The organism is Pseudomonas sp. FP603, assembly GCF_030687415.1.
Taxonomy (GTDB): Bacteria; Pseudomonadota; Gammaproteobacteria; order Pseudomonadales; family Pseudomonadaceae; genus Aquipseudomonas; species Aquipseudomonas wuhanensis.
On the sequence record NZ_CP117431.1, the window covers coordinates 572061 to 799402 of the forward strand.

The window sequence follows — 227342 nt, forward strand, 5'->3', positions numbered from 1 at the left end:
TGGGCTTGAGCAGGTGGGTGAACGGTGACTGCTGTTGGGCACTTTTCGCCGAGGTGTACCGGGTACCTTCCAGATAATTGACCACTGTCACCGGCTGGCGCTTGTACAACTCGCAGGCTTGTTTGGTGATCTCCAGGTCCTTGCCGGCCAGCTCCGGGTTCTTTGCCAGAAACGCTTTGGTGTAGCGCTTCATGAACGGATAGTCCAACGCCCACCAGGCCAGGCCCAGGAACGGCACCCAGATCAGTTCTTTCTTGAGGAAGAACTTGAAGAACGGCGTGCGCCGGTTAAGCGTCTGGATCAGTGCCGGAATATCGACCCAGGACTGATGGTTGCCGATCACCAGATACGAGGTGTCGCGGCGCAAATCATCGCCGCCGCGGATGTCCCATTGGGTGGGAATGCACAGCCGGAAGATCAGCTTGTCGATTTCGGCCCAGGTTTCGGCAATCCACATCACCGCCCACGAGGCGTAATCGCGAAAGCGCCCGGGCAGGAGCAGTTTCAGCAGGGCGAACACCATCAAAGGCCCGAACAGCACCAGGGTGTTTAGCAACAGCAGCAGGGTAACGAAACAGCCGGTGAGCAGGCGGCGCATAAGTAACTCTTGAAAGCGTTTGGGCGCGCCATGATAAGCAGCTTCGCATGGCAGGCCAAATCGGCGGTGACGAATGTTTCACCTTTTGACCGTTAACCTCGTTGTACCGATCGTTCCCACGCGGAGCATGGGAACGATCATCCACACAACGGTCTAAAATCCCGCTGCCCACTCTTCAAGGAAGCCCCCTACGTGAAATCTCTCCTTGCACTGCTTACCCTCGTGGCCCTGCCGGTCCTGGCCGCCGAGCCGACCCTGTACGGGCGTTACGAGTACATCGCGCTGCCGGAAATCGGCGGCGAAGTCCTCAAGGCGAAAATGGACACCGGCGCCCTGACCGCGTCGCTGTCGGCCAAGGACATCGAAACCTTCACCCGCGACGGCGACGAGTGGGTGCGTTTCCGCCTCGCCACCAAAGGCGCCAGCAACAAGGTCTACGAACACAAGGTCGCGCGGATCAGCAAGATCAAAACCCGCTCCGAAGAAGACGACGATGACAAGGAAGCGATCGAGCCCACCAAGCGGCCGGTGGTCGACCTGGAATTGTGCCTGGGCAACGTCAAGCGCACCGTGGAGGTCAACCTCACCGACCGCAGCAGCTTCAATTACCCGCTGCTGATCGGCGCCAAAGCCCTGCGTGAATTCGGCGCGGCGGTGAACCCGGCGCGTCGCTTTACAGCCGACAAACCCGACTGCTGATTGACGGCGAATCAGCCTTGGGGCACCGTTCGCCCACCTAACTAGCGGGCTCGGACGGCATGCCTCATATCCTGATTGTCGAAGACGAAGCGGCGATTGCCGACACCCTGATTTTCGCCTTGCAGGGCGAGGGCTTCACCACCGCCTGGTTGAGCCTTGGCGCGGCGGCGCTTGAACATCAGCGCGCCACGCCCGCCGATCTGATCATCCTCGATATCGGCCTGCCAGACATCAGCGGCTTCGAGACCTGCAAGCAGTTGCGGCGTTTCAGCGAAGTGCCGGTGATTTTCCTCAGCGCCCGTGATGCAGAGATCGACCGCGTGGTGGGCCTGGAAATCGGCGCCGACGACTACGTGGTCAAACCGTTCAGCCCCCGGGAAGTGGCGGCGCGGGTCCGGGCGATTCTCAAGCGCATGGCGCCACGATCGGTGGCGGCGGAGGCGGCGTCAGCGCTGTTTCGCATCGACAGCGAACGGGTGCAGATCAGCTATCGCAACCAGCCGCTGAGCCTGACTCGCCATGAGTTTCGTTTGCTGCAATGCCTGCTGGAACAACCCGAGCGAGTCTTCAGCCGCGAACAATTGCTCGATGCGCTGGGTGTGGCGGCCGACGCTGGTTACGAGCGCAGCATCGACAGCCACATCAAGAGCGTGCGCGCCAAATTGCGCCTGGTGAAAGCCGACGCCGAGCCGATCCAGACCCACCGCGGCCTCGGTTACAGCTACAGTCCGGGGCACAGCTGATGCCCCTGGGGATCCGGATTTTCCTGGTCTACGTGCTGTTCATCGGCCTGACCGGTTACTTTGTGCTCAACACCGTGATGGAAGAAATCCGCCCCGGCGTGCGCCAGTCCACCGAAGAAACCCTGGTAGACACCGCCAACCTGATGGCCGAGATCCTGCGCGACGACTTCAAGGCCGGCACTCTCAGCCAGAACCGCTGGCCCGAATTGCTCAAGGCTTACGGCGAACGGCAACCGAAGGCGAATATCTGGGGAATGCCGAAGAATCAGGTCAACCACCGGATTTACGTCACTGATGCCAAGGGCATCGTGGTGCTGGATTCCAGTGGCATCGCGGTGGGCCAGGACTACTCGCGCTGGAACGATGTCTACCTGACCCTGCGTGGCGAGTACGGCGCGCGTTCGACGCGCAGCAACCCGGATGACTCGAACTCGTCGGTGATGCACGTCGGGGCACCTATTCGTGACAACGGCCAGATCATCGGCGTGGTGACGGTGGCCAAGCCTAACAGTTCGCTGCAGCCTTACGTCGATCGCACCGAGCGGCGATTGCTGATTTATGGCGCCGGGCTGATTGGCCTCGGTTTGCTGTTCGGTGCGCTGTTGTCGTGGTGGCTGAGCGCGGCGCTGCGGCGGTTGACGGCGTATGCCCAGGCGGTCAGCGAAGGTCGGCGGGTCGAGGTGCCGCATTATCGTGGCGGCGAGCTGGAGCAACTGGCCACGGCGGTGGAGCAGATGCGCACCCAGCTGGAAGGCAAAGCCTACGTCGAGCGTTATGTGCACACCCTGACCCATGAATTGAAAAGCCCGCTGGCGGCGATTCGTGGTGCGGCGGAGTTACTGCAAGGTGAGATGCCGCTGGCTCAGCAGCAGCGTTTCGTCAGCAACATCGACAGCGAAAGTGCACGCATGCAGCAGTTGATCGAACGATTGTTGAACCTGGCGCAGGTGGAACAGCGCCAAGGGCTGGAAGAGCGGGTGGCGGTGCCGTTGGCGGGTTTGGTGGAGGAGCTGTTGAGTGCGCAGGCTGCGCGAATCGAAGGCAAGCAGTTGCGTGTGGAACTGCAAATTGCAGCGGATTTGAACCTGCTTGGCGAGCCGTTTCTATTGCGCCAGGCACTGGGCAATCTGCTGGAGAATGCCTTGGACTTCACCCCGACTCATGGCGTGCTGCGATTTTGTGCTGAACGAGTCGGTGAGCAGATTGAGTTCAGGCTGTTCAACCAGGCCGAGGCGATTCCCGACTATGCATTGCCGCGCTTGAGCGAGCGTTTCTACTCACTGCCGCGTCCGGACAGTGGGCGTAAAAGTACGGGGTTGGGGCTTAACTTCGTTGAAGAGGTGGTCAAGTTGCATGGCGGGACGATGAACATTGGTAATGTCGACGGTGGGGTAGAGGTCACGTTGCACCTGCCTTAGGACCGAGTCGAGGCATTCGCGAGCAAGCCCGCTCCCACACTGGATCTTCTGTGAACACAAAAAAGGTGCCCATCGCCGATTAACTGTCGGAGCGGGCTTGCTCGCGAAAGGGCCGGCCCAGTCTCCACAAAGTCTCCACATTCCCCCCATAAAACTCCCACACACCGACTCCAGACTTTCCCCATCCAAACAGGGAGAGTCCCATGAACCGTAGCCTGACCCTAAAACTCGGGGCGATTGCCCTTTTGATTCTGTTGCTGCTGATCCCGTTGCTGATGATCAACGGCGTGATCCAGGAGCGGCAACAACTGCGAGATGGTGTGCTCGAAGACATCGCTCGCAGTTCCAGTTACAGCCAGCAATTGAGCGGCCCGCTGATGGTGGTGCCCTATCGAAAAACGGTGCGCACCTGGAAAACCAACAACAAAACCAACGAGCGTTATCAGGACGTCGGCGAGGAACGCGGGCGTTTGTATTTCCTGCCTGAGCGCTTCGAACTCGACGGCCAGGTCCAGACCGAACTGCGTGCCCGAGGTATCTACGAGGCGCGGCTGTTTCATGCCGATAATCGCATCAGCGGGCATTTTTCGGTTCCAGCACAACTGGGCATCAAGGAGGACTTCGCCGATTACCGCTTCGACCAACCGTTCCTGGCCGTCGGCATCAGCGACATACGCGGCATCGAGAATGCGCTGAAACTCGAACTCAATGACCAGAAGCTGGATTTTGTACCGGGTAGCCAGGTGGGTTGGTTGGGCGAGGGGGTGCACGTGACGCTGCCAGCATTGGACGCCAAACAGGTCACGGAACTGGCATTCGCTTTCGACTTGCGTCTGCAAGGCACCGGCCAGTTGCAGATTCTCCCGGTGGGCAAGACCAGCAAGGTTTCACTGGCCGCCAACTGGCCTCATCCCAGCTTCATCGGTAACTACCTGCCGGCCCAGCGTGAAATCACCGATCAGGGTTTCACTGCCAATTGGCAGACCTCGTTCTTCTCCACCAACCTGCAAGAGGCCTTGAGCAGTTGCGTGTCTGGCGGCCAGTGCGAGGCGTTCAGCGGTCGCAGCTTCGGCGTGAGTTTCATCGACCCGGTGGACCAGTACCTGAAAAGCGACCGGGCAATCAAATACGCGTTGCTGTTCATCGTCCTGACCTTCGCCGGTTTCTTCCTCTTCGAAGTGCTGAAAAGCCTGGCGGTACACCCGGTGCAATACGCGCTGGTGGGCGTGGCGCTGGCGTTTTTCTACCTGTTGCTGTTGTCGCTGTCCGAGCACATCGGCTTCGCCCTGGCGTATCTGCTGTCGGCGAGTGGTTGCGTGTTGTTGATCGGCTTCTATGTCTGCCATGTGCTGCGCAGCGTGCATCACGGTTTGAGTTTTTCGGCAGGATTGGCGGCGTTGTATGGCTTGCTCTATGGCTTGCTGAGTGCCGAGGATTACGCGCTGTTGATGGGCTCGCTGCTGTTGTTCGGGCTGCTGGGCGTGTTCATGGTGCTGACCCGCAAGCTGGACTGGTACGGGATCGGACAGAAAACCGCGAAGCCTTTGGCCTTTGATATTGGAGCCGTGGAATGAGCCGGTCGTTGGGGTTGCGCGAGGATCAGCGGGTGGGAGAGGTGTTGGCGACGCGGATTGCCGGGTTGTTTCCGTTGGATCCGGTGTGGTGCATTCGCGAGCAGGCTCGCTCCCACAAAAGATCTCCAGTGAACACAACGGTTATGCACACCAAAAATCAAATGTGGGAGCGAGCCTGCTCGCGATGAGGCCGGCACAGTTAGCGAGAATCTAGACCTTCGGCATCGTCGCAATCATCGAAGGCCGCTGACTCACCTCAAAGTACCACTCTGCCAACTTCGGATTCTCTTTGCGCCATTCCAGATCCGGATGGCGCAGATCCAGGTAACCCAAGGCACAGGCAACACTGATTGCCGCCACATCGAAATGGCTGGTCAGCTCGGCAATGGCGTCGGCTTCCAGTAGTGCCAGGGCGCGACGAATCTTGTCGCGCTGACTGTCGAGCCATGCATCCCAATGTTTTTCCGGCGAGCGCAGGGCCACTTCATAGCGAACCATCACTGCGGCATCCATGATCCCGTCTGCCAGAGAGGCCAGGGTCAAGCGCCGCCAGCGCGCGGAACCGTCGCGAGGGATCAGCGGATTGCCGACGTGCTGATGATCGAGATAGTCGAGGATCACCCGGCTGTCGTACAGCACATTGCCGTCGGCCAGGCGTAGTGCTGGAATCTTACCCAGCGGGTTGTCTTCGTTGAGGGCCGGGTCCGGGCTGACTGGCGTGAGCTGGCTGGCTTGCAGCGCTACGCGGTCCGTTTGACCGGTTTCGTGCAGCAGCACCATGACTTTGCGAACGAAGGGCGACGCGGGATTGTGGAACAAGGTCATGCTGGGGGCGGACATGTCGGCATCTCGATCATGGACAGTGTCGGGAGCATAGCGCTTTAGTGTTTAAGTGTGGGAGCGAGCCGTTCAGTGACGTTGCAGCAACCCGCGCAAGGCGAGGACGGCGGGGATCCCCAGCCCGAGCCAACTCAATGCATCCCACACGCCATCGCCCAGCAACGCGGCAAACAACCCTGCGGCGCTGAGCAGGGCGATGACGGTTGGCGTGGCGAAGACCTTCCAGAAATTCGACTGTCTGGGCCTCATGTCGGGCACTCCGCGTTTTCGAGCACAGGTTTCGCGATCTTGCGCCGCACCACCCACAAATAAACCCCGCTGCCGAGCACGATGATGGTCAGCACATCGAGGATCGCCCAGAGGATTTTCATCGGCATGCCGCCGTAGTCACCGAAGTGCAGCGGCTGCGACATGCCCATGGCGTCCATGTACCACGGCCGTTCGGCCACCGCCGTAACTTGCAGAGTGCTGGCGTCGATCAGTACCGGCGTCAGCAGGTGCGAAGTCAGTTGGGTGCTGCCTTTCATGAACACGGCGTAATGGTGTTCGCTGGAAAACCGTGTGCCGGGGAAAGCGATGAAGTCGGGCTGCATGCCCGGCGCGACGTCTTTGGCGATGTCGAGCAGGCGGGTCGCAGACGCCAATTGAGTCAGCGGCGGCGCCTCGCGATAAGGCGCGATCATCGCGCTCAGGCTGTCGTTGCGCCACGCGGCGATCAACAGGTCGGCGCAGGCACTGATCACGCCGGTCACGCCGACCACCAGGGCCCAGGTCAGCGTTACCACGCCGATCAGGTTATGCAGGTCAAGCCAGCGCAGACGGGTGGATTTGTCGTGGCGCACGGTGGCGAACTTCAAACGCCGCATGAACGGCAGGTACAGCACCGTTCCGGAGACAATCGCCAACACAAACAGAATCCCCATGAACGCCAGCAGCAACTTGCCCGGCAGGCCGGCGAACATGTCCACGTGCAGGCGCAGCATGACCATCATCAGCCCGCCATTGGCCGATGGCATCTCCAATGCTTCGCCGGTGCGAGCGTCAAGCATGAAGGTGTGGGACGAGTTCGGCTCGGTGCCCGCGGTGGGCGCCATGATTGCGATCACGCCATTGGGGTCTTCATCGTCGTAGCCGAAATACTGCATGACCTCGCCGGGACGATGCTTTTCAGCCGCTTGCACCAACTGCTGCAAATCCAGCTGCGGGGTATCGGCCGGCATCGATTTCAACTCGGCGGCATCGCCCAGCAGATGGTCGATCTCGTGGTGGAAGATCAACGGCAGGCCGGTGAGGGCCAGCATCAGCAGGAATACCGTGCAGATCAGGCTGGTCCAGGTGTGAACAAAGGACCAGCGGCGGATGGTTTTGCTTTTCATTTCATGGCCTTCAGAAAGACCAAAGCCGTCCTCGAAGGACGGCCTGGTCGTGGCGCGTGTCAGTTCAGGCGATTACCACTTGTACGTAGCACTGGCGACGACGCTGCGTTGGTCGCCGTAGTAGCAGTAGAAGCTGTCGCACGTGGAGATATAGTCCTTGTCGAACAGGTTGGTGGCGTTCAGTGCCAGTGATGCACCTTTCAGACTGTTATCCAGACGGCCCAAGTCGTAATGGACCGCCGCGTCGAACACCGTGTAGGCATCAGCTTTGCCCAACCAGGTATTGCCCTGGTCGCCATAAGTGTTGCCGGTGTAGCGTGCGCCGGCACCGATGCCGAAACCATCCAGCACACCGTTGTGCCAGGTGTAGTCGGCCCACACCGACGCTTGTTGATTAGGCATCAGCTGCAGGCGATTGCCCTTGAAGTCACCCTTTTGCACTTCGGATTTGGCCAGGGTGTAGGCGGCGATGACTTTCAGGTTGTCGGTGACATCGGAAACGGCTTCCAGCTCCAGGCCTTTGACCTTCACTTCGCCGGTCTGGCTGGTAATCGAGACGTTGTCCGAGTTGGTCGTGGTGACGGAGACGTTTTTCTGGGTCAGGTCATAGACCGCAGCCGTCAGCAGGGTGTTGCTGCCCGGTGGTTGGTATTTGATGCCCAGTTCCCACTGCTTGCCTTCAGTCGGCTTGAACGACTCGGTCGGCGATGCCGTGGCTTTGCTGGTCGGCTGGAACGATTCGGCGTAGGACAGGTAGGGCACGAAGCCCGAGTCGAACACATAGCTGATCGCTGCGTTACCGCTGAATTTCTTGTCCCGTTCGGTGTTGGTGGCATCACCCTTGTTGAAGAATTTGGTGCCCGTATGGACCCAGTCCTCACGACCACCGAGGGTCAGACGCCATTGGTCGAGGGCCATTTGGTCCTGGACGTACAAGCCGGTCTGGTAGGTCTTCTGGTCATAGTCATAAAACGCCGTCGAGCGTGACGGGCGAACGATTGGCTGGCCATAGATCGGGTTGTTGACGTTGGTGGTCAGGCCGTCACCGAAGATCGAGGTGTAGTTGCTGTTGGTGCGCTGGTGATCGAGGCCGATCAACAGGGTGTGGCGGATGTCGCCGGTTGCAAAGTCGCCCTGGAAGTTGTTGTCCACGGCGAACTGGCTGATGTCCTCGTCGACACTGGTGCTCGATCGGCCAACGTTGCCCTGGGCATCGACCTGGGTGAACGGGTAGGCGCCGGGGGTAAGCGCCTGGAAGGACAGGTCCGATTTGGTGTACCGCAGGTTCTGCTTGAACTGCCAGACATCGTTCAAGCGATGTTCAAAGGCGTAGCCCAGCGCGTAGTAGGTGCGGTCGTAGTATTCCCAGTCCGGGTCACCGAGGTTTTTGTGATGGGAGACCTTGCCGAGTGGCGAATGGATCTTCGTGCCTTGCACCGGCAGGAACTGGCTGGTGATGCCTGTATCGTCGCGGGTAAATTGCGTCAGCAGCGTGAACTTGGTGTCAGGGTCAATGTTCCAGGTCAGGCTCGGTGCAATGTTGTAGCGTTTGTTGTCGATGTGATCGACCTGAGTACCGCTGTCGCGCACTACACCGCTCAGGCCATAGAGAAACCGGCCTTCGTCATCGATTTTGCCGGTGCTGGCGAAGCTGATTTGACGATGGTTGTCGCTGCCATATTGCACCTGGATTTCATGGCTCGACTCGGCGCTGGGGCGACGGCTGACCATGTCCAGCAAGCCGCCTGGCGGGGTCTGGCCGTAAACCGATGAGGCCGGGCCGCGCAGCAGGGCGAGGCGATCGAGGTTCCAGGTTTCCTGTTTCGGGTTGGCGTACACGCCTTTTGGCAGTGGCAGGCCATCGAGGAATTGCGTCGGTTCGAAACCACGCACGAGCAACCAGTCGGCGCGGGTGTCGCTGCCGTAGCTGCTGGCGACGATGCCTGGCATGTAGCGCACGGCGTCATCGAGGTTTTGCACACCGCGATCTTCCATTTGCTGGCGAGTGGCGACGGAAATCGAACGCGGCGCTTCGACCAGCGCGGTGTCGGTCTTGGTGCCAGCAGCGGTGCGCGTGGCAACGTAACCTTCGACCGGGCCCCAGGCTGTTTCCGCATTTTCCAGGCCAATGACGGCGGTTTCCGGCAATGCCATCACGCCTTCGGGCACGGCCACCAGGCTGTAGGTGCCGGTGCTGCTTTGTTCCAGTTGCAGGCCGGTGCCGCGCAAGGCTTCACGCAGAGCGCCAGTGGCGTCGAACTGGCCCTTCACCGGGGCCGAGGTCTTGCCCGCCGCCAGCGACGGATTCAACGACAACGCCAAACCGGCCTGGCTGGCGATCTGGTTCAGGGTGCTGGCCAATGGCGCAGCCGGCAGGTTGTAGGCGCGGACGCTGGACGCCTGTTCGGCGGCAATCAGTGGGCTGCTGGCCAAAGGGGCGCAAAGGGCAATGGCGACCGCCAGCAAACGGGGGCGCAACACGGTGTCTAGCGAACGGGACATACAGCGGCTCCTGAATGGAAATATTTCTCAATTGCCTAGGTGCCGGACGAGAATTCAAAAGTGATAGGGCGAGATGAAAATAATTTCGATTCATCAATTGCGGTGAGGCAGATGGTCCCATCGCGGGCAAGCCACGCTCCACAGGTTTTGTGTCGAGCGGGAATTCTGTGAACGACACAAAACCTGTGGGAGCGGGCTTGCCCGCGATGGCGGCGGATCAGGCGCAGCACCTTTTAGCGCTTGGCGTCAGCCTTCGCGACCGTTACCCACCATGGCGTGTGTTGTTCGATCTGCACCGGCAGGGTCGGTAAAAGTGCACTCAGTGCCTTGTCGGTATCGTTCAGGGGGAAGCTGCCGGTGATGCGCAGGTTGGCGACCTCTGGTGTCACGCCAAGATGCCCGCGACGATAGCGGCCGAGCTCCTGGACCAGATCTTCCAGCCGCGCGTTGTCCACCACCAGCATGCCGCGGGTCCAGGCGTCGGCGCCGAGGTTGAGGGCGATGATCGGGCCCAGGCCATTGCTGCGCATCAGCACTTGCTGGCCTTCGCGCAGGATCTGTTCCTCGGGGCTCGATTCGGGATGGGCGGCTACCGCTGACTTCAATACGCTCAGGCGCGTGCCTTCGTCTTCACGCTTGACCAGGAACCGTGTCCCGAGTGCGCGCATGCTGCCTTCGCGGGTCTCGACGATAAACGGCCGGGCATCGCCATGGCCGGTTTCAACGAGGATCTCCCCTTCCTGAAGGACGATCAGTCGCTGCTTCTCATCGAAGCGCACATCCACTGCGCTGTGGGTGTTGAGGTTGATCAGCGTGCCGTCGGTCAGGCGTAGAGTGCGCTGCTCGCCGGTGGCAGTGCGCTGGTCGGCCAGCCAATAGTCGATGGGCAGATAACGATCACCGGCGAACAGCGCCAGGCCGATCACCGCCACGATGCTGGCCAGACCGCTGCCGAGCTTGCGCACCCGTCGCCGAATGCTTTCGCGCGATTGCAGCAAGGCGGTGCGGGCCGGACCGTTGGCGACGCTGAAACGTTGGTCGAGCATGCCCAACTGACGCCAGGCCCGAGCATGTTCTTCGTGGGCGGCGTGCCATTTGGCGAACGCTTCGCGCTCGACCGCGTTGCCGGAATCCAGCGACAGTTGCCAGGCAATCGCGGCATCCAGCACCTGCACCGACACGGGTTTGGAGTTGACCGGGCTCATACTGGCTCACCGTACAACGCGATGTAGCACTGACGAATACCCTGCGCCAGGTATTGGCGAACCCGCGGCACTGATACGCCCAGACGCTGAGCGATTTCGGCGTGACCGAGGCCATCGAGACGATTATAGAGAAACGCCGCCCGGGCCTTGCTCGAGAGCTTGCCCAGCAGGCGATCGATGGCTTTGAGGTCTTCGAGGATCAGTTGCTGTTCTTCCACCGACGGTTGTTCGCCTTCGGGGATCAGCATCAACTCGGAGAGGTAGGCCTGTTCCAGCGCGGCGCGGCGGAAGTAGTCGAACAGCAGGCCCTTGGCGATCGCCACCAAAAATGCCCGGGGTTCACGAGGCGCCTTCAGTTCATTACGGCCCAGCAAGCGCACGAAGGTGTCCTGGCTCAGGTCTTCGGCCCGTTGCGGGCAGGCCACGTTGCGCCGCAGCCAGGCCAATAGCCAACCGCGATGGTCGCGATACAACGCACCAACGAGCTCACTGTGAGGGCTTTGGACTGACGACACGCAACATCACCGAATGGGAAGTGTTAAGTAACGAGAATTGTTCGCGATTGTGGCAGAGGCGGGGGAGGTAAGCAATTGGCGCTGGTCGGGTGGTTTTTGCGGGGGGAATATCCAGTCGGACCGAGTGATCGTTCATCGCGGGCAAGCCACGCTCCCACAGGTTTTGCGTCGTTTGCGAAATCGGCAGACGAAACAAAACCTGTGGGAGCGTGGCTTGCCCGCGATGGGCCCGAACAGTCACCGAAGATCTAGAACGAAGGCGCTTGCCGCCGCCGCTTCCACTGACTCAACCGCTGCTGCAAATTCAACGGGCTATGAATCTGCTGCTGCCGCGCCCGGCTGAACAAAATCAGCACCAGCTCCGCCGTCGCCAAGGCATCGGCACTGGCGTTGTGCCGTTCGAAGACCTCCAGCTTGAACCAGTCGATCCACTCGTCCAGCCCGGCCTCGCGAAAATGCGCCTGCGGGCACAGCAGTGGCGCGATGTCCGCCACATCCAGAAACGGATGCTGCAACTTGTAGCCCAGATGTTCTTTCAGTGCGCGCCCCAACATGTGCTGATCGAACGGCGCATGAAACGCCAACACTGGACTGTCGCCGACGAATTCCATGAATTCGAGCAGGGCCTGCGCGGGGTCGCTGCCGGCGGCAATGGCGCTCGGGCCCAGGCCGTGAATCAACACGCTGGGGCCGAGTTTGAGTTCGGTGCATTGCAGCGTGCGTTCGAATTGCTGGCTGAAATCGATCGCCCCGTCCTCGATCACCACCGCGCCGATGGACAATAGTCGGTCCTTATTCAGGTTCAGCCCGGTGGTTTCCAGGTCGAGCACCACCCAGCGCTGCTCGCGCAGGCTGCAATCGCCGAGCTCGGCCACGGCAGGCAAGCGCTCCAGACGTTGTTGCAGTTCGCCGGGCAAAATGGGGTTTACCGGCCGCAGCCATGAAAACAGGCTCATAACTGATACCGCAGGGTCAGGCTGCTTTGCAGGCGTTGGGCCTGGCGCAGGGATTCACGCAGGATGCGTCGGTCCAGATGATTGAGGCTGTCAGGATCGACGCGGTTGGAGTAGGGCAAATTCTCGCGAGTCTGTAGCTGATGTTGCTGCATGCGGGTTTGCTGGATGAAGTGATACGCCTCTTCGTACGCCGCGCCGTCTAGCCGTTCGATGACCTCTTTGGCCACCAATTGACGAAAGCGCTCCAGGGTATTGTTGGTGTCGATGCCGTGGGCCAGGGCTAGCACTCGAGCGCCATCGACGAAAGGGGTCAAGCCCTGGAGCTTCAGGTCGAGGGTGGCTTTCTCGCCATTCTTGCGCGCCAGCACGAATTCGCGGAAACGGCCCACGGGCGGGCGGTTGCGAAGGGCGTTTTCGGCCATCATCCGCTGGAACAACCGGTTGTCGCCGACCTGATCGAGAATGCCCTGGCGCAGCTGCTCGCAGCCTCGCTCGTCGCCCCAGACCACGCGCAGATCGAAATAGATGCTCGACCCCAACAGGTTTTCCGGTGTCGCCTCACGGATAAACGCCGCAAAGCGTCGCGCCCATTCGGCCCGGGACAAACACAGCTCGGGGTTGCCGGCCATGATGTTGCCCTTGCACAAGGTGAAGCCGCATAGCGCCAGGTTCTGATTGATCTGCTGGGCGATGGGCAGCAACTTGCCGCGAATCTCGGCGGCGTGGGCCGCGTCGCGGGCTTCGAACAGAATGCCGTTGTCCTGATCGGTGTGCAGCGTCTGCTCGCGGCGGCCTTCGCTGCCGAAACACAGCCAACTGAACGGCACGCCAGGGTCACCCTTCTCAGCGAGCACCAGTTCGATCACCCGGCACACGGTGTGGTCGTTGAGCAGGGTGATGATGTGGGTGATCTGGGTCGAGGACGCGCCGTGGGCCAGCATCCGCTCCACCAATTGACCGATTTCGCCGCGCATCGCCATCAGATTTTCCAGCTTCTGGGCGCTGCGAATAGTCCGCGCCAGATGCACCAGATCGACCCTTTGCAGGGAAAACAGGTCGCGTTCCGAGACCACGCCGCACAGGCGCTGGTCCTTGACCAGACAGACATGGGCGATGTGCCGCTCGGTCATGGCAATCGCGGCGTCGAAGGCGCTGTGGTCCGGCGTCAGGTAAAACGGTGCCCGGGTCATGTGCCGTTCGATGGCCTCATTGAAGTCGCTGGTGCCGTTGGCCACCACATGTCGCAAGTCGCGCAGGGTGAAAATGCCCAGCGGCGCCTTTTGCTCATCGACCACCACAATGCTGCCGACTTGCTGATCGTGCATCAGCGTCACGGCTTCACGCAGAGGGGTGATAGGGCTGCAGGTCACCGGGTGACGCATGGCCAGTTCGCCCAGCCGGGTATTGAGCGAGTACTGGGTGCCAAGGGTTTCCACGGCTTTTTGCTGGACTTGCTGGTTGACCTGATCCAGCAAACTGCTGACGCCGCGTAGGGCAAAGTCGCGAAACGGGCTGGAAAGTGCGAACAGTTTGATGAACGCCAGCTTATTCAGCTGTAGGCAAAAGGTATCTTCGGCCGCCAGATGTTCGGTGCGAGTCGCCCGTTCCCCCAGTAGCGCGGCGAGGGGGAAACACTCGCCGGTGGTGATTTCGAAGGTGGTTTCGGTCCCGCCCTTGGCCGTGTGCGGACGTTCGCCCACGACACGGCCCTGTTTGACGATGTAGAAATGCTCAACCGGGCCATCGGCAGGTTTGATGATGCTCTCGCCGGGGGCATAAAAACGCAGCTGACATTGCTCGACCAGATAGGCCAGGTGGGCATTTTCCATCTGATTGAACGGCGGGAAGCGCTGGAGGAATTGCAAAGTGCCCTGGATGTTCTGCAACACCGCGGTTTTCCCTGCCTGGGTGAAGGCGTCCGCTTTACTCATAACCATTACCGCAGTCTTTTTCTGATTGTTGTGTCGGATCGTTGTGTCAGATCGTTACAGGCATGGTCGGCCCCTGCGGGCAGGGTGCCCATTGGACGTAAGTCTAGGTAGGCAGTGCGGCTGCCGTAATATGGGAAATGTCTGACACAATTGCGGGAAAAACCTCCTACATTGTCTATTGGAAATGTTTCCGACGAAGTGCACATTGAAGCTCTGCTAGGCGATGTCTGACCACTGTGCCGGGGATCGAATCGAAAACGTTGAGAAAGCCATGTCCGACCACGATATTTTGAGTGATGCCGAGCGCGAAGCGCTCAGTGCCGTCATGCTGGAACCAGACTTGCCGCCACAGCGGGTTCTGGTCGTCGATGACGATAAGGACTCCAGGGAATTGCTGTCGGAAATTCTGGGGCTGGATGGCATTCACTGCATGACGGCGGCCAGCGGCGAAACCGCACTCAAAATGCTTGAGACCAAACCATCGATCGGCCTTGTGATTACCGATCTGCGGATGGGGCACGTCGATGGCCTGGAACTGATCCGTCTGGTGCGGGAATCGCCACGCGCGGCGTTGCCGATCATCATCGTTTCCGGCGATGCTGACGTTAAGGATGCGATCGAAGCCATGCATTTGCACGTCGTGGACTTTTTGCTCAAGCCCATCAATAGCGAAAAATTGCTTGAGTTGGTCAAGCATGAGCTGGGGATGGATGTGTAGCGCGGACTTCCAGGTTGGCAGCTTTTGTGGCGAGGGAGCTTGCTCCCGCTGGGTTGCGAAGCAGCCCCAATCCCAATGTTGATACACCGGATTTACGACTGCTGCGCAGTCGAGCGGGAGCAAGCTCCCTCGCCACAGGGGACCGCAGCGTGTCTCTTCCTGAAACAGGTGTGAACCTATTTCAGGAAGAGACAGCGTAAATGAAAAAGCCCTGATCTTTTCGATCAGGGCTTTTTCACGTCCAGCGTCAGCGTTTACTCAAAGGCCATTGGCAGCCTTGAACTCGCGACGACGACGGTGCAGCACCGGCTCGGTGTAGCCGTTCGGCTGTTTGGTGCCTTCGACCACTAGTTCGACCGCCGCCTGGAAGGCGATGTTGCTGTCGAAGTTCGGTGCCAGCGGGCGGTACAGCGGATCGTTGGCGTTCTGACGGTCAACCACTGGCGCCATGCGCTTGAGGCTTTCCATCACCTGATCTTTAGTGACGATGCCGTGGCGCAGCCAGTTGGCGATGTGCTGGCTGGAAATACGCAGCGTCGCACGATCTTCCATCAGGCCGACATCATTGATATCCGGCACTTTCGAACAACCCACGCCCTGGTCGATCCAGCGCACCACGTAGCCAAGAATGCCCTGGGCGTTGTTGTCCAGTTCGTTCTTGATCTGCTCCGTGGTCCAGTCTGGATTGACGGCCAACGGGATGGTCAGGATGTCGTCCACCGAAGCGCGAGCACGTTTGGCCAGTTCGGCCTGACGGGCGAATACATCGACCTTGTGATAGTGCAACGCGTGCAACGCGGCGGCGGTCGGCGATGGAACCCAAGCGGTGTTGGCACCAGCCATCGGGTGAGCGATTTTCTGTTCGAGCATCGCTGCCATCAGGTCCGGCATGGCCCACATGCCTTTACCGATCTGGGCACGACCTTGCAGGCCAGTGCTCAGGCCAATGTCGACGTTCCAGTTCTCGTAGGCGCTGATCCATTTTTCAGCCTTCATGTCGGCCTTGCGCACCATCGGGCCGGCTTCCATGGAGGTGTGGATTTCGTCGCCCGTGCGGTCGAGGAAGCCAGTGTTGATGAACACCACGCGTTCGGCGGCAGCCTTGATGCAGGCCTTGAGGTTGACCGTGGTACGGCGCTCCTCGTCCATGATCCCGACCTTGAGCGTGTTGCGCGGCAAGTCGAGGACGTCTTCGAGGCGACCGAACAGCTCGTTGGTGAACGCAGCTTCTTCCGGGCCGTGCATCTTCGGCTTCACGATATAGACCGAGCCAGTGCGGCTGTTCTTGCGCGAGCTATTGCCGTTGAGGCTGTGGATCGCCGCGAGGCACGTCACCAGGCCATCGAGGATACCTTCCGGCACTTCGTTGCCGTCTTTATCGAGGATCGCATCGATGGTCATCAGGTGACCGACGTTGCGCACGAACAACAGTGAGCGACCGTGCAGGCTCAGTTCGCTGCCATCGAGAGCGGTGTAAGTGCGGTCGGCGTTCATGGTGCGGGTAAAGGTCTGACCGCCCTTGGAGACTTCTTCCGACAGGTCGCCCTTCATCAGGCCGAGCCAGTTGCGGTAGATCACCACTTTGTCATCGGCATCGACTGCGGCGACCGAGTCTTCGCAGTCCATGATGGTGGTCAGCGCAGCTTCCATCAGGATGTCTTTGACACCGGCCGCATCGGTCTGGCCGACCGGGGTGCTGGCGTCGATCTGGATTTCGAAGTGCAGGCCGTTGTTCTTCAGCAGGATCGCGGTGGGGGCGGCTGCATCGCCGTGGAAACCGATCAGTTGGGCATCGTTGTGCAAGCCGGTGTTGCTGCCGCCTTTGAGGCCGACGATCAGTTTGCCGTCAACGATCTTGTAGCCGGTGGAGTCGACGTGGGAGCCGGCAGCCAATGGCGCGGCTTCGTCGAGGAAGGCGCGGGCGAAGGCGATGACCTTGTCGCCGCGAACCTTGTTGTAGCCTTTGCCCTTTTCCGCGCCGTCCGCTTCGCTGATGGCGTCGGTGCCGTAGAGCGCGTCATACAGCGAACCCCAGCGGGCGTTCGAGGCGTTGAGCGCGAAGCGCGCGTTCATCACCGGTACCACCAGTTGTGGACCGGCCATGCGGGCGATTTCGTCATCGACGTTTTGTGTCGTTGCCTGGAAATCAGCCGCTTCTGGCAGCAGATAACCGATGTCTTGCAGGAAGGCTTTGTAGGCCACCGCATCGTGCGCAACACCTGCACGAGCCTGGTGCCAGGCATCGATACGTGCCTGGAAATCATCGCGTTTGGCGAGTAGGGCTTTGTTCTTCGGCGCCAGGTCATGGATGACCTTGTCGGCACCGGCCCAGAACGTGTCGGCGGTGAGGCCGGTACCGGGAATGGCTTCGTTGTTCACGAAGTCGAACAGGACTTTGGCGACCTGCAGGCCACCGACTTGAACGTGTTCAGTCATTGCTTGCCTCACTCTGCTCAGCTATTTCGCTTTTCAGCTCTTCAATTTAACAATGAAGCCTCTGGCCATTTAAACCACAAACCCTTCTACCAGTACATGCCATTGCTGGCGGCTGGGTTCGATCCGATCAACGGCTTTGCGGCCTTGCTGACAGGGCTTTCAGGGGTTGCGACGGCACCTGCGGCAGACATCGATCCAGCGTTATGTAGTGCGCGCTGCGGCATACTACATGATGAATTGCGGTTGTGAAAATTAGACTAATTACGTCGTTCTGCGACCCCATGACGCATTGCGGTCATGCCGGGGAACGGGATGTTCTCAAAAAACTATTGGATTGTTCCAGTTAAATATAAAAACTTGTACACGATTTATGGTTTTGCGGAATTCTGGTGGTGCCCCATTCGCGGGCAGGTTGAGGTAATCCACAATCATTGGAACGACGGGAACCAAGGAGCGAGGCTTGCCCGCGAAGGGGCCGGTCGATTCAACACACAATCGAATCTACTCCAGGCACCCATCAACCCTTGCCTATACTTGTTTTTCTATAACAAAAGTCATGACCAGAGGGCTGCGCCATGGACCATCTCGTACTCACTGTAATTGCGCCAGACAAGCCCGGGCAGGTCGAGCGCATTGCTCAATGCATTGCCGAGCACGGCGGTAACTGGCTGGAGAGCCGCATGTCGCGCATGGCCGGGCAGTTCGCCGGGATTCTTCGGGTGGGTGTGCCGGCCGAGGCCTACGACGAACTGGTAGACGCCCTGCAAGGATTGTCGGTTCAAGGGATCCGCGTGCTGATCGCCGAAAGCGGCATCGAACAGTCCTGCACCTGGAAGCCGATTGCCATGGAACTGGTGGGCAATGATCGTCCGGGCATTGTGCGAGATATTACGCGTCTGCTGAGTGAGCAGGGCGTGAACCTGGAGCAGTTGGTGACCGAAGTTCGACCGGCGCCGATGAGCAGCGAGCCGCTATTCCATGCCGAGGCGATTCTTGCGGTGCCACTGACCTTGTCGCTGGAGGTGCTGCAATCGCGCCTGGAAACCCTGGCGGACGACCTGATGGTCGAATTGGTACTGCGCAGCGAACCCTGAAAGGTTATCCAAGTTATACGTGCACCTGCCTGTGGATAACCTGTAGAGACCCCTCGCCAGACCACGTCGGCCGTGGCTCTGCAGGACCTGATCAAAAAACCAGCAGTTTCAGTGACTTGCGCACAAACGCCGGGGATCACGCTGTGGATAACCTTGGGAAGGATGGATGCAGGCCACGGGAGGCGTGGCCTGTAGAGATTTGTACGTTTTCTGATCAGCTGCGGCGGCGCAGACTTATCCACGCGTCGACGCTATAAACCGCCAGACCGGCCCAGATAAAGATGAACGCCACCAGCGTGCTGGACGACAAGTGCTCGCCAAACAGCAGAACGGCTTGCAACAACACCAGCGTCGGCGCCAGGTACTGGAGAAACCCGAGGGTGGTGTAGGGCAAATGCCGAGCGGCGGCGTTGAAACACACCAGCGGCACCAGCGTCACGGGACCTGCAGCCACCAGCCACCAGGCTTCAGAGGTGGTCCAGAATTCGGCTTGCGCGCTGGTCGCCGTCGGATTGAACAGCAACCAGGCGACAGCAATCGGCACCAGCATCCAGGTTTCCACCACCAGCCCCGGTAGCGCCTTGACCGGTGCCTGCTTGCGGATCAATCCGTAGAAGCCGAAGGTCAATGCCAGTACCAGCGACACCCACGGCAGACTGCCGACTTGCCACACTTGCTGCGCAACACCGACCGCTGCCAGGCCAACCGCGATCCATTGCATGCGCCGCAGCCGTTCGCCGAGGATCAGCATTCCCAGCAGCACGTTTACTAGCGGGTTGATGTAATAACCGAGGCTGGCTTCGAGCATGCGTCCGTTATTCACCGACCAGACGTAGGTCAGCCAGTTGGCGGCGATCAACGTCCCGCTCAGGGCCAGGATTGCCAGCCGTCGCGGGTTATCACGCAACTCACGCCACCAGCGGGGATGTTTCCAGACGAGCAGCAGCAAAGCGCCGAACAGCGCGGACCACAGCACTCGGTGGATGATGATCTCCACGGCGGGCACGCTGGCAATAGCTTTGAAGTAAAGCGGGAACAGTCCCCAGATGATGTAGGCACTCAGGCCCAGGATGTACCCGCGACGCGGGTTGGCGGCTTGCATGAGAATCCTTGCTTAGGCAGCTAACAAAGAGGGGATTGTATAGATGTGTGGTGACTTTTGTAGGAGCGAGGCTTGCCCGCGAAGAACGATGACGCGGTTTGTCTGACGAACCGCATCATCGTTCTTCGCGGGCAAGCCTCGCTCCTTGTACAGGTCGGTGGCGTTTAGAAGAGTTTCAGTGGCTCTTCATTCAGCGCCGCCAATTGCTCACGCAGCGCCAGCACTTGATCGCCCCAATAGCGCTCGGTGCCGAACCACGGAAAGCTGCGAGGGAAGGCCGGGTCGTCCCAGCGACGGGCGAGCCAGGCGCTGTAGTGCATCAGGCGCAAGGCGCGCAGCGGTTCGATCAGCGCCAGTTCCCGCGGGTCGAAGTCATGGAATTCGTTGTAGCCGTCCATCAATTCCGACAACTGACCGAGACATTCCTGACGATCACCCGCCAACATCATCCAGATGTCCTGCACGGCCGGGCCCATGCGGCAGTCGTCGAGGTCGACGATGTGGAACATCTCGTCGCGGCACATCATGTTGCCGGGGTGGCAATCGCCGTGCATGCGGATGTTCTGGTGTGGCGTGGCCTTGTAGACCTCCTCGACGCGCTTGAGCAGGTCGCGGGCAACGGACTCGTAGGCCGGCAGCAAACTTTTGGGTACGAAATTGCCTTCGAGCAATGTCGTCAGCGAATCCTGGCCAAAGTTCTTTACCCCCAGCGCTTCACGGTGTTCGAACGGTTTTGTAGCACCGACCGCGTGCAGGCGACCCAGCAGTTGGCCCAGGCGATACAGTTGATCGAGATTGCCCGGCTCCGGCGCACGGCCGCCACGGCGGGGAAACAGGGTGAAGCGGAAACCGTTGTGTTCGTGAAGGCTGGCACCGTTGTGGATCATCGGCGCGACCACCGGCACGTCGCACTCGGCGAGTTCGAAGGTGAATTGGTGCTCTTCGAGAATCGCTTCGTTGGTCCAGCGCTGCGGACGGTAGAACTTGGCGATCAGCGGCTCGGAGTCTTCGATGCCGACCTGATAGACACGGTTCTCGTAGCTGTTGAGCGCCAGAATGCGGGCGTCGCTGAGAAAGCCGATGCTTTCGACGGCATCGAGCACGAGGTCTGGGGTGAGCGTTGCAAACGGGTGGGCCATGCTGACTCCTGCGCGCAGCAGGCTGCCGCGTCGGGCCAAACATGGTAGCGCAGACGGGGCTTCTTTAGGGGGTGGGTTGAGGTAAGTGTTGTTCACACCGACGCCATCGCGGGCAAGCCCGCTCCCACAGGTCATGCGCTAATTTTGAAATCGCGCCTATCCTGTGGGAGCGGGCTTGCCCGCGATAGCGTCAGATCAGGCGCCGACGATCCCGCCGTCCTCGCGGGAAATCGCCATCACCGAAGACCGTGGCTTGCCGTTGGGCAGGTGCTCAGGGAACGTCGACCCACCGTTTTCCCCCGGATGCTGAATCCCGACAAACAAGGTTTTCTGATCTGGCGAGAAGCTGATCCCCGTCACCTCGCAGCCCACTGGCCCGACCATGAAACGACGGATCTCACCGGTCACCGGGTCGGCACAGAGCATCTGGTTATTGCCCATGCCCGCGAAGTCGCCTGCGTTGCTCGAATCGCCATCCGTGAGAATCCACAGGCGCCCGGCCTTGTCGAAGCCCAGACCGTCCGGGCTATTGAACATGTTCTGCGGGGTGATGTTCGACGAACCGCCCTTCGGCGTACCGGCGTGGACGCCCGGGTTGCCAGCGACCACAAACAGATCCCAGGCAAAGCTTTTCGAGCCGTGATCGTCGCGGTCGGTGCGCCAGCGCAGGATTTGCCCGTAAACGTTCTTCTCGCGCGGGTTCGGCCCGCCCACCGGTTGGCCTTCTTCGCCGCGTTTGGCGTTGTTGGTCAGGGTGCAATAAACCTGGCCATCCTTGGGGCTGACGACGATCCATTCCGGACGGTCCATGCGCGTGGCGTTCACGACGCTGGCTGCGAGGCGTGCATGAATCAGCACTTCGGCCTGATCGGCAAAACCGCTGCTGGCGTCGATGCCGTTCTTGCCGTGAGTCAGTTCGATCCACTGGCCCTGGCCTTTCGGATGATCGGCATTGCCATCGCCCGCGTCGAAACGCGCCACGTACAAGGTGCCGTGATCCAACAGGTCGCGGTTGGCTTTGGGATTTCGGTGGTTGATCTTGTCGCGGCTGACGAATTTATAGATGAACTCGCCACGTTCGTCGTCGCCCATGTACACCACCGCGCGACCGTCGTTGGTTTCGGCCAGGGCGGCGTTTTCATGTTTGAAGCGGCCCAGCGCGGTGCGTTTGACCGGCGTCGACTGCGGATCGAACGGGTCGATTTCCACCACCCAGCCATGACGATTGAGTTCGTTGGGATTCTTCGCCAGGTCGAAACGCGGATCGTGTTGATGCCAGTTGATGTCTTTACTGGCCACCACCGCGCCGTAGCGTTTCTGCGCGGCGTCGAACTTCTGCTCGGCATTGCTGCTGCCGAAGCAGTCGGTGAAGTTCTCTTCGCAGGTCAGATAGGTGCCCCATGGCGTCTTGCCGTTGGCGCAGTTCTGGAAGGTGCCGAGGACTTTCTTGCCGTGTTTGTCGGCGCTGGTTTTCATCAGCTCGTGACCCGCTGCCGGGCCGCTCAGTTTGATGGGCGCGTTACCGTGAATGCGCCGGTTGTAGCGCGAGCCCTGGACGAACTGCCACTGGCCGTTCCTGCGCTGCACTTCGATCACCGACACGCCTTCGCAGGCCAGGGCCTTGCGCACGTCCTCCGCCGATTGCGGCATGCCACCGTGGGGGTAGAGGTAGCGGTAGTTGGTGTATTCGTTGTTGATCGCCATCAGCGCCCGGTCTTTGTCACCGGGGAATTCGAACAGGCTCATGCCGTCGTTGTTGTCACCGAACTGGACTTCCTGCGCCTGGGCCGTGCCGTTGCCGCTCGGGTCGAACGCCGGGCCATTTTTCTGCAGTGGCTGGCCCCAGCTGATCAGCACCGAGGATTTGTAGCCCGGCGGCAGGGTAATGGTGTCGGTCGTGGCGGCAGCGATGCTGTCGAAACCCAACAGTTTGCTGGAGCCGGCGCTGACGCTGGCGGCCAGCACGCTGCGACTCAGCAGGTTGCCACCGAGAAACATCGCTGCACCGCAGAGGGCGCCAGCGCTGATGAAGCCACGACGGCTGAGGCCGACCATCTTTTCGAGGTCGGTGGGTTGGTTGTCTTCTAATAGGCTCACATCAGGCTCCCTGCGGGTTTTTGCAGTCACCTTAATGGTGGTCGATGAAGGTTTTGTTGCAGCGCTGATCAGAGCGGTGTGCCCAACAGAATATTGGACGGTGCGAATTGCACAAAAACGGGCTTGCCAGCGGTGAGTTCGAGGGTTTTAACGTGCAGTTGCTCGGCCAGGGCGCAAAGTGTCTGGCCATTGGGCAGGCCAATGCGCACTTCGCTGGGACCGTCTTCGGCGTCGAGGATTTCTTCAACCGTGCCCTTCAGGCAATTGTTACCGGGCGCCGCAACTTGATCGATTCCCAGCAGCTCCAGCCAACCGGCCTTGATCAGTGCCACCACTTCGGTGCCGGTTTGCAGTTCCAGGCGCAGAGTGCTGTCGTGAGTGATCTGCGCATCGATACGCAAGCCTTCGGCCAGTTCAAGACGAATGCGGTCGTTGCGTCCTTGTGCATCGATCGCCACGACCTTGCCGTGCAGTTGGTTGCGTGCGCTGGTTCTGAGCATCAGGCGTCCGAGCAGGTCCAGGTCGCTGGCCTCCTCGGCGGCTTCCAGCACCTGAGTCTGCAAAGCCTGAAGCTTTTGATACAGGCGCAACACGCGCTCGCCTTCGCTGGACAGTTTGGCGCCGCCACCGCCCTTGCCGCCGACGCTGCGCTCCACCAGCGGTTTCTGCGCGAGGTTGTTCAGCTCGTCGATGGCATCCCACGCCGCCTTGTAACTCAAACCCGCGCTTTTCGCGGCGCGGGTGATTGAGCCTTGTTCGGCGATGTGTTGCAGCAATGCGATGCGCTGCGGGCGACGGACAATGTGCTGGGACAACAACGTAGGCAAGGACATGGCGAGACGCTTTGGGCTGTGGCGATGGGGAGGACGTTGGCGGCTTGGCGCACCAGAGTCAAGTCAGGCCCCATCGCCAGGTTTTGGGGTGCGGGCCAGGCAGTAGACGTCGACCTGCGCGGCGCCAGCCTCCATCAACAAGCGAGCCAAGGCCTGGGCGGTGGCGCCGGTGGTCAGCACGTCGTCGACCAATGCGAGGTGGCGACCCTTGATCGAAGCTGCGGGTGCCAGGGCAAAGGCGTGGCGCAGGTTCTTTTTACGGGCGTCGGCATTCAACTCTTGCTGCGCGCTGGTGTCCTGAACCCTCAGCAACAGCGTTTCATCACAAGGAATGTCGAGGCTGACGCTGAGCCAGCGGGCGAGCATCGCCGCTTGGTTGAAACCCCGCTGGCGCAGACGTTTGGAAGCCAGCGGTACCGGGATCAGCGCATCGGGCCGGTCCAGATCCTCATCGAAGCGATGTTGCAGGAACTGAGCGAGAAGTTCGGCGAGCAGGCGGCCAAATGGCCACTTTGCGCTGTGCTTGAAGCGGGTGATCAAACTGTCGACGGGAAAGCAGTAAGTCCAGGGCGCCGCGACTCGCTCGAAGGCCGGCGGATGTTTCAGGCATTGGCCGCACGTCAGGCCCGTGGCGGGCAAGGGCAGGGCGCAGGTTTGGCAGTGCTCGCCCAGCCAGGGCAGGTCGGTTTCGCAGGCCATACAGATTGGCCGGGTATCTTCGGTCGCTTCACTGCAGAGTAAGCAGTGTTGGTTATTGTTTAACCAGATGTAAACCGGTCCTACGTAACGTGGTTGACAGCGCATCGCTCTTCCTTAAATATGCCGAACATCCGTGTCGCGTCTGTGGGTATTCCATTCCCCAGCCGCTTGCCAAGCATAAACAAGGAAACGCCCATGAGCGCCAGCACCACTGCAACCCTGCGTCATGACTGGTCTTTGGCCGAAGTCAAAGCACTCTTCGTTCAGCCATTCAACGACCTGTTGTTCCAGGCGCAGACGGTGCACCGCGCGCATTTCGACGCCAACCGCGTGCAGGTCTCGACGCTGCTGTCGATCAAAACCGGTGCTTGCCCGGAAGATTGCAAATATTGTCCGCAGTCCGGCCACTACAACACGGGCCTGGAAAAAGAAAAACTGATGGAAGTGCAGAAGGTCCTCGAAGAGGCCGCTCGCGCCAAGGCCATCGGTTCGACCCGTTTCTGCATGGGCGCGGCGTGGAAACACCCGTCGGCCAAAGACATGCCGTACGTGCTGGAGATGGTCAAAGGCGTGAAAGCCATGGGCCTGGAAACCTGTATGACCCTGGGTCGTCTCGATCAGGACCAGACCGTCGCGCTGGCCGAAGCCGGCCTGGATTACTACAACCACAACCTCGACACCTCGCCCGAGTTCTACGGCAGCATCATTACCACCCGTACTTACAGCGAGCGCCTGCAAACCCTGGCCTACGTGCGTGATTCGGGGATGAAGATCTGCTCCGGCGGTATTCTCGGCATGGGCGAGTCCCTCGACGACCGCGCCAACCTGCTGATCCAGTTGGCCAACCTGCCGGAGCATCCAGAGTCGGTGCCGATCAACATGCTGGTGAAAGTCGCCGGTACGCCGCTGGAAAATGCCGACGACATCGACCCGTTCGACTTCATCCGCATGCTCGCTGTCGCCCGCATCCTGATGCCGAAATCCCACGTGCGCCTGTCCGCCGGCCGCGAAGCGATGAACGAGCAGATGCAGGCCCTGGCGTTCTTCGCCGGCGCCAACTCGATTTTCTACGGCGAAAAACTGCTGACCACCGCCAACCCGCAGGCGGACAAGGACATGCAACTGTTCTCACGTCTGGGCATCCTGCCGGAAGCGCGCGAAGAGCACGCCGATGAAGTGCATCAGGCTGCAATTGAGCAGGCACTGGTGGAGCAGAAGAGCAGCGAGCAGTTCTATAACGCTGCTGTCTGAGTTTTCTATCGTTTCGCCTATTGGAATGCGGTAAAAATGTGGGAGCTGGCTTGTCGGGTCGCCGCATCGCTGCGATAGCGGTCTGTCAGCCACATTGATGTTGAATGTGCTGCCGTCATCGCAGGCAAGCCAGCTCCCACATTAGATCGCATCCAGTCTCACGTTTTTTGATCTGCCGAGGTCTGCATGTCTTTCGATCTCAGCGCGCGCCTTGCTGCCCGTCGTGCCGAAAACCTTTATCGCCAGCGCCCGCTGCTCGAAAGCCCTCAGGGCCCTGAAGTGGTGGTCGATGGTCAGCCGTTGCTGGCGTTCTGTAACAACGATTACCTGGGCCTGGCCAATCACCCGCAAGTGATCGAAGCCTGGCGCGCCGGCGCGTCGCGCTGGGGCGTGGGCGGTGGCGCTTCGCATCTGGTGATCGGCCACAGCGGCCCGCATCACTCACTGGAAGAAGCCCTCGCCGAGTTCACCGGCCGCCCGCGAGCATTACTATTCACCACCGGTTACATGGCCAACCTCGGCGCGGTCACCGCACTGGTCGGGCAAGGCGATACGGTGCTGGAAGACCGACTCAATCACGCATCATTGCTGGATGCAGGGCTGTTGTCCGGTGCGCGTTTCAATCGCTATCTGCATAACGACGCGGCCAGTCTGGCCAAGCGCCTGGAGAAGGCCACCGGCAATACGCTGGTGGTCACCGATGGCGTGTTCAGCATGGACGGTGATATCGCCGACCTGCCGGCGCTGGCGCGGGAAGCCAAGGCCAAAGGCGCCTGGCTGATGGTCGATGACGCTCACGGTTTTGGTCCGCTGGGTGCCAATGGCGGCGGGATCGTCGAGCACTTCGGTCTGAGTCAGGAGGACGTGCCGGTGCTGGTCGGCACCCTCGGCAAGGCTTTCGGTACGGCCGGTGCTTTTGTGGCTGGCAGTGAAGAGCTGATCGAAAGCCTGATCCAGTTCGCTCGCCCTTACATCTACACCACCAGCCAACCGCCGGCACTGGCCTGCGCGACGCTGAAAAGCCTGGAGCTGTTGCGCAGCGAACACTGGCGACGTGAGCATCTGCAGACGCTGATTCGCCAGTTCCGCCAAGGCGCCGAACAGATTGGCCTGGAGTTGATGGACAGCTTCACGCCGATCCAGCCGATCATGATCGGCGATGCCGGGCGTGCGGTTCGACTGTCGCAGATGCTGCGCGAACGCGGGCTGATGGTGACTGCGATTCGTCCGCCGACCGTGCCCGCGGGCAGCGCACGTTTGCGCGTAACCCTGACCGCCGCTCACAGCGAGGCGCAGGTACAGCTATTGTTAAATGGACTGGCCGATTGTTTTCAACAACTGGGACCGGAGCCAAGCCATGCGTGATCGTCTGATTCTGCTACCGGGTTGGGGCCTCGGGATTTCGCCGCTGGAACCCTTGGCGGCGGCCTTGCAGGGTTTGGATGAGCACCTGCGAGTCGAGATCGAGCCGTTGCCGGAACTGGAGTCGAGCGATCTTGAAGAATGGCTCGATGAGTTGGACTCGACGTTGCCACAGGATGCCTGGCTCGGTGGCTGGTCATTGGGCGGCATGCTGGCGTCCGAATTGGCGGCGCGACGCGGTGACCGCTGCTGCGGCTTGGTGACCCTGGCGAGTAACCCTTCCTTTGTCGCCCATGAACAATGGTCGAGCGCGATGCCCGGCGAAACCTTCGATGCGTTTCTGGCCGGCTGCAAGGCTGACTCGCGCATGACGTTGAAACGTTTTTCGCTGCTGTGCGCCCAAGGTGCCGAAGACCCGCGCGGGATATCGCGACTGTTGCTCGCTGGCGCACCGCATACGTCTTCACCGGTGCTAATGAGCGGCCTGGAGTTGCTTGCCCAACTGGATACCCGGCAAGCGTTGCAAGCGTTTCGCGGCCCGCAATTGCACTTGTTCGCCGGCCTCGACGGGCTGGTCCCGGCCGAAGCAGCGGGGGACCTGCTGGCACTGCTGCCGGATGTCGAAATCGGTCTGATTGAACAGGCCAGTCACGCGTTTCTTCTGGAAGACCCCCACGGTGTGGCGGGGGCGATTCAGGCCTTTTTGCATGAGTTCGGTGATGACTGATTTATCCCTTCCCAACCTGCCCGGCGGCTTGCCCGACAAACGCCAGGTGGCGGCATCCTTTTCCCGTGCGGCGGCGAGCTACGACAGCGTGGCCGAACTGCAGCGCGACGTGGGCAGCGAGTTGTTGCGTCGGTTACCGGAAGATTTTGTCCCAGCTCGTTGGCTGGATATGGGCTGCGGCACCGGGTATTTCAGCCGAGCCTTGGCGGAGAAGTTTCCTGCGAGTGCTGGCGTGGCGTTGGACATCGCAGAAGGCATGCTCAATCACGCCCGGCCCTTGGGCGGCGCGACTCATTTCATCGCGGGCGATGCCGAGCGCTTGCCGTTGCAGGATTCGACCTGCGACCTGGTCTTCTCCAGCCTGGCAGTGCAATGGTGCGCGGATTTCGCCTCGGTGCTCAATGAAGCGTATCGGGTGCTGAAACCGGGCGGAATTTTCGCGTTTGCTAGTCTGTGTGTAGGCACGCTGTACGAATTGCGCGACAGCTGGCGTCAGGTGGATGGCATGGTGCACGTCAACCGCTTCCGCGAGTTCGGTGTTTACCAACAGCTTTGCGCGGGCAGCGGCTTGAAGGTCGCCAGCCTCGAAACACATCCGCATGTGTTGCATTACCCTGATGTCCGCAGCCTGACCCATGAGCTGAAGGCGCTTGGGGCGCATAACCTGAACCCCGGTCGGCCGGGTGGTTTGACCGGCAGGGCGCGGATCCTCGGCCTGATCGAGGCTTACGAGCAATTTCGTCAGGCACAGGGACTGCCGGCGACTTATCAAGTGGTTTACGCCGTGTTGGAGAAACCCTTATGAGCGCAGCCTATTTCATCGCCGGCACTGACACCGATGTCGGCAAGACCACCGTTGCCGCGGGTCTGCTGCATGCCGCGCGATTGTCGGGTTTGAGCACGGCGGCGGGCAAGCCGGTGGCCTCCGGCTGCGACCTGACGCCCAAGGGATTGCGCAACGCCGATGCGCTGGCACTGCTGGCCGAGTGTTCGATACCGTTGACCTACGATCAGGTCAATCCGGTCGCGTTCGAGCCTGCGATCGCACCGCATCTGGCGGCGCGGGAGGCCGGCGTGGCGTTGACCGTGCAATCACTGTTGACACCGATGCGGCAGATTCTCGATATGCACGCGGACTTCACCTTGATCGAAGGCGCTGGCGGCTGGCGAGTGCCGTTGGCGGATCAGGACAATCTGTCGGACCTGGCCATGGCGCTGGGTCTGCCGGTGATCCTGGTGGTCGGCGTACGGCTGGGTTGCATCAATCATGCACTGCTGACAGCCGAGGCGATCGCACGGGATGGTTTGCAGTTGGCAGGGTGGGTGGCCAACATCATTGATCCGAAGACCTCGCGCCTGGAAGAGAACCTCGCGACGCTGGCCGAACGCATTCCCGCGCCGTGTCTGGGGCGGGTGCCGAAACTCAAATCGGTGACAGTTGAAGCAGTGGCTGAACATCTGCAGCTGGATCTATTGGACTGAGATTGTTGGCTTGGGGTTTTACCTATGACAAGGCACTGTGCCATTAGTGTTTTTGTCGGGCCTTTTGTCGGCGTGTCTGGTTCAATGGCCGCTGTTGATCCTTTGTCAGACGAGTTCCCCCATGGAAATCTCAGGAAACACCGCTTTTTATGCCGGTCTGAGCACTATTCAGACAGGGCAGAACCGTGTCGATCAGGCTTCGGGGCAGATCGCCAACAACACCATCGAGCGTTCGGTCACCAGTCAGTCCTCCGAGATTCAGGTCGATCGTCTGCGTGCGGTAGACCGCAGCCAGCAATCGGATCTGGCCAGCAATATGGTCGAGATGTCTCAAGGAAAACTCCAAGTGGAACTGGGCGTTAAAGTCGCCAAGGCATCCGATGAAATGCTTGGTACGTTGATCGATACCTTCGCCTGATTCTGTTTACCCGGCCAAACAAACAGCCGGGCAAACATCCTTCATCGAAAACGCGCAGATTTGAATCGGGGGTCATTCGGCCAACAGCCCGATTACTCTGGGCTCTCCTGTCGAAGATCCCCCGCTGCTACCCGATACGACGATCCGCTTACTTGATTGGATTGCCACATCCCAGTAATCGCCGGGGCTGTTAAACCAAGCGAAATCCTCCGGTTGTCCCTCTGGAGAAAATCGCTGTTTGGCCATGAAGAGTTCATTGCCCGGAGTCTCCCAGCGTACGTAGCCCACGACGACAATTTTTCCGTCCGCTTGCACCGCTGCCGCACGCCAGCGCACATCGGCATCTTTGCGAGAGGTGAGAGCCGGCGAGCCGGCGTTAAACTGCTGGTCGTTGCTGCCATCGGCATTGAGTCTGGTCAGTAGACCCCAATCCCTGCCGTCTGCCCCCCTTGTCCAGGTTGCGAAAATGACCTTGTCGTCCGACTGTAGGCAGCTGAGTGAATCGCTAAATAGAAAGTCGCTGGCGATGGTGCTTTTGGGCGATTCTGCCAACTTCAGGGAAATATCGCTGAAACCATCCGTTCCGAAAGTTGTATCAAGGTTTCCTTCTACGCTGTATCGCGCGCCCGCCCCGCATCTTTCTTTTTGCGCATCAAAGTAGAGGCCTGTGACGATAATCTTACCGTCACGCTGAACGTGAACCATACGGGCAAAGCTGTCCCTTTGTTTGAACTTGATATCGATGAAACCTTGGCCATTGCCGAACCCGGTATCCGGTTCTCCGTTGCTTTGCAGGCGGTACAGGCGACTCACGGGCGTTCCAAGGGAGTAGTTGACGTAATAGTTGGCGACGATGAGTATCTTTTGATCGTCTTGCAGGCAGCCATCAACGAACTTATGGGGAACCACTGGCGCGAATGAATTATCCGGCCCCGTTCTGATCCGGTTACCAAAAATAAGGTCGGGACTGCCATTGGGGTGAAAACGTCGCACGCCAGGTCGGCGAACATTGTCTTTTTTCGATTCGCCAATCAGGACGATTTTTCCGTCTTTTTGCAGTAACAACCGCATCGGAATGGATTGGTCGCCTGTTTCGAATTGACTTGTGGTGGGTACGAAACCCTCGTCAACGTCACCATCCATCAGCAGGCGAGCGAGAAGAAATTCTTTCCCGATTCTTGATGCATGGGTCAAGCGTCCAGACTCGTCAGAGACGATGGCATGCGTCACACCAGATTCTTTGCTGGGTATGACTATGCCGTTGTCGCCAAAATTCGGGTCAGGCGAACCGGGCTCTGGCACGTCAGCGTTTGGTTGATTGTCCATCTCAAATCCCCTCCATAGGCGATCCTCAGGAAGGTCAATCATTGACCCCGCGAGAGCCTATAGTCAGTAGACGCCTTTTCGTTATTTCGTGAACCTGTAAGAACTGATAGGGCGGCAGGCTTTATTGGCCATTTGCAGTGTCGATCAGGCCAGTTTTCTGTGACCATTTTCATCGCAGGTATTAGCGATGACGAACGGCAAAAGATCGGCGCTTGACAAGAATTGGGCGTAAACGTATGTTTCAAACAACTGTTTGACCGTCACAGCAAATCAACGCGGTCCTTCATTCCCGGTTACATCAGCAGAGGTTTATCGCTATGCCTGACTACAAGGCCCCCTTGCGTGATATTCGCTTCGTTCGTGACGAACTGCTCGGCTACGAAGCGCACTATCAGAGCCTTCCGGCTTGTGCAGACGCAACTCCGGACATGGTTGACGCCATTCTCGAAGAAGGCGCCAAGTTTTGTGAGCAGGTGCTGGCTCCGCTGAACCGCGTGGGTGACACCGAAGGCTGCACCTGGAGCGAGTCCGGCGTTAAAACCCCGACTGGTTTCAAAGAAGCCTACAAGCAATTCGTTGAAGGCGGCTGGCCAAGCCTGGCTCACGACGTAGAGCACGGCGGCCAAGGCCTGCCAGAGTCTCTGGGTCTGGCCGTCAGCGAAATGGTTGGCGAAGCCAACTGGTCGTGGGGCATGTACCCAGGCCTGTCCCATGGCGCGATGAACACCATTTCCGAGCACGGCACGCCTGAGCAGCAAGAGGCTTACCTGACCAAACTGGTTTCCGGCGAATGGACCGGCACCATGTGCCTGACCGAACCACACTGCGGCACTGACCTGGGCATGCTGCGCACCAAGGCCGAGCCTCAGGCCGACGGTTCCTACAAAGTTTCCGGAACCAAGATCTTCATCTCGGCCGGCGAACACGACATGGCCGACAACATCGTCCACATCGTTCTGGCACGTCTGCCGGATGCACCGGCCGGCACCAAAGGCATTTCGCTGTTCATCGTTCCGAAATTCCTGCCGAACGCAGACGGTTCGATCGGCGCACGCAACGCTGTGAGCTGCGGTTCCCTGGAACACAAGATGGGTATCCACGGTAACGCCACCTGCGTGATGAACTTCGACGCGGCCACCGGTTACCTGATCGGCCCGGCGAACAAAGGCCTGAACTGCATGTTCACTTTCATGAACACCGCACGTCTGGGGACCGCGCTGCAAGGTCTGGCGCACGCCGAGATCGGCTTCCAGGGCGGCCTGAAATACGCTCGCGATCGCCTGCAAATGCGCTCCCTGACTGGCCCGAAAGCGCCGGACAAAGCCGCTGACCCGATCATCGTTCACCCTGACGTACGTCGCATGCTGTTGACCATGAAGGCGTTCGCCGAAGGCAACCGTGCGATGGTTTACTTCACCGCCAAGCAAGTCGACATCGTCAAGTACGGCGTAGATGAAGAAGAGAAGAAGAAAGCTGACGCGCTGCTGGCGTTCATGACGCCGATCGCCAAAGCCTTCATGACTGAAGTCGGTTTCGAATCCGCTAACCACGGCGTACAAATCTACGGCGGCCACGGCTTCATCGCCGAGTGGGGCATGGAGCAGAACGTTCGCGACAGCCGCATTTCGATGCTGTATGAAGGCACCACCGGTATCCAGGCACTCGACCTGCTGGGCCGTAAAGTGTTGATGACTCAAGGCGAAGCGCTCAAAGGCTTCACCAAGATCGTCCACAAGTTCTGCCAGACCAACGAAGGTAACGACGCGGTCAAAGAGTTCGTCGGGCCATTGGCTGCGCTGAACAAAGAGTGGGGCGAACTGACCATGAAGGTCGGTATGGCCGCCATGAAAGACCGCGAAGAAGTCGGCGCCGCGTCGGTGGACTACCTGATGTACTCCGGTTACGCCTGCCTTGCCTACTTCTGGGCTGACATGGCGCGTCTGGCTACCGAGAAACTGGCTGCCGGCACCACCGAAGAGGCGTTCTACACCGCCAAGCTGCAGACTGCGCGCTTCTACTTCCAGCGTATCCTGCCGCGTACCCGCACTCACGTTGTAACCATGCTGTCGGGTGCCAACAACCTGATGGACATGAAAGAAGAAGACTTCGCACTGGGTTACTAAGTCCTACGCAGTCCTTCATAAAGCCGCTGCTTCCTCGGGAGCAGCGGCTTTTTTGTGCCCGACGCGCCTGCAAATATTCCTGACTAAAACGCTAAGAAGAACGACTTTGCTGCCGTTAAAGAGGATGGCGATGTGACACACGTCACATCGTATGTGCTTAATTGCCCCAAGTGCAGGCACAATGCCATCTTGTTTGCCGGGTCGGAGCTTTACCCTTGCCGCGTTCTTCCGCTGTACGTTTCAGTCACTTTTTGCCATCGCTGCTGTTGTTGCTTGCGGGGCTTGCGGCTGCCTACGTCAAGGATCTCAACGTCTTCTTCACCTCGCTGTTCAACGTGTTGCCTACTCTGGTGCTGTTGCTCGGCGGGGCGTATTGCGCGGTTTACCGACGTCAGCGTGAACTGTTTCTGATGGTCACGGTGTACATCGCCTACTTCCTGCTCGACACCCAGACCGATTACTACCGCGACAACGGCAAGGTTCGTGAAGACGCCGCGGTGGTGTTCCATCTGTGCTGTCTGTTGTTGCCGTTGCTGTTTGGCTTGTTCGCCGCCTGGCAAGAGCGTACTCACCTGTTCCAGGACATGGTGGCGCGCTTCGCTGTGTTGCTGGCGTTCGGTAGCGTTGCGCTGGGGCTGGAGCAAAGTTACCCACAGGCGCTGCTGATGTGGTTGTCAGAGATCCGCTGGCCAGCCCTGCATGGTGCCTGGATGAGCCTGATCCAGTTGTCCTACCCGGTATTCATCGCCTCGTTCCTGTTACTGGCCTGGCAATACTGGCGCAACCCAAGACCCTTGCATGCTGCGCAATTGGTGGGGCTGTTGGGATTGTTCTGGATGTTGCCGAAAACCTTCATCCTGCCATTCACCCTGAACATCATGTGCAGCCAGGTGATGTTGATGATTGCCGCGGCGGTTGCCCATGAGGCCTATCAGATGGCGTTCCGCGATGAGCTCACCGGTCTGCCCGGCCGTCGCGCGCTGAACGAGCGCATGCAGCGGCTGGCTGGGGCGCAATTATGTACTGGCCATGGGCGACGTCGATCACTTCAAGAAATTCAACGACACACATGGTCACGATGTCGGCGACCAAGTGCTGCGACTGGTCGCCAGCAAGCTGTCGAAAATCAGCGGGGGCGGCAGGGCATATCGCTACGGCGGTGAGGAATTTGCCCTGGTGTTCGCAGGCAAGACTCTTGAAGAGTGCATGCCGCACCTGGAAGTCATTCGCGAATCCATCGCCACCTACAACATCCAGCTGCGCAATCAGGACAACCGTCCCCAGGATGACCAGCAGGGACGCCAGCGCCGCGCCGGTTCAGGCGCCTCGAGTGTATCGGTCACCGTCAGCATCGGTGTCGCCGAGCGGTTGGAGCAGCGCACGCCGGAAGAAGTGCTCAAATCCGCTGACCAGGCGCTCTACAGCGCCAAAGGCGCGGGGCGAAACTGTGTGATGGCTTTCGGTCAGAACCGTCGTGGCGCGGTGCGCATGGACGCCGCTGCGGGTTGAGTGATGATGGCGCATTCAGCGTCTGGACTGTGATTGTGAGGCGTAGTGCGCGGCAGTAGGTTTGAGCAATCTGCTGCCGGAGAAATGACCATGCCCGAGTACAAAGCTCCCCTGCGCGATATGCGCTTTCTGATCGACCACGTCTTCGATTTCCACAGCAACTATGCCGCGCTGGGCGCCACCGATGCCAGCCCGGACATGATCAATGCGATCCTTGAAGAAGGCGCGAAATTCTGTGAGAACGTTCTCGCACCGCTGAATCGCAGCGGCGACGAAGAAGGCTGTCATTTCGACAACGGCGTGGTCACAACGCCTACAGGTTTCAAGCAGGCTTTCGCACAATACGTTGAAGGCGGCTGGCATGGTCTGGCGGCGGATCCGGTTTACGGTGGCCAAGGTTTGCCAAGTTCTTTGGGGCTGGTCATCAGCGAAATGGTCGGTTCCAGCAATACCTCTTGGGGCATGTATCCCGGCCTGACTCACGGTGCGATGTCGGCAATTCACGCCCATGGCACCGAAGAGCAGAAACAAACCTACCTGAGCAAGCTCACCGCTGGTCAATGGACCGGCACCATGTGCCTGACCGAAGCCCATTGCGGCACCGATCTGGGCATCATCAAGACCCGCGCCGTGCCTCAGGCCGATAGCAGTTACGCGATCTCCGGCAGCAAGATCTTTATCTCCGCTGGCGAGCACGACATGAGTGACAACATCATTCACCTGGTGTTGGCCAAACTGCCGGACGCTCCTGCCGGTACCAAGGGTATTTCGCTGTTTATCGTTCCTAAATTCCTACCCGATGCCGAGGGCGAGGCGGGCGAGCGCAACGGCGTTTCCTGCGGCTCGATCGAACACAAAATGGGCATCAAGGCCTCGGCCACCTGCGTGCTCAATTTCGATGAAGCCAAGGGTTTCTTGATCGGTGAGCCGAACAAGGGCCTGAACTGCATGTTCACCATGATGAACCACGCGCGGCTCGGCACCGGCATGCAAGGTCTGTGTCTGGGTGAGGCAAGTTTCCAGGGCGCGATCAAATATGCCAACGACCGCCTGCAGATGCGTTCGCTGACCGGCCCGAAAGCACCGGAAAAAGTCGCGGACCCGATCATTGTTCATCCCGATGTGCGCAGGATGTTGCTGACCATGAAGGCTTTCAACGAAGGCAACCGGGCACTGACCTACTTCACCGCGCAGTTGCTGGACGTCGCTCACCTGAGCCCGGATGAAACGGCGCGCCAGGATGCCGAAGACCTGTTGGCGTTCCTGACGCCGATCTGCAAAGCCTTTATGACCGACACCGGGCTGGAGGTGACCAACCTCGGCATGCAGGTGTTTGGCGGCCACGGTTTCATTCGTGAGTGGGGCATGGAACAACTGGTTCGCGACTGCCGGATCGCGCCGATCTACGAAGGCACCAACGGCATTCAGGCGCTGGACTTGCTTGGGCGCAAAGTCCTTGGCAGTCAGGGAAAACTGCTGCGCGGTTTCACCAAAATCGTCCACAAGTTCTGTGCGGCAAACGCTGAACATCCGCAACTCGGCAGCTATGTGGCGCAACTCAATGGTCTGAATCAGCAGTGGGGCGAGTTGACCACCAAGGTCGGCATGGCGGCGATGAAAAATCCGGATGAAGTCGGCGCCGCCTCGGTGGATTACCTGATGTACAGCGGCTACATCATCCTCGGCTACCTGTGGTTACGCATGGCGTTGGTGGCTCAGGCGCAGTTGGAGGCGGGTGGTGGTGATGCCGATTACTGCCAGGGCAAACTGGCGACCAGTGAGTTTTACTTCAAGCGTTTGCTGCCGCGCACTGCGTCTCATCGGGCGGCCATCGAGGCGGGCAGCGATTGTCTAATGAAGCTGCCGGCGGAGTTGTTTGCACTCTAATCATTCAAATCAGCCATAAAGAAGCCCGCCTTGCTGCGGGCTTCTTTATGGAGAACAAGTCAGTGACTAAAAATAACAAAACAGTCATGAGTCGACCCTATGTGTCGTAAAAGTTGTTGAGGTACACTCGGACGCAACGAAATCACTATTCTACGAACCACCTGTTTAGATCTTGCGAGGTTTGCCATGGCTGACTACAAAGCGCCCCTGCGCGATATGCGCTTCGTCCTCAATGAAGTTTTCGAGGTCGCCAAACTCTGGGCCGAACTGCCTGCGCTGGCCGAGACCGTCGATGCGGAAACGGTTGAAGCCATTCTCGAAGAAGCCGGCAAGGTCACCAGCAAAAGCATCGCGCCACTGAGCCGTGCAGCTGACGAAGAAGGTTGCCGCTGGGCCGACGGTGCCGTCACCACCCCGGCCGGTTTCCCACAGGCGTATCAGACTTACGCTGAAGGCGGTTGGGTCGGTGTCGGTGGCGATCCGACCTATGGCGGCATGGGCATGCCCAAGGCTGTTTCGGCTCAGGTCGAAGAAATGGTCAACTCTGCAAGCCTGTCGTTCGGTCTGTACCCGATGCTGACCGCCGGTGCCTGCTTGTCGATTAACGCCCACGCCAGCGAAGAGCTGAAAGCTGCATACCTGCCAAACATGTACGCCGGTGTCTGGGCCGGCTCAATGTGCCTGACCGAGCCGCATGCCGGTACTGACCTGGGGATCATCCGCACTAAGGCCGAGCCTCAGGCCGACGGTTCCTACAAAGTCAGTGGCACCAAAATCTTCATCACCGGCGGTGAGCATGACCTGACCGAGAACATCATCCATCTGGTACTGGCCAAACTGCCGGACGCACCGGCGGGGCCGAAAGGTATTTCGCTGTTCCTGGTGCCGAAGTTTATGGTCAATGCCGATGGCAGCCTGGGCGCGCGTAACCCGGCGAACTGCGGTTCGATCGAACACAAGATGGGCATCCAGGCGTCCGCGACCTGTGTGATGAACTTCGACGAAGCCGTGGGTTACCTGGTCGGCGAGCCGAACAAAGGCCTGGCGGCGATGTTCACCATGATGAACTACGAGCGTCTGGGCGTTGGCATCCAGGGCTTGGCCACTGGCGAGCGCTCGTACCAGAACGCTATTGAATACGCTCGCGACCGTCTGCAAAGCCGCTCCCCGACCGGCGCGCAGAACAAGGACAAGGTGGCTGACCCGATCATCGTCCACCCGGACGTGCGTCGCATGCTGCTGACCATGAAAGCCTCGAACGAAGGCGGCCGTGCCTTCTCCACTTACGTGGCGATGCAGCTGGACACCGCCAAATTCAGCGAAGACGCCGCCACCCGCAAGCGCGCAGAAGATCTGGTTGCACTGCTGACGCCGGTGGCCAAGGCCTTCCTGACCGACCTGGGTCTGGAAACCACGGTTCACGGCCAACAGATTTTTGGCGGTCACGGCTACATCCGTGAGTGGGGCCAGGAGCAACTGGTTCGTGATGTACGGATCACTCAGATCTACGAAGGCACCAACGGTATTCAGGCGCTGGACCTTGTCGGGCGCAAGATTGTCGGCAGCGGCGGGGCGTTCTACAAACTGTTCGCCGACGAGATTCGTCATTTTACCGCGACGGCCAACGCTGACCTGGCGGAGTTCACTCAGCCGCTGAACGATGCGGTGGACACCCTCGACGAACTGACCGCGTGGTTGCTGGATCGGGCGAAAAACAACCCGAACGAAATCGGCGCTGCTTCGGTCGAGTATCTGCAAGCATTCGGTTACATGGCCTACGCCTACATGTGGGCACTGATGGCCAAGGCAGCCGTAGGTAAAGAAGCGCAGGACGATTTCTATGCGAGCAAACTCGGTACGGCGCGGTTTTATTTCGCACGTCTGCTGCCGCGTATTCACTCGTTGAGCGCGTCGGTAAAGGCGGGCAGCGAATCGCTGTTTCTGCTGGACGCAGGACAATTCTGATCCTTTGACGTTATGTAAGCTTTCTCTTACATAACGTGCTGCTGTTTTCCCATAGGCGAAGATTGGATCCAGAGCTAATCTACTTCACATGGACGTCGCGCAGGAAGCGCAAAGCAACAACACGGACACGTAGGATTCTGCCAGGATGGCGGAGTGAAATGGATGTCAGGGAAACAGTCTGCAAAGCCCCGCTTCGGCGGGGTTTTCTTTTGCCTGGAAAAAAGTACTCAGTGCAACCCGTCCAGTGTCGCCGGGCCATTCAAGTGGTCATCCGGCCCATTCATCACTTCTTCCAGCAATGTCCGCAACAACGTCAGCGAAGCCTGTTGCCGCTGCACATCCCGACACATCTCGAATACTGGCCTTGAAGAGCCGCAATGAACCCTGAAGAACGCCGCAGGTCGATTAGCTGTATGGTTTCACAAGAGCCAACTTCAATCAGGAGCTACCCCATGGACTTTATTCGAATCATCATCGCCATTCTGTTGCCGCCACTGGGTGTGTTTCTGCAAGTCGGTTTCGCTGGGGCATTCTGGCTGAATATTCTGCTGACATTGTGCGGTTACATTCCGGGGATCGTGCATGCGGTGTACATCATCGCCAAGCGCTGAGTTTTGCCGCGCCGGTTAGATCGCATTCGCGAGCAATACCTGCACTGAGCGCAGACTTCAGCCCGCGAGCGCCATCACCCTTTGATAAAACAACCACTCCTGCTCCAGCGCATGGGCCTGATTGCCGGCCTTGCGAAAGCCATGGCGTTCGTCGGCGTAGTAATGTGCTTCGACCAGAATGCCGTTGTCCTGTAGCGCAGTGACCATGTCGCGGGTCTGTTGTGGCACCACCACAGCGTCTAGTTCACCCTGAAAGAAAATCACCGGAACGCTGATATTGCTCGCGTGCAGCAATGGCGTGCGCGCGGCGTAGCGTTCGGCGTCCTGCACCGGGTCGCCGATCAACCAATCCAGATAATCGCCTTCGAACTTGTGCGTTGCGCGGCCTAGCGCAACGGGGTCGCTGACGCCATACAGGCTGGCGCCCGCACGAAAGACCTTGTGAAAGGCCAGTGCGCACAACGTGGTGTAGCCACCGGCCCTTCCTCCACGGATAAACGCTTTGTCGCCGTCGATCAGTCCACGTTTGGCAAGGTAGTCCACCACCGCACAGGCATCTTCCACATCCACATCGCCCCAGCTCATATGCAGCGCCTGGCGATAAGGGCGGCCATAGCCGCTGCTGCCTCGGTAGTTGAGATCGGCCACGGCAAAGCCGCGTTGTGCCCAATACTGGATCCGCGGGTCGAACATCGGGTAGCAGGCGGAAGTCGGGCCGCCGTGAATGAACACCACCAACGGCGATTTCGTGTCACCGGTCATCGCTGGGTAGAAGAAACCGTGGGCCTCGCCCGAACCACTCGGATAGCGCAGGGGTTGCGGGCGGCTGATCTGTTCGGCGAGCAGCGGTGCAACACCGCCGGCGAGTGTCTTCACCTGCCGGTTCTGGCGGTCAATGGCAATCACCGTCGACGAACTGACCGGCGAAGCGGCGATGCAGTAGATGAACTGCTCATCCTGTGCGAGATGGCGGAAGCGGCTGTAGTCGCCAGTGAAATCATCACAGGAACCATCGCCATGACAAAGCCCCAGTCGACCAAAACCGCCTTCGGTCCAACTCGCCAGATAACTGTCTTCGCCCAACGGCAACCAGGTGCAACCACCCAGTTGCCAAGGCGCCGGTCCATGGTCGGCATCGACACTTGGCAGTGGGCTCAGACCGTTGCCCGACTCCACCCACGGCTGCCAGAAACCGCCGCGATCGGTCAGACAAAACAAACGGCCGCGGTCATCGAATCGTGGTTGTTGCAGTGACTCCTGAGCACCGTCGCCGGCCACACATCGCGGTGGCGCAAAGGTGTGATCACTCTGGCGTTCGGCAACCATCAGGCGAGTCGCGGTCCAGGGCTGATCCGGGCGACTCCACTCGATCCAGGCCAGACGCTGACCGTCAGGGCTCACGGTCGGTGCAGCGTAGAAATCGGCGCCTTCGACCAACAGATGACGTTGGCCGTCAGCCAGATCGATAGCCACCAGGCGATGTCGATCGCGGTTCTCTTCCACCGCCAGCACCTGCCCGCTGGCGAAGTGCAAATCGCCGTAGCGGCATTCACTTGAAGTCAGCACCTCAGGCGCCTCACCCGTCAGCGATTGCCGGTACAGCTGCTGGTCTGCCTCGTTGACGAAAACAAGCCCGTCATCGGTCAGACAAAACGCGCCGCCGCCATATTCGTACACCCGGCTGCGCACACTGAAGGGGGGCGGCGTCAGGCAATGAGCCTGGCCGTCGCGCCACCGCCAGATCCGGCAGGCGGCGTCCTTGGGCCGGTATTCGTTCCAGAACAGGCCATGCATGCCGACTTGCAACTCGGCGAAGTCGATGCCGGCCGCGACAGCCCTGGCGGCGCTTAAGGGTTCAGCTTTTGGCGATGAGGCGTGAGTTTCGTTCATTGCGAAAGGCCAGTTGTTCAATGGTCTGGGTCGCGTGTTCGGCTTCTTCGCGGGCCTTGAGAATCACGCCGTGATGTTCCGACTTGCTGCACACCGGGTCGGCGTTGCTCGCGTCACCCGTGAGCATGAACGCCTGACAGCGGCAGCCGCCGAAGTCTTTTTCTTTCTCGTCGCAGGAGCGGCACGGCTCGGGCATCCAGTCGTAACCGCGAAAGCGGTTGAAACCGAACGAGTCATACCAGATGTGCTGCATGCTGTGGTCGCGCACGTTGGGAAACTGCACCGGCATCTGTCGGGCGCCGTGACAGGGCAGGGCGGTTCCGTCCGGCGTGACGGTCAGAAAGATACTGCCCCAACCGTTCATGCAGGCTTTCGGACGTTCTTCGTAATAGTCCGGCGTAACGAAAATCAGCTTGCACGGATGCCCTTCGGCTTCCAGTTTGGCGCGGTATTCGTTGGTGATGCGTTCGGCGCGAACCAATTGTTCTTTGGTCGGCAACAGGCCAACCCGATTGAGCTGCGCCCAGCCGTAAAACTGGCACGTCGCGAGTTCGACGAAGTCCGCTTCAAGGGCGATGCACAGTTCGATGATTCGGTCGATCTTGTCGATGTTGTGCCGATGGGTGACGAAGTTCAGCACCATCGGGTAACCGTGAGCCTTCACTGCGCGAGCCATTTCGAGCTTTTGCGCGAAGGCCTTTTTTGAGCCGGCCAAGAGGTTATTCACCTGCTCGTCACTGGCCTGGAAACTGATCTGGATGTGGTCCAGACCGGCCTTTTTGAAGTCGCTGATTTTCTGCTCGGTCAGGCCGATGCCGGAGGTGATCAGGTTGGTGTAGAAACCCAGCTTGCGCGCTTCAAAGATCAACTCGGCGAGGTCTTGACGCACCAGCGGCTCACCGCCAGAAAAACCCAGCTGCGCCGCGCCCATCTCCCGAGCTTCGCGAAAGACCTTGATCCACTGCTCGGTGGTCAGCTCTTTGCCCTGCTCGGCGAAATCCAGCGGATTGGAGCAGTACGGGCATTGCAACGGGCAGCGATAGGTCAGCTCGGCCAGCAACCACAGTGGCAGGCCGATTTCAGGCTTGGGCGGTAACTTGTCTGACACGGAATCAGGCAAGTTCGATCCAGTGCTGAGCACGGGCGACCTCCATGAATTGCTCGATGTCGTCACCGAGCTCAGGCACGTCGGGGAACTGCGCGCCCAGTTCGGCAATGATCGCCGCGACATCCCGCTGACCATCAATCAAACCGCCAATCAGCGCAGCGCTGTCGTTGAGTTTGATCATGCCTTCCGGGTAGAGCAGCACATGGCCTTTTTGCGCTGGTTCGTACTGGAAGCGGTAGCCGGTGCGCCATGTCGGGGTTTTGCTGCGATCGAAACTCATAAGGTGATTCCTTTATGCCAGACCCGCTGTTCGGTCACGCTGTGGTACGGCGGGCGGTTCAGTTCGTAGGCCATGCTCATGGCATCGAGCATGCTCCAAAGAATGTCCAGTTTGAACTGGAGAATTTCCAGCATGCGCTCCTGGCCTTCCCGCGTCGTGTAATGCTGCAAAGTGATCGCCAGACCATGCTCCACATCCCGACGCGCCTGGCCCAGACGCGTGCGGAAATATTCGTAACCGGCCGGGTCGATCCAAGGGTAATGCTGCGGCCAACTGTCGAGGCGCGATTGGTGGATCTGCGGCGCGAACAGCTCGGTCAGCGAACTGCTGGCGGCTTCCTGCCAACGAGCCCGACGGGCGAAGTTGACGTAGGCATCTACGGCGAAGCGCACGCCTGGCAGTACCAATTCCTGAGAGCGCAGTTGATCCGGGTCGAGGCCGACCGCTTGGCCGAGGCGTAGCCAGGCTTCGATGCCGCCCTCTTCGCCGGGGGCGCCGTCGTGGTCCAACAGGCGCTGAATCCATTCGCGACGAATCTCGCGGTCCGGGCAATTGGCCAGAATCGCGGCGTCCTTGAGTGGAATGTTCACCTGGTAATAGAAACGGTTGGCGACCCAGCCCTGGATCTGCTCGCGGGTCGCCCGGCCTTCATACATCGCCACGTGATAGGGGTGATAGATATGGTAGTAGGCGCCCTTGGCGCGCAGGGCCGCTTCGAATTCGGCGGGGGACATTGCGGTGTCAGTCATTGCGGTTCTCCGGGAACAACCGGTGGATTCTTTGGTGTCTGGTCGGGCGCCTTCGCGGGCAAGCCCGCTCCCACAGGATTACGCGGTCTATTGTGGGAGCGTGGCTTGCCCGCGATGGGGCCATCCGCTACAGCACAATACTCATGCCGTCATAAGCCACTTCAACTTCACGACGGGCCAGCTCCGCACGCTCCGGCGAATCCTCATCGAGAATCGGGTTGGTGTTGTTGATGTGGATAAGCACTTTGCGCTGCTTGGGCAGTTGTTCCAGCACTTCGAGCATGCCGCCGGGGCCGTTCTGCGCCAGGTGGCCCATTTCCCGACCCGTGCGGGTGCCAACGCCACGGCGCTGCATCTCATCGTCGTCCCACATCGTACCGTCCACCAACAGGCAATCGCTGCTGGCCATGATTTTCAACAGCGGTGCATCGACCTTGCCCAGGCCCGGTGCGTAGAACAGTTTGCCGCCGGTGCTCAGGTCTTCGACGATCAGGCCGATGTTGTCGCCCGGATGCGGGTCGAACCGATGCGGCGAGTACGGTGGTGCAGCGCTACGCAGGGGCAGCGGGGTGAAGCGCAGGTTCGGGCAGGCCGGGACGGTGAAGCTCTGATCGAGTTCGATACGGTTCCAGTTCAACCCGCCATTCCAGTGAGTCAGCATGGTGAACAGCGGGAAACCGGTGCTCAGGTCTTCGTGGACCATGTCGGTGCACCAGACCTGATGCGGGCAACCTTCGCGCAGGCTGAGCAGGCCGGTGGTGTGGTCGATCTGGCTGTCCATCAGGATGATTGCGCTGATGCCGGTATCACGCAGCGCGCGGCCTGGCTGCATTGGCGCGAAACTCTGGAGCTGGGCGCGGATGTCCGGCGAAGCATTGCACAGCACCCAGTTCACGCCGTCATCGGAAATCGCGATGGACGACTGGGTGCGCGCCTCGGCCCGCAGGCTGCCGTCGCGAAAACCTGCGCAGTTCACGCAGTTGCAGTTCCACTGGGGGAAACCGCCGCCGGCGGCGGAACCTAGAATCTGGACAAACATGGCCGCTCCATCATTGAAAACTGAAAATAAAAACGCCCCGGCAAGCCGAGGCGTAGCACTGCATTCTCTACCAAACGGTAGAGCTTAGCGGCTGGCGAAGTACATGGTGACTTCGAAGCCGATACGCAGGTCGGTGTAAGCAGGTTTGGACCAGGACATAGGAGCGCTCCTTCGGGTGGATGGGACAGTTGAGACCTATACATATAGTCCACCTCCAGTCGGAGATGTTCAGATAGTTAGGTGGCTATGTTACTCAAAATTACAGAGCGATTGGCTGAGAATCTTTGAGAAAGCTAATTGCAGCGCCGGTAATGATCAGTTTGCCACTTGCCAAGGCGCCCCGGAACAAGGCCCGCTGGCCAGACAGCGCCATCCGCCGTCGGCCCGATTCAGTCGTTGTGCCGCCGCCAGCAAGGCTTCGCGGTCGATCATCAGAATCGCCTGAGGCAGACGCTTCAGGTAATCAGACGAATGGCCGGCCAGTTTGCCTTGCCAGAGCAGCTCGGCGGCCTGGGCGTTGGGCAGGGCGGTGTCGTCGAATTGATCGGCCAGCGCTTGGCGTTGAGCGATGAAGGTCGCTTCATCGATGCGGTCGATTACCCCTTCCAATTCGCTGAGGAACTGTTCGATGTGTTCCAGTAAATCCATGGGCGCGACGCTCGGCGATTGCACACCGAACAGCAGCCCGGTCTGACCGTGTATCTGGCGTAGTCCGCTGAAAACGGCATACCCAAGTTGCAGCTCCACTCGCAAGCGCTGGTAAAACGGCGTCTGGCACACGTGTGCGAGCAAACGCCAGGCGGCTTCATCGGCGATGTCATGGGTTGCTGTCGGACAAAAAAGTAACAGCACGTGTTCGCTGGATTCGGTGGCGACGGTACTCCAGAGATGCTGTGAGCGAATCGACGGAGACGGCGTCAGTTGACTGTCCGCAGTGCCGGGAATACGACTCAAGGCAAGCCCCATTGCTGCTTGTGTCTGGGCAGACAGGCCTATTGCCAGGCCATCCCAGCGTGCGCTCGACCAGAGTTGCTGCAGGTCATCCGAGGCTACGGTGTGCTCAAGGCATAGATCGGGCAGTGCCTTGAGCAATTGTCGAATCGGCATCAACGCAATGGACGCCGGCTCTTCGTGTGAGAGATCGGCATCAGGTTTTGTCAGTTCTTTCAGCGCATGTTCGAGGATTGTCGGCATCGGTTCCTGCAGGCCCGTCATCTTCAGCAGCCATTCACTGCCCGATGCGCTGAAGGAAAAGTCGACACCGGCCTGACGCGCTTCTTCGCGCAGCATCCGCAGGTTGTTTTCCAGATTCGACTGAAGGTGGCTGTGGGGTGCGGATTCCAGGCGCCAGCGCAGATAAACCGCACCTTCATCCGTGTTATCCGGCAACGCCTGAGTGAACTGCATCGGCGATCGTTCGCGGCGGCTGCGTAAGCGATCCTGGGCAAAGGTCCGCAGGCCACGGTGGGCGCTGGTCTGGCCGCGAATCAATCCGGCATTCGGGGCTGGAGTTTCGGCGCGCAAAAACGGGTTGGGGGGCGGCAGTTGCCACTGGCCGGTGAAGTTATCCACAGCGCCAATTTGTTTGAGGATTGCCTTAAGGGCGACAACGCCCTGTTCGGACAGCCCGGCTTCAAGTTGTTCGCTGTCTTGCTGGGCAAGTTGCAGGGCGCTGCTGACTTGCTGTTGGCGCTGCAGCAGGGCTGCATACTCCTCGCGCAGTTCGGCCCAATCCCGATGGGAGGCAAAGAAGCCCAGCCAATCCAGAAGCCGTTCGCGGATCACGTTGTCCGGCTGCATGATGTGGACGGGCCGTGTGAATTCGATGTGTAGCAAGGCTTGGCCAGCATAGTGATAGAGCGGCGCGGCTTTCAGGTTGTCCGCCAACCCGGATTCTCGCAGCTGCGCCAACAGGCCCCCGGGTTTTTCGGCGTTCAGCCAGTGGCACAGGAACGCCAGCGCTTCGGGCGATGAGTCGGGCAGCACTTCGAAGGCGAACAGCAGATCCAGCCGACGTTCTCCAGCCTGTTGATAACTATTGTCTGAAGAATCCATTAACAGGGTGGGTTTTGTCTGCGGGACTTTTTCGCCGGGGGTAATAGCAACGGCAAACGCCTGCGCCATCGCCTTCAATTCATCGAGACTCTGTGGCCCGGCCAGGCTCAACGTCATCTGGCCGGTCTGATAAAACCGCTGATAGAAGCTCTTCAACGCTTGCTGAAATTCGGGCTGCGGCACCGGCAGGCTGTAACGGTTTCCCGCATGAAACGCCCGTAACGGATGAGCCGCCGAGAGTCCATCGAACAGCGCGAACTGCTGTTGGGCCGTCGCATCCCGCGACCAGGCGACAAATTCGGCGTGCAGCACTTCCCGTTCCCGCCGCTGATCGTCCGGATTCATACGCGGACGAGCGAGCATGTCTGACAGGCGCTCCAGCCCAGCGCTGAACGCCTGAGGCGGCAGTTCGAAAAAGAAGTCCGTCGTCCGTTCGCTGGTGCGCGCATTCACCTGCCCGCCATGACCTTGCACGTAGGCCATCAGCCCTTGCCCGGCGGGAAAGCGTTCTGTACCCAGGAACAGTAAATGCTCAAGAAAGTGCGCCAGCCCCGGCCAGGCCAGTGGCACGTCGTGACTGCCAGCAGCGACCCGCAACGCGGCGGCGCAGCGCTTCAAATCGGGAGCATGACGCAGCGTCACCCGCAGACCGTTGGCGAGGGTTTCAGTGTGGCGGCGAGGGTGATTCAGCGCAGGCATGAGCACTTCCAGAACAGAGAAGCGCTAATGCTAGCGGATTAGGGCTTGTTCAGCTCGCCGTATAGCTCGGGACGGCGGTCGAGGAAGTAACGATTGGCGGCGCGGGAATTGATCATCAGCTGGCGATCCAGCTCACCGACGATCAGCGCTTCATCAAGACCGGCCTGGGCGATACGGCTGCCGTCCGGCGCGGCGATGCTGCTCTGGCCGCAATACTGGATCTCGCCCTCGCTCCCGCAGTAGTTGGCGTAAGCCACATAACACTGGTTTTCGAAGGCACGGGCGCGGACGGTGACGTCGGCAATGAAATCGTAGGGAATCATGTTCGCCGTCGGCACCAGAATCAACTCGGCACCGGCCAGCGCCAGACGCCGGGCGTTCTCCGGGAATTCCAGGTCGTAGCAGATCAAAAAGCCAAGCTTCCAGCCGTTGAGTTCAACCAACGGAAACTCATCCGGCCCGGGGCTGAACATCGAGTGATCGAGATCGCCGAACAGATGAGTCTTGCGGTAGTTGCACAACCGCTCGCCATTGGCGTCGATCAACTGCACGGCGTTGTAGATCTGCCCGTCCTCGGTGCGCTCCGGGTAGCCATACAGAATGGCAATCCCCGTCGCCTTGGCAATGCGCGCGATGTGCTGCGCCGATTCACCGTTATGCACCTCCGCCAGCACGCTGACCGCATCGGTGCCGATGTTGTAGCCGGTCAGGAACATCTCAGGCAGCACCAGCAAATCTGCGCCCTTGGCCTCCAGCGCCAGTTGATGCAGGCGTTGCAGGTTGCCCGGGACATCCAGGGGCAGCGGTGGACATTGGTAAAGGGCTACGCGCATTTCGGATTCCTCTTACTCGGGGAGGGCGATCGGACCGATCTCGTTGAACACATCGCCTGGACCCGGGTTTTCGGCGTGAGTTTCACCGCCGAAGTGTTTCATGATCCCCCACACCGCGTTGAGCGATGTCTGCACCGCGCCTTCGACCCAGGCCGGCGTCCACGAAACGTCATCGCCAGCGATGAAAATCCCGCGCTGCTCGGCCGGCATGTCGTCCTGCATGAAGTGCGCGTACATGCGCTGGTTGTAACGGTAATGGCCGGGCAGAGCACCTTTGAAGGCTCCGAGGAAATGCGGGTCGGCTTCCCACGACACGGTGATCGGATCGCCGATGATCCGCGCGGCGATGTCGACTTTCGGGTAGATCTTCTTCAACGCATCCAGCGCCAGCTTCACGCGTTTTTCCACTGGCTGTGGAAGCATTTTCAGGGCGTCGCTCATCCACGAGTACGAAAGACAAATCACCCCTGGCTTGTCGTCGCCGTTATCGAACAAGTACGTGCCACGGGTCAGGCGATCAGTGAGTGTCATGCTCATCAGGTCGCGGCCTGTTTCCGGGTCTTTGTCCTTCCAGAACGGGCGGTCGACCATTACGAAGGTTTTCGATGACTGCATGTAACGGGTGCGGTCCAGGGCCATCCACATCTTTTGCGAGAACAGGGTTTCGTCGCATTCGATCTGGGTGGTCAGCAGCCAGCTCTGGCAAGTGGTCAGCACCGCTGCGTATTCGCGGGTGTCGCCCCAGTTGTCGGTGACCGCAAAACGGCCGCCTGCCGCGTGGGCAATTTTCTTCACGCCGGTACGTGGCGCGCCGTTGTGCAGCGAGCTGAGGCTGGTGCCTTCAGGCCAGTGCACGCAACGCTCCGGCACATGGCGCCAGATGCCCTGCGGCACTTGTTCCACGCCGCCGACCACCAGGTGTTGGTGATCGTCGCAGTTAGTCATCACCACGCGGAAGATTTCCAGCATCGAGTTGGGGAAGTCCGAATCCCAGCCACCGGTGCCGAAACCGACTTGGCCGAATACTTCGCGGTGATGGAATGAGAGCTTGGCGAAGGCTTCGGAGGTGGCGACGAAATCGTAGAACGTGCGGTCGTCCCACAGCGGCACCAGGGTGTTCCACAATTCCTTGAGGCGCGGCACATCGCGGTCGCGGATAGCTTGCTGGATGTCGGAAAACTGCGAGCCGGCTTCCAGAGCATCGGCCCAGGCGTCAGCGACTTCCTGGAACAGTGCAGGAAGATCCGCCAGTTTCTGTGCGTAATGAGTTTTGCCTTCCAGATCGATCACCGTGCTGCCCGACGCAGGCGTCAACGGGTTCGGGAAAGGCTTGGTCTGGAGGCCGAGCTTGTCGACGTAGTGATAAAACGCGGTCGACGACACCGGGAAACGCATCCCGCCGAGCTCGGCGATGATGCCTTCAGCGCCATTGAAGGCCTGGGAGCGCAGACGACCACCCATTTTCGAGGCTTCGTAGACGACGGGTTTAAGGCCCAGCTTCATCAATTCGTAGGCAGCCACCAGGCCGGCAATACCTGCCCCGACAATCGCCACTTCGGCGCCGTGATTGTGCGCCGGAATGCTGCCCAGACCGGCCGGGTGTTCGATCCAGTCGTCGAAAGCGAAAGGAAAGTCCGGGCCGAAAACGGTGACCGGTTTTTTACCGTCTGCAGGATGGCGATTGTTCTTGTTCATGGCTGACCCTTGCTGGCGACCTGACGCAGAGTGCGCGTCTGAGTATAGGAAAAGATGGCAGCCATTCTAGAGAGCGTAGAACACGTTAATAAGACGCAATGTGTCGTCGTTTTGCTAATTGTCTGTGCAGTATGACGATCTGTTGCTACACACTGTTCAATGTGGGAGCGGGCTTGCCCGCGATGAGGCCCGACCAGACACCGAAGACTTACCGGCAGAAACTCAAACCGGCTGCCCCCGATCAATCTTGCTGCTCAAGATGATCGAAGTCGTTGTTTTCTCCACCCCATCCACACTGCCAATCTGATCCAGCAACTGATCAAGCTGTTCCGGTGAGTCGGTGCGCAACCACGCCACGTAGTCAAATTCCCCACTCACCGCACACAACTGCTGCACCTGAGCCATGGCGCTAAGACGACGCAGCACTTCCTTGCCAGACCGCGGTTGCACCGTAATCCCGACGTAAGCCTGCAATCCGCCATCCACTACGCGCTGACCCAGGCGCACACCGTAACCAGTGATCACCTTGGCCTTTTCCAGCCGAGCCAGGCGCGACGTCACCGTGGTACGGGCGATGCCCAACTGCCGGGCAAGCATGGCCACACTTTCACGGGCATTGATCTGCAGGGCGGCGATCAATTGGCGGTCGATTTCGTCGAGAACAGGCGGGCGGGTGTCAGGCAAAGGGGTATCTCCAGCGGTACAGAGCAATGGGCAGGCATATTACAGGCAGTCCATCCCTCAACGAGTTAATTGGATAGACACAAATTGTCACTCGTAGTCGAATGCGCAACCAGGGGCTGTGAAGCGAGGGGATCGAAATGAAGAGCATGCCTGCGGCTCTGCGAGACTATGCACTGCAGATTGCCAATCACGAAATAGGGCATTACGTCGTAGCCCGAGCCCTGGGATTTGAAACGGGTGATGTGACCCTGAAAGTGACCATGGGCCTGACGCACCATGGCGGGGCTTCCATTACCTTGACGCGGTCAATTTCGTCGCTCGAAGCCATGAAGGAACATTTGGAAGCCCGGATAATGGTCCTCTTCGCCGGAGCCATGGGGCAGACATTGCCTGCAAAGCATTCGCCCGAGAAACGCGTCGATAAGTCGAAAGCGGCCGCCATCCTGAACGGTGAGTTTGGAGCGGAACAGGATCACGCAAAAATAAGAGAGTTGCGGTACTTGCTTCGAAATATCACCTACCCCGATACGGATCCAGCGTCGTCCGACAGCATCATTGCTGAGTTGACAGACATTAATGATCGCTTGTGGTTGCGCACTCAAAAAATCGTAGAGGAATTGGCCGATACGATTACTGGATTGGCAGGGCTTCTGGTAGAGCGCATGGTCATTGTGGAGCAGTGGGGGAGGCCGGCGGATACGTATGAGGTTGTGTTGACGGGTGAAGTGCTTGAGCGGCTGGGGCCGGTGCAGGCCATTCCGGCGTTAAGTGTTTCGGCTTAAGCATCCGAACTCCCGATCATCTGGAAGCCCCGAAAAATCGGGGCGTGTTTCAAGGAATGAGCAGGCGCTACTCTTCGGACTCCGTCGCCGTGCGGGCAGGTCGCGGTGTCAGCACTTTCACCACATCATCAATCACCGCTTTGCTCATCGCCGTCAGATAGTGTGCGGCCCAGGCGTGCCGGTCGGTGTCTTTTGCATAGGCGGAGTCCTCGGCAAATGATTTGGCGAGGGATAGCAAATCGGAAGTTTGAGTCAATGCGTCGAGGATGGGGGGCGCCAGCGCTCACGTGGAACAGTGGTTGATCCGAGCAATAGATGAAGGGCGTGAGGCCGATGGTTTTCAGTTCGGAAGCTGCGGGCGAATCTGTTTTATTCATGTTGTAACTCCTAATTTGAGGAGCTGTCACGTTCTTTTCCAAGCGAGTGGGTGGCAGCTGTGCGCAGGTTGGAAAACCGGGAAATTAGGAAACCGGCACGCCCGAAGACGTCCCGCGCACAGCCGCCATAACTCAAAAGTGCAAGCTAAAAAACGTTTGCAATCGTGAAGGGGGCGCTGTTGCGACTAATTTCGACGGGTTTCCAAGCCCGGTCGCTGATTGGCAGCGACCGGGCTTGGAAACCCGTCGAAGAAAAGCCCAACAAGGCGGCAAAGTGCCTAAATGCGCCCATTACGCAATTCTCGGAGTTTGCCTACAACCTTGGCGGACGTCATCCGATAGTTCGAAACCTTCAGTAAAGCAAACCTACATGTCAGACACGAAAAAGCCGCGCATTTGCGCGGCTTTCGTGTTTGGTGGGCCCAGTAGGACTCGAACCTACGACCAAGGGATTATGAGTTGCTGGGCGAGCTGATATGCCTAGAGAAAGCGTTCGTAGGTGAACGTAGGTTGGCATAGCTGGAGGCCCCGTAATACGTGGTGTTAAACGTAATTTTGAGAAGGTTGCTCAAGCTGAGTACTCTACCGTGGTTGTACTGATTTTGCAGCCTTTGAGTTTCGCAATTCGCCCCGCAGTGAATTCTTCGCCCACGATCTTCTGTAGTGCCCCCGGGCTAATTCTCTCGCAGCTCCAAACCACGTTCCATTCACAGATCGAGAAGCAAAACGCGGCTTGGCCTAAGGCATGCGTATAGTCTGACTTTAAAGGTTGGCGATTGCGGTGACCTTTCATGTGCGCTAGATCCGTGCTGTCTAGGATCAGAATTAGGCCGCGCCCGCAGAGTTGGCGAGGCTGGTCAATGTGGCATTACACATTTCCGACTGCACCTGGCCTGCGTTACAGCCGCTACCCATCATTTAGCAGTGATTTTGGCGGCATCTAACCTACGTTAGGAGTTACCAGTATGTTCAAAGTAACCCCCAATCCGCCGGCAAGGTCCAACGCTAAGATCATCGATCAACGCGCTGTTGATCGACTGTTGTCCCATATGATTTTGGGTCAGAGACGGCACCGAGAAATCGTGCCAGGGCTTCAGTCCCCCTCCGTGAACCGCCGCCGCGTCAGGAAAAGCACCACGCCCAGCGGCACGGCCAGCAGTGCTAGCAGCTCCAGGTCAAAGCCCAGCACTTGCTGCTCACCAACCTTGAAGATGCTGACCAAGCCCGTTGCCAGCAGCGCCAAACCCAGCCACTTGCGCAGCGGGTATGGTTTCAGAAACTGAACGAGGATCGCGCCCAGCACCAGAAGGACGATAGTTTGCATGATGTAGGGCATGTGCAGTTCCTCAGACCTTGATGACCAGCGTCACGACAGAGCGCTGTGGGCCAATCCCGCCATGGACCTCTCCCTCGATGCTGATCAGCACGTCACCTGCATGCAGGTTCGGCAGGGCCCCTTTGAGGTACCAGTTGACACCTGTCGTCACGACTGCACCTGAAGCCCAGCCAATGAGCGGCCCGCCCAACGCACCTACCCTCCCGGCAACGCCACCTGAGGCCGCAGCAATTCCCTTGGCGACGTTGCCGCGCATAGTGCTGATAGCATCGGCCTGCTGCCGGGTCAGGGGATTGGAAATGCAGACTGTCAGCAGGCATGGCAGGTTTCGAGCCTGCATTCGGTCGTACATATCGACGACCATGCTGTTGACTTGGTAATGGGCGCGTTTCGCTTCGCCAAAGTGCAGCTCGCGCAGGCGACCTCGGTCGCTTTCCATGAGGGTGATTTGAGACAGATTGAAGACGATCCCTTCCTCGGACCTGTACTGCGTGGTCTTCTCGAACTTCATGCGCGTATCCATTCGTGCAAAAAGACGATGATTTTCTACAGGCGGTGACTAAGATGCAAACGGTCTTTGATGTGAGGCCCCTGGGAATTTGACGTCTGCACGGGTCTCATCGCCAGCTACCGCACCCCCGCAAGGTCAGTTTTCGGTCAGTGGCAACGGCGACGGCTCATTCGGCGTCCGAAAGTGTACTGTGGGACCTGAAGCAAGAGAACAATAGCTTCGACCTAGATTCGGCTTACGATCAGTATGATCGTGCTCGGGAGATGTCAGCTGCGTTGGAGCTGGGCACTATGCTGGGACGGTACTCCTTCGCGGTGCCGGATGAGGTTGCACGCGGTGAGTTGCGGCTGTTGCGCAATCCAGAGGATGACCTGTAGGCCAAGGCACCTCCTTGAAGCGCCTTGGCGGCTGGCGAACCAGAATTGTACCCTTGGACCATAGGACGGTATCTGTGGTGGACCAGCCAGAAACGCGAAAGCCGCGCAATGCGCGGCTTTGGAGTTGGTGGGCCCACACGGACTTGAACCGTGGACCAAAGGATTATGAGTCCTCTGCTCTAACCAACTGAGCTATAGGCCCTCAGTAGGCCGCGGATTATAGCGATGGTTTCTCGGCTGTGCTATCCGAAAAATCCAATATGGCTGTACGAAGAAACGTCGTGGCGAATTCGTCGGGGGGAAGCGGCAGGCTGACGATGTAGCCCTGGATCTGCTCACAGCCCTCCGCAGCCAGGAATTGCTGCTGGGCCTGGGTTTCGACGCCCTCGGCGATGACGGTGAATTGCATGCTGCGGCCCAGGGCAATGATCGCGCGAACAATCGCTGCGTCATGCGGGTCGTCCGGCAGGCCGCGGACGAAGGATTGGTCGATCTTGAGGATGTCCAGCGGCAGGCGTTTGAGGTAGCTCAGCGACGAGTAGCCGGTGCCGAAATCATCGATCGCCAGTTGCACACCCAGGCGTTTGAGTTGGTGCAGCACCGCCAGCGCTTCTTCGGCCTGGCTCATGATGAAGTTTTCAGTGATTTCCAGTTGCAGGAAGCCGGGTTTGAGGTGGTTGTCCTTGAGCAATTGCTCGATCCGGCCGAGCAGGTTCGGCTGGCGCAGTTGAGCGCCCGCGAGGTTGACTGAGAGTGGGCCCAGGCACTCATAGACCTGATTCCACTCGTACATCTGTCGGCAGGCGGTCTCAAGTACCCAATCGCCGATTTGCAGGATCATGCCGTTTTCTTCGGCCAGGGGAATGAAGTGCTCGGGAGGTACATCGCCGAAGGTGGGGTGATGCCAGCGAATCAGTGCTTCGGCGCCCACTACTCGATGATCGTCCAGACTGATTTTGGGCTGGTAGTACAAAAACAGCTCATTGCGCTCCATGGCGCGGCGCAGTTCATGCTCCAGCGCCACGCGTTCGCTGGCCTGGGCGGTGAGGTCGCGGGTGTAGCTTTCAACCCGGTTACGGCCCTTGGCCTTGGAGCGATACATCGCGGCATCGGCATTCTTGACCAGTGTGGCGACGTCGCAGCCGTCCCGGGGATACAGACTGGTGCCGATGCTGGCGCTGATGAAAAACTCGTGCTCGCCGGCCTGGAAAGGAGCGGAGAAACAATTGAGCAGCTTGGTGGCAATGTTGTCAGCATCGCTGGACTGTTGCAGGCCGGGGAGCAGGATGATGAATTCGTCACCACCCAGACGCGCCACGGTATCGATATCGCGCAGTTGCTCCTTGAGGCGCACGGCAATGCCTTTGAGCAGCAGGTCGCCGACCGGGTGGCCGAGGCTGTCGTTGATGTGTTTGAAGCGGTCCAGGTCGAGGAACAGCACCGCGCCCTGGCCACCGTTTTCCTGCTGGTTGTTCAGCGCGGTCAGCAGTCGGCTTTCGAACAGCGTGCGGTTTGGCAGACCGGTCAGCGGGTCGTGGTGTGCCTGGTAGTCGAGTTTGGCCTGCGCGTGCTTGAGGCTGGAAATGTCCGCGAACACCGCAACAAAGTGGGTGATGAATTTATCCCGGTTGCGCACAGCGCTGATGGTCAGCCAGCTCGGATAGAGCTCGCCGTTCTTGCGCCGGTTAGAAATCTCGCCTTGCCAATGACCGTCGGCGGTCAATTGATGCCACATCGCCGCATAAAATGCGCTGTCATGCAGGCCCGAGGCGAGCAGGCGAGGGGTGTGGCCCAGAGCTTCGCTCTCGCTGTAGCCGGTGATTTCGGTGAACGCACGGTTGACCGCGCTGATGTGCTGTTGGGTGTCGGTGATCAAGACACCCTCGGCAGTGCTCTCGAACACCGTGGCGGCCTGCTGCAGTTTCTCCTGCATCAGATGCCGCTCGGTAATGTCCCGGGCGATGGTCAGCATGCAATCCTCATCGCCGATGGGCAATGGACGGCTTGAAACCTCACAGAGCCGAATCTGCCCGTCTTTGCGGCGGATGTGGCAACTGAAGTCGCGAACAAAACCATCTCGGTGCAACAACTCGAGCATCTGTTTGCGTTCGTTGAGATTGACCCAGATCCCCAGGTCCAGAGCCGATCGATCCACGGACATCGCGCTGTTGAAGCCGGTAATACGGCTGAAGCCTTCGTTGACTTCCAACAGCAAGCCGTCGCTCTGCCGGGACAGCAGCAGGCCATCGGGGGAGGCATGAAAGGCCTTGGCGAATTTCTCTTCGGAGGTTTGCAGTTGTTGCTGGGTTTCCTTGAGCTGACTGATGTCCCGCACGACGACTACCAAGGCTGGGGTCGTATCGAGGTCGAAAGGCTCGGCGGAAATCAGGCCGGTAAACACCTGGCCATTGCTGCGGCGAAAGGGCATCTCCAGGTTGCGGATGCTGCCGGCCTGTAACCGCTGCAATAAACCCGGCCCCACGCCGGGTACGCCCCAGATGTTCAGGTCGGTGGCGGTCTGGCCTATGACGTCTTCGGCCTTGAGGCCTATCTGTTCCTCGAACGCTTCGTTGACCTCCAGCAGACAACCGTCGGAAAGGCGAGCGATTACCAGAATATCCGGGCATTGCTGGAACACTGACGCGAACTTCTGTTCCGACAGGCGCAGCGCCTCTTCAGTGCGCTTGGCTTCGCTGATGTCGATCATCAGCCCGCGCAGTACCGGTTCATGGGCGTGCTCGATCAGGCTGACGATATCGCGGACCCAAAGGCAGCGGCCGTCGGCGGTGATGACCCGGTAATCGACGCTGTGATCGCGCCCGGCCGCCACTTCACGGTCGCAGAAGGTCTGGGCCCGGGTAAGGTCCGCGGGGTGGATGATGTTGCGCCAGAAGCCCGGAATCAGCCAATGGGGCAGGGGATAACCAAGGAGGTCCTGAGCGTGAGGTGACACGTAACTGTAGGTGTAATCGCTGATCCGGGCTTCCCAGGCGATGGCTGAAAGACTCTCCACCAGCCCGCGGTAATGGTATTCGCTGCTGCGCAGTTCCTGTTCCAGAGCGACTCGACGGGCAATTTCCGAACTGAGTCGGCGGTTGATCCGGATAACCACTGCCAGCACGATCATGAGAAACAGCAATCCTGGCAGGCCGTAAATCAGCACGTCGAGCCAGAAGGTTCGATGGTCCAGGACGTTACCAACCCAGTGTTCCTGGATGGCACTGATTTCACTCGGGGTCATGTCTGCCAGGACTTTGTCCAGGATGCTGACCAGCAGCTTGTTGTTCGGGGGCACGGCCATCGCCAATTGGTAGCGATAGGGTGTTTCACCGCTGACGTAGAGCCCGTCGAGCTTGAGTTGGCGCAGGCTCCAGACACTGGAGGCGAGATCGCCCACGACGGCGTCTACGGCGTCGGTGGCCAGCGCCTGCAGCGCCGAGCTGACGTTGGGCATCGCCACCAGATTCAGGTCGGGATGGTGGGTGCGCAATAGTTCATGGGGGGCATAGTTTTCCACCACGGCGATCTTCAGCCCGTACAGGTCTTCGAGTTTGCGCGGTTGGGGGCCTCCGACGTGAGCCAGAATGACAATTGGAAAGTCGAGATAGGGGCGGGTGAACGACAGATACGTCTGGCGCTCGGGAGTCGACATGATGCCCGGCAAGATGTCTAGCTTGCCTTTTTTTGCCTGCTGCAAGACTTCGGTCCAGCTGACCGGTTCGATGGGCGTGAGTTTGATGGCCAACCGTTGACGGATGACGTTGATGTAGTCCGCTGCCAGGCCCTGATAACGCCCGTGTTCGTCGCGAAATTCAAACGGTGGCCAGGACGCGTCCACGCCCAGGCGCAATTCCGGGTGGGCCGTCAGCCAGCTACGTTCTTCGTCGGTAAGAGTCAGCGCGCCAGCCGTTGCGGTCCAGGTCATCAGCGACAGCAAAAAAAGCACGGTCGGCCATCTGGGCATAACGGTCTCGTTATGGCTTGGGGGAATGTTTCGAGTGTAGACGGGCTATGCGGCGGGGGGGATGTACGGGGCATTTAATCTGCATAAAGCAAAACCCCCGGCCTGGGCCGGGGGTTTTGTGATCACTCGTCGAGGAAGGAGCGCAAATGCTCGCTTCTCGTCGGGTGGCGCAGCTTGCGCAGCGCCTTGGCTTCGATCTGACGAATCCGTTCACGGGTCACGTCGAACTGCTTACCAACCTCCTCGAGGGTGTGGTCGGTATTCATGTCGATACCGAAGCGCATGCGCAGAACCTTGGCTTCACGGGCAGTGAGGCCGGACAGGACTTCGCGAGTCGCTTCTTTAAGGCTCTCAACAGTGGCGACATCGATTGGCGACTGCATGGTCGAGTCTTCGATGAAGTCACCCAGATGAGAATCTTCGTCATCACCGATCGGGGTTTCCATGGAGATCGGCTCTTTAGCGATCTTCAACACCTTGCGGATCTTGTCCTCAGGCATTTCCATGCGTTCGCCCAGCTCTTCCGGGGTCGGTTCGCGACCCATTTCCTGCAGCATCTGCCGGGAAATACGGTTGAGCTTGTTGATCGTCTCGATCATGTGCACCGGAATACGGATGGTGCGGGCCTGGTCGGCGATCGAGCGAGTGATCGCCTGACGGATCCACCAGGTGGCATAAGTCGAGAATTTGTAGCCGCGGCGGTATTCGAACTTGTCTACCGCTTTCATCAGACCGATGTTGCCTTCCTGGATCAGATCGAGGAACTGCAGACCGCGGTTGGTGTACTTCTTGGCGATGGAGATCACCAGACGCAAGTTCGCTTCGACCATCTCTTTCTTCGCGCGGCGGGCCTTGGCCTCACCGATCGACATGCGACGGTTGATGTCCTTGATCTCTGCGATCGTCAAACCGGTTTCGGTTTCCAGCGCGGTCAGCTTTTGCTGGCAACGAATGATGTCCGGTTGCAGGCGACCAATGGCTTCAGCGTATTTGCTTTTGCCTTTGGCCAGTGCATCGGTCCAGCTTTCGTCGACTTCATTGCCCGGGAACTGGCGCAGGAAGTCGGCACGCGGCATACGGGCATCACGAACGCACAGTTGCATGATCGCGCGCTCTTGCTGACGCAGGCGATCCAGGGCACTGCGAACACGCTCGACCAGGCCTTCGAATTGCTTCGGCACCAGTTTGATCGGCATGAACAGCTCAGCCAGGGCGATCAGCTCGGCGATTGCCAGCTTGTTGCCACGACCATGCTTTTTCAGGGCCTTGCGGGTGATTTCCATCTGATCGGCGACGGCGCCAAAGCGCTGTGCGGCGATAACCGGATCCGGACCGCTTTCGGCTTCTTCTTCGTCATCGCTCGCTTCGGCGTCATCGTCGTCGGTGTCGTCGTCCGCTTTCACGGCTTTCGGGTCGACAGGCGGTGGCACTTCGGCTGCAGGCGGCGCAATGCCGTCGTCCGGGTCGATATAACCGCTCAGGACGTCGGAAAGGCGGCCACCTTCGGTGGTGACGCGAGTGTACTCGGAGAGAATATGGTCAACCGTGCCAGGGAAGTGCGCGATTGCGCCCATCACTTCGCGGATGCCCTCTTCAATACGTTTGGCGATTTCGATTTCGCCTTCACGTGTGAGGAGCTCTACCGTACCCATTTCACGCATGTACATGCGCACAGGGTCGGTGGTGCGACCAATGTCGGTCTCGACCGCTGCCAACGCTGCTGCTGCCTCTTCGGCCGCGGCTTCGTCGGTATCGGCGTCGGCCAGCATAAGGGAATCCTTATCTGGCGCAACCTCGAATACGTTGATCCCCATGTCATTAATCATGCGGATGATGTCTTCCACCTGTTCCGGATCTGAAATATCCTCCGGCAGGTGGTCGTTGACCTCCGCGTAAGTCAGGTAGCCCTGCTCACGACCAAGTGTGATCAACTCTTTGATACGAGACTGCTGTTGCGCTTTTCCGGACATAACACCCTATCCACTGAAGGTCTTGGCGGGCAAAAAACAAGCCGAGGATTATACCTGAGCTATGACCTCACGCGCCAGTTGAGGTCGGGCTTGATGCGGAAACATTGCGACTTAAAAGGTCGCGCAGTTGATTTTTCTCTTCGGTGCTCAATTCACTTTGACGGGCTTTTCGAAGAAGTTGTTCCAGGTTTCGCTCGCGTTGGCGGGCTGACAAGCTAGTAATGGTGTCGAAAAACTGTTGTTCAAGGTTATCTCCATCAATCAGCCATTCCTTTTCTGCCAGCGCTTTGAGCAGTCGGCCTTGTTCGGTGCCGTGCCAACGCGCAATCAGTTGAAATGAGTTTAGCTTGGGATTTTTCTGTACGGCTTCGAGCAGGGCGACCAACAGTTGCGTGTTGGTATGGTCCTCGGCAGCGAAGTGCCCGGCATCCTCGACTTTCTCAGCCAGTTGCGGGTGATGCAGCAACGTGCGCAAGGCGGCCAGGGTGGGTGGCTCTACAGCGGCCGGCACTCGTGGGGCGCGCGGTTGATCGCGATCACCGCCACGTTTGCCGTTCTTGTCCCACGGCTTCTTGTCCCATTTCTTGCCGCCTGCGCCAGGCTTTTTCGGCGTCCATTCCTGCTGCGGCGCGTACATCTCTTGCGCCTGCGGCTGATGGTAGTCGCTGTAATCCGGCATGGCGTCGTAATCAATGCCCGGATCGTAAGCGGGTGGCGCTTCCTGGGGCTGAGGCGTGCTTTGCACGAGTTGGCTCACGGCTTCACCGCTAAGCCCGGTAATTTCGCTCAGGCGCTGGCGCATCAAGATGCGCAGGTTGGCGCCCGGGACCTTGTCGATCAGCGGTGCGGCGAGGGTGGCCATGTGGGCCTTGCCTTCGAGGGAGCGCGGGTCCGATTCTTCGGTCAACTGTTGAAAAAAGTAATCGGCCAATGGCTGGGCGTGCTGATTGATTCGCGCGCGGAAGGCGTCAGTGCCCTCGGAGCGGACCAGCGTATCCGGGTCCTCGCCCTCAGGCAGGAACAGAAAGCGCGCCCGTCGCCCGTCCTGCAGGCATGGAAGGGTTGCTTCCAGTGCCCGCCAGGCGGCATTTCGGCCGGCCTGGTCGCCATCGAAGCAAAACAGCACGTTGGGCACGACGCGAAACAGGCGCTTCATGTGCTCTTCGCTGGTAGCGGTGCCCAAGGTCGCGACGGCATTGCGCAGGCCTTGCTGGGCGAGGGCGATGACGTCCATATAGCCTTCGACGACGATGATTTCGTCGAGGTTGCGGTTGTTCTTGCGTGCTTCATAAAGGCCGTAGAGTTCCTGGCCCTTATGGAAAACCGGGGTTTCCGGTGAGTTCAGGTATTTCGGCTTGTCGTCGCCCAGCACTCGGCCGCCGAAGGCGATGATGCGCCCGCGACTGTCGCGGATCGGGAACATCACGCGATCGCGGAAGCGGTCATAGCGCTTGCCGGTTTCGGCGTTCTCGATCAGCAGGCCGGCATCGATCATGGCCTTTTGCTGCAAGGTATCGCTGCTCAAGTGCTTGTACAGATTGTCCCAGCCGGGCGGGGCAAAACCGAGGCCGAAGTCCCGGGCGATTTCTCCCGTTAGTCCACGACCCTTCAAGTAATCCACGGCGGCTTTGCGCGACGGATGGCTTTTCAGCGCTTGACGATAAAAGTCGGCGGCGGCGGTGAGCAGCGGATACAGCGGCGAATCGGTGGGCTGCCGCGGTTTGTGCGGCCGACCGCTTTCTTCGCGGGGAATTTCCATGCCGGCGGCTTTGGCCAGTTCTTCGACAGCCTGGACGAAATCCAGGTTGTCGTGGTCCATCATGAAGCCGAGGGCGTTACCGCCAGCGCCGCAGCCGAAGCAGTAATAGAACTGTTTGTCGGGGCTGACGCTGAAGGAGGGGGTTTTCTCTTTGTGAAACGGGCAGCAGGCAGTGTAGTTCTTGCCGGCTTTTTTCATTTGCAGGCGCGAGCTGACCACGTCGACGATGTCGGTGCGGTTCAGAAGGTCGTCAATGAAGCTCTGGGGAATTAGCCCGGCCATGGCGTTCTCGTCATCTGCGCTGAAATGGACCCAAAACGAAGGGCGGCCGAACACGGAGTCGTTGTTTGAGGCGCGCATGGTATGCGGCTCGACCGGTGTCGTCTGCGTATCGCTGTCGGGAAGTGTATCTGCCGAAAATCCACTGACGTTAGTACCAATCAGTATTCGACTATTTGAAAGTATTTCGCTGAATCCGGCGACGGCCAGTCATTGGCCTCGGATAGCTCATAAGCGGGCACGCAAGAAGGTGCCTTGGGCTGATCGTCGTGAGAGGAATCAGTGGGTGTGCTCGTCAGTAGCCTTGGAAGGCTCGTCAGAAAAGACGTGCACCGCTGGCAAAAGAGCCAGGTCTGACGCTGTGAAGCAGGTTTGTCTCGGTCGCGTCTGCGGCTTTGACGGTGAAGCATCAAGCGTTGTCCGCAAATGCCATTAGCCCGGCTGAGGGCCGGGCTTGGCAGAAGCTTGCTACGATCGTCTGTGTATTAGTACAGACGAACGGCGCGGCGCTGTTCGCGCTGAACTTTCTTGGCGTGACGCTTAACAGCGGCTGCTGCTTTGCGTTTACGCTCAGAAGTTGGCTTCTCGTAAAATTCGCGGCTACGAACTTCAGCCAGTACACCGGCTTTTTCGCAGGAGCGCTTGAAACGACGCAGAGCTACGTCGAAGGGTTCGTTCTCTTTTACTTTGACGGCTGGCATCCAGAGCTACCTTCATTCATTACCGGGGTCAACATCCTCGCGGCAAAAGAGCACTTGAAGACGTCGGTTTTTAAGGGTTGCGGATGTTAACCCCTCATCGCTCGGAATGCAAAGCCTCTGATCGAAAACCGCTGGTCGGGGCATCACGCGACGACTATTATGCGCGCCTTCGAATTCAGCCTCTACAAGGCGCAAACCCATGCTAGTACTGGGATTAGAAACCTCTTGCGACGAAACCGGTGTCGCACTTTACGACAGTGAGCGCGGGTTGTTGGCCGACGCGCTGTTCAGCCAGATCGATCTGCATCGTGCCTATGGTGGCGTGGTGCCGGAGCTGGCTTCGCGTGATCACGTCAAGCGCATGCTGCCCTTGATTCGTCAGGTTCTGGCCGAGGCCGGCTGTGTGCCGACCGAGATCGACGCCATCGCTTATACCGCGGGCCCTGGCCTGGTCGGAGCCTTGCTGGTGGGGGCTTCCTGTGCCCAGGCGCTGGCCTTTGCCTGGGGCATTCCGGCCTTGGGCGTGCATCACATGGAAGGTCATTTGCTGGCGCCGATGCTGGAGCCGCAGCCACCGCAGTTCCCGTTCGTCGCTTTGTTAGTGTCCGGTGGTCATACACAGCTGGTTCAGGTCGACGGGATTGGCCATTACACGCTCTTGGGCGAGACCCTCGACGATGCTGCCGGCGAAGCATTCGACAAGACCGCGAAGATGATGGGCCTGAATTATCCGGGCGGTCCGGAGATCGCACGTCTGGCGGAGCAGGGCGTTGCAGGACGTTTCACTTTCCCGCGTCCGATGTGTGATCGTCCAGGCTTGGCGTTCAGCTTCAGCGGCCTGAAAACCTTTGCTCTGAACACCTGGCAGCAGAGCGTCAACGCCGGGGACGACAGCGAGCAAGCCCGTTGCGACATCTCGCTGGCGTTCCAGCAGGCCGTGGTGGAGACTTTGACCATCAAGTGCAAGCGAGCCCTGAAACAGGCGGGTCTCAAGCGTCTGGTCATCGCGGGGGGCGTCAGCGCCAACAAAGCGCTGCGTACTTCACTGGAGAAAATGCTCGGCGACATGAAGGGCGATGTGTTTTATGCCCGTCCGGAGTTCTGCACCGATAATGGCGCGATGATTGCGTTTGCCGGCTGCCAGCGCTTGCAGGCCGGCCAGCATGAAAGCCTGGCGATCAGCGTGCAGGCGCGTTGGCCGATGGAGCAACTGTCGGCGCTGTGATGAGCGGCGCTCACGTGCGGTATTTAAAAATGCCGTTCGCGCCCGGCAAACAGGTCGCGTAGATTGCCGCGATGACGCCAGACGATCAGGCCCGTGAGCGCGCTCATGGGCAGCAGTGCCGTCGGTTCTTGCCAGGCCAGCAACGGCAGGGTCAGTGGTGTGGCAATCAGGGCGGCGAGGGAGCTGGTGCGGGTCAGGTAGAACGTCAGCAGCCAGGCGCAGACCGCCAGCAGCGCGGCGGGCGGGTAGAGTCCCAGGAGCATGCCGGCCGCAGTGGCGACACCCTTGCCACCGCGAAAGCGGAAGTACAGAGGAAACAGGTGACCGATAACGGCGCAGACGCCGATCCAGGCCTGTTCTTGCAGTGAAAGGCCCATTGCACCTGCGATCAATACGGGCAGCAGGCCTTTGTTCAGGTCGCCGAGCAAGGTCAGGATGGCGAGCTTCTTGCCGGCCAAGCGCAACATGTTGGTGGCACCGGCATTGCCCGAGCCACTCATTCGCGGATCGGGGTTACCGGTCAGGCGGCTGAGCAAAATGGCGAAGGACAGAGAGCCGAGCAGGTAGGCGAGGATCGCCAGTAACCAAAACATGCTAACTATTCCGGGCGAGGACGCCCTGATTCTAACGGCGCATTGCGCCCTTGTCGTGCAGTGGAGAGAAGTGCTTGGACAGAGTGTTTATCGAGGGCCTGGAAGTCGACACCGTGATCGGTGCCTACGACTGGGAACGAGGCATCCGACAGTGTCTGCGACTTGATCTGAGCTTCGCCTGGGACAATCGCCCGGCCGCCGCCGGTGATGACCTGACCCTGGCGCTCGACTACGCGAGCGTTTCGTCGCGCATCCAGGCGTTCGCCGAGCAGGCGCAGTTCCAGCTGGTGGAGACCTTTGCCGAGCGTCTGGCGGAAGTGCTGATGAGCGAATTCAAGATCACCTGGATGCACCTCAAACTGACCAAGCCAGGTGCCGTCCCGGCGGCCACAGGTGTGGGTGTGGAGATCGAGCGCGGATGTCGCTGACTCAGGTGTATCTCGGGCTCGGTAGCAATATCGAGCGCGAATCCCATTTGCAGGCAGGCCTGGACGCCTTGGCGGGTTTCCTGGTGGATATGCGCTGCTCGGCGGTATTCGAAAGCCAGCCGGTGGGGATCAAGAGCGGGCCGTTTTTCAACTTTGTGGTCTCGGCTTTCACCGATCTGCCGCTGATGGAGCTGGATCGACGGTTGAAATTCATCGAAGCGGATAACGGCCGTTATGCGCCGGACCGCAAGGGCTTGCCGCTGGATATCGACGTACTGCTGTTCGGCGACCTGGTGGGCAACTTCGACGGTTTGATCTTGCCGCGTGCAGAGATTCTGAAAAATGCCTTCGTGCTGTGGCCGTTGTCGCTGATTGCGCCGGATAGAGTGCATCCGGGCGTAGGCAAGAGTTTCGCGACTCTGTGGAGTGAGGCGCAAATCGATCAGGTGTTGGCGCCGGTGGCGTTTGAGTGGCGGGGCCAACAGTTGACCCCTTCCGATTTGCTTTGACGCTGCTGACGCTTTCGCGGGCAAGCCCGCTCCCACGGGTTCTATGCAAAATCCTGTGGGGGCGGGCTTGCCCTTGATGCTTTCAAACTGACGCCGCCGCTTTGTAAACCTTCAACGCCTTGAGCCGCTCGCGCTTGATCGCCTCGCCCAACTCCGGCCCCTTGAAGCCCTTCTCCAGCAACGGCTGAACCGCAACACTTCGCGCCGCAGTTGCCGCGCCCCGCAAATAATCAGCCTGTGGATAACTTCTTTGCTCCAGGCCTTTACGCCCCCGAGCGTCCATCTCGCACGCCGCGATAAATTCCTCAAAGCGCTGAGGTCGACGATAAACGTCGAAACTCTGCAGTAACTCCAGCAAGGTCGACGGCTTCAACTCCAGCGCCCGATGGCCATGGGTGTGATACTCGCCCACCAGCAGCGCCAGTTCCTGACAATCTTTCGGTGCCTTGAAGCGCTCGTTAACCGCTTTGATCAGCTTCAGGCCTCTGTGTTCGTGGGCGATGTGGCGGGGCCATTCTTCCTCGGGCGTCAGTCCTTTGCCCAGGTCATGCAGCAGGCAGGCCCAGCGCACGGTCAGCGGTTGTTTGTGCAGCGCCGCTTGCTCCAGCACGCTCAGGGTATGCACGCCCGTGTCGATTTCCGGGTGATGGGCTGCGGGTTGCGGTACACCGAACAGCGCGTCGACTTCCGGCATCAGTACCTTGAGCGCGCCGCACTCGCGCAGCACCTCGATGAATACTTGGGGTTGGTCTTCCATCAGTGCGCGGGCGATTTCTTTCCAGCTGCGCTCGGGAGTCAATGCCTCCAACTCACCCGATTCGCTGAGTTGGCGCATCAGCTCCAATGTCTCGGGGGCGACGGTGAAACCCAGTTCCGCATAACGCGCGGCGAAGCGGGCAACGCGCAGAACACGGAGCGGATCTTCGGCGAAAGCGGGGGAAACGTGACGAAGCAGGCGCGCCTGTAGATCCCGCTGGCCATGGTAGGGGTCGGTCAGGTTCTGCTGGGCGTCTTCGGCCATGGCGTTGATCGTCAGGTCGCGACGAATCAGATCTTCTTCGAGCGTGACGTCGGGGCTGGCGTGAAAGATGAAGCCGCCGTAGCCGCGCCCGTTTTTGCGTTCGGTGCGAGCGAGGGCGTATTCCTCACCGCTTTTGGGGTGAAGAAATACCGGGAAGTCCGCGCCCACTGGACGAAAGCCCTTGGCGAGCATTTCTTCGGTGGTGGCGCCCACAACGACCCAGTCGATATCGGTGACAGGCTTGCCCAGCAGGCGATCGCGTACAGCACCGCCGACTTTATAAATCTGCATAAAAACCTCCGTTAGCCCGACAGAATAACCTTTGCGTCGAACTTCCGGAGGCAGAAAACAGGATCAAAGATGAATGACTGCCAGGTCCAGCCGGCCGTAATCCCCCTCGCCATGTTCGCCTCTGGGCGGAACATGGTGGGTTTTCATCACCTGATCCCCTTGCAGGGTTTCCAGGTGAATGTCGAAGCCCCACAGGCGGTGCAGGTGTTTGAGCACTTCGTCAGTGGAATCGCCCAGCGGTTTACGGTCGTGTTGCTGGTGGCGCAAGGTCAGGGAGCGGTCGCCACGCCGGTCGATGCTGTAGATCTGTATGTTGGGTTCGCGATTGCCCAGGTTGTATTGCGCCGCCAGGGTTTCACGAATGGTTCGATAGCCCTCTTCGTCGTGTATCGCCGGAACCAGCAGATCGTCCTTCTGATCGTCATCGAGGATGCTGAACAGCTTGAGGTCGCGGATCACCTTGGGTGACAGATATTGAAGGATGAAACTCTCGTCCTTGAAGCTGCTCATGGCGAATTTGATGCTGGACAGCCAGTCGGTGCCGGCTATTTCCGGAAACCAGCGATAGTCCTCTTCGGTGGGCGCTTCGCATATCCGGCGGATATCGCGATACATGGCAAAACCCAGGGTGTAGGGGTTGATGCCGTTGTAGTAGGGGCTGTCAAAGCCCGGCTGAAACACCACGCTGGTATGGGACGTCAGGAACTCGATCATGAAGCCATCAGTGACCAGGCCTTCGTCGTACAAGTCGTTCATCAAGGTGTAGTGCCAGAACGTGGCCCAGCCTTCGTTCATCACCTGTGTCTGGCGCTGTGGATAAAAATACTGGGCGATCTTGCGCACAATCCGCACGATTTCCCGCTGCCAGGGCTCCAGCAACGGGGCGTGTTTTTCGATGAAATACAGAATGTTTTCCTGAGGTTCGGCGGGGAAACGCGCGTTGTCCTTGTCGCTGTATTTGTCCGCGCCTTTTGGAATGGTCCGCCACAAATCGTTGATCTGCTTCTGCAGATGCTCTTCCCGATCCTTCTGCCGACGGCGTTCTTCTTCGGCGGAAATCGGATAAGGGCGTTTGTAACGGTCGACGCCGTAATTCATCAACGCATGGCAGGAATCGAGCAAGTCCTCTACCGCGTCGATGCCGTGGCGTTCTTCGCACTGCATGATGTACTGCTTGGCGAACACCAGGTAATCGATGATCGAGCTGGCGTCGGTCCAGGTGCGGAACAGGTAATTGCCTTTGAAAAAGCTGTTATGGCCATAGCAGGCGTGAGCCACCACCAGAGCCTGCATGCAGATGGTGTTTTCTTCCATCAGATAGGCGATGCAAGGGTCCGAGTTGATCACAATCTCGTAGGCCAGACCCATCTGGCCGCGGCTGTAGGATTTTTCGGTGCTGAGGAAGTGTTTGCCATAGGACCAATGGTGATAGCCCAGGGGCATGCCGACAGAGGCATAGGCGTCCATCATCTGCTCGGCGGTGATCACCTCGATCTGGTTGGGGTACGTATCCAGCGCGTAGCGGGCCGCGAGACGACTGATTTCGCGGTCGTAGGCCTGGATCAGCTCGAATGTCCATTCGGAGCCGGTGGAAATGGGTTGGCGCTTCTGCTCTTTGGCGGTCATGTCACTAACCTGCGCTGGAAGAGTTCACGAAAGACCGGATAGATATCCCCGGCCGAGACCAGTTGCTGCTGGGCAAAAGTGTCAGAGAAGGCTTCGGCGATGCGTTCGTACTCGAACCACAGGGCCTGGTGTTCGCGCGGGGTAATCTCAACATAAGTGTAGTACTGCACGAACGGCATGATCTGATTGATCAGGATGTCGCGGCAGATCGGCGAATCGTCGTTCCAGTTGTCGCCGTCGGACGCCTGGGCGGCGTAGATGTTCCATTCATTGCTCGGATAACGTTCGGCCATGATCTCTTGCATCAGTTTCAGGGCGCTGGAAACGATAGTGCCGCCGGTTTCCCGGGAGTAGAAAAACTCCTCCTCATCCACTTCGCGGGCGCTAGTGTGGTGGCGGATGAACACGACGTCGATTTTGTCGTAGTTCCGCTTGAGGAACAGGTACAACAGGATGAAGAAGCGTTTGGCGATGTCCTTGGTCGCCTGGGTCATGGAGCCGGACACGTCCATCAGGCAAAACATCACTGCCTTGGAGCTGGGGTTTGGCTGCTTGATCAGCAGGTTGTACTTGAGGTCGAAAGTGTCGAGAAAGGGCACTCGGTGAATGCGCGCACTGAGTTTCTCGATTTCTGCTTCCAGTTCCTGGATATCGCCAAAGTTGTCCGGTTCCTCCCGTTTAAGCCGCAGCAATTCCTCTTTGACTTCACGCAACTTCGCCCGGCTGCTGCCGGACAAGGCAATGCGCCGGGCATGGGCCGAGCGGAGTGTGCGGATAATGTTGATCCGTGACGGGTTGCCCTCGTTGCTGATGCCGGCGCGTACGGTCTTGAAGGTGTCGGTGCCGGTCAGGTGGCGTTTGACCAGGTTGGGCAGCTCAAGGTCCTCGAACATGAATTCGAGGAATTCCTCCTGGGTAATCTGGAAGACGAATTCGTCCATCCCTTCACCCGTGTTGCCGGCCTTGCCGGGGCCTCTGCCGCCGCCACCTCCGGGCGGACGGGCAATGTGCTCGCCGCTGGTGAACTCCTTGTTGCCCGGGTGCACGATGGTCTGCTTGCCGCCCCGACCATGGTGAAGCACCGGTTCGTCGATGTCGCGACCGGGAATGCTGATCTGCTCGCCGTGTTCCATATCGGTAATGGAGCGCCGGCTGACCGCCTCTTCGACAGCCTTTTTGATGTGATCACGGTAACGCCGCAGAAACCGCTGGCGGTTTACCGTGCTCTTGTTCTTGCCATTGAGACGTCGGTCGATCACATAGCTCATGACTGCTCCTTAGAAGCTGTCCTGAAAGGGGCGAGCGCTAACGCAGCATAAGGCCAGTGCCGGGGATGTGTACACGCTCCCCCCAAGCGCTTTGATGCTGCCTGAACCTCGCTACCGCATTTCGGACACCTCCAGAGGCCTGTGTAACAGAAAAAGCGTAAACAGGCCTCGGGCTAACGACAACCGGTCTGACCGGCAGCGGGTTACTGTGATTTTCTGACCCGCAAGTACCACTCGGACAGCAGTCGTACCTGTTTGTCGGTGTAGCCCCGCTCGACCATCCGTGTGACGAAGTCGTTGTGCTTCTGCTGATCCTCTTTGCTGGCCTTGGCGTTGAAGCTGATGACCGGCAGCAAGTCCTCGGTGTTGGAGAACATTTTCTTCTCGATGACCACCCGCAGTTTTTCGTAGCTGAGCCAGGTTGGGTTCTTGCCATTGTTGTTGGCTCGGGCGCGCAGTACGAAGTTGACGATTTCGTTGCGGAAATCCTTCGGATTGCTGATACCGGCCGGTTTTTCGATTTTCTCCAGTTCTTCGTTCAGGGCTACGCGGTTGAGAATCTCGCCGGTTTCCGGATCGCGGTATTCCTGATCCTGAATCCAGAAGTCGGCGTACAGCACGTAGCGATCGAAGATGTTCTGGCCGTACTCGCTGTAAGACTCGAGGTAGGCAGTCTGGATCTCCTTGCCGATGAATTCGATATAACGCGGCGCCAGGTACTCTTTCAGGAAGCGCAGATAGCGTTCGCGGGTCTCGGCCTGGAACTGTTCCTGTTCGATCTGTTGTTCCAGCACGTAGAGCAGATGCACCGGGTTGGCGGCGATTTCGTGCGGATCGAAGTTGAAGACCTTCGACAGAATCTTGAAGGCGAAGCGGGTCGACAGACCGTTCATGCCTTCGTCGACACCCGCTGCGTCGCGGTATTCCTGGATCGACTTGGCCTTCGGGTCGGTGTCCTTGAGGTTTTCGCCGTCATACACGCGCATCTTGGAGTAGATGTTGGAGTTTTCCGGCTCCTTGAGGCGCGAGAGCACGGTGAACTGAGCAAGCATTTTCAGAGTGTCGGGCGCGCAATGGGCCTTGGCCAGCGAGCTGTTGAACAGCAGCTTGTCGTAGATCTTCACCTCGTCGCTGACGCGCAAGCAGTATGGCACTTTGACGATATAGATCCGGTCGATGAAGGCTTCGTTGTTCTTGTTGTTGCGGAAGGTGTGCCATTCCGATTCGTTGGAGTGGGCCAGCAGAATCCCGGTGAACGGAATCGCCCCAAGGCCTTCGGTACTGTTGTAGTTGCCTTCCTGGGTGGCCGTCAGCAATGGGTGCAGCACCTTGATCGGTGCCTTGAACATTTCGACGAACTCCATCAGGCCCTGGTTGGCCCGGCACAGTGCCCCCGAATAGCTGTAGGCATCGGCGTCGTTCTGCGGAAACTCTTCCAGTTTGCGAATATCGACCTTGCCCACCAGTGCCGAGATGTCCTGGTTGTTTTCATCGCCCGGCTCGGTTTTCGCGACCGCAATCTGGTTGAGGATCGACGGATACAGTTTCACCACGCGGAACTGGCTTATATCGCCGCCGAATTCGGCCAGGCGCTTGGTCGCCCATGGCGACATGATGGTGTTGAGGTAGCGCCGGGGAATACCGAAGTCTTCCTCGAGGATCGCGCCATCTTCAGTGGCGTTGAACAGACCCAGGGGCGACTCGAAAACCGGCGAGCCCTTGATTGCATAGAAGGGCACTTTCTCGATCAGCTGTTTAAGCTTTTCGGCCAAAGATGACTTACCGCCACCGACAGGGCCCAGCAGGTAGAGGATCTGTTTCTTTTCTTCCAGACCCTGAGCGGCATGGCGGAAATACGACACGATCTGGTCGATGCATTCTTCCATCCCGTGGAAGTCCTCAAAGGCCGGATAGCGACGGATCACCTTGTTGGAAAAGATGCGCGACAGCCTCGAATTGGTCGAGGTGTCGAGCAGCTCCGGTTCGCCGATGGCCAGCAAGAGACGCTCGGCCGCGGAGGCGTAGGCGCTGCGGTCCTTTTTGCACAGTTCCAGGTACTCCTGCAGGGAGAATTCTTCCTGGCGTGTGGACTCGAAGCGTTGTTGGAAGTGGCTAAAGATACTCATGACGTCACCTCGCTCGATACGTGGAGCCGACGCCGGATCACTCAGTCGATGCTGGCAGCAACCGAACAGGCAGTTGCTGTTTACCCCCCAGAACTCTTCCGGAACTGACTGCTCCGAAAGCTACTCCCGATGACCCGTGCGCCGGTGTACCGGCTCTCCCCTGTTTTGGATGGCCTGCGCTTAAGGATAGTTGGGAATTCGGGAGGTAAAGGCAAGATGCGTAATTAGTTATGGCAGACCGTTCGTCTGCAATCGCGCGAGCCCGCGGGGGCCGGGGCTTGCGCATTACAAAAAAATTATTCGGAAGTGCCTTGCGCCGTTTCCGAAGGATAGGTCGTACGCCACAGCTCAAAACCGCCATCCATGCTGTAGACGTCGGAGAAACCCTGACTGATCAGGTAAGCGGCCGCGCCCTGGCTGGAATTACCGTGATAGCAGACCACTACTGTCGGCGCGTCGAGGTCAGCGCCTTGAATGAAAGCATGCAGGGAATGATTGTCCAGATGCTTGGAGCCGGCAATGTGCAGCGCGGCAAAAGTGGCCGGATCGCGGACATCGACCACCACCGCGCCTTGTTCGCGCAGGGCCTGGGCCTGTTCTGGGGGGATACGTTTGAATTCGCTCATGGCGGGCTCCTGTGGCTCGGCTGAAAGCGCAGTCTAGCGCGGGGCGCTGGCTGACGTTTGTTCGGGAATAGAGGCGGCGACAGCCGGCTGAGTGTGGCCATGGGCGTCGCATTTACATTGCAGGCGCTCGCCGGTATCGACGTTCATCAGGGTCATGGCGCCACCCCAGACGCAACCGGTGTCGAGCGCAAACAGACCCGGCTCGTTGCATTGGCCTTCGAGCGCCGCCCAGTGACCGAAGATGATCTTCAGGCCTTTGGTCTTGCGCTCCTTGTGGGTGAACCACGGCGCATAACCCGGCGGTGCGGTGTCGACGCCTTCCTTGCCCTTGAGATCAAGCTTGCCGTCACTGGTGCAAAAGCGCATCCGGGTGAAGTAGTTGGTGATGACTCGCAAGCGCGCTGCGCCTTTGAGGTCGTTGTCCCATTTCACCGGCTCGTTGCCGTACATACCGTCGAGGTAAGGCGCGAAGCGGTTGTCGTCGTGCAGGGCTTCTTCGACTTCGGCGGCGCACTTCAAGGCTTTGCGCAGCGACCATTGAGGCGGAATGCCGGCATGGACCAGGGCAATATCGCGCTGTTCGTCGTAATGCATGAGCTTTTGTTGCCGAACCCACTCCAGCAGCTCCCCGCAATCGGGTGCTTCAAGGATCTCGCGCAGCGTGTCGGCCTTCTTCAGGCGTTCGATATTTTGCCCGACCGCCAGCAAGTGCAGATCATGGTTGCCGAGTACGCACACCAGCGACTCACGGATGCTATAGAGGAAGCGCAAGGTTTCCAGTGACTGTGGGCCACGGTTGACGAGATCACCCACCAGCCACAGGCGATCTCGGGCAGGGTCGAAGGCCACTTGCTTGAGCAGGCATTTGAGCGGTTCAAGGCAACCTTGCACATCACCGACGGCATACGTCGCCATCAGTGCAACGCCCCGGGGACCGCCAGACGGAATGGCGCGATGACGGCATCGAAGTGCTTACCGTCTTCGGCGAGCATCTGGTAGGTGCCTTGCATCGTACCGACCTTGGAGGTCATGACGGTGCCGCTGCTGTAAGTATGGCTCTTGCCCACGTCGATCAGCGGCTGCTGGCCGACGACGCCTGCACCGCGAACCTCCTCGACATGCCCGTCACCGTCGGTGATCACCCAGTGCCGTGAAAGCAGTTTGGCAGGCATCAGGCCATTGTTCTGCACGGTGATGGTGTAGGAGAAGGCAAAGCGATTTTGCTCGGGTTGCGATTGTTCTGCCAGATAGCGGGTGACGACGCTGACGTCGACCTGATAACGAGGATCGGACATGCAAAAGGCCTTAGAAACGAAGCGGGACGCGGGGCGTAGCTGATAGAACTCAGTCTAGGCCAAGTATCGGGTAGTAAACCAGAGTGGCGTCCTACCCGATAGCGCTCATCGCCTTTCAGTCGGTGACAGGCTTCTGTAGGACTTGTTCGCTGAGCTTGTCGGCCAGGCGCACGAAGGCAGCCAGATCGAGCTGCTCGGGGCGCAAGCTTCCATCGACGCCGGCGGCTTCGATTTCGGCGTTGCTCAGCAGCAATTTGAGCGTGTTGCGCAATGTTTTGCGACGCTGGTTGAAAGCTTCGCGCACGACGCGCTCCAGCAGTTTGTGATCTTTGGCTGGATGCGGGAGTACCGCGTGAGGCACCAGGCGCACGATGGCCGAATCGACTTTCGGCGGCGGATTGAATGCGCCTGGGCCAACGTTGAATAGATGTTCGACCCGGCAATGGTACTGAACCATGATCGACAGGCGACCCCAGTCACCGCCACCAGGGCCTGCCGCCAGACGCTCGACCACTTCCTTTTGCAGCATGAAGTGCATGTCGCGAATCAGGTTGGCGTTGTGCAGCAGGTGAAAGATCAGCGGCGTAGAGATGTTGTACGGCAGGTTGCCGACGACTCGCAGGCTGTTCGGCGCGGCGTTCAGGCTGTTGAAGTCGAACTTCAGCGCGTCGCCCTGATGCAGGTTGAAGTTGCTCTTGCTGGCGAACTGCTGGTTGAGGATCGGGATCAGGTCCTTGTCCAGCTCCACCACGTCCAGTTGGGCGCCGCTGTTGAGCAGGCCTTCGGTCAACGCGCCCTGGCCCGGGCCGATTTCCAGCAGACGGTCTTCGGGTTTGGCATGAATGGAACGCAGGATGCGGTCGATAACGCCGGCATCGTGCAGGAAGTTTTGGCCGAAGCGCTTGCGCGCCCGGTGTTGGTAATGCTCGGTCATAAACGGGTCTCGGCCATCTGGTAGGCGGTTTCCAGGGCGACTTGCAGGCTGCCGGTGTCGATTTTTCCGCTGCCGGCCAGATCCAGGGCGGTGCCGTGGTCGACCGATGTGCGGATGATCGGCAAGCCGAGGGTCACGTTGACTGCCGCGCCGAAGCCTTTGTATTTCAGCACGGGCAGGCCCTGGTCGTGGTACATCGCCAGCACCGCGTCGCAGTGCTCCAGATATTTGGGGGTAAACAGAGTGTCGGCGGGCAGGGGACCGCGAAGGTCCATGCCCTCGCCGCGCAGGCGCTCTAATGTAGGTTCGATGATGTCGATTTCTTCATGGCCCAGGTGACCGCCTTCACCGGCGTGCGGGTTAAGCCCGCAAACCAGGATGCGTGGCTGGGCGATGCCGAATTTTTCTTGCAGGTCGGTATGCAGGATCCGCGTGACCCGCTCCAGGCGCTCCGGTGTGATTGCATCGGCAATCTCGCGAAGGGGCAGGTGAGTAGTGACCAATGCAACGCGCAAGCCGCGGGTGGCGAGCATCATTACCACTTGCGCGGTATGAGTCAGGTCTGCGAGAAATTCCGTGTGCCCGGAAAAGGCGATTCCGGATTCATTGATCACGCCCTTGTGCACAGGGGCGGTGATCATGCCGGCGAAATGCCCGTCCAGGCAGCCCTGGCCAGCACGCGTCAGGGTTTCCAGAACGAAAGCCGCATTGGCTTTGTCCAGTTGCCCGGCGGTGACCTTGGCGTTAAGCGGCGTATCCCACACATACAGGCTGTTGGCCGGGGCGGGAGCATCGGGCCAGCTGTCCGGCGTTACCAGCAGCAGATCGACAACCACGCCCAGCTGCGCGGCCCGCTCGATGAGCAGGTCGCGGCTGGTAATGGCAATCAGAGGGTGTGGCTGGGCTTGCGAGGCGAGCAGCAGGCACAAGTCGGGACCTATGCCGGCCGGTTCGCCGGGGGTCAACGCGAAACGCTTGGGTTTCACTGCGTTGCCTGGTCTGCACCAGGGAGCTTGATTTCTACATACGCTTCGTCACGGATCTGACGCAGCCAGGTTTGCAGCTCTTCATCGTATTTGCGGTTACGCAGTACGGTCATCGCTTGCTGCTCACGGGCCTGGCTGGTGCTGTCGGTGGCGCGGCGGCCAAGGACTTCCAGAACGTGCCAGCCATATTGAGTCTGGAACGGCTTGGACAGCTGACCTTGTGGGGTCTTGGCCATCACTTCGCGGAATTCAGGCACCAGTGCATTCGGGTCGACCCAGTTCAGATCGCCGCCGTTGAGGGCGGAACCCGGATCTTCGGAGAAGCTTTTCGCCAGTTCGCCAAAGTCTTCGCCCGCTTCGATACGGGAGTAGAGCGATTGAGCCAGGGCTTTGGTTTTTTCTTCATCGCGGATCGGGCTTGGTTTGACCAGGATGTGCCGCACATGCACTTCGTCACGCACCTGGGCTTCACCGCCACGCTTGTCGAGGATCTTCAGGATGATGAAGCCGCCCGGAGTACGCATTGGCTGGGTTACGTCACCCACCGCCATGGTGCTCAGCAGGCGATCGAACGGAGGTGGCAGTTGGGCGGCTTTACGCCATCCCATGTCGCCGCCTTCCAGTGCAGTTTCGCTGGCGGATTTGGTGATTGCCAACTGACCGAAGTCAGCGCCTTGCTTGAGCTGCTGGTAAACCGCATCGGCTTGTTTGGCGGCATTCTGAATCGCGTCGGAGTTGGCGCTTTCCGGCGTAGGAATCAGGATGTTGGCCAGACGGAACTCTTCGGACAGCTGCATCTTGCCCAGGTCGGACGCCAGGAAGTTCTTCACTTCCTGCTCGGACACCTGGATGCGTTCAGCTACACGGCGCTGACGCACACGGCTGATGATCATTTCGCGGCGGATCTGGTCACGAGCGTCGTCATAAGACAAGCCGTCGCGAGCCAGCGCGGAGCGGAATTGTTCAATCGACATGTTGTTGCGCTGGGCAATGGTGCCGACAGCCTGGTTCAGTTCTTCATCGGTAATGCGGATGCCTGAACGCTCGCCGATCTGCAGTTGCAGGTTTTCGACGATCAGGCGCTCGAGCACCTGCTGATCCAGCACGCCCGCAGGCGGTACGGCAGCACCGCGTTTGGCGATGGTTTGCTGAACTTCGTGAACACGCTGGTCCAGTTGGCTCTGCATGACCACGTCGTTGTCGACGATGGCCACCACTTTATCGATGGACTGTACCGCGGCGTTGGCCGCGGTACCCAGGAACAGCGCGCCCAGCATCAGCGGGCGCAGACAATCAGAAAGCTTGGTCTTCACGTTCACGATAACCTTGGATGCCTTTGTCGAGGAAGCTCTCTACCTTGGCGCCGGTGAGGCCGCCGAGTCCCTTCAGAACAATTTGGAGGAAGACGCCGTGGTCGCCTTTTTCGTTTTCCGGGGCGTTCTGACTGAATTCGTCATAGCTGACCCAGTAACGGTTGATCAGGCGCAATTTCCAGCAGCAGTTGTCGTATTCGAAACCACCGAAGGCTTCCAGAGTACGGTTGCGGTTGTAGTCATACTGCCAACGGCTGATGGCGTTCCATTGCGGCACGATCGGCCAGATCACCGAGAAGTCGTGCTGTTTGATCTTGTAGTAGTCCTTCACGTAGCCAGGAGTGCCCGGGGTGCCGTAATCGCCACCACCCACCGACCATTTACCGGTGTTCTGGTCATAGCGGACCTGGTCGTTGCGATAGCGATAACCGGCGTTGATGACCTTGTTCGGGTTGTCTTCAGGCTGGTAGTGGAACATCGCGCTGCCCGAGCGAGGGCTGCGGCTGTCCGGGTCCCAGTTGTAGTCGGCCGTGGTGCGCCAGTCGCGGTTCCAGCGATATTCGTATTCCAGTGCATAAGGCGAAACGCTGGATTTTGCATCGTCGCGGGTTTTCGCATCGATACCTGGCAACTGGACTTCGCGGTCCTTGAAGTACAAGGCCTGGCCTACGCTGATGCGTTGACGTTCGAAGCCGTTATCTTCAATCCAGCGGTTGGTCACGCCCAGCGACAGCTTGTTCTCGTCACCCACACGGTCGGAGCCGGAGAAGCGGTTGTCGCGAAATAGCGAGGCGTAGTTGAAGGTGTATTCGCTGGTGTCGAAAACCGGAATATCCTCCTGGTCTTCCTCAGGTACATAGAGGTAGAACAGGCGCGGTTCCAGAGTCTGGCGATAGTTCTTGCCGAACCATTGAGTGTTGCGATCGAAGTACAGACCGCTGTCGATACTGGCAATTGGGACGCCGCGATTTTGGTTGCTGCCGAATTCACCACCGACGTAATCGGTGCCTGCGGCCGCTGCTGCGTTTTGTTGAGCAACGATTTGACTCTTACCCGTGCCGTCCAGATCCAGCTGATACTGGGTGTACTGATACTTCAGAGATGGCTTCAAGAACCCATAGGTCCAGTTCAACGGCAGGCTGACACCCGGCTTGAGATTCAAACGGTCGCCGGTGGCGCGAGCCAGGCCGGTCACGTTGTTATCAAGACGCGGCTCGACGGTGCCATCTTCGTTAACGAAGTTGCCATTCTTCAAATCGCGGTCAAACCGGACGATTTCCGTCTCATAGTCGAAAACAAGACCGTTCGGGTGATAGGGCAGCGCGCCATTGAAGGTGATCTGCGGCAAACGATCATACGGCGTGATGTTCGAAACAGTCGCCAGCTGATAGGCCTGTGCGTTCAAACGAGCGGTATAGCTGTCGCCACGATAGGTGACAGAACCCTGCTGGTTCACGAAATCGGCACTTTTCACACCAATCTGATCAGTCTGCAGATCCTGGAAGTAATACGGATCGCTGATCTTGGTGTAATCGACCTGAGTCATTACGCGCGAGTCCAGACCACCCTTGTGCTGCCAGTTATACATGTAGCGGGTTTTATCGTAATCGGTTTGTCCGCTGCGCTCGGTATCTTCATCGTTGAGGTACGCGGCGCCGAACTGACCTTCGCTGGACTTGGTCAGGTAGCGGAATTCGCCTTCCATCAACAGGCCACGCTTGGCCATATAGCGCGGGTACAACGTGGCGTCGTAATTCGGTGCCAGGTTGAAGTAGTACGGGGTGACCAGCATGAAGCCGGTGTCGCTGCCGGTGCCGATGGTCGGTGGCAGGAAGCCGGACTGACGGCGGTCGTCGATCGGGAAATAGATGTACGGCGTATACAGAACCGGAATGTCCTTGACCCGCAGCGTCACGTTGGTCGCGGTACCGAAGCCGGTCGCCGGGTTCAAGGTGATGTTGTTGCCCTTGAGCTGCCAGGCGTTGCTGTCCGGTTCGCACGTGGTGTACGTACCATCCTTGAGGCGGATGATCGCGTTCTCGGCACGCTTGGCGTACAACGCGTTACCGCGGATACGGGATTTGTGCATCACGTATTCGGCGTTGTCGATCTTGGCTTCACCGGTGTCGAGTTGCACGTCGGCGTGGTCGCCCACGATCAGTGCGCCATTGTCGCGAACGCGGACGTTGCCGCTCAGTTCGCCACGGCTCTCGGCCTGGTACAGGTTCGCTTCGTCGGCTTCGACCTGCATGCTGCCCTGACGCATGACCACGTCACCGGCCAGGGTAGCGACCTGTTCATCCTGCTTGTAGCGAGAGGCTTTGGCGCCGAGAAAGGTCGGAGCGTCACTTTTATTCGTCTTGTCATTCATGCCAGGACGAATCGGTTCGATATAGGAACCAGAGCAGTAAGGACCGGTTTCGGCCAATTGCGCTGCAGTGAGCTTCTCGCGCGGAACCCAGTCGAGGTGGCTGTAGTCTTCACTACGCGACTTCAGGCCGCGGCCCTTGGACTCGGTAACCAGCACAGGTTTGGCGCCGGTGTCTGCGCTGGAGCCGGTGTCTGCCGGGGCTTCGCCAGTGGCGGAAACTGCGCTGCCGTCATGGACGGGGCGTGGCGGCAATGCAGCAGCCGGCGCCTTTGGCGCACAGTCCCAGGCACCCGAAGCAGAGACTGAGCAGTCATACTGTTCCGCGGCGACCACGAACGAAGTGGCTAGAGGTTGCAGGGCCAGCAGACTGCCGGTAACCAACAACGGAAATTTTTTACGAAACGCGGGGGATTTCAATGCCATCTTATTAGTCCGGGCTTCCTGCGTGCCATCTGCCCGCGGTGTGGGCCGCACGCCTCTCGATGGTCTGAAAAAGATGCTGGATAATAAAGCATGACCCGCTTGACGGCTAGCGCCGTCGGAGACCCTTGCAATGCCTGACCAAGATGTACGCTTGCAACACCTGAAAGTTTGGCTCGATGAACAGTTGGCTATCCTCTTTGCAGAACAAAGTTGGGGCGCCGTGCCCCCGGCCACGTTGACTGCGGCCAGTAGCGACGCGAGTTTTCGGCGCTATTTCCGCTGGGAAGGCGCGGGCCGAAGTTTCGTCGTGATGGACGCGCCGCCGCCCCAGGAAAACTGCAAACCCTTCGTGGATATCGCTTTTCTGCTGGCGAAATCCGGAATAAACGTGCCGAAAATTTATGCCGAAGACCTCGATCGGGGTTTTCTTTTGCTCAATGACCTGGGCAATAAGACTTACCTGGACGTGATCGACAGCGAAAATGCCGATGATTTGTTCAAGGACGCCCTGCAAGCGTTGCTGGCTTTTCAGCAGTTGCCGATGGTAGCGCCGCTGCCAAGTTATGACGTGGCGCTGCTGCGTCGCGAGCTGGAACTGTTCCCTGAGTGGTACGTGAAATGCGAACTGGGCATTGAATTCGACGCGGCGCAGCAAGTGCTCTGGCAGCATGTCAGCGACCTGCTGATAGACAGCGCTCTGGCTCAGCCCAAAGTCCTGGTGCATCGCGACTACATGCCGCGCAACCTGATGATCAGCGAGCCGAATCCCGGCGTGCTGGATTTCCAGGACGCGGTCTACGGGCCCGTGACCTATGACGTGACCTGCCTGTTCAAGGACGCCTTCCTCAGCTGGCCTGAAGAGCGTGTGCGTGGCTGGCTGGAAGATTACTGGCAGCAAGCCGGCGCGCTCGACATCCCGGTGCAGCCTGACTTCGAAGATTTCCTGCGCGCCAGCGACCTGATGGGCGTGCAGCGCCACTTGAAAGTCATCGGCATTTTCGCCCGCATCTGCCATCGCGATGGCAAGCCACGCTACCTCGGCGATGTGCCGCGCTTCTTTGCTTACATAGACGCGGTCATCGCCCGTCGCCCTGAACTGGCGGAGCTGGGTGAATTGCTGGCCGGTCTGCGTGCTGGAGCGACTGCATGAAGGCAATGATTCTGGCCGCGGGTAAGGGCGAGCGCATGCGTCCGTTGACCCTGACCACGCCAAAGCCGCTGGTTCGTGTCGGCGGAGTGCCCCTGATCGAGTATCACCTGCGAGCGTTGGCGGCTGCAGGGTTTACCGAGATCGTGATCAACCATGCCTGGCTCGGTCAGCAGATCGAGGATTATCTGGGGGATGGTTCGCGGTATGGCGTGAGCATTCAGTTCTCGGCGGAAGGTGAGCCGCTGGAGACCGGCGGCGGTATTTTCCGTGCGTTGCCGTTGTTGGGTGACGAGGCCTTTGTGGTGGTCAATGGTGACATCTGGACCGACTACGACTTCAGCGTGTTGCATCAGCCCATCGTCGGGCTTGCTCATCTGGTATTGGCGGACAACCCGGCGCATCACCCGAGTGGAGATTTCACTTTGGTCGATGGCCATGTTCAGGACGGTCGGCCGGATGCATCAACCCTGACCTACAGCGGCATCGCCGTGTTGCATCCGCAGCTGTTTGACGGTTGCTCGGCCGGGGCCTTCAAGCTTGCGCCGCTGCTGCGCAAAGCCATGGCTGACGGGCAAGTGACCGGCGAACACCTGAATGGGCAGTGGGTGGATGTCGGCACTCACGAGCGTCTGGCTGAAGTCGAAACTCTGATAGAAGCGAGACGCTGACATGTTATGGCCAGGGACTCTGATTGGAGCCGGAGCGGGCTTTGCCATAGCCAGCATTCCGGGGGCCATGCTCGGCGCTTTATTGGGACAGGCGCTGGACCGGCGCTTGCACCTGCAGAGCTGGGCGCATCTATGGGAAAAATTCGGTGGCCGCTCGGTGCTGCGCAATGATGAACTGCTGTTCGTGTTACTGGGCCGATTGGCCAAGAGCGATGGGCGGGTAGTGGATGGGCACATCCAGCAGGCGCGGCAGGAAATGCGCTCGCTGGAGATGACCGAATCGGCGCAACGTCGGGCGATTGCGGCGTTCAATCGCGGTAAGTCGGGGCATGATCGGTTGCGCGGTTATCTGCGACGCCTGAGTGCTCAACCCCATGCAGCGGAAGGTGTGTTACGCGCCTGTTGGCGGATGGTCTGGGCTGATGGCCGCGCCGGTAGCAGTGAGCGCGAGCTGATTGCCCAGTGGGGCAAATGGCTGGGGTGGACGCAGCAACAAGTCCAGGCACTGGCGAGCGACTACGAGCCGAAACGCCCATTGGCCAGTGGCGCCGTGACGTACCAGGACGCCTTGCGGCTATTGGGAGTGTCGGCGACCAGTGAGCCGGCGCAAATCAAGCGCGCCTATCGACGCCTGCTCAGTCGCCATCATCCGGACAAGATTGCCGGCAGTGGCGCGACGGCGTTGCAGGTACGTGAGGCAACGGACAAGACTCGTGAATTGCATACGGCCTATACGTTGATTCGTGAGCGGCGGGATTTTCGGTAGCAGGGCAGAGTTGTGTTGCCAGTGATTCCGTCTTCGCGGGCAAGCCCGCTCCCACAGGTTTTATGTCGATAGCAAAAATTGTGTACGACTCAAATCCTGTGGGAGCGGGCTTGCCCGCGATGAGGGCGACTCGGTCTATCAGTCCGCCACAGGCTGCGGATTCAACCAGCCCCGCACCCGACGCACCAATTGCTCTTGCTCGGCCTTGGCATTCCCCGGCAAAGCCTTGAGCGAAACCTGATTGAACCCCGAAGTTTTCAAGCGCTTGCTGGCCTGCAAGCGTTCCAGCGCCGCGTTACGGTCTACCGGCTTGTCCATATAGAAGATATCGGCGGTAGGCAGCTTCAAGGTGGGTGTGAGCTCAGCCAGCTCGGGCTTCGCCGTAACGGGCGTCTGGGCGGCGACCATCACGAGCTTCTCGACTTGCGATGGCTGTTTCTCGCTCAGATAACGCGCGGCCCAGTAAGCACCGGTACCATGGCCCAATACGACGATACTGCGAGCGCTTTGCTGTTCGGCGTAGGCGATGGCTGCATCGATGCGCGCGAAGATTCGCTCCGCGTCGGCTTTGGCCTGTTCTTCGGTGGTTTCGACGATGGCCTTGTCGGCCACATCCGCTTCGCCGCCGGCCGCCTGTTCGATGGGCGTCGCAGTCGTGGAGTCTTTGCTGCCGGCATCAGGCGTTTTGGGCGCTGGCGCCACTTCGACGATACGTGGCGCAATGACTTCGCTTTGCAGGTCCGGCAAGGTGATACTCAGGCTGCTCCACTCGACGTCCGGCAACTTGCGCCGCAATGGGCTGATCGCTTGCGGCCAGTCAACGGTTTCACCGGCGCCCGGGATGATAATCACCGCGCCTTTGGGTTCGGCGGTATTGGCCGGTTTCCACAAGGCGAGAAAGCTGTCGGTGCCGGCTTGCAGTTGTTGCTGTTCCTGCGCAGGGATTTTTCGCTCAAGTGCTGCCGCTTCTTCCTGACTACGCTCAAGCAGTGGCTGGCGTTCGACCGGTTTTTCTTCTGCGGGTGTTTCCGCAGCTGCGGGTGCCGGGTCGGCCGCCTCGACGGAAAACGCGCAAGGCAGGATCAACGACAGGCACAATGCTGGCAGTGCCAGGCGGTAGACAGGGGGCATCGGATATTCCAGGCCAGAAGTTAATCCGGCAGCCTAATGGGTTGATCAGTATTTGTCAGTGTGAGACTTCGATGATGCATTTTCGCTGCCTGTGGGTTATCGGCTGTTTGTGGTTTCCCTTGATGGGCTGGGCCGCGCCCGCGCCACCGGCGCATGTCGTGCACCTGTTGCCAGCGCAACAACAATGGCTGGCTCAGCATGGCGAGTTGAGGGTCGGAGTGGTGTTGCAAACACCCTATGCCCAATACGATCGCCGCTTGCAGCGCCTGTCGGGGGTGAACATCGAGCTGATGAAGTGGCTGGCCAAGGCGCTCAAGATCGAACTGAGCTGGCGCAATTATCCTGATCTTGCGCAATTGGAAGCCGCCGCCCGTGAAGGCGACATCGATATCGCGCCGGGGCTGACGCAAACCCCCGCGGCTTTGCGGCTCTGGCAATTTTCCGACCCTTACATGCGGGTGCCGCAACTGGTGGTCAGCGACCAGAAGAGCACCGGTGCGGTAGAGCTGGAAAAGCTCGACAGCCAGACCCGCGTTGCCGTGCGCATGCCCAGCGTCACCGCCGATTATCTGCGCAGCAATTATCCTCATCTGAACCTGCAAGGCGTGCCTCTGGAGCGCCAGGCGCTGCAATTGTTGTTGAGTCAGCAGGCCGGTTACGCCGTGGTCGATGAGGCGCAGTTCGGGCGTCTGTCTGCCGAGCCTGAGTTCTCCGGGTTGGCCGTGGTGGGTGATATCGGTTTCCCGCAGCTGCTGCGAGTGGCCACGCGTCGGGACTGGCCGGAGTTGGCCGGCATCGTCGAAAGTGCGCTACGGGCGATCCCGGCCAAGGACCTCGAACAACTGCACAACCAATGGGTGCAACCCAAGTACCCGCGACTGTCCGAGTCGCCGGGTTTCTGGCAAAACCTCAGCCTGCTCTTGGTGGTGTTACTGCTGAGCAGCATGGCCATTGTGTTCTGGCAACGTCGTCAGCAACACAGTCTGGAGCAACGATTGCTGGCGGCGCGCGAAGACATTGCCCTGCGCGAGGCCAGCGAAGAGGCCTTGCGCCTCACGCAGTTTTCCATCGATCAGAGCACCGTCGGCATTCTCTGGGTCAACTGGGACAGCCATGTGCGCTACGCCAACCGCGCGGCGGAAACCATGCTCGGCTACCCGGCGGGCGGGATCATTGATCGGCCATTGATCGACTTCGAACCCGGTTTGCACATGGACCGCTGGCTGAACCTGTGGAAACGCGCCCGGGCCAGTGACGAAGGGCCGCAAAGTTTCGAAACCAATTGCGTGCGAGCGGATGGCAGTATTCTGCCGGCGGATGTTTCATTGAGCTTCTTGCGTTTTCGCGATGGCGAATACCTGGTGGTTTATCTCAATGATGTCACCGAGCGTCGTCGCGCCCTGGCCGCGTTGCAGGAAAGCGAGGCGCGGCTGCAAGGGATTGCCGCCAACGTCCCCGGCCTGGTCTTTCGTCTGGAGCGCGCGCCGGTGACCGGACAGATCGACTTTGCCTACATCAGTGAAGGCAGCGAGAGCCTGGTGGGATACTCGCCGGCCACGCTGGCCCATCGGGACAAAGGCTTGCGCAGCCTGGTGCATCCGGACGACAAAGCCAGTTATCACCAGACTCAGGATCATGCGCTGGACACCGACAGCGACTGGTCGTGGCAGGGACGGATTCTGACCCGTCAGGGCGAGCAGCGCTGGGCCGAAATCAAGGCCATCACCCGCCGGCTTGAAGATGGCGCCTATGTCTGGGACGGGATCGTCTGGGACATCACCGAGAGCAAGCGCATCGAACTGGAACTGGCCAGTTCCCGCGAGCAATTGCGCGAGTTGTCCGCCCACCTGGAGAGCGTGCGGGAAGAGGAAAAGGCCCGCATCGCCCGGGAAGTTCACGACGAGCTGGGTCAGATGTTGACCGTACTGAAGCTGGAAACGTCCATGTGTGAACTGGCCTACGCCCAGCTCGACCCAGGTCTGCATGAGCGCTTGAACAGCATGAAACGGTTGATCGCTCAGCTGTTTCAACTGGTGCGCGATGTGGCCACGGCGCTACGGCCGCCGATTCTCGATGCCGGGATCGCCTCGGCCATCGAATGGCAGGCGCGACGGTTCGAGGCGCGCACGCAGATCCCGTGCCTGGTGCAAGTGCCGGATAACTTGCCGGTGCTCAGTGACGCCAAGGCCATCGGGCTGTTCCGGATTCTTCAGGAAGCGCTGACCAATGTCATGCGCCACGCCCAGGCGCATACTGTTGAACTGACGCTGGCCCTTGAGGGCAATGAACTCTGTCTGACGGTCAGCGATGATGGCGTAGGATTTGTCGCCGCCACTGGCAGGCCGACATCCTTTGGTGTGGTCGGCATGCGTGAGCGGGTGTTGATCATGGGCGGGCAGTTGTTGCTTGAGAGTGAGCCGGGAGAGGGGACGACCCTGACGGTGCGAGTGCCGCTGGATGAAGCCTGAAAAATTTACGGTGTCTGTACTCGCGAATGATCTTGGCTCTGACATAAGAAAAATGGAGAAGAACGTGATCCGTGTACTGGTAGCCGAAGACCACACCATCGTTCGCGAAGGCATCAAGCAATTGATCGGCCTGGCCAAGGACTTGCTGGTGGTCGGGGAGGCGAGTAATGGCGAGCAGTTGCTAGAGACCTTGCGCCATGTTCCCTGCGAAGTGGTGTTGCTGGACATCTCCATGCCCGGAGTCAACGGCCTGGAAGCGATTCCGCGGATTCGCGCCTTGAACAATCCCCCGGCGATTCTGGTGCTGTCGATGCATGACGAAGCGCAAATGGCCGCTCGGGCGTTGAAGGTGGGCGCCGCAGGTTATGCGACCAAGGACAGCGATCCGGCATTGCTGCTGACGGCAATCCGCAAAGTTGCGGCGGGCGGGCGATACATCGATCCGGACCTGGCCGATCGTATGGTCTTCGAAGTCGGCCTGACGGATTCGCGGCCATTGCACTCGTTGCTGTCGGAGCGTGAATTCTCGGTGTTCGAGCGCTTGGCCCAAGGTGCCAACGTCAACGACATCGCGCAACAACTGGCCCTGAGCAGCAAAACCATCAGCACCCACAAGGCGCGGCTGATGCAGAAACTCAACATCACCTCCCTGGCCGAACTGGTGAAGTACGCGATGGAGCACAAACTCCTCTGATACACCCTATCCACGGATTCACTGCAAATCCCTGTGGGAGCGGGCTTGCCCGCGATTGCGGTTTGTCAGTCGATAGGATTTTGAATGTTCCACCGTCATCGCGGGCAAGCCCGCTCCCACAGGACCGTGGTGGCATGTCCATTTGCGACAGGCTCACAAAGCCGCTTTTGCCTGTTCTTGCGGCTTGCAGCTCACCGCCTGTCGCGATCCCGAATCGACATATCCATCCCCGCCATCCTTGTAGGGCAATCCCTACCCCCAACCTTCCATCCGGCTGAGGCGATTCTCTCCTGCGCCCCGATTTGCGTGGCTCCCAGCGTCCACTAGGCTTAGTCCACAGCAGTCATCAATAACAAAGGTGTGGGTATGAGCCAGGTTGATTCAAGCGCAGGGGCCAGCGATATTCTGGTCAGCTTTCGTGGAGTGCAAAAGAGCTACGACGGCGAGAACCTGATCGTCAAAGACCTCAACCTGGATATTCGCAAAGGCGAATTCCTCACCTTGCTCGGGCCGTCCGGCTCCGGCAAGACCACCAGTCTGATGATGCTCGCCGGTTTCGAAACGCCGACCGCAGGCGAAATTCAACTGGCCGGGCGTTCCATCAACAACGTGCCGCCGCATAAACGCGACATCGGCATGGTGTTCCAGAACTACGCGTTGTTCCCGCACATGACGGTTGCCGAGAACCTGGCGTTCCCGCTGACCGTGCGCGGCTTGAACAAGAGCGATGTCAGTGACCGGGTCAAACGTGTCTTGAGCATGGTTCAGCTCGACACCTTCGCCCAGCGTTTATCCAGCGCAACTGTCCGGCGGTCAGCAAGCAGCGTGTGGCCTTGGCCCGTGCGTTGGTGTTCGAACCGCAACTGGTGCTGATGGACGAACCTCTCGGCGCACTGGACAAACAACTGCGCGAACACATGCAGATGGAAATCAAACACCTGCACCAGCGTCTCGGCGTGACCGTGGTCTACGTGACCCACGACCAGGGCGAAGCCCTGACCATGTCCGACCGTGTGGCGGTTTTCCATCAAGGTGAAATCCAGCAGATCGCACCACCGCGCTCCCTCTATGAAGAGCCGAAAAACACCTTCGTCGCCAACTTCATCGGCGAAAACAACCGTCTCAATGGCCGCTTGCACAGCCATACCGGCGACCGCTGCGTGGTTGAGCTCGGTCGCGGTGAAAAGGTCGAAGCGCTGGCGGTCAACGTCGGCAAGACCGGCGAACCCGTCACGCTGTCGATTCGTCCGGAACGCGTGAGCCTCAATGGCTCGAGCGAGTCCTGCGTCAACCGCTTCTCAGGGAGGGTGGCGGAATTTATCTATCTGGGCGACCACGTCCGGGTTCGCCTGGAAGTCTGCGGCAAGACCGACTTCTTCGTGAAACAACCGATTGCCGAGCTCGATCCCGCGCTCGCTGTCGGCGACGTGGTACCGCTTGGCTGGCAGGTCGAACACGTTCGCGCGCTCGACCCACTTCTAGAGGCGCATTGATCGCCCCCCTGCTTCACCAACACTAACCCTGCAGTTGGAGAACAATAAATGTTGAGATCCCTGAAATTCACCGCTTTGGTCATGGGCATGATCGGCGCGGCACACGCAATGGCGGCGGGCCCGGACCTGACCGTGGTGTCCTTTGGCGGGGCGAACAAGGCGGCGCAGGTCAAGGCCTTCTACGCACCGTGGGAAGCAGCGGGCAACGGCAAAATCATCGCTGGCGAGTACAACGGCGAGATGGCCAAGGTCAAAGCCATGGTCGACACCAAGAGCGTGTCCTGGGACCTGGTGGAAGTTGAATCGCCAGAACTGTCCCGTGGTTGCGACGAAGACATGTTCGAGCAACTCGACCCTGCGCTGTTCGGCAAGACCGAAGACTATGTCAAAGGCGCTATCCAGCCATGCGGCGTGGGTTTCTTCGTGTGGTCGACCGTGCTGGCCTACAACGCCGACAAGCTGAAAACCGCTCCGACCAGCTGGGTGGATTTCTGGGACACCAAGAAATTCCCGGGCAAACGCGGCCTGCGTAAAGGCGCCAAGTACACCTTGGAATTCGCTTTGATGGCCGATGGCGTTGCACCGAAAGACGTCTACAAAGTGCTGGCCGGCAAAGACGGTCAGGACCGTGCGTTCAAGAAACTTGATGAGCTCAAACCAAGCATTCAGTGGTGGGAAGCCGGCGCACAACCGCCGCAATACCTCGCCTCCGGTGACGTGGTCATGAGCTCGGCCTACAACGGCCGGATCGCGGCGGTACAGAAAGAAAGCAACCTGAAAGTGGTGTGGAACGGCGGTATCTACGACTTCGACGCATGGGCGATTCCAAAAGGCCTGGATAAAACCCGCGCTGAAGCGGCGAAGAAATTCATCGCGTTCTCGGTGGCTCCGCAGCAGCAGAAGACCTACTCGGAAAACATCGCTTACGGCCCGGCCAATACCCAAGCCGTGCCGTTGTTGTCCAAGGATGTCCTGAAAGACATGCCGACCACCCCGGAAAACATCGCCAATCAGGTGCAGATCGACGTCAGCTTCTGGGCTGACAACGGCGAGCAACTGGAGCAGCGCTTCAATTCCTGGGCTGCCAAGTAACCACGCCACACGGGACGACGGTTCACCGGATGATCGTTCCCACGCTCTGCGTGGGAATGCCGCCCGGGACGCTCCGCGTCCCTGTGACGCAGAGCGTCACTGGATGCGTTTCCACGCAGAGCGTGGGAACGATCAGCACCAAAAGTTCGAGGCGGCGTTTGCCACCTTTGCAATGATCAAAGATTTCCGGAGTACGCCATGGCTATCGCCGTTCCCGTGAACGCGGGCACTGACCCCACCTTGAAGCAGCGGCTCAAGCACGCCGAGCGGATCAACCGCTGGAAAGCTCAAGCCTTGATCGCGCCGTTGGTGCTGTTTCTGTTGCTGGTGTTCCTGGTGCCGATCGTGGCGCTGCTCTTCAAAAGCGTCGGTAACCCGGAAGTGGTCGGCACCATGCCGCGCACCGTGGCAGCCATCGCCAGTTGGGATGGCCGAGGCCTGCCGGCAGAGCCTGTGTACAAGGCCGCCAGCGAAGACCTCGCCGAAGCCCGCAAGAATCAGACCTTGGGCGACTTGTCCAAGCGCTTGAACATGGAGTTGGCCGGCTACCGCAGCCTGCTGACCAAAACCGCACGCGCCTTACCGTTCGCCACCGAACCGGCCTCCTATAAAGAAGCGCTGGAAGGCCTCGACGAGCGCTGGGGTGATCCGGCCTATTGGCAGGTCGTGCGTCGCAACACCAGTAACATTACGCCTTATTACCTGCTGGCGGCTGTCGATCACCGTATCGACGACCTGGGGGAAGTTGCCCCGGCCACCCCCGATCAGGCGATCTACCTCGATATCTTCGCCCGCACCTTCTGGATGGGCCTGATCATCACCCTGATCTGCCTGGTGCTGGCCTACCCGCTGGCCTACCTGCTGGCGAACCTGCCATCGCGGCAAAGCAACCTGTTGATGATTCTGGTGCTGTTGCCGTTCTGGACCTCGATTCTGGTGCGAGTCGCCGCGTGGATCGTGTTGCTGCAATCGGGCGGCTTGATCAACAGTGGCCTGATGGCCATGGGCATTATCGATAAGCCGCTGGAGCTGGTGTTCAACCGCACCGGGGTCTACATCTCGATGGTGCACATCCTGCTGCCGTTCATGATTCTTCCGATCTACAGCGTGATGAAAGGCATCTCACCGACTTACATGCGCGCGGCGATTTCCCTCGGCTGCCACCCGTTCGCCAGTTTCTGGCGGGTGTATTTCCCGCAGACCTATGCCGGTGTCGGCGCCGGTTGCCTGTTGGTGTTCATCCTCGCCATCGGCTACTACATCACCCCGGCATTGCTGGGCAGCCCGAACGATCAGATGGTCAGCTATTTCGTCGCCTTCTACACCAACACCAGCATCAACTGGGGCATGGCGACCGCGCTCGGTGGGCTGTTGCTGCTGGCGACCGTGGTGCTTTATCTGATTTACAGCTGGCTGGTGGGCGCCAGTCGCCTGCGCCTGAGCTAAGGGGAGAATGAAATGCTGAGTCCTTATATGTCGCCCATCGAACGGGTGTGGTTCTACAGCTTGCGGATTCTCTGCGGCTTGATTCTGTTGTTCCTGATCCTGCCGGTGCTGGTGATCATTCCGCTGTCGTTCAACTCGGGGAGTTTCCTGGTCTATCCGCTGCAGGGCTTTTCGCTGCACTGGTACCAGGATTTCTTCGCCTCGGCGGAATGGATGCGTTCGTTGAAGAACAGCATGATCGTGGCCCCGGCAGCGACGGTTCTGGCGATGATCTTCGGCACGCTGGCGGCGATCGGCCTGACCCGGGGTGATTTCCCGGGCAAACCGCTGGTGATGGCGCTGGTGATCTCGCCGATGGTGGTGCCGGTAGTGATCATTGGTGTGGCCAGTTACCTGACTTTTGCCCCATTGGGATTTGGCAACAGCTATATCTCGCTGATTGTGGTGCACGCCGTTTTGGGTGTGCCGTTTGTGATCATCACGGTATCGGCGACCTTGCAGGGGTTTAACCAGAACCTGGTGCGGGCCGCTGCAAGCCTGGGGGCTTCGCCGCTGACCGCGTTTCGTCGGGTGACCTTGCCGTTGATTGCGCCGGGTGTGATTTCCGGTGCGCTGTTTGCCTTTGCCACCTCATTCGATGAAGTGGTGGTGACGCTGTTCCTCGCCGGTCCCGAACAAGCGACCTTGCCTCGTCAGATGTTCAGCGGCATCCGCGAAAACCTCAGCCCGACGATTGCGGCTGCCGCGACACTGTTGATTGCGTTCTCGGTGATCCTGCTGCTGACGCTGGAATGGCTGCGTGGGCGCAGCGAGAAACTGCGTACTGCGCAGGTCTGAAGCCACAGGCGGAAAAAATGTGGGAGCGGGCTTGCCCGCGATGGCGTCATGACATTCAACATCCATGTTGACTGATACACCGTCATCGCGGGCAAGCCCGCTCCCACAGTGATCTAGAGTGTTTTCGGAATCGCGGGTCATTTGTTATCTGAATAGCAGACAAACCCCAATCCCCAGCTACTATTGTGCCCAGCTCCCCTATCTATAAGAGGCTGCGCACATGAGTCTTTCCTCTTTCAAAATTGCTCACAAACTGATCACTGGCGCAGGTGCCATCGAGCAACTGGCGGCAGAGCTCACACGCCTGGATGTCGACAACCCGCTGATCGTTACCGACGCTGCTCTGGTCAAGTCCGGCACGGTAGAGCTGGCGCTGGCGCAGCTGGGCGAGCGCAGTTACGAGATTTTCGACCGGGTGTTGCCGGACCCGGAAATCGCCATCGTCGAAGATTGCATGCGGGTTTACCGTGAAGGCGGGCATGACGGGCTGATCGGCCTGGGCGGTGGCAGTGCCATCGACATCGCCAAGAGTGTTGCAGCCTATGCCGGTTACCACGGCGAGCTGCAGGACTTGTTCGGCGTCGATCAGGTGCCGCGCAAAGGCCCACCGCTGATTGCCATCCCGACCACTGCCGGCACCGGTTCGGAAGTGACTAACGTTGCGATTCTTTCCGACAAGGTCGCGCAGTTGAAGAAGGGCATCGTCAGCGATTACCTGCTGCCTGACGTGGCGCTGGTCAGTCCGCAAATGACCCTGACCTGCCCGCGCAGTGTCACCGCCGCCAGTGGCGTCGATGCGCTGGCGCACGCCATCGAGTCCTATCTTTCGCTCAATGCCTCGCCAATCACCGATGCCCTGGCCATTGGCGCGATCAAACTGATTACCAAAGCGCTGCCCAAGGCCTACGCCAATCCATCCCATCTGCAAGCCCGCGAAGACATGGCCACCGCCAGCCTGATGGCCGGCATGGCGTTCGGCAATGCCGGGGTCGGCGCGGTGCATGCGTTGGCGTACCCACTGGGCGGGCGGTTCAATATTGCCCATGGCGTCAGCAATGCCTTGCTGCTGCCTTATGTCATGACCTGGAACAAGATGGCTTGCGTGGAGCGTATGCAGGATATTGCCGAAGCCATGGGGGTGAAGACTGCTCAGTTGAGCGCGAACGAAGCGGCGGACAAAGCCGTGGAGGCGATGACCGAGCTGTGCGCCGCGGTGGAAATCCCGTTGGGCCTGCGCAGTTTCGGGGTGTCCGAGGACGCGATCCCGGCCATGGCCGTTGAAGCCGCCGGCATCGAGCGCCTGATGCGCAATAATCCGCGCAAGCTGAGCACCGTCGATATCGAGAAGATCTACCGAGCGGCCTATTAATACCCAATCATCGCAGCACGGTGCGCGCGTCAAAGCATGAGGTATACAATGCGCGCCATCGTGATTCTGCTCAAAAAAGGTGCGTCATGCAGCCCTTCGTCATTGCTCCGTCGATTCTCTCCGCCGACTTCGCCCGCCTGGGCGAGGAAGTGGACAACGTCCTGGCCGCCGGCGCCGACTTCGTGCACTTCGATGTCATGGACAACCACTACGTGCCAAACCTGACCATCGGCCCGATGGTGTGCTCCGCGCTGCGCAAGTACGGCGTGACCGCGCCGATCGACGCACACCTGATGGTCAGCCCGGTGGACCGCATCGTCGGTGACTTCATCGAGGCCGGCGCGACCTACATCACCTTCCACCCGGAAGCCACGCTACACGTCGACCGTTCCCTGCAACTGATCCGTGAAGGCGGCTGCAAGGCAGGCCTGGTGTTCAACCCGGCGACCCCGCTGGACGTGCTCAAGTACGTGATGGACAAGGTCGACATGATCCTGCTGATGAGCGTCAACCCGGGCTTCGGCGGGCAAAAGTTCATTCCGGCCACCCTCGACAAGCTGCGTGAGGCACGAGCGCTGATCGATGCTTCCGGGCGTGACATTCGCCTGGAGATCGACGGCGGGGTGAACGTGAATAACATTCGTGAAATCGCGGCGGCGGGTGCTGACACCTTTGTCGCCGGTTCGGCGATCTTCAATGCGCCGAACTATCAGGAAGTGATTGAAAAAATGCGTTCCGAACTGGCGTTGGCTCGCCCATGAGCGGTTTTGAGCAGCTGTTCCCGGGGCGTCTGCCGCGGCTGGTGATGTTCGATCTGGATGGCACGCTGGTCGATTCGGTCCCTGACCTCGCAGCGGCCGTGGATAACATGCTGCTCAAACTCGGGCGTCAACCTGCCGGTATCGGATCGGTGCGGGAGTGGGTTGGCAACGGCGTGCACATGCTGGTGCGCCGGGCGTTGGCCAACCACATCGACGGCGAGGGTGTCGATGAGGTCGAGGCCGAGCATGCCCTGGAATTGTTCAACGGCTTTTATGAGGACGGTCACGAACTGACGGTGGTTTACCCCGGCGTGCGTGACACCCTCAAGTGGCTGAACAAACAAGGCGTCGAAATGGCGCTGATCACCAACAAGCCGGAGCGCTTCGTCGCGCCGCTGCTGGATCAGATGAAGATCGGCCGTTACTTCAAATGGATCATCGGTGGCGACACCTTGCCGAAGAAGAAACCGGACCCGGCCGCGCTGTTTTTCGTGATGAAAATGGCCAACATTCCGGCGTCGCAATCGTTGTTCGTCGGCGACTCGCGCAGCGATGTGCTGGCGGCGAAAGCGGCGGGGGTCAAATGCGTGGCCCTTAGTTATGGCTATAACCACGGTCGGCCGATTGCCGAAGAATCACCGGCGCTGGTGATCGATGATCTGCGCAAACTAATTCCCGGTTGCCTGGATCCGGCCGCTGAGATAACGTTGCCCGACGCTGTTCAATCCCCTCCTGGAAACGCCATCGTGGTGGTCACTCGCAAACTCTGGATGAAAGTCATCAAGGCCCTGGCCCGCTGGCGTTGGCGCGCCTGACTTGTTCCTGGCCGGCGTACCGGCGCGTTTGCACACCTGACCGTTAGACCCTCAAGCCACGAGGCACCTCATGATCCGCGAAGAATTCCTGCGTTTGGCCGCTGCCGGCTACAACCGCATCCCGCTTGCCTGCGAAACCCTGGCCGACTTCGACACGCCGCTGTCGATCTACCTGAAACTGGCCGACGAGCCGAACTCCTATCTGCTGGAGTCGGTGCAGGGCGGCGAGAAATGGGGCCGTTATTCGATTATCGGCCTGCCGTGCCGCACCGTACTGCGAGTTCACGATCATCACGTCAGCGTGACCCACGACGGCATCGAGATCGAAAGCCACGACGTTGAAGACCCACTGGCCTTCGTCGAAGCCTTCAAGGCGCGCTACAACGTGCCGACCATCGCCGGTCTGCCGCGCTTCAACGGCGGCCTGGTGGGCTACTTCGGTTATGACTGCGTGCGCTATGTGGAGAAGCGTCTGGGCAAATGCCCGAACCCGGATCCACTGGGTGTACCGGATATTCTGCTGATGGTGTCCGACGCCGTGGTGGTGTTCGACAACCTCGCCGGCAAGATGCACGCGATTGTCCTGGCCGATCCGTCGCAGGAAGACGCCTTCGAGCAAGGTCAGGCGCGTCTGCAAACGCTGCTGGAACAACTTCGCCAGCCAATCACTCCGCGTCGTGGCCTGGACTTCAGCAAACAGCAATCGGCTGATCCGGTGTTTCGCTCCAGCTTCACCCAGAACGATTACGAAAAAGCCGTCGACACCATCAAGGAGTACATCCTGGCTGGTGACTGCATGCAGGTTGTGCCGTCCCAGCGCATGTCGATCGACTTCAAGGCTGCGCCCATCGATTTGTACCGGGCGCTGCGCTGCTTCAACCCGACGCCTTATATGTACTTCTTCAACTTCGGCGACTTCCACGTCGTTGGCAGTTCGCCGGAAGTCCTGGTGCGGGTCGAAGACAACCTGATCACCGTGCGCCCGATTGCCGGCACCCGTCCGCGAGGGGCCAACGAAGAGGCTGACGTGGCGCTGGAAAAAGACCTGCTGTCGGATGACAAGGAAATCGCCGAGCACTTGATGTTGATCGATCTGGGCCGCAACGACACCGGTCGCGTCTCGGAGATCGGTTCGGTAAAACTCACCGAGAAGATGGTGATCGAGCGTTATTCCAACGTGATGCACATCGTGTCCAACGTTACCGGCCAATTGAAGGCCGGGCTGACGGCGATGGACGCACTGCGGGCGATCCTGCCGGCCGGCACACTGTCTGGCGCGCCGAAGATTCGCGCGATGGAAATCATCGACGAACTGGAACCGGTCAAGCGTGGCGTCTATGGCGGCGCGGTCGGTTACTTCGCCTGGAACGGCAACATGGACACCGCGATTGCGATCCGCACCGCCGTGATCAAGAACGGCGAACTGCACGTACAGGCCGGTGGCGGCATCGTCGCCGACTCGGTGCCGGCGCTGGAATGGGAAGAAACCCTGAACAAGCGTCGCGCCATGTTTCGTGCGGTGGCCCTGGCCGAGCAAACTCCGGATACCTGAGTTCACCGATAACCCTGTGGGAGCGGGCTTGCCCGCGATGGGGCCAGTACATTCAACATTGATGTTGTCTGTCAGTCCGCTATCGCGGGCAAGCCCGCTCCCACATGGATAGTGCTCATTTCAAAAAAACGCGGCGCCTGTAAGGCGGCCGCGTTTTTTATTGCCTGCGATTTAGAAGTCCAGCGCAACCCCAACGGTCAAACCTTGCTGGGTAAAGTCATCATCCTTGCGCAAGGTATAGCCGCCACGCAGCGCCAGGTCGGCGGTCAATTTGTGGCTGACCCCCAGGGTTAAGCGGTTGAGATGGCTTTGCGGTGTGTAGCCCTGAAGATTGAAGTCGAGGGACGGCAGGCTGTTGAGGGCAACATTCACTTTCTGGGTGTCGTCCTCGTATTCACGCTCGTGGGCATATTCGCCAAACACCTGGGTCTGACGGGTGAAGTTGTATTTGCCTTGCAAACCGACACCCAGGCGTTTCGAGTCTCGGGTCTGATCATCAAAGGTCAGCGCCGTGGAGCGGTTGCTGTTTTCCGAGTAGCCGTCGACTTCCACTTTGGCGTAATCGGCGCTGATGAACGGTGACAGGTGCCATTCGCTGCCCGGTTGGGCAATGTCATAGCCAAGGCGAGTACTGAAGGCCCAGAGATGGCCGTCGGTATCACCCTTTTCCGCGCCTTCGCTGACACCGAGGTCGAATTTGCGCTCTAGATTGTCGTAATCCAGCTTGCCACCGGTCAACGCGGCATCGGCCCACCAGCGATTCTGCTGGAACTGAGCGAAGGCGGTCGCCAGATAGCTATTGAGTTTGTAGTCCGAATCGTGACTACCTGCTTCCAGGTTCTGGCGATAGAAGCCTGCAGCCACACCGACGCGCCAGGCTTCATTGAGACGGTAGCTACCGCCAATATTCAGGTTGTAGCCGCTGCCGTCGGCGCTGGCGCCGCTGCTTTGGCTATCGATATCCAAATGCTGACCACCGCCGGCGACAATCGCGCGCCATTGGCCGACGGCCTGCCAGTTCTCCCAGTCGGATTGCCACTGGTTACGCAGTTCGTCCTGGTGCGCGCGTAAGGTGGCGTGGGCCATTTCTGGTAGCAGCGTCAGCTCCCAGGGTGCTGCCAGCAAGGAATAGGCGTAATCGGCTATCAGTTTTTGCCCGGTTTCGGTCGGGTGCACCCCATCGTTGTAGATCAGCTTGCTCGGATCCGGGGTGGCACTGTTGATGCCGTACACGGGGTTTTCCGTGCAATCGTTGCCGCTGAAGCAGGTAGCCGTCAGATTCTGGCCGACGGCAAGGCCGAAGCGCGCTGGGTCGGCGAAGGTTTCCTGCAACAGCAATGGAATGTTCAACGGGATGATTTCGGCATTGATCCCGGCGAGTCGGGTGACCAACTGCTGGTTGAAGGCGGCGCTCAGTTGTGAGGTAGCCGCCTGCAGGGGGGTGCCATTGATGGCGGGCGTCAAACCCAGGTCGGGCAGCAGCCATACCACGATGTACCGTGCGCCGGCGGTCTGCAAAACCTGGGCGCTGTCGGCCAGTCGATTCGCCGCGGCATTTGCCTGAGCACCACTTTGTACACGCCCCTGAAGAAAATCGTTACCACCTCCGGAAATGTAATACAGCGCATTCGGATCGGCGCTGAAGTTGTTTGTCGGCAGATAGCCCGAACGCGTGCGTTCACCCGTGGCGGATACGCTGGTGATCGAGGTGAGGATCTGGTCGGTGCGGTAACCTCCAGCGGCCCAGTTATTGCCATCCGGCAGGCCTTGGTTCGCACGCGCCGCCGAGGTTGAAGCGGCCGTCTGGTCCGGTGAAAACCCGAGCCTTTCACCTAGCAGTTGGGTCGAGTTGGCGGAATAGACTTCGCCGCTGCCGTTCTGGTAAACCGGCCCGGTCCGGTTGGTAAAGCGCAGGGTCGAACCGGGAGGGCCGCCCGTGTCGGTAAACTGCCCGGCATCGTTGAGGCTATCGCCGAAGACGATGAAATTCGAATAAGGGTTGGGCGCCGCGATCGCCTGGGTGCAGGCCATAGCGAGCAAGCAGCCGGCAAGCGGTACAGCCAACGTCTGTCTGATCATGAGCAAGTCCGTTTGTTATTGTTGTAGTGAGCAAAACGATAGTGCCAAAAACTATAGAGCCTGTTGCCGTTCGGCGCGAACCCGTCGATTGTTTCACGCGCTTCGATCGCCCCATATTGCACGCTCTGCCCAGCTAAGTTACTGTGCCAAGACGTATAGATGAGACCTTCCCCGTGTTGATCGTCAGCAAACTTCTGGATCAAGTCATCAAGGCACATGCCCGTTGGCGTTGGCGCGCCTGAATCCTTCTGCCGGCCCGGCCGGATCTTTACCGCTTTGCCTTCTTTACCCGCAAGACAAACCGCTTTGCAGCGCGACTCCAGCGACTGACAAAGTGCAGGACGTTGCGGGTAAATCATTCGAAGGCTGTATTCAAAGTCAGTAAATTCAAGAGGTTCTTAACGCCATGTTGCTGATGATCGATAACTACGACTCTTTTACTTACAACGTTGTGCAATACCTCGGTGAGCTCGGCTCCCAGGTCAAAGTCGTGCGCAACGATGAACTCACCATTGCCGAAATCGAAGCCCTCAACCCTGAGCGGATCGTCGTTTCACCCGGCCCTTGCACGCCGAACGAAGCAGGCGTGTCGATTGATGTGATCAAACATTTTGGCGGTAAATTGCCGATTCTCGGTGTTTGCCTGGGTCACCAGTCCATCGGCCAAGCCTTTGGCGGCGATGTGGTCCGTGCCCGTCAAGTCATGCACGGTAAGACTAGCCCGGTATTCCACGAGGACAAGGGGGTATTCGAAGGCCTGAATCGCCCGCTGACGGTCACCCGCTACCACTCGCTGATCGTCAAGCGTGAAACCCTGCCCGATTGCCTGGAGCTGACCGCCTGGACCCAGCTCGAAGACGGCTCGGTCGACGAGATTATGGGCTTGCGCCACAAGACGCTGAACATCGAGGGTGTGCAATTCCACCCTGAGTCTATCCTCACCGAACAGGGCCATGAGCTGTTCGCCAACTTCCTCAAACAAACCGGCGGCACGCGCTAAGGACTTTCCATGGATATCAAGACAGCCCTGAGCCGTATCGTCGGCCACCTCGACCTCAGTACCGATGAGATGCGCGATGTCATGCGCGAAATCATGACCGGGCAATGCACGGATGCGCAGATCGGCGCGTTCATGATGGCCATGCGCATGAAGAGCGAAAGCATCGATGAGATCGTCGGCGCCGTGACGGCGATGCGCGAATTGGCGGACAAAGTTGAACTCAATACCCTCGACGGCGTGGTCGATGTGGTCGGCACCGGCGGCGACGGTGCGAACATTTTCAACGTCTCCACGGCTTCCTCGTTCGTAGTCGCCGCAGCCGGTTGCACCGTAGCCAAGCACGGTAACCGTGCAGTGTCGGGCAAAAGCGGCAGCGCCGATTTGCTGGAAGCCGCGGGTATCTACCTGAACCTGACCCCGGTTCAGGTAGCGCGTTGCATCGACAACGTCGGTATCGGTTTCATGTTTGCCCAGACCCACCATAGCGCGATGAAGCACGCCGCCGGCCCGCGCCGCGAGCTGGGCTTGCGCACACTGTTCAACATGCTCGGCCCGCTTACGAATCCGGCCGGTGTGAAACATCAGGTGGTGGGTGTGTTCAGTCAGGCGTTGTGCCGGCCATTGGCCGAAGTTCTGCAGCGTCTGGGTAGCAAACACGTGCTGGTGGTGCATTCGAAGGATGGCCTGGACGAGTTCAGTCTGGCGGCACCGACCTTTGTGGCGGAATTGAAGAATGACCAGATCACCGAGTATTGGGTCGAACCCGAAGATCTGGGCATGAAGAGCCAGAGTCTGCACGGTCTGGCGGTGGAAAGCCCGGCAGCTTCCCTTGAGCTGATTCGCGATGCCTTGGGCAAGCGCAAGACCGAGAACGGTCAGAAAGCCGCCGAGATGATCGTGCTCAATGCCGGCGCCGCGCTGTACGCCGCCGACCATGCCAGCAGTTTGAAAGAAGGCGTTGCCCTGGCGCACGATGCGCTGCACACAGGCCTCGCTCGGGAAAAACTTGAGGAGTTGGGTGCATTTACCGCGGTATTCAAAGTGGAGAATGAGGGATGAGTGTACCGACGGTTCTGGAAAAAATTCTGGCCCGCAAAGTCCAGGAAGTCGCCGAGCGTAGCGCTCGTGTGAGCCTGGCAGAGCTGGAAAACCTGGCCAAGGCGGCCGATGCACCCCGTGGTTTCGCCAAGGCATTGATCGATCAGGCCAAGAAGAAACAGCCGGCGGTGATTGCTGAAATCAAGAAAGCTTCGCCAAGCAAGGGCGTGATTCGCGAGAACTTCGTGCCTGCGGACATTGCGAGGAGTTACGAAAAGGGCGGGGCGACTTGCCTGTCGGTGCTCACCGACATCGATTACTTCCAGGGTGCCGATGCGTATCTGCAACAGGCCCGGGCGGCGTGCAAGTTGCCGGTGATCCGCAAGGACTTCATGATCGATCCTTACCAGATCGTTGAATCCCGTGCCCTGGGCGCTGACTGCGTGCTGTTGATCGTCTCCGCACTGGACGACGTGAAAATGGCCGAGCTGGCGGCCGTGGCCAAAAGCGTCGGTCTCGATGTCCTAGTGGAAGTCCACGACGGCGACGAGCTGGAGCGGGCCTTGAAAACCCTCGACACGCCGCTGGTGGGCGTGAACAACCGCAACCTGCACACCTTCGACGTCAATCTGGAAACCACCCTCGACCTGTTGCCGCGTATCCCGCGCGATCGTCTGGTGATTACTGAAAGTGGCATTCTTAACCGGGCCGATGTCGAGCTGATGGAAATCAGCGACGTGTACGCATTCCTGGTCGGCGAGGCATTTATGCGCGCCGAAAGCCCGGGTGCCGAGCTGCAGCGCCTGTTCTTTCCCGAGCGTGGCGTTCCAGTGAGCGGTTCGACGCTCGACTGAAGACATCTTCGCAGGCAACCCGATCCCCTGTGGGAGCGGGCTTGCCCGCGAAGAGGCCATCAAGTACCCCAAAGACTTCATGTCTTACGGAGTCATCCATGCCCCAGCCAATTTCGCTGACCATCGAAGCCGGCCTGCTCGCCGAGCAGGATCTGCTGACCTCAGTCTGCGCTGGCGATTCAGAGTTCGCTCTGTTGTTCTGGCAACCCAGTGATCGGGCATTGGTCATGCCGCGCCGCTTGAATCGCTTGTCGGGTTTCGAAGCGGCGTGCGAGGTATCAGCGGCGGCGGGTTGGCCGGTATTATTGCGTGAAACCGGTGGTGAGCCGGTGCCGCAATCGGCATCCACCCTCAATATCGCGCTGGTCTATGCGCCACCGCGCAGCGAAGGTGACCTAAACCGTATCGAATCCGGTTACCGGCGTTTGTGCGATCCGATCTGTCAGTTGCTGGATGAGCTGGGCGGCACTTCGTCGCTTGGCGAAATCGACGGTGCGTTTTGCGATGGCCGCTTTAACGTCAATCTGGATGGGCGCAAGATGGTCGGCACTGCTCAGCGCTGGCGCCAGAGTCAGGGCGGTCAGCGTCCAGTGGGACTGGTGCATGGTGCAATGCTGCTGGATAACGAGCGCGAATCGATGGTCGCTGCGGTCAATCGCTTCAATGAAGCTTGCGGCCTGGAGCAACGGGTGCGTGCCGATAGCCACATCGGCCTGCATGAGAAGTTCACGGCGCCAGACGCGCTGACACGTCTCGACGGATTCTACCGGCAAATGCTGGCGCAGATGTTCGCCGCCTGAGTTTTCAAGCCTAGCGCGTACCGAAGACCACCATGGTCTTGCCTTTGACGTCGACCAGGTTGCGCTCTTCCAGATCCTTGAGCACGCGGCCGACCATCTCACGGGAACAACCGACAATCCGGCCGATTTCCTGACGGGTCACCTTGATCTGCATGCCGTCCGGGTGGGTCATGGCGTCAGGTTGCTTGCACAGCTCCAGCAGGCAGCGCGCCACGCGACCGGTCACGTCAAAGAATGCCAGATCGCCGACCTTGCGCGTGGTATTGCGCAGGCGTTGTGCGATTTGTCCGCTAAGCACGTAAAGAATGTCTGGATCCTGTTGGGACAGTTCGCGGAATTTCGCGTAGCTGATTTCCGCGACTTCGCATTCGACTTTGGCGCGCACCCAGGCGCTGCGCTCCTGTTCCAGCCCGGCTTGCTCAAACAGACCCAGTTCGCCGAAAAAATCCCCGGAGTTGAGGTAGGCGATGATCATTTCCCGGCCGTCGTCATCCTCAATCAGGATGGTCACCGAACCTCTGATGATGAAAAACAGTGTGTCCGAGCGGTCACCGGCACAAATGATGTTGCTCTTGGCGGCATAGCGACGGCGCTGGCAGTGCATCAACAGTTTGTCGAGGTTCTTGATTTTAGGTGTGGGGGTAATAGCAACCATGGTTGTATCCCGAAAAGACTGCACGGTGTGTTTGTTTTTTGTAGGAGCCGGCGAGGCCTGCGATCCTTTTTATTCGCTGCAAAGCTGGCTATGCGCCATTGGTTTGGCGCCAGCTTAACAGACACATTCCTTCAAGATTCGAGAATTTGCCTACGACGTAGATGGTTATGTCCCAGGAAGGCGAAACGCTGCCAATCAAGGGCCCTGTGCTAAGCTGGCGACCCTTTTTTAGACAGTGGAGTCTTGGCGATGAAGGCACGCATCCAATGGGCTGGCGAAGCCATGTTCCTCGGCGAATCCGGCAGCGGTCATGTCGTGGTCATGGACGGTCCGCCCGAAGCCGGCGGTCGTAACCTGGGTGTCCGGCCGATGGAAATGCTTCTGCTGGGTGTTGGCGGTTGCAGCAATTTTGATGTGGTCAGCATCCTCAAGAAGTCCCGTCAGGCCGTCGAAAGCTGCGAAGCCTTTCTCGAAGCCGAGCGTGCGACCGAAGATCCGAAGGTTTTCACCAAGATCCACATGCACTTCGTGGTCAAGGGCCGCGGGCTGAAAGAAGCCCAGGTCAAGCGCGCCATCGAGCTGTCGGCCGAGAAGTATTGCTCTGCCTCGATCATGCTCGGCGCGGCTGGCGTGGCGATTACCCACGACTACGAAATCATCGAACTCGGTTGAATCGACATTCAGCTGTCATGAACGCGATGTTGAAGGCAAGAAGCATTTCATCGACCACGAGATCAACTCGATCCAGAACTACTTGTCCGAAGACACCCGCGACGCGTACCAGATGACCGACGGTGAACCTGTTCCACACCAAAATGCTGTTGAAGCACTTCGAGCTGGATAACTACCTGTTCGGCGACGCCACCAGCAACCTGTCTTCTGAGCCGCGTGCCCAAGTGACTGCGCGTGTGAAACACGAAATGCTCGAAATCTTCTACGCGCGCAACTTGCCAAACTAAGATCTTCAAGTAAAAAAGGCGACTACCTTGCGGTAATCGCCTTTTTTATTGCTGCCTGTCAGACAGACCGTGCCATGGCACGGTCTGAAGACGCTTGCGTCAGATCCGATAAGTACTCTTCGTCATCACCTTGGCCAACAAACTCATCCCGAATTTCACTGGCGCCGGAAAACGAAATCCACCTGCATCCAGCGCACTTTCAGCATGATGCTCTTCATCGATGCGCATCTGCTCCAGGATCGCCCGGGACTTTTCGTCCTCGGCTGGCAGTTGCTCAAGGTGTTCGTTCAGGTGTTTGCAGACCTGATGCTCGGTGGCAGCAACGAAACCCAGGCTGACTTTGTCGCTGATCAGCCCGGCGACTGCGCCGATCCCGAACGACATGCCGTAGAACAGCGGATTGAGGATGCTGGTATGGCTGCCCAACTGATGAATGCGTTGTTCGCACCAGACCAGATGGTCGATTTCTTCTTCGGCGGCGTGCTCCATGGCGGCGCGCACTCTCGGCAGCTTGGCGGTCAGGGCCTGACCTTGGTATAGCGCCTGGGCGCAGACTTCGCCGGTATGGTTGATGCGCATCAAACCGGCGACGTGCCGGGTGTCCTCGTCGCTCATCTGCGCATCCGGCTGCACGATGGCAGGCGATGGACGGTAGGGCTGACCACTGAAGGGCAACAAAGTACGCATCGCGGCATCGGCTTGCAGCAGAAGACGGTCAATTGGCGAGTAGTGACGTTGGGTAGTCATGCTGACCTCCGGGAAGAATCTCGGCGGCCAGTTTAACCCAATCGGCCGGGGGAGGGTTTGCGCTGGGTCATTTGTGGTGGGAGCGACACCAACCTTGGAGCGAGGCTTGCCCGCGAAGGCGTCCTCAAGTGCGCCAAAAGCTTCGCGGGCAAGCCTCGCTCCTACAAGGGGAGGGCGGTGAATCAGCCCGGTGGCCAGTGCATCTGGCGTTGACCCAGCACGTGCATATGAATGTGATAGACGGTCTGCCCGCCCAATTCATTGCAGTTCATGACCACCCGGAAACCTTCTTCACAGCCCAATTCCAGAGCCAGACGCTGGGCCGTGAACAGAATATGTCCGGCCAAAGCCTTGTCGTCCTCGGTGAGGTCGTTAAGGGTGCGCACCGGTTTCTTCGGGACTACCAGGAAATGCACGGGGGCCTGTGGTGCGATGTCGTGGAAGGCCAGTACCTGGTCGTCCTCGTAAATGATCTTCGCCGGGATTTCCCGGTTGATGATCTTGGTGAACAGAGTATCCACAGCTGTTTTCTCCGTTGTTTGGGCTGGCCTGAGTGTAACCATGGGTTATGTCAGAGCCCAGCCTTTTGCCTTGAGGATTGATCAGCGCGGGCAATAGGCTTTGTTGACCATGCCTGCGATTGTCCGGGTCAGCCAGCGTGAGCCGAGCCGCGGCAGGAACGCGAACCAGCGATTCAGGCGACCGGGGATAATAATGGCGCGATTTTTCGCCAGCGCGCGCACGGTATAGAGCGCGACTTCTTCTGGACTCATTAGCAGTTTGCTCTCGACCAGTTTGTCGGTGTCCAGTTGCGCGGTGCGGAAAAACGCCGTGCGGGTCGGGCCGGGGCAGAGCACCGATACCTTGACCGCGCACTTTTTCAGTTCAACGCGCAAACCTTCGGAAAAATGCAGTACGTAAGCTTTGCTGGCGTAATAAGTGCTCATCCAGGGGCCGGGATGGAACGCCGCGACCGAGGCGACGTTCAGAATCTGTCCGCCGCCCTGCAAGGCCATGCTGTTGCCGATGGCATGGCACAAGCGAGTGAGGGCCAGGATGTTCACTTCGATCAGATCTTGCTCGGTCATCCAGTCCTGGGCCAGGAACGGGCCGCAGGTACCCATGCCGGCACAGTTGACCAGCAAATCTATCTGCCGGTCGCCTTCCTCCAGCTCCAGCAAAAAACCGGACAGCCTCAGCGGCTCGCCCAGGTCACAGGCACGAAACAACACTTCCACACCAAAACGTTGAGTCAGTTCAATCGCAATGCTTTCCAGCTGATCACGCTGTCGGGCCACCAGTATCAGGCTGCGGCCGCGCCGGGCCAGCGCTTCGGCCATCGCCAGGCCGATGCCGCTGGAAGCGCCAGTGATCAGAGCGTAACGGGTCATGCAGTTCTCCATCGCAACAGCTCCGCGCCGGCGACGCAGGTGTCACGGGCGGGGAGCGCTGTTCATTCTTTTGCAGAGTCTACAGGGGGCTCGGCTGCTTCGGCTGCATCATCGGATGAATTTGGCGCTTGTTCGGCCTCTTCGGCCGGCTCCACTTCAACTTCGTCGGTGATCATCGAGCTGCTTTGATAGGTGCTCTCGGTGGCGCTTTCGTACTCATCCTGAATCGCGGTGAGGCCTCCAGTCAGCCCGCCGACGAACATGATCGCGATAAACACCAGCCACAGCGAAGCCAGCACCCTGACCGCGTTGCTGTTGGGCGGTGGTGGTGCGCCATACCGGTTGGCCGTGTTGTTACCCGGCACAATCATTATTACAAACGGAAAAATGCTGCCCACGACCGGTACAAGGTTCAGCAGCCAGAGCCAGCCGGACCAGCCGATATCGTGCAGGCGCTGCACGCTGAACTGGATGCTGATGAAGGCGAGCACCACGACCAGGATAAAGGCGAGCAGGCCAGCGAGAATCAAGCCTGCAGTCGAGTCCGTGCTGATGAGCGCGAAGCCGAAAACAGCCAGCACGGCGCCAACGCCAAGCGTCACCAGCGTAAGAGCCATCGTCCAGGCGAGAAAGCGCAAGCGACCGATGCGGCCAACGAAACTGAATGCCTTGAGTGCAGAAAACTCCGGCAGTGCTTCGCCGACAGAGGCGCGGGGCGGTGCATAGGGAGAATCGGGATCTGCCGTGAAAGGTTGGCTGTTGGCAGGGGCGTGTTCGTGAACGTCGGACAGGTTCAGCTCGATCGAGGGTTCTGTTTCGATTCGGGCATCGATGCCGGTTTTCGTCAGTGCCTGAAGGTAAGTCTGCGCATCGGCGTGTGACAGGTCGCGCTTGAGTGCAACTGTCCGGCCACTGAACAGGCGCTCGATAGCCGCGACATCGCTTTTGAACAGCTCGGCGAGATTGAGCTTCGCGGTGGTGGCGTCAACACCTGGCTGCAGAGCGCCATCGAAGACGATCTTGAAACGGTTTTCGCTCATGGCCGAGGCATCCTTGTCGCGAGAGTTTGTAATAGGCGGAGTTGCAAGTATGGAGTGTAGGGCCAGCCGGATTGGGCTGGCCAAGTTTTTCTGTCAGCGCGGCCAGCGCTTGGGCAGCGCCGCCGCCAGTTCCAGCGCCTTGCGGTATTCGGCATCGAGACGTGCGATCAGTTGATCGACACTCGGCAGGTCATCGATTTCTCCGACGCCCTGGCCTGCGGACCACACGGTTTTCCAGGCTTTGGCTTCATCGCTCAACGGCTTGAGCTTGGAGCCGAAGTTCACCTCACCCTTGCCTTGCAGGGCTGCTATATCGAAACCGGCGGCCTCCAGGCTCCGACGCATAAAGCTTGCCGGTACTCCCGACACCGCTGGAGTATGGACGATGTCTGCGGCTCTGGAAGTCAGGAGCATCTCCTTATACGCGTCAGGTGCATGACTTTCCGTGGTACCGATAAATCGCGTACCGAAGTAGGCCAAATCCGCGCCGAGCAATTGCGCGGCAAGAATTTCATGGTCATGGTTCAGGCAGCCGGCCAGTAGCAGGGTCTTGTCGAAAAACTGGCGAATCTCGGCGATCAGCGAAAACGGGCTCCAGGTCCCGGCGTGACCCCCGGCGCCCGCAGCCACGGCGATCAAACCGTCCACGCCGGCCTCGGCGGCTTTTTCCGCGTGGCGACGGGTTGTCACGTCGTGAAACACCAGGCCGCCATAGCTGTGCACGGCGTCGACCAGTTCCTTCACGGCGCCGAGGCTGGTGATCACGATCGGTACTTTGTGCTCGATGCAGATCGCCAGATCCGCCTGCAATCGCGGGTTGCTGTTGTGGACGATCAGGTTCACCGCGTAAGGCGCGGGGTTTTCCAGTATCGCCAGTCCTGCTTCGATTTCTTCCAGCCAAGCCTTGAAACCGCTGCTCTCACGCTGGTTCAGCGCGGGAAAGCTGCCGACTACGCCATTACGGCAGCAGGCGAGCACCAGCTCAGGGTTGGAAATCAGGAACATCGGCGCTGCCACCACGGGCAGACGCAAACGTTGTTCGAGCAAAGCGGGCAGCGACATTGGAAGTACCCCGGGTGAATGATGCTTGTTGGATTAAAACGGCCGAACGACGACCAGAATTACGATAGCCAGCAATATCAGAACCGGCACTTCATTGAACCAGCGATAAAAGACATGGCTGCGGGTGTTTTCGCCACGGGCAAAACGTTTTACCTGTGCACCGCACATGTGGTGATAGCCGATCAGGATCACCACCAGGGTCAATTTGGCATGCATCCATGCACCTTGGGTAAAGTAGGCACTTGGGTTGAGACTGATCAGCCAGATGCCGAACACCAGGGTGGCGATCATCGCCGGGCCCATGATGCCCCGGTACAGCTTGCGCTCCATGAGACTGAAGCGTTCCTTGCTGACAGTGTCTTCGCTTTGGGCGTGATAGACGAACAGGCGCGGCAGGTAAAACAGGCCGGCAAACCAGCAGACCATGCTGATGATGTGAAGCGCTTTGAGCCACAGATAAAGCATTTTTAGTTATTCCCAGGTTCACGGTAGCGCAGATAGTAGGGGGTAGAGCCGCCGCACGTCACCTTGACGGTTGTCGCAGGGCCGCGGGGCCCCTATTATCGACGGCTTTCCAGTGGGTTCGTTGAGGGCAGGTTTATGGTCAAGGTCGGTATCGTCGGCGGCACGGGTTACACCGGTGTCGAACTGCTGCGTCTGTTGGCACAGCATCCGCAAGCTGAAGTGGTGGTGATCACTTCCCGATCCGAGGCCGGCCTGGCCGTGGCCGATATGTACCCGAACCTGCGAGGCCATTACGACGGCCTGGCTTTCAGCGTTCCGGACATCAAGACCCTCGGGGCCTGCGACGTGGTGTTCTTTGCCACACCGCACGGTGTCGCCCATGCCCTGGCGGGTGAATTGCTGGCTGCCGGGACCAAGGTCATCGACCTGTCGGCAGACTTCCGTCTGCAAGACGCCGATGAGTGGGCCAAATGGTACGGCCAGCCGCACGGTGCGCCGCAATTGCTGGAGGAAGCGGTCTACGGCCTGCCGGAAGTCAATCGCGAGCAAATCAAGCAAGCGCGTCTGATTGCTGTGCCGGGTTGCTACCCGACTGCCACGCAATTGGGTTTCCTGCCGTTACTTGAAGCTGGTCTGGCAGATACCACGCGTTTGATTGCAGACTGCAAATCCGGCGTCAGCGGCGCCGGTCGTGGTGCCTCGGTAGGTTCGCTGTACGCCGAGACGTCGGAAAGCATGAAGGCTTACGCCGTCAAAGGGCACCGTCACTTGCCGGAAATCCGCCAGGGCCTGCGTCGTGCAGCGGGCAAGGACGTTGGTCTGACCTTTGTTCCGCACCTGACGCCGATGATTCGCGGTATTCACTCGACGCTCTACGCAACTGTCGTGGACCGTTCGGTGGATCTGCAAGCACTGTTCGAAAAGCGCTATGCCAATGAGCCGTTCGTCGATGTGATGCCTGCCGGTAGCCATCCGGAAACCCGCAGCGTGCGCGGCGCCAACGTTTGCCGTATTGCCGTGCATCGTCCGCAGGATGGTGATCTGGTGGTGGTATTGTCGGTGATCGACAACCTGGTCAAAGGCGCGTCGGGTCAGGCGGTGCAGAACCTGAATATCCTGTTCGGCCTGGATGAGCGCTTGGGTCTTTCCCATGCGGGCATGCTGCCGTAAGGCTTTATCCCGCTCAGCAAAAAGGCCCGTCGAACGGGCCTTTTTGCATTCTGGTCTGACAATTGAGTTGATTGATATACCGTAACAATAGTTGACCGATTTTCTGGGAGAAGCGGATAATGCGCGTCATCACGCATTATGGCGGCGTAACGCCGGGAGATAGTCAGCATGAGCGTCGAATCCTTCACCCCCACGGCTTTGCAATTCACCCACGGTGCCGCGCACAAGGTGAAGAGCCTGGTCGATGAAGAGGGGAATGATCGCTTGAAGCTGCGCGTATTCGTTACGGGCGGCGGTTGTTCAGGGTTTCAGTACGGCTTCACCTTCGATGAAGAAGTGGCCGATGACGACACCATCGTCGAGCGCGAAGGCGTCAGCCTGGTGGTCGATCCGATGAGCTTCCAGTACCTGGCAGGTGCCGAAGTGGATTACCAGGAAGGTCTGGAAGGTTCGCGTTTCGTGATCAAGAACCCGAACGCTACCACCACGTGTGGCTGCGGCTCTTCGTTCTCGATCTGATCGCACCTTCACCGAATTACCAGGCGCCGCAGGGTCTCAGGACTCTGCGGCGTTTTGCTGTCTGGGGTTTCAGGCGGGGTAGATGGCGCCGAGTACGCGCAGGCCGCGGGCACCGGTGACACTTGGGCGGTTGGCCGCGATACCTTCCAGGCAGCAATGGGCCAGCCAGGCGAAGGCCATGGCTTCGACCCAGTCCGGGTCTACGCCATACGCAGCGGTGCTGCTGACTTTCGCGTTCGGCAACAGACCGGCCAAGCGTTTCATCAGCGTGGCGTTGTGTGCGCCGCCACCACAGACAAGCAGCTCTTCAGTATCTGATTGGGCGCTTTGCAATGACTCGACAATGGTCAGCGCAGTCAACTCAAGCAGCGTGGCCTGTACATCTTCGGCAGCGAAGGTTGGTAGCTGCGACAGATGCTGCATCAGCCACGGGAGATTGAACACTTCGCGGCCAGTGCTCTTCGGGCCTTGGGTTACAAAGAAAGGATCGCTGAGCAGCTCATTCAACAGAACCGGTTCAACTTTGCCACTGGCGGCCCATTGGCCGTCGCGATCGAAGTTGTCGCCGCGTTGTTGATGAATCCAGGCATCCAGCAGGACGTTCCCCGGGCCGCAGTCAAAACCCGCGACAGGTTTGCCGGGCTCGATCAGGCTGAGATTGCTGAATCCGCCGACGTTCAATACCGCACGGTTACCAGCCCGCTCCTCAAACAGGGCTTCATGGAAGGCTGGAACCAATGGCGCGCCTTGCCCGCCTGCGGCTACATCGCGGCTGCGAAAATCGCTGACTACGGTGATGCCGGTCAGCTCGGTGAGCAAAGCCGGGTTGCCGATTTGCACGGTGAACCCGCGCGCCGGCTCGTGGCGAATGGTCTGGCCGTGGCTGCCAATCGCGCGAATGTCGTCGGGTTTCAGATTTTGTTGGTCGAGGAGGGTGTGAATGCCCTGTGCGGCCAGTTTCACCCAGTTTTGCTGGGCAATGGCGGAGCGGGCAATCTCGTCCGGGCCGCTGGCGCACAAGCCAAGCAGATCGGCGCGCAGGGAGTCAGGCATAGGGATGTAATGGGTGGCGATCAGCTTGATCGCCGGGGTTTGCTCAATCAGCGCAATGTCCAGTCCATCAAGGCTGGTCCCGGACATCACACCTATATAGAGCGCCATGGCTTAGCGTTTACTCGAAGCCAGCTGGGTGGTTTTCTCTTGATCCATGCGCGCCATCAGCGGTTGGCTTTGCGCGAGGAAGCGTGAGCGTTCAGCTTTGGAGATCGGATCGGCCATCGCTACCTTCTGGCCCAGTGGATCGACGTGTACGCCATTGACCTGGAACTCGTAGTGCAAGTGCGGGCCGGTGGATAGGCCGGTGGTACCGATGTAGCCGATCACCTGACCTTGCTTGACGCTGCCACCAGTCTTGATGCCTTTGGCGAAGCCCTGCATATGACCGTACAGCGTGCGGTAGGTATTGCCGTGCTGGATGATCACGGTGTTGCCGTAACCGCCGCGACGACCCGCCAGCAATACTTTGCCGTCACCGGCAGCCTTGATCGGCGTACCGCGTGGGGCGGCGTAATCGACGCCCTTGTGGGCGCGGATCTTGTTCAGGATCGGGTGCTTGCGGCCCATGGAGAATTTCGAGCTGATGCGGGCGAAGTCTACCGGGGTACGGATAAACGCCTTGCGCATGCTATTGCCGTCAGCCGTGTAGTAGCTGCTGTTGCCTTGCTTGTTGGTGTAGCGCACCGCGGTGTAGGTCTTGCCACGGTTGGTGAAGCGTGCGGAGAGGATCGGGCCGTTGCCGACAGCTTTGCCGTTGACGACCTTCTGTTCATAGATCACATCGAACTCGTCACCTTGGCGAATATCCTGGGCGAAGTCGACGTCATAGCCGAACACACTGGCCATATCCATGGTCAGGCTGTGGGACAAACCGGCTCGGGCGGCGGATTGCGACAGCGAACTGTTAATCACGCCATGAACATAGGCGGAGCGAACGGTGGGCTTGGAGGTAATGCGGTTGAACGTATAACCCTTGTCATTCTTGGTCAGGCTGATGCTTTCCAGATCGCTGACTTTGCTGTGCAAGTTGGTCAGTTGGCCAGCCGGGCTCAGTTCGAACTCAAGCTTCTGGCCATGTTTGAGTTGGCTGAACTGCTTGGCCTGCTTGTCGCTGGCCAGTACTTCATGCACCGAAGCGGCTGGAAGGCCGACTTTTTCGAACAGCGTCGAGAGCGTGTCGCCTTTGCTAACGATCACTTCCTTATGGCCTGGCGCTTTCTTCTCTTCGACGACTGGTGCGGGAGCAGGGACGGGGGCGGCCTGGGCGGTTTCCTGAGTGTCTTCGGCGCTGTTTTCGATCTGCGCGAAGGGGGAGGCTGCCGGCTCATTTGTGGCCTGGATGGCGTCGGCGGCGTCTTGATCTTGTGTCAGTTGTTCTGCAGGGCTTTCCAGTTCAAGACTCAGGGTCGTCTTTTTGGCTTCAACATCACTGGAAGGGAATACCAGAAGCGCCAGGCTGAGAAGGGCGGCGATGCCACTTGCTGCGAGCAGGTGGGTCTTCGGGTAAAGCGGCGGCGCTTTAGACGGTTCTGTGGTCATAGGTAATTTTGACTTTGAAAAGATGAATTGGAAAAGATGAATGACATGATGAAGACGAAATAACTGTATAAAATATAACCAAATCATCTCTGAAGCAAGTCTGCGAACGCTCTGTCCGTGGATTGGCGTCCGTGCGCCGGGCAAAACTTGTATTTGGTGCGCGATCTTGTATGGTTGTTCCCCTTTGAATCTGAGCCTTGCGGGTCTGTTATGAAGTCGGTTGAAGAGCAGCTAGCGCTGATCAAACGTGGTGCAGAAGAACTGTTGGTCGAGTCCGAGCTGATCGAGAAACTCAAGCGTGGCCAGCCGCTGCGTATTAAGGCAGGCTTCGATCCGACCGCGCCGGATTTGCACCTGGGTCACACCGTGCTTATTAATAAGCTGCGCCAGTTCCAGGATCTGGGGCATCAGGTGATCTTCCTTATCGGTGACTTCACCGGGATGATTGGTGATCCGAGCGGCAAGAGCGCGACACGTCCTCCGCTGACCCGTGAGCAGGTTCTCGAGAATGCCGAGACCTACAAGACGCAGGTCTTCAAGATTCTTGATCCGGCCAAGACCGAAGTGGCGTTCAACTCCACCTGGATGGATCAGATGGGGCCGGCCGACTTCATTCGCCTGACTTCGCAATACACCGTGGCTCGCATGCTCGAGCGTGACGACTTCGACAAGCGCTACACCACCAATCAACCCATCGCCATTCATGAGTTCCTCTATCCGCTGGTTCAGGGTTATGACTCGGTCGCGTTGCGCGCGGATGTCGAGTTGGGCGGTACCGATCAGAAGTTCAATCTGCTGATGGGGCGTGAACTGCAACGTAGCTATGGTCAGGAGGCTCAATGCATTCTGACTATGCCGTTGCTCGAAGGTCTGGATGGCGTGAAGAAAATGTCCAAGTCGTTGGGCAACTACGTCGGTATCCAGGAAGCGCCGGGTGTCATGTACGGCAAGCTGGTTTCTATTCCAGATGTGCTGATGTGGCGTTACTTCGAACTGCTCAGCTTCCGTTCCATGGAAGAGATCAATGCTTTCCGGGCTGACGTCGAGGCGGGCGCGAATCCGCGTGACATCAAGATCAAGCTGGCCGAAGAGATCGTTGCGCGCTTCCATGGTGAAGAGGCGGCGGCCAATGCTCACCGTGCGGCGGGTAACCGTATGAAGGATGGTGAGCTGCCGGATGATCTGCCAGAGATCGAGTTGACTGCTGCTGAGGATATGCCGATCGCTGCCGTCCTCCTTAATAAAGCAGGGCTGGTGAAGAACTCTGCCGTGGCGCGCGATCTTCTGGGCTCTGGTGGTGTGCGTATAGATGGTGAGGTTGTCGATCGCACCTTTATATACGTACTGGGCGCAACCCATGTTTGCCAGGCTGGGAAGAAGGCATTTGCGCGTATTACGCTCAAATCCGAATAAAGCTGAAATCAGGGGTTGACGGCAGATTCTGGAAGTCTATAATTCGCCCCACTTCCGGCGCAGTCGAAACGGAAAACTCCTTGGTAAACAAAGAGTTACGCGGTTTTCGGCAGTGGTTACGCTTCAGTTCATCGAAGCCAGAAGGAGTTGGTAGGGCAGTATGTTTTCGCCTTATCGACGGTTCGATCTTCTCGGTCGAAAGCGGAGAAAAAGAGGTGTTGACAGCAGCGAGTAACGCTGTAGAATTCGCCCTCCCGCTAACGAGAGATCGGAAGCGCAAGTGGTTGAAGTTGCAAAGGAAACTTTGAAAGCTTCTGAAAATAACCGCTTGACAGCAACAGAGGCTGCTGTAGAATGCGCGCCTCGGTTGAGACGAAAGATCTTAACCAACCGCTCTTTAACAACTGAATCAAGCAATTCGTGTGGGTGCTTGTGGAGTCAGACTGATAGTCAACAAGATTATCAGCATCACAAGTTACTCCGCGAGAAATCAAAGATGTAACCAACGATTGCTGAGCCAAGTTTAGGGTTTCTTAAAAACCCAAAGATGTTTGAACTGAAGAGTTTGATCATGGCTCAGATTGAACGCTGGCGGCAGGCCTAACACATGCAAGTCGAGCGGCAGCACGGGTACTTGTACCTGGTGGCGAGCGGCGGACGGGTGTAATGCCTAGGAATCTGCCTGGTAGTGGGGGATAACGCTCGGAAACGGACGCTAATACCGCATACGTCCTACGGGAGAAAGCAGGGGACCTTCGGGCCTTGCGCTATCAGATGAGCCTAGGTCGGATTAGCTAGTTGGTGAGGTAATGGCTCACCAAGGCGACGATCCGTAACTGGTCTGAGAGGATGATCAGTCACACTGGAACTGAGACACGGTCCAGACTCCTACGGGAGGCAGCAGTGGGGAATATTGGACAATGGGCGAAAGCCTGATCCAGCCATGCCGCGTGTGTGAAGAAGGTCTTCGGATTGTAAAGCACTTTAAGTTGGGAGGAAGGGCAGTTACCTAATACGTAATTGTTTTGACGTTACCGACAGAATAAGCACCGGCTAACTCTGTGCCAGCAGCCGCGGTAATACAGAGGGTGCAAGCGTTAATCGGAATTACTGGGCGTAAAGCGCGCGTAGGTGGTTCGTTAAGTTGGATGTGAAATCCCCGGGCTCAACCTGGGAACTGCATTCAAAACTGACGAGCTAGAGTATGGTAGAGGGTGGTGGAATTTCCTGTGTAGCGGTGAAATGCGTAGATATAGGAAGGAACACCAGTGGCGAAGGCGACCACCTGGACTGATACTGACACTGAGGTGCGAAAGCGTGGGGAGCAAACAGGATTAGATACCCTGGTAGTCCACGCCGTAAACGATGTCAACTAGCCGTTGGGAGCCTTGAGCTCTTAGTGGCGCAGCTAACGCATTAAGTTGACCGCCTGGGGAGTACGGCCGCAAGGTTAAAACTCAAATGAATTGACGGGGGCCCGCACAAGCGGTGGAGCATGTGGTTTAATTCGAAGCAACGCGAAGAACCTTACCAGGCCTTGACATCCAATGAACTTTCCAGAGATGGATTGGTGCCTTCGGGAACATTGAGACAGGTGCTGCATGGCTGTCGTCAGCTCGTGTCGTGAGATGTTGGGTTAAGTCCCGTAACGAGCGCAACCCTTGTCCTTAGTTACCAGCACGTAATGGTGGGCACTCTAAGGAGACTGCCGGTGACAAACCGGAGGAAGGTGGGGATGACGTCAAGTCATCATGGCCCTTACGGCCTGGGCTACACACGTGCTACAATGGTCGGCGGTACAGAGGGTTGCCAAGCCGCGAGGTGGAGCTAATCCCATAAAACCGATCGTAGTCCGGATCGCAGTCTGCAACTCGACTGCGTGAAGTCGGAATCGCTAGTAATCGCGAATCAGAATGTCGCGGTGAATACGTTCCCGGGCCTTGTACACACCGCCCGTCACACCATGGGAGTGGGTTGCACCAGAAGTAGCTAGTCTAACCTTCGGGAGGACGGTTACCACGGTGTGATTCATGACTGGGGTGAAGTCGTAACAAGGTAGCCGTAGGGGAACCTGCGGCTGGATCACCTCCTTAATCGACGACATCAGCTGCTCCATAAGTTCCCACACGAATTGCTTGATTCATTGAAGAAGACGATAGAAGCAGCTTTAAGCTCCAAGCTGATAGCTCAACGCTAACAGTTACGCGCTCGAAATTGGGTCTGTAGCTCAGTTGGTTAGAGCGCACCCCTGATAAGGGTGAGGTCGGCAGTTCGAATCTGCCCAGACCCACCAATTTTGTATGGGGCCATAGCTCAGCTGGGAGAGCGCCTGCCTTGCACGCAGGAGGTCAACGGTTCGATCCCGTTTGGCTCCACCATTAACTGCTTCGAAACGTTTGAGAGTTAGAAATGAATATTCCGGTGAATATTGATTTCTAGTCTTTTGATTAGATCGTTCTTTAAAAATTTGGGTATGTGATAGAAAGATAGACTGATGGCCACTTTCACTGGTGGTGATCAGGCTAAGGTAAAATTTGTGAGTTTAATCGCGAATTTTCGGCGAATGTCGTCTTCACAGTATAACCAGATTGCTTGGGGTTATATGGTCAAGTGAAGAAGCGCATACGGTGGATGCCTTGGCAGTCAGAGGCGATGAAAGACGTGGTAGCCTGCGAAAAGCTTCGGGGAGTCGGCAAACAGACTTTGATCCGGAGATGTCTGAATGGGGGAACCCACCTAACATAAGTTAGGTATCTTAAGCTGAATACATAGGCTTAAGAAGCGAACCAGGGGAACTGAAACATCTAAGTACCCTGAGGAAAAGAAATCAACCGAGATTCCCTTAGTAGTGGCGAGCGAACGGGGACTAGCCCTTAAGTGGCTTTGAGATTAGCGGAACGCTCTGGAAAGTGCGGCCATAGTGGGTGATAGCCCTGTACGCGAAAATCTCTTGGCCATGAAATCGAGTAGGACGGAGCACGAGAAACTTTGTCTGAATATGGGGGGACCATCCTCCAAGGCTAAATACTACTGACTGACCGATAGTGAACTAGTACCGTGAGGGAAAGGCGAAAAGAACCCCGGAGAGGGGAGTGAAATAGATCCTGAAACCGTATGCGTACAAGCAGTGGGAGCCCACTTGTTGGGTGACTGCGTACCTTTTGTATAATGGGTCAGCGACTTATTTTCAGTGGCGAGCTTAACCGAATAGGGGAGGCGTAGCGAAAGCGAGTCTTAATAGGGCGTCTAGTCGCTGGGAATAGACCCGAAACCGGGCGATCTATCCATGGGCAGGTTGAAGGTTGGGTAACACTAACTGGAGGACCGAACCGACTACCGTTGAAAAGTTAGCGGATGACCTGTGGATCGGAGTGAAAGGCTAATCAAGCTCGGAGATAGCTGGTTCTCCTCGAAAGCTATTTAGGTAGCGCCTCATGTATCACTGTAGGGGGTAGAGCACTGTTTCGGCTAGGGGGTCATCCCGACTTACCAAACCGATGCAAACTCCGAATACCTACAAGTGCCGAGCATGGGAGACACACGGCGGGTGCTAACGTCCGTCGTGAAAAGGGAAACAACCCAGACCGTCAGCTAAGGTCCCAAAGTTATGGTTAAGTGGGAAACGATGTGGGAAGGCTTAGACAGCTAGGAGGTTGGCTTAGAAGCAGCCACCCTTTAAAGAAAGCGTAATAGCTCACTAGTCGAGTCGGCCTGCGCGGAAGATGTAACGGGGCTCAAACCATACACCGAAGCTACGGGTATCACTTAGGTGATGCGGTAGAGGAGCGTTCTGTAAGCCTGTGAAGGTGAGTTGAGAAGCTTGCTGGAGGTATCAGAAGTGCGAATGCTGACATGAGTAACGACAATGGGTGTGAAAAACACCCACGCCGAAAGACCAAGGTTTCCTGCGCAACGTTAATCGACGCAGGGTTAGTCGGTCCCTAAGGCGAGGCTGAAAAGCGTAGTCGATGGAAAACAGGTTAATATTCCTGTACTTCTGGTTATTGCGATGGAGGGACGGAGAAGGCTAGGCCAGCTTGGCGTTGGTTGTCCAAGTTTAAGGTGGTAGGCTGGAATCTTAGGTAAATCCGGGATTCTAAGGCCGAGAGCTGATGACGAGTGTTCTTTTAGAACACGAAGTGGTTGATGCCATGCTTCCAAGAAAAGCTTCTAAGCTTCAGGTAACCAGGAACCGTACCCCAAACCGACACAGGTGGTTGGGTAGAGAATACCAAGGCGCTTGAGAGAACTCGGGTGAAGGAACTAGGCAAAATGGCACCGTAACTTCGGGAGAAGGTGCGCCGGTGAGGGTGAAGCATTTACTGCGTAAGCCCACGCCGGTCGAAGATACCAGGCCGCTGCGACTGTTTATTAAAAACACAGCACTCTGCAAACACGAAAGTGGACGTATAGGGTGTGACGCCTGCCCGGTGCCGGAAGGTTAATTGATGGGGTTAGCTAACGCGAAGCTCTTGATCGAAGCCCCGGTAAACGGCGGCCGTAACTATAACGGTCCTAAGGTAGCGAAATTCCTTGTCGGGTAAGTTCCGACCTGCACGAATGGCGTAACGATGGCGGCGCTGTCTCCACCCGAGACTCAGTGAAATTGAAATCGCTGTGAAGATGCAGTGTATCCGCGGCTAGACGGAAAGACCCCGTGAACCTTTACTATAGCTTTGCACTGGACTTTGAATTTGCTTGTGTAGGATAGGTGGGAGGCTTTGAAGCGTGGACGCCAGTTCGCGTGGAGCCAACCTTGAAATACCACCCTGGCAACTTTGAGGTTCTAACTCAGGTCCGTTATCCGGATCGAGGACAGTGTATGGTGGGTAGTTTGACTGGGGCGGTCTCCTCCTAAAGAGTAACGGAGGAGTACGAAGGTGCGCTCAGACCGGTCGGAAATCGGTCGTAGAGTATAAAGGCAAAAGCGCGCTTGACTGCGAGACAGACACGTCGAGCAGGTACGAAAGTAGGTCTTAGTGATCCGGTGGTTCTGTATGGAAGGGCCATCGCTCAACGGATAAAAGGTACTCCGGGGATAACAGGCTGATACCGCCCAAGAGTTCATATCGACGGCGGTGTTTGGCACCTCGATGTCGGCTCATCACATCCTGGGGCTGAAGCCGGTCCCAAGGGTATGGCTGTTCGCCATTTAAAGTGGTACGCGAGCTGGGTTTAGAACGTCGTGAGACAGTTCGGTCCCTATCTGCCGTGGACGTTTGAGATTTGAGAGGGGCTGCTCCTAGTACGAGAGGACCGGAGTGGACGAACCTCTGGTGTTCCGGTTGTCACGCCAGTGGCATTGCCGGGTAGCTATGTTCGGAATAGATAACCGCTGAAAGCATCTAAGCGGGAAACTAGCCTCAAGATGAGATCTCACTGGGACCTTGAGTCCCCTGAAGGGCCGTCGAAGACTACGACGTTGATAGGTTGGGTGTGTAAGCGCTGTGAGGCGTTGAGCTAACCAATACTAATTGCCCGTGAGGCTTGACCATATAACACCCAAGCAATTTGCTGACCTGAAGAGGCACCAGATTGCGGTGTGTGAAGACGAAACGAACCGAAAGTTCGAGAAACAAACACACAAACTATCGCATACCCATTCGCTGGAGCGTGACCTCGCAAGAGAACACGAGCTGGCTACCGAATTTCTTGACGACCATAGAGCATTGGAACCACCTGATCCCATCCCGAACTCAGCAGTGAAACGATGCATCGCCGATGGTAGTGTGGGGTTTCCCCATGTGAGAGTAGGTCATCGTCAAGATTAAATTCCGAAACCCCTATCTGCGTATGCAGGTAGGGGTTTTGTTTTGTCCGCAGGAAAATCTCGCTTGTAGGGTTTCTATGCAACAGCCCGGGGCATGGCTATCATGCGGGCCTCATTGTGAGGCGAGACTTGCATGCTGACGTTGTTAAAGCTTCTTAAGGATGGTCGATTCCATTCGGGCCAAGCCCTGGGTGCTGCCTTGGGCGTCAGTCGTAGCGCTGTATGGAAGCAGCTTCAGCACTTGGAAGCTGAGCTCGGTTTATCCATTCACAAAGTGCGCGGTCGCGGCTATCAACTGGCTGCGCCATTGACGCTACTTGATCCTGCGGAAATAAGCGCGCGGGCGCCTTCTTGCGAGTGGCCCATTCTAGTCGATTCAATTGACTCTACCAACGCTGAAGCCTTACGCGCTATCGAGCGTGGCCAGCCTGCGCCATTTCTGGTGCTCGCTGAGCGACAGACGGCCGGTCGCGGGCGGCGTGGACGCAAATGGGTGAGCCCGTTCGCGGAAAACGTTTATTACAGTCTGGTGCTGCGCATTGATGGTGGTATGCGTCAGCTGGAAGGCTTGAGTCTTGTCGTCGGGCTTGCCGTAATGCAAGCCTTGCGAGGGCTTGGTATTTCAGCTGTTGGGGTTGAAGTGGCCGAATGATGTTCTGGTGGGTCAGCAAAAGATTGCAGGAATACTGCTCGAGTTAGTGGGGGATCCTGCTGACGTGTGTCACGTGGTAATCGGTGTCGGAATCAATGTAAACATGCAGATGACCGATGAGGTTGATCAGCAGTGGACGTCCATGCGGCTTGAGTCGGGTAAGGCAGTTGATCGCAATTATCTGGTTGCGGAGTTAGGGTTGATGCTCCAGGCCTATTTAAGTCGACACCAGGCCGGAGGATTTCCGGCTATCCAGGCGGAGTGGGAGCAAAATCATCTATGGCAGGGGCGGGCGGTGTCGTTGATTGCCGGTGTGAGTCAAATAGATGGAGAGGTGCTGGGTATCGATGGTCAGGGTGCCTTGCGCTTGAAGGTGAATGGTGTGGAGAAGGTCTTTAGTGGTGGCGAGCTCAGCCTGAGGTTACGTGATGATTCTTGAGCTCGATTGTGGAAACAGTTTCATCAAGTGGCGTGTGCTCGGCGAGGATGTCCGGCGGGTGGTTGGCGAGGGAGTCGTTGATTCAGATCTCGCATTGCTGGAGGGCTTGAAAGGGCTCAAGGGGCTCGCTCTCACACATTGTCGTTTGGTCAGTGTCAGAACCGCCGAAGAAACCAGTGCGCTGATTTCTCTGCTGACCGAGGCTTTCGGTGTTTCCGTAGTGTGCGCGGCACCGGCTCGGGAGATGTCCGGGGTTCGAAATGGCTATGAGGAGTTCGAGCGGCTAGGGCTTGATCGCTGGCTTGCAATGCTTGGAGGATTTCATCTGGCTTCGGGTGCTTGTCTGGTGCTCGACTTTGGTACGGCTGTTACGGCTGACTTTATTGCGGGGGATGGTGAGCATCTCGGGGGATTTATCTGTCCGGGGATGCCTTTGATGCGCAACCAGCTGCGTACTCATACCCGTAGAATTCGTTATGGAGATCTTGCTGCCGAGCGCGCTTTGGAGAGTCTTGTTCCTGGGCGCACAACCGTCGAGGCGGTCGAGCGAGGTTGTTTGTTAATGTTGAGAGGTTTTGTCCTGACTCAGCTAGAGTTGGCGCGCAGCTATTGGGGAGATGATTTCGCAGTCTTTCTGACTGGAGGGGATGCTGATCTGGTCTCTGAGATTGTGCCTGAGGCCAGGGTGGTTCCAGACCTGGTATTTGTAGGTTTGGCGATGGCGTGCCCCTTGTCCTGAGGTTTTTATGCGTTGGTTGTTCCTGTTGTTGTTTGTTCTCAATGTGTTCTATTACGTCTGGCACCAACAGGAGGCTCCGCTTCGCGCGAAAGATGTAACCCCTTTGAGTTTGTATCGGGGTTCGCAGCAGGACATTCGTTTGTTAAGTGAAGCGACTGAAGCGGCTCGTGATAAAGGAAAGTCTGCCCAGGCAGACGATGGATGCCTCTATCTTGGCGGTTTTACTCGTCAGGAAGCGGCTCAGGCGGTTGAGCGGCGATTGAGTGGCATGGAAATCAAGTTCGAGTCCTTGCTGAGGGCCCCTGCTGGGTCTGATGGTTACTGGGTGCGTGTGGCACCAGAAAGCCGGCGTTGGCTAGATGACTCGCAGCTAAAAAACCTTTCCAAAGAATTCAATGAGTTAAAACATAAAATAATGCCGTGCGAGGGGGTTGCACCCGCCGAATAGTTTGCATAGAATGGCGCCCGCTTCGCAGTGAAGACCTTTAACGGTTAGCAGTGTGAAGCGAGGTCAACGCAGCTAACCTCAGGTTTTTAATGAGAAAATGCTTGACAGAAGGCTGGCATGATATAGAATGCCGGCTCGCTTAGGAGGGGTTCCCGAGCGGCCAAAGGGATCAGACTGTAAATCTGACGTCTACGACTTCGAAGGTTCGAATCCTTCCCCCTCCACCATTTTTAGCGAGAGCTGCAAGCTCCGCGGGTATAGTTTAGTGGTAGAACCTCAGCCTTCCAAGCTGATGATGCGGGTTCGATTCCCGCTACCCGCTCCAAGTTTGCAGGTCCTGCAAAGTGTCACGCTCTTGTAGCTCAGTTGGTAGAGCACACCCTTGGTAAGGGTGAGGTCAGCGGTTCAAATCCGCTCAAGAGCTCCATATAACAAGGCAGATATGAAAATATCTGCCTTTGTTTTAATGGTTGATAGTACTTGCTTAATTCTTCTGCTAGGGGTGATTTCGATGGCTAAGGAAAAGTTCGAGCGTAACAAGCCGCACGTCAACGTTGGAACCATTGGTCACGTAGACCACGGCAAGACGACTTTGACCGCCGCTCTGACCCGTGTCTGCTCCGAAGTGTTCGGTTCGGCAAAGGTTGACTTCGACAAGATCGATAGCGCCCCAGAAGAAAAAGCTCGTGGCATTACCATTAACACCGCTCACGTTGAGTACGATTCGGCTGTGCGTCACTACGCACACGTTGACTGTCCAGGTCACGCTGACTACGTAAAAAACATGATCACCGGTGCTGCGCAGATGGATGGTGCGATTCTGGTTTGCTCGGCCGCTGATGGTCCGATGCCGCAAACCCGTGAGCATATCCTGTTGTCCCGTCAGGTTGGCGTTCCGTACATTGTTGTCTTCCTGAACAAGGCTGACATGGTTGACGATGCTGAGCTGCTGGAGCTGGTTGAGATGGAAGTGCGCGATCTTCTGAGCACTTACGATTTCCCAGGTGATGACACTCCGATCATCATTGGTTCGGCTCTGATGGCGCTGAATGGTCAAGACGACAACGAGATGGGTACTACCGCCGTCAAGAAGTTGGTCGAGACTCTGGATAGCTATATTCCGCAGCCTGAGCGTGCTATCGATAAGCCGTTCCTGATGCCGATCGAGGACGTGTTCTCGATCTCTGGTCGCGGTACTGTTGTGACTGGTCGTGTTGAGCGTGGCATTGTCCGCATTCAGGAAGAGGTTGAGATTGTTGGTCTTCGTGACACTGTCAAAACTACTTGTACTGGTGTTGAAATGTTCCGCAAGCTGCTCGATGAAGGTCGTGCAGGTGAGAACTGCGGCGTTCTGCTGCGTGGTACCAAGCGTGATGATGTTGAGCGTGGCCAGGTTCTGGTCAAGCCCGGCACTGTCAAGCCGCATACCAAGTTCACTGCTGAGGTTTACGTTCTGAGCAAGGAGGAAGGTGGTCGTCATACGCCGTTCTTCAAAGGCTACCGTCCACAGTTCTACTTCCGTACGACTGACGTGACTGGTAACTGCGAGCTGCCAGAAGGTGTTGAAATGGTGATGCCGGGTGACAACGTTCAAATGACCGTTACCCTGATCAAAACCATCGCGATGGAAGATGGTCTGCGTTTCGCTATCCGTGAGGGCGGTCGTACCGTCGGCGCTGGTGTCGTAGCAAAAGTCATCGAGTAAGTTGTTGTAATGTCTTTTTCGGGCCGGCATAATGGTCGGCCTGATTTTGTTTTAGGTCAGTAGCTCAATTGGCAGAGCGACGGTCTCCAAAACCGTAGGTTGGGGGTTCGATTCCCTCCTGACCTGCCAGATTCACTTGGTGTGTCTGGCTTTCTTTTCACAGGATCTTCATAGATGACTCCTAAAGCTGAAGCTCAAGGCTCTCGCTTCGATCTGCTCAAGTGGCTAGTGGTAGTCGCTTTGGTGGTTGTTGGCGTTGTTGGCAATCAGTATTACTCTGCTTCGCCGATCCTGTACCGCGTACTTGCTTTGCTTGTCATTGCTGCTGTAGCTGCCTTTGTAGGTCTGCAGACAGTCAAGGGCAAGTCTTTCTTTGTACTGGTTAAGGAAGCTCGCACCGAGATTCGTAAAGTCGTATGGCCAACTCGCCAAGAAACCACGCAGACCACACTGATTGTTGTGGCTGTTGTTCTGGTTATGGCGTTGCTGTTGTGGGGGCTAGATTCCCTGCTCGGCTGGCTTGTTTCCTTGATTGTCGGCTAAGGGTGTCCCGTGGCTAAGCGTTGGTACGTTGTGCATGCTTACTCCGGTTACGAGAAGCATGTCATGCGCTCGTTGGTAGAGCGCGTAAAGCTGGCTGGCATGGAAGATGGCTTTGGCGAAATTCTGGTTCCCACTGAAGAAGTGGTTGAAATGCGTAATGGCCAGAAACGCAAAAGCGAGCGCAAGTTCTTCCCTGGTTATGTGCTGGTCCAGATGGACATGAACGAGGGTACTTGGCACTTGGTCAAGGATACTCCTCGGGTGATGGGTTTCATCGGCGGTACTGCTGATAAGCCTGCACCGATCACGGATAAAGAGGCAGAAGCGATTCTGCGTCGCGTTGCTGATGGTAGCGACAAGCCGAAGCCGAAGACACTGTTCGAGCCGGGCGAGTCGGTGCGCGTCAATGACGGGCCGTTTGCTGATTTTACTGGCACGGTTGAAGAAGTTAATTACGAGAAGAGCCGGATCCAAGTGGCAGTGCTCATTTTCGGTCGCTCTACTCCGGTAGAGCTAGAGTTCAGCCAGGTCGAAAAGGTCTAGCTGAGCAAACATCCCAACCCCGCAGCCCTAGGCTGTGGGGTTTTGTCGTCACTGGGATAAACGCGCAAGTAACCGGGGAGCCTTTCGAGGCGTTCGAACCCGTAATTGGAGTGCCTCATGGCCAAGAAGATTACCGCTTACATCAAGCTGCAAGTGAAGGCCGCTCAGGCTAACCCAAGCCCACCTGTTGGTCCTGCTCTGGGTCAGCACGGCGTGAACATCATGGAATTCTGCAAGGCTTTCAACGCCCGTACTCAGGGTATTGAGCCAGGTCTGCCGACTCCAGTGATCATCACTGTCTACAGCGACCGTAGCTTCACTTTCGAAACCAAATCCACACCTGCTTCGGTTCTGCTGAAGAAGGCTGCTGGTCTGACTAGCGGTTCCGCTCGTCCGAACACCGTTAAGGTTGGCACCGTGACTCGTGCTCAGCTGGAAGAAATCGCGAAAACCAAAAACGCGGATCTGACTGCAGCTGATATGGAAGCAGCCGTGCGTACTATCGCCGGTTCTGCTCGTAGCATGGGCCTTAACGTGGAGGGTGTGTAATGGCTAAGTTGACCAAGCGTCAAAAGGCTATCGCCGGCAAAATCGAAGCAGGCAAGTCTTACAACTTTGTAGACGCTGCTGCTCTGCTGGCTGAGCTGTCGACTGTCAAGTTCAGCGAGTCGTTCGACGTTGCTGTGAACCTGGGTGTTGACCCGCGTAAATCCGACCAGGTCGTTCGTAGCGCTACCGTGCTGCCACACGGCACTGGCAAGACTGTTCGCGTTGCTGTGTTCACCCAGGGTCCAGCTGCCGAGGCCGCTCTGGCTGCCGGCGCTGACCGTGTAGGTATGGACGACCTGGCTGCCGAAATGAAAGGCGGCGACCTGAACTATGACGTAGTTATCGCATCCCCGGATGCCATGCGCGTTGTTGGTCAGTTGGGTCAGATCCTCGGCCCGCGCGGCCTGATGCCTAACCCTAAAGTCGGCACTGTAACTCCAGACGTCGCTACCGCGGTTAAAAACGCCAAGGCTGGTCAGGTTCGTTATCGCACCGACAAAAACGGCATCATCCACACCTCCGTTGGCAAAGTCGGTTTCGATGCCGTCAAGCTGAAGGAAAACGTTGAAGCCCTGATCGCTGATCTGAAGCGTATCAAGCCAGCTTCCTCGAAAGGTATTTACGTCAAGCGCGTTACCCTGAGCACCACCATGGGGCCAGGTCTGGTCATCGACCAAGGCTCGCTCGACGCGTAAGACACAGGTTGGCGCAAGCGATTGCGCCAATTGAAAGATTGGGGTCCCTGCCTGGCGGGGGCTATCCAAGACCGTAGGCGACGCAAGTCTTAAACCACAAGCCTACGCAGATGGTGCTCCCGGTTCCTTACCGAATCAGACACCAAAACGACATCCGGCTTCGGCTGGATGAAACGGTAACAAGCAGGAGTTAAACCCGTGGCAATTAAACTCGAAGACAAGAAGGCCATCGTCGCTGAAGTCAACGAGGCTGCCAATGTTGCCCTGTCTGCTGTTGTGGCTGATGCCCGCGGCGTGACAGTTGGCGCTATGACCGGACTCCGTAAAGAGGCTCGTGAGGCTGGCGTTTACGTGCGTGTTGTACGTAACACCCTGCTCAAGCGCGCCGTTGCTGGCACTCAATATGACGTGCTCAACGACGTGTTCACTGGCCCGACCTTGATTGCATTTTCGAAAGAGCATCCGGGCGCTGCTGCTCGTATCTTCAAAGAATTCGCAAAAGGTCAGGATAAGTTCGAAATCAAGGCAGCTGCGTTCGAGGGCAAGTTCCTCGCAGCAAACCAGATCGATGTGTTGGCTTCGCTGCCAACTCGCGACGAAGCCATTGCAAAGCTGATGAGCGTGATTCAAGGCGCTACCAGCAAGCTGGCTCGTACTCTGGCGGCCGTTCGCGACCAGAAAGAAGCTGCCGCTGCCTAAGGCACTGCAAGCCCTTTCAAAATCATATGTTTAATTTGATGGCTGCGTAGGCTGTCACCCCAATACAGGAATTTATAGTCATGTCTCTGACTAACGAGCAAATCATCGAAGCAATCGGCCAGAAAACCGTTCTGGAAGTTGTTGAGCTGATCAAAGCAATGGAAGAAACCTTCGGCGTTACCGCTGCTGTTGCTGCTGCTGGTCCAGCTGCTGCTGCCGCTGTTGTTGAAGAACAAACTGAATTCAACGTCATGCTGACCGAAGCTGGCGAGAAGAAAGTTAACGTGATCAAGGCAGTACGTGAACTGACCGGTCTGGGCCTGAAAGAAGCCAAGGCTGTAGTTGACGGCGCTCCTGCCATGGTTCTGGAAGCTGTTTCGAAAGACGCAGCTGACAAAGCCAAAGCAACTCTGGAAGAAGCAGGCGCTAAAGTCGAGCTGAAGTAAGCATCGACTTTGCACCTCCAGCCCGAGCGTTAAGCGAAAGGCTGATGGCTGGTGGCTCTTGCCACCGGCCTTTTTCCGTTATTGGCAGCCGACTGGGTCGGTGCTGGTAACGAGCTGTAACCACCCGATGCGGTGGCGCAAACCATGGGGTTTGCACGATTTTCTGGCTGCTCCCGTCGGGAGGGGCCAAACAAGCAGGTGACCAAGCTGGGGAACGCTGATGGCTTACTCATATACTGAGAAAAAACGTATCCGCAAGGACTTTAGCAAGTTGCCGGACGTCATGGATGTGCCGTACCTCCTGGCCATCCAGCTGGATTCGTATCGTGAATTCTTGCAAGCGGGAGCGACTAAAGATCAGTTCCGCGACGTGGGCCTGCATGCGGCCTTCAAATCCGTTTTCCCGATCATCAGCTACTCCGGCAATGCTGCGCTGGAGTACGTCGGTTATCGCCTGGGCGAACCGGCATTTGATGTCAAAGAATGCGTATTGCGCGGTGTAACTTACGCCGTACCTTTGCGGGTAAAAGTGCGCCTGATCATTTTCGACAAAGAATCGTCGAACAAAGCGATCAAGGACATCAAAGAGCAAGAAGTCTACATGGGTGAAATCCCCCTGATGACTGAAAACGGTACCTTCGTAATCAACGGTACCGAGCGTGTAATCGTTTCCCAGCTGCACCGTTCCCCGGGCGTGTTCTTCGACCACGACCGTGGCAAGACGCACAGCTCCGGCAAACTGCTGTACTCCGCGCGCATCATTCCTTACCGCGGTTCGTGGCTGGACTTCGAGTTCGACCCGAAAGACTGCGTGTTCGTGCGTATCGACCGTCGTCGCAAGCTGCCTGCATCGGTACTGCTGCGCGCGCTGGGCTATACCACTGAAGAAGTGCTGGACGCGTTCTACACCACCAACGTCTTCCACGTGCAAGGTGAAAACCTCAGCCTGGAACTGGTGCCTCAGCGCCTGCGTGGTGAAATTGCTGTCCTGGATATCCTGGATGACAAAGGCAAGGTTATTGTCGAGCAAGGTCGTCGTATCACTGCTCGCCACATCAACCAGCTGGAAAAAGCAGGGATCAAAGAGCTGCAAGTGCCTCTGGACTACGTCCTGGGTCGCACTACCGCCAAGGTCATCGTGCATCCGGCAACCGGCGAAATCCTGGCGGAGTGCAACACCGAGCTGAACACCGAAATCCTGGCAAAAATCGCCAAGGCTCAGGTTGTTCGCATCGAAACTCTGTACACCAACGATATCGACTGCGGTCCGTTCGTCTCCGACACTCTGAAGATCGACTCCACCAGCAACCAATTGGAAGCGCTGGTCGAGATCTATCGCATGATGCGTCCTGGTGAGCCGCCAACCAAAGACGCTGCCGAAACCCTGTTCAACAACCTGTTCTTCAGTCCTGAGCGCTATGACCTGTCTGCGGTCGGCCGGATGAAGTTCAACCGTCGTATCGGTCGTACCGAGATCGAAGGTTCGGGCGTGTTGTGCAAAGAAGACATCGTCGCGGTACTGAAGACTCTGGTCGACATCCGTAACGGCAAAGGCATCGTCGATGACATCGACCACCTGGGTAACCGTCGTGTTCGCTGCGTAGGCGAAATGGCCGAGAACCAGTTCCGCGTTGGCCTGGTACGTGTTGAGCGTGCGGTCAAAGAGCGTCTGTCGATGGCTGAAAGCGAAGGCCTGATGCCGCAAGACCTGATCAACGCCAAGCCTGTGGCTGCGGCGGTGAAAGAGTTCTTCGGTTCCAGCCAGCTTTCCCAGTTCATGGACCAGAACAACCCGCTGTCCGAGATCACCCACAAGCGTCGTGTCTCTGCACTCGGCCCTGGCGGTTTGACTCGTGAGCGTGCTGGCTTTGAAGTGCGTGACGTACACCCGACTCACTACGGTCGTGTATGCCCGATTGAAACGCCGGAAGGTCCGAACATCGGTCTGATCAACTCCTTGGCTGCCTATGCGCGCACCAACCAGTACGGCTTCCTCGAGAGCCCGTACCGTGTGGTGAAAGACGCTCTGGTCACCGACGAGATCGTGTTCCTGTCCGCCATCGAAGAAGCTGATCACGTGATCGCTCAGGCTTCGGCCACGATGAACGACAAGAAAGTCCTGATCGACGAGCTGGTAGCTGTTCGTCACTTGAACGAGTTCACCGTCAAGGCGCCGGAAGACGTGACCTTGATGGACGTATCGCCGAAGCAGGTAGTTTCGGTTGCAGCGTCGCTGATCCCGTTCCTCGAGCACGACGACGCCAACCGCGCGTTGATGGGTTCGAACATGCAGCGTCAAGCTGTACCAACCCTGCGCGCTGACAAGCCGCTGGTCGGTACCGGTATGGAGCGTAACGTAGCCCGTGACTCCGGCGTTTGCGTCGTGGCTCGTCGTGGCGGCGTGATCGACTCCGTCGACGCCAGCCGTATCGTGGTTCGTGTTGCTGATGATGAAGTTGAAACCGGCGAAGCTGGTGTCGACATCTACAACCTGACCAAGTACACCCGCTCCAACCAGAACACCTGCATCAACCAGCGTCCGCTGGTGAGCAAGGGTGATCGGGTTCAGCGCAGCGACATCATGGCCGACGGTCCGTCCACCGATATGGGTGAACTGGCTCTGGGTCAGAACATGCGCATTGCGTTCATGGCATGGAACGGCTTCAACTTCGAAGACTCCATCTGCCTGTCCGAGCGTGTTGTTCAGGAAGACCGTTTCACCACGATCCACATTCAGGAACTGACCTGTGTGGCGCGTGACACCAAGCTTGGGCCAGAGGAAATCACTGCAGACATCCCGAACGTGGGTGAAGCTGCACTGAACAAGCTGGACGAAGCCGGTATCGTTTACGTAGGTGCTGAAGTTGGCGCAGGCGACATCCTGGTCGGTAAGGTCACTCCGAAAGGCGAGACCCAACTGACTCCGGAAGAAAAACTGCTGCGTGCCATCTTCGGTGAAAAAGCCAGCGACGTTAAAGACACTTCCCTGCGCGTGCCTACAGGCACCAAGGGTACTGTCATCGACGTGCAGGTCTTCACCCGTGACGGCGTTGAGCGTGATGCTCGTGCACTGTCGATCGAGAAGACTCAACTCGACGAGATCCGCAAGGACCTGAACGAAGAGTTCCGTATCGTTGAAGGCGCCACTTTCGAACGTCTGCGTTCTGCTCTGGTCGGCCACAAAGCCGAAGGCGGCGCCGGTCTGAAGAAAGGTCAGGAAATCACCGACGAAGTTCTCGACGGTCTTGAGCATGGTCAGTGGTTCAAACTGCGCATGGCTGAAGATGCTCTGAACGAGCAGCTCGAGAAGGCTCAGGCCTACATCGTTGATCGCCGTCGTCTGCTGGACGACAAGTTCGAAGACAAGAAGCGCAAACTGCAGCAGGGCGATGACCTGGCTCCAGGCGTGCTGAAAATCGTCAAGGTTTACCTGGCAATCCGTCGTCGCATCCAGCCGGGCGACAAGATGGCCGGTCGTCACGGTAACAAAGGTGTGGTCTCCGTGATCATGCCGGTTGAAGACATGCCGCACGATGCCAATGGCACCCCGGTCGACGTCGTCCTCAACCCGTTGGGCGTACCTTCGCGTATGAACGTTGGTCAGATCCTTGAAACCCACCTGGGCCTCGCGGCCAAAGGTCTGGGCGAGAAGATCAACCGGATGGTCGAAGAGCAGCGTAAAGTTGCTGAACTTCGCACCTTCCTGGACGAGATCTACAACCAGATCGGCGGTCGTAACGAAGATCTGGATAGCTTCTCCGACCAGGAAATCCTGGATCTGGCGAAGAACCTGCGTGGCGGCGTACCAATGGCCACCCCAGTGTTTGACGGCGCCAAGGAAAGCGAAATCAAGGCCATGCTGAAACTGGCAGACCTGCCAGAAAGCGGCCAGATGCAGCTGACCGACGGCCGTACCGGCAACAAGTTCGAGCGCCCGGTTACTGTTGGCTACATGTACATGCTGAAGCTGAACCACTTGGTAGACGACAAGATGCACGCTCGTTCTACCGGTTCGTACAGCCTGGTTACCCAGCAGCCGCTGGGTGGTAAGGCACAGTTCGGTGGTCAGCGTTTCGGGGAGATGGAGGTCTGGGCACTGGAAGCATACGGTGCTGCTTACACTCTGCAAGAAATGCTCACAGTGAAGTCGGACGATGTGAACGGTCGGACCAAGATGTACAAAAACATCGTGGACGGCGATCACCGTATGGAGCCGGGCATGCCCGAGTCCTTCAACGTGTTGATCAAAGAAATTCGTTCCCTCGGCATCGATATCGATCTGGAAACCGAATAACACGTGACGCGAATCGAGAGCGGGGCAGGATTGCCCGCTCTCTGCTCCGCCAGGAGGAAAGGCCTTGAAAGACCTACTGAATTTGCTGAAAAACCAGGGTCAAGTCGAAGAGTTCGACGCCATCCGTATTGGATTGGCATCGCCTGAGATGATCCGTTCGTGGTCGTTCGGTGAAGTTAAAAAGCCGGAAACCATCAACTACCGTACGTTCAAACCTGAGCGCGACGGCCTGTTCTGCGCCAAGATCTTTGGCCCGGTAAAGGATTACGAGTGCCTGTGCGGTAAGTACAAGCGCTTGAAGCACCGTGGTGTGATCTGCGAGAAGTGCGGCGTTGAAGTCGCGCTGGCAAAAGTTCGTCGTGAGCGCATGGCGCACATCGAACTGGCCTCGCCAGTTGCCCACATCTGGTTCCTGAAATCGCTGCCGTCGCGTATCGGCTTGCTGATGGACATGACCCTGCGTGATATCGAACGCGTTCTCTACTTCGAGAGCTATGTCGTTATCGATCCAGGCATGACCACCCTTGAAAAAGGTCAGCTGCTGAACGACGAGCAGTACTTCGAAGCGCTGGAAGAGTTCGGCGACGATTTCGATGCCCGCATGGGTGCCGAGGCTGTCCGTGAACTGCTGCACGCTATCGACCTGGAGCACGAGATTGGCCGCCTGCGTGAAGAAATTCCGCAAACCAACTCCGAAACCAAAATCAAGAAGCTGTCCAAGCGTCTGAAGTTGATGGAAGCCTTCCAGGGTTCCGGCAACCTGCCAGAGTGGATGGTGCTGACCGTTCTGCCGGTTCTGCCGCCAGATCTGCGTCCGCTGGTCCCGCTGGATGGCGGTCGTTTCGCGACTTCCGACCTCAACGATCTGTATCGTCGAGTGATCAACCGTAACAACCGCTTGAAGCGTCTGCTCGATCTGTCCGCTCCGGACATCATCGTGCGCAACGAAAAGCGCATGTTGCAGGAAGCTGTCGACGCACTGCTCGACAACGGTCGTCGTGGTCGCGCTATCACCGGCTCCAACAAGCGTCCTCTGAAGTCCCTGGCTGACATGATCAAGGGTAAGCAGGGTCGTTTCCGTCAGAACTTGCTCGGTAAGCGTGTTGACTACTCCGGTCGTTCGGTAATTACCGTTGGTCCGACCCTGCGTCTGCACCAGTGCGGTTTGCCGAAGAAGATGGCTCTCGAGCTGTTCAAACCCTTCATTTTCGGCAAGCTGGAAATGCGTGGTCTTGCTACCACCATCAAAGCTGCCAAGAAGATGGTCGAGCGCGAGCTGCCAGAGGTTTGGGACGTTCTCGCTGAAGTGATTCGCGAACACCCGGTTCTCCTCAACCGTGCACCGACCCTTCACCGTCTGGGTATCCAGGCGTTTGAACCGGTATTGATCGAAGGTAAGGCTATCCAGCTGCACCCTCTGGTCTGTGCTGCGTACAACGCCGACTTCGACGGCGACCAAATGGCCGTGCACGTACCGCTGACACTGGAAGCCCAGTTGGAAGCGCGTGCGTTGATGATGTCGACCAACAACATTCTGTCGCCAGCCAACGGTGAGCCAATCATCGTTCCGTCGCAGGACGTTGTATTGGGTCTGTACTACATGACTCGTGAAGCGATCAACGCCAAGGGCGAAGGTCGTGTGTTCGCGGATCTGCAGGAAGTTGACCGTGTGTTCCGTGCCGGCGAAGCTGCACTGCACGCCAAGGTTAAAGTGCGGATCAACGAAACCGTCAACGATCGTGATGGTGGCAGCGTCAAGAACACCCGTATCGTCGACACCACTGTCGGCCGTGCGCTGTTGTTCCAGGTTGTTCCACCTGGCCTGTCGTACGACGTCGTCAACCAGCCGATGAAGAAAAAGGCGATCTCCAAGCTGATCAACCAGTGCTATCGCGTGGTTGGTTTGAAAGAGACCGTGATCTTCGCTGACCAGTTGATGTACACCGGTTTTGCTTATTCGACCATCTCCGGCGTTTCCATCGGTGTTAACGACTTCGTTATCCCGGATGAAAAAGCCCGCATCATCGGTGCAGCCACCGACGAAGTGAAAGAGATCGAAAGTCAGTACGCCTCCGGCCTGGTAACCCAGGGCGAGAAGTACAACAAAGTGATCGACCTTTGGTCCAAGGCGAACGACGAAGTTTCCAAGGCGATGATGGCCAACCTCTCGAAAGAGAAAGTCATCGACCGTCATGGCGTCGAAGTCGACCAAGAGTCTTTCAACTCGATGTACATGATGGCCGACTCGGGTGCACGGGGTTCTGCTGCGCAGATCCGTCAGCTCGCCGGTATGCGTGGCCTGATGGCCAAGCCGGACGGTTCCATCATCGAAACGCCGATTACTGCGAACTTCCGTGAAGGTTTGAGCGTACTTCAGTACTTCATCTCCACTCACGGTGCTCGTAAAGGTTTGGCGGATACCGCGTTGAAAACTGCGAACTCCGGTTACCTGACTCGTCGTCTGGTAGACGTGGCGCAGGATCTGGTTGTGACCGAGATCGATTGCGGCACCGAACATGGCCTGGTAATGACTCCGCACATTGAAGGCGGTGACGTTGTTGAGCCGTTGGGTGAGCGCGTATTGGGTCGTGTCATTGCCCGTGACGTATTCAAGCCGGGTACCGAGGAAGTTATCGTTCCTGCCGGCACTCTGGTAGATGAGAAGTGGGTCGAATTCATCGAGCTGAACAGCATCGACGAAGTGATCGTGCGTTCGCCGATCAGTTGCGAAACCCGCTACGGCATTTGCGCCAAGTGCTACGGCCGTGACTTGGCTCGTGGTCACCAGGTGAACATCGGTGAAGCGGTCGGCGTTATCGCTGCCCAGTCCATCGGTGAGCCGGGTACCCAGCTGACCATGCGTACGTTCCACATCGGTGGTGCGGCAAGCCGGACCTCTGCAGCCGACAGCGTTCAGGTGAAAAATGGCGGTACCGTCCGTCTGCATAACCTGAAGCACGTTGAGCGAGTGGACGGTTGCCTGGTTGCTGTGTCCCGTTCCGGTGAGCTGGCAATCGCTGATGACTTCGGTCGTGAGCGCGAGCGCTACAAGCTGCCGTACGGTGCTGTGATTTCGGTTAAAGAAGGTGACAAGGTCGACGCTGGCGCAATCGTGGCCAAGTGGGATCCGCACACTCACCCAATCGTTACCGAAATGAAAGGTACCGTGACCTACGTGGGCATGGAAGAAGGCATCACGATCAAGCGTCAGACTGACGAATTGACCGGTATGACCAACATTGAAGTACTCGACGCCAAAGACCGTCCAGCTGCCGGTAAAGATATCCGTCCAGCTGTGAAGATGGTTGATGACAATGGCAAGGATCTCTTGCTGCCGGGCACCGACGTAATTGCTCAGTACTTCCTGCCTGCTAACGCCCTGGTTGGTGTAGCGGACGGTGCGAAAATCGCGATCGGTGATGTTATCGCTCGTATTCCGCAAGAGACTTCGAAGACCCGTGACATCACCGGTGGTCTGCCGCGTGTTGCCGACTTGTTCGAAGCCCGTCGTCCGAAAGAAGCCTCGATTCTGGCTGAAGTCAGCGGCACCATCGCGTTCGGTAAAGAGACCAAGGGCAAGCGCCGTCTGGTTATCACCCCGAACGACGGTAGCGATCCGTACGAAGAGCTGATTCCGAAGTGGCGTCACCTGAACGTCTTCGAAGGCGAACAGGTAAACCGCGGCGAAGTTATCTCCGACGGCCCGAGCGATCCACACGACATCCTGCGTCTGCTGGGTGTGAGTGCGCTGGCCAAGTACATCGTGAACGAGATCCAGGACGTTTATCGTCTGCAAGGCGTGAAGATCAACGATAAGCACATCGAGACCATCCTGCGTCAGATGCTGCGTAAAGTTGAAATCGCTGAATCCGGCGATTCCAGTTTCATCAAGGGCGACCAGATGGAATTGACTCACGTTCTGGTAGAGAACGAGCGTCTGGCTGGCGACGAGAAATTCGTTTCCAAGTTCACTCGCGTACTGCTGGGTATCACCAAGGCGTCGTTGTCCACCGAATCGTTCATCTCGGCGGCTTCCTTCCAGGAAACCACTCGCGTACTGACCGAAGCGGCGGTAACCGGCAAGCGCGATTACCTGCGCGGCCTGAAAGAAAACGTAGTCGTGGGTCGTTTGATCCCGGCGGGTACCGGTCTGGCTTATCACAGCGAGCGTAAGCGCCGCCGTGATGCTGACAAACCGTTGCGCGTAAGCGCCAGTGAAGTGGAAGCTGCACTGACCGAAGCGCTGAACTCAAGCGGTAACTGAGTTCTGCGATAAATGAGCGTAAGGCCCTGGCCGTTCCGTTCATCGAATCGAGACGATTTGTCGAGGTTGGATGAGTGGGGAGGTCGGGGCCTTGCCTTGACTGGGGGCAAGATCCTCTTTAGACTCTTGTACCCCTAAATTTGGCGGGAATTCGTTCCTGCCATTTTGCTTTTCTTGCAAGACAATAGCGTCGCAAGACAACAGTGGAGCTAGTAGATGGCAACTATCAACCAGCTGGTACGTCAGCCGCGTAAGCGTATCGTCGAGAAATCCGACGTGCCTGCGCTGCAGAACTGCCCGCAACGTCGTGGCGTATGCACCCGTGTGTATACCACCACGCCGAAAAAACCTAACTCGGCACTGCGTAAAGTATGCCGTGTGCGTCTGACCAACGGTTTCGAGGTTTCCTCGTACATCGGCGGTGAAGGCCACAACCTGCAAGAGCACAGCGTGGTACTGATCCGCGGCGGTCGTGTAAAAGACTTGCCAGGTGTTCGTTACCACACCGTACGCGGTTCTTTGGATACTTCCGGCGTTAAAGGTCGTAACCAGGGTCGTTCGAAGTACGGTACCAAGAAGCCTAAGTAGTAGTGGCTTTTTGTAAAAACTGATTTTCTATTTTTCTGAGTCGATAAGAGTAAGGTCGGAGGCGTCCCGAAAGGGCACCGATTCCGAGCGAACCTGAAGACCGTTTGAGGGCTTATCCATGCCAAGAAGACGCGTAGCAGCCAAGCGCGAAGTGCTTGACGATCCAAAATACGGCAGCCAGATCCTGGCCAAGTTCATGAACCACGTAATGGAAAGCGGCAAGAAAGCCGTTGCCGAGCGTATCGTTTATGGCGCGCTGGAAAAGGTTAAAGAACGCAAGAACAGCGATCCCCTGGAAATCTTCGAGAAAGCTCTCGACGCCATCGCTCCGCTGGTCGAAGTAAAGTCGCGCCGTGTAGGCGGTGCTACTTACCAGGTTCCGGTCGAAGTTCGTCCGTCCCGTCGTAACGCTCTGGCAATGCGCTGGTTGGTAGACTTCGCCCGTAAGCGCGGCGAGAAGTCTATGGCTCTGCGTTTGGCTGGCGAACTGTTGGACGCTGCCGAAGGCAAAGGTGCTGCAGTTAAGAAGCGTGAAGACGTGCACCGTATGGCTGAAGCCAACAAGGCTTTCTCGCACTACCGCTTCTAATTTTAGCGTCACTAATTTTGCGAGGGCTTTATGGCTCGTACTACACCGATTAACCGCTACCGTAACATTGGTATCGTTGCTCACGTGGATGCTGGTAAAACCACCACCACCGAGCGCGTCCTTTTTTACACTGGCAAAAGTCACAAAATGGGCGAGGTGCATGACGGCGCCGCGACCACAGACTGGATGGTGCAGGAGCAGGAGCGTGGTATTACCATTACTTCTGCTGCCATTACCGCCTTCTGGCAGGGTTCCGAGAAGCAGCACAAGGACCAATACCGCTTCAACGTCATCGACACCCCGGGCCACGTTGACTTCACTATTGAAGTTGAGCGTTCCCTGCGTGTTCTCGACGGCGCGGTTGTTGTGTTCTGCGGCACCTCGGGTGTTGAGCCTCAGTCGGAAACCGTATGGCGTCAAGCCAACAAGTACGGCGTTCCACGTCTTGTTTACGTAAACAAGATGGACCGTGCTGGTGCGAACTTCCTGCGCGTGATCGGTCAGATCAAGCAGCGTCTGGGTCACACCCCGGTCCCAATCCAGTTGGCTATCGGTTCCGAAGACAACTTCCAGGGTCAGATCGACCTGATGTCCATGGAAGCTGTTTACTGGAATGACGCTGACAAAGGTATGGTTCCAGTTCGCAAGCCTATCCCTGCTGAGCTGCAGGAGCTGGCTGACGAGTGGCGCAGCAACATGATTGAAGCTGCAGCCGAAGCTAGCGAAGAGCTGATGAACAAGTACCTCGAAGGTGAAGAGCTCACCAACGCGGAAATCAAGGCCGCTCTGCGTCAGCGTACTATCGCCGGCGAGATCGTTCTGGCTGTTTGCGGTTCTTCCTTCAAGAACAAGGGTGTTCCCCTGGTTCTCGACGCCGTTATCGACTACCTGCCTGCTCCTACCGACATTCCTGCCATCAAGGGTACTGACCCGGATGACGAGACCAAGGAAATGGAGCGTCACGCAGACGACAGCGAGCCGTTCTCGGCTCTGGCGTTCAAGATCGCTACCGACCCATTCGTGGGGACCTTGACCTTTGTTCGAGTTTACTCGGGCGTGTTGGCCTCCGGCGACGGCGTGATCAACTCGGTTAAAGGCAAGAAAGAGCGTGTGGGTCGTATGGTGCAAATGCACGCAAACGCCCGTGAAGAAATCAAGGAAGTGCGCGCTGGTGACATCGCGGCCTTGATCGGCATGAAGGACGTCACCACTGGTGAAACTTTGTGCAACGCTGACAAGCCAATCATCCTCGTTCGCATGGACTTCCCGGAGCCGGTTATTTCGGTTGCCGTAGAGCCTAAGACCAAGGACGACCAGGAAAAAATGGGTATCGCTCTGGGCAAGCTTGCTCAGGAAGATCCGTCTTTCCGCGTCAAGACTGATGAAGAGACTGGTCAAACGATCATCTCCGGCATGGGCGAGTTGCACCTGGACATCCTGGTTGACCGGATGCGCCGTGAGTTCAACGTCGAAGCCAACATCGGTAAGCCTCAAGTTTCGTACCGTGAGCGCATCACGAAGAGCTGCGAAATTGAAGGCAAGTTCGTTCGTCAGTCCGGCGGTCGTGGCCAGTTCGGTCACTGCTGGATTCGTTTTGCTCCTGCTGACGAAGGTCAGGAAGGTTTGCAGTTCCTGAACGAAGTGGTGGGTGGTGTGGTTCCTAAGGAATACATCCCGGCTATCCAGAAGGGTATCGAAGAGCAGATGAAGAACGGCGTTGTTGCCGGCTATCCGCTGATCGGCCTGAAGGCTACCGTGTTTGATGGTTCCTACCACGACGTCGACTCCAACGAGATGGCGTTTAAAGTGGCTGCTTCCATGGCAACCAAGCAACTGGCCCAGAAGGGCGGTGGTGAGTTGCTTGAGCCGATCATGGCGGTAGAGGTTGTTACGCCTGAAGACTATATGGGTGACGTGATGGGCGACCTTAACCGTCGTCGCGGCATGATCCTGGGTATGGAAGACACGGTCTCCGGCAAAGTAATTCGTGCCGAGGTTCCGTTGGGTGAGATGTTCGGTTACGCAACCGACGTTCGCTCCATGTCCCAAGGTCGCGCAAGCTACTCTATGGAATTCAAAAAATACAATACAGCTCCGTCGCATATCGTCGAAACTGTTACCAAAAAACAAGGCTGATTCAGCCCCTTTAGGCTAGGAGTTAATTGTCGTGGCTAAAGAAAAATTTGATCGTTCCCTTCCGCACGTCAACGTTGGCACCATCGGTCACGTTGACCACGGTAAAACCACGCTGACCGCTGCTCTGACTCGCGTCTGCTCCGAAGTTTTCGGTTCGGCTCGTGTTGACTTCGACAAGATCGACAGCGCACCAGAAGAGAAGGCTCGCGGTATCACCATCAACACCGCTCACGTTGAGTACAACTCGAAGATCCGTCACTACGCTCACGTTGACTGCCCAGGTCACGCTGACTATGTGAAGAACATGATCACCGGTGCTGCTCAAATGGACGGCGCTATTCTGGTTTGCTCGGCCGCTGATGGTCCGATGCCACAAACCCGTGAGCACATCCTGCTGTCCCGTCAGGTAGGCGTTCCGTACATCGTGGTTTTCCTGAACAAGGCTGACCTGGTAGACGACGCTGAGCTGCTGGAACTGGTTGAAATGGAAGTGCGCGATCTGCTGAGCACTTACGACTTCCCGGGCGACGACACTCCGATCATCATCGGTTCTGCTCGTATGGCTCTTGAAGGTCTTGACGATAACGAAATGGGCACCACTGCTGTTAAGAAGCTGGTGGAAACTCTGGACAGCTACATCCCAGAACCAGTTCGTCTGACCGACAAGCCGTTCCTGATGCCAATCGAAGACGTATTCTCGATCTCCGGTCGCGGTACAGTTGTGACTGGTCGTATCGAGCGCGGTATCGTTCGCGTTCAGGATCCACTGGAAATCGTTGGTCTGCGTGACACCACCGTCACCACCTGCACCGGTGTTGAAATGTTCCGTAAGCTGCTCGACGAAGGTCGTGCTGGCGAGAACTGCGGCGTTCTGTTGCGTGGCACCAAGCGTGACGACGTTGAGCGTGGCCAGGTTCTGGTTAAGCCGGGTTCGGTTAAGCCGCACACCAAGTTCACCGCAGAAGTTTACGTTCTGAGCAAGGAAGAAGGCGGTCGTCACACTCCGTTCTTCAAAGGCTACCGTCCACAGTTCTACTTCCGTACTACTGACGTGACTGGTAACTGCGAGCTGCCAGAAGGCGTTGAAATGGTAATGCCAGGTGACAACATTCAGATGACTGTTACCCTGATCAAAACCATCGCAATGGAAGACGGTCTGCGTTTCGCTATCCGTGAAGGCGGTCGTACCGTCGGCGCTGGCGTCGTAGCCAAAATCATCGAGTAAGCTCTTTTTTGAGTAAGCTTTGATGAGTTGAAAAAGCCCCCGCTTAGCGGGGGCTTTTTTATTGGGTTGACACCTATATGGGGCGTCTATAGAATTGCGCCTCCTTTTAACGGGCGTATTGCGCTCGGTGGGAATAGCAGCCGGAGTCTGAAATCCAATGCAAAATCAGCAAATCCGTATCAGGTTGAAGGCTTTTGACCATCGCCTGATCGACCAATCCACCCAGGAAATCGTGGAAACCGCGAAACGTACTGGTGCTCAAGTGCGTGGTCCAATTCCACTGCCTACCCGTAAAGAGCGGTTCACCGTTCTGGTCTCCCCGCACGTCAACAAAGACGCGCGTGACCAGTACGAGATCCGTACTCATAAGCGCGTTCTGGACATCGTCCAGCCAACGGATAAAACCGTTGATGCACTTATGAAGCTTGATCTTGCGGCCGGTGTGGAAGTGCAGATCAGCCTCGGCTAAGACTCGGTCTTAGTCGTGTAACGCTCTGAAATGGGCGGCCATAGCGGGTGAAAGCCCCGTACACTCATGAGGTTTACAACATGACTATTGGTGTAGTCGGTCGTAAATGCGGTATGACCCGTATTTTCACCGAAGAAGGTGTCTCCATTCCGGTCACGGTCATTGAGATCGAGCCGAATCGCGTCACCCAGTTCAAAACTGAAGAGACCGATGGCTATCGTGCAGTGCAAGTCACTGTAGGCGAGCGTCGTGCTTCGCGTGTTACAGCTGCTCAGGCTGGCCACTTCGCTAAGGCGAACGTTGCCGCTGGTCGTACCGTAATGGAATTCCGCCTTGAAGAAGGCGAGTACCAGGCCGGCGATCTGATCAATGCTGAAATCTTCGCTGCTGGTCAACTGGTTGATGTAACCGGTCAGTCCAAAGGTAAGGGCTTCCAGGGTACGATCAAGCGTTGGAACTTCCGCGGGCAAGATAATACCCACGGTAACTCCGTGTCCCACCGCGTTCCAGGCTCTATCGGCCAGTGCCAGACTCCTGGTCGTGTATTCAAGGGCAAAAAAATGTCCGGTCATATGGGCGCTGAGCGCGTGACCGTGCAGTCCCTCGAAGTAGTGCGCGTGGACGCTGAACGCAATCTGTTGTTGGTCAAGGGTGCTGTTCCTGGCGCTACTGGCGGCAACTTGGTTGTACGTCCAGCAGCCAAGGCTCGCGGTTAAGGGGAAGCTGACATGCAATTAAATGTAAATGACGCTCAAGCGATCGAAGTTTCCGAACTGACATTTGGCGGCGAATTCAACGAGACGCTGGTTCACCAAGCAGTCGTGGCCTACATGGCCGGCGGCCGTCAAGGTAGCAAGCAGCAAAAGACCCGTTCCGACGTTCGTGGTGGCGGTAAGCGCCCATGGCGTCAGAAAGGTACTGGCCGTGCTCGTGCCGGTACTATCCGTAGCCCAATCTGGCGTGGCGGCGGTACCACTTTCGCAGCTCGTCCTCAGGATCACACCCAGAAGCTGAACAAGAAGATGTATCGCGCAGCAATGCGTTCCATCCTTGCTGAGCTGGTGCGTACTGATCGTCTGGTTGTGGTTCAGGACTTCGCTGTTGATGCACCGAAGACCAAAGATCTGCTGAACAAACTGACCGGCATGGGTCTGACTGATGTCTTGATCGTGTCTGAAGTGGTTGATCAGAACCTGTACCTGGCTGCTCGCAACCTGCCACACGTTGATGTACGTGACGTGCAAGGTTCCGATCCAGTTAGTCTGATCGCATACGACAAGGTGTTGATCACCGTGTCGGCCGTGAAGAAATTCGAGGAGCTGCTGGGATGAACCAGGAACGCGTATTTAAAGTTCTGCTTGGCCCGCACGTTTCCGAGAAGGCTACGGTTCTGGCTGACAAGAAAGGCCAGTTCGTTTTCAAGGTTGCGACTGACGCAACCAAGCTGGAAATCAAGAAGGCCGTCGAAAGCCTGTTCAGCGTGAAAGTAGAGCGTGTTACTACCCTGAATGTTCTGGGTAAGAGCAAGCGTACTGCTCGCGGTCTGGGCAAGCGTAATGACTGGAAGAAGGCAGTTATCTCCCTTCAGCCAGGCCAAGATCTCGATTTCAGCAGCAGTGCTGAGTAAGGAAGGGGTGCATCATGGCAATCGTTAAATGCAAACCGACTTCCCCTGGCCGCCGTTTTGTGGTCAAGGTGGTCAACCAGGAGCTGCATAAAGGCGCTCCTCACGCACCGCTGCTCGAGAAAAAATCGAAGACTGGTGGTCGTAACAACAATGGTCGTATTACCACTCGTCACATCGGTGGTGGCCATAAGCAGCATTATCGTCTGGTCGATTTCCGTCGCAACGACAAAGATGGCATCGCTGCCACTGTCGAGCGTATTGAATACGATCCAAACCGTACTGCTCACATCGCTCTGCTGCTGTACGCAGATGGCGAGCGTCGCTACATCATTGCCCCTAAAGGCGTGAGTGCTGGTGACCAGCTGATCGCAGGTGCTTTGGCACCGATCAAGCCGGGCAACGCTCTGCAACTGCGTAACATTCCAGTTGGTAGCACCGTACACGGCATCGAATTGAAGCCAGGTAAAGGCGCGCAAATCGCTCGTTCCGCTGGTGCTTCGGCTCAGCTGATCGCTCGTGAAGGTGTCTACGTGACCCTGCGTCTGCGTTCTGGTGAGATGCGTAAAGTGCTGGCTGAATGCCGCGCGACCCTGGGTGAAGTCTCGAACTCCGAGCACAGCCTGCGTTCGCTGGGTAAAGCTGGTGCCAAACGCTGGCGTGGCGTTCGCCCAACCGTTCGTGGTGTTGCCATGAACCCGGTTGACCACCCACATGGTGGTGGTGAAGGTCGTACCTCTGGTGGTCGTCATCCGGTATCGCCATGGGGCTTCCCGACTAAGGGCGCGAAGACTCGTGGTAATAAGCGTACCGACAAAATGATCGTCCGTCGTCGCAAGTAAATAGAGGGATACGACAGTGCCACGTTCTCTGAAAAAAGGTCCTTTTATTGATCTTCACCTACTGAAGAAGATCGAAGTGGCGGCGGAAAAGAACGATCGCAAACCAGTTAAGACCTGGTCGCGTCGTTCGATGATCCTGCCACAAATGGTCGGTCTGACCATTGCAGTGCATAACGGTCGTCAACATGTTCCAGTTCTCGTGAACGAAGACATGGTCGGCCACAAACTGGGCGAGTTTGCCGGTACCCGCACATATCGTGGGCACGTGGCAGACAAGAAAGCCAAGCGTTAAGGGGTAAGGAACGATGGAAGTAGCCGCTAAGTTGTCGGGCGCTCGAATCTCCGCCCAGAAAGCCCGCTTGGTCGCCGACCAGATCCGCGGGAAGAAGGTGGGCGAAGCGCTCAACCTGTTGGCTTTCAGCAGTAAGAAAGCCGCCGAGATCATGAAGAAAGTGCTGGAGTCGGCCGTAGCCAACGCCGAGCATAACGAAGGCGCAGACGTTGATGACCTGAAGGTCAGCACCGTTTTCGTCAACGAAGGGCGTTCGCTGAAGCGAATCATGCCACGTGCCAAAGGCCGTGCTGATCGCATCGTCAAGCGGTCTTGCCATATCACTGTCAAGGTTGCTGACAAGTAACGGAGTCGAAGAGATGGGTCAGAAAGTACATCCCATTGGCATTCGCCTGGGAATCGTCAAGGAGCACACCTCCGTCTGGTACGCAGACGGTCGGACTTATGCGGACTATTTGTTCGCTGATCTGAAGGTGCGTGAGTATCTCCAAGACAAACTAAAAAGCGCGTCCGTAAGCCGTATCGATATCCATCGTCCGGCTCAGACTGCACGTATCACCATCCACACCGCTCGTCCAGGTATCGTTATCGGGAAGAAAGGTGAAGATGTTGAGAAACTGCGTCAGGACCTGACCAAGCAAATGGGTGTGCCTGTGCACATCAATATCGAAGAGATCCGCAAGCCGGAGCTCGACGGTATGCTGGTTGCGCAGAGCGTAGCTCAGCAGCTGGAGCGTCGCGTAATGTTCCGCCGCGCTATGAAGCGCGCTGTTCAGAACGCCATGCGCATTGGTGCCAAAGGCATCAAAATCCAAGTGAGCGGTCGTCTCGGCGGTGCTGAAATCGCACGTACTGAATGGTATCGCGAAGGTCGTGTGCCACTGCACACCCTGCGTGCCGACATCGACTATGCCAACTACGAAGCTCACACCACTTACGGTGTGATCGGTGTAAAGGTTTGGATCTTCAAGGGCGAAGTAATTGGTGGTCGCCAAGAAGAACTGAAACCACAAGCACCAGCGCCTCGTAAAAAAGCTGCTAAGTAAGGGGTACGCCAAATGTTGCAACCAAAGCGTACGAAGTTCCGCAAGCAGATGACAGGCCACAACCGTGGTCTGGCTCAGCGCGGTAGCAAAGTCAGCTTCGGCGAGTTCGCGCTGAAGTCTGTAGCTCGTGGTCGTCTCACCGCTCGTCAGATCGAGTCAGCGCGTCGTGCTCTGACCCGTCACGTTAAACGTGGCGGCAAGATCTGGATCCGTGTATTCCCGGACAAGCCTATTTCCAAAAAGCCCCTCGAAGTTCGGATGGGTAAAGGTAAGGGTAGTGTGGAGTACTGGGTTGCCCAGATTCAGCCAGGCAAAGTCCTGTATGAAATCGAGGGTGTTTCTGAAGAGCTGGCGCGTGAGGCTTTTGCCCTGGCTGCTGCAAAGCTGCCGCTCGCCACCGCCTTTGTTAAACGGACGGTGATGTGATGAAAGCGAATGAACTTCGTGAAAAATCCGCACAGCAGCTGAACGAGCAACTGCTCGGCTTGCTGCGCGACCAGTTCAATCTGCGTATGCAGAAAGCAACTGGCCAGTTGGGGCAGTCTCATCTGCTCTCGCAAGTTAAGCGTGACATCGCTCGCGTGAAGACTGTGCTTAACCAGCAGGCAGGTAAGTAATCATGGCTGAAGCCGAAAAAACTGTCCGTACGCTGACTGGCCGTGTTGTCAGCGACAAGATGGACAAAACCATCACCGTTCTGATCGAGCGTCGCGTTAAGCACCCGATCTACGGTAAATACGTTAAGCGTTCGACTAAGCTGCACGCGCACGACGAAACCAATCAGTGCCACATCGGCGACAAAGTCACTATTCGTGAAACTCGTCCTTTGGCCAAGACCAAGTCTTGGGCGCTGGTTGATGTTCTCGAACGCGCTGTGGAAGTCTAAGGACTAGGGGTCGGAGAAATTATATGATTCAGACTCAATCCATGCTCGATGTGGCCGATAACAGCGGCGCTCGCCGTGTTATGTGCATCAAGGTGCTGGGTGGCTCCCATCGTCGTTACGCTGGTATCGGTGACATCATCAAAGTTACCGTGAAGGAAGCAATTCCTCGCGGTAAAGTGAAAAAAGGCCAAGTGATGACTGCTGTAGTAGTCCGCACTCGCCACGGCGTTCGCCGTGCTGATGGCTCCATTATCCGCTTTGATGGCAACGCTGCTGTTCTTCTGAACAATAAGCAAGAGCCGATCGGCACCCGTATCTTTGGGCCAGTGACCCGTGAACTTCGTACTGAGAAGTTCATGAAGATCGTCTCGCTCGCCCCAGAAGTGCTGTAAGGAGATCCGACATGCAAAAGATTCGTCGTGACGACGAGATCATCGTGATCGCCGGCAAAGACAAAGGTAAGCGCGGTAAGGTGCTTAAGGTTCTCGCTAACAACCGTTTGGTTATTGGCGGTCTGAACCTGGTTAAGCGTCATACCAAGCCTAACCCGATGTCGGGCGTGCAGGGCGGTATCGTCGAAAAAGAAGCTCCGCTGGATGCTTCTAACGTCGCCATTTTCAACGGCGAAACCAACAAGGCTGACCGCGTTGGTTTTAAAGTAGAAGACGGCAAGAAAATTCGTGTCTTCAAGTCGACCCAAAAAGCGGTTGATGCTTGAACACTGCTAGGTAGAAGACCATGGCACGACTAAAAGAGATTTACTGGAAGGAAATCGCACCGAAGCTTAAGGAAGAACTTAAGCTTTCGAACGTGATGGAAGTTCCACGCGTTACCAAAATCACCCTGAACATGGGTCTGGGCGAAGCAGTCGGTGACAAAAAAGTCATCGAGCACGCTGTTGCCGACCTGGAAAAGATCACCGGTCAGAAAGTCGTTGTGACTTACGCTCGGAAATCCATCGCTGGCTTTAAAGTCCGTGAAGGTTGGCCGATCGGCGTCAAAGTGACTCTGCGCCGTGAGCGTATGTATGAATTCCTGGATCGTCTGCTGTCGATCTCCCTGCCTCGGGTTCGCGACTTCCGCGGCCTGAATGCCAAGTCCTTCGATGGTCGTGGTAACTACAGCATGGGCGTTAAAGAGCAGATCATCTTCCCGGAAATCGACTACGACAAGATCGATGCTCTCCGCGGTCTGGACATTACCCTGACCACCACTGCCAAGAACGATGATGAAGGTCGCGCTCTGCTGCGCGCTTTCAAATTCCCGTTCCGCAACTGATTGGAGTAGGAAAATGGCCAAGATGAGCATGAAAAACCGCGAGCTGAAGCGTCAGCTCACGGTTGCCAAGTACGCCAAAAAGCGTGCAGCACTGAAAGCTATCATCGTTGATCTGAACGCAAGTCCAGAAGCGCGTTGGGAAGCTACAGTAGCTCTGCAGAAGCAGCCACGTGACGCAAGCGCTTCGCGCATGCGTAACCGCTGCCGCCTGACCGGTCGTCCACACGGCGTTTACCGCAAGTTCGGCCTCGGCCGTAACAAACTGCGTGAAGCTGCAATGCGTGGTGACGTACCTGGTCTGGTTAAAGCCAGCTGGTAAGCACTGTCAAAGTCTCGGTGTTCGGGATCGCAAGATCCTGACCATCGGTGACCTTGAACTTGAATCAAGCCCCTATTGGGGCTTGATTCATTTGTGGGGTGTGTCTAGAATACCCGGCTCGCCTGAGCCCGTGCTTTTTTCGCGCGGATGTACTCGGCGACACGTAGTAGCCGCAAGGCTAATTTTTTGTGTATTAGGAGCGTCTAGCCCATGAGTATGCAGGACCCGTTAGCGGACATGCTAACTCGAATCCGTAATGCCCAGATGGCTGAAAAGTCCGTCGTAAGCATGCCATCTTCTACTTTGAAGGTAGCTGTTGCCAAAGTCCTGAAGGACGAAGGTTACATTGCGGGTTATCAGATCAGCAGCGAAATCAAACCACTGCTGTCCATCGAGCTGAAGTACTTCGAAGGCCGTCCGGTCATCGAGGAAGTGAAGCGCGTTAGCCGTCCAGGCCTGCGTCAGTACAAGTCCGTCGATGATCTGCCAAAAGTTCGTGGCGGTCTCGGTGTGTCTATCGTCTCCACCAACAAAGGTGTGATGACGGATCGTGCTGCGCGCGCTGCCGGTGTCGGCGGCGAAGTTCTTTGCACTGTGTTCTAAGGGGGGATAAGCATGTCACGCGTCGCTAAGAACCCCGTTAAGCTGCCAGCCGGTGTCGAAGTCAAATTCGCAGGCCAACAGCTTTCGGTGAAGGGTGCCAAGGGTACTCTCGAACTGAACATCCATTCGTCCGTTGAGATCGTTGAAGAAGCTGGTGAGCTGCGTTTCGCTGCTCGCAATGGCGATCAACAAACTCGCGCAATGGCTGGTACCACTCGTGCGTTGGTTAACAACATGGTCCAAGGCGTAAGCCAAGGCTTCGAGCGCAAGCTCCAGCTGGTCGGTGTTGGTTACAAAGCGCAAGCAAAAGGCACAGTGCTGAACCTGGCTCTTGGCTTCTCGCACCCAGTGGATTATGAACTGCCGGAAGGCATCACCGCTGAGACTCCTAGCCAGACCGATATCCTGATCAAGGGCATCGATAAGCAGCTGGTAGGTCAAGTGGCCGCCGAGATCCGCGACTTCCGTCCACCAGAGCCGTACAAAGGCAAAGGTGTGCGCTACGCGGACGAAGTCGTCCGTCGTAAAGAAGCCAAGAAGAAGTAGGGCATAGCAAATGACCGACAAAAAAGTTACTCGACTGCGTCGCGCTCGCAAAGCACGCCTGAAAATGCACGAACTCGAAGTCGTGCGTCTCTGCGTGTTCCGCTCGTCGCAGCACATCTACGCCCAGGTCATTTCGGCCGACGGCAACAAAGTCCTGGCAAGTGCCTCGACTTTGGATAAAGAACTGCGTGATGGCGCCACTGGCAACATCGACGCGGCCACTAAGGTTGGCCAGCTGGTCGCTACGCGTGCTAAAGCCGCTGGCGTCTCGCAGGTGGCTTTCGACCGCTCTGGCTTCAAGTACCACGGCCGCGTCAAGGCGCTGGCTGATGCTGCTCGTGAAGCTGGGCTGGAGTTCTAAGTTATGTCAAATAACGACCAAAAGCGCGACGAAGGCTACATCGAGAAGCTGGTTCAAGTTAACCGCGTAGCCAAAACCGTTAAAGGCGGCCGTATCTTCACTTTCACCGCGTTGACCGTGGTTGGTGATGGTAAAGGGCGTGTTGGCTTCGGCCGTGGCAAGTCGCGTGAAGTGCCTGCTGCGATCCAGAAGGCAATGGAAGCTGCTCGCCGCAACATGATCCAAGTTGATCTGAACGGCACCACTCTGCAGTACGCAATGAAGTCCGCCCATGGCGCTTCGAAGGTGTACATGCAGCCTGCTTCTGAAGGTACCGGTATCATCGCTGGCGGCGCTATGCGTGCTGTCCTCGAAGTTGCTGGCGTTCAGAACGTTCTGGCCAAGTGCTACGGCTCGACTAACCCGGTAAACGTGGTTCACGCCACTTTCAAAGGTTTGAAAGCTATGCAGTCTCCTGAATCCATTGCCGCCAAGCGTGGCAAAAGCGTCAAGGAGATCTTCTGATCATGGCTACCGTTAAAGTTACGCTGATCAAAAGCATGACCGGCCGCATCCCTAACCACAAACTGTGCGTTAAGGGTCTGGGTCTGCGTCGCATCGGTCACACTGTAGAAGTACTTGATACTCCCGAGAATCGCGGGATGATCAACAAGGCTTACTACATGCTGCGTGTCGAGGGTTAATCGATGAAACTCAATGATCTGAGTCCAGCGCCGGGTTCCCGTCGCGAAAAGCATCGTCCGGGCCGTGGTATCGGTAGTGGTTTGGGCAAGACCGGTGGCCGTGGCCACAAAGGTCAGTCCTCCCGCTCCGGTGGCACCATTGCTCCAGGCTTTGAAGGCGGTCAACAGCCGCTGCATCGTCGCCTGCCGAAGTTCGGTTTCGTTTCCCTGAAGGCCATGGACCGCGCAGAAGTGCGTTTGTCCGAGCTGGCTAAAGTGGAAGGCGACATCGTCACCGTGCAGTCCCTGAAAGATGCCAACGTGATCAACGTCAACGTACAGCGTGTGAAAATCATGCTGTCCGGCGAAGTTACTCGCGCTGTTACCATCGGAAAGGGAATCGGCGCCACCAAAGGTGCGCGTGCGGCTATCGAAGCAGCTGGCGGCAAGTTCGAGGAATAAATGGCTAAGCAAGGTGCTCTCTCTGCGCTCGGCAAAGGCGGTATGTCTGAACTCTGGGCTCGTCTGCGTTTTCTATTCTTGGCGATTATCGTCTACCGAATAGGCGCACACATCCCGGTTCCAGGTATCAACCCGGACCGACTCGCGGACCTGTTTCGACAGAATGAGGGGACCATTCTTAGCTTGTTCAACATGTTTTCCGGCGGCGCGCTGGAACGGATGAGCATCTTTGCTCTGGGGATCATGCCGTACATTTCGGCATCGATCATCATGCAACTGATGACCGCCGTCAGCCCGCAGCTGGAACAGTTGAAGAAGGAAGGTGAAGCTGGGCGTCGCAAGATCGCTCAGTACACCCGCTACGGCACTGTCGTCCTCGCTCTCGTTCAGGCAATTGGCATGTCCATTGGTCTGGCAGGGCAGGGCGTTGCGTTCACTGGTGACTTTGGCTTCCATTTCGTCGCGGTATCCACTTTTGTGGCTGGTGCGATGTTCATGATGTGGCTGGGTGAGCAGATTACTGAGCGTGGTGTTGGCAACGGTATCTCGATGTTGATTTTCGCAGGTATCGTCGCCGGTCTTCCGAGAGCGATCGGGCAGTCTTTCGAGTCTGCGCGTCAGGGTGATATCAACATTTTTGCCTTGGTTGCCATCGGTTTGCTGGCAGTAGCGATTATCGGTTTCGTGGTGTTCATTGAGCGTGGTCAGCGTCGTATTGCTGTTCATTACGCCAAGCGTCAGCAGGGCCGTAAGGTGTTTGCTGCGCAGACTAGCCACTTGCCGTTGAAGGTGAACATGGCCGGTGTTATTCCAGCCATTTTCGCGAGCAGCATTTTGCTGTTCCCGGCTTCGTTGGGTACCTGGTTTGGTCAGTCTGAAGGTATGGGCTGGCTGCAGGACATCTCGCAGTCGATCGCTCCTGGTCAGCCGTTGAATATTCTGCTGTTTAGTGCAGGGATTATTTTCTTCTGCTTCTTCTATACGGCGTTGATGTTCAATCCGAAAGACGTAGCGGAAAACCTGAAGAAGTCCGGTGCCTTTATTCCGGGCATCCGTCCAGGTGAGCAGTCTGCGCGCTACATTGATGGCGTTCTGACTCGTTTGACCCTGTTCGGTGCTCTATATATGACGGCCGTGTGCCTGTTGCCCCAGTTCCTGGTGGTTGCAGCAAACGTTCCGTTCTACCTTGGCGGGACCTCGTTGCTGATCGTGGTCGTGGTTGTGATGGACTTCATGTCTCAAGTACAATCGCACCTCGTTTCGCACCAGTACGAATCCCTGATGAAGAAAGCCAACCTGAAGGGTTACGGCAGCGGCATGTTGCGCTGAGTACCCATAAGGTTCGAGGAGTTGGTGATGAAAGTTCGTGCATCGGTGAAAAAGCTGTGCCGTAACTGCAAGATTATTCGCCGCGAAGGTGTTGTTCGAGTAATTTGCAGCGCGGAACCGCGTCACAAACAGCGCCAAGGCTGAGTGTGATTGTGCTTCAAGCCCGGCAGCTAGTGCGCTGCCGGGTTGATTATTTGTTATTACAGCGATATTATCTCGCGCCCTATTTCTTGGCTTCCGGGGCGTAGGTAGCTGTCAATTGGAGTCCCACTGAATGGCCCGTATTGCAGGCGTTAACATTCCAGATAACAAGCATACTGTTATCTCGCTGACCTACATCTATGGTGTTGGTCGCACTACTGCACAGAAAATTTGTGCAGTGACTGGGGTAAACCCAGCCGCAAAGATCAAAGATCTGAGCGACGAGCAGATTGAACAGCTGCGTGGCGAAGTGGCGAAGTTCACCACTGAAGGTGACCTGCGTCGCGAAATCAACATGAAAATCAAGCGTTTGATGGACCTCGGTTGCTATCGCGGTCTGCGTCATCGTCGTGGTCTTCCAGTGCGCGGTCAGCGTACCAAGACTAACGCGCGTACCCGTAAAGGTCCGCGTAAGCCGATCCGCAAGTAATCGCCCCAGCGAATCGACAGGAAATTAATCATGGCTAAACCTGCTGCTCGTCCTCGTAAAAAAGTTAAAAAGACAGTGGTTGATGGCATCGCCCACATCCATGCTTCTTTTAACAACACAATCGTGACCATCACCGACCGTCAAGGCAACGCTCTTTCCTGGGCTACCTCTGGTGGTTCGGGTTTCCGCGGTTCCCGCAAGTCCACCCCGTTCGCTGCTCAAGTAGCTGCTGAACGTGCTGGTCAAGCTGCGCTGGAATACGGCCTGAAAAACCTCGACGTTAACGTCAAAGGTCCAGGCCCAGGTCGTGAATCTGCAGTCCGCGCTTTGAACGGCTGTGGCTACAAGATCGCCAGCATCACCGACGTGACGCCAATCCCGCACAACGGGTGCCGTCCGCCGAAGAAGCGCCGCGTGTAATCCAGGAGATTGTAAAGAATGGCTCGTTACATTGGTCCAAAATGCAAACTCGCTCGTCGCGAAGGCACCGATCTCTTTCTGAAGAGCGGCGTGCGCGCGATCGAATCGAAGTGCAACATCGAAGCAGCACCTGGTATCCACGGCCAACGCCGCGGTCGCCAGTCCGATTACGGCACCCAACTGCGTGAAAAGCAGAAGGTCCGTCGTATCTACGGCGTTCTCGAGCGTCAATTCAGCGGCTACTACAAAGAAGCTGCTGGCAAGAAAGGCGCAACTGGCGAAAACCTGTTGCAGCTGCTCGAATGCCGTCTGGACAACGTTGTATACCGTATGGGTTTTGGCTCTACTCGTGCCGAATCCCGTCAGCTGGTATCGCACAAGTCGATCAGCGTTAACGGTCAGACCGTAAACGTTCCGTCTTACCAGGTTCGTGCTGGTGACGTGGTCGCAGTTCGCGAGAAAGCAAAGAACCAACTTCGCATTGTCCAAGCTCTCGATCTGTGTGCCCAACGTGGCCGCGTAGAATGGGTAGAAGTAGACACTGAGAAGAAGTCGGGCGTTTTCAAGAACGTTCCTGCTCGCAGTGATCTGTCCGCCGACATCAACGAAAGCCTGATTGTCGAGCTCTACTCCAAGTAAGGGCTAGAAAATAGGTGCATCCATGCAGATTTCGGTAAATGAGTTCCTGACACCCCGCCATATTGATGTGCAGGTTGTCAGTCCAACCCGCGCCAAGATCACTCTCGAGCCTCTCGAGCGTGGTTTCGGCCACACCCTGGGCAACGCGCTGCGCCGCATCCTGTTGTCCTCAATGCCCGGCTGTGCAGTAGTCGAGGCCGAGATTGACGGTGTGCTCCACGAGTACAGCGCCATCGAAGGTGTACAGGAAGACGTAATTGAAATCCTGTTGAACCTTAAAGGTCTGGCTATCAAGCTGCACGGTCGAGACGAAGTTACGCTGACCTTGTCGAAGAAGGGTTCGGGGGTGGTTACCGCTGCCGATATTCAGCTGGATCATGATGTCGAGATCGTTAACCCCGATCACGTAATCGCTAACATGGCGTCTAACGGCGCCCTGAACATGAAGCTCACCGTAGCTCGTGGTCGTGGTTATGAACCGGCAGACTCGCGTCAGAGCGATGAAGACGAAAGCCGCAGCATCGGTCGCTTGCAGCTTGACTCTTCGTTCAGCCCGGTTCGCCGTATCGCATACGTGGTGGAAAACGCCCGTGTCGAACAGCGTACTAACCTGGACAAGCTGGTTATTGATCTGGAAACCAACGGTACCCTGGATCCTGAAGAGGCTATCCGCCGTGCTGCAACCATTCTGCAACAGCAGTTGGCTGCGTTCGTCGATCTCAAAGGTGACAGTGAGCCAGTGGTTGTCGAGCAGGAAGACGAGATCGATCCGATCCTGCTTCGCCCGGTTGACGATCTGGAACTGACTGTACGTTCGGCTAACTGCCTTAAGGCGGAAAACATCTACTACATCGGTGACCTGATTCAGCGTACCGAAGTAGAGCTGTTGAAGACTCCGAACCTTGGCAAGAAATCCTTGACTGAAATCAAGGACGTTCTGGCCTCCCGCGGTCTGTCCCTCGGCATGCGCCTCGACAACTGGCCGCCTGCAAGTCTTAAGAAGGACGACAAGGCGACTGCCTGATCGTCGTAATCACCGAACGTTGTGTTTGGTAAGGAATGAACCATGCGTCATCGTAAAAGTGGTCGTCACCTGAGCCGCACCAGCTCGCACCGCAAGGCCATGTTTCAAAACATGGCGGTGTCGCTGTTCGAGCACGAGCTGATCAAAACTACACTGCCAAAAGCCAAAGAACTGCGCCGCGTTGCTGAGCCGCTGATCACTTTGGCCAAGACAGACAGTCTGGCTAACCGCCGTCTGGCTTTCGACCGTACTCGTTCGAAAGCTATCGTTGGTAAGCTCTTCAACGACCTGGGCAAGCGTTACGCTACCCGTGAGGGTGGCTACCTGCGCATCCTCAAGTGCGGTTTCCGCGCTGGCGACAACGCGCCTATGGCGTACGTCGAGTTGGTTGATCGTGCTGTCGGCGGTGAAGCTGTATCCGCTGAGTAAGACGTCAGTCTGAAACAAAAAACCGGGCCTAGTGCCCGGTTTTTTGTGCGTGTAAGAAACGCGCCGTTCGTACAAGCGTCCTAGCGGTTCATGCCTTCACTATATGAGCGGGATTGTTGGTAGTATTTTTCTATTGGAGTCTACAAATTAATGAATTTGTAGGTGCCATGATTGATGGTCAATACTCCTTCCCACGCCGATTAGCCGGCAGTTCCAAACTGACAAAGGATGAGATCGCATGAGCCAAAACAGCACGCTTACGACCGCCGGTGGCGCTCCTGTCGCCGACAACCAGAATTCCCGCTCTGCCGGCCCTCGTGGCCCTTTGCTCCTCGACGATTTCCATCTGATCGAGAAGCTTGCGCACTTCAATCGTGAAAACATCCCTGAGCGTCGTGTACACGCCAAAGGTTCGGGGGCTTACGGTACGTTCACCGTAACTCGCGATATCACTCAGTACACCAGTGCCAAGCTGTTTGAATCCGTCGGCAAACAAACTCCGACCTTCCTGCGATTCTCTACTGTGGGCGGCGAACGCGGTTCTGCCGACACCGAGCGTGATCCACGCGGTTTTGCCCTGAAGTTCTACACCGAAGAAGGCAACTGGGACATCGTCGGTAACAATACGCCGGTGTTCTTCATCCGTGATCCGCTGAAATTCCCTGACTTTATCCATACCCAGAAACGTCTGCCGCAAAGCAACCTGAAAAGTGCGCAAATGATGTGGGATTTCTGGTCGCATTCGCCTGAGGCGTTGCACCAGATCACCATTTTGTTCTCGGATCGCGGCATCCCTGACGGCTATCGCCATATGCATGGCTTCGGCAGCCACACCTACAGCCTGATCAACGCCAATGGCGAGCGTCACTGGGTGAAGTGGCACTACAAAACCAAACAGGGGATCAAGAACCTCGCTCCAGCAGAAGCAGCACGCCTGGCGGGTACCGATCCGGATTACGCACAGCGTGACCTGTTCGGCGCCATTGAGCGCGGTGATTTCCCGAAATGGAGTGTCAATATCCAGATCATGACCGAGGCCCAAGCCGAGGCTCATTACGAGAATCCGTTCGACGTAACCAAAACCTGGTCGCAGAAGGAGTTTCCGCTGATCGAAGTGGGCGAGCTGGAGCTCAACCGCAATCCGCTGAACTACTTCGCTGAAGTCGAGCAGGCGGCGTTCGGTCCGAGCAATATGGTCCCGGGTGTTGGTCTGTCGCCTGACCGCATGTTGCAAGGTCGCGTGTTCGCTTACGCTGATGCCCACCGTTACCGTGTGGGGACCAATCACCAGCAACTGCCGGTGAATGCGCCTCGCAGCCCGGTCAACACTTACCAGCGCGATGGCTCCATGGCGTTTGGTGCCAATGGTGGTGCAGCACCGAACTACGAGCCGAACAGCTACGTAGAATCACCGAAACAGGCACCGCGCTACGCGGAACCTGCTTTGGCCCTGAGCGGCGCGGCTGATCGTTACGATCATCGCGAAGACACCGACTACTACAGCCACGCTGGTGCGCTGTTCCGCCTGATGAGTGATGAGCAGAAAAATCTGCTGGTCAACAACATTGCCGGCGCAATGGCTGGTGTTTCCAGCGATGTGGTTGATCGCCAATTGCAGCATTTCTTCAAGGCCGACCCGGCGTATGGAGAAGCAATCGCAAAGGCACTCAACGTACAGCTTAACTAAGTCTAAACGATAAGCAGAACCGCCCTCATTTGGGCGGTTTTTGCGTTATTTAAACCGCTTTTCTCAGAATTTCTTCGCTTTTATAGCGTCGTGCGAGTGACCTTCCGGTCAGGTTGGTTCAAACTACAGACTTTCAAGCAGGGAGATGTAGGGCGATGCAAGGTCACCCAGACGTAATCGATTACCTCAACACGCTGCTGACAGGCGAACTGGCAGCGCGTGATCAATATTTCATCCATTCGCGGATGTACGAGGACTGGGGGTTCACCGAGCTTTACGAACGTATCAACCACGAGATGGAAGAAGAGGCGCAACACGCTGATGCGCTGATGCGTCGGATCCTGATGCTCGAAGGCACACCGCGTATGCGTCCGGACGATCTCGATGTCGGCACCACTGTGCCGGACATGCTCGCCGCTGACCTGCGTCTGGAATACAAAGTTAGCGCAGCTCTGTGCAAGGGCATCGAGCTTTGCGAGCTGCACAAGGATTACGTCAGCCGCGAGATCCTGCGCATTCAGCTGGCCGATACCGAAGAAGATCACACCTACTGGCTCAAGAAGCAGCTGGGTCTGATCAAGCTGATCGGTCTGGAGAATTACCTGCAATCGCAGTTCTGATGCCGCGCTCCTACAGAAACGCACAAAAAAGCCCCTGCCACTGATGAAGTGACAGGGGCTTTTTCGTGGGCCCGGCTCAGGCCCTGTCGCGAGCCAGCAGCGGTTTGAGATAGAAGCCAGTATGAGACTGCTTCATCTCGGATACTTCCTCCGGTGTGCCGACGGCAATGATCTGCCCACCTTTGGAACCACCTTCCGGCCCCAGGTCCACCAACCAGTCGGCGGTCTTGATCACGTCCAGGTTGTGCTCGATCACTACCACGGTATTGCCGTGGTCGCGCAGTCGATGCAACACGTCGAGCAGTTGCTGGATATCCGCAAAGTGCAGGCCCGTGGTCGGCTCATCGAGGATGTACAGCGTCTTGCCGGTATCGCGCTTGGACAGTTCGCGAGACAGCTTTACCCGCTGAGCTTCACCGCCGGACAGCGTCGTCGCCGATTGCCCCAGCTTGATGTAGGAAAGGCCTACGTCCATCAGCGTCTGAAGCTTGCGCGCCAAGGCTGGAACGGCATCGAAGAAGACCCGGGCTTCCTCGATGGTCATCTCGAGAGTTTCGTGGATGCTCTTGCCCTTGTACTTGATCTCCAGCGTTTCGCGGTTGTAACGCTTGCTCTTGCAGACGTCGCACGGGACATAGATGTCCGGCAGAAAGTGCATTTCCACCTTGATCAAGCCGTCGCCCTGACAAGCTTCGCAGCGCCCGCCCTTCACGTTGAAGGAGAAGCGCCCCGGCCCATAACCGCGGGAACGGGATTCCGGCACACCGGCGAACAGTTCGCGAATCGGCGTGAACAGCCCGGTGTAGGTCGCCGGGTTGGAGCGCGGCGTGCGACCGATCGGGCTCTGATCGATGTCTACAACCTTGTCCAGATGTTCCAAGCCTTTGATGCTCTCGTGAGCAGCCGCTTCCAGGGTCGTTGCTCCATTGAGTGCGGTAGCGCTCAAAGGAAACAGTGTGTTGTTGATCAGCGTCGATTTGCCCGAGCCGGACACACCGGTCACGCAGGTCAGCAGACCGATCGGAATCTCCAGATCGACGTTGCGCAGATTGTTGCCGCGAGCGCCCTTGAGGGATAGCGACAACTTCTTGTTGCGCGGCGTGCGCTTGGCTGGAACTGCGATCTTTACCCGCCCCGACAAGTACTTGCCGGTCAGCGAATCCGGGTGAGCCATGACCTCGGCCGGCGTGCCTTCGGCGACGATATGCCCACCGTGTACACCCGCGCCCGGGCCGATATCCACCACATAGTCGGCCAGACGAATCGCGTCTTCGTCGTGCTCGACCACGATCACCGTGTTGCCGATGTCGCGCAGGTGCTTGAGGGTGCCCAGCAACCGGTCGTTGTCCCGTTGATGCAGGCCGATCGACGGCTCATCGAGGATGTACAGGACCCCCACCAGACCGGCGCCAATCTGACTGGCCAGGCGGATCCGCTGGGCTTCGCCGCCGGACAGTGTGTCGGCACTGCGATCCAGTGACAGATAGTCCAGGCCGACGTTGACCAGAAACTGCAGTCGCTCGCGGATTTCCTTGAGAATCTTGTCGGCAATCTCGCCACGGCGACCGGTCAGTTTCAGCACGCCGAAATATTCACAGGCGTCGCCGATCGGCAGATTGGTCACCGCCGGCAAAGTCTTCTCGCCAACCCACACGTGCCGCGCCTCGCGACGCAGACGGGTGCCGCGGCAATCCGGGCAGGGTTGGGTGCTGAGGAATTTTGCCAGTTCTTCACGGACCGAAGCCGATTCGGTTTCGCGGTAGCGGCGTTCCAGGTTCGGCACGATGCCTTCGAACGGGTGCGAACGTTTGACGATGTCGCCACGGTCGTTCAGGTATTTGAAGTCGACGTTCTGCGAGCCACTGCCATGCAGGATGAACTTCTGCTGATCGGCCGGAAGGTCATTGAACGGCACTTCGAGGCTGAACTTGTAGTGCGAAGCCAGCGAGCCAAGCATCTGGAAGTAATAGACGTTGCGCCGGTCCCAGCCGCGAATCGCGCCTTCGGCCAGGGTCAGTTCACCGTTCACCAGTCGTTTGGTGTCGAAGAACTGTTTAACCCCCAGACCATCGCAGGTCGGGCAGGCGCCGGCCGGGTTGTTGAAGGAGAACAGTTTGGGTTCCAGCTCACTGATGGCGTGGCCGCAGATCGGGCAGGCGAAGCGCGCGGAGAAGATGATTTCTTCGCCGGGCTCGTCGTCCATTGGTGCGACCAGTGCAATGCCGTCCGCCAGTTTCAATGCAGTCTCGAACGACTCAGCCAAACGCTGTTGCAGATCGGCGCGGACTTTGAAGCGGTCGACCACGACATCGATCGAGTGCTTCTTCTGTTTATCCAGCTTCGGCAATTCGTCCAGCTCGCAGAGCCTGCCGTTGACCCGGGCCCGCACAAAACCCTGAGCGCGCAGTTCTTCGAAGACCGAGAGGTGCTCGCCCTTACGTTCGCGGATCACCGGGGCCAGCAGCATCAGTTTGCTGCCCTCCGGTTGTGCCAGCACCAGGTCAACCATCTGGCTGACGGTCTGGGCTTCCAGCGGAATGTCGTGGTCGGGGCAGCGGGGAATACCGACGCGAGCGTAGAGCAGACGCAGGTAGTCGTAGATTTCGGTAATGGTGCCAACCGTCGAACGCGGGTTGTGCGAGGTCGACTTCTGTTCAATGGAGATCGCTGGCGACAGACCTTCAATGGTGTCGACGTCAGGTTTTTCCATCATCGACAGGAACTGCCGGGCGTAGGCCGACAGCGATTCGACATAACGGCGCTGGCCTTCGGCGTACAGAGTGTCGAAGGCCAGGGACGACTTGCCGGATCCGGACAGGCCGGTGATGACGATCAGTTTGTCCCGTGGCAGGGTCAGGTCGATGTTCTTCAAGTTGTGGGTTCGGGCCCCACGAATCAGGATCTTGTCCAAAGTGGCCTCGCTCGGCGGGCGTCGAAAACGTAGGAGTATACGGCCAAATACTGGATGGATGCACACTATCAAATGCGGAGTGCGCAGCCTTGCATGAAGACTGTGTCATCTGTGCGCGTCACAGCGTCGCGATATACCCCGTCAATCGATGGGACTGGTAGAATCGCCGCCGGTTCACATGAGGTTTTTCCATGCACGATCCCCACAGCGAACGCATGAGTGGCAGTGAGACCCGCGCAGCAAGCGGTCTGGCCCTGGTGTTCGCCTTCCGTATGCTTGGCATGTTCATGGTGTTGCCGGTTCTGGCGACCTATGGGATGGACCTGGCAGGAGCGACCCCGGCCCTCATCGGGTTGGCGATTGGCGCTTACGGCCTGACCCAGGCGATCTTTCAGATTCCTTTTGGCTTCATTTCCGACCGCATCGGTCGTCGTCCGGTGATTTATCTGGGGCTGATCATCTTCGCCCTGGGGAGTGTGCTGGCGGCCAATGCCGATTCGATCTGGGGCGTCATCGCCGGACGCATCCTGCAAGGCGCCGGGGCGATTTCCGCGGCGGTCATGGCGTTGCTGTCAGACCTGACCCGGGAACAGCATCGGACCAAAGCCATGGCCATGATCGGCATGACGATTGGTCTGTCGTTCGCGGTCGCCATGGTTGTAGGACCATTGCTGACCCGTGTCTTTGGCCTGTCCGGGTTGTTCTTCGCCACCGGTGGCATGGCGCTGGTCGGCATCGTCATCGTGATGTTCATGGTGCCGCGCGCAACCGGGCCGTTGCAGCACCGCGAGTCCGGCGTCGCGCGCCAGGCGCTGATACCGACACTCAAGCACCCGGACCTGCTGCGCCTGGACCTGGGCATTTTTGTGTTGCACGCGATGTTGATGTCGAGCTTCGTTGCATTGCCCCTGGCCCTGGTCGAAAAAGCCGGGCTGCCCAAAGAGCAGCACTGGTGGGTGTACCTGACCGCGCTACTGATCTCCTTCTTCGCCATGATCCCGTTCATTATCTATGGCGAGAAGAAACGCAAAATGAAACGAGTTTTATTGGGCGCAGTGCTGACGCTGATGCTCACTGAGCTATTCTTCTGGCAGTTCGGCGATAGCTTGCGGGCTCTGGTGATTGGTACGGTGGTGTTCTTCACCGCGTTCAACCTGCTGGAAGCCTCCTTGCCATCGCTGATCAGCAAGGTTTCACCGGCGGGCGGCAAGGGCACGGCGATGGGGGTTTATTCCACCAGCCAGTTCCTCGGTTCGGCGCTGGGCGGGATCCTCGGCGGCTGGATGTTCCAGCACGGCGGTTTGTCGGTTGTGTTCCTCGGATGCGCGGGTCTGGCTGCCCTCTGGCTTGCCTTTGCTGTTACCATGCGGGAACCTCCGTATGTGACGAGCCTGCGCTTGCCGTTGTCGCCCGAAGCGATTCGTGAAGCTGGCCTGATCGAGCGCCTTAAGGCCGTCGTTGGAGTAACCGATGCAATCGTGGTTGCCGATGAAGCGGCGATTTACATCAAACTGGACACCGAATTATTGGATCGCACCACCCTCGAGCGTCTGGTGAACAACCCGACCGCGACAGCGTGCGAAGCCTAGGAGAACGTTATGGCCCGTGGGGTTAACAAAGTCATATTGGTCGGCACTTGCGGCCAGGATCCCGAAGTTCGCTACTTGCCTAACGGTAACGCCGTGACCAACCTGAGTCTGGCGACCAGCGAACAGTGGACCGACAAGCAAACCGGTCAGAAGGTCGAGAAGACCGAATGGCACCGTGTTTCGATGTTCGGCAAGGTTGCCGAAATTGCCGGCGAATACCTGCGCAAAGGTTCGCAGGTGTACATCGAAGGCAAGCTGCAGACCCGCGAATGGGAAAAAGACGGTATCAAGCGTTACACCACTGAAATCGTGGTCGACATGCAAGGCACCATGCAACTGCTGGGCGGCCGTCCACAGCAGGGCGACCAACAAGGCGGGGGCAATAACTACCAGCAGTCCGCCCCGGCCCCACGCCAACAGGCTCCGCGTCCGCAGCAGTCGGCACCGCAACAGTCGCGTCCGGCTCCACAGCAGCAGGCCGCTCCTCAGCCGGCTCCGGATTTCGACAGCTTTGATGACGATATCCCGTTCTAAAAAGCAGCTATCCAGTCAGCAATAAAAAAAGCGAAGCCAGTGATCTGGCTTCGCTTTTTTGTGGGCGCTGTTAACTGAATAAAGGGGTCACATTGGCCCGTGCCGAGTGCAGTTTCTTGTAGCTATCGATCAACCGCAGGTGCCGGTCGAGCCCCTCCAGTTTCATGCTGGTCGGCGTCAAGCCATGGAAGCGCACGCTGCCGTCCACCGATCCGATCGCTGCATCCGTCCGCTCGTTGCCAAACATCCGGCGGAAATTGGCCTCGTAGTCTTCCAGTTCCAGGTCTTCGTCCAGTTTCATCTCCAGCACCACATTCACGGCCTGATAGAACAAGCCGCGCTCAACCGTGTTGTCGTTGTACTGCAGGAACATTTCCACCGCCTCTTTCGCCTCTTCAAATTGCTGCAAGGCGAGATAGATCAGCAGCTTCAATTCCAGGATCGTCAGCTGACCCCAGGCCGTATTGTCGTCAAATTCGATGCCGATCAAGGTGGTGATGTCGGTGTAGTCGTCCAGCTCACTTTCCACCAGACGCTCAACCAGCGCTTGCAGTTCGTCTTCGTCCAGGCGATGCAGGTTCAGGATGTCGGTGCGGAAGAACAGCGCTTTGTTGGTGTTATCCCAGATCAGATCGTCCGCGGGATAGATTTCCGAATAGTTCGGCACCAGGATGCGGCACGCCTTCGCGCCGATATGCTCGTAGACCGCCATGTACACTTCCTTGCCCATGCCTTCGAGAATGCCGAACAAGGTCGCGGCTTCCTCGGCGTTCGAGTTTTCACCCTGGCCGGAGAAGTCCCATTCCACGAATTCGTAATCCGACTTGGCACTGAAGAATCGCCACGACACCACGCCGCTGGAGTCGATAAAGTGCTCGACGAAGTTATTTGGCTCGGTCACCGCATGACCTTCAAAAGTCGGCTGGGGCAAGTCGTTGAGGCCTTCGAAACTACGGCCCTGCAGCAATTCGGTCAGGCTGCGTTCCAGCGCCACTTCCAGGCTCGGATGCGCGCCGAACGAGGCGAACACACCGCCGGTACGCGGGTTCATCAACGTGACGCACATCACAGGGAATTCACCGCCCAGGGACGCATCCTTCACCAACACGGGGAACCCCTGTGCTTCCAGCGCCTGAATACCGGCCAGTATCCCGGGGTACTTCGCCAGCACGTGGGCTGGCACATCCGGCAGTGCAAATTCACCTTCGATGATTTCGCGTTTTACCGCGCGCTCGAAGATCTCCGACAAACACTGCACCTGGGCTTCGGCCAGCGTATTACCGGCACTCATGCCGTTGCTCAGGAACAGGTTTTCAATCAGGTTGGACGGGAAATACACCACCTCGCCGTCCGACTGGCGCACGTACGGCAGCGAGCAGATGCCGCGCTCTTCATTGCCCGAGTTGGTATCGATCAGATGGGAGCCACGCAACTCGCCGTCGCGGTTGTAAATCTTCAGGCAGTACTCGTCGAGAATTTCAGTTGGCAGCTCATCTTTTCGGCCAGGCTTGAACCAGCGTTCGTCCGGGTAGTGCACAAACGCCGCGTTGGCGATGTCTTCGCCCCAGAACTGGTCGTTGTAGAAGAAGTTGCAGTTGAGTCGCTCGATAAACTCGCCCAACGCAGACGCCAACGCGCCTTCCTTGGTCGCACCCTTGCCGTTGGTAAAGCACATCGGCGAGTGCGCATCGCGGATATGCAGCGACCACACATTGGGCACGATATTGCGCCAGGAGGCGATTTCAATCTTCATGCCCAGGTCCGCCAGAATGGCTGACATATTGGCGATGGTTTGCTCCAGCGGCAGATCCTTGCCCACGATGTAAGTGCTCGCGTCTGAACCAGACGCAGGCATTAGCAACGCCTGGGCATCGGCGTCGAGGTTTTCGACCTCTTCGATCACAAACTCAGGCCCGGCTTGCACCACTTTTTTCACGGTGCAACGGTCGATGGAACGCAGGATGCCTTGACGGTCCTTGTCGGAGATGTCCGCCGGCAACTCGACCTGGATCTTGAAAATCTGGTTGTAGCGGTTTTCCGGATCAACAATATTGTTCTGCGACAGGCGGATATTATCGGTGGGAATGCTGCGAGTGTCGCAGTACAACTTCACGAAATAAGCCGCACACAACGCCGACGAAGCCAGAAAGTAATCGAACGGACCTGGTGCCGAGCCATCGCCCTTGTAGCGGATAGGTTGATCGGCCACCACCGTGAAGTCATCGAACTTGGCTTCAAGCCGAAGGTTGTCGAGAAAGTTGACCTTGATTTCCATGGGGGATTACCAGAATAACGGGCTAGACGATTTGGCCGCCATTATCCGGTATTTCAGCCGTAAGTCTTGCGGGCATCTTATTTATGTCCACACCGGCGATGGATGGGTCAGTCGAGTATCAGATGCGGCAAGAACCGGCTCGAATCCTTGGTGATCAAGCTGTTGTCTTCCCGCACGCCAATACCGGCCGCCTGATCGCCAATCACCCATGAACCCACCAGCGTAAAGCTGTCGCCAAACTTCGGCAGCGGGGCGAACTCCTGAAGGATAAATGGCGCGTCGGTGTAGGGGCCGTCCTCTTTAACGATCAGCCCGTCAGCGGTTTGCAGCTCGATGTTGGCGCCTTCTCGAGAAAAGAACGGTTTGCGCACCCAGCCTTTGGGCACCGCTTTGCCCGGGTCAGCATCCAGATGTGCCGCGAGCAGGTTCGGGTGACCTTTGTTGAACTCCCACAGCAGCGGCAGGATGCCCTTGTTGGAGATGATCGATTTCCAGGCTGGTTCGAAAAACTGTGTATCGCTCTGGGCAATCGCTGCACCAAAGGGCTCGTGGAAGATGAACTCCCAGGCATGCAGCTTGAACAGGTGAGGGATCCAGCGATCTTCGAGGTCGACGAAGCGTCCATCACTGGTGAGACCGATGTCCTCGATATCGATGTGCCGTGATTCGATGCCGACCTTTTCCGCAACCAGGCGCAGGTAATCGGTGGTGCCCTTGTCTTCGACCGAGTCTTTCATCGAGGCGAAATAGAAGGGCTGTTTGAGCTGCAGTTGGGCAAAGGCCTGATGCAGCTTGGTGTCGATGCTGTTGAACTGGTCGGCATGCTTGGGCAGCAAGCCGCGTTCGATGCATTGCTCCAGCCAGCCCCACTGAAACGCAGCGGCCTCATACAGGCTGGTCGGCGTGTCGTAGTTGAGTTCCAGCAACTTGGCCGGCCCGCTGCCGTTGTAGGAGAAATCCATGCGCCCATACAGGTGCGGGTGGCCTTCGAGCCATGAAGTGCGAACCATGTCGTAGAAGGGCGCGGGAATGCTCAGGCGCTCCAGCAACTCCTCGCTCTGAACCACGCGGGCCACCAGATCCATGCACATCTCATGAATCTCGGTGGTCGGGTCTTCGAGATCGTTCTCGATCTGTTTGAGCGTGAACTGGTAATACGCGCTCTCGTCCCAATAGGGTTCGTCGTCGATGGTATGGAACAGAAAGCCAAGACTTTCGGCCGTCTGTTTCCAGTCATGACGCTCTGCGCAGAGGATCTTCTTCATGGTGCTCGTTCCTTAACTGCTCGATCGGCCAGCGCTGCTCGAACCGCCCCAACCGCTGCGGGCACTGGCTTTGCTGCCGAAGCCGCCACGGGAGGTGGACGAGTCCACGGACATCGGCTTGCTGGCGGAGGTGCGGATCGAGTCGGTGTAGCTGCTGCCGTACCTCGCCTGATTGGACTTGGTAAAGGTCGAGCCTTTCGCAATCCGTTGACCAAGCGTTGAGGAGCCGTAGTTACCGCGATCATCGCGGTAGCGGTAGACCGGCTGGGAGTAATAGCTGTTGCGGTTGCTGCTCAGCATGTTGCCGATCAGCAGTCCGGTCAGGAGGCTGGTGCCGGAGAACCCGGAGCCTCCACTGTTCGCTTCCGAGGCGGGCAATTGAGCCTTGGCCGCGTCCACCTGGGATTGCGTCACCTCGCCATCGGCGGTCAGTTCGAAACCACCCAGCTTGGGGATGAACTTGCCGGCGGAATCCTGCTGGCACCAGTCGGCGACAAAGTCGGCATCGCAATCGGCCTGGGTGTCGTACACCGGCGCGATGCGGCGATGCTCAGCCATGGCGCTCATGTAGGCGTCAGAGCAGACGTCTACCGGAAGTTTTTCATCGGCACATTGCTGAACGGACTGGAAGTTGTATTTCTTCTGCACCGGGTAGGTTTTTTCCGCCTGCCCGCAGCCTGATATCGCCATGGCGACCGACGCTGCCAGCGAGAGCTGAACGTACTTGCTTCGTTTCATCGCAATCTCCGTGGCGTAATCAGTACTGGGAAGGAGTCATGCACGCGGCGTTCAACATGCCGACGCTGATGGCCACTGCCGCGACATAGATACCCGCAGCGATTTCGCCTTTTTTGATCCGTTCAGAGGCGCCTTTTAGCACCAGGCTGGTCACCAGGAACGCCAGCAGTTGTACGAAAGCGGCGATCACGGCCCAGACGACGAAATCCAGAATGCTGATCGAGAAGGCAATCACATTACTGGCCGGAATGGCGAAGCCGATGATGGCGCCCCCCAGCGCGATCGCGGCCGCAACATTGCCCGAACGGATCAGTTCGAATTCACGGTGCGGTGTGATTCGGGTGTAGATGAACTGGAACAGCGCGAACAGCACGGCGGCGCCAAGGATGTACAAGACAAACCCGAGCACGGCGGCTTTGTTCAGGGAGATGGAGAGCGCTTCAAGCATGGACTTCTTCCTTTTTAAAAAGTGTTCAGGTCAGTGGTGTACAGCGAAATGCCTAGCGAAGTGCTCAAGCTGATAGTGCCTTCGGCGTCTTCTTCGACGGAAAAAAGCAGGAATTCCCGGCGATCGGTCAGGCCGGTTTCGCGGGCGTACAGCATCGAGCGGTGCTCGATGCTGTAAGACTCATCCGGATTTTTCAGGTGTTCGCTCAACGCCACCAGTTCCGTCTGGCCGTCCTCGGTGCCCCATTCACGGGTGTATTCGACCCCGTTGTGAGTGTAGGTCGGCAGGCCGATCAGGCTTTGAGGGCCGGCCAGCCGACGCAGCTCCGATTCACTGTTGATGGTGATGTAGCTGAGGTAATTGAACAGGATCACTGACTCGACCTGACCGGCGATGTCGCCGCTGGTGTGCACTTGCAGCCAATGGTCTTCGTCGTTCATGTAATAACGCGACAGCCAGGTCGACTGCCCGAGATCAATGGTGCCAGCGCTCCAGATCTGTTGGGAGCCAGGGATGACCACGGCGGTTTTTTCGTCGAGCAACAACTTCAGGGTCGTGTCGAACATCACGCCCTTGCCCAATGCCAGGCCCAGCGGGCCGGTGACCGGTGGGCTGTCGTTGGCTGTCCATTTCGAGTCGGTGTTCTTGCTCGCGTTCGGGGCCTCAAGCCCCATCAACTGTTTAAACCATCCCATTGGTGATTTCCTTGAGGCGAGTGGAGGCGATGTAGAAGAGTTCGCCGCCCTCAACGCGGGTGGCGCCGGGCGGGTTGATCGAAGGTTGTCGGGCGCCTTTGGCGCGGTAGCCGATAAGCGTCGCGTTGTGGCGTTCTTTCATCTGTGCGTACAGATCGCCGAACGTTGCTTCAAAGGTCTCGGGTAGTTTCATCAGGTACTGGGTGGCGCCTTGACCCACGCACAGTAATTCATTGATGACCACGGATGAACCCGGATCCTGAGAGGCACGCACCAGCATCTCGATGGCCATGCTTGAAGTGCATTCCAGGCTGGGCGCGTAGGCGCTGGCGAGTGCAGCGATTTCACTTTCATTGAAGTGGGCGACCACATGCCCGGCAGGGCCCAGTTGATTGACCGCCAGCACCGTGGCCAGGGTCAGGTCGTCTGAATGGGTTCGCACCAGCACGCGCTCGGCGCCGGGAACGCCAGCGCGCAACAACAATGCACTGGAAGACAGGCTTTCGCCTTTGATGAAGGACGCTTTGCCCGGCATGGGGTTTTCGTCGAGGTCGCAATCGCAAATGACGATCAGGTTGTCATTGGACGTTTCGTCCTGCAGCAGTAACTCAATGACCCGCTCGCTGGACGCGCCTTCCCAGCCGATGAGAACCGTATGGCCGACCTTGCCGGTGAAATCGCCTTTGCCCTTCATGCCTTTTCTCCATACATCGATGACGCTGCTGGTGGTTTTGCCGATGGCTGCCGTCAGCAGCGCAATGCCCCCGAGCATGACCCAGGTAGCCACGAAAATTCGTCCCGCCGATGTCTGCGGCGCGAGATCGCCATAGCCGACGGTGAGTGTGGTGGTGAGATAGAAGTAGGTAAACGTGGCGGGGGCGGTGAGGTGTTGTTCGCCCAGAAGCACCAGGCCGATATAGGCCGTGCTCAGATGGATGCCCAGCGCAATGGCCAGGCCTGCCCAGCCGAACCGATGGAAGAAGGACGAGGCGTACGTGCGCAATAAAAGGAAAATCGACATTACATCCCTGACTCCGTGGGGGGCTTATTCCTGGCGACGTAATCGCTCTGGCGTCTGAGTGCTCAAATGCGGTTACCGGGCGGCATTAAACCTGCTGCGCGGCGTAGATAACAGTACCTTGGCTGCAATAAATCCGGCGATCGCACCAAAAATATGCCCTTCGAAGGACATGCCCTGGCGGGGAAAGAAGCCAAAGATCAGGCCGCCATAGAGCAGAGCCACGACACTGGCCGTGATCAGGTTGCTCCAGCTCCTCTGGAACCAGGCGCGCGACAGGAGGTACGCCCACAGCCCGAATACCCATCCGCTGGCACCGATGTGTACGCCTGCGAAACCGAACAGCCAGACCAGCGTACCGCCCAGCAGAATAATGATGGCGCTGACGACCACGAACCGGCTGAGCCCTTCGGCAATGACCAGGGTACCGAGGATCAAAAAGGCAATCAGGTTGGTGCTCAGGTGCGCAAAGGACCCGTGCAAGAAAGGCGAGGTGATGATGCCGACCAGTCCCTGCAGTGTTCTCGGCACCAGGCCGAAGGCAATAAGACTGTAGCCGGTCGCCACATTGAGCAGTTGCAGCGCGACCATGAAGATGGCCACGCCTGCGATTGTCTTGAAACCCTTCAGGGTATCCATCCGTGACCTCGAGTCGACAAAAGAAGGGCATCGAATGAATGCCTGTCAGTTAAGAGATAGAGCGAGCGCTGAGTAAAATTGTGGCGAGGGAGCTTGCTCCCGCTGGACTGCGCAGCAGTCCTTTTTTTGGAGCCGCTTCGCGGCCCAGCGGGAGCAAGCTCCCTCGCCACAGGTTCAGTGCGCTTGACTGACTGGCATCAGGGCAATGAATGCCCTTCCTTCCGCGCAGTGACCGGGTTACTCAGCCGATTTTTTCTTCAGGCGTTCCAGAATCGCATTGGCGCTGCCTTCGTTCGGCGTGATGCCGGCTTCACGCAGCTTGCGCTCCAGGTCGGTGCCGGTCGACGCATCGGCCAGTTGGTCCTGGGCTTCCAGTTCAGCGGCGCGTTGCTGCTGCTTGGCCTGCAGGCGGTTCAGAGTGCCGACGGCGGTTTCCAGTTTGCCGTTGGCACCGCCACTGGCGATCGAAGCGCTGACCTGGGCTTTCTGTACGCTTTCGCGCGCCTTGGCCATGTCCACTTGCTGACGCAGGCTTTTGATGCGGCTTTCAGCCTTGGTTATGTCTTTGCGCATGTTGTCCGCGTAACCGCCGAATTCGGTGGCCTGCTTTTGCTCGACATCCAGTTCATTGGTCAGGGTCGAAATGGCTTCGGCCACTTCCAGTGCCAGGTCTTCGCGGTTGGCCTGGATCGCGGCCAGGGCCTTGGATTCCAGATCCTTGATCTTGGCGTTGTACTCGCTGACGCGGTCAGCCGACAGTTTGTGCTTGGCCATGATGGTGACCAGCTCACGCTTGGCGTTGGCCAGCGCGCTGTCAGCATCACGAATTTCCTGGTCGAGGATGCGCAGGGCTTGTTGGTCGACGATCGATTCGCCGACTTCGTTGGCACCGCCACGCAGCGCGGTGAACAATTTGCTCCAGATGGACTGAGTCATTGGATATTTCCTGTTCCCGAAAAATTAGATGAAGAAACGTTCAAAGGCTTCGCTGGCGCGCTGGACGTTGTCGACGAGGGTTTTGACCTCGGTCACGACGTTGGTCAGGCTGGAGTCGGAGCTCAACGCGCCGAACATGTTGTAAACGACCTGCCCGTTGGGCATGGACTCGATACCGATCGAGGACAGCGGGAACATTTCCCGGCTGCGCAGAACGGCATCATTGAATGCCGGTACGTCGTTGATGGACTCGACATCGACCAGAACGGTGTCCACGATGACCTGATCACCAACCACGGCGATGTAAATCGGCAAGCCACCGAAATCGTTCATTTCCAGCTTGATGCTGGACTCGGAGCCTTGAACGAGGGAGAGGGTGATGTCGTTCGAAACCACTTCGTCGAGGGCCTGAAGGGCGCTGTAGAGGCGATCGATGTTCCAGTTATTACCTGCGCTCATGTAATTCTCCGACATGAATGAGCCAGCCAGAATCGGTTGGCGTAGCTGTTTCTCCATCTGCTTGAGCAGGCTTCGGTTTTCGGGAAGCACCCAAGTCTCGTGTTTCACATAACCGGCGGCACCCAGGCCCGCACGCATCTGCTTCATGTAGAAGCTGGATGGTTTTTTCGCGGACGGTTTTGAGCGCTCTCCCTTTTGGCTCGCTGAATCGGTAACAGACCCGGTAGGCGGATCTGCTGGAGAGCTGCTTTTCATGATGCTGACCCCGTTGTGAAAAACTCACGCGTGAGAAACACTACAGGCAATTTTTGCGGACCTCAATAGCTCACGCGTGAGATTTTTTGACTGTTGCACAGGGTATGACAATAGAAGGTCATGTGGGAGCGGGCTTGCTCGCGAAGGCGGCGAGACAGTCAACATTGATGTTGCCTGATACACCGCTTTCGCGAGCAAGCCCGCTCCCACAGGTTACTCATTTAACCAGCCAGAAAGTCGTCAGTGGACACCACGTTGGCATAGGCAAAACCCAGGGCTGACATGAAGGCGGCGTGAACGTGGGCGGCCGGGACAGTGACACCGTTGAACTCCAGGTCAAGGGTGGCGCAGGCATCGTGGACGACGGTAACGGTGTAGCCCAGGTCGGCCGCGGCGCGGGTGATGCCGTCGATGCACATATGGCTCATGCTCCCGACCACCACCAGGTGCTCGATGCCTTGCTGGTCGAGGATGGACTCCAGTTCGGTCTCGCGGAACGAGTTGACGAAATGCTTGAGCACCACCGGCTCGTCGGCGCGGTTGAGGACTTTGGGGTGCAACCTCGCGCCGTCGGAGCCCGGCGTGAAGAACGGTGCGGCGTCGGAGGTGAATTCATGGCGGATATGCACCACCGGATCACCGGCTTCGCGAAACGCCTGAATTAACCGCGCGGCGTTGTCCGCTGCGGCGTCGGCGCCCACCAGCGGCCACTTGCCCTGAGGGAAGTAGTCGTTCTGGATATCGACTACGATGAGTGCTTGCTTGGCCATGACTGTTTCCTCTAAGTGTGTGTCGGGTGTGGAATCAAGTATTGGGTTTAGCGGGCGGCTTGAGGATTGGCCGCACCGACAATAGAAGGGGGAAAACTGACAATGGGTGTAGAAAGGGCAGTCGCCGAACTGGGAGTGCTGATCTATCCCGGTGCACAGATGGCGGCAGTGCATGGGCTGACGGACCTGTTCGGTGTGGCCAACCGGATCGCCGCCGAGCATCAGGCGGCGCAGCTACCATTGCTGCGGGTCAGTCACTGGCAGGTCGAGGGCGATCAAGCGCCCGAGCGGGCCTATGACACTCATCCTGGCCCGGCCGGCGCATTGGTCGCCGTGTTGATCCCGCCCTCGATCGGAGGTTTTTCCGAGGGGCAGGCGCCCCAAGGGCTAACTCACTGGCTTCGTCAGCAACATGCCAACGGTGCGACCCTCGGTGGGGTCTGCGTGGGTTCTATTCTGTTGGCCGAAAGCGGTCTGCTCGATGGTCGTAGCGCCACCACCCACTGGACCTCGGCCAAGGCTTTCGCCGAGCGTTTCCCGGCGATCAAGCTCAAGGCTGACACGCCCATTGTCGACGATGGTGACCTGATCACTACTGCCGGGTTAATGGCCTGGTCAGAGCTGGGATTGCGGTTGGTGAACCGCTTGCTCGGGCCGAGCATTGCGACCGGCACAGCGCGGTTTCTGGTGGTGGAACACAGCGACAGCGCGAGCGAGTGCGGCAGTAATTTTTCACCGATTCTCAGCCATGGCGATGCGTCGATTCTCAAGGTCCAGCATTGGCTGCAAAGCACCGGGGCGACCGATGTCTCATTGGCGGCGATGGCCGAGCGGGCAGGGCTGGAAGAGCGCACCTTCCTGCGGCGTTTTCGTGCGGCAACCGGGTTGAAACCCACCGAATACTGCCAGCACCTGCGAGTCGGCAAGGCGCGGGAAATGCTCGAATTCACCAACGGCACCATTGATCACATTGCCTGGACCGTGGGTTACCAGGACCCGAGTGCGTTTCGGGCCACGTTCAAAAAGATTACCGGGCTGGCGCCGAGTGACTATCGGGCGCGGTTTGGGGCGTCTGCGACTGCAGCAGTGGCTCGGTAGGTCAGATCCAATCCGATAATGTGGGAGCGAGCCTTTGTGGGAGCCGGGCTTGCCCGCGATGCAGGCGACTCGGTTTAACGTTGAACCGAGTTGATGCCATCGCAGGCAAGCCCGGCTCCCACAAAGGCTCGCTCCCACATGGGTTAGGCGGCAGGTTTGAGTCGTGCAAAATGCCGGGAGCATTGAATGGTGTCGTGCAGAATAAAACAGGCCTTGTGCTATCGCGTATTTCGCAAACAACTGATTTGAAACCCGTTTCTCTCCAGCCGCCGTTGGCCTGATCTCTGCACTTCCTTCAGCTACATTTATCAAACGCAGATTGAAGGGGAACGCATGACCCCAACAAATCGCAAGAAACTGGTGCTCGCCCATTCGGTGCGACCCAATGCCTCGCTGCACGAAGTCGAAACCAATCGCGCGTTGGCCCGGTGGCTGGCGCAGGTCGTCGGGCTCGAATACGGCGGTAGTTACGACCCGCAGCTGCATAGCGGCCGTGATCTATATCTGTTGCCGACCCAGACACTGGTGGGCGTTGCTGCCGCCCGACAGCTGGGCGTTAAAGGCCCGCAGGATTTGTGGGGCGGTTACGTCGACCACGATTTCATCTGCACCAAAGCCATCAGCCATGGGTTATTGAACCGCTATGCGTTCGCGCCCGAAGGCTGGTCGTCGTTGTTTTCCGAACGGGTACGCAGTGTCGTGCTCGATGGCCTCAGCGTGTTCTCGCTGGACGATGCTCGCCCGGCAGCGGAGCATCTGCTCTACAGCGGTCCGATCCGCATGAAGCCTATTCATGCCTGCGCCGGACGCGGTCAGGAAGTGATCAAAAGCCTCGACCAGTTCGACGCCATCCTCGCCCGCCCCGATGCCAAAACAGTGTTCACCGAAGGTGTGGTGCTGGAACAGGATTTGACCGAGGTGGTCACCCATAGCGTCGGTCAGAGCTTTATCGGCGACAAGGTGCTGAGTTATTGCGGTGATCAATACTTGACCGAAGACGGTCAGGGCGAGCAGGTTTATGGAGGGTCCAACCTGTTGGTAGTGCAGGGGTATTACGAGGACCTGCTGGCGCTGGAACTACCGGACGACACGAGGTTGGCGATCCAGCAAGCGCAGGTGTTCGACAGTGCGGCCGATGACGCCTATCCCGGTTTCTACGCCTCGCGGCGCAACTACGATATCGCCCAGGGACTGGATTGCAACGGCAAGCAACGCAGCGGCGTGCTTGAACAATCCTGGCGCCTGGGCGGTGCCAGCAGTGCTGAAGTTGCGGCACTGCAGAGCTTCGTCAACAACCCCGGCTTGCGCGCGATTTGCGTGTCTTCGGTCGAAACCTATATTGATCAACCGCTGCCGGCCAACGCCATTGAGGTCTACCGAGGGCCAGCGGAACACAGTGACTTTCTTCTCAAGTACGTAACGGTCAAATCCTATGACGGCTAGAAGCGAAACCATTCAGATCGACATCGATGATGAACAGATGAGCGGAACCTTCCTCAGCCCCAAATCGAAAGTCCCGGGTGTGCTTTTCGTTCATGGCTGGGGCGGTAGTCAGGAGCGCGACCTGGAGCGCGCCAAAGGCATCGCCGGGTTGGGTTGCGTATGCCTGACATTCGACTTGCGCGGCCACACCGGCGGGACCGGTATTCCGTTGTCCAGGGTAACCCGCGAAGACAACCTGCGTGACCTGCTGGCGGCCTACGATCGACTGCTCGCTCATCCTGCGCTCGACACGTCTGCGATCGCCGTAGTCGGCACCAGTTATGGTGGTTATCTGGCGGCGATCCTGACGTCCTTGCGCCCGGTGCGCTGGCTGGCGCTGCGGGTGCCGGCGTTGTATCGCGACGATTTTTGGCACACACCCAAGCGTGAGCTGGACACGCTCGATTTGCGCGATTACCGCAGCACGCGGGTCCACGCCGACAGCAATCGCGCACTGCATGCCTGCTCGCAGTTTACCGGGGATGTGTTGCTGGTGGAGTCCGAGACAGACGCCTATGTGCCCCACGCGACCATCATGAGTTACCGCGCAGCGTGTCAGCAGACCCACTCGCTGACCCACCGGATCATCGACGGTGCCGATCACGCCTTGAGCGATCCGGTTTCGCAACAGGCGTACACCTCGATCCTCGTTGGCTGGATCACGGAAATGGTGGTGGGCGAGCGGTTGAGCATTATTCAATCGCGTTGAGATTTGCGGTGTTCTCGCGATGACGGACGCCGCGTCACCGTGTTGCTCAAGAAGGTTTTTTCGAAATCCGCAACGACTTCGCCTTAGCCTCCACCACCAGGTACATCACCACGGTAATCAGCAGTGGCAGGAGGAAATAGATCGCCCGATAAGCGAGCAACCCCGCCACCAGACTTCCTCGTGAGGCCTCGTGTTGCAGCAACGCCACGAACACCGCCTCCAGCACACCAAGCCCGGCCGGAATGTGAGTGATGACCCCGGCAATGGCGCTGATCAGCAACACGCCAAGCACCAATGGATAGTCCAGTTTGCTAGGTAGCAGGGTGAAGATCACCGCCGCCATCAGCGACCAGTTCAGCGCGCCGAGGGCCAGTTGCAGGACCGCCATGTGCAGCGATGGCAGGTTGATTTCCACGCCGCGAATCGACCATTCCCGGCGCCTGGAAAACTGACAGGCCGCCAGATACCCCGCACTCAACAGCAGCAACAACACGCCCACGCCCTGCAGGGCGCCGCTGCTCAGTTTCCAGCCCGGGGGCATTCGCACCAGTCCGCTGCTGAACACGGTGCCGGCAATCACCATGTAGCCGAACCAGTTGGTTGCCAGGCTCAGCCCGAGGATTTTCGCGATGTTGCTTTTGCTCACGCCGAGCCGCGAATACAGCCGATAACGCATGGCGACCCCGCCGACCCAGGCGCTCAGGTTAAGGTTGAAGGCATAGCTGATGATCCCCACCGGGAGGATCTGCCGCCAGGTCAGGTCCTGCCGAATATAGGTGCGGCCGATCAGGTCGAAACAGGCGTACACCAGAAAACTCATCAGTGTTACCCCGGACGCGATGATCAGTGTGCGCACTTTGAAGTCGGCCAGGGTATCGAACACTTCGCCCCATTCGATACGTTGGGCGAGCATCGTGAACAGCACGATCAACGCCAGAAAAAACAGCATCGTCAGAGGCTTTTTCCAGCGGTGCCAGTGGGATTTTCGCGGTGTGTCGGAGTGAGGGGCAGGCTGCGCATCAGAATGACTCATGCCTTATCACTCCCGGTCGGATGGATGAAGGGTTTCAGGCGCGGTTTATGCGCCGGCAGCCAACCGGCCCCACGCCGGGAAATGCCGCAGGACGTGAAACACCAGAAAACCGATGGTCATGTGCCAGATCCGCCCGCGAGGCGCCTTGTCCGTCGACATGACCTTGCAGTGGTTGCTGCTCAACTCATCGAGACGCTCGAACAGGTCGCGGTTGAAGGCACGGTCGCGGATCAACACGTTGGCTTCCAGGTTCAGGGACAGGCTCAGCGGGTCGAGGTTACTTGAGCCGACGGTGCTCCAGTCCTCGTCGACCAGGGCGACTTTGCCATGCAACGGGCGGTCGCAATATTCGTAAATCGCTACCCCGGCCCGCAGCAGGTAATCGTAGGTCATGCGTGCGGCGAGTCTGGCCACCCGCAAATCCGGCTGCCCCTGAAGAATCAGGCGAACCTCGACCCCTCGGCGCGCCGCGTTGCGGATCTCCCGCAGCAGCCGATAGCCTGGAAAGAAGTAGGCATTGGCGATGACCACGCGATGCCGGGCATTGCGCACGACCTGCAAGTACTCCTCTTCGATATCGCCCGGGTGTTCGCCATTGTCGCGATACACCAGCCGTACCTGGCCATCATGATCGCTGACCGCCAGTTCCGCGCGCCTCTGTCTGCGGCGTCGCCACCAGTACTTGGCCCGGGCCGGGCGACCACTTTGCAGCAAGGCGAAATGATGAATATCAGCCACCGCCGGGCCTTGCACTTCAACCGAATAATCCTGTTTGGCCTCGGGGCCGAAGTCGGCCAAATGGTCGGCGGAAAAGTTGATTCCGCCGAGGAATGCAATCGTCCCGTCGACCACCACAATCTTGCGGTGCAGGCGGCGGAACCAGTTGGTGCGGATGCCGAAGTGACGCGGGGCGGGATCGAATATTTGCAGGCGCACACCTGCATTGCTCAAGGCGGCGAGGAACTCCGTACTCAATTCGCCACAGCCAAAACCGTCGAGGCTGACGGTGATACGCACACCGCGTTGAGCCGCTTCAATCAGGATTTTTTGAAGCTCATTGCCGACCTTGTCCTCGAACACAATGAAGGTCTCCAGCAGGATTTCACTCTGGGCCTGGCGCAGCGCTTCAAACACCCGTGGAAAGTATTCCTCGCCGTTCTCCAGCAATTCGACGCGGTTATTACCGTGCCAGCCGTATTCGACGCCAACGACCACCGGCTCACGCACGGGCGGAGGTGTGGAAACCTGTTCGATCGTGGTTTTTTCCATCAATGGGCCGGTCATAGCTCGATCTCCACCGATAGCGGTGCATGGTCGGAAAGGTGGGACCAGGGCCGTACCGCCAGTACTTTCGGATGGCTGGCCTTGAGGTTGCGCACGTAGATGCGGTCCAGGCGCAACGCCGGCAAACGCGCCGGGAAACTACGCGCCGGTTTGCCATGCAGCTCAGCGAACACTTCACGCAAACCGCAGGGCTTGAGCAGCGCATCGGCGCGCTGGCGCCAGTCGTTGAAGTCGCCGGCGACGACCACCGGGGCATCCTCCGGCAACTCTTCCATACGTTGGCTCAGCAGCTTAAGTTGTGCCGTCCGGTGACTTTCGCGAAGCCCCAGATGGACGCAAATGGCATGCACTTCCCGGCCATCGCCGGGCATCCGCAGCACGCAATGCAGGATTCCACGGTTCTCATGGCCGTGGATGGAAACGTCCAGGTTGTCGTGGCGAATGATCTGGAATTTCGACAACAGCGCATTGCCGTGATCGCCCGCCGGGTAGACCGCGTTGCGCCCATAAGCAAATTGCGGCCACAGGGTATCGGCAAGGAATTCGTACTGGGGCATTGCCGGCCAATTGAGGTAGCGCTGTGGATGATGTTCGTGGGTGCCATGGACCTCCTGCAAAAACACCACATCGGCGGACACGCTACGTACCGCTTCGCGCAACTCGGGCAGGATGAAGCGCCGGTTCAGCGCGGTGAAACCCTTGTGCGTGTTGACCGTCAGCACGGTAAAGCGGCTCACGGCACTGATGATGGGTTGCTGTTCATCCGTTGTGCCGACCGGTTCGGGAACGCTCATGGCAGCACTCCTTCGGCAACTGGCTCACCAGGGACGGTGGCAAGGTCTTTGTCGAGATGTAAACGCTCAAGCAAGCGGCGGGCATCGAAGGGCGCCCGGACTTTGATGTCGTTATCGAAATAACAGAACACTTCCCGGGATCTGCGTGTCTTGGGTTTTTGCCGGGGTGCGATCAATTGCGGATCTGCCGGTTGCTGTCCGTGGTACCAGGCCTCGATCCGGTCGCCCCAGCGTTTCAACGCTTGTGGGGTATAACCGCTGGCGTAGAGTTCTTCGGCACCGTGCAGGCGCAGATAGACAAAATCACTGGTGATGTCTTCGCGATACGGCCATTTACCGGCGGTGTCAGCGATGACCAGCGCGGTGTTGTAGCGTTTGAGCAGGCGGACAAAGGCGGGGTCGACGAAACTTTCGTGGCGAATTTCCACGGCATGGCGCAGCGGCTTTTTGCCGTAGGCCTTCATGCTGGCGTGACCATTCAAGCGCGGCTCATGCTGGCGGGCGAGGGCAGCGGCCTGTTCCGTGTCGTGGGGTAATTGTTCGAGAAAGCTTTTGAACAATTCCGGGTCGAATTTAAAGTTGGGTGGAAACTGCCAGAGGATCGGGCCGAGTTTTTCCCTGAGTTCCAGCACCCCGGAGGCAAAGAAATTCGCCAGCGGCTTATGAATCTCCCGCAAGCGCTTGATGTGGGTGATAAAACGCGGCGCCTTGACGCTGAACACGAAGCCCGTCGGGGTTTCGTCGTACCACTGGGCATAACGTTCGGGCCGTTGCAGGGCGTAGAACGATCCATTGATTTCGATGCTGTTCACTGCCCGTGAAGCGAATTGCAATTCGCGCTTCTGGGTCAGCCCCTTCGGGTAGAACTCCCCCCGCCAAGGCGTGTAGCGCCAGCCTGAAATACCAATATGAATCGCCGCCATGTCGCCTCCCGTCCTCGGACAGCCCTGTCTTTTGATGACTGCCGGGTGTGCGAGAAAGTTTCGACGGGGGTACGGACGGTCAAACGCAAAAACCATCAAGACACAAGCGGGCTTGCTCGCGAAAGCGATGTGCCAGTCGACATCAATGGTGCATGACACACCGCTTTCGCGAGCAAGCCCGCTCCCACAGGGTCCGTCAGTGACCGGTGGCCATACGGGCCGAACCCTCAGCCGGTTCGGCATACACCGGACCCAACCGATCAAGGCGACCACTCCAGGCGGTCAGTGCCAGTGCGACCAAGACCACCAGGCCGCCGATCCACGCGGTATGAATCAGACCCATGTGCGCCACGATCAAACCACCGCCCCACGCCCCACCGGCAATGCCGAGGTTGAACGCCGCAATGTTCAGGCCCGAAGCCACGTCCACTGCATTCGGGGTGTGATGTTCGGCCTGACGCACCACATACACCTGCAAGCCCGGCACGTTGCCGAAGGCCACCGCACCCCAAACCAGCACGGTGGCCAGTGCCAGCCATGGATTGCCGGCAGTGAAGGTCAGCACGAACAGCACGGCGGCGAGCAGGGCGAAGATGATTTTCAAGGCACTGATCGGCCCGCGCTTGTCCGCCAGTTTGCCGCCCCAGATGTTGCCGACGGCTACCGAGATGCCATAGACCAGCAGCACCAGGCTGACGGTGCTGGCGCTGAAGCCGGAAATGTCCTGAAGAATCGGCGCCAGAAAGGTGAAGGCAATGAACGAGCCGCCGTAACCAACCGCCGTCATGGCATACACCAACAGCAAGCGCGGCTGCTTGAGCACCTGCAATTGCTGCAACAGCGAAGCCGGTTTGCTGTGGGCGATGTTTTTCGGCACGTAGAGCAGGCTGCCGATAAAGGCGATCACACCCAATGCAGACACGGCGAGAAAGGTTTCACGCCAGCCAAAATGTTGACCGATAAACGTCCCCAACGGCACACCGGTGACCAGCGCCACGGTCAGGCCGGTGAACATGATGGCAATCGCGCTGGCGGCTTTTTCCTTCGGCACCAGGCTGGTGGCGATGATCGAGCCGATCGAGAAAAACACCCCATGAGCCAGGCCCGTGACGATCCGCGCAATGATCAGCGACTCGTAGCTTGGGGCTTTCCAGGCCAACAAGTTGCCGAGCGTGAACAGCACCATCAACGACAACAGCAGCAATTTACGTGGGACTTTGCCGGTGAGGGCGGTCAGCACCGGCGCGCCAATGGCCACACCGAGAGCATAAAGGCTGACCAGCAGGCCAGCGGACGGCAGGCTGACACCGAGGTCGGCGCCGATGGTGGGTAACAGGCCGACGATGACGAATTCCGTCGTCCCGATGGCGAAAGCGCTGAGGGTCAGCGCGAGCAAGGCAATGGGCATGGCTGCAACTCCGGTGGGATTGATTGATGGAGCGCAGTGTCGGGGTTTGGGTCGTGCGGAAAAATACAGAGATGGGCATTTGATATTTGCGTGCAGGTCAAATATCTCACGGCTGGTATTAAACCTTGTGGCGAGGGAGCTTGCTCCCGTTCGGCTGCGGAGCAGTCGCAAAGCCATACAGCGCGGTGCATCCGGGAGAAATTGGTTTACAGGTTTTGGGGGCGCTTCGCACCCCAGCGGGAGCAAGCTCCCTCGCCACAGAGGATTGTGTCCAATGACAACACAACCCCTGCGAGCGGTGCGGCGATCCTACAGGGGGGAGTGGCGGATCAGTGTGTTGCGTACTTCTGTAGTCGATTGCTGATCCAGCTCCAGCCAGAACTGCTGCTTGCCGGCGATCTCGGCGGCGGCCGGTATGCCGTCGCGATACACCAGTCGATTGCTCGCCAGCGCCGGCACTTTCGCGCCTGGCAACAGGGTACCGGCAAGGTTCAGCGGATCCACCCCGCACACCGCGATCAGACTCCCGTCGTGCGGTCGCCGCCTGACTTCGCGCAATAACGGAATCGCCTCGGGCAGCGCAAATTGTTCACCGGCCAAGCCACTGACAAACCGCCCGCCACGGATCTCACCCCGAGCCTCGAGCCGATGGAACGTGCGCAGCAATTCCCGCCAACTCGGCAACCAATCCGCCTCACGTTCCAGCAAGCGCCAGAACACCACGCCGTAACGGCGCAGCAAGGTCATGGCGATGTGTTCCAGGGTTTCATTGGGTGTGGGCGCGGGTCGCTGCTTATCCACAACCGGCGCGACAGCACCGCGGCGCAGCAACGCCCAGCGCCCGGCATCGTCCATGCCGCCGACAAACGCTCCACGTCCGCGTCGGCTGCTGCGATTCTGGCGTTTGCTGGCCGGCGTGATCAGCGCCCGCAGCCCGGCGAAGCTGTCGGCGTTTACCAGCCCGGCGCCGACCAGTTCCTGCAAGGCAATTTCCAGTTCCGAGCGAAGCAGATGGGCTTCGTGAATCAGCTCATCGAAAAACAGTGCGCCATGCTGGCTGAGCGCTTCATGGACTTTTTGTGTTTTGGGCGACAGTTCGCTGGCCGGCGTCTGTTCGGTCAAGCCGCTCCACAACCCGACCTGACTGCGCGGCAGCAGCAGAATCGGCGTGCTGCGCAATGCCGTGCTAGTGCTCTTGTTGCGCGCGGTGAGACGGGTCCAGATCAGTTTTCCGCTGCGGCACAAATCATCCAGCCAACTCGCTGAATAGTCTTTGAGCCGCGCCGGCAGAATGTCGCTGTCCCACGCCGAAGCGGCGGCGGGGTAGCCTTCGAACTGGCTGATGATCGCCGGCAACACTGCGCTGCCCTGGCCTTGGCTCGCGGCAGACAGGTGCTGCCAGTCGAACAGAAAACGCATGAAATCCTGCAGCGCTACCGGCTCGATTTCCCCTCGCAGCCGCTTGACTGTGTAGCGATGAATCCGCGCCAGCAAATGCCGTTCGCACCATTCTTCATCAGGGGCGCCTGGGGTGAATTGCCCACGCAGCACATAACCTTCGCGCTCCAGTTGCGCCAGGGCTTGAGTGACTTGAGTCGCCGGTAATCCAAGCGGTTCGGCAATCGCCTTCAGCGGTAACGGACCAAATGCGCTGAGCCGCGCGCGGATCACTTCCAGCACCGCTTCGTCCGGCTCCCAGGTTTCATCGAAACCGGGCAATGCCTCCAACGCAGGGATCAATTTGGCCTGTGGATAAATGGCCCGCAGACAGGTCAGTCGTTCCAGCGCGAGCCATAGCGATTGTTCGGTATTGATTTGCAAACGGCTCGCCCGGCCACTGTCGGCCAAGGTGTTCAGCCACTCGAGCCAATTCGGATTGGCCTGGGCTTCGGCCTCGGTAATGCACGCCAGGCTCATCAGCGCTTCATGCATTTCATCAATGCCGGTGGGCGTTGGCCAGGCTTCATCACGCACGGCGGTAATCGCCTCAGCGTCCAGCGCACCGAGATCATCGGTAGATTGCGGATCACTCCAGCGGCGGTTGAGCACTGCCTGAGTGCGACGCTCTTCCAGCGGCGCATCGTCGAGGAAGGTGTAGGGGCGGGCGCTGAGGATTTCCGCCGCCAGTGGCGAAGGCGCTGGCAGATCGCGGCTGATCAGGCGAATGTCGCCCTGTTCCATGCGCCGCAACAACGCCAGCCAGCCCTCGCTGTCCATGGCCTCGTGCAGGCAATCGTCGAGGGTTTGTTCCACCAGCGGATGGTCAGGAATCTCGCGCTCACCGGCGAGGTTTTCCACACAAGCGATCTGATCGGGAAACACGCTGGCGATCAGGTCTTCGCTTTTCATCCGCTGGATCTGCGGCGGCACTTTGCGGCCGCCGCTGTAGCGCGGCAGCGCGAGGGCGACCCCGGCATTCCAGCGCCAGCGCACGCCGAACAGCGGCGCCTCGAGTACCGCTTGAATCAAGGTATGTTCGGCACTGTTGCTGTGCAGATAACGCCACACGTCCTCCAGCTCGAAGCTGTGGCCGGTGGACAGCGACAGCACGATGGCGTCCTCGCTGGCGGCGGCCTGTAATTCGAAGTTGAAGGTGCGGCAAAAACGCTTGCGCAGGGCCAGGCCCCAGGCGCGGTTGATGCGGCTGCCGAACGGTGAGTGGATGATCAGCTGCGTACCGCCGGACTCGTCGAAAAACCGCTCCATCAGCAGCGTGTCTTGCGATGGCAAGGCGCCGAGGGTCTGGCGCGCCCGGGCCAGGTAATCGACCAACTGCTCGGCGCTGGCGAGGTTCAAACCGAGGGTGTCGGTCAGCCAGTCGACGGCCGGTTGCAAGTCGCCGGGCGTGGCGCCGAGTCGCTCATCGAGTTGCGCTTGCAGGCGAGCCACGGCGAACGACAGTTCATCACTGCGACCCGGTGCTTCACCGAGCCAGAACGGAATGCTCGGCGGCTGACCCTGGGCGTCTTCGACCCGGACCTTGCCGGTTTCGACCCGCAGGATCCGATACGACGTATTGCCCAACTGAAAGATATCCCCGGCGATGCTTTCCACCGCGAAGTCTTCGTTGACGCTGCCGATGTTCAGCCCTTGAGGCTCCAGCAAAACGCTGTAGTCGGCGTTGTCCGGAATCGTCCCGCCGCTGGTCACGGCGGTCAGCTTGGCGCCTCGACGGCCCCGCAGGGTGCGGCTTACGGCGTCCCGGTGCAGGTAAGCGCTGCGAATCCCCTGGCGCCCGTTGTAGCCCTCGGCGAGCATCTGCAGCAGTGCCTGATAGTGCTTTTCGTCGAGCGTGGCGTAGGGCGAGGCGTTGCGCAGCATCTCCAGCAGCGCCTGCTCCTGCCATTCCTGGCAGCTGACCTCGGCGATGATCTGCTGGGCCAGCACGTCCAGCGGCGCCTCGGGGATTTGCAGCGTGTCGAGCTCACCACGGCGTACGCAATCGAGCAGGGCGGCGCATTCGATCAGGTCGTCGCGGGTGGTGGCAAACAAACGGCCCTTGGGCGTGCCGCCGACCTGGTGCCCGGAGCGGCCGACCCGTTGCAGAAACCCGGCAATCGAGCGTGGCGAAGCGATCTGGCACACCAGGTCGACGTCGCCGATATCGATCCCCAATTCCAGCGAAGCGGTGGCGATCAGCACTTGCAGTTCGCCGCGCTTGAGCCGTTGCTCGGCATCGAGACGAAACTCTTTGGCCAGGCTGCCATGGTGGGCGGCAACCGCGTCCTTGCCGAGGCGTTCGCTCAAGTGGCGACTCAGGCGTTCGGCCAGGCGCCGGGTGTTGACGAAAATCAGCGTGGTCCGGTGTTCACGGGCGAGGGCGGCGAGTCGGTCATAGACCAGTTCCCAGACGTCATTGGCCATCACCGCCGACAACGGCACGGGTGGCACCTCTATATCGAGATCCCGTGGGCGGGCGTGGCCGATGTCGATGATGTCGCAGTCGCGATCACGGCCGACCAGAAAGCGCGACACCGCTTCGATGGGTTTTTGCGTGGCGGACAGGCCGATACGCACCAGCGGTTGCGCGCAAAGCGCCTGCAATCGCTCCAGGCTCAGGGCCAGGTGACTGCCACGTTTGCTGGCGGCAATGGCATGGATTTCGTCGACGATCACCGTGTGGATGGTGCCGAGCATTTGCCGGCCGGAGTCGGAGCCGAGCAGCACGTAAAGGGATTCCGGGGTGGTCACCAGAATGTGCGGCGCGGTTTTGCGCATGGCCGAGCGCTCTTTTTGCGGCGTATCGCCGGTGCGCACGGCGGTGCTGATCGGCACGTCGGGCAGGCCCATCACGCGCAACTGTTCGGTGATGCCGGCCAGCGGGTTTTGCAGGTTGATCTGGATATCGTTGGACAGCGCCTTGAGTGGCGAAACGTAGACCACCAGGGTTTCATCCGGCAGGCCATCCGGGCTCTCCAGGCCACGATGGACCAGATCGTCGAGCACGGCCAGAAACGCGGTGAGGGTCTTGCCGGAGCCGGTGGGCGCGGCGATCAGGGTCGAACGGCGCTGGCGTATCAACGGCCACGCCCGGGCCTGGGCGGCGGTGGCCGTCGCGAAGGTATTGCTGAACCAGGCGCTGACGGCGGGGTGGAAACCGTTCAGAGCGCTGTCTGCGGGGATGGGCAGGTTCATGAGCCAATTTATGCGGGTGGGGGCGGGAAGTTGCAAGTACCGCTCAGGCTCTGTGTTGATCCTGAGGCCAGTAGCTGCACCACAAATCCCCGGGAACTACACTTTACGGATGACGGTTGCGCACTAAACCCGCAAAATGCAACGATTCCGGCAATTATTGAGGACATCGCCTGCGGGCGCTGTCGATAAAGCCATCGTTCCAATCAGACTGGGCCTGCTGACTCTATGCGAATGCGCCTTATGTTACTGGGCGGCGGAAATGCCCTTGGGCAGGCGCTGATTCGCCTCGGTGCGGAGGAAGATATCGGTTTCCTCGCCCCCCGCCCACCGCAAGACGGCTGGGACGCCGCGAGCCTGACGCAACTGCTCGACGATACCCGTCCGGATGCGTTGATCAATCTCGCCTATTACTTTGACTGGTTCCAGGCGGAAACCGTCAGCGAGCAGCGTCTGGCCGGGCAGGAGCGAGCAATCGAGCGGCTGGCCGAGCTGTGCCAGCATCACAACATTGTGCTGCTGCAACCGTCGAGTTATCGCGTGTTCGATGGCTCCCGGGCGACCGCCTACAGCGAAAAAGACGAACCGGTACCGCTGGGCCTGCGCGGTCAGGCCTTGTGGCGAATCGAGCAAAGCGTACGCGCAACCTGTCCGCAGCATGTGTTGCTGCGTTTCGGCTGGCTGCTCGACGACAGCCCCGACGGCACCCTCGGGCGATTCCTGGCCCGGGCCGAGAAAGCTGAAGAACTGCTGATGGCTGATGATCGTCGGGGGAATCCGACGCCGGTGGACGATGCCGCCCGGGTGATCATTTCGGTGCTCAAGCAACTCGATTGCTCTGCGCCGCTGTGGGGCACTTACCACTACGCCGGGCATGAGGCGACCACGCCGCTGGCATTGGGGCAGGCGATTCTTACCGAAGCACGCGCCCTGCACCCGCTGGCCATCGAAGCGCCGACGGCCCAGGCTCATGCTGCGCGGCCCGACGCCGCCGAAGAACCGCAACACGCGGTGCTGGCCTGCAAGAAAATTCTGCACACTTTCGGGATCAAGCCTCGCGCCTGGCGTGCGGCACTCCCGGGCTTACTGGATAGGTTTTATCGCCATGGCTGACAGCCCTGTTTTAATCACCGGCGGTGCCGGTTTCATCGGTTCGCACCTGACCGACGCCTTGCTTGCCAAAGGCCATTCGGTGCGCATTCTCGATGACCTCTCTACCGGCAAACGCAGCAACTTGCCGCTGGACAATCCTCTCGTCGAACTGATCGTGGGCGACGTCGCCGATGCCGCGCTGGTGGCGCAGGCGATGGTCGGTTGCAGCGCTGTGGCGCATCTGGCCGCGGTGGCCTCGGTGCAGGCCTCGGTGGACGATCCGGTGAAGACTCACCAGAGCAACTTCATCGGCTCGCTGAATGTCTGCGAAGCCATGCGTCAAGCCGGCGTCAAACGGGTGCTGTTTGCATCCAGCGCCGCGGTTTATGGCAACAACGGTGAAGGTGAATCGATCGACGAAGACACGCCCAAGGCACCGTTGACGCCGTACGCGGCGGACAAGTTGGCGAGCGAGCATTACTTCGATTTCTATCGTCGCCAGCACGGTCTGGAACCGGTGGTTTTCCGTTTCTTCAACATCTTCGGCCCGCGACAGGATCCGTCCTCGCCGTATTCCGGGGTGATCAGCATTTTCAGCGAGCGCGCGCAGAAAGGCTTGCCGATTACTGTGTTCGGCGATGGCGAGCAGACTCGGGATTTTGTCTATGTCGAGGACCTGGTGGACGTGCTGGTGCAAGCCATAGTGAAGCCACAGGTCGAAGTCGGTGCGGTCAATGTCGGCTGGAATCAGGCCACCAGCCTCAAGCAAATGCTTGAAGCCCTTGAAGCGGTGGTGGGTAAGCTGCCGCCCGTGAGCTATGGCCCGGCACGTTCCGGTGACATCCGCCATTCACGCGCGAATAACCGACGTTTGCTGGAGCGGTTTACCTACCCGCAGCAGACACCGATGAGCGTCGGCCTGGCGCGGTTGCTGGGGCACTGAGGTTTTGCACAGCCACAAAAAAGGCGCCTTTGAAGGCGCCTTTTTTTTGTGACCGATGCAATAACCGTGGCGAGGGAGCTTGCTCCCGTTCGACTGCGCAGCAGTCGCCATCATTATTGGGTCTGCTTCGCAGCCCAGCGGGAGCAAGCTCCCTCGCCACAAAAGCCGGGCAAGTGTTTCTTAAAACTTGTAACCCAAACCAACCATGTAAATGAACGGGTCCACATCAACGTCGACCTTGGCCCGGGTGCCCGGCGCGACGGCGTTGTTTTCGACGGTCGCGGTGGTGTCGATGTCAATGTAGCGCACCTGGGCGTTGATCATCACGTTGTCGGTCAGCATGTAATCGGCACCGACCTGCCAGGCCAGGCCCCAGGAGTTTTCCGCCTTGAAGTTGCTGAAGCCGTTGGCGGCGGCGTCGCTGCCGACGTGCTCGTCGTAGATCCAGGTGTAGTTGATACCGCCGCCGATGTAAGGCTGGAACGCGGACTTGGCGTCCAGTGGGTAGTAGACCAGGCTCAGGGTTGGCGGCAGGTGTTTCAGGGTGCCGAGTTTGCCGTTGGCGGCGCCGAGGGCGGTGCCTTTGAGCTTCACGTCATGCTCGAACGGCGAGGCCGCGAGCAATTCGATCCCCAGGTTATTGGTGATCATGTAGGCGAAGTTCAGGCCCAGTTGCGTGTCGCTGCTCATGGTGGCTTTGCCACCCAGATCGGCACCCTTCAGCGGGCCTTGATCGACCTTCACGCTGGAGCTGTCGGCTTCCGGGTTGACGGTGATCGCACCGGCCCGAACGATGATGTCACCGGCGGTATGAGCATGGGCGAGCGGGGCTGTGAGCGCGAGGGCGAACAGCGAAGCGCAGAGCGCGAACTTGTGCATGGGGGCTCCAAAGGACGTTAAAAATGGTCGATGTCCAATGGTAGGGATGCAACTGATATGGTCTTTTGATTCAGCTCAATGAAACAGTGATGGCCTGGTTTTTGTGGCGTTTTTGAGGGCCTCATCGCGGGCAAGCCCGCTCCCACAGGGATCTTCTGTGAATGCAATATTTGTGAACAACAGAGAACACTGTGGGAGCGGGCTTGCCCGCGATGGCTATCTTGTCGGCGACACATAACCACCGGATTCACTCCGGCAATTCATACACATAAATCTTGTCCGCCTCCATCTGATACCCGGCATCCGCCAACTCGCTGGTGGACGCCTTGACCTGCAACGCACCCTCGATCCAGTACGGCTGATACAGCTCATCCAGCTTCACGCCGACTTCGCTTTTGACATGCACGATCTGGTTCGACGGTGGAGGCGGTACGTGGATGCAGGCGCCGAAATACGGCACCAGCAGAAACTCCGTGGTACGGCCTTCTTCACTGACTTCCAGCGGCACGATGTACCCCGGCAGACGAATGTTCTGGCCATCGAGGCTCTTCACCACCGGCGCGTTTGGCATGTCCTGTTTGGCGGCTGGGGCCGACTCCGCGGCCAACGCATCGCTCATCTTCGACAGGTCATGCAGCGGCGTCATGTTCGGCACTTCTGGCGCCGCATCCGGCGGGATCATTTCCGACCAGGTCAGGTCTTTCGGCTCGGCTGCCCACAGCGGAAGGGCAACCAGCATCAACAGCGCAAGCACAGCACGGGGCATCTTCAACGTCCTCACAGGCGGATCGACAGGCCATCGGCCAAGGATTGGCGATAAGCACGCCAGGCCGGCACGCTGCCCATCAGCAGCGCGGCGATCAGGATGCCACCGAGCAGCGTCCATTCATATTCGCTCGGCCAGGCCAGCGGCAAGTACAAGCCATAATTCGCCTGCACGTACCCCTGCGCCACAGCGATGCACACATACAGCAGCGCCACACCGGCAGTCACTCCGGACAACGCCAGGGCAAAGGCTTCCAGCACCAACAAGGTCGCGATGTGCCACGGCCGCGCGCCGACCGAGCGCAGAATCGCCATCTCGCGGCGCCGCTCATTGAGGCTGGTGAGGATCGCCGTGAGCATGCCGATCAACCCGGTGAGCACCACGAATAGCGAGACGACAAACAAGGCTTTTTCCGCCGTGCTCATCAAGCTCCACAGCTCCTGCAATGCCACACCCGGGAGGATCGCCAGCATCGGTTCGCCACGGAATTCGTTGATCTCCCGTTGCAGCGCAAACGTCGAAATCTTGCTGTTGAGGCCGAGCATGAACGCGGTGATCGCTTGCGGCGTCAGGTCCATGTTGCGCGCCTGGTCGGCACTGATTCGGCCGTTACCGCGCGCTGGCACGCCGTTGTGCCAGTCGATGTGGATCGCTTCCATCCCGCCGAGGCTGATGTGCAGCGTGCGGTCAACCGGGGTGCCGGTGCGCTTGAGAATGCCGACCACGGTGAACGGTTTGTCGTCGTGCTTGACCAGGCTGATCGCCGCCACGCCATGGGCCAACACCAGTTTGTCGTCGAGTTTGTAATGCAACGCCTCGGCCACTTCGGCACCGAGCACCACTTCGAACGGATCGCTGGCGAAGGCGCGGCCACCGGCCAGTTCCAGGTGTTGTTGATGGCCATACTGGTAATGCTCGAAGTATGCCTCGGTGGTACCCATCACCCGATAACCGCGATGGGAATCACCGAGGGACATCGGGATCGCCCACTTCACTTTCGGGTTGTTGGCGAAATGTTCGAAGCTGTCCCAGCGGATGTTATTGGTGGCGTTGCCGATGCGGAACACCGAATACAACAGCAGGTTCACCGAGCCGGAGCGCGCGCCGACGATCAGGTCGGTGCCGCTGATGGTACTGGCGAAACTGGCCTTGGCCTCGGTGCGCACCCGCTCCACCGCCAGCAACAGGCAGACCGACAGGGCGATGGCGAACGCGGTAAGGATCGCGGTGAAGCGACGGTTAGCCAGGCTGGCCATGGCTAGACGAAACAAATACATCTCAAACCTCGGACGGGGTGGCGGCGCGATTGAGATCGGCCAGCGACAGGTGGCGATCGAACAGCGGCGCGAGGCTCTGGTCATGGCTGACAAACAACAGGCTCGATCCGGCTTCGCGGCATTCGGCGAACAGCAGGCGAATGAAGTTTTCGCGGGCGTCGTAGTCCAGCGCCGAGGTCGGTTCGTCGGCGATCACCAGTTCCGGCTGACCAATCAACGCACGCGCGGCGGCGACCCGTTGCTGCTGGCCGATGGACAGCGAATCGGCGCGACGGCTGAGGATGTTTTCATCCATCAGGCCCAAGTGGGCGAGGAGGGTGGCCGCGGCTTGATCGACGCTGCCGTGGCGCTGGATCGCCCGTTCGGCACGCAGCTTGGAGAAGTGGCAGGGCAGCTCAACGTTCTCGCGCACCGAGAGAAAAGGCAGCAAGTTGAACTGCTGAAAGATGTAGCCGGTGTGATCGACGCGAAAGTGGTCGCGAGCCCCGGCGGAGAGTTCGGTCAGCTCCTGGCCGAGCAGGCGAATGCTGCCGTGATCAGGCTTTTGCACGCCACCGAGCAGGCCGAGCAGGGTGGTCTTGCCGCTGCCGCTGGGGCCTTTGAGGAACAGGGTTTCACCTGGCATGAGGCGAAACGCGGGGATGTCCAGCAGCGGCGGATGACCGGGCCAACTGAAGCCCAGGTCGGACAGTTCGATGAGTGCTTGGGTCATGTGAAACCGGTCAGGTTGGTGGTGAACCCTGTGGGAGCGGTGTCGGATCAGAATTTCAGGGCGGCGGTTTTGGCCGTCACTTCAACCCCTTGCTGTCCGCTCGGGCTGATCAGTTGTACCTGAATTTTCTGGGTGGCCGGGAATGTGTTGAAGATATTCGCCAGATCGAGGGTCTTCAGCGCGCCTGGGGCCGAGCAGCTGAATTGGTAATGGGCGTGGATTTCGCTGTGGTCATGGTGATGTTCGTGACCGTCCTTGGCCGCCTCGTGATCATCTTCATCGTGGTCGTCGGCATCCGGTTTGTCACCGAACAACGGGCTTTCCAGTTCCTGAGTCGCGACCACGCAACCGGCGGCTTTCGGCAGGTTGAACAGCGCCAGCGGTTTTTCCAGCTGCGCGCGGACGGCGGCGACTTTGGTCTTGTCGGCGTCGGTGGTGGCGGCGTGTTCGAAGCCCACCAGGTTCATCGCCGGGCTCTCCAGCTCCAGCTCCAGAGTCTGGCCATCCAGCGCCGCGTTCAGGCGACCGACGCCATGTTCGTGGGCGCTGAGGCTGCCGTGTTCATCATGATCGTGATCATGCTCGACAGCCGCTTGGGCGACAGCCAGCGGCAACAAGGCAAACGGCAAAGCGAGCAGCAAACGGCGCATGACGGGTCTCCGATAAGTAAAATGAAAAATTTGTTATGTAATCTTATAACGAAAGTGCCGAGAGTTTGACCGTCTGCTTGGCGTTGCGCAAGACCCATGGGAGCATGCGAGTCAGGTATGTGCAGGAGCGGACTAATGTTGCGAATACGTGGAAGCATCGGCGACTGGCCGGTGGATTTGACGCTGGAACTGGATGAGGGCGACTGGGCGCAGCTTGGTGCGCAGTTGCAGACAGCAAAACCCGAGGGGAGTGCTACGCCCGCCAAACCGGTGAATCAGGACGATGCGCTGTGGCAGATCGCCCAAGAGTTGCTGCACAAGGCCGGGCAATTGAGTGGGCCGGATTTGCTGGAGCAGCTGGAAGGGCTGACCGGCAGTGCCGCGGCGGGCAAACGCTTGTTGGTGCGCTTGCGCCACTGCGCCGACGTCAAAGTGGTGAGCGGCGGGGATACGCCGCTGTACAGCTGGATCAAGCCTGCGTAGGCGCTGCCGCGGGCTGCGATCTTTTGATTTTAATAAAGCGCAGCAAACAACTTGCGACGGTACGTGGTTACCAGCGGGTGATCGTTGCCCAGCAGTTCGAACACTTGCAGCAAGGTCTTGTGCGGCAAGCCTTCGCTGTAGCTGCGATTGCGGATGAACAGCTTCAGCAAGGCATCCAGCGCCGCGTCGTATTGCTGACGGGCCAGTTGCTGGATCGCCAGTTGATAGACCGCCTCATCGTCCTGCGGATTTTTCGCCAGACGGGCTTTCAGGTCTGCCGCATCCGGCAAATCCCTGGCCTGACCGAGGAACTGGATCTGCGCCTTGGCGCCGGCCAGTGCGGCCTTGTGCTCATCGGTCTTGACCGCGTCGAGCACGATTTGCGCTTCACCCAGCTCGCCGCGCTCGGTGAGGCAGCGGGCGTAGAGAATCAGCGCCTTGGCGTTGGTGTTGTCTTCTGCCAGCAGCACTTTGAGCGTGGCTTCGGCGTCGGCGTAGCGGCCATCATCAAACAGCGCCTGAGCCTGTTCGAACGGGTCGGCAGCAGCGGGCGGCGGCATTTGCACGTGGGGTTCGAGCATCGTGCGCACAGCCGATTCCGGTTGCGCACCGGCAAAGCCGTCCACCGGTTGACCGTCCTTGAACAGCACCACCGTTGGCAGGCTGCGAATGCCGAAGCGCGCAACAATGTCCTGCTCGATGTCGCAATTGACCTTGGCCAGCAGCAACTCGCCCTGATAGCTCTCGGCGATGGTTTGCAGCATCGGCATCAAGGCCTTGCACGGCGCACACCATTCGGCCCAGAAATCCACCAGCACCGGTTTGTGAAAAGAGTTCTCGATCACCGACTGGTCGAAATCGGCAGTCGTGGCGTCGAAAATGTACGGCGTTTGCTGACTCATGGGGGGATCTCGTAAAAGCGTGGATGTGGTCACTATAAGGCTTGGTGGGGGGTGGCCGGAAGTCAGAGTACTGATCGTTCCCACGCAGAGCGTGGGAACGATCATGTCCGGGTGGCGTGGTAAAGACTCACATGCCGAAACTCTTCAGGCTCGGCCAGATCCGGCAAGGTCATTGCCTCCAGCATTTCGATGCGCCGATACAACGGATGGCGAAAATCCCTCACGCGCGAATCCGCCACCAACGCTTCCCGGCCACGGCTGAGAAACTCGTCGAGCAAGGGCAGATTTGCCCGGTCGTACAACACATCGGCCACCAGAATCAGATCAAACCGATCGGCCTCGGCGAAAAAGTCTGTCGAGTAGCTAAGTTGCACGCCATTGAGTTCGGCATTCGCCCGACACGCGGTAATCGCCAGCGGGTCCAGGTCACAGGCCACCACTTCCAGAGCCCCGGCTTTCACCGCCGCAATCCCGGCGACCCCTGAACCGGCGCCGAAATCCAGCACCCGTTTACCTTCGACCCAATGCGGGTGTTCGGCAAGATAGCGAGCCACGGCCAGCCCACTGGCCCAGCAGAAACTCCAATACGGCGGCTCGTGGAGAATCCGCCGGGTTTCTTCCGGGCTGAAGGCACGGTCCATGTTGTCGCCGTCGATCAGCCAGAGTTTCAGCTCGGTGCCGGGTAACTCACAGGCTACAAGCTGTGCATCGCCGAGCAGTTCAGCTAACGCTTGTTGCAGGTCGAGCGGTGCAATCATGGCGCTTTGACGAATTGCAGCGGACCCAATGCCTGGGTAGTTGGTTGTGTGATCATTTGCGCCGGCAGATGCAGAATCAACTGCCCGGACTGGCTGGCGCGGCCGCGAAGCTCGACGCGGGCACCGGCCGGAAAGGATTCAGGGTTGAAGCGCAGACGAAACGGCAACACTTGATTGGTGCCGATCAGGTTGGAACTGGCTAGCAATAGTTGCGGACGATCCTTTTCGTCGATCACCAGCAACGCCAGTTCGACTTCGGCGCCGGCCGGCACGCCCTGCAGGGTGCCGCTCAATTCACGTTGATAAGCCGGCAGCGGACCGAGCTCGGCCGATGCCTTGGCTTTCTTCTGCGCCTGTTGCGGTGCAGGGCCGGGCGTTGGCGGCTGGGGCTTGGGCGCATCGCTGCCACAGGCCACCAACAGGCTGAAAAGACTGAGCAAAATGAGTGGTCGTAAAGACATTGGCGGCTCCAGCAAGCGAAATCCATAGACAGCCAGTCTGTATACCGCAAACCCTATGGCTTGTCTTGCCACGGGGATGCGCTACCATGGCCCTCCCATTTTTTGTTGCCTGCCACCATGCACTGTCCCTTCTGCGGTGCCAACGACACCAAGGTCATCGACTCGCGTCTGGTCGCCGAGGGCGAACAGGTGCGCCGCCGGCGTGAATGCCTGGCCTGCGGCGAACGTTTCACGACGTTCGAAACCGCTGAACTGGTGTTGCCGCGCCTGATCAAAACCGACGGCAGTCGCCAGCCGTTCGACGAAGAAAAACTCCGTGCCGGCATGCAGCGGGCGCTGGAGAAGCGCCCGGTGAGTGTCGAGCGCCTGGAATCGTCGCTGGTGCACATCAAACACAAGCTGCGCGCCACCGGCGAACGCGAGGTCAAATCCCTCGTGGTTGGCGAACTGGTGATGGCCGAGCTGAAGAAGCTTGATGAAGTCGCCTATATCCGCTTCGCTTCGGTGTACCGACGCTTCCAGGACCTCAACGAGTTCCGCGAAGAGATCGATCGCCTCGCCCGTGAGCCGGTGAAAGAATGACCACTTCTTCCGAACAAGCCATCCTCGACGCGCATTACATGGCCCGAGCCCTGGAACTGGCGCGCAAAGGTCATTACACGACGCATCCCAACCCCCGGGTTGGCTGCGTGGTAGTGCGCGACGGGCAGATTGTCGGCGAAGGCTGGCATGTGCGCACCGGCGAGCCCCATGCTGAAGTCCATGCCCTGCGCGCCGCTGGCGACAAGGCGCGGGGCGCCACGGCTTACGTGACCCTCGAACCTTGCAGCCACCACGGCCGTACGCCGCCTTGCGCCGATGCGCTGGTGAATGCCGGTGTGGCGCGCGTCGTTGCGGCGATGCAGGACCCGAACCCGGAAGTCGCCGGTCGCGGTCTGCAACGTCTGGCCCAGGCCGGTATCGCCACTGAAAGCGGCGTGCTGGAAGGCGAGGCGCGCACGCTCAATCAAGGCTTCCTCAAACGCATGGAACATGGCTTGCCGTTCGTGCGGGTCAAGTTGGCGATGAGCCTCGACGGTCGCACGGCGATGGAAAGCGGCGAGAGCCAGTGGATCACCGGCCCCGCGGCGCGTTCGGCGGTACAGCGTTTGCGCGCCCAGGCCAGCGTGGTGCTGACCGGCGCCGACACGGTGCTGGCGGACAACGCCCGTTTAACTGTGCGTGCCGACGAGTTGGGTCTGGACGCTGAGCAGACCGCGTTGGCCATGAGCCGTCCGCCGCTTCGCGTGCTGATCGACGGTCGCCTGCGGGTGCCGCTGAATGCACCGTTCTTCAAGGCGGGTCCTGCACTGGTCGCCACGTGTGTCGCGGTGGAAGAACAGTACGCCAACGGCCCGGAATGCCTGATCGTGCCGGGCGATGATGGCCAGGTCGATCTGCATCAGTTGCTGGTCGAGCTCGCCAACCGTGGTGTCAATGAAGTGTTGGTCGAAGCCGGCCCGCGACTGGCTGGCGCGTTTGCCCAGCTCGGACTGGTGGATGAGTTCCAGATCTTCATCGCCGGCAAGTTTCTCGGCTCCTCGGCCCGTCCCTTACTGGACTGGCCACTGGCGCAGATGAAAGATGCGCCTGAGCTCAAAATCACCGAAATTCGTGCGGTTGGCGATGACTGGCGAGTCACTGCCATTCCTGTGCCATTGGCGAGCGTATAATTCCCGGCCATTGCTCTAGCGCTGGCTCTGTTCTCGAGGAGGACTCCATGTTTACCGGCATCATCGAATCCATCGGCAGTATTCGCGCATTGACCCCAAAAGGCGGAGATGTGCGGGTTTACGTAGAAACCGGCAAGCTCGACCTGAGCGACGTCAAGCTGGGCGACAGCATTGCCGTCAATGGCGTGTGCCTGACCGCGGTTGAATTGCCGGGCAATGGCTTTGCGGCGGACGTCAGTCGCGAAACCCTCGACTGCACCGCGATGAATGACTTGAAAAGCGGCAGCCCGGTGAATCTGGAAAAAGCCCTGACCCCGACCACCCGTCTCGGCGGGCATCTGGTCAGCGGTCACGTCGATGGCGTGGGCGAAGTGGTTGCCCGCACCGACAATGCCCGCGCCGTGGAATTTCGCATCCGTGCCCCGAAAGACCTGGCCAAGTACATCGCCCATAAAGGCTCGATCACCGTCGACGGCACCAGCCTGACGGTGAACGCGGTCGATGGCGCCGAATTCCTGCTGACGATCATTCCGCACACCCTGAGCGAAACCATCATGGCGTCGTACCAGCCTGGTCGCCGGGTGAACCTGGAAGTCGACTTGCTGGCCCGTTATCTGGAACGCCTGTTGTTGGGCGATAAGGCCGCAGAGCCTGCAAAGTCCGGCAACATTACCGAAAGCTTTCTGGCCGAGAACGGCTACCTCAATTCCTGAACCTCAATTTTTGAAAGAAGGGGGGTGCCTTGTGGCGCTCAATAGCATCGAAGAACTGGTTGAAGACATCCGCCAAGGCAAGATGGTCATCCTCATGGATGACGAAGACCGCGAGAACGAAGGCGACCTGATCATGGCCGCCGAGTGCTGCCAGCCTGAGCACATCAACTTCATGGCCAAGCACGCCCGTGGCCTGATCTGCATGCCGATGAGCCGCGAGCGCTGCGAACTGCTCAAGCTGCCGTTGATGGCGCCACGCAACGGTTCCGGCTTCGGCACCAAGTTCACCGTGTCCATCGAAGCCGCCGAAGGCGTGACCACCGGTATCTCCGCGGCCGACCGTGCGCGCACCGTGCAAGCCGCTGCCGCCAAAGACGCCAAGGCTGAAGACATCGTCAGCCCTGGCCATATCTTCCCGCTGATGGCCCAGGCCGGTGGCACCCTGGCCCGCGCCGGCCACACTGAAGCAGCCTGCGACCTGGCGCGCATGGCCGGTTTCGAGCCGAGCGGTGTGATCTGCGAAGTGATGAACGACGACGGCACCATGTCCCGTCGCGCTGAACTCGAAGCGTTTGCCGCCGAACACAACATCAAGATCGGCACCATCGCCGACCTGATTCACTACCGGATGATCCACGAACGTACCGTTCAGCGGATTGCCGAGCAGCCGCTGGACAGCGAATTGGGCCAGTTCAACCTGGTGACCTATCGTGATTCGGTGGAAGGCGATGTGCACATGGCGCTGACCCTGGGCACCGTGTGTGCCGAAGAGCCGACGCTGGTCCGGGTGCACAACATGGACCCGCTGCGTGACCTGTTGATGGTCAAGCAACCGGGCCGCTGGAGCCTGCGCGCCGCCATGGCTGCGGTTGCCGAGGCTGGCAGCGGCGTGGTGCTGTTGCTCGGTCACCCGCTCGATGGCGACGTGTTGCTGGCACACATCCGTGAAACCGCCGACCACACCGCGGTGAAAAAACCGACCACCTACAGCATCGTCGGTGCCGGTTCGCAGATCCTTCGCGACCTGGGCGTGCGTAAAATGCGCCTGATGTCTGCGCCGATGAAATTTAATGCGATATCCGGTTTCGATCTGGAAGTTGTAGAATACGTGCCCTCCGAATAATGACCCGGGATTTGGCATCATTGTTCACTTAAGGCGTGTTTGATTTACTGTGGCGAGGGAGCTTGCTCCCGCTTGGGTGCGCAGCGCCCACAAGAGGGGCCGCTACGCAGCCCAGCGGGAGCAAGCTCCCTCGCCACAACGATTTGCAAGTGAACATCATTGCGGAATTTCCGGTGCTGTATTCGCGGTTCAAATATCACTGAGGGACGCGTAGAAAACGCGTCCCGGCTCTTTAAGAGATCTAACGAATGACCCTGAAGACCATCGAAGGTACCTTCATCGCCCCTAAAGGCCGCTACGCTTTGGTAGTGGGCCGTTTCAACAGCTTCGTCGTTGAAAGCCTGGTCAGCGGTGCAGTTGATGCCCTGGTTCGCCATGGCGTGAGCGAAAGCGACATCACCATCATCCGTGCGCCTGGCGCCTTCGAAATCCCGCTGGTTGCGCAAAAAGTCGCTCAGAAAGGCGAGTTCGCGGCAATCATCGCCCTGGGCGCAGTCATTCGTGGCGGTACTCCGCACTTCGAATACGTGGCGGGCGAATGCACCAAGGGCCTGGCCCAGGTGTCCATGGAGTTCGGCGTGCCGGTCGCTTTCGGCGTACTGACAGTTGATTCCATCGAACAAGCCATCGAACGTTCCGGCACCAAGGCCGGTAACAAAGGTGCTGAAGCTGCCCTGTCCGCTCTGGAAATGGTCAGCCTGCTGGCGCAGTTGGAGGCCAAGTGATTAGCGACGATAGCGATCGTTTCAACCCGCGCGATCCAAAGCCTGCGGATGCCGGCAAGCCATCGAAAAGCGTCAAGCGTCGCGAAGCCCGTCAGCTCGCGACTCAGGCGCTGTACCAATGGCACATGGCCAAGCAGTCGCTGAACGAGATCGAAGCGCAGTTCCGGGTCGATAACGATTTCAGCGATGTCGACGGCGCCTACTTCCGTGAAATCCTGCATGGGGTTCCGGCACAGAAGGACCGGATCGACGCCGCACTGGCGCCATGCCTGGACATCACCATCGAAGAGCTGGACCCGGTTGAACTGGCGGTTCTGCGCCTGTCCACCTGGGAGCTGCTCGAGCGCGTTGATGTGCCGTACCGCGTTGTGATCAACGAAGGTATCGAACTGGCCAAGGTCTTCGGTTCCACCGACGGCCACAAGTTCGTCAACGGTGTGCTCGACAAGCTGGCCCCGCGTCTGCGTGAAGCTGAAGTGAAGGCGTTCAAGCGCTGATCGGCGCTTGTAATCGCTATGGGTGAGTTTGAGCTGATCCGCAATTTCTTCGCCGCCGCGCCTTGTGCGCAGGGCGGCGAAGGCGTTGCCCTCGGGATCGGCGACGACTGTGCCTTGCTGGCTGTTCCCCCCGGGGAGCAGTTGGCGATTTCCACCGACACGCTCGTGGCCGGTGTGCATTTCGCAGACCCCTGCGACCCGTTTCTGCTCGGTCAGCGCTCGCTGGCTGTGGCTGTCAGTGATCTGGCCGCCATGGGCGCCGCTCCCATTGCCTTTACCCTTGCCCTGACCTTGCCGACGGTGACCACCGATTGGCTGGAAGCCTTCGCCCGTGGTTTGAACCTCATGGCGCAAAATTGCGGTGTGGCGCTGGTGGGGGGCGATACTACCCGCGGGCCGCTGAGCCTGACCATGACCGTATTCGGTCGGGTGCCGGCTGGTTTGGCGTTGACCCGCAGCGGCGCACGGCCGGGTGATTTGCTCTGCGTGGGCGGTGAGCTGGGGAACGGCGCGGGTGCATTGCCATTGGTGCTCGGCCAGCGAATGGCTGACCCGGCCATCGCTGATCCGTTGCGTGCCCATTACTGGTCACCGCAACCGCAGCTGGGGCTGGGCATGGCGTTGCGCGGCAGAGCCACTGCGGCGCTGGATATCTCCGACGGCCTGCTCGCCGACTGCGGACACATTGCCCTGGCGTCGAAAGTCGGGGTTCAGGTGGAGCGCAGTAAGCTGCCGTTGTCGAAGGCGCTGCTGGCCTTCCTCGGCCAGTCCGACGCTGAGCAAGCCGCCCTGAGCGGCGGTGACGATTACGTGCTGGCCTTCACCTTGCCGCCCGCCGAGTTGCCATCGTTGCTGGCGGACGGCTGGCCGATCCATGTGCTTGGGCGGGTCGTAGCAGGGCAGGGCGTGACACTGCTGGACGCCGACGGACACGACATCACCCCGCCAGTCCGGGGTTACCAACATTTTCGGGAGACACCGTGACAGATCATCCCAAACAGGTCCCGGCGCAGTTCGTACCGCCGTCGGTCTGGCGCAATCCGTGGCATTTCCTGGCGTTCGGCTTCGGCTCGGGCACCCTGCCAAAAGCGCCGGGCACCTGGGGTTCGTTAGTGGCGTTACCCTTTATTCCGTTGTGGCAGATGCTGCCCGACTGGGGCTACTGGCTGATGCTCGGCATCACCATGCTCTTCGGCTTCTGGCTGTGCGGCAAGGTCGCCGACGATTTGCGCGTACATGACCACGAAGGCATCGTCTGGGACGAAATGGTCGGGATGTGGATCACCCTGTGGCTGGTGCCGGAAGGCTGGTACTGGTTGCTGGCGGGGTTCCTGATGTTCCGCTTCTTCGACATCCTCAAGCCGTGGCCGATTCACTGGATCGACCGGCATGTGCACGGTGGTGTCGGGATCATGCTCGACGACGTGCTGGCGGGCGTATTTGCGTGGTTGGCGATGCAAGCGCTGGTGTGGTTTTTCGTCTGAAGCGTCCAGTGAGAGAACCGGGGATGGCGCGACGCGGGTTGCTGCTGATGGTTTTCGCAGTGTTCTGCTCGTTCGCCCAAGCGGGGGACGCACCGACAATGCCGCCCGTGATTCACCTCGCCAGTGAAGCCTGGGAAGACTTCACCGCCGCCGATGGCCATGGGTTGGGCTGGGACGTGTTGCGCGAAGTGTTCGAGCCGGCGGGCGTCAAACTGGATATTCGAACCGAACCGTATACACGCGCCACGGGCCTTGCACAGCGTGGCGAAGTGGACGCTTGTGTCGGTGCCTATCGGGATGAAGTCAGCGGTGTGCTCTATCCGCGCTGGAGTTTCGATACCGATCCGATCTATGCGCTGGGTCTGGCCAGCAATCCGGTGCCGACCCTGCAAACCCTGGGCAACTATCGATTGGCCTGGGTGCGCGGCTACAAGTACCAGGCTTATCTGCCCAATGTGCAGCGCTATAACGAAGTCGTGCGGCGGACGGGAATTCTGTCGATGCTGACCCACAATCGCGTCGACTACTACATCGATGCGCTGACCGAAGTCGATTACATCGTTAATCGAGCCAAGGACCCGTCGCAGTTTCGCCGCACGCACATCGCGGACCTGCCACTGTACCTGTGCTTCGCCGATACACCAGGAGCTCGCAAGTTGATGGCGCTGTTCGATCAGCGCATGGAAGTGCTGGTCAAAAATGGCCAGCTGAAACCGATTTTCGCAAAGTGGAAACAGCCGTACCCGTTTGGCACAGACTGAATACGGTCAATGTGGGAGCGGGCTTGCTCGCGAAAGCGATATATCAGGCTACTCATATGTTGAATGTGAGTCCGCTTTCGCGAGCAAGCCCGCTCCCACAAGGGTCGTTGGCTTGGCCTCTTGATCAAACATTTTGATCGTTATGCCCCATAATTCAGCCTAAGCGTCTGCAGGAACGTGCTGTTACAATGCCGCCTCTGCGAATCTTCAGTACTTATAGATCAGGAGCACACCGGTGCCTGTCGTTTTTGTCGCCGCTTCCAAGCTGCCAACGCCTTTTGCGCAATTCACCATGCATGGCTTTCTCGATGAAGAGAACGGGCGCGAGCACGTAGTATTGAGCCTGGGTGAGTTCGCCGACGGTGCTCCGGTACTCGGCCGGTTGCACTCCGAATGCCTGACCGGCGATGCCTTGTTCAGCCAGCGTTGCGACTGCGGTTCGCAACTCGAGGCAGCCCTGCAGGCAATCGCCCGTGAAGGCCGTGGCGTGTTGCTCTACTTGCGTCAGGAAGGTCGCGGCATTGGCTTGTTGAACAAGATCCGCGCCTATGAATTGCAGGACGGCGGTGCCGACACCGTTGAAGCAAACGAACGTCTGGGTTTCGCCGCCGACCAGCGCGACTACGCCATGTGCCTGCCGATGCTGGAGCACCTGGGCGTGAAGTCCCTGCGTCTGATGACCAACAACCCACGCAAGGTCAAAGCCTTGACCGACATGGGCATCGTGGTGGCCGAGCGCGTGCCGTTGCACACTGGTCACAACCCGCACAACAAGCTCTATCTGGCGACCAAGGCCAGCAAGCTCGACCATATGATGGGCAATGAACATCAGGGCGAGGTTGACCGGGCGTGACTCGCGGTCAGGTGCGGCGGCGACTGTCCGTCAACTGGTGGCAATACCTGGTGCTGGCCTTGGTGCCGCTGTTCGTGATCAACGGCGTATTCGGCCAAAGCGAGGCGATTCTGCCGGTGCTGGCGATGCCATTGTTCATCGCCGGTGTGGCCTCGATGTTTGTCAGCCTGAAATTCTTTGGCGGCTACAAGCACGCGCTGATCGCCACCCAGAAAGCTCTCGACACCCCTGAAGAACCCGACGCCTGGATCGCCCTGGCCGCGAAACGCCGTGCCGCGTTTCTGGTCGCCGGCCTGCCCGCCTGGATCGGTGCGCTGGCGGTATTCGTCGGTCTTGAAGCCGTACCGCTGGTGCTGCTGGCACTGTCGACTACGGTGCTGTTCTACCTCTACCGTATCCCGCGACAACTCGGCTGATGCGCAGCATCTGGCTGGCGGTGTTGCTATTGGCCGTCAGCGGCTCGGCCACTGCGGTTGAGCGGGTTGTCAGTCTGGCACCGTCGCTTTCTGAAATCGTCGTTGAGCTGAGCTCGGCTGACCTTCTGGTCGGTGTGCTGGATGCTGGCGAACGTCCCGCTGAACTCAAAGACATTCCTTCCGTTGGCAGCTACGGCCAGTTGGACATGGAGCGACTGCTCAGCCTCAAGCCCGATCTATTGCTGCTGTGGCCGGGCAGTGTGGGGCCGGCGCAGCGTGAGCAGCTCAAACGGCTGAACATTCCCACCTATGTCGCCGAACCTCACAACCTCGAACAACTTGCCGCCCAGATTGAAGTGATCGCTGCGCAACTCGGCAGAGCGGAACGTGGCGTTTCATTGGCCGAAAATCTGCGTCAGCAACTCGATTCCCTGCGCCAGCGCTATCGAAGGGACGAGCCGTTACGGGTGTTTTATCAAGTCTGGGATCGGCCGCTGTACACCGTGGGCGGTGGGCAGATCATCAGCGATGCGCTACAGGTTTGCGGGGCGCGCAATGTGTTTGCCGACCTGACGCAGCCTGCACCGCAGGTCAGTGTGGAGGCGGTGTTGCAGCGCAATCCCGAGGTGATCCTGGCCAGTGATCAGGCGCAGCTCGATGCGTGGAAAGCCTGGCCACAGGTGACGGCGGTGGTGCAGGGGCAATTGCTGCTGGTGACCGATAAAGGCCTGGAGCGGCCGAGTGGGCAGATGATCGAGGCGACTGCCAAGTTGTGCCAGTTGATCGCGCCTGACCACTAAGACCGAGGCGCATTCATCGCGGGCAAGCCCGCTCCCACAGGTTCAGTGTGATCCCTGTGGGAGCGGGCTTGCCCGCGATGAGGCCGGCTCAAACGCCACAATCTCTGGTCAAAACTCTGGCGTCCAAGTCACCCCGAACATCCACGCCCGGCCTTCCTCGCGATACCCATACTGACTGCCGTCATGGCTGAACAACGCCCGGCTGTAGCCCTTGTCCAGCAGGTTATCGACCTTCAATTCCAGCTTGATCTCGCGATTTAGCGCCCAGCTGCTACGCAATCCCAACAACGCATACCCGCCCAGCGGCTGCTGGTTGTTCTCGTCGTCAAAACTGCTGCTCACCGCTTGCCAACTGGCACCGAGACCCAGTCGATCGAATTGTCGATCCAGGTCCAGGCTCAAGGTCCGCCGTGCGCGGCGGGCGAGGGTGTGGCCGCTGTCGCGATCCCGTGGGTCGATGATCGCCACGCCAAGGTTGCTCTGCCAGCCGAACAGCTCCTGTTTCAAGGTCGCTTCAAAACCGTTGATCCGCGCCGAAGCGACGTTCGCCGGGCGGTTGTTGCTGCCGAAAATAATCGCGTCTTCCAGATCGGTGCGATACAGCGAAACTTCCAGGCGACTGCTCTGCGTCAGCTGACTGCGCCATTGCAGCTCATAACTTTTCGAGGTCTCGGGTTTCAGGTCCGGGTTGCTGAAGTCCGGGTAGTACAGGTCGTTGAAGGTCGGCGCGCGGAAGCCTTCGCTGTAGGTCAACAGCACATCATTGTCCGGGTTCAGCGGCAGCGTGAACGTGCCGCTCCAGCTGTTCTGGCTGCCGAACTGCTGGTTCTGGTCGCGACGCAGGCCCAGTTCGGTAGAGAAACTGTCGGCCTGATAGCGATGCTGGATAAACGCTGCACGGTTCCAGCGGCTGTCCTCGTCGAACGCCGTGCTGCCGTTGATTCGGTCTTCGTACCAGTCACCGCCGACGATGAGGCTGTTGCGCTCATCCAGGGTCAGATCGTTCTGCCAGTTCACCGAATCGCGATAAGTATTGAACACGCTGCGCTCGTCGCTGAGCTTGTCGAGCGTCTTCTCGCGGTTTTCGCTGTGGCCGAATTCGACGCGGGTTTTCCAAGCGTCGTTGATGCGCGCATCGACGTAACTGCTGACGCTGCTCACAGAGAACTCGCTGTAGGGTTGCTGCTGGACCGATTCGAAGGTGGTCATGTCGAAACGGCCGAATGGGTTATCGAATGCGCTTTTACCCTGGTTATCCAGCAAGTTGGCGCCGATTTCGATGTCGTCGGTGAGGGTGTGACTCAGGCTTAAGCTGACCGATTTATTGCGGTATTCGTCGTGATCGCCATCGCTGGGATAGGACTCATGGGTGCGATTGATGCCTGCCGTTTCATCATGGCTGGCACCGAGATTGAAACGTGTCTGCGGGTTGCCGCCGGACAATCCGAGGCTGCGCTCCCAAGTCTGGTTGCTGCCCACTCCCATGTGCAGGCGTGGTTGCAGACCCTGTTCGCCGCCACGGCGGGTGAAGATCTGGATCACCCCGCCAATAGCATCGCTGCCGTAAATCACTGAGCGCGAACCACGCAGCACTTCTACGCGCTCGACCTGTTCGATGTTGATGTGTTGCAGGTTGCTATCGCCGGAGGTCGAGTTGCCGATGCGCTGGCCGTCGACCAGCACCAGACTTTGCGCCGACTTGGTACCACGAATGTAGACCCCCGGCAGACTACCGCGCCCCCCGGTTTGCCCGATCTGTACACCCGGCACGCGGCGCAGCAGGTCGGTGACACTGCTCGGTTGCAGGCGGTCGATGTCTTCGCGGGTGAACACGGTGTTGGCGGCGCTGCTGTCATTGCGTGCTTCGACCTGACGGTTAGCGCTGATCAGCACGTCTGGCAGTTTCAGGGCTTGGTCGCGTTCGAAGGTGTCGGCCAGAAGTTGGCTGGCCGGCAGAAGCGTCAGCGTCAGGGCGAGGCGGGGGAGTTTCATGGGCAGTCCGTTGGCGCTTTAAAGTGAACACATTCTTGAAGGTTGCACAAAACCAATGTGGGAGCGGGCTTGCCCGCGATGACGGAGTGTCAGTCAATGAACAAGTCGACTGTCATTCCGCTATCGCGGGCAAGCCCGCTCCCACAGGGTTTTGCATGTAGCCAGAGGATTAGATATTCAGCAGTTGCAGCCGCTGACGCACCGCCTCTTCGATCCCGGCCTCGTCCAGCCCGCATTCGGCGAGCATTTGCGCAGGCTTGGCGTGCTCCACATAGGCGTCCGGCAAGCCCAGGTGCAGCACCGACCTGAGGATGTTTTCTCGGGCAAGGAACTCGCTGACCGCGCCACCGGCACCGCCCATGATGGCGTTCTCTTCGATGGTCGCCAGCAGTTCATGGCTGCCGGCGATTTCGCGAACCAGTGCTTCGTCGAGCGGTTTGACGAAGCGCATATCGACCACGGTCGCATCCAGCTTCTCGGCGACTTTCAGCGCCTCGGCCAGTTGCACGCCGAACACCAGCAGGGCGACTTTGCTGCCCTGACGGCGGACGACACCCTTGCCGATTTCAATCGGCTCGAGGTCTTTCGCGATCGGCGCATTCGGGCCGGTGCCGCGCGGATAACGCACCGCCGCCGGGCCGTCGTACAGGTGGCCGGTGCTGAGCATTTTTCGCAGTTCGTTTTCGTCGCTCGGGGTCATCACCAGCATGCCGGGGATGCAACGCAGGAACGACAGGTCAAAGCTACCCGCGTGCGTCGGGCCGTCTTCGCCCACCAGGCCAGCGCGGTCGATGGCGAACAGCACGTCGAGGTTTTGCACCGCCACATCATGCACAAGCTGGTCGTAAGCGCGCTGCAGGAAGGTCGAATAGATCGCCACCACCGGTTTCGCGCCTTCGCAGGCCATGCCGGCCGCCAGGGTCACGGCGTGTTGCTCGGCAATCGCCACGTCGAAATAGCGCTCCGGGAAGCGCTCGCTGAAGGCCACCAGGTCGGAGCCTTCCTTCATCGCCGGGGTGATCCCGACCAGACGCGGATCGGCAGCGGCCATGTCGCACAGCCATTCACCGAACACACCGGAATACTTCGGCCCGCCGGCTTTCTTCGGCGGGTTGGCCGGGGCGTCCAGGGGTTCGAGTTTGGTGATGGCGTGGTAACCGATCGGGTCGACTTCCGCCGGAGCGAAGCCTTTGCCCTTCTTGGTGACCACGTGCAGGAATTGCGGGCCTTTCAGATCGCGCATGTTGCGCAGAGTGGCGATCAGGGTCGGCAGGTCGTGGCCATCGATCGGGCCGATGTAGTTCCAGCCCAGCTCTTCGAACAGGGTGCCGGGAACCAGCATGCCTTTGGCGTATTCTTCGGTACGACGGGCGATTTCCCAGGCGCCGGGCAGGCGCGACAGGACCTTTTTGCTGCCTTCGCGCATGCTCGCGTAAGTGCGGCTGGAAAGGATTTTCGCCAGATAGTTCGACAGCCCGCCGACGTTGCGCGAGATCGACATGTCGTTGTCGTTGAGGATCACCAGCATGTTGGCATCCACTTCCGGCGCATGGTTCAGCGCTTCGAAGGCCATGCCGGCAGTCAGTGCGCCGTCGCCGATCACCGCGATCGCCTTGCGATCACTGTGTTGCAGGCGGGCGGCAATCGCCATGCCCAGCGCTGCGCTGATCGACGTGCTGGAGTGGCCGACGCCAAAGGTGTCGTACTCGCTCTCGGAACGACGCGGGAAGGCCGCCACACCGTCCTTCTGGCGCAGGGTGCTCATGCGCTCGCGACGGCCGGTGAGAATTTTGTGCGGGTAGGCCTGATGACCCACGTCCCACACCAGCCGGTCGTCCGGGGTGTCGAAGACGTAATGCAGCGCGATGGTCAGCTCGATCACGCCCAAGCCGGCACCGAAATGCCCACCGGTCTGACCGACCGTGTAGAGCAATTCCAGGCGCAACTCATCAGCCAGGGTTTCCAGCTCGGCTTCGCCTAACCGGCGCAGGCCGTCCGGCGTGTTGGCACGGTCGAGCAGGGGCGTGGTCGGGCGCTTGCGGGGAATCTCATGAAACGTCGTGGGCATCAGGCGAATCGTTATAGGTATAAAAGATGCGGCAGTTTACCTGATGCATCGCCCCCTGCCCACGCGTTGGTTTTTTTTGGCGGATACGCCGTCAGCTGCGGCGATCGACGATGTACCGGGCCAGATCGCGCAATGGCTCAGCCGCCGCGTCAAACGGTCGCAGCGCGTGCAGGGCCTGGTCGCGCAGTTCCAGGGCGTAGGCCTTGGCCGCGTCGAGACCGAGCAGGGCCGGGTAGGTCGGCTTGTCCCGAGCGATATCGGCGCCCTGGCGTTTGCCGAGGGTTTCGGTGTCACTTTCGACGTCGAGAATGTCGTCCTGGACCTGAAATGCGAGGCCAATGGCCTGTGCATAACTCTGCAGGGACTTCAGTTCGTCCTTCGCGGCATGACCGCTGGCCAGTGCACCGAGCTTGACGCTGACTTCGATCAGCGCGCCGGTCTTGTGCCGGTGCATGTATTCAAGGGCTTTTTGATCGAGCTTCAGGCCCACCGAACCGAGATCGATGGCTTGCCCGCCGACCATGCCCGCCGGACCTGCCGCCAACGCCAGGGCGCTGACCATCTGCAGACGGGTTTCGGCGTCGCAACTGCTCAGGCGTGGGTCGAGCAGGGCGCTGAAGGCCAGGCTCTGCAAGCCGTCACCGGCGAGGATTGCACAGGCTTCATCGAATTTTTTATGCGTAGTCGGCTGGCCGCGACGCAAATCGTCGTCGTCCATGGCCGGTAAATCATCGTGCACCAGCGAATAGGCATGGATCAGCTCTACCGCACAGGCCGCGCCATTGGCTTGCTCGGCCTTGCCGCCCAGTGCCTCGCACGCGGCGTAAGCCAGCAGCGGGCGCACCCGCTTGCCGCCGTTCATCACGCTGTAGCGCATGGCTTCGTAAAGGCGGGCGAGTTCAGGACTCGGTGCGTTGAACAGGGTTTCCAGTGCCGCATTGACGCGGGCCTGGCTGGTCGCCGAATACGCCGCAATCATTCTGGCTGATCCGCGTCGAAGGGTTCCTCGGCCAGCTCACCATCACGCTCGAGCAGCACTTGAACCTTCTGCTCGGCCTGAGCCAGCGCCGCCTGGCAATCGCGGGTCAGACCGATGCCCTGCTCGAAAGCGGTCAGAGAGTCTTCCAGCGACAATTCGCCGTTCTCCAGACGCTCCACCAGCGTTTGCAGGTCAGCGAGGGATTGTTCGAAATCCAGTGCAGCTTTTTTGCGGGCCATGGCGGCTATTTCCGGTTGACGTTAAACCGGCGCGACACTAGCAGACATAGGGGTTATGGGCAAATGAGCGGGGTCGTTGGAGCAGCAGTTCCAGGCTGCCAACACAACCTTGTGGCGAGGGAGCTTGCTCCCGCTGGGGCGCGAAGCGACCCCCAAACCATACGTCCGTGTTTCTTCAGGTATACCGCATTCAGCGATTTGCGACCGCTTCGCAGTCGAGCGGGAGCAAGCTCCCTCGCCACAGTAGTGGTGTTGATCACGATTATCCCAGTGAGTTATCCGGATAGCTGATTTGATATCGAGTACTGCGCCCGCCGCCGGGCAGGCGTTTCAGGCAGCCCTTCTCCAGCAGTTCGGCCAGATGACGGGTCGCGGTGGCTTTGGAAACCTTTGCCACTGCCTGGTATTGAGCGGCGCTGATGCCATTATCGAAACCTCGTTCCCCGCCATCGAGCAAGCGATTCAGTACTTTGGTCTGCTCGGCCGACAGTTCAGATTCCCGATGCGCCTGCCAGAAACGCGCCTTGCCCAGTACCGACTCGATCCGCGTCATGGCTTGCTGCAAGCTGCGCAACAAGGTTTGCAGGAACCACTCCAGCCACTCGGTGATATCCAGCGTGGCTTTCTGGCTGGTTTCCAGCACTCGGTAATAGCCTGAACGATCATCCAGAATGCTTGCCGACATGGCATAGAAACGGATGGCCTGAGCCTCACCCTGAGCCAGGGCCAGATCAGTGATCGTTCGCGTCAGGCGGCCGTTGCCATCGTCGAAAGGATGCAACGTCACGAACCAGAAGTGCGCGACGCCGGCCCGCAGCAAAGGGTCGAGGCCAACCTGATTTCGGCTGGCTTCAAACCAGCTCAGGAAGGTTTCGAGTTGTCGTTCAAGACCAAGGCGAGGCGGTGCTTCGAAGTGAACGGTCGGCCTGTCGAGTCGCCCCGAAACCACTTGCATGGGCTCATCGCCGCGCAGGGCACCGACACGGATCGATCGGGCTGCGAGGTCCGTGTCTTGCTCAAGAAACAGCCATTTATGCCAATCCAGCAATCGCACCAATGTCAGTGGCTCAGCGAAATGCCGGGTCGCGTCGAGCATCAATTGCGCAAGGCCCTCACTGCGCTGACTCACCTTATCGCCATTGACCAGATCCAAGCCCAACCGTCGCGCCAAAGAAGAGCGTACGGAACCAACATTCAGTTGTTCACCCTCGATAGCGGACGAGGTCACGATGTTCTGCAACAACGCATCCAGTTCGTTTTGCGCGCTCAACGAATTGCCGACCGAACTGGCCATCCCCATCAACCGACCCTGTGCCTGAACGCAGTCGCGCAAAAGTAGCGTCAAGCGCTCGGCTTGCCATTGGAAATTCGGCCAATCAGGCTGCTGCCAGATCCAGTGAGGTGACATGGAGTCGGTGCTCTTGGAATGAGTGAGCCGATTAAAAATGCTATTCGGCTCATATAGTGAGCCGAATATGACGCCTATTCGGCTCACCGTCCAGTTGTCGGACAGCATGTTGCTCACATGCGGCTGCGATCGAATCGCGCAACAAGTGGGTTTGGCTGCAGGTGAATTGGTCCAAGCATGTTCAGGCTTTATTTTAGGCATTAAAAAGCCGGCTTGTGGCCGGCTTCTCGGGGACTGGCTTGGCTTATTTTTGGTAAACCGCGCCAGCCTTCAAAACGTACACCCGGATCTTGCGTCCGGCTGTGGGACTTGGCGAGAAAGTCATCTGCCTTGTCGGTGCGATCTGAGCCTGAAAGAAGGGTCGATGCGCAAATGTGGGGCGCAGCATACTGATTTTTTTGAGGAATTCCCAGCTTGGCATGCGGGACAGAGCGATTACGCTGAGGTGTAGCAGCTGCCGAAGGCTGCGTTCGGCTGCGAAGCAGTCGTAAACCCGGTAACCATACTGTCCGCCACAGTGGATGGTTTGCGACTGCGGCGCAGTCGAGCGGGGGCAAGTCCCCTCGCCACAAGGGATTACAGGGTTGCGTGCTTATAGGAAGGGCACGGAAGGTCTGCGTTTATTGAGCGTCGACCACCAGAATACCCACCCCAATACCCTTATGTTTTGCTTGTCGATCTGCTCGGCACTGAAGATCTCGTCTGGATACTCGGCTTTGTTGTAGCTGCGCAACCGCAACGCATTCCCCGGCATCCGATGCAGGTATTTGATTCGCAACATCCCGTCATGCTCGATCGCATAAATCTCCCCGTCAATGACCTGAGTCAGCCCGCGATCGATGGCAAGCGTCGAACCGTCCTCAATCTTTTCGCCCATGCTGTTGCCGATCATGTGGGTACAAATAGCGTCGGCGTGGCTGATTTCCAGGGAGTCCAGGTGGCTGCGGGGCAGGCGGATGGATTGGCTGGGGTCTTTGACGACGTGTGTTTTGTTGGAGCCCGGGGCGGTGGTTGTTTCTTTGTAGAAGGGCAGCTCGACGTCGATAGGCTCGATCACCGTGTAGATGCCGCGGATGGCCTGGGCATCGAAGGTGTTGCCTGATTCGTCGAGCACGCGCAGGCGTGAGGATTCTTTCGGGCCTTCGCCGGTTTTCAGCCAGTCGCTGTTTACAGACAGTAGTCTGGCGACCTCTTCCATGCGGTAGGCGGGCACACCTCGGGTGTACCAGTTGTGGATATTTTGCGCTTCCGTGTCGAAGAAAGCGGCAAATCCTGTGGTTGTGATTTTCGCTGCTTCGAGGAGTGCTTTGAACCGTGGGCCGCTAGTGTTCTTTTTCATAAACACGAGTTTACTGGCGCAGGACGGGGGTTTGAATAAACGATCCGTTCAAATTTCGAGGGAAATTTAAGACTGGATGTAAGACGCTTTTAGTGGAATTTAAACAGGAAAAAACCAAAGCCAAGAAGCGCTATACGTACCGTTAAAAAGGTGAGTGTCTGAGCAGAGCGCCCACAAAAAACCCCGGATCAACCGGGGTTTTTCTTGGCGCTTGCAGCTAGAAGCTTACCGCGGCTTCTCAGCCTTTATAGGCAGCAACCGACTTGGTGATCGCGTCGCGGGCGGCATCTGCGCCGGCCCAGCCTTCGATCTTCACCCATTTGCCTTTTTCGAGATCTTTGTAGTTCGCGAAGAAGTGCTCGATCTGCTGAATCAGCAGCGGTGGCAGGTCGGTGTATTCCTTCACGTCGACGTACAGCTGGGACAGCTTGTCGTGTGGAACCGCGATCACTTTGGCATCGCCGCCGCCGTCGTCGGTCATGTTCAGGATGCCGACTGGACGCGCGCGGATCACCGAACCTGGAGCAACCGGGTAAGGGGTCACGACCAGCACGTCGAGGGGGTCACCGTCGTCGGCCAGGGTGTTCGGGATGTAACCGTAGTTGGCCGGGTAGAACATCGGGGTGGCCATGAAACGGTCAACGAACAGGCAATCGCTGTCTTTGTCGATTTCGTATTTGATCGGCGCGTGGTTGGCCGGGATCTCGATCGCGACGTAGATGTCGTTCGGCAGGTCTTTGCCAGCCGGAATCTTGCTGTAGCTCATTGGGCGGTGCCCCCGTTAGTTGACCAAAAACACTTGGCCGGATTGACCAAAAAGTGGCGGCGATTATAGGCATATTCCGCCTTCGACGCTATGGACCAGAGGTCGCGTAGACGTTAGTCGTGTGCCTGATAGACAGGGTTCTCGGCCAGAAGTTGCCGCAGCCGGGCCAATGGGTCCTGACGATAAAACAGCTTCAACTGCTCATAGACCTGTGGATAGGCCTCGTGCAGCAAATCCGGGGCGCTGAAGAAGTATTCGCTGGTGACTGCGAAGAATTCGGCGGGGTTTTCCGCCGCGTACGGGTCGATGGCGGTTTGCGCGTCAGGGTTGCGGTCCAGTTGCCGGTCAAGGTCGTCATAGGCTTCTTGCATGACCTTGGCCCAGTCGCTGACACGCATATCGGCATGCAGTGGTGGCAGGCCATTGGCGTCGCCGTTGAGCATGTCGAGCTTGTGCGCGAGTTCATGGATGACCAGGTTATAGCCTTCCCAGCCACCGCTGGCCATCACGCCGGGCCAGGCGAGGATGATCGGGCCTTGTGGCCAGGCTTCTCCGCTGTGTTCGCCTTCCCATTCGTGTTCAACGCCGCTGGCATCGCGATGGCGCTGGGGGCTGAGGAAATCGTCGGGGTAGAGGATGATTTCGTGAAAGCCCTGATACCAGTTCAGATCGCCCAGATGCAGCAGCGGCAATTGGGCCTGGGCTGCGAGCAGCAGGCGTTGTTCCTGATGGAGTTCTACGCCGGGCAGGGCGGTCAGGTGTTTGTCTTGCAGGAACAGCACGCAGGCTTCCCGCAGCCACTGGTCTTCGGCTGCGCTGAGGCCATCGAGAAAACTCAAGTGATGGCGCACCCGTTGCCACATGTCGTCGGCAATCGGATGCCTGGCCAGGGTGCGCTGGCGTCGCCAGGCGCTAAGGGACCACATCGCGAGTCAGCGGGGTTCGGCTTTGGACGCGGCATTGGCAAGGCGGTTGCGGATTACGCCGATGATCATCGGTAGCAGCGACAGCAGGATGATGCCCACCACCAGCAGCGACAGGTTTTGCTTGATGAACGGTACGTTGCCGAAGAAGAAACCGAGGGTGACCAGGCCACCCACCCAGAGGATGGTGCCCAGGACACTGAAGGCAAAGAAGCGCGGATAAGGCATTTTGCCAACACCGGCGACGAATGGTGCAAAGGTACGGATGATCGGCAGGAAACGCGCCAGGGTTACGGTTTTGCCGCCGTGTTTGTCGTAGAAATCGTGGGTTTGTTGCAAGTAGTCGCGGCGGAAAATTTTCGAGTTCGGGTTACTGAACAGCCGTTCGCCAGCGGTGCGGCCAATCACGTAGTTGGTGCTGTCACCCAGAATCGCCGCCAGCATCAGCAAGCCACCCAGCAGCACCGGGTCCATGCCGCCACCGGCCGCCACGGCGCCCGCGATAAACAGCAGGGAATCGCCCGGCAGGAATGGCATCACCACCAGACCGGTTTCGCAGAAGATCACCAGAAACAGAATGGCGTAAATCCATGCCCCGTAGTTGGTCACCAGCAGGTCGAGGTAAACATCGAGATGCAGGATAAGGTCGATCGGGTTGAAATCCATGGAAAGCACCTGTGGTGATGGCCCGACTCTGCAGGCCTGTGCGGATGGCTTCGCGTAAGACTACAGCTAAGTGTGATTTTTCTTACGAGCCGGAAGAATGGGCATTATACGGGGTGACAAGTGAAAAACGCGTCGAGTTTGTAGCGGGGGATGTCGATGGGTCGACCATAGGTCTGCTGGCTTTGCACAATCCTCTGTGGTGAGGGAGCTTGCTCCCGCTGGGAGTGCGAAGCGCTCCTGGTCCGACTACGCGGTGTATCAGGATAATCGCTTTGGTTGGTTTACGACTGCTGCGCAGCCGAGCGGGAGCAAGCTCCCTCGCCACAAAGGCCCCAGTGCGTTAAATCCCGTCACTGATCGGCAACACGTAGTTCTTGAACTCGGTGTCTTCCCTGAACCCGATGGATTCGTAGGTTTTCTGCGCGACTTCGTTATTGCTGCTGGTGGAAACGCGCATGCGCACGGCATTGGTTTCCTTGGCCATTTTTTTCGCGGTGCGGATCAGGTTGTCGGCCACCAATTGGCGGCGGGCGTCTTCGGCGACGTAGATGTCGTTGAGGATCCATACGCGTTTAAGCGAAAGAGACGAAAAACTCGGGTACAACTGACAGAAACCCATCAGTTTGTTGTTGTCGTCATCGGCGAGGGCCAGGTAGATCACCGATTCCTTGCGCCGCAGGCGTTTCTCGAGGAACGCCCGGGACGAGTCCGGATAGGGCAGGGAACCGTAAAACTCACGATATTTGACGAACAACGGGGTCAGCAGGTCGAGGTGTTCGAGGGTCGCTTGAATAATCCGCATGGTAGGTCTCGTCTTCAAGTGGCTGTCTTACGTGGTGACGGCGACGGGAAACCCTGGCGGCCGTGCATCGATCCTGCCTGAAACCTGAATAGAAACGCAATGCGGAAACGGTTCAGGCATCCGACGGGCTCAGTAGGAAATTGCCTTTCATGTCCGCACCCATGTCCGACTCCAGCGTCTGAACCTGGGCTTCGTCCTTAAGACTGACCCCTGATAACTGCCGCCGACAGGCTTCGCGCATCAAATACAGCAAGCGGTGTGCCGCCATGCCGTAACTCAAGCCTTCGAGCCGAACATTCGAAATGCAGTTGCGATAGGCGTCCGTTAGTCCGACCTTGGGATTATAGGTGAAATACAACCCCAGGCTGTCTGGCGAGCTCAAGCCTGGGCGTTCGCCGATCAATATGACCACCATTTTTGCGCCCAGCAGCTCGCCAATCTCGTCGGCCACCGCGACTCGGCCCTGTTCCACCAGAATTACCGGCGACAGGGACCAGCCCTCAGCGGCTGTCTGTTCTTCCATGCGGGCCAGAAACGGTAAGGTGTGGCGATGAACGGCCAATGCCGAGAGGCCATCGGCCACTACGATGGCCAGATCCACCCCGCCAGGATGGCTCAGCGCGTAATCGCGTAGGGTTTGCGCCGACTCATCACTCAGCTTGCGCCCCAGATCGGGGCGCTGCAGATAGCTGTTCCGGTCCGTGGCGGCGCTGTGCAGCAGCAAACTCTCACGTCCACGCTCGGCCAGTTGCGAACTGAGCCCCATGTGGTCGAACGGCAGATGCACCGCATCCCGGGCCTGGGCATGGGCGTACTGGAAATCCAGCTGTGCGCTGGTCGGCATACTGGTGCCGGTGCGACCGAGGGCAATACGTGCCGGGGTCAGGCGACGCAGCTCCAGCAACGGGTTTTGCGGATCGACAGGTGGTTTATCCATCTCAATACTCATCCCAGTTGCGTCATGGCCTGACGGAAGGCCGGCGGCAGGTTGTCGCCGAAGTGAATTTTGCCGTCTGCCTGGGTGAAGATGCCCATGTTCGCCAGCCACTGTTCAAACTCCGGCGCCGGTTTCAGGCCCAAGGTTTTTCGGGCGTAGAGGGCGTCGTGGAACGACGTGGTCTGGTAATTGAGCATGATGTCGTCAGAGCCGGGAATGCCCATGATGAAGTTGATCCCGGCCACGCCCAGCAGGGTCAGCAGGGTGTCCATGTCATCCTGATCGGCTTCGGCATGGTTGGTGTAACAGATGTCGCAACCCATGGGCACGCCCAGCAGCTTGCCGCAGAAGTGGTCTTCGAGGCCGGCGCGGATGATCTGTTTGCCGTTGTAGAGGTATTCCGGGCCGATGAAGCCTACAACGGTGTTCACCAGAAACGGTTTGAAATGGCGTGCCACGGCGTAGGCGCGGGTTTCGCAGGTCTGTTGATCGATGCCGTGGTGGGCGTTGGCCGACAAGGCGCTGCCCTGGCCGGTCTCGAAATACATCAGGTTCTGGCCCAACGTGCCGCGATTCAGGCTCAAGCCCGCGTCATAGCCTTCCTGCAAGACGTTGAGGTTGATACCGAAACTGGCGTTGGCCGCTTCCGTGCCGGCGATCGACTGGAACACCAGGTCCAGCGGAACACCTCGATTGACCGCCTCGATGGAGGTGGTGACGTGGGTCAGCACGCAGGCCTGTGTCGGAATTTCGTAGCGCTGGATGATCGCATCGAGCATTTCCAGCATGGCGCAGATCGAAGCGATGCTGTCGGTGGCCGGGTTGATGCCAATCATTGCGTCACCGTTGCCGTACAGCAGGCCGTCGAGAATGCTCGCGGCGATGCCGGCCGGTTCGTCGGTGGGGTGATTGGGTTGCAGACGTGTCGAGAGCCGGCCGTGCAGGCCCAAAGTGCCGCGAAATTTCGTGACCACGCGGATTTTCTGCGCCACCAGCACCAGATCCTGCACGCGCATGATCTTCGACACAGCGGCGGCCATTTCCGGGGTCAGGCCCGGCGCGAGGGCGCGCAGGCTCTGTTCGTCGGCGGCGTCGCTGAGCAGCCAATCGCGAAAGCCGCCGACAGTGAGGTGGCTGACTGCTTTAAAAGCCTGTTTATCGTGAGTGTCGATGATTAGCCGGGTGACTTCATCGGCCTCGTAAGGAATCAGTACTTCCTGCAGGAAGTGAGTCAGCGGGATGTCAGCCAGGGCCATTTGCGCAGCCACGCGCTCGCCATCGTTGAGGGCGGCAACGCCGGCCAGAAAGTCCCCGGAACGCGCCGGGCTGGCCTTGGCCATGACGTCCTTGAGGCTGTCGAAGCGATAGGTCTGGCTGCCGACAGTGTGAGCAAAACTCGCCATACAGATTCTCCGTGACGGCGCAGACAGGGCCTGCGCCGGGATTTGCGGCTGTTAGTGCAAGGCTTCTTCAGCTTTCTGAATGGCCGCGAACTCTTCTTCGGGCGTGCCTGCTACCAAGTGATGCCGACTGTAGAAAGCAAAGTAAGCAATTAACACTCCATAGATGATCGCGGCGCCAATCACCACCCGCGGATCTACCAGAAAGCCCGCCACTACGGCGATGCAAGCCAACACCAGTGCCACGCCAGACGTGAAAATACCGCCCGGCGTACGGTACGGACGATCCATTTTGGGGCGACGGATACGCAAGGTGATGTGCGCGGCCATCATCAGCACATAGGAGATGGTCGCGCCGAACACCGCCACCAGAATCAGCAGGTCACCCTGGCCGGTCAGTGACAGACCAAAGCCGATGATGCCGGGAATGATCAACGCCAGTACCGGCGCCTTGCTCTTGTTGGTTTCGGACAGTTTGCGCGGCAGATAGCCGGCACGGGACAAGGCAAAGATCTGCCGCGAATAGGCGTAGATGATCGAGAAGAAACTGGCGATCAGCCCGGCCAGGCCCACCAGATTGACGAAACTGCCCATCCAGGTCGAGCCGCCATAGGCTTTGGCCAGCGCTTCGACCAACGGATTACCGGAAGTCAGCAGGGCGTTGGCGCCGGCACCGCCAGGGCCGATGACCAGAATCAGCAAGGCAAAGCTCACCAATACCAGCATGGCGCCGATCAGCCCGCGGGGCAGATCGCGTTTCGGGTTTTTGGTCTCTTCCGCCGCCAGTGGTACACCTTCGACGGCCAGGAAGAACCAGATTGCGTAAGGAATGGCTGCCCAGACGCCGACATAGCCGAAAGGCAGGAAGCTGCTGGCGCCCTTGGCCTCGGTCACCGGGATGTCCAGCAAATTGGCGACGTTGAAGTGCGGCACCATCGCGATCAGAAATACTGCCAATGCCAATGCCGCGACGGCGGTGATGACGAACATCAGCTTCAGGGCTTCGCCGACACCGAAAATGTGAATGGCGATAAAGATGATGTAGAACGCCAGGTAAATCATCCAGCCGCCAATGCCGAACAGCGACTCGCAATACGCCCCGATAAACACCGCGATCGCCGCTGGGGCGATGGCGTATTCGATCAGGATCGCGGTTCCGGTGAGGAAACCGCCCCACGGCCCGAATGCGCTACGGGCAAATCCGTAGCCACCGCCGGCGGTCGGGATCATGGAAGACAATTCGGCCAGGGAGAAGCACATGCACAAGTACATGGTGGCCATCAGCAACGTGGCGAGAAACATGCCGCCCCATCCGCCTTGGGCCAAACCGAAGTTCCAGCCGGCGTAATCACCTGAGATGACATAGGCCACGCCCAAACCCACCAGCAGGACCCAGCCCGCCGCACCTTTTTTCAGTTCACGTTGTTGGAAATAATCGGAGCCGACTTTTTCGAAGTCGACCGAGGAGATTGCCGGCTGCGCGCTGGCTTGATCGCTAGGCATAGGGGTTCACCTGTTCTTATTGTTTTTTAGTCGGCGTTTTTGCCGGGGTGACGCTAGACATTTTGCTGAATGTTCAACCGCTTCGCGAGCAAGCCGTTCCCACAGGGGAAGTGGCTTGCTCGCGACAGGCGTTTAGAAGAAGCCCAACGGATTGATGTCGTAGCTCACCAGCAGGTTTTTGGTCTGCTGATAGTGGTCGAGCATCATTTTGTGGGTTTCACGACCAACGCCGGACTTTTTGTAACCGCCGAACGCGGCGTGCGCCGGGTACAGGTGGTAGCAGTTGGTCCACACACGACCGGCCTTGATGGCGCGGCCCATGCGATAGGCGCGGTTGATGTCGCGGGTCCAGAGGCCGGCGCCCAGGCCGAACTCGGTGTCGTTGGCGATGGCCAGGGCTTCGGCTTCGTCCTTGAAGGTGGTGATGCTCACCACCGGGCCAAAAATTTCTTCCTGGAACACGCGCATTTTGTTGGTGCCCTTGAGCAGGGTCGGCTGGATGTAATACCCGGTCGCCAGGCTGCCCTCGAGTTTTTCTACCTTGCCACCGGTCAGCAGCTCGGCGCCTTCGCCCTTGGCGATCTCCAGGTACGAAAGGATTTTGTCGAATTGCTGCTCGGACGCTTGGGCGCCGACCATGGTGTCGGTGTCCAGCGGGTCGCCACGTTTGATTTGCAGGACTTTGTTCATGACCACTTTCATGAACTCGTCGTAGATCGATTCCTGCACCAGGGCGCGGGACGGGCAGGTGCAGACTTCGCCCTGATTGAAGAACGCCAGCACCAGGCCTTCGGCGGCTTTTTCGATGAAGGTCGGTTCGGCTTGCATGATGTCGGCGAAGAAGATGTTCGGCGACTTGCCACCCAGCTCCACGGTGGACGGAATGATGTTTTCGGCGGCGCATTTCATGATGTGTGAGCCGACCGGGGTCGAGCCGGTGAAGGCAATCTTGGCGATGCGCTTGCTGGTGGCCAGGGCTTCCCCGGCTTCTTTGCCGAAGCCTTGCACCACGTTGAGTACGCCGGGCGGCAGCAGGTCGCCGATCAGTTCCATCAGCACGGTGATGCCCAGCGGGGTTTGCTCGGCAGGTTTGAGGACCACGCAGTTACCGGCGGCCAGGGCCGGGGCGAGTTTCCAGGCGGCCATCAGAATCGGGAAGTTCCATGGAATGATCTGCCCGACCACGCCGAGCGGTTCATGGATGTGATAGGCCACGGTGTTGCCGTCGATCTCGGCGGCGCTGCCTTCCTGGGCGCGGATGCAGCCGGCGAAGTAGCGGAAATGGTCGGCGGCCAGCGGGATGTCTGCGTTGAGGGTTTCGCGCACGGCCTTGCCGTTGTCCCAGGATTCGGTGATCGCCAGCACTTCCAGGTTCTGTTCGATGCGATCGGCGATTTTCAGCAGGACCAGCGAGCGTGCCTGGGCGGACGTGGCGCCCCAGGCATCGGCGGCGGCATGGGCGGCATCCAGGGCTTTTTCGATGTCTTCGGCCGTGGAGCGTGGGAATTCGGCAATCGGTTGGCCGTTGACCGGCGAGGTATTGGTGAAGTACTGACCTTTGACAGGCGCGACGAACTCGCCGCCGATGTAGTTACCGTACTTGCTCTTGAACGAAACGATAGCGCCTTCAGTACCGGGGTGAGCGTAACGCATGATGGGTTTCTCCTTGGCTTTTGTGCTTATAAGGGAGGACGCGCTAAAGCGCTGCATTAAGCGTAGAGCAAAGGTCGGGCCAGTGCCTTGCAGGTCAGGTAAATCAAGGGCTTGTGTGTTTTTTGTCGGGCGGATGGGCGGCGTTTGTGACGCTTGCGGTACAACCCATGTGACACTTTGTACCGCTTGTGGCACAGCCTGTGACTGGCGGGTCTTGCCAGCATTGCAATGCGTCGATGGCTGGAGGATGCTGAGCCTCAAATTGCCCCGCAGGTAATCCCCCTGTGGCGAGGGAGCTTGCTCCCGCTGGGCTGCGTAGCAGCCCCAAAATGTCTGCCGGTCATGATTTCTGGCGAGCGCTTCGCACTCGAGCGGGAGCAAGCTCCCTCGCCACAAAGTGTGTGCCAGCCCCTTAATGGGTTCTACACGGGGAGAATAATAAGAAATGCACGACAACCATTTGAGTCGCCATGCCCAGCAAGTGCTGACCGTGACCCAGGGTAAATCCCACCTGCACGGTCCCGGCAGCGATCCATCCATTGCCCGCTCCTGGCTGCGCTGCCTTGAGGATTATCACCTCGACCCGGCCCTGACCATGGCGCCGACGGTGCTGGAACATGGCCGCGTGCTGGAAAGCCGCGAACGCTTGCAGCAAGTGCTGCAGATTGCCGGCACCGAAATGACCAGCCTCCACCAGCAACTGTCCGGCGCCGGCCACGCGGTGCTGCTGACTGACGCCCGCGGGGTGATCCTCAACTGCGTCACCGCGCCTACCGAACGGAAGATTTTCGAGCGCGCCGGCCTTTGGCTGGGCGCCGACTGGAGCGAAGCCTGCGAAGGCACCAATGGCATCGGCACCTGCCTGGTGGAGCGCCAGTCCCTGACCATCCATCAAGACGAACATTTTCGTGGTCGTCACACCGGCCTGACCTGCTCGGCGAGCCCGGTGTTCGATCCTCACGGCGAGCTGCTGGCGGTACTCGACGTGTCTTCGGCGCGTCACGAGGTTTCGCGGCAGAGCCAGTTCCACACCATGGCTTTGGTCAATCTGTCGGCGAAGATGATCGAGAGCTGCTATTTCCTGCGTTACTTCGACAATCAATGGTTGCTGCGTTTTCACCTGCAGGCCGAATCCGTCGGGCTGTTCAGCGAAGGGTTGTTGGCGTTCGACGGGGAAGGGCGGATCAGTGCGGTGAACCAGAGTGCGCTGAATTTGCTGGGGCATATTCGTGGTGGGCTGTTGGGCAAACCGGTGGAGGCGTTTTTTGACTGCTCGCTGGATGAATTGCTCGGCCGCGCGAGCGCTAATGCCAGCGCCAGTTGGCCATTGCGCACCCGTGACGGGCGGCGGCTGTTTGCCGTGTTACGCGGGCAGCCGCGCAGCATTCCGGTGCCGGTGGTGCAAAGCCCGATGGTTGTCGAGCGTCCGCGCTTGTCAGGCATTTGCCTGGGCGATGCCGCGTTGCAGGAGGATTTTCGCAAGGCTTTGCGCGTGTTTGAACGAGACGTGCCGTTGCTGATCAACGGCGAGACCGGCTCAGGCAAAGAGGCCTTCGCCAAAGCCGTGCATCAGGCCAGTCAACGCTCGGAAAAATCTTTCATCGCCCTCAATTGCGCGGCGATTCCCGAAAGCCTGATCGAAAGCGAGCTGTTCGGCTATCGCGGCGGCAGCTTCACCGGCGCCCGCAAGGAAGGCATGCGCGGCAAGTTGCAGCAGGCCGATGGCGGGACGTTGTTCCTCGATGAAATCGGTGACATGCCGCTGAGCATGCAGACCCGTCTATTAAGGGTGCTGGAAGACCGTCAGGTGGTGCCGATTGGCGGTGAGCCGGAATCGGTCAATGTGCGGATCATCAGCGCCACTCACCGCAATCTGCTTGAGCGGGTGCAGGACGGCAGTTTCCGCGAGGATTTGTATTACCGGCTCAATGGGCTGGAAGTCGCACTGCCGGCGCTACGTGAGCGCGCTGACAAATCACAGTTGCTCGACTTTTTGCTGGCCGAAGAGGCGGGCGGGGAAACGGTATTGATAGACGGGCCGGCGCGGCAGGCCTTGCTGGATTTTGCCTGGCCGGGGAACGTGCGGCAGTTGCGCAATGTGCTGCGCACCCTCGCGGCATTGTGTGATGGCGGTCGGATCGGGCTGGGTGATTTGCCGGCGTTGATTCGCCAGGCCCGACCGGTGACGGCGTCGGCAGTTGAAGAGCCGTCCGAGTTTCCGCTGGATGATGCCGAGCGGCTGGCGTTGCTCAACGCACTGGAGCAGCAACGCTGGCACATGACGCACACGGCTGAACAGCTGGGCGTTAGCCGCAACACCCTCTACAGAAAACTGCGAAAACACGGTATCGCCCGCTAAACCGAGTCGCGGCCAATCGCGGGCAAGCCCGCTCCCACTGGGTCTGCGCTGCCCTTGTGGGAGCGGGCTTGCCCGCGATGGCGTCAGTATTGGCGAAACACAAGGTGCGATTTTCCCCTCCCTACGCTAACCTGCGGCCATGTTTTACGAGGTCGACTATGCACATTCATATTCTTGGTATTTGCGGCACTTTCATGGGTTCGATGGCGGTTCTGGCCAAAGAGCTGGGCCATCACGTGACGGGCTCCGATGCCAACGTCTATCCGCCGATGAGCACTCAGCTGCAAGCCCAGGGCATTGAGTTGACCCAAGGTTACGACCCGGCGCAGCTCGATCCGGCCCCGGACCTGGTGGTGATCGGCAATGCCATGTCCCGCGGCAACCCGGCCGTCGAATATGTGCTGAACAAAGGCCTGCCGTACGTCTCCGGCCCGCAATGGCTGGCCGATCACGTATTGCAAGGCCGCTGGGTGCTGGCGGTGGCCGGCACTCACGGCAAAACCACTACCAGCAGCATGCTCGCCTGGGTGCTGGAGCATGCGGGCATGAGCCCGGGTTTCCTGATCGGCGGTGTGCCGCAGAATTTCTCGGTGTCTGCGCGTCTGGGTGATACGCCGTTCTTCGTGATCGAAGCCGACGAATACGACAGTGCGTTCTTCGACAAGCGCTCCAAGTTCGTTCACTACCGCCCACGCACGGCGATCCTGAATAATCTGGAGTTCGATCACGCCGACATCTTCCCCGATCTGCCAGCCATCGAGCGACAATTCCACCATTTGGTGCGGACTATTCCGAGCGAAGGCCTGGTGATCCATCCGACCACTGAACCTGCATTGCTGCGCGTCATCGAAATGGGCTGCTGGACCCCGGTGCAAACCACCGGTGCCGGCGGTCAGTGGCAAGTCAAACTGCTCAGTGAAGACGGTTCGAAATTCGAAGTGATGTTCGAAGGCGCCGTTCAAGGCGTGGTCGAGTGGGACATGACCGGTCAGCATAACGTCGCCAACGCCTTGGCCACCTTGGCCGCTGCGCGTCACGTCGGCGTAGTACCGTCGATGGGCATTGCGGCACTGAGCGCGTTCAAAAGCGTGAAGCGCCGGATGGAAAAGGTCGCGGAAGTCCGTGGCATCACCATTTACGACGACTTCGCTCACCACCCGACCGCCATCGCCACCACCCTCGACGGTCTGCGCAAGCGCATTGGCGATGCGCCGTTGATTGCGATCATCGAGCCGCGCTCCAATTCCATGAAACTTGGCGCTCACCGCGATGGCTTGCCGGAGAGTGTGGTCGATGCCGATCAGGTGATCTGGTATTCGCCGGCCAACCTCGGTTGGGACCTGGGCGCCACCGCCGCGTTGTGCACCGTGCCGTCGATTGTCAGCGATTCGCTGGAAGGCATCATCGAACGCGTGAAGAGCCAGGCTCAGCCTGGCACTCACGTGGTGATCATGAGCAATGGCGGCTTCGGCGGCCTGCACGGCAAACTGGCCGAGGCGCTGCAATGAACAACGGCCCGGAACGCATCACGCTGGCGATGACCGGCGCTTCGGGCGCCCAGTACGGCTTGCGCCTGCTCGACTGCCTGGTGCGTGAAGACCGCGAGGTGCACTTCCTGATTTCCAAGGCCGCGCAACTGGTGATGGCCACCGAGACCGATGTCACGCTGCCGTCCAAGCCGCAGATGATGCAAGCCTTCCTCACCGAGTACACCGGCGCCGCCGCCGGGCAGATTCGGGTGTACGGCAAGGAAGACTGGATGTCGCCGGTGGCGTCGGGCTCCGGCTCGCCAGCGGCGATGGTGGTGGTGCCGTGTTCCACCGGGACTTTGTCGGCTATCGCGACCGGGGCCTGCAACAACTTGATCGAACGGGCTGCCGACGTGACCTTGAAGGAGCGCCGCCAGCTGATTCTGGTGCCCCGCGAGGCGCCGTATTCGAGCATTCATCTGGAGAACATGCTCAAGCTGTCGAACATGGGCGTGACCATTCTGCCGGCCTCACCGGGCTTCTATCACCAACCGCAGACCATTGACGACTTGATCGACTTCGTCGTGGCGCGGATTCTCAATCTGCTGAACATTCCGCAAGACATGCTGCCGCGTTGGGGCGAACACCATTTGAGCAGCGATGAATAAGCTGCTGGTCATCCTGCTGGCTTTACAACTGGTGGGCTGCGCCACGGCGCGCACCCTCGATGCTGCCAAGCCTGGGGCGCCGGTGGTGTATTCGGGGACGCGTCTGGATTTGTATGCGCTGAATGGCGGGTGCTGCGCCATGGACAGATTCGGTGCAGAAGCGCCGAGTTATCCGGGTGTTGACCTGCCGGCCAGCGCCTTGCTCGACACGTTGCTGTTGCCGCTGTCGTTGTTGACGGTGATTGGCGTAAGTTTTCAAGCGACTGGCGGAATGTAACCTGCGACCCCTGTGGCGAGGGGGCTTGTCGGAACGCCGCATCGCCCCGTCCGGCTGCGAAGCAGTCGCAAATCCAGGCGACGCGGTGCAATTGAAGAAACAGGGGGGGCGCTGCGCGACCCAACGGCGGCAAGCCCCCTCGCCACAGGTGAAATTACTTGCCTAACTTGCGCAACTCATCCGACTCGACAATCCGCACGCCATCCTGCTCTTCCAGGGCCAGGCGCCACATGGCGCGGGCCAACTGGCAGGCTTCGATGCCGTGGTACTTGCCCGGAAGCAATCGCGACAACGGGCCGGCGACCTTCTCACCCAGTCGCGTCTCGACACGATCACCCAACAACAGCGAAGGCCGGCAAATGGTCAGCTGCGGCCAATTCTGTGCGCGCAATGCGTGTTCCATCTCGCCTTTAACCCGGTTGTAGAAAATCGAGGATCGCCGATCGGCTCCCAAGGCGCTGATCACGATCAAGTGCCGTGCGCCCATCTCCCGCGCACGTTTGGCGAATGCCACCACCATGTCCAGGTCCACTGCGCGAAACGCTTGCTCGGAGCCGGCCTGTTTGATCGTGGTGCCGAGGCAGCAGTAGGCAATGTCGACGCGACCGTTCAATTGCGGCAAAAACACCGCCGGGTCGCCGACCGGGTTTTCCAGGTGAGGATGCTCGGCCAATGGCCGGCGTGAGGGGGCTAATACCCGTGTAATCGTTGGCTCGTTGAGTAGACGGTCAAGCAAATGTTCACCGGTTAACCCGGTAGCTCCGGCAAGCAATACATGCTGAGGCGTCAAGTACATAGTCATTCCCTCTTGATACTGTTCAGCTTAGTTGCTCTTTTCATCCTTGCTGATAGAGACACTTTGCAGTGCCTTTCGTGCCTGTTGTTTGCGCAACAGCTGCCAGTGGCTGAGAACGGTTTTCGGCGCCCAGATTTGCGGCTCGGAAGCTTCGAAGCTGTCGGCCATTTCACGCTCGGCCACAGTGGCGCTGGCCAGTTTGAAGGCTTGCTCCAGATCGTCGGTCTGGTTCAGCGCCTGGGCGAACAGCGCGTCGCCGAAATAAGTGAAGTTAGCTTCTTCCGAACACCCAAAGGACACTCGATCGGCGCGCGAGGCGGTCATGATCAGGGTGCGTTCGTCCTTGAGGGCGGGGATGAAGCCGCCGGAATAGCAAGACGAAATCACAATGATTTTGTCGCGCTTCTTCAGGGGCGCGAGGACGGCGGCCAGTTCGTCGACCGGCAGGTCGGCCAGTTCCATGCGTGGCTGGTCGAGCACCAGTTGGTGTTCGCTGGTGCCGTGGCTGGTCAGATAAATGAACAGCAAGTCTTCCGGACCACTGCGCTCAGCCAGGGTCTGGGCGGCGCGGCGCAGGTTTTCCCGGGTGGCCATCGGCCGGTCGCCGAGGTGATCGCGATGGTTGACCAGGCGGATCTGGCCGAAGGCGCCGAAACGGCTGGCGAGCATGTTGGCGACGTAGTCGGACTCGCGCAGGAACACGCTCTGCTTGCCATCGCCGCCCAGGGTCAAGGTGTACAGTTCGACCGCCGGGGTCGAGGCTGGCACGTTGGCCAGTGCATCGTCGAGCAAGCGACCCTGGGCCAGCAAGCCGAGTTCGAGAGGGTCGGGCAGCAGCTTGCTGTCGGCGTCGCGCACGCGCTGACTATTGATCCAGGTGCCGCTCTGCACCGTGCCATCGGTCAGCACCAGCGTGCCTTGGCCCTGATAGTTGTCGCCGTCGAACTGGCCGATATAGAAGCTGCCATCGGCCAGGTTCAAGCGACCCTGACCGGTGAAGCGCCAGTCGCTGAACTGACCGATGTAGTGACTGCCGTCGGCGCCGATCAACTCGCCCTTGCCGCTGAGCACGCCTTCCTTGAAGTGACCGAGCCAGACATCGCCATCGGCGTTCTCGTAGCGGCCCTTGCCGTGCAGTTGATTGTTCTTGAAACCGCCGACATAGATATCGCCATCGGCGCTGTTGAAGGTGCCATTGCCTTCCAACTGGCCGTCGGCGAAATGCCCGGTGAACTGGTTTCCGCTGGCATCGCTGCGCTGGCCTTCGCCATTGGGTTTGCCGTGGGCGAATTGCCCTTGGTACTGGCTGCCGTCTTCGAGTTCCAGGCGACCGAGCCCTGAGTATTGATCGGCCTTGAATTCGCCGCGGTAAGTCATGGCGTTTTCTTTGAGAGTGCCTTCACCGTCGCGTCGACCCGCCTTGAAACCGCCGGTATAGCTGCTGCCCGTGGTGGTCAGGGTGCCTTGGCCGTCGAATAACCCTTGCTGGAATTGCCCGCGATAGACCTCGCCGTTGCTGCCATGCCATTCGCCCTGACCATGCCATTGGCCTTTGTCGAACTGGCCGGCGTACCAGCTGCCGTTCGGGTAATCGATGCGACCCTCGCCTTGCAGCAAGCCGTTGACCAGATCACCGCGATAGCGTCCACCATCCGGCAGGCGGGCATCGGGGGGCAACAGCGATTCGCCATCGCCGCAAGCGGTGAGCAATAGGGTCAAAGCAAGGAGTGCAAGTGAGCGCATAGCGGGATCCGGGCAATTAGGCGACGGAGTATGCCGCAGCTATGTGTCGCATTTATAGAGACACGGCAGAGACACGGCGCGAAACAGCGTGAGCTGCTTCGCATCCGGGATGCTTTACACGAAGCAGAGGGACAGTGGCTCGGCGATGTACGCCGGTTTGTCCGACCCTTCGATTTCAAGCGTGGCGGTGGCCTTGAGCAGCCATTGACCGGGTTTCTTCTCGGTGACGTCGTTCATGTCGACCTTGAGTCGCACCCTGGAGTTGACCTTCACAGGCTGGATGAAACGCACGCTGTCCAGACCGTAGTTCACCACCATCTTCGCGCCTTCGGGCAGGATGAGGATGTCTTCCATCAGTTTGGGGATCAGCGACAACGACAGGAAACCATGGGCGATGGTGCTGCCGAAAGGTGTTTGCGCGGCTTTGACCGGGTCGACATGGATGAACTGATAATCGCCTGTGGCTTCTGCGAACAGGTTGATACGTTCCTGGTCGATGGTGAGCCATTGGGAACGTCCGAGTTCCTTGCCGACATAATCTTTGAGCTCTGCAACTGGAACATAGGGCATTGAGACTCTCCTTGGGTTCATCGGTTTTATAGTTTTTCGAGTGGGGGATTTGACTTCCCTGCGAACCACTTTAGATCAACATGGCAAATGGCTCCGGTCAACTATTCATGCTTTTGGCGAATGCCGATTCATAGCGTTGGCGTGCTTATAATGTCGGGCCCCTTATTTGTGGGGAGCACGCGCGGGAGATGATGGATGTTGTTACGTGGCCTGACCTGGCTGGTGCTTTTTCAATTGCTCGGCACCGCCCTCAACCATTTGTTTTTGCCGGTGCTGCCGGGGCCAATCATTGGCCTGTTGCTGCTGCTGGGGTATCTGATTGTTCGCGGTCAAGTTGGCGAGCCCCTGAACCTCGCGGCCAGTAGCCTGTTGCGTTATCTGCCGTTGCTGCTGGTGCCGCCGGCCGTGGGCGTGATGGTGTACGCCGCCGACATTGCCGCGGATTTCTGGGCGATCACCGGTGCGCTGGTACTGTCGCTGCTGTTGTCGATGGCCTTCGCCGGTGTGCTGATGCAGCGGATGGTCAAGCGTCATGCTCATCACGAGGACGGCCAATGATTTTCGATTGGCACGGCGCCTGGGCGTCGGTGATTCATCATCCATTGTTCGGTATTGGTATTACGCTGGGGGCGTATCAGTTGGTGCTGGCAGCGTTCGAGAAAACCCGCTGGGTTTTTCTGCAACCGGTACTGGTTTCCATGTTGCTGGTTATCGCTGTACTGGTCGGTTGCGGCCTGAGTTACGCCGAATACCGCAAGAGCACCGAGATACTCAGCATCTTGCTCGGGCCGGCCACCGTTGCGCTGGCGGTACCGCTGTACCTCAACCTGCGGCGGATCCGGCAGTTGTTCTGGCCGATATTTACTACGCTGGTGATAGGTGGTGTGGTCGCCACGGGCATGGGAGTGCTGCTGGGCTGGTGGTTCGGCGCCGAACACATGATCCTGATGACCATGGCACCCAAGTCGGTCACCTCGCCGATTGCCATGCTGGTGGCGGAGCAAATCGGTGGCGTCGCGGCGCTGGCGGCGGTGTTCGTATTGATTACCGGGGTGATCGGAGCGATCTTCGGACCGAGTCTTTTGACCCGTCTCGGTGTCCA

209 protein-coding genes, 7 tRNA genes, 3 rRNA genes and 7 pseudogenes (2 of these 226 cut by a window edge) are annotated in these 227342 nt (G+C 58.6%); 125 read left to right on the forward strand and 101 right to left on the reverse strand.

Annotated elements, in window-relative coordinates; translation table 11 throughout:
- Positions 1-598 carry the 5' portion of an acyltransferase gene (locus tag PSH65_RS02620; protein ID WP_305424817.1) on the reverse strand. The gene continues 287 nt to the left of window position 1, outside the view, so 598 of the gene's 885 nt are visible here — the first part of the coding sequence; the start codon lies at positions 596-598; its stop codon lies off the left edge, out of view.
- A 192-nt stretch (positions 599-790) separates the two neighbouring features.
- Between PSH65_RS02620 and PSH65_RS02625 the strand changes: the two genes are divergently transcribed.
- The 4 genes from PSH65_RS02625 to creD all read left to right on the forward strand — a co-directional run bounded on the left by PSH65_RS02625 (position 791) and on the right by creD (position 5032).
- Positions 791-1297, forward strand: a complete 507-nt coding sequence (locus PSH65_RS02625) for an ATP-dependent zinc protease (RefSeq protein ID WP_305424818.1) — start codon at positions 791-793, stop codon at positions 1295-1297.
- A gap of 59 nt (positions 1298-1356) precedes the next feature.
- Entirely contained in the window at positions 1357-2040 is a 684-nt protein-coding gene (gene creB / locus PSH65_RS02630) for a two-component system response regulator CreB (protein ID WP_305424819.1), read from the forward strand.
- Positions 2040-3458, forward strand: coding sequence for a two-component system sensor histidine kinase CreC (gene creC, locus PSH65_RS02635; RefSeq protein ID WP_305424820.1), 1419 nt, complete (start codon positions 2040-2042; stop codon positions 3456-3458). The genes creB and creC overlap by 1 nt, the downstream gene beginning before the upstream one ends.
- A 203-nt stretch (positions 3459-3661) precedes the next feature.
- Positions 3662-5032: a cell envelope integrity protein CreD gene (gene creD / locus PSH65_RS02640; RefSeq protein WP_305424821.1), complete on the forward strand. Its 1371-nt coding sequence runs from the start codon at positions 3662-3664 to the stop codon at positions 5030-5032.
- A 210-nt stretch (positions 5033-5242) separates the two neighbouring features.
- On the opposite strand, the gene PSH65_RS02645 is transcribed toward creD, so the two are convergent.
- From PSH65_RS02645 to PSH65_RS02680, 8 genes are all read right to left on the reverse strand, one after another.
- Positions 5243-5872 carry a glutathione S-transferase gene (locus PSH65_RS02645; RefSeq protein WP_305424822.1) on the reverse strand — a complete coding sequence of 210 codons (630 nt, stop codon included), beginning with the start codon at positions 5870-5872 and terminating at the stop codon, positions 5243-5245.
- A 69-nt stretch (positions 5873-5941) separates the two neighbouring features.
- Positions 5942-6121 carry a hypothetical protein gene (locus PSH65_RS02650; protein WP_123719606.1) on the reverse strand — a complete coding sequence of 60 codons (180 nt, stop codon included), beginning with the start codon at positions 6119-6121 and terminating at the stop codon, positions 5942-5944.
- A complete protein-coding gene (locus PSH65_RS02655) occupies positions 6118-7248 on the reverse strand; it encodes a PepSY domain-containing protein (protein WP_305424823.1) in 1131 nt (376 codons plus the stop codon). The genes PSH65_RS02650 and PSH65_RS02655 overlap by 4 nt, the downstream gene beginning before the upstream one ends.
- Positions 7249-7320: 72 nt before the next feature.
- Positions 7321-9750 carry a TonB-dependent siderophore receptor gene (locus tag PSH65_RS02660; protein ID WP_305424824.1) on the reverse strand — a complete coding sequence of 810 codons (2430 nt, stop codon included), beginning with the start codon at positions 9748-9750 and terminating at the stop codon, positions 7321-7323.
- A gap of 233 nt (positions 9751-9983) precedes the next feature.
- Positions 9984-10955, reverse strand: a complete 972-nt coding sequence (locus tag PSH65_RS02665; RefSeq protein WP_305424825.1) for a FecR domain-containing protein — start codon at positions 10953-10955, stop codon at positions 9984-9986.
- Entirely contained in the window at positions 10952-11470 is a 519-nt protein-coding gene (locus PSH65_RS02670; protein ID WP_305424826.1) for an RNA polymerase sigma factor, read from the reverse strand. The genes PSH65_RS02665 and PSH65_RS02670 overlap by 4 nt, the downstream gene beginning before the upstream one ends.
- Positions 11471-11718: 248 nt before the next feature.
- Positions 11719-12426, reverse strand: a complete 708-nt coding sequence (locus tag PSH65_RS02675; protein ID WP_217857382.1) for a PolC-type DNA polymerase III — start codon at positions 12424-12426, stop codon at positions 11719-11721.
- Positions 12423-14363, reverse strand: coding sequence for a putative nucleotidyltransferase substrate binding domain-containing protein (locus PSH65_RS02680; RefSeq protein ID WP_305424828.1), 1941 nt, complete (start codon positions 14361-14363; stop codon positions 12423-12425). Before PSH65_RS02680 ends, PSH65_RS02675 begins: the two co-directional genes overlap by 4 nt.
- 265 nt (positions 14364-14628) lie before the next feature.
- Here PSH65_RS02680 and PSH65_RS02685 point away from each other — a divergent pair, with 265 nt between their 5' ends.
- Positions 14629-15075 carry a response regulator gene (locus tag PSH65_RS02685; RefSeq protein WP_305424829.1) on the forward strand — a complete coding sequence of 149 codons (447 nt, stop codon included), beginning with the start codon at positions 14629-14631 and terminating at the stop codon, positions 15073-15075.
- Between the two features lie 258 nt (positions 15076-15333).
- On the opposite strand, the gene PSH65_RS02690 is transcribed toward PSH65_RS02685, so the two are convergent.
- On the reverse strand, positions 15334-17511 hold the full coding sequence (locus PSH65_RS02690; RefSeq protein ID WP_305424831.1) for a malate synthase G: 2178 nt from the start codon (positions 17509-17511) through the stop codon (positions 15334-15336).
- Here PSH65_RS02690 and PSH65_RS02695 point away from each other — a divergent pair.
- Both PSH65_RS02695 and PSH65_RS02700 read left to right on the forward strand, forming a co-directional pair.
- Positions 17494-17760 carry a hypothetical protein gene (locus PSH65_RS02695; RefSeq protein WP_305424832.1) on the forward strand — a complete coding sequence of 89 codons (267 nt, stop codon included), beginning with the start codon at positions 17494-17496 and terminating at the stop codon, positions 17758-17760. The genes PSH65_RS02690 and PSH65_RS02695 overlap by 18 nt on opposite strands.
- Positions 17761-18086: 326 nt before the next feature.
- A complete protein-coding gene (locus tag PSH65_RS02700; protein ID WP_305424833.1) occupies positions 18087-18605 on the forward strand; it encodes a glycine cleavage system protein R in 519 nt (172 codons plus the stop codon).
- 214 nt (positions 18606-18819) lie between these two features.
- Here the strand turns inward: PSH65_RS02700 and rarD are convergent, their stop codons facing one another.
- The 5 genes from rarD to PSH65_RS02725 form a co-directional block, all read right to left on the reverse strand.
- Positions 18820-19707 carry an EamA family transporter RarD gene (gene rarD, locus PSH65_RS02705; RefSeq protein ID WP_305424834.1) on the reverse strand — a complete coding sequence of 296 codons (888 nt, stop codon included), beginning with the start codon at positions 19705-19707 and terminating at the stop codon, positions 18820-18822.
- Positions 19708-19871: 164 nt separating this feature from the next.
- Positions 19872-20846, reverse strand: a complete 975-nt coding sequence (locus PSH65_RS02710; RefSeq protein ID WP_123357589.1) for a serine/threonine protein kinase — start codon at positions 20844-20846, stop codon at positions 19872-19874.
- Positions 20847-21041: 195 nt separating this feature from the next.
- A complete protein-coding gene (locus PSH65_RS02715) occupies positions 21042-22943 on the reverse strand; it encodes a PhoX family phosphatase (protein WP_305424836.1) in 1902 nt (633 codons plus the stop codon).
- 68 nt (positions 22944-23011) lie between these two features.
- Positions 23012-23776 carry a TOBE domain-containing protein gene (locus tag PSH65_RS02720; RefSeq protein ID WP_305424837.1) on the reverse strand — a complete coding sequence of 255 codons (765 nt, stop codon included), beginning with the start codon at positions 23774-23776 and terminating at the stop codon, positions 23012-23014.
- Between the two features lie 63 nt (positions 23777-23839).
- On the reverse strand, positions 23840-24580 hold the full coding sequence (locus PSH65_RS02725) for a ComF family protein (RefSeq protein ID WP_305424838.1): 741 nt from the start codon (positions 24578-24580) through the stop codon (positions 23840-23842).
- 90 nt (positions 24581-24670) lie between these two features.
- Between PSH65_RS02725 and bioB the strand changes: the two genes are divergently transcribed.
- The 6 genes from bioB to PSH65_RS02755 all read left to right on the forward strand — a co-directional run bounded on the left by bioB (position 24671) and on the right by PSH65_RS02755 (position 29715).
- On the forward strand, positions 24671-25726 hold the full coding sequence (bioB, locus tag PSH65_RS02730; protein WP_038981183.1) for a biotin synthase BioB: 1056 nt from the start codon (positions 24671-24673) through the stop codon (positions 25724-25726).
- 186 nt (positions 25727-25912) lie between these two features.
- On the forward strand, positions 25913-27091 hold the full coding sequence (bioF, locus tag PSH65_RS02735) for an 8-amino-7-oxononanoate synthase (protein WP_305424839.1): 1179 nt from the start codon (positions 25913-25915) through the stop codon (positions 27089-27091).
- Positions 27084-27815 carry an alpha/beta fold hydrolase gene (locus tag PSH65_RS02740; protein WP_095052643.1) on the forward strand — a complete coding sequence of 244 codons (732 nt, stop codon included), beginning with the start codon at positions 27084-27086 and terminating at the stop codon, positions 27813-27815. The genes bioF and PSH65_RS02740 overlap by 8 nt, the downstream gene beginning before the upstream one ends.
- Positions 27808-28620: a malonyl-ACP O-methyltransferase BioC gene (gene bioC, locus PSH65_RS02745; protein WP_305424840.1), complete on the forward strand. Its 813-nt coding sequence runs from the start codon at positions 27808-27810 to the stop codon at positions 28618-28620. Before PSH65_RS02740 ends, bioC begins: the two co-directional genes overlap by 8 nt.
- A complete protein-coding gene (gene bioD, locus PSH65_RS02750) occupies positions 28617-29297 on the forward strand; it encodes a dethiobiotin synthase (RefSeq protein ID WP_305424842.1) in 681 nt (226 codons plus the stop codon). Before bioC ends, bioD begins: the two co-directional genes overlap by 4 nt.
- A gap of 121 nt (positions 29298-29418) precedes the next feature.
- The gene (locus tag PSH65_RS02755; protein ID WP_305424843.1) at positions 29419-29715 is read left to right on the forward strand and encodes a pyrroloquinoline quinone biosynthesis protein PqqE; all 297 of its coding nucleotides are present in this window, start codon (positions 29419-29421) and stop codon (positions 29713-29715) included.
- A 72-nt stretch (positions 29716-29787) separates the two neighbouring features.
- On the opposite strand, the gene PSH65_RS02760 is transcribed toward PSH65_RS02755, so the two are convergent.
- On the reverse strand, positions 29788-31041 hold the full coding sequence (locus PSH65_RS02760) for a delta-60 repeat domain-containing protein (RefSeq protein WP_305424844.1): 1254 nt from the start codon (positions 31039-31041) through the stop codon (positions 29788-29790).
- A 317-nt stretch (positions 31042-31358) separates the two neighbouring features.
- Here PSH65_RS02760 and PSH65_RS02765 point away from each other — a divergent pair, with 317 nt between their 5' ends.
- The 4 genes and pseudogenes from PSH65_RS02765 to PSH65_RS02780 all read left to right on the forward strand — a co-directional run bounded on the left by PSH65_RS02765 (position 31359) and on the right by PSH65_RS02780 (position 38525).
- Positions 31359-33164, forward strand: a complete 1806-nt coding sequence (locus tag PSH65_RS02765; protein ID WP_305424845.1) for a phenylacyl-CoA dehydrogenase — start codon at positions 31359-31361, stop codon at positions 33162-33164.
- A gap of 215 nt (positions 33165-33379) precedes the next feature.
- Positions 33380-34673: pseudogene (locus PSH65_RS02770) on the forward strand (GGDEF domain-containing protein).
- 90 nt (positions 34674-34763) lie between these two features.
- Positions 34764-36560, forward strand: coding sequence for an acyl-CoA dehydrogenase C-terminal domain-containing protein (locus tag PSH65_RS02775; protein ID WP_305424846.1), 1797 nt, complete (start codon positions 34764-34766; stop codon positions 36558-36560).
- A gap of 186 nt (positions 36561-36746) precedes the next feature.
- Positions 36747-38525, forward strand: a complete 1779-nt coding sequence (locus PSH65_RS02780; protein WP_305424847.1) for an acyl-CoA dehydrogenase C-terminal domain-containing protein — start codon at positions 36747-36749, stop codon at positions 38523-38525.
- A 227-nt stretch (positions 38526-38752) separates the two neighbouring features.
- Here the strand turns inward: PSH65_RS02780 and PSH65_RS02785 are convergent.
- Positions 38753-38875 (reverse strand): annotated as a pseudogene (locus PSH65_RS02785) (LysR family transcriptional regulator); the annotation flags it as partial.
- A gap of 102 nt (positions 38876-38977) precedes the next feature.
- On the opposite strand from PSH65_RS02785, the gene PSH65_RS02790 reads away from it, so the two are divergent.
- A complete protein-coding gene (locus PSH65_RS02790) occupies positions 38978-39136 on the forward strand; it encodes a YqaE/Pmp3 family membrane protein (protein WP_007904205.1) in 159 nt (52 codons plus the stop codon).
- Between the two features lie 57 nt (positions 39137-39193).
- On the opposite strand, the gene PSH65_RS02795 is transcribed toward PSH65_RS02790, so the two are convergent.
- The 10 genes from PSH65_RS02795 to PSH65_RS02840 all read right to left on the reverse strand — a co-directional run bounded on the left by PSH65_RS02795 (position 39194) and on the right by PSH65_RS02840 (position 50168).
- On the reverse strand, positions 39194-41026 hold the full coding sequence (locus PSH65_RS02795; protein ID WP_305424848.1) for a S9 family peptidase: 1833 nt from the start codon (positions 41024-41026) through the stop codon (positions 39194-39196).
- On the reverse strand, positions 40992-42134 hold the full coding sequence (pqqE, locus tag PSH65_RS02800; protein ID WP_305426932.1) for a pyrroloquinoline quinone biosynthesis protein PqqE: 1143 nt from the start codon (positions 42132-42134) through the stop codon (positions 40992-40994). The genes PSH65_RS02795 and pqqE overlap by 35 nt, the downstream gene beginning before the upstream one ends.
- Before the next feature lie 4 nt (positions 42135-42138).
- A complete protein-coding gene (pqqD, locus tag PSH65_RS02805) occupies positions 42139-42414 on the reverse strand; it encodes a pyrroloquinoline quinone biosynthesis peptide chaperone PqqD (protein ID WP_052967135.1) in 276 nt (91 codons plus the stop codon).
- Complete coding sequence (pqqC, locus tag PSH65_RS02810; RefSeq protein ID WP_063342344.1) at positions 42411-43163, reverse strand: pyrroloquinoline-quinone synthase PqqC; 753 nt, start codon at positions 43161-43163, stop codon at positions 42411-42413. Before pqqC ends, pqqD begins: the two co-directional genes overlap by 4 nt.
- 127 nt (positions 43164-43290) lie before the next feature.
- Entirely contained in the window at positions 43291-44202 is a 912-nt protein-coding gene (gene pqqB / locus PSH65_RS02815; protein WP_253418016.1) for a pyrroloquinoline quinone biosynthesis protein PqqB, read from the reverse strand.
- An 84-nt stretch (positions 44203-44286) separates the two neighbouring features.
- Complete coding sequence (pqqA, locus tag PSH65_RS02820; RefSeq protein WP_009045898.1) at positions 44287-44361, reverse strand: pyrroloquinoline quinone precursor peptide PqqA; 75 nt, start codon at positions 44359-44361, stop codon at positions 44287-44289.
- Between the two features lie 156 nt (positions 44362-44517).
- On the reverse strand, positions 44518-46956 hold the full coding sequence (gene pqqF / locus PSH65_RS02825) for a pyrroloquinoline quinone biosynthesis protein PqqF (protein ID WP_305424850.1): 2439 nt from the start codon (positions 46954-46956) through the stop codon (positions 44518-44520).
- A 38-nt stretch (positions 46957-46994) separates the two neighbouring features.
- Positions 46995-47789, reverse strand: coding sequence for a carbon-nitrogen hydrolase family protein (locus PSH65_RS02830; protein ID WP_305424851.1), 795 nt, complete (start codon positions 47787-47789; stop codon positions 46995-46997).
- 12 nt (positions 47790-47801) lie between these two features.
- Positions 47802-49484 carry an NAD(P)/FAD-dependent oxidoreductase gene (locus PSH65_RS02835; protein WP_305424853.1) on the reverse strand — a complete coding sequence of 561 codons (1683 nt, stop codon included), beginning with the start codon at positions 49482-49484 and terminating at the stop codon, positions 47802-47804.
- 222 nt (positions 49485-49706) lie between these two features.
- A complete protein-coding gene (locus PSH65_RS02840) occupies positions 49707-50168 on the reverse strand; it encodes an Lrp/AsnC family transcriptional regulator (protein WP_007980298.1) in 462 nt (153 codons plus the stop codon).
- A 137-nt stretch (positions 50169-50305) separates the two neighbouring features.
- Between PSH65_RS02840 and PSH65_RS02845 the strand changes: the two genes are divergently transcribed.
- The gene (locus PSH65_RS02845; RefSeq protein WP_305424854.1) at positions 50306-50950 is read left to right on the forward strand and encodes a peptidase M41; all 645 of its coding nucleotides are present in this window, start codon (positions 50306-50308) and stop codon (positions 50948-50950) included.
- Between the two features lie 67 nt (positions 50951-51017).
- Here the strand turns inward: PSH65_RS02845 and PSH65_RS02850 are convergent.
- The 8 genes and pseudogenes from PSH65_RS02850 to rpsU form a co-directional block, all read right to left on the reverse strand.
- Positions 51018-51327: pseudogene (locus tag PSH65_RS02850) on the reverse strand (DUF3077 domain-containing protein).
- Positions 51328-52420: 1093 nt separating this feature from the next.
- The gene (locus PSH65_RS02855; RefSeq protein WP_138866401.1) at positions 52421-52663 is read right to left on the reverse strand and encodes a hypothetical protein; all 243 of its coding nucleotides are present in this window, start codon (positions 52661-52663) and stop codon (positions 52421-52423) included.
- 10 nt (positions 52664-52673) lie between these two features.
- Positions 52674-53174 (reverse strand): hypothetical protein, encoded by a 501-nt coding sequence (locus PSH65_RS02860; protein ID WP_305424855.1) that lies wholly within the window; start codon positions 53172-53174, stop codon positions 52674-52676.
- Positions 53175-53676: 502 nt separating this feature from the next.
- Positions 53677-53753 (reverse strand) — tRNA-Ile (locus PSH65_RS02865).
- Between the two features lie 15 nt (positions 53754-53768).
- The gene (locus tag PSH65_RS02870; protein WP_305424856.1) at positions 53769-57515 is read right to left on the reverse strand and encodes a bifunctional diguanylate cyclase/phosphodiesterase; all 3747 of its coding nucleotides are present in this window, start codon (positions 57513-57515) and stop codon (positions 53769-53771) included.
- Between the two features lie 122 nt (positions 57516-57637).
- On the reverse strand, positions 57638-59485 hold the full coding sequence (gene rpoD / locus PSH65_RS02875; protein WP_007904230.1) for an RNA polymerase sigma factor RpoD: 1848 nt from the start codon (positions 59483-59485) through the stop codon (positions 57638-57640).
- Between the two features lie 67 nt (positions 59486-59552).
- A complete protein-coding gene (gene dnaG / locus PSH65_RS02880) occupies positions 59553-61526 on the reverse strand; it encodes a DNA primase (protein WP_305426933.1) in 1974 nt (657 codons plus the stop codon).
- A 482-nt stretch (positions 61527-62008) separates the two neighbouring features.
- Entirely contained in the window at positions 62009-62224 is a 216-nt protein-coding gene (rpsU, locus tag PSH65_RS02885) for a 30S ribosomal protein S21 (RefSeq protein WP_002551877.1), read from the reverse strand.
- 199 nt (positions 62225-62423) lie between these two features.
- Between rpsU and tsaD the strand changes: the two genes are divergently transcribed.
- Entirely contained in the window at positions 62424-63449 is a 1026-nt protein-coding gene (gene tsaD, locus PSH65_RS02890; protein WP_305424858.1) for a tRNA (adenosine(37)-N6)-threonylcarbamoyltransferase complex transferase subunit TsaD, read from the forward strand.
- A 23-nt stretch (positions 63450-63472) separates the two neighbouring features.
- Here tsaD and plsY read toward each other — a convergent pair whose 3' ends face one another.
- Complete coding sequence (plsY, locus tag PSH65_RS02895; RefSeq protein ID WP_305424859.1) at positions 63473-64042, reverse strand: glycerol-3-phosphate 1-O-acyltransferase PlsY; 570 nt, start codon at positions 64040-64042, stop codon at positions 63473-63475.
- 74 nt (positions 64043-64116) lie between these two features.
- Here plsY and folB point away from each other — a divergent pair, with 74 nt between their 5' ends.
- Both folB and folK read left to right on the forward strand, forming a co-directional pair.
- Positions 64117-64470: a dihydroneopterin aldolase gene (gene folB, locus PSH65_RS02900; protein ID WP_253552248.1), complete on the forward strand. Its 354-nt coding sequence runs from the start codon at positions 64117-64119 to the stop codon at positions 64468-64470.
- A complete protein-coding gene (gene folK / locus PSH65_RS02905) occupies positions 64461-64979 on the forward strand; it encodes a 2-amino-4-hydroxy-6-hydroxymethyldihydropteridine diphosphokinase (RefSeq protein WP_305424861.1) in 519 nt (172 codons plus the stop codon). The genes folB and folK overlap by 10 nt, the downstream gene beginning before the upstream one ends.
- A gap of 82 nt (positions 64980-65061) precedes the next feature.
- Here folK and PSH65_RS02910 read toward each other — a convergent pair whose 3' ends face one another.
- The 11 genes from PSH65_RS02910 to PSH65_RS02960 all read right to left on the reverse strand — a co-directional run bounded on the left by PSH65_RS02910 (position 65062) and on the right by PSH65_RS02960 (position 79259).
- On the reverse strand, positions 65062-66291 hold the full coding sequence (locus PSH65_RS02910) for a multifunctional CCA addition/repair protein (protein ID WP_305424862.1): 1230 nt from the start codon (positions 66289-66291) through the stop codon (positions 65062-65064).
- 63 nt (positions 66292-66354) lie between these two features.
- Positions 66355-67917, reverse strand: coding sequence for a SpoVR family protein (locus tag PSH65_RS02915; RefSeq protein ID WP_305424863.1), 1563 nt, complete (start codon positions 67915-67917; stop codon positions 66355-66357).
- Positions 67914-69185: a YeaH/YhbH family protein gene (locus PSH65_RS02920; protein WP_007904257.1), complete on the reverse strand. Its 1272-nt coding sequence runs from the start codon at positions 69183-69185 to the stop codon at positions 67914-67916. Before PSH65_RS02920 ends, PSH65_RS02915 begins: the two co-directional genes overlap by 4 nt.
- 203 nt (positions 69186-69388) lie before the next feature.
- Positions 69389-71311 carry a PrkA family serine protein kinase gene (locus tag PSH65_RS02925; protein ID WP_105340959.1) on the reverse strand — a complete coding sequence of 641 codons (1923 nt, stop codon included), beginning with the start codon at positions 71309-71311 and terminating at the stop codon, positions 69389-69391.
- 296 nt (positions 71312-71607) lie between these two features.
- The gene (gene glpE / locus PSH65_RS02930; RefSeq protein ID WP_030130002.1) at positions 71608-71937 is read right to left on the reverse strand and encodes a thiosulfate sulfurtransferase GlpE; all 330 of its coding nucleotides are present in this window, start codon (positions 71935-71937) and stop codon (positions 71608-71610) included.
- Positions 71938-71970: 33 nt separating this feature from the next.
- Positions 71971-72852 (reverse strand): symmetrical bis(5'-nucleosyl)-tetraphosphatase, encoded by an 882-nt coding sequence (locus tag PSH65_RS02935; RefSeq protein WP_305424864.1) that lies wholly within the window; start codon positions 72850-72852, stop codon positions 71971-71973.
- A complete protein-coding gene (apaG, locus tag PSH65_RS02940; protein ID WP_305424865.1) occupies positions 72852-73232 on the reverse strand; it encodes a Co2+/Mg2+ efflux protein ApaG in 381 nt (126 codons plus the stop codon). Before apaG ends, PSH65_RS02935 begins: the two co-directional genes overlap by 1 nt.
- Before the next feature lie 115 nt (positions 73233-73347).
- Entirely contained in the window at positions 73348-74166 is an 819-nt protein-coding gene (rsmA, locus tag PSH65_RS02945; RefSeq protein WP_305424867.1) for a 16S rRNA (adenine(1518)-N(6)/adenine(1519)-N(6))-dimethyltransferase RsmA, read from the reverse strand.
- The gene (pdxA, locus tag PSH65_RS02950; RefSeq protein ID WP_305424869.1) at positions 74163-75152 is read right to left on the reverse strand and encodes a 4-hydroxythreonine-4-phosphate dehydrogenase PdxA; all 990 of its coding nucleotides are present in this window, start codon (positions 75150-75152) and stop codon (positions 74163-74165) included. Before pdxA ends, rsmA begins: the two co-directional genes overlap by 4 nt.
- Positions 75149-76465: a peptidylprolyl isomerase SurA gene (surA, locus tag PSH65_RS02955; RefSeq protein WP_305424871.1), complete on the reverse strand. Its 1317-nt coding sequence runs from the start codon at positions 76463-76465 to the stop codon at positions 75149-75151. Before surA ends, pdxA begins: the two co-directional genes overlap by 4 nt.
- Positions 76446-79259 carry an LPS-assembly protein LptD gene (locus PSH65_RS02960; protein ID WP_305424872.1) on the reverse strand — a complete coding sequence of 938 codons (2814 nt, stop codon included), beginning with the start codon at positions 79257-79259 and terminating at the stop codon, positions 76446-76448. The genes surA and PSH65_RS02960 overlap by 20 nt, the downstream gene beginning before the upstream one ends.
- Positions 79260-79389: 130 nt before the next feature.
- On the opposite strand from PSH65_RS02960, the gene PSH65_RS02965 reads away from it, so the two are divergent.
- The 3 genes from PSH65_RS02965 to PSH65_RS02975 are packed head-to-tail and all read left to right on the forward strand — an operon-like array spanning position 79390 to position 81843.
- The gene (locus PSH65_RS02965) at positions 79390-80409 is read left to right on the forward strand and encodes an aminoglycoside phosphotransferase family protein (protein ID WP_305424874.1); all 1020 of its coding nucleotides are present in this window, start codon (positions 79390-79392) and stop codon (positions 80407-80409) included.
- The gene (gene murU, locus PSH65_RS02970; RefSeq protein ID WP_305424875.1) at positions 80406-81077 is read left to right on the forward strand and encodes an N-acetylmuramate alpha-1-phosphate uridylyltransferase MurU; all 672 of its coding nucleotides are present in this window, start codon (positions 80406-80408) and stop codon (positions 81075-81077) included. Before PSH65_RS02965 ends, murU begins: the two co-directional genes overlap by 4 nt.
- A 1-nt stretch (position 81078) precedes the next feature.
- Positions 81079-81843, forward strand: a complete 765-nt coding sequence (locus tag PSH65_RS02975) for a TerB family tellurite resistance protein (RefSeq protein WP_305424877.1) — start codon at positions 81079-81081, stop codon at positions 81841-81843.
- Between the two features lie 138 nt (positions 81844-81981).
- Here PSH65_RS02975 and PSH65_RS02980 read toward each other — a convergent pair whose 3' ends face one another.
- Positions 81982-82974, reverse strand: coding sequence for an alpha/beta hydrolase family protein (locus PSH65_RS02980; protein WP_305424878.1), 993 nt, complete (start codon positions 82972-82974; stop codon positions 81982-81984).
- Between the two features lie 71 nt (positions 82975-83045).
- Between PSH65_RS02980 and PSH65_RS02985 the strand changes: the two genes are divergently transcribed.
- The 10 genes and pseudogenes from PSH65_RS02985 to trpE all read left to right on the forward strand — a co-directional run bounded on the left by PSH65_RS02985 (position 83046) and on the right by trpE (position 95501).
- A complete protein-coding gene (locus PSH65_RS02985; RefSeq protein ID WP_305424879.1) occupies positions 83046-85442 on the forward strand; it encodes a transporter substrate-binding domain-containing protein in 2397 nt (798 codons plus the stop codon).
- A 52-nt stretch (positions 85443-85494) separates the two neighbouring features.
- Entirely contained in the window at positions 85495-86136 is a 642-nt protein-coding gene (locus tag PSH65_RS02990) for a response regulator transcription factor (protein WP_174160275.1), read from the forward strand.
- 366 nt (positions 86137-86502) lie between these two features.
- A pseudogene (locus PSH65_RS02995) lies at positions 86503-87629 on the forward strand (ABC transporter ATP-binding protein).
- Between the two features lie 48 nt (positions 87630-87677).
- Positions 87678-88721 (forward strand): ABC transporter substrate-binding protein, encoded by a 1044-nt coding sequence (locus tag PSH65_RS03000; protein ID WP_305424880.1) that lies wholly within the window; start codon positions 87678-87680, stop codon positions 88719-88721.
- A gap of 198 nt (positions 88722-88919) precedes the next feature.
- A complete protein-coding gene (locus PSH65_RS03005; protein WP_305424882.1) occupies positions 88920-90167 on the forward strand; it encodes an ABC transporter permease in 1248 nt (415 codons plus the stop codon).
- A 12-nt stretch (positions 90168-90179) separates the two neighbouring features.
- Positions 90180-91004: an ABC transporter permease gene (locus tag PSH65_RS03010; protein WP_095052684.1), complete on the forward strand. Its 825-nt coding sequence runs from the start codon at positions 90180-90182 to the stop codon at positions 91002-91004.
- A 220-nt stretch (positions 91005-91224) separates the two neighbouring features.
- Positions 91225-92373, forward strand: coding sequence for an iron-containing alcohol dehydrogenase (locus PSH65_RS03015; protein WP_305424883.1), 1149 nt, complete (start codon positions 91225-91227; stop codon positions 92371-92373).
- Between the two features lie 86 nt (positions 92374-92459).
- Entirely contained in the window at positions 92460-93134 is a 675-nt protein-coding gene (rpe, locus tag PSH65_RS03020; RefSeq protein ID WP_007941649.1) for a ribulose-phosphate 3-epimerase, read from the forward strand.
- The gene (locus tag PSH65_RS03025; RefSeq protein WP_305424884.1) at positions 93131-93949 is read left to right on the forward strand and encodes a phosphoglycolate phosphatase; all 819 of its coding nucleotides are present in this window, start codon (positions 93131-93133) and stop codon (positions 93947-93949) included. The genes rpe and PSH65_RS03025 overlap by 4 nt, the downstream gene beginning before the upstream one ends.
- A 70-nt stretch (positions 93950-94019) precedes the next feature.
- Positions 94020-95501, forward strand: coding sequence for an anthranilate synthase component I (gene trpE / locus PSH65_RS03030; RefSeq protein ID WP_305424885.1), 1482 nt, complete (start codon positions 94020-94022; stop codon positions 95499-95501).
- Positions 95502-95672: 171 nt separating this feature from the next.
- Here trpE and estP read toward each other — a convergent pair whose 3' ends face one another.
- On the reverse strand, positions 95673-97580 hold the full coding sequence (gene estP / locus PSH65_RS03035; RefSeq protein WP_305424886.1) for an esterase EstP: 1908 nt from the start codon (positions 97578-97580) through the stop codon (positions 95673-95675).
- The gene (locus tag PSH65_RS03040; protein ID WP_305424887.1) at positions 97577-97939 is read right to left on the reverse strand and encodes a hypothetical protein; all 363 of its coding nucleotides are present in this window, start codon (positions 97937-97939) and stop codon (positions 97577-97579) included. The genes estP and PSH65_RS03040 overlap by 4 nt, the downstream gene beginning before the upstream one ends.
- A gap of 47 nt (positions 97940-97986) precedes the next feature.
- Between PSH65_RS03040 and PSH65_RS03045 the strand changes: the two genes are divergently transcribed.
- The 4 genes from PSH65_RS03045 to PSH65_RS03060 all read left to right on the forward strand — a co-directional run bounded on the left by PSH65_RS03045 (position 97987) and on the right by PSH65_RS03060 (position 101272).
- A complete protein-coding gene (locus tag PSH65_RS03045; RefSeq protein WP_305424888.1) occupies positions 97987-98580 on the forward strand; it encodes an aminodeoxychorismate/anthranilate synthase component II in 594 nt (197 codons plus the stop codon).
- Between the two features lie 9 nt (positions 98581-98589).
- Entirely contained in the window at positions 98590-99639 is a 1050-nt protein-coding gene (trpD, locus tag PSH65_RS03050; protein WP_007906883.1) for an anthranilate phosphoribosyltransferase, read from the forward strand.
- Positions 99636-100472: an indole-3-glycerol phosphate synthase TrpC gene (gene trpC, locus PSH65_RS03055; protein ID WP_305424889.1), complete on the forward strand. Its 837-nt coding sequence runs from the start codon at positions 99636-99638 to the stop codon at positions 100470-100472. Before trpD ends, trpC begins: the two co-directional genes overlap by 4 nt.
- 98 nt (positions 100473-100570) lie before the next feature.
- Positions 100571-101272, forward strand: a complete 702-nt coding sequence (locus tag PSH65_RS03060) for a lipoate--protein ligase family protein (RefSeq protein ID WP_305424890.1) — start codon at positions 100571-100573, stop codon at positions 101270-101272.
- A 10-nt stretch (positions 101273-101282) separates the two neighbouring features.
- Here the strand turns inward: PSH65_RS03060 and crp are convergent, their stop codons facing one another.
- Positions 101283-101927: a cAMP-activated global transcriptional regulator CRP gene (gene crp, locus PSH65_RS03065; protein WP_305424891.1), complete on the reverse strand. Its 645-nt coding sequence runs from the start codon at positions 101925-101927 to the stop codon at positions 101283-101285.
- A gap of 249 nt (positions 101928-102176) precedes the next feature.
- Between crp and PSH65_RS03070 the strand changes: the two genes are divergently transcribed.
- Positions 102177-102599, forward strand: coding sequence for an OsmC family protein (locus PSH65_RS03070; RefSeq protein WP_003176451.1), 423 nt, complete (start codon positions 102177-102179; stop codon positions 102597-102599).
- 22 nt (positions 102600-102621) lie between these two features.
- Positions 102622-102886, forward strand: a pseudogene (locus PSH65_RS03075) (S-adenosylmethionine decarboxylase); the annotation flags it as partial.
- A gap of 99 nt (positions 102887-102985) precedes the next feature.
- On the opposite strand, the gene coq7 reads toward PSH65_RS03075, so the two are convergent.
- From coq7 to hemJ, 6 genes are all read right to left on the reverse strand, one after another.
- Positions 102986-103633, reverse strand: coding sequence for a 2-polyprenyl-3-methyl-6-methoxy-1,4-benzoquinone monooxygenase (gene coq7, locus PSH65_RS03080; protein WP_305424892.1), 648 nt, complete (start codon positions 103631-103633; stop codon positions 102986-102988).
- Positions 103634-103815: 182 nt separating this feature from the next.
- Positions 103816-104154 (reverse strand): histidine triad nucleotide-binding protein, encoded by a 339-nt coding sequence (locus PSH65_RS03085; RefSeq protein WP_007906873.1) that lies wholly within the window; start codon positions 104152-104154, stop codon positions 103816-103818.
- 81 nt (positions 104155-104235) lie between these two features.
- Complete coding sequence (locus PSH65_RS03090) at positions 104236-105024, reverse strand: SDR family oxidoreductase (protein WP_305424893.1); 789 nt, start codon at positions 105022-105024, stop codon at positions 104236-104238.
- Between the two features lie 62 nt (positions 105025-105086).
- The gene (locus PSH65_RS03095; RefSeq protein ID WP_305426934.1) at positions 105087-106064 is read right to left on the reverse strand and encodes a DUF805 domain-containing protein; all 978 of its coding nucleotides are present in this window, start codon (positions 106062-106064) and stop codon (positions 105087-105089) included.
- A 93-nt stretch (positions 106065-106157) separates the two neighbouring features.
- Positions 106158-107126, reverse strand: a complete 969-nt coding sequence (locus PSH65_RS03100; RefSeq protein ID WP_305424894.1) for a nitronate monooxygenase family protein — start codon at positions 107124-107126, stop codon at positions 106158-106160.
- 33 nt (positions 107127-107159) lie between these two features.
- Complete coding sequence (gene hemJ / locus PSH65_RS03105) at positions 107160-107591, reverse strand: protoporphyrinogen oxidase HemJ (protein ID WP_305424895.1); 432 nt, start codon at positions 107589-107591, stop codon at positions 107160-107162.
- 135 nt (positions 107592-107726) lie between these two features.
- Here hemJ and argC point away from each other — a divergent pair, with 135 nt between their 5' ends.
- Both argC and erpA read left to right on the forward strand, forming a co-directional pair.
- Positions 107727-108761 (forward strand): N-acetyl-gamma-glutamyl-phosphate reductase, encoded by a 1035-nt coding sequence (gene argC / locus PSH65_RS03110; protein WP_305424897.1) that lies wholly within the window; start codon positions 107727-107729, stop codon positions 108759-108761.
- A gap of 168 nt (positions 108762-108929) precedes the next feature.
- The gene (gene erpA, locus PSH65_RS03115) at positions 108930-109280 is read left to right on the forward strand and encodes an iron-sulfur cluster insertion protein ErpA (protein WP_007906865.1); all 351 of its coding nucleotides are present in this window, start codon (positions 108930-108932) and stop codon (positions 109278-109280) included.
- 69 nt (positions 109281-109349) lie between these two features.
- On the opposite strand, the gene PSH65_RS03120 is transcribed toward erpA, so the two are convergent.
- Positions 109350-110441 (reverse strand): anhydro-N-acetylmuramic acid kinase, encoded by a 1092-nt coding sequence (locus PSH65_RS03120; protein ID WP_305424898.1) that lies wholly within the window; start codon positions 110439-110441, stop codon positions 109350-109352.
- A 3-nt stretch (positions 110442-110444) separates the two neighbouring features.
- Complete coding sequence (locus PSH65_RS03125; RefSeq protein ID WP_305424899.1) at positions 110445-111875, reverse strand: peptidoglycan DD-metalloendopeptidase family protein; 1431 nt, start codon at positions 111873-111875, stop codon at positions 110445-110447.
- 210 nt (positions 111876-112085) lie between these two features.
- On the opposite strand from PSH65_RS03125, the gene tyrS reads away from it, so the two are divergent.
- From tyrS to bfr, 56 genes and pseudogenes are all read left to right on the forward strand, one after another.
- A complete protein-coding gene (tyrS, locus tag PSH65_RS03130; RefSeq protein WP_305424900.1) occupies positions 112086-113288 on the forward strand; it encodes a tyrosine--tRNA ligase in 1203 nt (400 codons plus the stop codon).
- Between the two features lie 553 nt (positions 113289-113841).
- Positions 113842-115381 (forward strand): 16S ribosomal RNA (locus tag PSH65_RS03135).
- A gap of 123 nt (positions 115382-115504) precedes the next feature.
- A tRNA-Ile gene (locus PSH65_RS03140) sits at positions 115505-115581 on the forward strand.
- 9 nt (positions 115582-115590) lie between these two features.
- Positions 115591-115666 (forward strand) — tRNA-Ala (locus tag PSH65_RS03145).
- A 226-nt stretch (positions 115667-115892) separates the two neighbouring features.
- Positions 115893-118783 (forward strand): 23S ribosomal RNA (locus PSH65_RS03150).
- A gap of 156 nt (positions 118784-118939) precedes the next feature.
- Positions 118940-119055: ribosomal RNA gene (gene rrf / locus PSH65_RS03155) — 5S ribosomal RNA — on the forward strand.
- Together the 16S, 23S and 5S rRNA genes with 2 tRNA genes alongside form the textbook arrangement of a ribosomal RNA operon.
- A 136-nt stretch (positions 119056-119191) precedes the next feature.
- Positions 119192-120149: pseudogene (gene birA / locus PSH65_RS03160) on the forward strand (bifunctional biotin--[acetyl-CoA-carboxylase] ligase/biotin operon repressor BirA).
- Positions 120139-120888 (forward strand): pantothenate kinase, encoded by a 750-nt coding sequence (locus PSH65_RS03165; protein WP_305424901.1) that lies wholly within the window; start codon positions 120139-120141, stop codon positions 120886-120888. The pseudogene birA and the gene PSH65_RS03165 overlap by 11 nt, the downstream one beginning before the upstream one ends.
- A gap of 7 nt (positions 120889-120895) precedes the next feature.
- Positions 120896-121336: a hypothetical protein gene (locus PSH65_RS03170; RefSeq protein ID WP_305424902.1), complete on the forward strand. Its 441-nt coding sequence runs from the start codon at positions 120896-120898 to the stop codon at positions 121334-121336.
- Positions 121337-121478: 142 nt separating this feature from the next.
- Positions 121479-121563 (forward strand) — tRNA-Tyr (locus tag PSH65_RS03175).
- 24 nt (positions 121564-121587) lie between these two features.
- Positions 121588-121661 (forward strand) — tRNA-Gly (locus PSH65_RS03180).
- 26 nt (positions 121662-121687) lie between these two features.
- A tRNA-Thr gene (locus tag PSH65_RS03185) sits at positions 121688-121763 on the forward strand.
- 84 nt (positions 121764-121847) lie between these two features.
- Complete coding sequence (gene tuf / locus PSH65_RS03190) at positions 121848-123041, forward strand: elongation factor Tu (RefSeq protein WP_007896619.1); 1194 nt, start codon at positions 121848-121850, stop codon at positions 123039-123041.
- A 53-nt stretch (positions 123042-123094) separates the two neighbouring features.
- A tRNA-Trp gene (locus PSH65_RS03195) sits at positions 123095-123170 on the forward strand.
- Between the two features lie 45 nt (positions 123171-123215).
- The gene (secE, locus tag PSH65_RS03200; RefSeq protein WP_007896620.1) at positions 123216-123584 is read left to right on the forward strand and encodes a preprotein translocase subunit SecE; all 369 of its coding nucleotides are present in this window, start codon (positions 123216-123218) and stop codon (positions 123582-123584) included.
- Between the two features lie 9 nt (positions 123585-123593).
- On the forward strand, positions 123594-124127 hold the full coding sequence (gene nusG, locus PSH65_RS03205) for a transcription termination/antitermination protein NusG (RefSeq protein WP_007896622.1): 534 nt from the start codon (positions 123594-123596) through the stop codon (positions 124125-124127).
- Positions 124128-124244: 117 nt separating this feature from the next.
- Positions 124245-124676 carry a 50S ribosomal protein L11 gene (gene rplK / locus PSH65_RS03210; RefSeq protein ID WP_008008888.1) on the forward strand — a complete coding sequence of 144 codons (432 nt, stop codon included), beginning with the start codon at positions 124245-124247 and terminating at the stop codon, positions 124674-124676.
- Positions 124676-125371 (forward strand): 50S ribosomal protein L1, encoded by a 696-nt coding sequence (rplA, locus tag PSH65_RS03215; RefSeq protein WP_007896626.1) that lies wholly within the window; start codon positions 124676-124678, stop codon positions 125369-125371. The genes rplK and rplA overlap by 1 nt, the downstream gene beginning before the upstream one ends.
- A 198-nt stretch (positions 125372-125569) precedes the next feature.
- Positions 125570-126070 carry a 50S ribosomal protein L10 gene (rplJ, locus tag PSH65_RS03220; protein WP_305424903.1) on the forward strand — a complete coding sequence of 167 codons (501 nt, stop codon included), beginning with the start codon at positions 125570-125572 and terminating at the stop codon, positions 126068-126070.
- A gap of 80 nt (positions 126071-126150) precedes the next feature.
- Positions 126151-126516 (forward strand): 50S ribosomal protein L7/L12, encoded by a 366-nt coding sequence (gene rplL / locus PSH65_RS03225; protein ID WP_305424904.1) that lies wholly within the window; start codon positions 126151-126153, stop codon positions 126514-126516.
- Between the two features lie 220 nt (positions 126517-126736).
- Positions 126737-130810 (forward strand): DNA-directed RNA polymerase subunit beta, encoded by a 4074-nt coding sequence (rpoB, locus tag PSH65_RS03230; RefSeq protein ID WP_007896631.1) that lies wholly within the window; start codon positions 126737-126739, stop codon positions 130808-130810.
- Positions 130811-130874: 64 nt separating this feature from the next.
- Positions 130875-135074, forward strand: coding sequence for a DNA-directed RNA polymerase subunit beta' (gene rpoC / locus PSH65_RS03235; RefSeq protein WP_017341073.1), 4200 nt, complete (start codon positions 130875-130877; stop codon positions 135072-135074).
- A 216-nt stretch (positions 135075-135290) separates the two neighbouring features.
- Positions 135291-135662: a 30S ribosomal protein S12 gene (gene rpsL / locus PSH65_RS03240; RefSeq protein WP_002555494.1), complete on the forward strand. Its 372-nt coding sequence runs from the start codon at positions 135291-135293 to the stop codon at positions 135660-135662.
- Between the two features lie 118 nt (positions 135663-135780).
- Complete coding sequence (rpsG, locus tag PSH65_RS03245) at positions 135781-136251, forward strand: 30S ribosomal protein S7 (RefSeq protein WP_002555493.1); 471 nt, start codon at positions 135781-135783, stop codon at positions 136249-136251.
- A gap of 30 nt (positions 136252-136281) precedes the next feature.
- The gene (fusA, locus tag PSH65_RS03250) at positions 136282-138387 is read left to right on the forward strand and encodes an elongation factor G (protein WP_305424905.1); all 2106 of its coding nucleotides are present in this window, start codon (positions 136282-136284) and stop codon (positions 138385-138387) included.
- Positions 138388-138418: 31 nt separating this feature from the next.
- Positions 138419-139612 (forward strand): elongation factor Tu, encoded by a 1194-nt coding sequence (gene tuf, locus PSH65_RS03255; RefSeq protein ID WP_305424907.1) that lies wholly within the window; start codon positions 138419-138421, stop codon positions 139610-139612.
- Between the two features lie 157 nt (positions 139613-139769).
- On the forward strand, positions 139770-140081 hold the full coding sequence (rpsJ, locus tag PSH65_RS03260; RefSeq protein WP_003186070.1) for a 30S ribosomal protein S10: 312 nt from the start codon (positions 139770-139772) through the stop codon (positions 140079-140081).
- 80 nt (positions 140082-140161) lie between these two features.
- Positions 140162-140797 (forward strand): 50S ribosomal protein L3, encoded by a 636-nt coding sequence (rplC, locus tag PSH65_RS03265; RefSeq protein ID WP_003186059.1) that lies wholly within the window; start codon positions 140162-140164, stop codon positions 140795-140797.
- Between the two features lie 12 nt (positions 140798-140809).
- Positions 140810-141412 (forward strand): 50S ribosomal protein L4, encoded by a 603-nt coding sequence (rplD, locus tag PSH65_RS03270; RefSeq protein WP_007896707.1) that lies wholly within the window; start codon positions 140810-140812, stop codon positions 141410-141412.
- Positions 141409-141708, forward strand: a complete 300-nt coding sequence (gene rplW / locus PSH65_RS03275) for a 50S ribosomal protein L23 (protein WP_002555488.1) — start codon at positions 141409-141411, stop codon at positions 141706-141708. Before rplD ends, rplW begins: the two co-directional genes overlap by 4 nt.
- A gap of 14 nt (positions 141709-141722) precedes the next feature.
- Positions 141723-142547 carry a 50S ribosomal protein L2 gene (gene rplB, locus PSH65_RS03280; protein WP_003210080.1) on the forward strand — a complete coding sequence of 275 codons (825 nt, stop codon included), beginning with the start codon at positions 141723-141725 and terminating at the stop codon, positions 142545-142547.
- A 16-nt stretch (positions 142548-142563) separates the two neighbouring features.
- Positions 142564-142839, forward strand: a complete 276-nt coding sequence (gene rpsS, locus PSH65_RS03285; RefSeq protein WP_002555486.1) for a 30S ribosomal protein S19 — start codon at positions 142564-142566, stop codon at positions 142837-142839.
- A gap of 13 nt (positions 142840-142852) precedes the next feature.
- Positions 142853-143185: a 50S ribosomal protein L22 gene (rplV, locus tag PSH65_RS03290; protein ID WP_003103908.1), complete on the forward strand. Its 333-nt coding sequence runs from the start codon at positions 142853-142855 to the stop codon at positions 143183-143185.
- A 13-nt stretch (positions 143186-143198) separates the two neighbouring features.
- Complete coding sequence (gene rpsC, locus PSH65_RS03295; RefSeq protein ID WP_003176422.1) at positions 143199-143885, forward strand: 30S ribosomal protein S3; 687 nt, start codon at positions 143199-143201, stop codon at positions 143883-143885.
- 12 nt (positions 143886-143897) lie between these two features.
- Positions 143898-144311, forward strand: a complete 414-nt coding sequence (gene rplP, locus PSH65_RS03300) for a 50S ribosomal protein L16 (protein ID WP_007896757.1) — start codon at positions 143898-143900, stop codon at positions 144309-144311.
- Positions 144311-144502 (forward strand): 50S ribosomal protein L29, encoded by a 192-nt coding sequence (gene rpmC, locus PSH65_RS03305; RefSeq protein WP_002555481.1) that lies wholly within the window; start codon positions 144311-144313, stop codon positions 144500-144502. The genes rplP and rpmC overlap by 1 nt, the downstream gene beginning before the upstream one ends.
- Before the next feature lie 2 nt (positions 144503-144504).
- Positions 144505-144771, forward strand: coding sequence for a 30S ribosomal protein S17 (gene rpsQ / locus PSH65_RS03310; RefSeq protein WP_003176419.1), 267 nt, complete (start codon positions 144505-144507; stop codon positions 144769-144771).
- Between the two features lie 23 nt (positions 144772-144794).
- Positions 144795-145163: a 50S ribosomal protein L14 gene (gene rplN / locus PSH65_RS03315; RefSeq protein ID WP_002555479.1), complete on the forward strand. Its 369-nt coding sequence runs from the start codon at positions 144795-144797 to the stop codon at positions 145161-145163.
- Positions 145164-145174: 11 nt separating this feature from the next.
- Entirely contained in the window at positions 145175-145489 is a 315-nt protein-coding gene (gene rplX / locus PSH65_RS03320; protein ID WP_003176416.1) for a 50S ribosomal protein L24, read from the forward strand.
- Between the two features lie 20 nt (positions 145490-145509).
- Positions 145510-146049, forward strand: a complete 540-nt coding sequence (rplE, locus tag PSH65_RS03325; protein WP_003176415.1) for a 50S ribosomal protein L5 — start codon at positions 145510-145512, stop codon at positions 146047-146049.
- 13 nt (positions 146050-146062) lie between these two features.
- The gene (gene rpsN, locus PSH65_RS03330; protein ID WP_003176414.1) at positions 146063-146368 is read left to right on the forward strand and encodes a 30S ribosomal protein S14; all 306 of its coding nucleotides are present in this window, start codon (positions 146063-146065) and stop codon (positions 146366-146368) included.
- 210 nt (positions 146369-146578) lie between these two features.
- Complete coding sequence (gene rpsH / locus PSH65_RS03335; protein ID WP_003186040.1) at positions 146579-146971, forward strand: 30S ribosomal protein S8; 393 nt, start codon at positions 146579-146581, stop codon at positions 146969-146971.
- Between the two features lie 12 nt (positions 146972-146983).
- Positions 146984-147517: a 50S ribosomal protein L6 gene (gene rplF, locus PSH65_RS03340; protein ID WP_003176412.1), complete on the forward strand. Its 534-nt coding sequence runs from the start codon at positions 146984-146986 to the stop codon at positions 147515-147517.
- A 10-nt stretch (positions 147518-147527) separates the two neighbouring features.
- On the forward strand, positions 147528-147878 hold the full coding sequence (gene rplR, locus PSH65_RS03345; protein WP_003186037.1) for a 50S ribosomal protein L18: 351 nt from the start codon (positions 147528-147530) through the stop codon (positions 147876-147878).
- Between the two features lie 3 nt (positions 147879-147881).
- Positions 147882-148382: a 30S ribosomal protein S5 gene (rpsE, locus tag PSH65_RS03350; protein ID WP_003186035.1), complete on the forward strand. Its 501-nt coding sequence runs from the start codon at positions 147882-147884 to the stop codon at positions 148380-148382.
- A 2-nt stretch (positions 148383-148384) separates the two neighbouring features.
- Positions 148385-148561 carry a 50S ribosomal protein L30 gene (gene rpmD / locus PSH65_RS03355; RefSeq protein WP_003186033.1) on the forward strand — a complete coding sequence of 59 codons (177 nt, stop codon included), beginning with the start codon at positions 148385-148387 and terminating at the stop codon, positions 148559-148561.
- Between the two features lie 3 nt (positions 148562-148564).
- Positions 148565-149002, forward strand: a complete 438-nt coding sequence (rplO, locus tag PSH65_RS03360; RefSeq protein ID WP_007896782.1) for a 50S ribosomal protein L15 — start codon at positions 148565-148567, stop codon at positions 149000-149002.
- Positions 149003-150331 carry a preprotein translocase subunit SecY gene (secY, locus tag PSH65_RS03365; RefSeq protein ID WP_007896784.1) on the forward strand — a complete coding sequence of 443 codons (1329 nt, stop codon included), beginning with the start codon at positions 149003-149005 and terminating at the stop codon, positions 150329-150331.
- A 27-nt stretch (positions 150332-150358) separates the two neighbouring features.
- Complete coding sequence (gene rpmJ, locus PSH65_RS03370; protein ID WP_002555468.1) at positions 150359-150475, forward strand: 50S ribosomal protein L36; 117 nt, start codon at positions 150359-150361, stop codon at positions 150473-150475.
- 130 nt (positions 150476-150605) lie between these two features.
- A complete protein-coding gene (gene rpsM, locus PSH65_RS03375) occupies positions 150606-150962 on the forward strand; it encodes a 30S ribosomal protein S13 (RefSeq protein WP_003186020.1) in 357 nt (118 codons plus the stop codon).
- Between the two features lie 30 nt (positions 150963-150992).
- A complete protein-coding gene (gene rpsK, locus PSH65_RS03380) occupies positions 150993-151382 on the forward strand; it encodes a 30S ribosomal protein S11 (protein ID WP_002555466.1) in 390 nt (129 codons plus the stop codon).
- Between the two features lie 18 nt (positions 151383-151400).
- Complete coding sequence (rpsD, locus tag PSH65_RS03385; protein WP_003176404.1) at positions 151401-152021, forward strand: 30S ribosomal protein S4; 621 nt, start codon at positions 151401-151403, stop codon at positions 152019-152021.
- A gap of 22 nt (positions 152022-152043) precedes the next feature.
- Positions 152044-153045, forward strand: coding sequence for a DNA-directed RNA polymerase subunit alpha (gene rpoA / locus PSH65_RS03390; protein WP_305424908.1), 1002 nt, complete (start codon positions 152044-152046; stop codon positions 153043-153045).
- 42 nt (positions 153046-153087) lie between these two features.
- A complete protein-coding gene (gene rplQ / locus PSH65_RS03395) occupies positions 153088-153474 on the forward strand; it encodes a 50S ribosomal protein L17 (RefSeq protein ID WP_007924175.1) in 387 nt (128 codons plus the stop codon).
- Between the two features lie 238 nt (positions 153475-153712).
- Complete coding sequence (locus PSH65_RS03400) at positions 153713-155161, forward strand: catalase (protein ID WP_305424909.1); 1449 nt, start codon at positions 153713-153715, stop codon at positions 155159-155161.
- A gap of 155 nt (positions 155162-155316) precedes the next feature.
- Positions 155317-155781, forward strand: coding sequence for a bacterioferritin (gene bfr, locus PSH65_RS03405; protein ID WP_305424911.1), 465 nt, complete (start codon positions 155317-155319; stop codon positions 155779-155781).
- A 76-nt stretch (positions 155782-155857) separates the two neighbouring features.
- On the opposite strand, the gene uvrA is transcribed toward bfr, so the two are convergent.
- Positions 155858-158692: an excinuclease ABC subunit UvrA gene (gene uvrA / locus PSH65_RS03410; protein WP_305424912.1), complete on the reverse strand. Its 2835-nt coding sequence runs from the start codon at positions 158690-158692 to the stop codon at positions 155858-155860.
- Between the two features lie 191 nt (positions 158693-158883).
- On the opposite strand from uvrA, the gene PSH65_RS03415 reads away from it, so the two are divergent.
- Together PSH65_RS03415 and PSH65_RS03420 are read left to right on the forward strand one after the other, a co-directional pair.
- Entirely contained in the window at positions 158884-160281 is a 1398-nt protein-coding gene (locus PSH65_RS03415; protein WP_305424913.1) for an MFS transporter, read from the forward strand.
- Between the two features lie 9 nt (positions 160282-160290).
- Positions 160291-160815 (forward strand): single-stranded DNA-binding protein, encoded by a 525-nt coding sequence (locus tag PSH65_RS03420; RefSeq protein WP_007896798.1) that lies wholly within the window; start codon positions 160291-160293, stop codon positions 160813-160815.
- A gap of 70 nt (positions 160816-160885) precedes the next feature.
- Here the strand turns inward: PSH65_RS03420 and PSH65_RS03425 are convergent, their stop codons facing one another.
- The 10 genes from PSH65_RS03425 to PSH65_RS03470 form a co-directional block, all read right to left on the reverse strand.
- Positions 160886-163090: an OsmC domain/YcaO domain-containing protein gene (locus PSH65_RS03425; protein WP_305424915.1), complete on the reverse strand. Its 2205-nt coding sequence runs from the start codon at positions 163088-163090 to the stop codon at positions 160886-160888.
- 107 nt (positions 163091-163197) lie between these two features.
- The gene (locus PSH65_RS03430; protein ID WP_305424916.1) at positions 163198-164355 is read right to left on the reverse strand and encodes a glutathionylspermidine synthase family protein; all 1158 of its coding nucleotides are present in this window, start codon (positions 164353-164355) and stop codon (positions 163198-163200) included.
- 12 nt (positions 164356-164367) lie between these two features.
- A complete protein-coding gene (locus tag PSH65_RS03435) occupies positions 164368-165093 on the reverse strand; it encodes a DUF1190 domain-containing protein (protein ID WP_305424917.1) in 726 nt (241 codons plus the stop codon).
- A 19-nt stretch (positions 165094-165112) separates the two neighbouring features.
- On the reverse strand, positions 165113-165541 hold the full coding sequence (locus tag PSH65_RS03440; RefSeq protein ID WP_305424918.1) for a DUF350 domain-containing protein: 429 nt from the start codon (positions 165539-165541) through the stop codon (positions 165113-165115).
- Between the two features lie 14 nt (positions 165542-165555).
- Positions 165556-166236: a DUF2491 family protein gene (locus tag PSH65_RS03445; protein WP_305424919.1), complete on the reverse strand. Its 681-nt coding sequence runs from the start codon at positions 166234-166236 to the stop codon at positions 165556-165558.
- Entirely contained in the window at positions 166223-167257 is a 1035-nt protein-coding gene (locus tag PSH65_RS03450; RefSeq protein WP_305424920.1) for an ion channel, read from the reverse strand. The genes PSH65_RS03445 and PSH65_RS03450 overlap by 14 nt, the downstream gene beginning before the upstream one ends.
- Positions 167258-167329: 72 nt before the next feature.
- Positions 167330-167893: a rhomboid family intramembrane serine protease gene (locus PSH65_RS03455; protein WP_305424922.1), complete on the reverse strand. Its 564-nt coding sequence runs from the start codon at positions 167891-167893 to the stop codon at positions 167330-167332.
- Positions 167894-168130: 237 nt separating this feature from the next.
- Positions 168131-168829, reverse strand: a complete 699-nt coding sequence (locus PSH65_RS03460; RefSeq protein ID WP_052967054.1) for a PspA/IM30 family protein — start codon at positions 168827-168829, stop codon at positions 168131-168133.
- Positions 168830-168853: 24 nt separating this feature from the next.
- Positions 168854-169435 carry a YjfI family protein gene (locus PSH65_RS03465; protein WP_030131197.1) on the reverse strand — a complete coding sequence of 194 codons (582 nt, stop codon included), beginning with the start codon at positions 169433-169435 and terminating at the stop codon, positions 168854-168856.
- A 329-nt stretch (positions 169436-169764) separates the two neighbouring features.
- The gene (locus tag PSH65_RS03470) at positions 169765-170313 is read right to left on the reverse strand and encodes a cysteine hydrolase family protein (protein WP_305424924.1); all 549 of its coding nucleotides are present in this window, start codon (positions 170311-170313) and stop codon (positions 169765-169767) included.
- A gap of 102 nt (positions 170314-170415) precedes the next feature.
- Between PSH65_RS03470 and PSH65_RS03475 the strand changes: the two genes are divergently transcribed.
- From PSH65_RS03475 to PSH65_RS03485, 3 genes are all read left to right on the forward strand, one after another.
- On the forward strand, positions 170416-171411 hold the full coding sequence (locus PSH65_RS03475; RefSeq protein ID WP_305424925.1) for a GlxA family transcriptional regulator: 996 nt from the start codon (positions 170416-170418) through the stop codon (positions 171409-171411).
- Positions 171412-171744: 333 nt separating this feature from the next.
- Positions 171745-172854 (forward strand): DUF3182 family protein, encoded by a 1110-nt coding sequence (locus PSH65_RS03480; RefSeq protein WP_305424926.1) that lies wholly within the window; start codon positions 171745-171747, stop codon positions 172852-172854.
- A complete protein-coding gene (locus PSH65_RS03485) occupies positions 172844-173602 on the forward strand; it encodes a S9 family peptidase (RefSeq protein ID WP_305424928.1) in 759 nt (252 codons plus the stop codon). Before PSH65_RS03480 ends, PSH65_RS03485 begins: the two co-directional genes overlap by 11 nt.
- A gap of 46 nt (positions 173603-173648) precedes the next feature.
- Here PSH65_RS03485 and PSH65_RS03490 read toward each other — a convergent pair whose 3' ends face one another.
- The 6 genes and pseudogenes from PSH65_RS03490 to PSH65_RS03515 form a co-directional block, all read right to left on the reverse strand.
- Positions 173649-174635: a lysylphosphatidylglycerol synthase domain-containing protein gene (locus PSH65_RS03490; RefSeq protein ID WP_305424929.1), complete on the reverse strand. Its 987-nt coding sequence runs from the start codon at positions 174633-174635 to the stop codon at positions 173649-173651.
- A pseudogene (clsB, locus tag PSH65_RS03495) lies at positions 174632-175919 on the reverse strand (cardiolipin synthase ClsB). The gene PSH65_RS03490 and the pseudogene clsB overlap by 4 nt, the downstream one beginning before the upstream one ends.
- On the reverse strand, positions 175916-176713 hold the full coding sequence (locus PSH65_RS03500) for an endonuclease/exonuclease/phosphatase family protein (protein WP_305424930.1): 798 nt from the start codon (positions 176711-176713) through the stop codon (positions 175916-175918). The pseudogene clsB and the gene PSH65_RS03500 overlap by 4 nt, the downstream one beginning before the upstream one ends.
- A complete protein-coding gene (locus PSH65_RS03505; protein WP_305424931.1) occupies positions 176710-177636 on the reverse strand; it encodes a DUF72 domain-containing protein in 927 nt (308 codons plus the stop codon). The genes PSH65_RS03500 and PSH65_RS03505 overlap by 4 nt, the downstream gene beginning before the upstream one ends.
- 196 nt (positions 177637-177832) lie before the next feature.
- Positions 177833-179044, reverse strand: coding sequence for an MFS transporter (locus tag PSH65_RS03510; RefSeq protein WP_305424932.1), 1212 nt, complete (start codon positions 179042-179044; stop codon positions 177833-177835).
- A 309-nt stretch (positions 179045-179353) separates the two neighbouring features.
- Positions 179354-183679 (reverse strand): DEAD/DEAH box helicase, encoded by a 4326-nt coding sequence (locus PSH65_RS03515; RefSeq protein ID WP_305424933.1) that lies wholly within the window; start codon positions 183677-183679, stop codon positions 179354-179356.
- A gap of 225 nt (positions 183680-183904) precedes the next feature.
- Here PSH65_RS03515 and PSH65_RS03520 point away from each other — a divergent pair, with 225 nt between their 5' ends.
- Together PSH65_RS03520 and PSH65_RS03525 are read left to right on the forward strand one after the other, a co-directional pair.
- Positions 183905-184789, forward strand: a complete 885-nt coding sequence (locus PSH65_RS03520) for a sugar nucleotide-binding protein (protein WP_218398890.1) — start codon at positions 183905-183907, stop codon at positions 184787-184789.
- A complete protein-coding gene (locus PSH65_RS03525) occupies positions 184782-185711 on the forward strand; it encodes an NAD-dependent epimerase/dehydratase family protein (RefSeq protein WP_305424935.1) in 930 nt (309 codons plus the stop codon). The genes PSH65_RS03520 and PSH65_RS03525 overlap by 8 nt, the downstream gene beginning before the upstream one ends.
- Before the next feature lie 180 nt (positions 185712-185891).
- Here the strand turns inward: PSH65_RS03525 and PSH65_RS03530 are convergent, their stop codons facing one another.
- The 5 genes from PSH65_RS03530 to PSH65_RS03550 all read right to left on the reverse strand — a co-directional run bounded on the left by PSH65_RS03530 (position 185892) and on the right by PSH65_RS03550 (position 189995).
- Positions 185892-186590, reverse strand: coding sequence for an OmpW family protein (locus PSH65_RS03530; protein WP_305424936.1), 699 nt, complete (start codon positions 186588-186590; stop codon positions 185892-185894).
- Positions 186591-186837: 247 nt separating this feature from the next.
- Positions 186838-187356: a DUF3299 domain-containing protein gene (locus PSH65_RS03535; RefSeq protein WP_305424937.1), complete on the reverse strand. Its 519-nt coding sequence runs from the start codon at positions 187354-187356 to the stop codon at positions 186838-186840.
- Positions 187357-187367: 11 nt separating this feature from the next.
- Positions 187368-188633 carry an ABC transporter permease gene (locus tag PSH65_RS03540; protein ID WP_305424939.1) on the reverse strand — a complete coding sequence of 422 codons (1266 nt, stop codon included), beginning with the start codon at positions 188631-188633 and terminating at the stop codon, positions 187368-187370.
- A 1-nt stretch (position 188634) separates the two neighbouring features.
- Entirely contained in the window at positions 188635-189345 is a 711-nt protein-coding gene (locus tag PSH65_RS03545; protein WP_305424940.1) for an ABC transporter ATP-binding protein, read from the reverse strand.
- Between the two features lie 47 nt (positions 189346-189392).
- Entirely contained in the window at positions 189393-189995 is a 603-nt protein-coding gene (locus tag PSH65_RS03550; protein WP_305424942.1) for a DUF2796 domain-containing protein, read from the reverse strand.
- Positions 189996-190130: 135 nt separating this feature from the next.
- Here PSH65_RS03550 and PSH65_RS03555 point away from each other — a divergent pair, with 135 nt between their 5' ends.
- Positions 190131-190478, forward strand: coding sequence for a hypothetical protein (locus PSH65_RS03555; RefSeq protein WP_305424943.1), 348 nt, complete (start codon positions 190131-190133; stop codon positions 190476-190478).
- Positions 190479-190507: 29 nt separating this feature from the next.
- On the opposite strand, the gene trxA is transcribed toward PSH65_RS03555, so the two are convergent.
- The 3 genes from trxA to PSH65_RS03570 form a co-directional block, all read right to left on the reverse strand.
- Positions 190508-191380 carry a thioredoxin gene (trxA, locus tag PSH65_RS03560; RefSeq protein ID WP_305424944.1) on the reverse strand — a complete coding sequence of 291 codons (873 nt, stop codon included), beginning with the start codon at positions 191378-191380 and terminating at the stop codon, positions 190508-190510.
- A gap of 101 nt (positions 191381-191481) precedes the next feature.
- Positions 191482-192138 carry a methyltransferase gene (locus PSH65_RS03565; RefSeq protein WP_305424945.1) on the reverse strand — a complete coding sequence of 219 codons (657 nt, stop codon included), beginning with the start codon at positions 192136-192138 and terminating at the stop codon, positions 191482-191484.
- Positions 192135-192599 (reverse strand): YbaY family lipoprotein, encoded by a 465-nt coding sequence (locus PSH65_RS03570; protein WP_305424946.1) that lies wholly within the window; start codon positions 192597-192599, stop codon positions 192135-192137. Before PSH65_RS03570 ends, PSH65_RS03565 begins: the two co-directional genes overlap by 4 nt.
- A gap of 117 nt (positions 192600-192716) precedes the next feature.
- Here PSH65_RS03570 and nrdR point away from each other — a divergent pair, with 117 nt between their 5' ends.
- From nrdR to PSH65_RS03630, 12 genes are all read left to right on the forward strand, one after another.
- Positions 192717-193181 carry a transcriptional regulator NrdR gene (gene nrdR, locus PSH65_RS03575; RefSeq protein WP_007906838.1) on the forward strand — a complete coding sequence of 155 codons (465 nt, stop codon included), beginning with the start codon at positions 192717-192719 and terminating at the stop codon, positions 193179-193181.
- The gene (ribD, locus tag PSH65_RS03580) at positions 193178-194311 is read left to right on the forward strand and encodes a bifunctional diaminohydroxyphosphoribosylaminopyrimidine deaminase/5-amino-6-(5-phosphoribosylamino)uracil reductase RibD (RefSeq protein WP_305424948.1); all 1134 of its coding nucleotides are present in this window, start codon (positions 193178-193180) and stop codon (positions 194309-194311) included. The genes nrdR and ribD overlap by 4 nt, the downstream gene beginning before the upstream one ends.
- A gap of 47 nt (positions 194312-194358) precedes the next feature.
- A complete protein-coding gene (locus tag PSH65_RS03585; RefSeq protein WP_305424950.1) occupies positions 194359-195024 on the forward strand; it encodes a riboflavin synthase in 666 nt (221 codons plus the stop codon).
- A gap of 31 nt (positions 195025-195055) precedes the next feature.
- The gene (gene ribBA, locus PSH65_RS03590) at positions 195056-196147 is read left to right on the forward strand and encodes a bifunctional 3,4-dihydroxy-2-butanone-4-phosphate synthase/GTP cyclohydrolase II (RefSeq protein ID WP_052967077.1); all 1092 of its coding nucleotides are present in this window, start codon (positions 195056-195058) and stop codon (positions 196145-196147) included.
- A gap of 248 nt (positions 196148-196395) precedes the next feature.
- Positions 196396-196872, forward strand: coding sequence for a 6,7-dimethyl-8-ribityllumazine synthase (ribE, locus tag PSH65_RS03595; protein WP_003228649.1), 477 nt, complete (start codon positions 196396-196398; stop codon positions 196870-196872).
- On the forward strand, positions 196869-197369 hold the full coding sequence (gene nusB / locus PSH65_RS03600; protein WP_038981348.1) for a transcription antitermination factor NusB: 501 nt from the start codon (positions 196869-196871) through the stop codon (positions 197367-197369). The genes ribE and nusB overlap by 4 nt, the downstream gene beginning before the upstream one ends.
- Before the next feature lie 18 nt (positions 197370-197387).
- Complete coding sequence (gene thiL / locus PSH65_RS03605; RefSeq protein ID WP_305424951.1) at positions 197388-198353, forward strand: thiamine-phosphate kinase; 966 nt, start codon at positions 197388-197390, stop codon at positions 198351-198353.
- The gene (locus PSH65_RS03610; protein WP_305424952.1) at positions 198350-198853 is read left to right on the forward strand and encodes a phosphatidylglycerophosphatase A; all 504 of its coding nucleotides are present in this window, start codon (positions 198350-198352) and stop codon (positions 198851-198853) included. Before thiL ends, PSH65_RS03610 begins: the two co-directional genes overlap by 4 nt.
- A gap of 23 nt (positions 198854-198876) precedes the next feature.
- Positions 198877-199614 (forward strand): ABC transporter substrate-binding protein, encoded by a 738-nt coding sequence (locus PSH65_RS03615; RefSeq protein ID WP_305424953.1) that lies wholly within the window; start codon positions 198877-198879, stop codon positions 199612-199614.
- Between the two features lie 235 nt (positions 199615-199849).
- Entirely contained in the window at positions 199850-200467 is a 618-nt protein-coding gene (ribA, locus tag PSH65_RS03620; protein WP_007906827.1) for a GTP cyclohydrolase II, read from the forward strand.
- Entirely contained in the window at positions 200464-200883 is a 420-nt protein-coding gene (locus PSH65_RS03625; RefSeq protein ID WP_305424954.1) for an MFS transporter, read from the forward strand. Before ribA ends, PSH65_RS03625 begins: the two co-directional genes overlap by 4 nt.
- Positions 200883-201683 (forward strand): cobalamin-binding protein, encoded by an 801-nt coding sequence (locus PSH65_RS03630; RefSeq protein WP_305424955.1) that lies wholly within the window; start codon positions 200883-200885, stop codon positions 201681-201683. Before PSH65_RS03625 ends, PSH65_RS03630 begins: the two co-directional genes overlap by 1 nt.
- Before the next feature lie 108 nt (positions 201684-201791).
- On the opposite strand, the gene PSH65_RS03635 is transcribed toward PSH65_RS03630, so the two are convergent.
- The 14 genes from PSH65_RS03635 to PSH65_RS03700 form a co-directional block, all read right to left on the reverse strand.
- The gene (locus tag PSH65_RS03635) at positions 201792-203675 is read right to left on the reverse strand and encodes a TonB-dependent receptor domain-containing protein (protein ID WP_305424956.1); all 1884 of its coding nucleotides are present in this window, start codon (positions 203673-203675) and stop codon (positions 201792-201794) included.
- A 169-nt stretch (positions 203676-203844) separates the two neighbouring features.
- Positions 203845-205743 carry a 1-deoxy-D-xylulose-5-phosphate synthase gene (gene dxs, locus PSH65_RS03640; protein WP_305424957.1) on the reverse strand — a complete coding sequence of 633 codons (1899 nt, stop codon included), beginning with the start codon at positions 205741-205743 and terminating at the stop codon, positions 203845-203847.
- A gap of 91 nt (positions 205744-205834) precedes the next feature.
- On the reverse strand, positions 205835-206722 hold the full coding sequence (gene ispA / locus PSH65_RS03645; protein WP_305424958.1) for a (2E,6E)-farnesyl diphosphate synthase: 888 nt from the start codon (positions 206720-206722) through the stop codon (positions 205835-205837).
- On the reverse strand, positions 206719-206961 hold the full coding sequence (locus PSH65_RS03650) for an exodeoxyribonuclease VII small subunit (protein ID WP_007894317.1): 243 nt from the start codon (positions 206959-206961) through the stop codon (positions 206719-206721). The genes ispA and PSH65_RS03650 overlap by 4 nt, the downstream gene beginning before the upstream one ends.
- A gap of 262 nt (positions 206962-207223) precedes the next feature.
- On the reverse strand, positions 207224-208369 hold the full coding sequence (locus tag PSH65_RS03655; RefSeq protein WP_305424959.1) for a Fic family protein: 1146 nt from the start codon (positions 208367-208369) through the stop codon (positions 207224-207226).
- Positions 208370-208961: 592 nt separating this feature from the next.
- Complete coding sequence (locus PSH65_RS03660) at positions 208962-209708, reverse strand: S24 family peptidase (RefSeq protein ID WP_305424960.1); 747 nt, start codon at positions 209706-209708, stop codon at positions 208962-208964.
- A gap of 238 nt (positions 209709-209946) precedes the next feature.
- Positions 209947-210474, reverse strand: coding sequence for an inorganic diphosphatase (gene ppa / locus PSH65_RS03665; RefSeq protein ID WP_008052339.1), 528 nt, complete (start codon positions 210472-210474; stop codon positions 209947-209949).
- A 113-nt stretch (positions 210475-210587) separates the two neighbouring features.
- On the reverse strand, positions 210588-211400 hold the full coding sequence (locus PSH65_RS03670) for a zinc-dependent peptidase (RefSeq protein WP_305424961.1): 813 nt from the start codon (positions 211398-211400) through the stop codon (positions 210588-210590).
- A 6-nt stretch (positions 211401-211406) separates the two neighbouring features.
- Positions 211407-212063, reverse strand: coding sequence for a DedA family protein (locus PSH65_RS03675; RefSeq protein ID WP_305424963.1), 657 nt, complete (start codon positions 212061-212063; stop codon positions 211407-211409).
- 340 nt (positions 212064-212403) lie between these two features.
- Positions 212404-212865: an N-acetyltransferase gene (locus tag PSH65_RS03680; RefSeq protein WP_063342407.1), complete on the reverse strand. Its 462-nt coding sequence runs from the start codon at positions 212863-212865 to the stop codon at positions 212404-212406.
- 112 nt (positions 212866-212977) lie between these two features.
- Complete coding sequence (gene eutC / locus PSH65_RS03685; RefSeq protein WP_305424965.1) at positions 212978-213802, reverse strand: ethanolamine ammonia-lyase subunit EutC; 825 nt, start codon at positions 213800-213802, stop codon at positions 212978-212980.
- Between the two features lie 8 nt (positions 213803-213810).
- Positions 213811-215205, reverse strand: a complete 1395-nt coding sequence (locus PSH65_RS03690; RefSeq protein ID WP_305424966.1) for an ethanolamine ammonia-lyase subunit EutB — start codon at positions 215203-215205, stop codon at positions 213811-213813.
- 51 nt (positions 215206-215256) lie between these two features.
- Positions 215257-216705: an ethanolamine permease gene (gene eat / locus PSH65_RS03695; protein WP_305424967.1), complete on the reverse strand. Its 1449-nt coding sequence runs from the start codon at positions 216703-216705 to the stop codon at positions 215257-215259.
- Between the two features lie 132 nt (positions 216706-216837).
- Positions 216838-218358 (reverse strand): aldehyde dehydrogenase family protein, encoded by a 1521-nt coding sequence (locus PSH65_RS03700; protein WP_030129557.1) that lies wholly within the window; start codon positions 218356-218358, stop codon positions 216838-216840.
- 445 nt (positions 218359-218803) lie between these two features.
- Here PSH65_RS03700 and PSH65_RS03705 point away from each other — a divergent pair, with 445 nt between their 5' ends.
- The 4 genes from PSH65_RS03705 to PSH65_RS03720 all read left to right on the forward strand — a co-directional run bounded on the left by PSH65_RS03705 (position 218804) and on the right by PSH65_RS03720 (position 223131).
- Positions 218804-220717: a sigma-54-dependent Fis family transcriptional regulator gene (locus PSH65_RS03705; protein WP_305424968.1), complete on the forward strand. Its 1914-nt coding sequence runs from the start codon at positions 218804-218806 to the stop codon at positions 220715-220717.
- 158 nt (positions 220718-220875) lie between these two features.
- Positions 220876-222225 carry a UDP-N-acetylmuramate:L-alanyl-gamma-D-glutamyl-meso-diaminopimelate ligase gene (mpl, locus tag PSH65_RS03710; RefSeq protein WP_008009026.1) on the forward strand — a complete coding sequence of 450 codons (1350 nt, stop codon included), beginning with the start codon at positions 220876-220878 and terminating at the stop codon, positions 222223-222225.
- Entirely contained in the window at positions 222222-222854 is a 633-nt protein-coding gene (gene ubiX, locus PSH65_RS03715) for a flavin prenyltransferase UbiX (protein ID WP_305424970.1), read from the forward strand. The genes mpl and ubiX overlap by 4 nt, the downstream gene beginning before the upstream one ends.
- Positions 222847-223131: a YceK/YidQ family lipoprotein gene (locus PSH65_RS03720; protein ID WP_305424971.1), complete on the forward strand. Its 285-nt coding sequence runs from the start codon at positions 222847-222849 to the stop codon at positions 223129-223131. The genes ubiX and PSH65_RS03720 overlap by 8 nt, the downstream gene beginning before the upstream one ends.
- A 154-nt stretch (positions 223132-223285) precedes the next feature.
- Here PSH65_RS03720 and PSH65_RS03725 read toward each other — a convergent pair whose 3' ends face one another.
- From PSH65_RS03725 to PSH65_RS03735, 3 genes are all read right to left on the reverse strand, one after another.
- Positions 223286-223927 (reverse strand): oxidoreductase, encoded by a 642-nt coding sequence (locus tag PSH65_RS03725; RefSeq protein WP_305424972.1) that lies wholly within the window; start codon positions 223925-223927, stop codon positions 223286-223288.
- 27 nt (positions 223928-223954) lie between these two features.
- Positions 223955-225670: a C13 family peptidase gene (locus PSH65_RS03730; protein ID WP_305424973.1), complete on the reverse strand. Its 1716-nt coding sequence runs from the start codon at positions 225668-225670 to the stop codon at positions 223955-223957.
- Between the two features lie 114 nt (positions 225671-225784).
- Complete coding sequence (locus tag PSH65_RS03735) at positions 225785-226240, reverse strand: MaoC family dehydratase (RefSeq protein WP_007937463.1); 456 nt, start codon at positions 226238-226240, stop codon at positions 225785-225787.
- Between the two features lie 195 nt (positions 226241-226435).
- Between PSH65_RS03735 and PSH65_RS03740 the strand changes: the two genes are divergently transcribed.
- Both PSH65_RS03740 and PSH65_RS03745 read left to right on the forward strand, forming a co-directional pair.
- A complete protein-coding gene (locus tag PSH65_RS03740; protein WP_305424974.1) occupies positions 226436-226798 on the forward strand; it encodes a CidA/LrgA family protein in 363 nt (120 codons plus the stop codon).
- A protein-coding gene (locus PSH65_RS03745) for an LrgB family protein (protein ID WP_008009037.1) crosses the window boundary here: on the forward strand, positions 226795-227342 show its 5' portion. 169 nt of this gene lie beyond the right edge of the window; the window shows 548 of its 717 coding nt (coding positions 1-548); the start codon lies at positions 226795-226797; its stop codon lies beyond the right edge, outside the window. The genes PSH65_RS03740 and PSH65_RS03745 overlap by 4 nt, the downstream gene beginning before the upstream one ends.

Bases quoted from the DNA above. Each gene is read 5' to 3' on its own strand.
- tyrS (WP_305424900.1), top strand. From the start codon at position 112,086: ATGAAGTCGGTTGAAGAGCAGCTAGCGCTGATCAAACGTGGTGCAGAA.
- PSH65_RS03440 (WP_305424918.1), bottom strand. From the start codon at position 165,541: ATGCTTGAAGCGCTCTCCATCTCCCTGAACAAAGCCGCCGTGCTCGGG.
- PSH65_RS03430 (WP_305424916.1), bottom strand. From the start codon at position 164,355: ATGAAGAAGATCCTCTGCGCAGAGCGTCATGACTGGAAACAGACGGCC.
- PSH65_RS03650 (WP_007894317.1), bottom strand. From the start codon at position 206,961: ATGGCCCGCAAAAAAGCTGCACTGGATTTCGAACAATCCCTCGCTGAC.
- PSH65_RS02830 (WP_305424851.1), bottom strand. From the start codon at position 47,789: ATGCGCGTAGCCCTTTACCAATGTCCACCGCTGCCCCTGGATGTCCCG.
- ppa (WP_008052339.1), bottom strand. From the start codon at position 210,474: ATGAGCTACAGCAAGATTCCGGCTGGCAAAGACCTGCCGAACGACATC.
- creD (WP_305424821.1), top strand. From the start codon at position 3,662: ATGAACCGTAGCCTGACCCTAAAACTCGGGGCGATTGCCCTTTTGATT.
- PSH65_RS02835 (WP_305424853.1), bottom strand. From the start codon at position 49,484: ATGAACAAGAACAATCGCCATCCTGCAGACGGTAAAAAACCGGTCACC.
- PSH65_RS02990 (WP_174160275.1), top strand. From the start codon at position 85,495: ATGGAGAAGAACGTGATCCGTGTACTGGTAGCCGAAGACCACACCATC.
- PSH65_RS03570 (WP_305424946.1), bottom strand. From the start codon at position 192,599: ATGTCTTTACGACCACTCATTTTGCTCAGTCTTTTCAGCCTGTTGGTG.
- PSH65_RS03535 (WP_305424937.1), bottom strand. From the start codon at position 187,356: ATGCCCCGTGCTGTGCTTGCGCTGTTGATGCTGGTTGCCCTTCCGCTG.
- erpA (WP_007906865.1), top strand. From the start codon at position 108,930: ATGAGCGTCGAATCCTTCACCCCCACGGCTTTGCAATTCACCCACGGT.
- rpoD (WP_007904230.1), bottom strand. From the start codon at position 59,485: ATGTCCGGAAAAGCGCAACAGCAGTCTCGTATCAAAGAGTTGATCACA.
- creB (WP_305424819.1), top strand. From the start codon at position 1,357: ATGCCTCATATCCTGATTGTCGAAGACGAAGCGGCGATTGCCGACACC.
- PSH65_RS02985 (WP_305424879.1), top strand. From the start codon at position 83,046: ATGATGCATTTTCGCTGCCTGTGGGTTATCGGCTGTTTGTGGTTTCCC.
- PSH65_RS02775 (WP_305424846.1), top strand. From the start codon at position 34,764: ATGCCCGAGTACAAAGCTCCCCTGCGCGATATGCGCTTTCTGATCGAC.
- PSH65_RS03025 (WP_305424884.1), top strand. From the start codon at position 93,131: ATGAGCGGTTTTGAGCAGCTGTTCCCGGGGCGTCTGCCGCGGCTGGTG.
- PSH65_RS03675 (WP_305424963.1), bottom strand. From the start codon at position 212,063: ATGGATTTCAACCCGATCGACCTTATCCTGCATCTCGATGTTTACCTC.
- eat (WP_305424967.1), bottom strand. From the start codon at position 216,705: ATGCCTAGCGATCAAGCCAGCGCGCAGCCGGCAATCTCCTCGGTCGAC.
- rpsN (WP_003176414.1), top strand. From the start codon at position 146,063: ATGGCCAAGATGAGCATGAAAAACCGCGAGCTGAAGCGTCAGCTCACG.
- rplD (WP_007896707.1), top strand. From the start codon at position 140,810: ATGCAATTAAATGTAAATGACGCTCAAGCGATCGAAGTTTCCGAACTG.
- rplK (WP_008008888.1), top strand. From the start codon at position 124,245: ATGGCCAAGAAGATTACCGCTTACATCAAGCTGCAAGTGAAGGCCGCT.
- PSH65_RS03040 (WP_305424887.1), bottom strand. From the start codon at position 97,939: ATGATTTACCCGCAACGTCCTGCACTTTGTCAGTCGCTGGAGTCGCGC.
- PSH65_RS02740 (WP_095052643.1), top strand. From the start codon at position 27,084: ATGCGTGATCGTCTGATTCTGCTACCGGGTTGGGGCCTCGGGATTTCG.
- PSH65_RS03740 (WP_305424974.1), top strand. From the start codon at position 226,436: ATGTTGTTACGTGGCCTGACCTGGCTGGTGCTTTTTCAATTGCTCGGC.
- bfr (WP_305424911.1), top strand. From the start codon at position 155,317: ATGCAAGGTCACCCAGACGTAATCGATTACCTCAACACGCTGCTGACA.
- rpoA (WP_305424908.1), top strand. From the start codon at position 152,044: ATGCAGATTTCGGTAAATGAGTTCCTGACACCCCGCCATATTGATGTG.
- PSH65_RS03120 (WP_305424898.1), bottom strand. From the start codon at position 110,441: ATGGCGCTCTATATAGGTGTGATGTCCGGGACCAGCCTTGATGGACTG.
- PSH65_RS03480 (WP_305424926.1), top strand. From the start codon at position 171,745: ATGACCCCAACAAATCGCAAGAAACTGGTGCTCGCCCATTCGGTGCGA.
- PSH65_RS03660 (WP_305424960.1), bottom strand. From the start codon at position 209,708: ATGAAAAAGAACACTAGCGGCCCACGGTTCAAAGCACTCCTCGAAGCA.
- glpE (WP_030130002.1), bottom strand. From the start codon at position 71,937: ATGAGCGAATTCAAACGTATCCCCCCAGAACAGGCCCAGGCCCTGCGC.
- PSH65_RS03635 (WP_305424956.1), bottom strand. From the start codon at position 203,675: ATGAAACTCCCCCGCCTCGCCCTGACGCTGACGCTTCTGCCGGCCAGC.
- PSH65_RS03010 (WP_095052684.1), top strand. From the start codon at position 90,180: ATGCTGAGTCCTTATATGTCGCCCATCGAACGGGTGTGGTTCTACAGC.
- rpsQ (WP_003176419.1), top strand. From the start codon at position 144,505: ATGGCTGAAGCCGAAAAAACTGTCCGTACGCTGACTGGCCGTGTTGTC.
- dnaG (WP_305426933.1), bottom strand. From the start codon at position 61,526: ATGGCCGGGCTAATTCCCCAGAGCTTCATTGACGACCTTCTGAACCGC.
- bioB (WP_038981183.1), top strand. From the start codon at position 24,671: ATGAGCGCCAGCACCACTGCAACCCTGCGTCATGACTGGTCTTTGGCC.
- ispA (WP_305424958.1), bottom strand. From the start codon at position 206,722: ATGATTGCGGCGTATTCGGCGACCAGCCAGGCCCGCGTCAATGCGGCA.
- rplB (WP_003210080.1), top strand. From the start codon at position 141,723: ATGGCAATCGTTAAATGCAAACCGACTTCCCCTGGCCGCCGTTTTGTG.
- estP (WP_305424886.1), bottom strand. From the start codon at position 97,580: ATGATCAGACAGACGTTGGCTGTACCGCTTGCCGGCTGCTTGCTCGCT.
- PSH65_RS03630 (WP_305424955.1), top strand. From the start codon at position 200,883: ATGCGCAGCATCTGGCTGGCGGTGTTGCTATTGGCCGTCAGCGGCTCG.
- PSH65_RS03490 (WP_305424929.1), bottom strand. From the start codon at position 174,635: ATGAGTCATTCTGATGCGCAGCCTGCCCCTCACTCCGACACACCGCGA.
- PSH65_RS02675 (WP_217857382.1), bottom strand. From the start codon at position 12,426: ATGAGCCTGTTTTCATGGCTGCGGCCGGTAAACCCCATTTTGCCCGGC.
- PSH65_RS03565 (WP_305424945.1), bottom strand. From the start codon at position 192,138: ATGATTGCACCGCTCGACCTGCAACAAGCGTTAGCTGAACTGCTCGGC.
- bioC (WP_305424840.1), top strand. From the start codon at position 27,808: ATGACTGATTTATCCCTTCCCAACCTGCCCGGCGGCTTGCCCGACAAA.
- rplE (WP_003176415.1), top strand. From the start codon at position 145,510: ATGGCACGACTAAAAGAGATTTACTGGAAGGAAATCGCACCGAAGCTT.
- bioD (WP_305424842.1), top strand. From the start codon at position 28,617: ATGAGCGCAGCCTATTTCATCGCCGGCACTGACACCGATGTCGGCAAG.
- PSH65_RS02910 (WP_305424862.1), bottom strand. From the start codon at position 66,291: ATGCAGATTTATAAAGTCGGCGGTGCTGTACGCGATCGCCTGCTGGGC.
- PSH65_RS02965 (WP_305424874.1), top strand. From the start codon at position 79,390: ATGCCTGACCAAGATGTACGCTTGCAACACCTGAAAGTTTGGCTCGAT.
- PSH65_RS03540 (WP_305424939.1), bottom strand. From the start codon at position 188,633: ATGTATTTGTTTCGTCTAGCCATGGCCAGCCTGGCTAACCGTCGCTTC.
- trxA (WP_305424944.1), bottom strand. From the start codon at position 191,380: ATGAGTCAGCAAACGCCGTACATTTTCGACGCCACGACTGCCGATTTC.
- trpC (WP_305424889.1), top strand. From the start codon at position 99,636: ATGAGTGTACCGACGGTTCTGGAAAAAATTCTGGCCCGCAAAGTCCAG.
- PSH65_RS02975 (WP_305424877.1), top strand. From the start codon at position 81,079: ATGTTATGGCCAGGGACTCTGATTGGAGCCGGAGCGGGCTTTGCCATA.
- dxs (WP_305424957.1), bottom strand. From the start codon at position 205,743: ATGCCCACGACGTTTCATGAGATTCCCCGCAAGCGCCCGACCACGCCC.
- PSH65_RS02795 (WP_305424848.1), bottom strand. From the start codon at position 41,026: ATGAACGAAACTCACGCCTCATCGCCAAAAGCTGAACCCTTAAGCGCC.
- PSH65_RS02855 (WP_138866401.1), bottom strand. From the start codon at position 52,663: ATGCCCTACATCATGCAAACTATCGTCCTTCTGGTGCTGGGCGCGATC.
- PSH65_RS03680 (WP_063342407.1), bottom strand. From the start codon at position 212,865: ATGCGGATTATTCAAGCGACCCTCGAACACCTCGACCTGCTGACCCCG.
- PSH65_RS03470 (WP_305424924.1), bottom strand. From the start codon at position 170,313: ATGGCCAAGCAAGCACTCATCGTAGTCGATATCCAGAACGACTACTTC.
- PSH65_RS03070 (WP_003176451.1), top strand. From the start codon at position 102,177: ATGAAGGCACGCATCCAATGGGCTGGCGAAGCCATGTTCCTCGGCGAA.
- mpl (WP_008009026.1), top strand. From the start codon at position 220,876: ATGCACATTCATATTCTTGGTATTTGCGGCACTTTCATGGGTTCGATG.
- PSH65_RS02720 (WP_305424837.1), bottom strand. From the start codon at position 23,776: ATGTCCTTGCCTACGTTGTTGTCCCAGCACATTGTCCGTCGCCCGCAG.
- PSH65_RS03475 (WP_305424925.1), top strand. From the start codon at position 170,416: ATGGGTGTAGAAAGGGCAGTCGCCGAACTGGGAGTGCTGATCTATCCC.
- PSH65_RS03445 (WP_305424919.1), bottom strand. From the start codon at position 166,236: ATGGGATGGTTTAAACAGTTGATGGGGCTTGAGGCCCCGAACGCGAGC.
- ribE (WP_003228649.1), top strand. From the start codon at position 196,396: ATGACCCTGAAGACCATCGAAGGTACCTTCATCGCCCCTAAAGGCCGC.
- PSH65_RS02980 (WP_305424878.1), bottom strand. From the start codon at position 82,974: ATGCCCCCTGTCTACCGCCTGGCACTGCCAGCATTGTGCCTGTCGTTG.
- rpsG (WP_002555493.1), top strand. From the start codon at position 135,781: ATGCCAAGAAGACGCGTAGCAGCCAAGCGCGAAGTGCTTGACGATCCA.
- PSH65_RS02845 (WP_305424854.1), top strand. From the start codon at position 50,306: ATGAAGAGCATGCCTGCGGCTCTGCGAGACTATGCACTGCAGATTGCC.
- nrdR (WP_007906838.1), top strand. From the start codon at position 192,717: ATGCACTGTCCCTTCTGCGGTGCCAACGACACCAAGGTCATCGACTCG.
- PSH65_RS03170 (WP_305424902.1), top strand. From the start codon at position 120,896: ATGCGTTGGTTGTTCCTGTTGTTGTTTGTTCTCAATGTGTTCTATTAC.
- trpE (WP_305424885.1), top strand. From the start codon at position 94,020: ATGATCCGCGAAGAATTCCTGCGTTTGGCCGCTGCCGGCTACAACCGC.
- PSH65_RS02725 (WP_305424838.1), bottom strand. From the start codon at position 24,580: ATGCGCTGTCAACCACGTTACGTAGGACCGGTTTACATCTGGTTAAAC.
- rsmA (WP_305424867.1), bottom strand. From the start codon at position 74,166: ATGACCGAGCATTACCAACACCGGGCGCGCAAGCGCTTCGGCCAAAAC.
- PSH65_RS03670 (WP_305424961.1), bottom strand. From the start codon at position 211,400: ATGTGGTCCCTTAGCGCCTGGCGACGCCAGCGCACCCTGGCCAGGCAT.
- PSH65_RS02660 (WP_305424824.1), bottom strand. From the start codon at position 9,750: ATGTCCCGTTCGCTAGACACCGTGTTGCGCCCCCGTTTGCTGGCGGTC.
- rplQ (WP_007924175.1), top strand. From the start codon at position 153,088: ATGCGTCATCGTAAAAGTGGTCGTCACCTGAGCCGCACCAGCTCGCAC.
- rplN (WP_002555479.1), top strand. From the start codon at position 144,795: ATGATTCAGACTCAATCCATGCTCGATGTGGCCGATAACAGCGGCGCT.
- rpmC (WP_002555481.1), top strand. From the start codon at position 144,311: ATGAAAGCGAATGAACTTCGTGAAAAATCCGCACAGCAGCTGAACGAG.
- PSH65_RS03545 (WP_305424940.1), bottom strand. From the start codon at position 189,345: ATGACCCAAGCACTCATCGAACTGTCCGACCTGGGCTTCAGTTGGCCC.
- rarD (WP_305424834.1), bottom strand. From the start codon at position 19,707: ATGCAAGCCGCCAACCCGCGTCGCGGGTACATCCTGGGCCTGAGTGCC.
- PSH65_RS03435 (WP_305424917.1), bottom strand. From the start codon at position 165,093: ATGAAACGAAGCAAGTACGTTCAGCTCTCGCTGGCAGCGTCGGTCGCC.
- PSH65_RS03510 (WP_305424932.1), bottom strand. From the start codon at position 179,044: ATGCCCATTGCCTTGCTCGCGCTGACCCTCAGCGCTTTCGCCATCGGG.
- PSH65_RS03165 (WP_305424901.1), top strand. From the start codon at position 120,139: ATGATTCTTGAGCTCGATTGTGGAAACAGTTTCATCAAGTGGCGTGTG.
- coq7 (WP_305424892.1), bottom strand. From the start codon at position 103,633: ATGACTACCCAACGTCACTACTCGCCAATTGACCGTCTTCTGCTGCAA.
- rplA (WP_007896626.1), top strand. From the start codon at position 124,676: ATGGCTAAGTTGACCAAGCGTCAAAAGGCTATCGCCGGCAAAATCGAA.
- PSH65_RS03095 (WP_305426934.1), bottom strand. From the start codon at position 106,064: ATGAGCGAAAACCGTTTCAAGATCGTCTTCGATGGCGCTCTGCAGCCA.
- secE (WP_007896620.1), top strand. From the start codon at position 123,216: ATGACTCCTAAAGCTGAAGCTCAAGGCTCTCGCTTCGATCTGCTCAAG.
- PSH65_RS03615 (WP_305424953.1), top strand. From the start codon at position 198,877: ATGGCGCGACGCGGGTTGCTGCTGATGGTTTTCGCAGTGTTCTGCTCG.
- rpsU (WP_002551877.1), bottom strand. From the start codon at position 62,224: ATGCCAGCCGTCAAAGTAAAAGAGAACGAACCCTTCGACGTAGCTCTG.
- folK (WP_305424861.1), top strand. From the start codon at position 64,461: ATGTCGCTGACTCAGGTGTATCTCGGGCTCGGTAGCAATATCGAGCGC.
- PSH65_RS03690 (WP_305424966.1), bottom strand. From the start codon at position 215,205: ATGGCGAGTTTTGCTCACACTGTCGGCAGCCAGACCTATCGCTTCGAC.
- rplP (WP_007896757.1), top strand. From the start codon at position 143,898: ATGTTGCAACCAAAGCGTACGAAGTTCCGCAAGCAGATGACAGGCCAC.
- PSH65_RS02935 (WP_305424864.1), bottom strand. From the start codon at position 72,852: ATGGCGACGTATGCCGTCGGTGATGTGCAAGGTTGCCTTGAACCGCTC.
- PSH65_RS03725 (WP_305424972.1), bottom strand. From the start codon at position 223,927: ATGTACTTGACGCCTCAGCATGTATTGCTTGCCGGAGCTACCGGGTTA.
- rpsM (WP_003186020.1), top strand. From the start codon at position 150,606: ATGGCCCGTATTGCAGGCGTTAACATTCCAGATAACAAGCATACTGTT.
- rpsD (WP_003176404.1), top strand. From the start codon at position 151,401: ATGGCTCGTTACATTGGTCCAAAATGCAAACTCGCTCGTCGCGAAGGC.
- PSH65_RS03500 (WP_305424930.1), bottom strand. From the start codon at position 176,713: ATGAGCGTTCCCGAACCGGTCGGCACAACGGATGAACAGCAACCCATC.
- rpoB (WP_007896631.1), top strand. From the start codon at position 126,737: ATGGCTTACTCATATACTGAGAAAAAACGTATCCGCAAGGACTTTAGC.
- rpmD (WP_003186033.1), top strand. From the start codon at position 148,385: ATGGCTACCGTTAAAGTTACGCTGATCAAAAGCATGACCGGCCGCATC.
- PSH65_RS03705 (WP_305424968.1), top strand. From the start codon at position 218,804: ATGCACGACAACCATTTGAGTCGCCATGCCCAGCAAGTGCTGACCGTG.
- PSH65_RS03720 (WP_305424971.1), top strand. From the start codon at position 222,847: ATGAATAAGCTGCTGGTCATCCTGCTGGCTTTACAACTGGTGGGCTGC.
- PSH65_RS03000 (WP_305424880.1), top strand. From the start codon at position 87,678: ATGTTGAGATCCCTGAAATTCACCGCTTTGGTCATGGGCATGATCGGC.
- PSH65_RS03460 (WP_052967054.1), bottom strand. From the start codon at position 168,829: ATGACTCAGTCCATCTGGAGCAAATTGTTCACCGCGCTGCGTGGCGGT.
- PSH65_RS03525 (WP_305424935.1), top strand. From the start codon at position 184,782: ATGGCTGACAGCCCTGTTTTAATCACCGGCGGTGCCGGTTTCATCGGT.
- PSH65_RS02960 (WP_305424872.1), bottom strand. From the start codon at position 79,259: ATGGCATTGAAATCCCCCGCGTTTCGTAAAAAATTTCCGTTGTTGGTT.
- PSH65_RS02690 (WP_305424831.1), bottom strand. From the start codon at position 17,511: ATGACTGAACACGTTCAAGTCGGTGGCCTGCAGGTCGCCAAAGTCCTG.
- PSH65_RS03400 (WP_305424909.1), top strand. From the start codon at position 153,713: ATGAGCCAAAACAGCACGCTTACGACCGCCGGTGGCGCTCCTGTCGCC.
- PSH65_RS03735 (WP_007937463.1), bottom strand. From the start codon at position 226,240: ATGCCCTATGTTCCAGTTGCAGAGCTCAAAGATTATGTCGGCAAGGAA.
- PSH65_RS03415 (WP_305424913.1), top strand. From the start codon at position 158,884: ATGCACGATCCCCACAGCGAACGCATGAGTGGCAGTGAGACCCGCGCA.
- PSH65_RS02645 (WP_305424822.1), bottom strand. From the start codon at position 5,872: ATGTCCGCCCCCAGCATGACCTTGTTCCACAATCCCGCGTCGCCCTTC.
- PSH65_RS03550 (WP_305424942.1), bottom strand. From the start codon at position 189,995: ATGCGCCGTTTGCTGCTCGCTTTGCCGTTTGCCTTGTTGCCGCTGGCT.
- PSH65_RS02700 (WP_305424833.1), top strand. From the start codon at position 18,087: ATGGACCATCTCGTACTCACTGTAATTGCGCCAGACAAGCCCGGGCAG.
- tuf (WP_007896619.1), top strand. From the start codon at position 121,848: ATGGCTAAGGAAAAGTTCGAGCGTAACAAGCCGCACGTCAACGTTGGA.
- PSH65_RS03515 (WP_305424933.1), bottom strand. From the start codon at position 183,679: ATGAACCTGCCCATCCCCGCAGACAGCGCTCTGAACGGTTTCCACCCC.
- plsY (WP_305424859.1), bottom strand. From the start codon at position 64,042: ATGTTTTGGTTACTGGCGATCCTCGCCTACCTGCTCGGCTCTCTGTCC.
- crp (WP_305424891.1), bottom strand. From the start codon at position 101,927: ATGGTTGCTATTACCCCCACACCTAAAATCAAGAACCTCGACAAACTG.
- PSH65_RS02665 (WP_305424825.1), bottom strand. From the start codon at position 10,955: ATGAGCCCGGTCAACTCCAAACCCGTGTCGGTGCAGGTGCTGGATGCC.
- PSH65_RS02655 (WP_305424823.1), bottom strand. From the start codon at position 7,248: ATGAAAAGCAAAACCATCCGCCGCTGGTCCTTTGTTCACACCTGGACC.
- apaG (WP_305424865.1), bottom strand. From the start codon at position 73,232: ATGTCCGATCCTCGTTATCAGGTCGACGTCAGCGTCGTCACCCGCTAT.
- PSH65_RS03450 (WP_305424920.1), bottom strand. From the start codon at position 167,257: ATGTCGATTTTCCTTTTATTGCGCACGTACGCCTCGTCCTTCTTCCAT.
- PSH65_RS02765 (WP_305424845.1), top strand. From the start codon at position 31,359: ATGCCTGACTACAAGGCCCCCTTGCGTGATATTCGCTTCGTTCGTGAC.
- PSH65_RS03485 (WP_305424928.1), top strand. From the start codon at position 172,844: ATGACGGCTAGAAGCGAAACCATTCAGATCGACATCGATGATGAACAG.
- PSH65_RS02915 (WP_305424863.1), bottom strand. From the start codon at position 67,917: ATGACCGCCAAAGAGCAGAAGCGCCAACCCATTTCCACCGGCTCCGAA.
- PSH65_RS02780 (WP_305424847.1), top strand. From the start codon at position 36,747: ATGGCTGACTACAAAGCGCCCCTGCGCGATATGCGCTTCGTCCTCAAT.
- rplC (WP_003186059.1), top strand. From the start codon at position 140,162: ATGACTATTGGTGTAGTCGGTCGTAAATGCGGTATGACCCGTATTTTC.
- PSH65_RS03420 (WP_007896798.1), top strand. From the start codon at position 160,291: ATGGCCCGTGGGGTTAACAAAGTCATATTGGTCGGCACTTGCGGCCAG.
- bioF (WP_305424839.1), top strand. From the start codon at position 25,913: ATGTCTTTCGATCTCAGCGCGCGCCTTGCTGCCCGTCGTGCCGAAAAC.
- rplF (WP_003176412.1), top strand. From the start codon at position 146,984: ATGTCACGCGTCGCTAAGAACCCCGTTAAGCTGCCAGCCGGTGTCGAA.
- PSH65_RS02680 (WP_305424828.1), bottom strand. From the start codon at position 14,363: ATGGTTATGAGTAAAGCGGACGCCTTCACCCAGGCAGGGAAAACCGCG.
- PSH65_RS03005 (WP_305424882.1), top strand. From the start codon at position 88,920: ATGGCTATCGCCGTTCCCGTGAACGCGGGCACTGACCCCACCTTGAAG.
- PSH65_RS03015 (WP_305424883.1), top strand. From the start codon at position 91,225: ATGAGTCTTTCCTCTTTCAAAATTGCTCACAAACTGATCACTGGCGCA.
- secY (WP_007896784.1), top strand. From the start codon at position 149,003: ATGGCTAAGCAAGGTGCTCTCTCTGCGCTCGGCAAAGGCGGTATGTCT.
- PSH65_RS03465 (WP_030131197.1), bottom strand. From the start codon at position 169,435: ATGAAGCAGATGCGTGCGGGCCTGGGTGCCGCCGGTTATGTGAAACAC.
- murU (WP_305424875.1), top strand. From the start codon at position 80,406: ATGAAGGCAATGATTCTGGCCGCGGGTAAGGGCGAGCGCATGCGTCCG.
- PSH65_RS03730 (WP_305424973.1), bottom strand. From the start codon at position 225,670: ATGCGCTCACTTGCACTCCTTGCTTTGACCCTATTGCTCACCGCTTGC.
- rpsC (WP_003176422.1), top strand. From the start codon at position 143,199: ATGGGTCAGAAAGTACATCCCATTGGCATTCGCCTGGGAATCGTCAAG.
- PSH65_RS02755 (WP_305424843.1), top strand. From the start codon at position 29,419: ATGGAAATCTCAGGAAACACCGCTTTTTATGCCGGTCTGAGCACTATT.
- rpsL (WP_002555494.1), top strand. From the start codon at position 135,291: ATGGCAACTATCAACCAGCTGGTACGTCAGCCGCGTAAGCGTATCGTC.
- PSH65_RS02925 (WP_105340959.1), bottom strand. From the start codon at position 71,311: ATGAGTATCTTTAGCCACTTCCAACAACGCTTCGAGTCCACACGCCAG.
- PSH65_RS02790 (WP_007904205.1), top strand. From the start codon at position 38,978: ATGGACTTTATTCGAATCATCATCGCCATTCTGTTGCCGCCACTGGGT.
- pqqC (WP_063342344.1), bottom strand. From the start codon at position 43,163: ATGACTGACACCGCAATGTCCCCCGCCGAATTCGAAGCGGCCCTGCGC.
- tsaD (WP_305424858.1), top strand. From the start codon at position 62,424: ATGCTAGTACTGGGATTAGAAACCTCTTGCGACGAAACCGGTGTCGCA.
- pqqB (WP_253418016.1), bottom strand. From the start codon at position 44,202: ATGTTTGTCCAGATTCTAGGTTCCGCCGCCGGCGGCGGTTTCCCCCAG.
- PSH65_RS03655 (WP_305424959.1), bottom strand. From the start codon at position 208,369: ATGTCACCTCACTGGATCTGGCAGCAGCCTGATTGGCCGAATTTCCAA.
- PSH65_RS03090 (WP_305424893.1), bottom strand. From the start codon at position 105,024: ATGACCCGTTACGCTCTGATCACTGGCGCTTCCAGCGGCATCGGCCTG.
- PSH65_RS02860 (WP_305424855.1), bottom strand. From the start codon at position 53,174: ATGAAGTTCGAGAAGACCACGCAGTACAGGTCCGAGGAAGGGATCGTC.
- rplO (WP_007896782.1), top strand. From the start codon at position 148,565: ATGAAACTCAATGATCTGAGTCCAGCGCCGGGTTCCCGTCGCGAAAAG.
- PSH65_RS02870 (WP_305424856.1), bottom strand. From the start codon at position 57,515: ATGCCCAGATGGCCGACCGTGCTTTTTTTGCTGTCGCTGATGACCTGG.
- rplV (WP_003103908.1), top strand. From the start codon at position 142,853: ATGGAAGTAGCCGCTAAGTTGTCGGGCGCTCGAATCTCCGCCCAGAAA.
- PSH65_RS02710 (WP_123357589.1), bottom strand. From the start codon at position 20,846: ATGGCCCACCCGTTTGCAACGCTCACCCCAGACCTCGTGCTCGATGCC.
- PSH65_RS03100 (WP_305424894.1), bottom strand. From the start codon at position 107,126: ATGTCGCTGCCCGCTTTGCTCGAACAACGTTTGCGTCTGCCCGTGGTG.
- rplX (WP_003176416.1), top strand. From the start codon at position 145,175: ATGCAAAAGATTCGTCGTGACGACGAGATCATCGTGATCGCCGGCAAA.
- rpsJ (WP_003186070.1), top strand. From the start codon at position 139,770: ATGCAAAATCAGCAAATCCGTATCAGGTTGAAGGCTTTTGACCATCGC.
- rpsE (WP_003186035.1), top strand. From the start codon at position 147,882: ATGTCAAATAACGACCAAAAGCGCGACGAAGGCTACATCGAGAAGCTG.
- PSH65_RS03045 (WP_305424888.1), top strand. From the start codon at position 97,987: ATGTTGCTGATGATCGATAACTACGACTCTTTTACTTACAACGTTGTG.
- PSH65_RS03530 (WP_305424936.1), bottom strand. From the start codon at position 186,590: ATGCACAAGTTCGCGCTCTGCGCTTCGCTGTTCGCCCTCGCGCTCACA.
- pqqD (WP_052967135.1), bottom strand. From the start codon at position 42,414: ATGAGTTTCGATCGCAGCAAAACCCCGACATGGCGCACCGGCTACCGC.
- PSH65_RS03060 (WP_305424890.1), top strand. From the start codon at position 100,571: ATGCCCCAGCCAATTTCGCTGACCATCGAAGCCGGCCTGCTCGCCGAG.
- thiL (WP_305424951.1), top strand. From the start codon at position 197,388: ATGGGTGAGTTTGAGCTGATCCGCAATTTCTTCGCCGCCGCGCCTTGT.
- creC (WP_305424820.1), top strand. From the start codon at position 2,040: ATGCCCCTGGGGATCCGGATTTTCCTGGTCTACGTGCTGTTCATCGGC.
- rplR (WP_003186037.1), top strand. From the start codon at position 147,528: ATGACCGACAAAAAAGTTACTCGACTGCGTCGCGCTCGCAAAGCACGC.
- PSH65_RS03555 (WP_305424943.1), top strand. From the start codon at position 190,131: ATGTTGCGAATACGTGGAAGCATCGGCGACTGGCCGGTGGATTTGACG.
- rpsH (WP_003186040.1), top strand. From the start codon at position 146,579: ATGAGTATGCAGGACCCGTTAGCGGACATGCTAACTCGAATCCGTAAT.
- eutC (WP_305424965.1), bottom strand. From the start codon at position 213,802: ATGGATAAACCACCTGTCGATCCGCAAAACCCGTTGCTGGAGCTGCGT.
- PSH65_RS03700 (WP_030129557.1), bottom strand. From the start codon at position 218,358: ATGCGTTACGCTCACCCCGGTACTGAAGGCGCTATCGTTTCGTTCAAG.
- PSH65_RS03520 (WP_218398890.1), top strand. From the start codon at position 183,905: ATGCGAATGCGCCTTATGTTACTGGGCGGCGGAAATGCCCTTGGGCAG.
- PSH65_RS03125 (WP_305424899.1), bottom strand. From the start codon at position 111,875: ATGACCACAGAACCGTCTAAAGCGCCGCCGCTTTACCCGAAGACCCAC.
- rpmJ (WP_002555468.1), top strand. From the start codon at position 150,359: ATGAAAGTTCGTGCATCGGTGAAAAAGCTGTGCCGTAACTGCAAGATT.
- ribD (WP_305424948.1), top strand. From the start codon at position 193,178: ATGACCACTTCTTCCGAACAAGCCATCCTCGACGCGCATTACATGGCC.
- hemJ (WP_305424895.1), bottom strand. From the start codon at position 107,591: ATGCTTTATCTGTGGCTCAAAGCGCTTCACATCATCAGCATGGTCTGC.
- PSH65_RS03505 (WP_305424931.1), bottom strand. From the start codon at position 177,636: ATGGCGGCGATTCATATTGGTATTTCAGGCTGGCGCTACACGCCTTGG.
- rpsK (WP_002555466.1), top strand. From the start codon at position 150,993: ATGGCTAAACCTGCTGCTCGTCCTCGTAAAAAAGTTAAAAAGACAGTG.
- rpe (WP_007941649.1), top strand. From the start codon at position 92,460: ATGCAGCCCTTCGTCATTGCTCCGTCGATTCTCTCCGCCGACTTCGCC.
- PSH65_RS02650 (WP_123719606.1), bottom strand. From the start codon at position 6,121: ATGAGGCCCAGACAGTCGAATTTCTGGAAGGTCTTCGCCACGCCAACC.
- fusA (WP_305424905.1), top strand. From the start codon at position 136,282: ATGGCTCGTACTACACCGATTAACCGCTACCGTAACATTGGTATCGTT.
- PSH65_RS03425 (WP_305424915.1), bottom strand. From the start codon at position 163,090: ATGGAAATCAAGGTCAACTTTCTCGACAACCTTCGGCTTGAAGCCAAG.
- argC (WP_305424897.1), top strand. From the start codon at position 107,727: ATGGTCAAGGTCGGTATCGTCGGCGGCACGGGTTACACCGGTGTCGAA.
- PSH65_RS02760 (WP_305424844.1), bottom strand. From the start codon at position 31,041: ATGGACAATCAACCAAACGCTGACGTGCCAGAGCCCGGTTCGCCTGAC.
- rplL (WP_305424904.1), top strand. From the start codon at position 126,151: ATGTCTCTGACTAACGAGCAAATCATCGAAGCAATCGGCCAGAAAACC.
- ubiX (WP_305424970.1), top strand. From the start codon at position 222,222: ATGAACAACGGCCCGGAACGCATCACGCTGGCGATGACCGGCGCTTCG.
- trpD (WP_007906883.1), top strand. From the start codon at position 98,590: ATGGATATCAAGACAGCCCTGAGCCGTATCGTCGGCCACCTCGACCTC.
- pqqF (WP_305424850.1), bottom strand. From the start codon at position 46,956: ATGCCTGCGCTGAATCACCCTCGCCGCCACACTGAAACCCTCGCCAAC.
- PSH65_RS03455 (WP_305424922.1), bottom strand. From the start codon at position 167,893: ATGGATACCCTGAAGGGTTTCAAGACAATCGCAGGCGTGGCCATCTTC.
- PSH65_RS02920 (WP_007904257.1), bottom strand. From the start codon at position 69,185: ATGAGCTATGTGATCGACCGACGTCTCAATGGCAAGAACAAGAGCACG.
- PSH65_RS02685 (WP_305424829.1), top strand. From the start codon at position 14,629: ATGTCCGACCACGATATTTTGAGTGATGCCGAGCGCGAAGCGCTCAGT.
- PSH65_RS03585 (WP_305424950.1), top strand. From the start codon at position 194,359: ATGTTTACCGGCATCATCGAATCCATCGGCAGTATTCGCGCATTGACC.
- rplW (WP_002555488.1), top strand. From the start codon at position 141,409: ATGAACCAGGAACGCGTATTTAAAGTTCTGCTTGGCCCGCACGTTTCC.